Origin of the sequence: Hellea balneolensis DSM 19091, from assembly GCF_000428525.1 — a bacterium.
Lineage (GTDB): Bacteria > Pseudomonadota > Alphaproteobacteria > Caulobacterales > Maricaulaceae > Hellea > Hellea balneolensis.
The window spans coordinates 1-230,686 of record NZ_AUAC01000004.1 but is presented as its reverse complement, the minus strand read 5'-3'; the positions used below and the strand labels follow the sequence as shown (position 1 = coordinate 230,686).

At 48.6% G+C, this 230,686-nt stretch carries 215 protein-coding genes, 5 tRNA genes, 3 rRNA genes, 1 pseudogene and 1 riboswitch (1 of these 225 cut by a window edge); of the genes and pseudogenes, 116 read left to right on the top strand and 108 right to left on the bottom strand.

What is annotated here, in order from left to right; genetic code table 11:
• The 4 genes in view from leuD to ilvA are tightly spaced (at most 27 nt apart) and all read left to right on the top strand, a layout consistent with a single transcriptional unit that may run on beyond the window.
• Positions 1-449, top strand: the 3' portion of a protein-coding gene (leuD, locus tag F569_RS0111655) for a 3-isopropylmalate dehydratase small subunit (RefSeq protein ID WP_026942349.1). It extends 130 nt beyond the left edge of the window; 449 of the gene's 579 nt are visible here — the last part of the coding sequence; its start codon lies beyond the left edge, outside the window; it ends in the stop codon at positions 447-449.
• Between the two features lie 16 nt (positions 450-465).
• On the top strand, positions 466-864 hold the full coding sequence (locus F569_RS0111650) for a hypothetical protein (RefSeq protein WP_154813731.1): 399 nt from the start codon (positions 466-468) through the stop codon (positions 862-864).
• Positions 865-891: 27 nt separating this feature from the next.
• Positions 892-1,944, top strand: a complete 1,053-nt coding sequence (gene leuB, locus F569_RS0111645) for a 3-isopropylmalate dehydrogenase (protein ID WP_026942347.1) — start codon at positions 892-894, stop codon at positions 1,942-1,944.
• On the top strand, positions 1,931-3,457 hold the full coding sequence (gene ilvA / locus F569_RS0111640; RefSeq protein WP_026942346.1) for a threonine ammonia-lyase, biosynthetic: 1,527 nt from the start codon (positions 1,931-1,933) through the stop codon (positions 3,455-3,457). The genes leuB and ilvA overlap by 14 nt, the downstream gene beginning before the upstream one ends.
• 9 nt (positions 3,458-3,466) lie before the next feature.
• Here ilvA and F569_RS0111635 read toward each other — a convergent pair whose 3' ends face one another.
• The 3 genes from F569_RS0111635 to F569_RS0111625 form a co-directional block, all read right to left on the bottom strand.
• Positions 3,467-4,639: a PQQ-dependent sugar dehydrogenase gene (locus F569_RS0111635; protein WP_034388739.1), complete on the bottom strand. Its 1,173-nt coding sequence runs from the start codon at positions 4,637-4,639 to the stop codon at positions 3,467-3,469.
• Between the two features lie 122 nt (positions 4,640-4,761).
• Entirely contained in the window at positions 4,762-5,067 is a 306-nt protein-coding gene (locus F569_RS0111630) for a winged helix-turn-helix domain-containing protein (protein ID WP_026942344.1), read from the bottom strand.
• Positions 5,060-5,689 carry a hypothetical protein gene (locus F569_RS0111625; RefSeq protein ID WP_026942343.1) on the bottom strand — a complete coding sequence of 210 codons (630 nt, stop codon included), beginning with the start codon at positions 5,687-5,689 and terminating at the stop codon, positions 5,060-5,062. Before F569_RS0111625 ends, F569_RS0111630 begins: the two co-directional genes overlap by 8 nt.
• Before the next feature lie 111 nt (positions 5,690-5,800).
• On the opposite strand from F569_RS0111625, the gene F569_RS19050 reads away from it, so the two are divergent.
• On the top strand, positions 5,801-6,271 hold the full coding sequence (locus F569_RS19050; RefSeq protein WP_051279828.1) for a DUF2141 domain-containing protein: 471 nt from the start codon (positions 5,801-5,803) through the stop codon (positions 6,269-6,271).
• Positions 6,272-6,401: 130 nt separating this feature from the next.
• On the opposite strand, the gene F569_RS0111615 is transcribed toward F569_RS19050, so the two are convergent.
• On the bottom strand, positions 6,402-7,346 hold the full coding sequence (locus tag F569_RS0111615) for a tyrosine recombinase XerC (RefSeq protein ID WP_026942342.1): 945 nt from the start codon (positions 7,344-7,346) through the stop codon (positions 6,402-6,404).
• 104 nt (positions 7,347-7,450) lie between these two features.
• Here F569_RS0111615 and F569_RS0111610 point away from each other — a divergent pair, with 104 nt between their 5' ends.
• The 6 genes from F569_RS0111610 to F569_RS17775 all read left to right on the top strand — a co-directional run bounded on the left by F569_RS0111610 (position 7,451) and on the right by F569_RS17775 (position 13,492).
• Positions 7,451-7,894 carry an iron-sulfur cluster assembly scaffold protein gene (locus tag F569_RS0111610; protein ID WP_026942341.1) on the top strand — a complete coding sequence of 148 codons (444 nt, stop codon included), beginning with the start codon at positions 7,451-7,453 and terminating at the stop codon, positions 7,892-7,894.
• A gap of 36 nt (positions 7,895-7,930) precedes the next feature.
• A complete protein-coding gene (locus F569_RS0111605; RefSeq protein WP_026942340.1) occupies positions 7,931-8,986 on the top strand; it encodes a hypothetical protein in 1,056 nt (351 codons plus the stop codon).
• 17 nt (positions 8,987-9,003) lie between these two features.
• The gene (gene yidD, locus F569_RS0111600) at positions 9,004-9,303 is read left to right on the top strand and encodes a membrane protein insertion efficiency factor YidD (protein ID WP_026942339.1); all 300 of its coding nucleotides are present in this window, start codon (positions 9,004-9,006) and stop codon (positions 9,301-9,303) included.
• Between the two features lie 4 nt (positions 9,304-9,307).
• Positions 9,308-11,233 (top strand): threonine--tRNA ligase, encoded by a 1,926-nt coding sequence (thrS, locus tag F569_RS0111595; protein WP_026942338.1) that lies wholly within the window; start codon positions 9,308-9,310, stop codon positions 11,231-11,233.
• A 17-nt stretch (positions 11,234-11,250) separates the two neighbouring features.
• Positions 11,251-12,501: an O-antigen ligase family protein gene (locus F569_RS0111590; protein WP_026942337.1), complete on the top strand. Its 1,251-nt coding sequence runs from the start codon at positions 11,251-11,253 to the stop codon at positions 12,499-12,501.
• An 85-nt stretch (positions 12,502-12,586) separates the two neighbouring features.
• Positions 12,587-13,492, top strand: coding sequence for a glycosyltransferase family 2 protein (locus F569_RS17775; protein ID WP_051279827.1), 906 nt, complete (start codon positions 12,587-12,589; stop codon positions 13,490-13,492).
• Here F569_RS17775 and F569_RS0111580 read toward each other — a convergent pair whose 3' ends face one another.
• Complete coding sequence (locus tag F569_RS0111580; RefSeq protein ID WP_026942336.1) at positions 13,493-15,202, bottom strand: ArnT family glycosyltransferase; 1,710 nt, start codon at positions 15,200-15,202, stop codon at positions 13,493-13,495.
• Positions 15,203-15,295: 93 nt separating this feature from the next.
• Between F569_RS0111580 and F569_RS0111575 the strand changes: the two genes are divergently transcribed.
• The 9 genes from F569_RS0111575 to F569_RS0111535 all read left to right on the top strand — a co-directional run bounded on the left by F569_RS0111575 (position 15,296) and on the right by F569_RS0111535 (position 24,659).
• The gene (locus tag F569_RS0111575; RefSeq protein ID WP_026942335.1) at positions 15,296-16,027 is read left to right on the top strand and encodes a glycosyltransferase family 2 protein; all 732 of its coding nucleotides are present in this window, start codon (positions 15,296-15,298) and stop codon (positions 16,025-16,027) included.
• A gap of 3 nt (positions 16,028-16,030) precedes the next feature.
• On the top strand, positions 16,031-17,425 hold the full coding sequence (locus F569_RS0111570; protein WP_154813730.1) for a YiiX/YebB-like N1pC/P60 family cysteine hydrolase: 1,395 nt from the start codon (positions 16,031-16,033) through the stop codon (positions 17,423-17,425).
• A 57-nt stretch (positions 17,426-17,482) separates the two neighbouring features.
• Positions 17,483-19,069, top strand: a complete 1,587-nt coding sequence (locus F569_RS0111565) for a WS/DGAT/MGAT family O-acyltransferase (protein ID WP_154813729.1) — start codon at positions 17,483-17,485, stop codon at positions 19,067-19,069.
• 60 nt (positions 19,070-19,129) lie between these two features.
• The gene (locus F569_RS17770) at positions 19,130-19,951 is read left to right on the top strand and encodes an esterase/lipase family protein (protein ID WP_154813728.1); all 822 of its coding nucleotides are present in this window, start codon (positions 19,130-19,132) and stop codon (positions 19,949-19,951) included.
• Between the two features lie 172 nt (positions 19,952-20,123).
• The gene (locus F569_RS0111555) at positions 20,124-20,561 is read left to right on the top strand and encodes a hypothetical protein (protein WP_026942332.1); all 438 of its coding nucleotides are present in this window, start codon (positions 20,124-20,126) and stop codon (positions 20,559-20,561) included.
• Entirely contained in the window at positions 20,545-22,233 is a 1,689-nt protein-coding gene (locus tag F569_RS0111550) for an EAL domain-containing protein (protein ID WP_026942331.1), read from the top strand. Before F569_RS0111555 ends, F569_RS0111550 begins: the two co-directional genes overlap by 17 nt.
• A 38-nt stretch (positions 22,234-22,271) precedes the next feature.
• Positions 22,272-23,024: a class I SAM-dependent methyltransferase gene (locus tag F569_RS0111545; protein ID WP_026942330.1), complete on the top strand. Its 753-nt coding sequence runs from the start codon at positions 22,272-22,274 to the stop codon at positions 23,022-23,024.
• Complete coding sequence (locus F569_RS19045) at positions 23,017-23,757, top strand: chorismate mutase (protein ID WP_051279825.1); 741 nt, start codon at positions 23,017-23,019, stop codon at positions 23,755-23,757. Before F569_RS0111545 ends, F569_RS19045 begins: the two co-directional genes overlap by 8 nt.
• Entirely contained in the window at positions 23,754-24,659 is a 906-nt protein-coding gene (locus F569_RS0111535) for a prephenate/arogenate dehydrogenase family protein (RefSeq protein WP_026942329.1), read from the top strand. Before F569_RS19045 ends, F569_RS0111535 begins: the two co-directional genes overlap by 4 nt.
• A gap of 6 nt (positions 24,660-24,665) precedes the next feature.
• Here the strand turns inward: F569_RS0111535 and F569_RS0111530 are convergent, their stop codons facing one another.
• Genes F569_RS0111530 through F569_RS0111515 form a run of 4 tightly spaced genes read right to left on the bottom strand, consistent with a single transcriptional unit; the run spans position 24,666 to position 27,961 of the window.
• Positions 24,666-25,625, bottom strand: a complete 960-nt coding sequence (locus F569_RS0111530) for a DUF2125 domain-containing protein (protein ID WP_267879451.1) — start codon at positions 25,623-25,625, stop codon at positions 24,666-24,668.
• 29 nt (positions 25,626-25,654) lie between these two features.
• The gene (locus F569_RS17760) at positions 25,655-26,326 is read right to left on the bottom strand and encodes a YdcF family protein (RefSeq protein WP_051279824.1); all 672 of its coding nucleotides are present in this window, start codon (positions 26,324-26,326) and stop codon (positions 25,655-25,657) included.
• Positions 26,323-27,219: a cell division protein FtsX gene (locus F569_RS17755; protein ID WP_051279823.1), complete on the bottom strand. Its 897-nt coding sequence runs from the start codon at positions 27,217-27,219 to the stop codon at positions 26,323-26,325. The genes F569_RS17760 and F569_RS17755 overlap by 4 nt, the downstream gene beginning before the upstream one ends.
• Positions 27,212-27,961 carry a cell division ATP-binding protein FtsE gene (locus F569_RS0111515; protein ID WP_233353659.1) on the bottom strand — a complete coding sequence of 250 codons (750 nt, stop codon included), beginning with the start codon at positions 27,959-27,961 and terminating at the stop codon, positions 27,212-27,214. The genes F569_RS17755 and F569_RS0111515 overlap by 8 nt, the downstream gene beginning before the upstream one ends.
• Before the next feature lie 29 nt (positions 27,962-27,990).
• Between F569_RS0111515 and F569_RS0111510 the strand changes: the two genes are divergently transcribed.
• Entirely contained in the window at positions 27,991-28,758 is a 768-nt protein-coding gene (locus F569_RS0111510) for an MJ0042-type zinc finger domain-containing protein (protein WP_026942326.1), read from the top strand.
• Positions 28,759-28,766: 8 nt separating this feature from the next.
• Here F569_RS0111510 and F569_RS0111505 read toward each other — a convergent pair whose 3' ends face one another.
• The 3 genes from F569_RS0111505 to lptM all read right to left on the bottom strand — a co-directional run bounded on the left by F569_RS0111505 (position 28,767) and on the right by lptM (position 33,040).
• Positions 28,767-31,496, bottom strand: a complete 2,730-nt coding sequence (locus F569_RS0111505; RefSeq protein WP_026942325.1) for a DUF4175 domain-containing protein — start codon at positions 31,494-31,496, stop codon at positions 28,767-28,769.
• A 62-nt stretch (positions 31,497-31,558) separates the two neighbouring features.
• Positions 31,559-32,824, bottom strand: a complete 1,266-nt coding sequence (lysA, locus tag F569_RS0111500; RefSeq protein WP_026942324.1) for a diaminopimelate decarboxylase — start codon at positions 32,822-32,824, stop codon at positions 31,559-31,561.
• Positions 32,825-32,830: 6 nt separating this feature from the next.
• The gene (lptM, locus tag F569_RS17750; protein WP_034388614.1) at positions 32,831-33,040 is read right to left on the bottom strand and encodes an LPS translocon maturation chaperone LptM; all 210 of its coding nucleotides are present in this window, start codon (positions 33,038-33,040) and stop codon (positions 32,831-32,833) included.
• Between the two features lie 139 nt (positions 33,041-33,179).
• Here lptM and F569_RS0111490 point away from each other — a divergent pair, with 139 nt between their 5' ends.
• From F569_RS0111490 to F569_RS0111470, 5 genes are all read left to right on the top strand, one after another.
• Positions 33,180-33,950 carry a hypothetical protein gene (locus F569_RS0111490; RefSeq protein WP_026942323.1) on the top strand — a complete coding sequence of 257 codons (771 nt, stop codon included), beginning with the start codon at positions 33,180-33,182 and terminating at the stop codon, positions 33,948-33,950.
• The gene (locus F569_RS0111485; protein WP_026942322.1) at positions 33,947-34,741 is read left to right on the top strand and encodes a hypothetical protein; all 795 of its coding nucleotides are present in this window, start codon (positions 33,947-33,949) and stop codon (positions 34,739-34,741) included. Before F569_RS0111490 ends, F569_RS0111485 begins: the two co-directional genes overlap by 4 nt.
• Positions 34,742-34,777: 36 nt before the next feature.
• Positions 34,778-35,926 carry a DUF2891 domain-containing protein gene (locus tag F569_RS17745; protein ID WP_034388612.1) on the top strand — a complete coding sequence of 383 codons (1,149 nt, stop codon included), beginning with the start codon at positions 34,778-34,780 and terminating at the stop codon, positions 35,924-35,926.
• 114 nt (positions 35,927-36,040) lie between these two features.
• The gene (locus tag F569_RS0111475; protein WP_324603230.1) at positions 36,041-36,283 is read left to right on the top strand and encodes a DUF1289 domain-containing protein; all 243 of its coding nucleotides are present in this window, start codon (positions 36,041-36,043) and stop codon (positions 36,281-36,283) included.
• Positions 36,284-36,332: 49 nt separating this feature from the next.
• Positions 36,333-37,319, top strand: coding sequence for a DUF4062 domain-containing protein (locus F569_RS0111470; RefSeq protein ID WP_026942320.1), 987 nt, complete (start codon positions 36,333-36,335; stop codon positions 37,317-37,319).
• A 15-nt stretch (positions 37,320-37,334) separates the two neighbouring features.
• Here F569_RS0111470 and argH read toward each other — a convergent pair whose 3' ends face one another.
• Positions 37,335-38,747, bottom strand: coding sequence for an argininosuccinate lyase (argH, locus tag F569_RS0111465; protein ID WP_233353658.1), 1,413 nt, complete (start codon positions 38,745-38,747; stop codon positions 37,335-37,337).
• On the opposite strand from argH, the gene F569_RS17740 reads away from it, so the two are divergent.
• The 4 genes from F569_RS17740 to F569_RS0111445 are packed head-to-tail and all read left to right on the top strand — an operon-like array spanning position 38,746 to position 41,067.
• A complete protein-coding gene (locus tag F569_RS17740; protein WP_034388610.1) occupies positions 38,746-39,330 on the top strand; it encodes a TlpA family protein disulfide reductase in 585 nt (194 codons plus the stop codon). The genes argH and F569_RS17740 overlap by 2 nt on opposite strands.
• Positions 39,331-39,336: 6 nt before the next feature.
• Positions 39,337-40,125, top strand: a complete 789-nt coding sequence (locus F569_RS17735; RefSeq protein ID WP_051279821.1) for a DUF6065 family protein — start codon at positions 39,337-39,339, stop codon at positions 40,123-40,125.
• Between the two features lie 5 nt (positions 40,126-40,130).
• Positions 40,131-40,817, top strand: a complete 687-nt coding sequence (locus F569_RS0111450; protein ID WP_026942318.1) for a DNA-3-methyladenine glycosylase I — start codon at positions 40,131-40,133, stop codon at positions 40,815-40,817.
• Positions 40,807-41,067 carry an HNH endonuclease signature motif containing protein gene (locus tag F569_RS0111445; protein ID WP_026942317.1) on the top strand — a complete coding sequence of 87 codons (261 nt, stop codon included), beginning with the start codon at positions 40,807-40,809 and terminating at the stop codon, positions 41,065-41,067. The genes F569_RS0111450 and F569_RS0111445 overlap by 11 nt, the downstream gene beginning before the upstream one ends.
• An 8-nt stretch (positions 41,068-41,075) precedes the next feature.
• Here F569_RS0111445 and F569_RS0111440 read toward each other — a convergent pair whose 3' ends face one another.
• On the bottom strand, positions 41,076-41,966 hold the full coding sequence (locus F569_RS0111440) for an outer membrane beta-barrel protein (protein ID WP_026942316.1): 891 nt from the start codon (positions 41,964-41,966) through the stop codon (positions 41,076-41,078).
• A gap of 139 nt (positions 41,967-42,105) precedes the next feature.
• Here F569_RS0111440 and F569_RS0111435 point away from each other — a divergent pair, with 139 nt between their 5' ends.
• The gene (locus F569_RS0111435; protein ID WP_026942315.1) at positions 42,106-42,519 is read left to right on the top strand and encodes an ExbD/TolR family protein; all 414 of its coding nucleotides are present in this window, start codon (positions 42,106-42,108) and stop codon (positions 42,517-42,519) included.
• Here the strand turns inward: F569_RS0111435 and F569_RS0111430 are convergent, their stop codons facing one another.
• Positions 42,520-43,050, bottom strand: coding sequence for an SRPBCC family protein (locus tag F569_RS0111430; protein WP_162143776.1), 531 nt, complete (start codon positions 43,048-43,050; stop codon positions 42,520-42,522).
• Positions 43,051-43,290: 240 nt separating this feature from the next.
• Between F569_RS0111430 and F569_RS0111420 the strand changes: the two genes are divergently transcribed.
• Positions 43,291-43,671: a CREC-EF hand family protein gene (locus tag F569_RS0111420; protein WP_026942313.1), complete on the top strand. Its 381-nt coding sequence runs from the start codon at positions 43,291-43,293 to the stop codon at positions 43,669-43,671.
• 171 nt (positions 43,672-43,842) lie between these two features.
• Here the strand turns inward: F569_RS0111420 and F569_RS0111415 are convergent, their stop codons facing one another.
• From F569_RS0111415 to F569_RS0111405, 3 genes are read right to left on the bottom strand one after another with little or no spacing between them, the layout of a single operon-like run.
• Positions 43,843-44,814 (bottom strand): HupE/UreJ family protein, encoded by a 972-nt coding sequence (locus tag F569_RS0111415; RefSeq protein WP_026942312.1) that lies wholly within the window; start codon positions 44,812-44,814, stop codon positions 43,843-43,845.
• Positions 44,814-45,662, bottom strand: coding sequence for a peptidyl-prolyl cis-trans isomerase (locus F569_RS0111410; RefSeq protein ID WP_026942311.1), 849 nt, complete (start codon positions 45,660-45,662; stop codon positions 44,814-44,816). The genes F569_RS0111415 and F569_RS0111410 overlap by 1 nt, the downstream gene beginning before the upstream one ends.
• Positions 45,663-45,667: 5 nt before the next feature.
• Positions 45,668-47,584: a DUF3604 domain-containing protein gene (locus F569_RS0111405; protein ID WP_026942310.1), complete on the bottom strand. Its 1,917-nt coding sequence runs from the start codon at positions 47,582-47,584 to the stop codon at positions 45,668-45,670.
• 229 nt (positions 47,585-47,813) lie between these two features.
• Here F569_RS0111405 and F569_RS0111400 point away from each other — a divergent pair, with 229 nt between their 5' ends.
• Positions 47,814-50,426, top strand: a complete 2,613-nt coding sequence (locus F569_RS0111400; RefSeq protein WP_026942309.1) for a calcium-binding protein — start codon at positions 47,814-47,816, stop codon at positions 50,424-50,426.
• A 5-nt stretch (positions 50,427-50,431) separates the two neighbouring features.
• Here F569_RS0111400 and F569_RS0111395 read toward each other — a convergent pair whose 3' ends face one another.
• Both F569_RS0111395 and F569_RS0111390 read right to left on the bottom strand, forming a co-directional pair.
• Entirely contained in the window at positions 50,432-50,977 is a 546-nt protein-coding gene (locus tag F569_RS0111395) for an ActR/PrrA/RegA family redox response regulator transcription factor (protein ID WP_324603229.1), read from the bottom strand.
• A 52-nt stretch (positions 50,978-51,029) separates the two neighbouring features.
• Positions 51,030-52,376, bottom strand: a complete 1,347-nt coding sequence (locus tag F569_RS0111390; RefSeq protein WP_051279819.1) for an ActS/PrrB/RegB family redox-sensitive histidine kinase — start codon at positions 52,374-52,376, stop codon at positions 51,030-51,032.
• A 29-nt stretch (positions 52,377-52,405) separates the two neighbouring features.
• On the opposite strand from F569_RS0111390, the gene F569_RS17730 reads away from it, so the two are divergent.
• From F569_RS17730 to F569_RS19400, 3 genes are all read left to right on the top strand, one after another.
• Positions 52,406-53,023 carry an SCO family protein gene (locus F569_RS17730; RefSeq protein WP_051279818.1) on the top strand — a complete coding sequence of 206 codons (618 nt, stop codon included), beginning with the start codon at positions 52,406-52,408 and terminating at the stop codon, positions 53,021-53,023.
• Between the two features lie 405 nt (positions 53,024-53,428).
• Positions 53,429-53,806, top strand: coding sequence for a hypothetical protein (locus tag F569_RS0111380; RefSeq protein WP_026942306.1), 378 nt, complete (start codon positions 53,429-53,431; stop codon positions 53,804-53,806).
• A 688-nt stretch (positions 53,807-54,494) separates the two neighbouring features.
• On the top strand, positions 54,495-55,055 hold the full coding sequence (locus tag F569_RS19400; RefSeq protein WP_084168997.1) for a GIY-YIG nuclease family protein: 561 nt from the start codon (positions 54,495-54,497) through the stop codon (positions 55,053-55,055).
• 189 nt (positions 55,056-55,244) lie between these two features.
• Here the strand turns inward: F569_RS19400 and F569_RS17720 are convergent, their stop codons facing one another.
• The 4 genes from F569_RS17720 to F569_RS0111350 all read right to left on the bottom strand — a co-directional run bounded on the left by F569_RS17720 (position 55,245) and on the right by F569_RS0111350 (position 59,645).
• Positions 55,245-56,732 (bottom strand): anti-phage dCTP deaminase, encoded by a 1,488-nt coding sequence (locus tag F569_RS17720; protein ID WP_034388607.1) that lies wholly within the window; start codon positions 56,730-56,732, stop codon positions 55,245-55,247.
• Between the two features lie 260 nt (positions 56,733-56,992).
• Positions 56,993-58,135: a flavodoxin-dependent (E)-4-hydroxy-3-methylbut-2-enyl-diphosphate synthase gene (gene ispG, locus F569_RS0111365; protein ID WP_026942305.1), complete on the bottom strand. Its 1,143-nt coding sequence runs from the start codon at positions 58,133-58,135 to the stop codon at positions 56,993-56,995.
• A gap of 430 nt (positions 58,136-58,565) precedes the next feature.
• Complete coding sequence (locus F569_RS19040; RefSeq protein WP_154813726.1) at positions 58,566-59,261, bottom strand: helix-turn-helix domain-containing protein; 696 nt, start codon at positions 59,259-59,261, stop codon at positions 58,566-58,568.
• 117 nt (positions 59,262-59,378) lie between these two features.
• Positions 59,379-59,645 carry a hypothetical protein gene (locus tag F569_RS0111350; RefSeq protein ID WP_154813725.1) on the bottom strand — a complete coding sequence of 89 codons (267 nt, stop codon included), beginning with the start codon at positions 59,643-59,645 and terminating at the stop codon, positions 59,379-59,381.
• A gap of 64 nt (positions 59,646-59,709) precedes the next feature.
• Here F569_RS0111350 and F569_RS0111345 point away from each other — a divergent pair, with 64 nt between their 5' ends.
• From F569_RS0111345 to F569_RS0111335, 3 genes are all read left to right on the top strand, one after another.
• Positions 59,710-60,243 carry a disulfide bond formation protein B gene (locus F569_RS0111345; RefSeq protein WP_026942302.1) on the top strand — a complete coding sequence of 178 codons (534 nt, stop codon included), beginning with the start codon at positions 59,710-59,712 and terminating at the stop codon, positions 60,241-60,243.
• Positions 60,236-60,793 (top strand): demethoxyubiquinone hydroxylase family protein, encoded by a 558-nt coding sequence (locus F569_RS0111340; RefSeq protein WP_026942301.1) that lies wholly within the window; start codon positions 60,236-60,238, stop codon positions 60,791-60,793. The genes F569_RS0111345 and F569_RS0111340 overlap by 8 nt, the downstream gene beginning before the upstream one ends.
• A gap of 91 nt (positions 60,794-60,884) precedes the next feature.
• Positions 60,885-62,552 (top strand): HEAT repeat domain-containing protein, encoded by a 1,668-nt coding sequence (locus F569_RS0111335; protein ID WP_026942300.1) that lies wholly within the window; start codon positions 60,885-60,887, stop codon positions 62,550-62,552.
• 7 nt (positions 62,553-62,559) lie between these two features.
• Here the strand turns inward: F569_RS0111335 and F569_RS0111330 are convergent, their stop codons facing one another.
• From F569_RS0111330 to F569_RS0111320, 3 genes are all read right to left on the bottom strand, one after another.
• The gene (locus F569_RS0111330; protein ID WP_026942299.1) at positions 62,560-62,874 is read right to left on the bottom strand and encodes a dATP/dGTP pyrophosphohydrolase domain-containing protein; all 315 of its coding nucleotides are present in this window, start codon (positions 62,872-62,874) and stop codon (positions 62,560-62,562) included.
• Positions 62,874-64,397, bottom strand: a complete 1,524-nt coding sequence (locus tag F569_RS0111325; RefSeq protein ID WP_026942298.1) for a phosphomannomutase/phosphoglucomutase — start codon at positions 64,395-64,397, stop codon at positions 62,874-62,876. Before F569_RS0111325 ends, F569_RS0111330 begins: the two co-directional genes overlap by 1 nt.
• 84 nt (positions 64,398-64,481) lie before the next feature.
• Positions 64,482-65,477, bottom strand: a complete 996-nt coding sequence (locus F569_RS0111320) for a glycosyltransferase family 2 protein (RefSeq protein WP_026942297.1) — start codon at positions 65,475-65,477, stop codon at positions 64,482-64,484.
• 214 nt (positions 65,478-65,691) lie between these two features.
• On the opposite strand from F569_RS0111320, the gene ahcY reads away from it, so the two are divergent.
• Both ahcY and metK read left to right on the top strand, forming a co-directional pair.
• Positions 65,692-67,089, top strand: coding sequence for an adenosylhomocysteinase (gene ahcY, locus F569_RS0111315; protein ID WP_026942296.1), 1,398 nt, complete (start codon positions 65,692-65,694; stop codon positions 67,087-67,089).
• A gap of 92 nt (positions 67,090-67,181) precedes the next feature.
• The gene (gene metK, locus F569_RS0111310) at positions 67,182-68,375 is read left to right on the top strand and encodes a methionine adenosyltransferase (protein ID WP_026942295.1); all 1,194 of its coding nucleotides are present in this window, start codon (positions 67,182-67,184) and stop codon (positions 68,373-68,375) included.
• Between the two features lie 43 nt (positions 68,376-68,418).
• Here metK and F569_RS0111305 read toward each other — a convergent pair whose 3' ends face one another.
• On the bottom strand, positions 68,419-68,976 hold the full coding sequence (locus F569_RS0111305; protein WP_026942294.1) for a hypothetical protein: 558 nt from the start codon (positions 68,974-68,976) through the stop codon (positions 68,419-68,421).
• Positions 68,977-69,307: 331 nt separating this feature from the next.
• Between F569_RS0111305 and rimM the strand changes: the two genes are divergently transcribed.
• The 4 genes and pseudogenes from rimM (at position 69,308) to ptsP (ending at position 73,878) form a co-directional block, all read left to right on the top strand.
• Positions 69,308-69,826 carry a ribosome maturation factor RimM gene (gene rimM / locus F569_RS0111300; protein ID WP_026942293.1) on the top strand — a complete coding sequence of 173 codons (519 nt, stop codon included), beginning with the start codon at positions 69,308-69,310 and terminating at the stop codon, positions 69,824-69,826.
• 466 nt (positions 69,827-70,292) lie between these two features.
• Positions 70,293-71,033: a tRNA (guanosine(37)-N1)-methyltransferase TrmD gene (trmD, locus tag F569_RS0111295; RefSeq protein WP_026942292.1), complete on the top strand. Its 741-nt coding sequence runs from the start codon at positions 70,293-70,295 to the stop codon at positions 71,031-71,033.
• Positions 71,020-71,427: pseudogene (gene rplS, locus F569_RS0111290) on the top strand (50S ribosomal protein L19); the annotation flags it as partial. The gene trmD and the pseudogene rplS, both read left to right, overlap by 14 nt.
• A gap of 165 nt (positions 71,428-71,592) precedes the next feature.
• On the top strand, positions 71,593-73,878 hold the full coding sequence (gene ptsP / locus F569_RS0111285) for a phosphoenolpyruvate--protein phosphotransferase (protein ID WP_051279817.1): 2,286 nt from the start codon (positions 71,593-71,595) through the stop codon (positions 73,876-73,878).
• A 4-nt stretch (positions 73,879-73,882) separates the two neighbouring features.
• Here ptsP and F569_RS19570 read toward each other — a convergent pair whose 3' ends face one another.
• The 5 genes from F569_RS19570 to F569_RS17705 form a co-directional block, all read right to left on the bottom strand.
• The gene (locus F569_RS19570) at positions 73,883-74,371 is read right to left on the bottom strand and encodes a hypothetical protein (RefSeq protein ID WP_154813724.1); all 489 of its coding nucleotides are present in this window, start codon (positions 74,369-74,371) and stop codon (positions 73,883-73,885) included.
• A gap of 8 nt (positions 74,372-74,379) precedes the next feature.
• A complete protein-coding gene (locus F569_RS0111275) occupies positions 74,380-76,074 on the bottom strand; it encodes a dipeptidyl-peptidase 3 family protein (RefSeq protein ID WP_026942288.1) in 1,695 nt (564 codons plus the stop codon).
• A gap of 104 nt (positions 76,075-76,178) precedes the next feature.
• Entirely contained in the window at positions 76,179-76,613 is a 435-nt protein-coding gene (locus F569_RS0111270; protein WP_026942287.1) for an HIT family protein, read from the bottom strand.
• A 29-nt stretch (positions 76,614-76,642) separates the two neighbouring features.
• The gene (locus F569_RS0111265; RefSeq protein WP_026942286.1) at positions 76,643-77,785 is read right to left on the bottom strand and encodes a GNAT family N-acetyltransferase; all 1,143 of its coding nucleotides are present in this window, start codon (positions 77,783-77,785) and stop codon (positions 76,643-76,645) included.
• Complete coding sequence (locus F569_RS17705; protein ID WP_051279816.1) at positions 77,782-78,279, bottom strand: RidA family protein; 498 nt, start codon at positions 78,277-78,279, stop codon at positions 77,782-77,784. Before F569_RS17705 ends, F569_RS0111265 begins: the two co-directional genes overlap by 4 nt.
• 72 nt (positions 78,280-78,351) lie before the next feature.
• On the opposite strand from F569_RS17705, the gene F569_RS0111255 reads away from it, so the two are divergent.
• On the top strand, positions 78,352-78,963 hold the full coding sequence (locus F569_RS0111255; protein WP_034388596.1) for a nitroreductase family protein: 612 nt from the start codon (positions 78,352-78,354) through the stop codon (positions 78,961-78,963).
• A gap of 50 nt (positions 78,964-79,013) precedes the next feature.
• Positions 79,014-80,120 carry an MBL fold metallo-hydrolase gene (locus F569_RS17700; RefSeq protein WP_034388593.1) on the top strand — a complete coding sequence of 369 codons (1,107 nt, stop codon included), beginning with the start codon at positions 79,014-79,016 and terminating at the stop codon, positions 80,118-80,120.
• On the opposite strand, the gene F569_RS0111245 is transcribed toward F569_RS17700, so the two are convergent.
• The 7 genes from F569_RS0111245 to F569_RS0111215 all read right to left on the bottom strand — a co-directional run bounded on the left by F569_RS0111245 (position 80,117) and on the right by F569_RS0111215 (position 86,654).
• Positions 80,117-80,332 carry a hypothetical protein gene (locus F569_RS0111245; protein WP_034388591.1) on the bottom strand — a complete coding sequence of 72 codons (216 nt, stop codon included), beginning with the start codon at positions 80,330-80,332 and terminating at the stop codon, positions 80,117-80,119. The two genes, F569_RS17700 and F569_RS0111245, sit on opposite strands and share 4 nt — an antisense overlap.
• The gene (locus F569_RS17695) at positions 80,319-81,710 is read right to left on the bottom strand and encodes a glycosyltransferase (RefSeq protein WP_051279815.1); all 1,392 of its coding nucleotides are present in this window, start codon (positions 81,708-81,710) and stop codon (positions 80,319-80,321) included. The genes F569_RS0111245 and F569_RS17695 overlap by 14 nt, the downstream gene beginning before the upstream one ends.
• Before the next feature lie 17 nt (positions 81,711-81,727).
• Positions 81,728-82,762, bottom strand: a complete 1,035-nt coding sequence (queG, locus tag F569_RS0111235) for a tRNA epoxyqueuosine(34) reductase QueG (RefSeq protein ID WP_026942283.1) — start codon at positions 82,760-82,762, stop codon at positions 81,728-81,730.
• Position 82,763: 1 nt separating this feature from the next.
• Positions 82,764-83,441 (bottom strand): glutathione S-transferase family protein, encoded by a 678-nt coding sequence (locus F569_RS0111230; RefSeq protein WP_026942282.1) that lies wholly within the window; start codon positions 83,439-83,441, stop codon positions 82,764-82,766.
• A 49-nt stretch (positions 83,442-83,490) separates the two neighbouring features.
• The gene (locus F569_RS17690; protein WP_084168996.1) at positions 83,491-84,465 is read right to left on the bottom strand and encodes a cation diffusion facilitator family transporter; all 975 of its coding nucleotides are present in this window, start codon (positions 84,463-84,465) and stop codon (positions 83,491-83,493) included.
• A gap of 82 nt (positions 84,466-84,547) precedes the next feature.
• Positions 84,548-85,162 (bottom strand): class I SAM-dependent methyltransferase, encoded by a 615-nt coding sequence (locus tag F569_RS0111220; protein WP_026942281.1) that lies wholly within the window; start codon positions 85,160-85,162, stop codon positions 84,548-84,550.
• Positions 85,163-85,202: 40 nt separating this feature from the next.
• Positions 85,203-86,654 carry a TadE/TadG family type IV pilus assembly protein gene (locus F569_RS0111215; RefSeq protein ID WP_026942280.1) on the bottom strand — a complete coding sequence of 484 codons (1,452 nt, stop codon included), beginning with the start codon at positions 86,652-86,654 and terminating at the stop codon, positions 85,203-85,205.
• Between the two features lie 120 nt (positions 86,655-86,774).
• Between F569_RS0111215 and F569_RS0111210 the strand changes: the two genes are divergently transcribed.
• Positions 86,775-87,722 (top strand): carbon-nitrogen hydrolase family protein, encoded by a 948-nt coding sequence (locus F569_RS0111210; RefSeq protein WP_026942279.1) that lies wholly within the window; start codon positions 86,775-86,777, stop codon positions 87,720-87,722.
• 7 nt (positions 87,723-87,729) lie between these two features.
• On the opposite strand, the gene F569_RS0111205 is transcribed toward F569_RS0111210, so the two are convergent.
• A complete protein-coding gene (locus tag F569_RS0111205) occupies positions 87,730-89,481 on the bottom strand; it encodes a carboxylesterase/lipase family protein (protein ID WP_084168995.1) in 1,752 nt (583 codons plus the stop codon).
• Between the two features lie 107 nt (positions 89,482-89,588).
• Here F569_RS0111205 and F569_RS0111200 point away from each other — a divergent pair, with 107 nt between their 5' ends.
• From F569_RS0111200 to F569_RS0111190, 3 genes are all read left to right on the top strand, one after another.
• Positions 89,589-90,650, top strand: a complete 1,062-nt coding sequence (locus tag F569_RS0111200; protein WP_162143775.1) for an NAD(P)/FAD-dependent oxidoreductase — start codon at positions 89,589-89,591, stop codon at positions 90,648-90,650.
• Between the two features lie 73 nt (positions 90,651-90,723).
• A complete protein-coding gene (locus tag F569_RS0111195; RefSeq protein ID WP_233353656.1) occupies positions 90,724-91,935 on the top strand; it encodes a parallel beta-helix domain-containing protein in 1,212 nt (403 codons plus the stop codon).
• Between the two features lie 102 nt (positions 91,936-92,037).
• Positions 92,038-93,051: an SO2930 family diheme c-type cytochrome gene (locus F569_RS0111190; RefSeq protein ID WP_233353655.1), complete on the top strand. Its 1,014-nt coding sequence runs from the start codon at positions 92,038-92,040 to the stop codon at positions 93,049-93,051.
• Between the two features lie 33 nt (positions 93,052-93,084).
• Here the strand turns inward: F569_RS0111190 and F569_RS17685 are convergent, their stop codons facing one another.
• Both F569_RS17685 and F569_RS0111180 read right to left on the bottom strand, forming a co-directional pair.
• Positions 93,085-94,068, bottom strand: a complete 984-nt coding sequence (locus F569_RS17685) for a TraB/GumN family protein (protein WP_154813723.1) — start codon at positions 94,066-94,068, stop codon at positions 93,085-93,087.
• Positions 94,069-94,168: 100 nt separating this feature from the next.
• The gene (locus F569_RS0111180; protein ID WP_051279813.1) at positions 94,169-95,563 is read right to left on the bottom strand and encodes an alkaline phosphatase; all 1,395 of its coding nucleotides are present in this window, start codon (positions 95,561-95,563) and stop codon (positions 94,169-94,171) included.
• Between the two features lie 678 nt (positions 95,564-96,241).
• Between F569_RS0111180 and F569_RS17680 the strand changes: the two genes are divergently transcribed.
• The 6 genes from F569_RS17680 (at position 96,242) to F569_RS0111145 (ending at position 103,182) form a co-directional block, all read left to right on the top strand.
• Positions 96,242-97,720, top strand: a 16S ribosomal RNA gene (locus F569_RS17680).
• 196 nt (positions 97,721-97,916) lie between these two features.
• Positions 97,917-97,993 (top strand) — tRNA-Ile (locus F569_RS0111170).
• Positions 97,994-98,157: 164 nt separating this feature from the next.
• Positions 98,158-98,233, top strand: a tRNA-Ala gene (locus tag F569_RS0111165).
• Positions 98,234-98,536: 303 nt separating this feature from the next.
• Positions 98,537-101,321: ribosomal RNA gene (locus F569_RS0111160) — 23S ribosomal RNA — on the top strand.
• Positions 101,322-101,593: 272 nt separating this feature from the next.
• Positions 101,594-101,708 (top strand): 5S ribosomal RNA (gene rrf, locus F569_RS0111155).
• The 16S, 23S and 5S rRNA genes sit together here with 2 tRNA genes alongside, the layout of an rRNA operon.
• Positions 101,709-101,982: 274 nt before the next feature.
• Positions 101,983-103,182, top strand: coding sequence for an AIPR family protein (locus F569_RS0111145; protein ID WP_026942273.1), 1,200 nt, complete (start codon positions 101,983-101,985; stop codon positions 103,180-103,182).
• 150 nt (positions 103,183-103,332) lie between these two features.
• Here F569_RS0111145 and F569_RS0111140 read toward each other — a convergent pair.
• Positions 103,333-103,409: transfer RNA gene (locus F569_RS0111140), tRNA-Met, on the bottom strand.
• A gap of 143 nt (positions 103,410-103,552) precedes the next feature.
• Here F569_RS0111140 and moaA point away from each other — a divergent pair.
• The 10 genes from moaA (at position 103,553) to F569_RS0111090 (ending at position 113,647) form a co-directional block, all read left to right on the top strand.
• Positions 103,553-104,554, top strand: a complete 1,002-nt coding sequence (gene moaA / locus F569_RS0111135; protein WP_026942272.1) for a GTP 3',8-cyclase MoaA — start codon at positions 103,553-103,555, stop codon at positions 104,552-104,554.
• Positions 104,555-104,557: 3 nt separating this feature from the next.
• Positions 104,558-106,030: a flavin-containing monooxygenase gene (locus F569_RS0111130; RefSeq protein WP_026942271.1), complete on the top strand. Its 1,473-nt coding sequence runs from the start codon at positions 104,558-104,560 to the stop codon at positions 106,028-106,030.
• Positions 106,031-106,101: 71 nt separating this feature from the next.
• Complete coding sequence (locus F569_RS0111125; RefSeq protein WP_026942270.1) at positions 106,102-107,595, top strand: CoA-acylating methylmalonate-semialdehyde dehydrogenase; 1,494 nt, start codon at positions 106,102-106,104, stop codon at positions 107,593-107,595.
• Between the two features lie 9 nt (positions 107,596-107,604).
• Positions 107,605-108,114 (top strand): DUF4174 domain-containing protein, encoded by a 510-nt coding sequence (locus tag F569_RS0111120; protein ID WP_026942269.1) that lies wholly within the window; start codon positions 107,605-107,607, stop codon positions 108,112-108,114.
• Positions 108,115-108,196: 82 nt separating this feature from the next.
• A complete protein-coding gene (locus F569_RS17675; RefSeq protein ID WP_051279812.1) occupies positions 108,197-108,592 on the top strand; it encodes a GIY-YIG nuclease family protein in 396 nt (131 codons plus the stop codon).
• A gap of 12 nt (positions 108,593-108,604) precedes the next feature.
• Positions 108,605-109,744, top strand: coding sequence for an acyl-CoA dehydrogenase family protein (locus F569_RS0111110; RefSeq protein ID WP_026942268.1), 1,140 nt, complete (start codon positions 108,605-108,607; stop codon positions 109,742-109,744).
• Positions 109,744-110,271 carry a hypothetical protein gene (locus tag F569_RS0111105; protein ID WP_026942267.1) on the top strand — a complete coding sequence of 176 codons (528 nt, stop codon included), beginning with the start codon at positions 109,744-109,746 and terminating at the stop codon, positions 110,269-110,271. The genes F569_RS0111110 and F569_RS0111105 overlap by 1 nt, the downstream gene beginning before the upstream one ends.
• A gap of 6 nt (positions 110,272-110,277) precedes the next feature.
• Positions 110,278-111,324: an enoyl-CoA hydratase/isomerase family protein gene (locus F569_RS0111100; RefSeq protein WP_026942266.1), complete on the top strand. Its 1,047-nt coding sequence runs from the start codon at positions 110,278-110,280 to the stop codon at positions 111,322-111,324.
• Positions 111,321-112,211, top strand: coding sequence for a 3-hydroxyisobutyrate dehydrogenase (gene mmsB, locus F569_RS0111095; RefSeq protein ID WP_026942265.1), 891 nt, complete (start codon positions 111,321-111,323; stop codon positions 112,209-112,211). Before F569_RS0111100 ends, mmsB begins: the two co-directional genes overlap by 4 nt.
• A gap of 59 nt (positions 112,212-112,270) precedes the next feature.
• On the top strand, positions 112,271-113,647 hold the full coding sequence (locus tag F569_RS0111090) for an L-serine ammonia-lyase (protein ID WP_026942264.1): 1,377 nt from the start codon (positions 112,271-112,273) through the stop codon (positions 113,645-113,647).
• Here F569_RS0111090 and F569_RS17670 read toward each other — a convergent pair.
• The 4 genes from F569_RS17670 to F569_RS0111070 form a co-directional block, all read right to left on the bottom strand.
• Entirely contained in the window at positions 113,644-114,396 is a 753-nt protein-coding gene (locus F569_RS17670) for an ABC transporter ATP-binding protein (protein ID WP_051279811.1), read from the bottom strand. The genes F569_RS0111090 and F569_RS17670 overlap by 4 nt on opposite strands.
• Complete coding sequence (locus F569_RS0111080) at positions 114,393-115,355, bottom strand: FecCD family ABC transporter permease (RefSeq protein ID WP_026942263.1); 963 nt, start codon at positions 115,353-115,355, stop codon at positions 114,393-114,395. The genes F569_RS17670 and F569_RS0111080 overlap by 4 nt, the downstream gene beginning before the upstream one ends.
• Positions 115,352-116,245: an ABC transporter substrate-binding protein gene (locus tag F569_RS19395; RefSeq protein ID WP_154813722.1), complete on the bottom strand. Its 894-nt coding sequence runs from the start codon at positions 116,243-116,245 to the stop codon at positions 115,352-115,354. Before F569_RS19395 ends, F569_RS0111080 begins: the two co-directional genes overlap by 4 nt.
• Positions 116,238-116,314 (bottom strand) — tRNA-Arg (locus tag F569_RS0111070). Before F569_RS0111070 ends, F569_RS19395 begins: the two co-directional genes overlap by 8 nt.
• A gap of 124 nt (positions 116,315-116,438) precedes the next feature.
• On the opposite strand from F569_RS0111070, the gene F569_RS0111065 reads away from it, so the two are divergent.
• A complete protein-coding gene (locus F569_RS0111065) occupies positions 116,439-117,419 on the top strand; it encodes a TraB/GumN family protein (RefSeq protein WP_026942261.1) in 981 nt (326 codons plus the stop codon).
• 10 nt (positions 117,420-117,429) lie between these two features.
• Here the strand turns inward: F569_RS0111065 and F569_RS0111060 are convergent, their stop codons facing one another.
• Together F569_RS0111060 and F569_RS0111055 are read right to left on the bottom strand one after the other, a co-directional pair.
• Entirely contained in the window at positions 117,430-119,373 is a 1,944-nt protein-coding gene (locus F569_RS0111060; RefSeq protein WP_162143774.1) for a TonB-dependent receptor plug domain-containing protein, read from the bottom strand.
• 109 nt (positions 119,374-119,482) lie between these two features.
• Positions 119,483-119,665, bottom strand: a riboswitch (cobalamin riboswitch).
• Positions 119,666-119,712: 47 nt separating this feature from the next.
• A complete protein-coding gene (locus F569_RS0111055) occupies positions 119,713-121,119 on the bottom strand; it encodes a hypothetical protein (RefSeq protein WP_154813721.1) in 1,407 nt (468 codons plus the stop codon).
• Between the two features lie 143 nt (positions 121,120-121,262).
• Here F569_RS0111055 and F569_RS17665 point away from each other — a divergent pair, with 143 nt between their 5' ends.
• From F569_RS17665 to F569_RS0111035, 4 genes are read left to right on the top strand one after another with little or no spacing between them, the layout of a single operon-like run.
• The gene (locus F569_RS17665; protein WP_051279809.1) at positions 121,263-121,673 is read left to right on the top strand and encodes a dihydroneopterin aldolase; all 411 of its coding nucleotides are present in this window, start codon (positions 121,263-121,265) and stop codon (positions 121,671-121,673) included.
• Positions 121,673-122,680, top strand: coding sequence for a betaine--homocysteine S-methyltransferase (gene bmt, locus F569_RS0111045; protein ID WP_026942258.1), 1,008 nt, complete (start codon positions 121,673-121,675; stop codon positions 122,678-122,680). Before F569_RS17665 ends, bmt begins: the two co-directional genes overlap by 1 nt.
• Before the next feature lie 15 nt (positions 122,681-122,695).
• Positions 122,696-122,986, top strand: a complete 291-nt coding sequence (locus F569_RS0111040) for a DUF1244 domain-containing protein (RefSeq protein WP_407637018.1) — start codon at positions 122,696-122,698, stop codon at positions 122,984-122,986.
• A complete protein-coding gene (locus F569_RS0111035; RefSeq protein ID WP_026942256.1) occupies positions 122,983-123,285 on the top strand; it encodes a hypothetical protein in 303 nt (100 codons plus the stop codon). Before F569_RS0111040 ends, F569_RS0111035 begins: the two co-directional genes overlap by 4 nt.
• 55 nt (positions 123,286-123,340) lie before the next feature.
• Here F569_RS0111035 and F569_RS0111030 read toward each other — a convergent pair whose 3' ends face one another.
• From F569_RS0111030 to ctrA, 3 genes are all read right to left on the bottom strand, one after another.
• Positions 123,341-124,177 (bottom strand): hypothetical protein, encoded by an 837-nt coding sequence (locus F569_RS0111030; RefSeq protein WP_026942255.1) that lies wholly within the window; start codon positions 124,175-124,177, stop codon positions 123,341-123,343.
• Positions 124,178-124,333: 156 nt separating this feature from the next.
• Positions 124,334-125,599: an ATP-dependent DNA helicase gene (locus F569_RS17660; RefSeq protein WP_051279808.1), complete on the bottom strand. Its 1,266-nt coding sequence runs from the start codon at positions 125,597-125,599 to the stop codon at positions 124,334-124,336.
• Between the two features lie 148 nt (positions 125,600-125,747).
• Positions 125,748-126,443 carry a response regulator transcription factor CtrA gene (gene ctrA / locus F569_RS0111020; RefSeq protein ID WP_026942254.1) on the bottom strand — a complete coding sequence of 232 codons (696 nt, stop codon included), beginning with the start codon at positions 126,441-126,443 and terminating at the stop codon, positions 125,748-125,750.
• A 304-nt stretch (positions 126,444-126,747) separates the two neighbouring features.
• Between ctrA and F569_RS19035 the strand changes: the two genes are divergently transcribed.
• A complete protein-coding gene (locus F569_RS19035; RefSeq protein WP_154813720.1) occupies positions 126,748-127,122 on the top strand; it encodes a flagellar export protein FliJ in 375 nt (124 codons plus the stop codon).
• A 15-nt stretch (positions 127,123-127,137) separates the two neighbouring features.
• Here F569_RS19035 and F569_RS0111010 read toward each other — a convergent pair whose 3' ends face one another.
• The 5 genes from F569_RS0111010 to F569_RS17645 all read right to left on the bottom strand — a co-directional run bounded on the left by F569_RS0111010 (position 127,138) and on the right by F569_RS17645 (position 131,054).
• Positions 127,138-127,446: a hypothetical protein gene (locus tag F569_RS0111010; protein WP_154813719.1), complete on the bottom strand. Its 309-nt coding sequence runs from the start codon at positions 127,444-127,446 to the stop codon at positions 127,138-127,140.
• Between the two features lies 1 nt (position 127,447).
• A complete protein-coding gene (locus F569_RS0111005; RefSeq protein WP_034388584.1) occupies positions 127,448-128,026 on the bottom strand; it encodes a sigma-70 family RNA polymerase sigma factor in 579 nt (192 codons plus the stop codon).
• A 9-nt stretch (positions 128,027-128,035) separates the two neighbouring features.
• A complete protein-coding gene (locus F569_RS17650; protein ID WP_051279806.1) occupies positions 128,036-128,698 on the bottom strand; it encodes an EF-hand domain-containing protein in 663 nt (220 codons plus the stop codon).
• 85 nt (positions 128,699-128,783) lie between these two features.
• Positions 128,784-129,476 carry a MinD/ParA family ATP-binding protein gene (locus tag F569_RS0110995; RefSeq protein WP_026942251.1) on the bottom strand — a complete coding sequence of 231 codons (693 nt, stop codon included), beginning with the start codon at positions 129,474-129,476 and terminating at the stop codon, positions 128,784-128,786.
• Positions 129,477-129,641: 165 nt separating this feature from the next.
• Positions 129,642-131,054 (bottom strand): Do family serine endopeptidase, encoded by a 1,413-nt coding sequence (locus F569_RS17645; RefSeq protein ID WP_034388582.1) that lies wholly within the window; start codon positions 131,052-131,054, stop codon positions 129,642-129,644.
• A gap of 291 nt (positions 131,055-131,345) precedes the next feature.
• Between F569_RS17645 and F569_RS0110985 the strand changes: the two genes are divergently transcribed.
• On the top strand, positions 131,346-132,647 hold the full coding sequence (locus tag F569_RS0110985; RefSeq protein WP_026942250.1) for a pilus assembly protein TadG-related protein: 1,302 nt from the start codon (positions 131,346-131,348) through the stop codon (positions 132,645-132,647).
• Between the two features lie 112 nt (positions 132,648-132,759).
• On the opposite strand, the gene F569_RS0110980 is transcribed toward F569_RS0110985, so the two are convergent.
• Positions 132,760-133,221 carry an SRPBCC family protein gene (locus F569_RS0110980; protein WP_026942249.1) on the bottom strand — a complete coding sequence of 154 codons (462 nt, stop codon included), beginning with the start codon at positions 133,219-133,221 and terminating at the stop codon, positions 132,760-132,762.
• A 66-nt stretch (positions 133,222-133,287) separates the two neighbouring features.
• Positions 133,288-134,622 carry a cytochrome P450 gene (locus F569_RS0110975; protein WP_026942248.1) on the bottom strand — a complete coding sequence of 445 codons (1,335 nt, stop codon included), beginning with the start codon at positions 134,620-134,622 and terminating at the stop codon, positions 133,288-133,290.
• 103 nt (positions 134,623-134,725) lie between these two features.
• Here F569_RS0110975 and F569_RS0110970 point away from each other — a divergent pair, with 103 nt between their 5' ends.
• Positions 134,726-136,735, top strand: coding sequence for a toll/interleukin-1 receptor domain-containing protein (locus F569_RS0110970; protein ID WP_026942247.1), 2,010 nt, complete (start codon positions 134,726-134,728; stop codon positions 136,733-136,735).
• On the opposite strand, the gene F569_RS0110965 is transcribed toward F569_RS0110970, so the two are convergent.
• Positions 136,732-137,352 (bottom strand): hypothetical protein, encoded by a 621-nt coding sequence (locus F569_RS0110965; protein WP_026942246.1) that lies wholly within the window; start codon positions 137,350-137,352, stop codon positions 136,732-136,734. The genes F569_RS0110970 and F569_RS0110965 overlap by 4 nt on opposite strands.
• Before the next feature lie 33 nt (positions 137,353-137,385).
• Positions 137,386-139,332, bottom strand: coding sequence for a S1 family peptidase (locus F569_RS0110960; protein WP_162143773.1), 1,947 nt, complete (start codon positions 139,330-139,332; stop codon positions 137,386-137,388).
• 212 nt (positions 139,333-139,544) lie between these two features.
• Here F569_RS0110960 and F569_RS0110955 point away from each other — a divergent pair, with 212 nt between their 5' ends.
• On the top strand, positions 139,545-141,341 hold the full coding sequence (locus F569_RS0110955; RefSeq protein ID WP_026942244.1) for an adenylate/guanylate cyclase domain-containing protein: 1,797 nt from the start codon (positions 139,545-139,547) through the stop codon (positions 141,339-141,341).
• A gap of 12 nt (positions 141,342-141,353) precedes the next feature.
• Here the strand turns inward: F569_RS0110955 and F569_RS0110950 are convergent, their stop codons facing one another.
• The 4 genes from F569_RS0110950 to tsaD all read right to left on the bottom strand — a co-directional run bounded on the left by F569_RS0110950 (position 141,354) and on the right by tsaD (position 144,534).
• Positions 141,354-142,013, bottom strand: a complete 660-nt coding sequence (locus F569_RS0110950) for a Crp/Fnr family transcriptional regulator (RefSeq protein WP_026942243.1) — start codon at positions 142,011-142,013, stop codon at positions 141,354-141,356.
• 71 nt (positions 142,014-142,084) lie between these two features.
• Positions 142,085-142,369 carry a YciI family protein gene (locus F569_RS0110945; protein ID WP_026942242.1) on the bottom strand — a complete coding sequence of 95 codons (285 nt, stop codon included), beginning with the start codon at positions 142,367-142,369 and terminating at the stop codon, positions 142,085-142,087.
• A 1-nt stretch (position 142,370) separates the two neighbouring features.
• On the bottom strand, positions 142,371-143,369 hold the full coding sequence (locus tag F569_RS0110940; RefSeq protein WP_026942241.1) for an NAD(P)H-dependent glycerol-3-phosphate dehydrogenase: 999 nt from the start codon (positions 143,367-143,369) through the stop codon (positions 142,371-142,373).
• Positions 143,370-143,403: 34 nt separating this feature from the next.
• Positions 143,404-144,534 (bottom strand): tRNA (adenosine(37)-N6)-threonylcarbamoyltransferase complex transferase subunit TsaD, encoded by a 1,131-nt coding sequence (gene tsaD, locus F569_RS0110935; RefSeq protein ID WP_051279805.1) that lies wholly within the window; start codon positions 144,532-144,534, stop codon positions 143,404-143,406.
• Between the two features lie 29 nt (positions 144,535-144,563).
• On the opposite strand from tsaD, the gene hemC reads away from it, so the two are divergent.
• The 5 genes from hemC to F569_RS0110905 all read left to right on the top strand — a co-directional run bounded on the left by hemC (position 144,564) and on the right by F569_RS0110905 (position 152,238).
• Entirely contained in the window at positions 144,564-145,472 is a 909-nt protein-coding gene (hemC, locus tag F569_RS0110930) for a hydroxymethylbilane synthase (RefSeq protein ID WP_026942239.1), read from the top strand.
• Positions 145,465-146,163, top strand: coding sequence for a uroporphyrinogen-III synthase (locus F569_RS0110925; RefSeq protein WP_026942238.1), 699 nt, complete (start codon positions 145,465-145,467; stop codon positions 146,161-146,163). Before hemC ends, F569_RS0110925 begins: the two co-directional genes overlap by 8 nt.
• Positions 146,164-146,172: 9 nt before the next feature.
• Positions 146,173-147,048, top strand: coding sequence for a hypothetical protein (locus F569_RS0110920; protein ID WP_026942237.1), 876 nt, complete (start codon positions 146,173-146,175; stop codon positions 147,046-147,048).
• A 15-nt stretch (positions 147,049-147,063) separates the two neighbouring features.
• Positions 147,064-148,575: a heme biosynthesis protein HemY gene (locus F569_RS17640; RefSeq protein ID WP_051279804.1), complete on the top strand. Its 1,512-nt coding sequence runs from the start codon at positions 147,064-147,066 to the stop codon at positions 148,573-148,575.
• Between the two features lie 162 nt (positions 148,576-148,737).
• Positions 148,738-152,238 (top strand): M10 family metallopeptidase C-terminal domain-containing protein, encoded by a 3,501-nt coding sequence (locus F569_RS0110905; RefSeq protein ID WP_026942236.1) that lies wholly within the window; start codon positions 148,738-148,740, stop codon positions 152,236-152,238.
• Positions 152,239-152,260: 22 nt separating this feature from the next.
• On the opposite strand, the gene F569_RS0110900 is transcribed toward F569_RS0110905, so the two are convergent.
• Genes F569_RS0110900 through F569_RS17635 form a run of 5 tightly spaced genes read right to left on the bottom strand, consistent with a single transcriptional unit; the run spans position 152,261 to position 157,298 of the window.
• The gene (locus F569_RS0110900) at positions 152,261-153,103 is read right to left on the bottom strand and encodes a glycosyltransferase family 2 protein (protein WP_026942235.1); all 843 of its coding nucleotides are present in this window, start codon (positions 153,101-153,103) and stop codon (positions 152,261-152,263) included.
• Positions 153,104-153,111: 8 nt separating this feature from the next.
• Entirely contained in the window at positions 153,112-153,795 is a 684-nt protein-coding gene (locus tag F569_RS0110895) for an acylneuraminate cytidylyltransferase family protein (RefSeq protein ID WP_026942234.1), read from the bottom strand.
• Positions 153,792-154,982 (bottom strand): aminotransferase class I/II-fold pyridoxal phosphate-dependent enzyme, encoded by a 1,191-nt coding sequence (locus F569_RS0110890; protein ID WP_034388580.1) that lies wholly within the window; start codon positions 154,980-154,982, stop codon positions 153,792-153,794. The genes F569_RS0110895 and F569_RS0110890 overlap by 4 nt, the downstream gene beginning before the upstream one ends.
• 2 nt (positions 154,983-154,984) lie before the next feature.
• Positions 154,985-156,214, bottom strand: a complete 1,230-nt coding sequence (locus tag F569_RS0110885) for a polysaccharide biosynthesis protein (protein ID WP_026942232.1) — start codon at positions 156,212-156,214, stop codon at positions 154,985-154,987.
• The gene (locus F569_RS17635; protein ID WP_051279803.1) at positions 156,207-157,298 is read right to left on the bottom strand and encodes a nucleotidyltransferase family protein; all 1,092 of its coding nucleotides are present in this window, start codon (positions 157,296-157,298) and stop codon (positions 156,207-156,209) included. Before F569_RS17635 ends, F569_RS0110885 begins: the two co-directional genes overlap by 8 nt.
• 118 nt (positions 157,299-157,416) lie before the next feature.
• Here F569_RS17635 and neuB point away from each other — a divergent pair, with 118 nt between their 5' ends.
• From neuB to F569_RS0110865, 3 genes are read left to right on the top strand one after another with little or no spacing between them, the layout of a single operon-like run.
• Positions 157,417-158,460, top strand: coding sequence for an N-acetylneuraminate synthase (gene neuB / locus F569_RS17630; protein ID WP_051279802.1), 1,044 nt, complete (start codon positions 157,417-157,419; stop codon positions 158,458-158,460).
• The gene (neuC, locus tag F569_RS17625) at positions 158,460-159,638 is read left to right on the top strand and encodes a UDP-N-acetylglucosamine 2-epimerase (protein WP_051279801.1); all 1,179 of its coding nucleotides are present in this window, start codon (positions 158,460-158,462) and stop codon (positions 159,636-159,638) included. Before neuB ends, neuC begins: the two co-directional genes overlap by 1 nt.
• Complete coding sequence (locus tag F569_RS0110865; protein ID WP_026942231.1) at positions 159,635-160,261, top strand: acetyltransferase; 627 nt, start codon at positions 159,635-159,637, stop codon at positions 160,259-160,261. The genes neuC and F569_RS0110865 overlap by 4 nt, the downstream gene beginning before the upstream one ends.
• On the opposite strand, the gene F569_RS0110860 is transcribed toward F569_RS0110865, so the two are convergent.
• From F569_RS0110860 to pxpA, 20 genes are all read right to left on the bottom strand, one after another.
• Complete coding sequence (locus F569_RS0110860) at positions 160,258-162,636, bottom strand: glycosyltransferase family protein (RefSeq protein ID WP_026942230.1); 2,379 nt, start codon at positions 162,634-162,636, stop codon at positions 160,258-160,260. The genes F569_RS0110865 and F569_RS0110860 overlap by 4 nt on opposite strands.
• A gap of 59 nt (positions 162,637-162,695) precedes the next feature.
• Entirely contained in the window at positions 162,696-164,240 is a 1,545-nt protein-coding gene (locus tag F569_RS0110855; protein WP_026942229.1) for a hypothetical protein, read from the bottom strand.
• On the bottom strand, positions 164,240-165,736 hold the full coding sequence (locus tag F569_RS0110850) for an MBOAT family O-acyltransferase (protein WP_026942228.1): 1,497 nt from the start codon (positions 165,734-165,736) through the stop codon (positions 164,240-164,242). Before F569_RS0110850 ends, F569_RS0110855 begins: the two co-directional genes overlap by 1 nt.
• A gap of 57 nt (positions 165,737-165,793) precedes the next feature.
• Positions 165,794-167,455, bottom strand: a complete 1,662-nt coding sequence (locus F569_RS0110845; protein ID WP_026942227.1) for an ABC transporter ATP-binding protein — start codon at positions 167,453-167,455, stop codon at positions 165,794-165,796.
• 17 nt (positions 167,456-167,472) lie between these two features.
• Positions 167,473-168,519, bottom strand: coding sequence for a phytanoyl-CoA dioxygenase family protein (locus F569_RS0110840; protein ID WP_162143772.1), 1,047 nt, complete (start codon positions 168,517-168,519; stop codon positions 167,473-167,475).
• Positions 168,520-168,586: 67 nt separating this feature from the next.
• Positions 168,587-172,342 (bottom strand): CDP-glycerol glycerophosphotransferase family protein, encoded by a 3,756-nt coding sequence (locus F569_RS0110835; protein ID WP_162143771.1) that lies wholly within the window; start codon positions 172,340-172,342, stop codon positions 168,587-168,589.
• Positions 172,343-172,482: 140 nt separating this feature from the next.
• A complete protein-coding gene (locus tag F569_RS19565) occupies positions 172,483-172,650 on the bottom strand; it encodes a hypothetical protein (protein ID WP_154813717.1) in 168 nt (55 codons plus the stop codon).
• Positions 172,651-172,810: 160 nt separating this feature from the next.
• Positions 172,811-174,865 carry a hypothetical protein gene (locus tag F569_RS0110825; protein ID WP_026942224.1) on the bottom strand — a complete coding sequence of 685 codons (2,055 nt, stop codon included), beginning with the start codon at positions 174,863-174,865 and terminating at the stop codon, positions 172,811-172,813.
• Positions 174,850-175,806, bottom strand: coding sequence for a Gfo/Idh/MocA family oxidoreductase (locus F569_RS0110820; RefSeq protein WP_026942223.1), 957 nt, complete (start codon positions 175,804-175,806; stop codon positions 174,850-174,852). The genes F569_RS0110825 and F569_RS0110820 overlap by 16 nt, the downstream gene beginning before the upstream one ends.
• Positions 175,807-175,871: 65 nt before the next feature.
• On the bottom strand, positions 175,872-176,729 hold the full coding sequence (locus F569_RS0110815; RefSeq protein WP_026942222.1) for an RDD family protein: 858 nt from the start codon (positions 176,727-176,729) through the stop codon (positions 175,872-175,874).
• Positions 176,729-177,730 (bottom strand): stage II sporulation protein M, encoded by a 1,002-nt coding sequence (locus F569_RS0110810; RefSeq protein WP_026942221.1) that lies wholly within the window; start codon positions 177,728-177,730, stop codon positions 176,729-176,731. The genes F569_RS0110815 and F569_RS0110810 overlap by 1 nt, the downstream gene beginning before the upstream one ends.
• On the bottom strand, positions 177,730-179,043 hold the full coding sequence (locus tag F569_RS0110805; RefSeq protein WP_026942220.1) for a DUF58 domain-containing protein: 1,314 nt from the start codon (positions 179,041-179,043) through the stop codon (positions 177,730-177,732). Before F569_RS0110805 ends, F569_RS0110810 begins: the two co-directional genes overlap by 1 nt.
• 10 nt (positions 179,044-179,053) lie before the next feature.
• A complete protein-coding gene (locus tag F569_RS0110800) occupies positions 179,054-180,010 on the bottom strand; it encodes an AAA family ATPase (RefSeq protein ID WP_026942219.1) in 957 nt (318 codons plus the stop codon).
• A complete protein-coding gene (locus F569_RS0110795) occupies positions 180,007-181,338 on the bottom strand; it encodes a hypothetical protein (RefSeq protein ID WP_026942218.1) in 1,332 nt (443 codons plus the stop codon). Before F569_RS0110795 ends, F569_RS0110800 begins: the two co-directional genes overlap by 4 nt.
• Positions 181,339-181,992 carry a hypothetical protein gene (locus F569_RS17620; RefSeq protein WP_051279800.1) on the bottom strand — a complete coding sequence of 218 codons (654 nt, stop codon included), beginning with the start codon at positions 181,990-181,992 and terminating at the stop codon, positions 181,339-181,341.
• Between the two features lie 85 nt (positions 181,993-182,077).
• A complete protein-coding gene (locus F569_RS17615; RefSeq protein WP_051279799.1) occupies positions 182,078-183,043 on the bottom strand; it encodes a zinc transporter ZntB in 966 nt (321 codons plus the stop codon).
• Between the two features lie 49 nt (positions 183,044-183,092).
• A complete protein-coding gene (locus F569_RS0110780; RefSeq protein ID WP_051279798.1) occupies positions 183,093-184,835 on the bottom strand; it encodes an aminodeoxychorismate synthase component I in 1,743 nt (580 codons plus the stop codon).
• A gap of 24 nt (positions 184,836-184,859) precedes the next feature.
• Positions 184,860-185,795, bottom strand: coding sequence for a 5-oxoprolinase subunit C family protein (locus F569_RS17610; protein ID WP_051279797.1), 936 nt, complete (start codon positions 185,793-185,795; stop codon positions 184,860-184,862).
• Complete coding sequence (pxpB, locus tag F569_RS0110770; protein WP_084168989.1) at positions 185,792-186,463, bottom strand: 5-oxoprolinase subunit PxpB; 672 nt, start codon at positions 186,461-186,463, stop codon at positions 185,792-185,794. The genes F569_RS17610 and pxpB overlap by 4 nt, the downstream gene beginning before the upstream one ends.
• Positions 186,453-187,232, bottom strand: coding sequence for a 5-oxoprolinase subunit PxpA (gene pxpA, locus F569_RS0110765; RefSeq protein ID WP_026942215.1), 780 nt, complete (start codon positions 187,230-187,232; stop codon positions 186,453-186,455). Before pxpA ends, pxpB begins: the two co-directional genes overlap by 11 nt.
• A gap of 61 nt (positions 187,233-187,293) precedes the next feature.
• Between pxpA and F569_RS0110760 the strand changes: the two genes are divergently transcribed.
• Entirely contained in the window at positions 187,294-188,037 is a 744-nt protein-coding gene (locus tag F569_RS0110760; RefSeq protein WP_026942214.1) for a sulfite exporter TauE/SafE family protein, read from the top strand.
• Here F569_RS0110760 and F569_RS0110755 read toward each other — a convergent pair.
• Both F569_RS0110755 and F569_RS0110750 read right to left on the bottom strand, forming a co-directional pair.
• The gene (locus F569_RS0110755) at positions 188,034-189,212 is read right to left on the bottom strand and encodes a BaiN/RdsA family NAD(P)/FAD-dependent oxidoreductase (protein ID WP_026942213.1); all 1,179 of its coding nucleotides are present in this window, start codon (positions 189,210-189,212) and stop codon (positions 188,034-188,036) included. The genes F569_RS0110760 and F569_RS0110755 overlap by 4 nt on opposite strands.
• Positions 189,213-189,343: 131 nt before the next feature.
• Positions 189,344-189,434: transfer RNA gene (locus tag F569_RS0110750), tRNA-Ser, on the bottom strand.
• A gap of 240 nt (positions 189,435-189,674) precedes the next feature.
• Between F569_RS0110750 and F569_RS0110745 the strand changes: the two genes are divergently transcribed.
• The 3 genes from F569_RS0110745 to msrA are packed head-to-tail and all read left to right on the top strand — an operon-like array spanning position 189,675 to position 192,210.
• Positions 189,675-190,802, top strand: coding sequence for a carboxylate-amine ligase (locus F569_RS0110745; RefSeq protein ID WP_026942212.1), 1,128 nt, complete (start codon positions 189,675-189,677; stop codon positions 190,800-190,802).
• A gap of 29 nt (positions 190,803-190,831) precedes the next feature.
• Positions 190,832-191,593 carry an N-formylglutamate amidohydrolase gene (locus tag F569_RS17600; protein ID WP_051279796.1) on the top strand — a complete coding sequence of 254 codons (762 nt, stop codon included), beginning with the start codon at positions 190,832-190,834 and terminating at the stop codon, positions 191,591-191,593.
• A gap of 11 nt (positions 191,594-191,604) precedes the next feature.
• The gene (msrA, locus tag F569_RS17595; RefSeq protein ID WP_051279795.1) at positions 191,605-192,210 is read left to right on the top strand and encodes a peptide-methionine (S)-S-oxide reductase MsrA; all 606 of its coding nucleotides are present in this window, start codon (positions 191,605-191,607) and stop codon (positions 192,208-192,210) included.
• Here the strand turns inward: msrA and F569_RS0110730 are convergent.
• Positions 192,207-192,671: a cupin domain-containing protein gene (locus F569_RS0110730; protein WP_026942211.1), complete on the bottom strand. Its 465-nt coding sequence runs from the start codon at positions 192,669-192,671 to the stop codon at positions 192,207-192,209. The genes msrA and F569_RS0110730 overlap by 4 nt on opposite strands.
• A gap of 53 nt (positions 192,672-192,724) precedes the next feature.
• Between F569_RS0110730 and dapE the strand changes: the two genes are divergently transcribed.
• Positions 192,725-193,888, top strand: a complete 1,164-nt coding sequence (gene dapE, locus F569_RS0110725) for a succinyl-diaminopimelate desuccinylase (protein ID WP_026942210.1) — start codon at positions 192,725-192,727, stop codon at positions 193,886-193,888.
• Positions 193,885-194,451 (top strand): hypothetical protein, encoded by a 567-nt coding sequence (locus F569_RS0110720; RefSeq protein ID WP_026942209.1) that lies wholly within the window; start codon positions 193,885-193,887, stop codon positions 194,449-194,451. The genes dapE and F569_RS0110720 overlap by 4 nt, the downstream gene beginning before the upstream one ends.
• Before the next feature lie 133 nt (positions 194,452-194,584).
• Here the strand turns inward: F569_RS0110720 and F569_RS0110715 are convergent, their stop codons facing one another.
• The 3 genes from F569_RS0110715 to F569_RS17590 form a co-directional block, all read right to left on the bottom strand.
• Positions 194,585-195,238: a ricin-type beta-trefoil lectin domain protein gene (locus F569_RS0110715; protein ID WP_162143770.1), complete on the bottom strand. Its 654-nt coding sequence runs from the start codon at positions 195,236-195,238 to the stop codon at positions 194,585-194,587.
• Positions 195,239-195,345: 107 nt separating this feature from the next.
• Positions 195,346-195,798 (bottom strand): hypothetical protein, encoded by a 453-nt coding sequence (locus F569_RS0110710; RefSeq protein WP_026942207.1) that lies wholly within the window; start codon positions 195,796-195,798, stop codon positions 195,346-195,348.
• 61 nt (positions 195,799-195,859) lie between these two features.
• A complete protein-coding gene (locus tag F569_RS17590) occupies positions 195,860-196,708 on the bottom strand; it encodes a nuclear transport factor 2 family protein (protein WP_233353653.1) in 849 nt (282 codons plus the stop codon).
• Between the two features lie 165 nt (positions 196,709-196,873).
• Between F569_RS17590 and F569_RS0110700 the strand changes: the two genes are divergently transcribed.
• Together F569_RS0110700 and F569_RS19030 are read left to right on the top strand one after the other, a co-directional pair.
• Positions 196,874-197,773: a LysR family transcriptional regulator gene (locus F569_RS0110700; RefSeq protein ID WP_026942206.1), complete on the top strand. Its 900-nt coding sequence runs from the start codon at positions 196,874-196,876 to the stop codon at positions 197,771-197,773.
• A 134-nt stretch (positions 197,774-197,907) separates the two neighbouring features.
• On the top strand, positions 197,908-199,068 hold the full coding sequence (locus F569_RS19030) for a sensor histidine kinase (protein ID WP_026942205.1): 1,161 nt from the start codon (positions 197,908-197,910) through the stop codon (positions 199,066-199,068).
• 4 nt (positions 199,069-199,072) lie between these two features.
• On the opposite strand, the gene truA is transcribed toward F569_RS19030, so the two are convergent.
• From truA to def, 5 genes are all read right to left on the bottom strand, one after another.
• Positions 199,073-199,813, bottom strand: coding sequence for a tRNA pseudouridine(38-40) synthase TruA (truA, locus tag F569_RS0110690; RefSeq protein WP_026942204.1), 741 nt, complete (start codon positions 199,811-199,813; stop codon positions 199,073-199,075).
• On the bottom strand, positions 199,813-200,301 hold the full coding sequence (locus F569_RS17580; RefSeq protein WP_051279794.1) for a GNAT family N-acetyltransferase: 489 nt from the start codon (positions 200,299-200,301) through the stop codon (positions 199,813-199,815). The genes truA and F569_RS17580 overlap by 1 nt, the downstream gene beginning before the upstream one ends.
• Complete coding sequence (gene fmt / locus F569_RS0110680; RefSeq protein WP_026942203.1) at positions 200,298-201,221, bottom strand: methionyl-tRNA formyltransferase; 924 nt, start codon at positions 201,219-201,221, stop codon at positions 200,298-200,300. Before fmt ends, F569_RS17580 begins: the two co-directional genes overlap by 4 nt.
• Before the next feature lie 148 nt (positions 201,222-201,369).
• Entirely contained in the window at positions 201,370-201,693 is a 324-nt protein-coding gene (locus F569_RS20075; RefSeq protein ID WP_084168988.1) for a type II toxin-antitoxin system PemK/MazF family toxin, read from the bottom strand.
• Positions 201,694-201,759: 66 nt separating this feature from the next.
• Positions 201,760-202,278, bottom strand: a complete 519-nt coding sequence (gene def / locus F569_RS0110675) for a peptide deformylase (RefSeq protein WP_026942202.1) — start codon at positions 202,276-202,278, stop codon at positions 201,760-201,762.
• A 146-nt stretch (positions 202,279-202,424) separates the two neighbouring features.
• On the opposite strand from def, the gene sdhC reads away from it, so the two are divergent.
• Genes sdhC through sdhA form a run of 3 tightly spaced genes read left to right on the top strand, consistent with a single transcriptional unit; the run spans position 202,425 to position 204,949 of the window.
• Positions 202,425-202,814: a succinate dehydrogenase, cytochrome b556 subunit gene (gene sdhC / locus F569_RS0110670; protein WP_026942201.1), complete on the top strand. Its 390-nt coding sequence runs from the start codon at positions 202,425-202,427 to the stop codon at positions 202,812-202,814.
• The gene (locus tag F569_RS0110665; protein ID WP_026942200.1) at positions 202,814-203,146 is read left to right on the top strand and encodes a hypothetical protein; all 333 of its coding nucleotides are present in this window, start codon (positions 202,814-202,816) and stop codon (positions 203,144-203,146) included. The genes sdhC and F569_RS0110665 overlap by 1 nt, the downstream gene beginning before the upstream one ends.
• A gap of 6 nt (positions 203,147-203,152) precedes the next feature.
• Complete coding sequence (gene sdhA, locus F569_RS0110660; protein WP_026942199.1) at positions 203,153-204,949, top strand: succinate dehydrogenase flavoprotein subunit; 1,797 nt, start codon at positions 203,153-203,155, stop codon at positions 204,947-204,949.
• A gap of 19 nt (positions 204,950-204,968) precedes the next feature.
• Here the strand turns inward: sdhA and F569_RS17575 are convergent, their stop codons facing one another.
• The gene (locus F569_RS17575) at positions 204,969-205,847 is read right to left on the bottom strand and encodes a DMT family transporter (protein ID WP_034388572.1); all 879 of its coding nucleotides are present in this window, start codon (positions 205,845-205,847) and stop codon (positions 204,969-204,971) included.
• A gap of 107 nt (positions 205,848-205,954) precedes the next feature.
• Between F569_RS17575 and F569_RS17570 the strand changes: the two genes are divergently transcribed.
• The 6 genes from F569_RS17570 (at position 205,955) to F569_RS0110625 (ending at position 212,095) form a co-directional block, all read left to right on the top strand.
• On the top strand, positions 205,955-206,779 hold the full coding sequence (locus tag F569_RS17570) for an enoyl-CoA hydratase-related protein (RefSeq protein ID WP_154813715.1): 825 nt from the start codon (positions 205,955-205,957) through the stop codon (positions 206,777-206,779).
• A gap of 16 nt (positions 206,780-206,795) precedes the next feature.
• Positions 206,796-207,530 carry a DUF4197 domain-containing protein gene (locus F569_RS17565; RefSeq protein ID WP_034388570.1) on the top strand — a complete coding sequence of 245 codons (735 nt, stop codon included), beginning with the start codon at positions 206,796-206,798 and terminating at the stop codon, positions 207,528-207,530.
• A gap of 83 nt (positions 207,531-207,613) precedes the next feature.
• Positions 207,614-210,193 (top strand): YadA-like family protein, encoded by a 2,580-nt coding sequence (locus F569_RS0110640; RefSeq protein ID WP_026942198.1) that lies wholly within the window; start codon positions 207,614-207,616, stop codon positions 210,191-210,193.
• Between the two features lie 199 nt (positions 210,194-210,392).
• The gene (locus F569_RS0110635) at positions 210,393-210,686 is read left to right on the top strand and encodes a hypothetical protein (RefSeq protein WP_026942197.1); all 294 of its coding nucleotides are present in this window, start codon (positions 210,393-210,395) and stop codon (positions 210,684-210,686) included.
• 133 nt (positions 210,687-210,819) lie between these two features.
• Positions 210,820-211,599, top strand: a complete 780-nt coding sequence (locus F569_RS0110630; protein ID WP_026942196.1) for a succinate dehydrogenase iron-sulfur subunit — start codon at positions 210,820-210,822, stop codon at positions 211,597-211,599.
• Between the two features lie 184 nt (positions 211,600-211,783).
• Positions 211,784-212,095, top strand: a complete 312-nt coding sequence (locus F569_RS0110625; protein ID WP_026942195.1) for a hypothetical protein — start codon at positions 211,784-211,786, stop codon at positions 212,093-212,095.
• Between the two features lie 72 nt (positions 212,096-212,167).
• Here F569_RS0110625 and F569_RS0110620 read toward each other — a convergent pair whose 3' ends face one another.
• Positions 212,168-212,962 (bottom strand): 1-acyl-sn-glycerol-3-phosphate acyltransferase, encoded by a 795-nt coding sequence (locus F569_RS0110620; RefSeq protein WP_026942194.1) that lies wholly within the window; start codon positions 212,960-212,962, stop codon positions 212,168-212,170.
• A gap of 44 nt (positions 212,963-213,006) precedes the next feature.
• Here F569_RS0110620 and F569_RS0110615 point away from each other — a divergent pair, with 44 nt between their 5' ends.
• Positions 213,007-213,486: an arsenate reductase ArsC gene (locus F569_RS0110615; RefSeq protein ID WP_026942193.1), complete on the top strand. Its 480-nt coding sequence runs from the start codon at positions 213,007-213,009 to the stop codon at positions 213,484-213,486.
• 87 nt (positions 213,487-213,573) lie between these two features.
• On the opposite strand, the gene F569_RS0110610 is transcribed toward F569_RS0110615, so the two are convergent.
• Entirely contained in the window at positions 213,574-214,776 is a 1,203-nt protein-coding gene (locus tag F569_RS0110610; RefSeq protein ID WP_026942192.1) for a mechanosensitive ion channel, read from the bottom strand.
• A 277-nt stretch (positions 214,777-215,053) separates the two neighbouring features.
• Between F569_RS0110610 and zapE the strand changes: the two genes are divergently transcribed.
• The 3 genes from zapE to mdh all read left to right on the top strand — a co-directional run bounded on the left by zapE (position 215,054) and on the right by mdh (position 217,492).
• The gene (gene zapE / locus F569_RS0110600) at positions 215,054-216,148 is read left to right on the top strand and encodes a cell division protein ZapE (protein ID WP_026942191.1); all 1,095 of its coding nucleotides are present in this window, start codon (positions 215,054-215,056) and stop codon (positions 216,146-216,148) included.
• Positions 216,141-216,452: a hypothetical protein gene (locus tag F569_RS0110595; protein ID WP_026942190.1), complete on the top strand. Its 312-nt coding sequence runs from the start codon at positions 216,141-216,143 to the stop codon at positions 216,450-216,452. The genes zapE and F569_RS0110595 overlap by 8 nt, the downstream gene beginning before the upstream one ends.
• A gap of 71 nt (positions 216,453-216,523) precedes the next feature.
• Positions 216,524-217,492, top strand: a complete 969-nt coding sequence (gene mdh, locus F569_RS0110590) for a malate dehydrogenase (RefSeq protein ID WP_026942189.1) — start codon at positions 216,524-216,526, stop codon at positions 217,490-217,492.
• 114 nt (positions 217,493-217,606) lie between these two features.
• Here the strand turns inward: mdh and F569_RS0110585 are convergent, their stop codons facing one another.
• Positions 217,607-218,374, bottom strand: a complete 768-nt coding sequence (locus tag F569_RS0110585; protein ID WP_026942188.1) for a hypothetical protein — start codon at positions 218,372-218,374, stop codon at positions 217,607-217,609.
• A 45-nt stretch (positions 218,375-218,419) separates the two neighbouring features.
• Between F569_RS0110585 and F569_RS0110580 the strand changes: the two genes are divergently transcribed.
• The gene (locus tag F569_RS0110580; protein ID WP_034388567.1) at positions 218,420-218,986 is read left to right on the top strand and encodes a GNAT family N-acetyltransferase; all 567 of its coding nucleotides are present in this window, start codon (positions 218,420-218,422) and stop codon (positions 218,984-218,986) included.
• Positions 218,976-219,404 (top strand): PaaI family thioesterase, encoded by a 429-nt coding sequence (locus tag F569_RS0110575; protein WP_026942186.1) that lies wholly within the window; start codon positions 218,976-218,978, stop codon positions 219,402-219,404. Before F569_RS0110580 ends, F569_RS0110575 begins: the two co-directional genes overlap by 11 nt.
• Here the strand turns inward: F569_RS0110575 and F569_RS19025 are convergent, their stop codons facing one another.
• The gene (locus tag F569_RS19025) at positions 219,405-220,100 is read right to left on the bottom strand and encodes a LytTR family DNA-binding domain-containing protein (protein ID WP_051279792.1); all 696 of its coding nucleotides are present in this window, start codon (positions 220,098-220,100) and stop codon (positions 219,405-219,407) included. It abuts the gene before it with no gap.
• A 236-nt stretch (positions 220,101-220,336) separates the two neighbouring features.
• Between F569_RS19025 and F569_RS0110565 the strand changes: the two genes are divergently transcribed.
• The 9 genes from F569_RS0110565 to F569_RS0110525 all read left to right on the top strand — a co-directional run bounded on the left by F569_RS0110565 (position 220,337) and on the right by F569_RS0110525 (position 229,209).
• On the top strand, positions 220,337-220,729 hold the full coding sequence (locus tag F569_RS0110565) for a DUF2306 domain-containing protein (protein ID WP_162143769.1): 393 nt from the start codon (positions 220,337-220,339) through the stop codon (positions 220,727-220,729).
• Positions 220,730-220,873: 144 nt separating this feature from the next.
• Positions 220,874-222,067 carry an ADP-forming succinate--CoA ligase subunit beta gene (sucC, locus tag F569_RS0110560; protein ID WP_026942184.1) on the top strand — a complete coding sequence of 398 codons (1,194 nt, stop codon included), beginning with the start codon at positions 220,874-220,876 and terminating at the stop codon, positions 222,065-222,067.
• A 9-nt stretch (positions 222,068-222,076) separates the two neighbouring features.
• Positions 222,077-222,451: a DUF6804 family protein gene (locus tag F569_RS17555; RefSeq protein ID WP_034388564.1), complete on the top strand. Its 375-nt coding sequence runs from the start codon at positions 222,077-222,079 to the stop codon at positions 222,449-222,451.
• Between the two features lie 3 nt (positions 222,452-222,454).
• The gene (gene sucD, locus F569_RS0110550; protein WP_026942183.1) at positions 222,455-223,342 is read left to right on the top strand and encodes a succinate--CoA ligase subunit alpha; all 888 of its coding nucleotides are present in this window, start codon (positions 222,455-222,457) and stop codon (positions 223,340-223,342) included.
• A gap of 68 nt (positions 223,343-223,410) precedes the next feature.
• Positions 223,411-226,371, top strand: a complete 2,961-nt coding sequence (locus tag F569_RS0110545; RefSeq protein ID WP_026942182.1) for a 2-oxoglutarate dehydrogenase E1 component — start codon at positions 223,411-223,413, stop codon at positions 226,369-226,371.
• Between the two features lie 27 nt (positions 226,372-226,398).
• Entirely contained in the window at positions 226,399-227,931 is a 1,533-nt protein-coding gene (gene odhB, locus F569_RS0110540; RefSeq protein ID WP_026942181.1) for a 2-oxoglutarate dehydrogenase complex dihydrolipoyllysine-residue succinyltransferase, read from the top strand.
• A 58-nt stretch (positions 227,932-227,989) separates the two neighbouring features.
• Positions 227,990-228,463, top strand: coding sequence for a hypothetical protein (locus F569_RS0110535; RefSeq protein ID WP_154813713.1), 474 nt, complete (start codon positions 227,990-227,992; stop codon positions 228,461-228,463).
• A gap of 60 nt (positions 228,464-228,523) precedes the next feature.
• Positions 228,524-228,970, top strand: coding sequence for a hypothetical protein (locus tag F569_RS0110530; protein ID WP_034388561.1), 447 nt, complete (start codon positions 228,524-228,526; stop codon positions 228,968-228,970).
• Positions 228,967-229,209, top strand: coding sequence for a hypothetical protein (locus F569_RS0110525; protein WP_026942178.1), 243 nt, complete (start codon positions 228,967-228,969; stop codon positions 229,207-229,209). Before F569_RS0110530 ends, F569_RS0110525 begins: the two co-directional genes overlap by 4 nt.
• Positions 229,210-229,561: 352 nt before the next feature.
• Here the strand turns inward: F569_RS0110525 and F569_RS17550 are convergent, their stop codons facing one another.
• Complete coding sequence (locus F569_RS17550) at positions 229,562-230,590, bottom strand: IS110 family RNA-guided transposase (protein ID WP_051279389.1); 1,029 nt, start codon at positions 230,588-230,590, stop codon at positions 229,562-229,564.
• Positions 230,591-230,686: the final 96 nt, after the last annotated feature.

Below are 230,686 nucleotides of genomic sequence, written 5' to 3'. Positions count from 1 at the left end.
TTTTTGCCAATTTGCGCTATGACGCCAAAGGTAACCTCACAGATCACGAATTAAATTCGGAAGATGGCAAAGCTTGTGAAATCCTCGTCGCGGGGCATAATTTTGGCTGTGGCTCTTCCCGTGAACATGCGCCTTGGGGCCTGACGGATTACGGATTTCGTGTTGTGATTAGCTCTGAGATTGCGGATATTTTCCGTGGGAACTCGCTTAAGAACGGCTTACTCCCGATTGTGATTGATAAACGCGCCCATCAATGGCTGCTCGATAATCCCGGCGCAGATGTGACCGTGGATTTGGACAGCTGCGAAGTGCGCCTACCCCGTAATGGCGGTACCTATAAATTCGACGTAGATGCTTTCTCCCGCCACTGCCTCATGGAAGGCGTGGATGAGATGGGCTACCTCCAAAATCAAGATGACGCGATCGCGGCTTATGAGATTGAGCGTTAGAGAGAGTATGCGCTCAATGTTAAATACCTTACAACTATTTCCACTGGTCCTAGTTATGAGCGCCTGCACAGAATTGTGTGGTGAGGAAATTCTGAAATCGAAGCCTTCCCCTGATGGCGGGAACGTTATGATTTGGCATTCCCGTGATTGTGGTGCAACCACCACTCCTAAAATGACGGTTTATGTCGTTCCTGAAAGTGAAACGAAAAAAATAACTTCTGACAATACTAAAATCGCAAATAGATATAGAGCTTTTTCTTATGAACGGCAGACATTTGATGCCTATTGGGATTCAAGTAGCGTGATAAAAGTTGAATATGATCTTACGCCCCAATTTGGAAGAACTGGAAGCCTTCTCTCTAAGAATATATCAGTTGGCGATATCCAAATCGAATATGTTGATATCACACCATAAGTCTATGGGCATCAAAATGAGACACGAATGAACATAAATTTCACATATGTGCCGGGTGACGGCATTGGACCCGAAGTGGGCGAGGCGGCTATGGTCGTGCTTAATGCTATGGCAAATAAATTTGGCCATACGCTTGAGCCTGAATTTCACCTGATTGGCGGCGCGGCCATTGATGAGCTTGGTGAGCCATTACCAGCGGAAACTTATGCCTCTTGCGAGAAGACAGGCGCCATATTGCTCGGTGCTGTGGGTGGGCCGAAATGGGATCATTTGAAAGGTGCTGACCGTCCTGAATTGGGCTCGCTTTTACCGTTGCGTAAGAACTTAAATCTCTACGCCAATATCCGTCCTTGTAAGCCTTACCCTGCGCTGATTAATAAAGCCCCGCTAAAACGTGAACGTCTTGAAGGGACAGACTTCGTTGTCATGCGCGAACTGACAGGCGGGATTTATTTTGGCACTAAGGGCCGCGATAATTTGGGCGCTTATGATGAATGTCGCTATAGCGAGGCCGAAGTTGAGCGTATCGCGATTAAAGCGTTTGACCTCGCCATGACGCGGCGTAAAAAAGTCACCTCCGTCGACAAATCCAATGTGCTCGAAACCTCCCGCCTTTGGCGCGAGACGGTGATTAAAGTCGCCGGGCGTTATCCAGAGGTCGAGCTTGAGCACCTCCTTGTCGATGCCATGACCATGCATATGCTGACGCGCGCGCAGGATTTTGATGTGGTGCTGACGGAAAATATGTTTGGTGATATTCTGACGGATGAAGCCTCTGTCTTGGCCGGCTCTATGGGCGTTATTCCCTCGGCCTCTATATCTGACGGTACGGTGGGTATGTATGAACCTATCCATGGCAGCGCGCCCGATATAGCGGGGCAGGGCAAAGCTAATCCGCTGGCCATGATATTGTCTGCGGCTTGGATGTTGCGATTGTCATTTGGATTGGACACTGAGGCCGCCGCGATTGAGGCGGCTGTCGAAGCGGCCCTTGAAGGCGGACATACGACAGGTGACCTCGGCGGAAATCTCTCGACATCGCAGGTCGGAGACTGGATAGCGGGTCATGTCCAAAGTTAATCTCAATGATTTAAAGGCCCGTATCGAGGCGGCAGACGTTTATGCGCTGGCTAAACGCACGCCGTGCCAACTTGCGCCTAAGCTCAGCTTGGAATATGGGCGAAATATCTGGCTGAAACGCGAAGACCTGCAAGATGTTTTCAGCTTTAAAATACGCGGCGCGGCGAACCGTATTGCGGGGCTGACAGATGCGGAAAAAGCGAAAGGCATCTGCGCGGCGAGTGCGGGTAATCACGCCCAGGGCATGGCTGCGGCGGCGGCGCATTATAACACCAAAGCCGTTATCTTTATGCCGATAACAACACCCATGATTAAAGTTCATGCCGTGCAAGCGGCTGGCGCGGAGACGCGGCTGATCGGCGAGAGCTATGACGAGGCTTGCGATGCCGCGATTAACTTTTCCAATGAGTCAGGCGCGGTCTTTATTCATCCTTTCGATGAGCTGGATGTCATTTCAGGGCAGGGCACAGTTGGTAAGGAAATTTTAGAGCAAATGCCGCGTACGCCGGACGCCATCTATGTCTGCACAGGCGGCGGAGGATTAGTATCGGGGTTAGGGACTTGGGTTAAAGCCGTTTCCCCGACGACCAAAATTATTGCGGTTGAGCCCGAAGGCGCGGCAACGCTGAAAACATCATTAGAGGCGGGTGAGCCTACGCCGCTCAATAAGGTCGATAGTTTTGCGGATGGTGTGGCGGTCAAACTCATCGGCAAGAATACATTGGAGATTTCCAAATCCGTTGTTGATGAGTGTATTCTTGTCACCAATGACGAAATCTGCGCGGCGGTGAAAGATGTGTTTGAAGCTACGCGAACGGTTGTCGAACCCGCAGGCGCCTTGGCACTTGCAGGTTTAATTAAACATGCCCGCGAAGGGAGCGCTCCAAGCGGGGATTGCGTTGTGACTATATCTGGCGCGAATGTAAATTTTGATCGCATTGGCCATATCGTTGAGCGCGCTGAACTGGGCGCGGGGGAAGAGATGCTCTTCGCTGCAAATATCCCAGAGCAGGCCGGGGCTTTCCTAAATTTTGTCCGCGCTTTGGGTCACCGAGCTGTAACGGAATTTAATTATCGCTTTGCCCCGACAGAGACAGCTCATGTTCTGGTAGGAATAAAGACGAAATCGTCTGATGAGCGCGCAGATGTTGTGTCCGCCATGGACGCGCAGGGGATATCTGTGACGGATTTGTCAGAAGACCGCCTCGCGAAACGACACTTACGCCATATGGTTGGGGGCCGAGCCTCGCCGGATGTTGAGGAAGTCATCTACCGGTTTGAATTCCCTGAACGGCCCGGCGCACTTACAGATTTTTTGGTGAACTTGGATTCGCGGTGGAATATTTCGCTCTTTCATTATCGCAACCACGGCAGCTCGACGGGTCATGTGCTCTGTGGATTCCAAGTGCCTAATGATGATGTCAAAGCTCTTGAGGAAAGCCTTTCCAAAACAGGCTACCCGATGTCGCCCGAGACAGAAAATTTGGCCTATGATTATTTCCTCCGGGCTTAATGCGTAAGCTTAATGATCATGCGGCTTTAGTTTAATCAATCGACCGCCTTTTTTGTCTTCCAGTACATAAATTGCACCATCCGGGCCTTGCTCGACTTCGCGTATACGTTTGCCCCATTCATAGCGGCCTGTCTCTTTTGCGGTGGGCCGCCCTCTATCATCTTCGCCAAAGCTAACACGAATAAGGGCTTTTGAGGACAAGCCGCCAATGAAAGCATCGCCTTGCCAGTCTTTGAACATTTCGCCCGAATAAATCATGAGGCCTGCGGGGCTAATGGCCGGAACCCAAGAGGCTTTGGGCGCTTCAAAGATAGGCATTTCATCATGGTCAGGAATTTTTACGCCGCTATAATGATCGCCATTAGAGACAAAAGGGTAGCCATAATTTTTGGACCGCTGAATATAATTTAGCTCGTCACCATGTTTCGGACCCATCTCCTGCACCCATAATTTACCATCCGCGTCAAAAGCGATTCCGAGAGGGTTTCGGTGGCCCAATGTCCAAATTTGATCGGCTGTCCCGTTATGGCCCGTGTAAAAGGGATTATCTTCGGGTGCGGTACCGTCCAAATTTAAACGGACGACCTTACCAAGATTAGTTGACATATTTTGTGCAGGGGAGAACTTTTGCCGCTCACCCGAAGTGATAAATAATTTCCTGTCTGGGGATACAGCCATGCGGTGGCCGTAATGCCCATTTCCAAGAACTTTCGGCGATTGCCGCCAGACAATGTCATCTTGGGATAGACTTCCGCCTGTCTCTGTGAGGGTAAGTGACACGAGAGCTACGGCTGCGCCGCTAAGCGCATCATCATTTTCGTCGCGTTCAACATATGAAATATAAACTTGCCCGGTTGTTTCAAAATCAGGGTGAAGGATAATATCGCCCAGGCCACCTTGGCCTTTTGCCATGACCTCAGGCCCATTTGCGATCTGACCCAACTTAGCTCCGTTGGGGCTCAACAGCCAAATGAGGCCGCCTTTTTCAGTGACAAGCATATGCCCATCAGGCAGCACTGTCATGGCCCATGCATTGTCAAATTCAGACAATATAGTCGCTGTCAGAGACGCTTTGTCTGAGGCTTTAATATCGAATGCGCTTTCTCCGTGAGCGAGCGCAGCGAAAGGCGCGGCGAATAAGGCGGCGGAAAGAGTAAAAGCCCGAAAAGAAAAACGTGTCATGGAATATCCTTTATTATGAATATTATATACGTTTTGCCGCGCGATGAGTTGCAATTATGGGCGCTTAATTTTGCACGGCCCTAAATATGCTTCGCCGCTTGGTTTTTCAGCTATAGCCTAGCTTAACCCAAGAGTGTTTTCATCGCATCCAAATAAGCAATCCAAGCTGTCCGTCCTGATGCTGTCAAATGCACCAAGGTTTGAGGACGTTTGCCTTTATAACCTTTTTCTTGCCGCACATAACCTGCGCCCTCTAGCTTGGTCAGGTGAGTTGAAAGATTACCGTTACTTGTACCGGTTTTTTCGAGAAGTTCAGGGAAACTCGCAGGATTCACAGCAGATAGATACGCCATAATTCCCAGTCTGAGCCGCCCGTGAATGACATCGTCAATAGCGTCGAGATTGAGATGGGGTTCTGTATCAGCCATGTGCCGCTGCCGCAGATTTAGCCTGCGCTCCTAAAATAAGGTTAGGCATAATAATCGTAATCGCAGCCCCAATAGAGCCAATAAGATAGATGACAGGGTCATGTATCAGCATGAAGACGACAGCCGAAAATACAAATGAAGCAAAACTGGCCATATGGAGGATTTTCTCTTTCGCGAGCTTTGCGACAATACCGTATGCCATGCCTTGCCCAGCAAAGGCAAAAACAAGGACAGTGTTCCAGACGGTTTGATTGCCTTGGCCAAGCGTCATGTTCAACACACTGCCAATGACGACTGTAATGATGGCGCCTACAAACATGATCCAGACATAAGTTTCGACACGGTTATTGACAGAGTTCGCGCCGGGCATACGGTCAATTCTGCGTCCCAGAACTGTGCTGCCTATGCCGCCAATAACCCCATAAGCTATCCAAGCAATAGCTAGAGTTTGAGGCGGAATGTCAATCTTTTGCGCTAAAATCAGATATTGATATCCCAATATAAGGGTTAGCAATATGCCCCACATCAAGCCGATAGGGCCGCCTAATAAAGGCGTATTCGCCCCGTCTTTTGCCAACTGACTGGCATAATCCAAATCAGCTAAAATTTGCTCTTTCGTCATTTCGGTCTCCTTACGAAATATAAAGTCATAAATAATTTATAAAATTAGTTTGCAATACAAACTCAAATATGTAAAGTTTGAATTACAAACTAAATTGTAAAGGAGACGAATATGTTTGTATCTAAATTAAAAACTTTGGGGGCTGCGGCTCTTCTGACGACAATTTCAGCTGTGGGTGCCACCGCAGCTGATGTGAGTTCTGACATTTACGAGGCGGGTGATATTCCTGTCACAGTCAATCTTTCAGGCGTGCAAATTGCAGATGGCCCTATATATATTTCGTTACAAAAGCGAGAGCAATATCGCGGCATGGCGGGTCATGGTGCTGTCCTAAAACTGGCGACACCAGGCAATATGACGGCGGTTGTGAACGTGTCAGAGCCTGGCGATTATTCAGTCTCGGTTTGGCATGATATGAATGATGATAAGGTCTTTGGCCTGAGTGAAAGCTACCGCCCCACTGAAGGATGGGGCGCATCAGGAGCAATACCAACGACGCGTGTGCCAACATTTGATGATGTTAAGATTACGGTCGAGAGCTTTGGAACCACCGTCAATGTACCTTTGGTGTACCCGTCTTAGATATTTATGCGCCAAGTTGTGATGTAAATCACAGCAAGGCGCTCTTTATCAGGCTAATAAGAAAGTCCATTTTACATGGAATCCCCTTCAAACTGACCCGGTTATTAAATCGGGTCTTTTTTGTTCGCGATTAAGCTCTGGGGTGAGCCTGGCGATGAACAGTCATTAGAGCCGCTGAATCGACTTCGGTATAGCGCTGCGTAGTGGATAGGCTTTCATGACCGAGAAGCTGCTGAATTGTGCGCAGGTCCCCGCCGCCAGCCAGAAGATGCGTGGCAAAGCTATGGCGAAGCGCATGGGGTGTGGCTGTTTCAGGAAGCCCGAGAGCGCCGCGAAGTCTCTGCACTTCCGCCTGAATAATGCGCGGCGAGAGCGCTTTACCGCGAGCTCCGAAAAAAATCGATCCGTCTTTATTCAGTGGATAGGGGCAAAGCTTTACATAATGCTCCACCATTTTTTTAATGGGCGGCAATATGGGAATGAGTCTGGTTTTCCCGCCTTTACCTGTCAAAGATAAAGAACGGCCCAAGGGCAAATCTTGCGCTGTGAGGCCAAGCGCTTCAGAAATCCGCAATCCCGCCCCGTAACATAAAGCGAGCACAGCGCTATTGCGAGCCTCTATCCAATCAGACGGCAGAGGTAATGATTTGCCGTCTTTATTTTTAAGTCCCGTTAATTCACTGGCCCCGCTCACGCTCAAGGGTTTGGGCAAGGGGCGTTTGGCACGTGGTCCTTTGATGAGGGGCAAAGCCGCATTTTTAACATCCCAGCGCCGTTCAAGATAACGATAATAGGTACGAATAGCCGAGAGCTGTCTTTGTACGGAACTAGGAGAGAGCGGCTTGTCCCCGCGCCGCCGATGCGCAAGATAAGCCCGAAAATCCATGGGCTTCAAATCGGCCAGCCGTGCGAGGTGTAGAGCTTCATCAAGATGCGAGGCCATAAAGCCAAGAAAGGCAGAGATGTCGCGCTGATAAGCTTCAACGGTTTTATCGGACAGCCGTCTTTCACCCGATAAATGCGAGAGAAAAATCGCAAGTGTCTCCTCGGCGGGTATTTTCTGGATAGCGGTCATGGGGCTACATTAAACGCTTATATCTTAATTTTCTATTCTGTTCATCCGCGACATCGCGGGGATGAACAGTTTGTTTAATAAAATAAAGTCCCTATATCTTAAACATGTTTGACGACCTCTATAATACCGAGATCCTGACACTCTCCGCTTCGCTCAAAAATGAGCGATTGGATATGCCTGATGGCACGGCGCGAGTAGTGTCTAAGCTTTGCGGTTCCTGGCTCGAAATTGATGTGAATATAACGGACAATGTTGTGAGCGACATTGCGTTGCGTGTTCAGGCTTGTGCTTTAGGACAAAGCTCTGCCGCAATTTTACAGCAAGCTATCATAGGCGCATCTCTGGAAGAGGTAATTGAGGCACGAGATATATTGCACGGCATGTTGAAAAAGGATGGGCCGCACCCAAAAGGCAGGTTTGAAAAGCTAGCTTTGCTAGAAGGCGTCAAAGCCTATCCCGCAAGGCATACTTCAACCCTGCTCGCCTTTGACGCCGCTACGGCGGCGATAGAGATGGCGCTAAAGACCCAAGAGCCGTTGACCCTCTGACATGAAACAGATTAGGCTAATCCAAAAGGGGATATCATGTCTAAATCTACGCGCCGTCCACAGCAGATTTTTACGATCGTCATGTGGCTGCTCTCTATTATTTTTGCAGGGTTCTTAATTGGCTTGGGCGGATTGATTATAAAAGATCTGCCGCAAGTGGATCGTCAAATTACTGTAGAACAATTCGCTGACACGAAGGCCTTGGAGGCGGCAGATAATTCGCTAGAAAATCAGCAAGGGGCCTTGCTTAATCTTCGGCGAAATATAGAGGATGCACAAGAAGATCAGCGCACAGCCCGTGAGGATTATCAATCCGCGAGAGCCTCTTTCAACAATTGGATTAAGACGCGAAATGCGACGCAAAGCTCAGCGCAAAACCCTGAAGTCATTGCTCGCAACAGGACTATTGAAGAGCTTAAACAAGATGAGAGAACCGCACAGCGCGATGTTCAAGATGCGCAAACGGCCCTAAGAAATGCAGAGCGGGAGCTAAGTGATATTCGATCAGCTCGAAGCGATATAATCTCCCAAGCCCGTCCAAAATATCGTGCTGCTAAACGGGCGCAAGAATTAAGAGTCTTCCTTTTCCGCCTGGCTTTGACTCTTCCGCTCTTACTTGTGGCGGGATGGCTTTTAATGATAAAGCGTAAAAGTGCTTATTGGCCGCTTTATCGGGGATTTGTGCTTTTCGCGCTTTTTGCTTTCTTTGTCGAACTTGTCCCTTATCTGCCCCATTATGGCGGTTATGTCCGCTATACTGTTGGTATTATTATGGCGATGATTGCTGGGCATTTTATTATCCGGTCAATGCGCCGCTATATGGAGCGCAAGAAAACCGAAGAGGCGAGGTCTGAGAGCGAGAGGCGGCAATCCATTGAATATGAAACTGCGCTCAAAAAAATAGCCGCAAAGACATGCCCCGGCTGTGATAGATCCATTATTCAGCGCGATGGTGTTGATACGGATTTCTGCGTACATTGCGGTATTCGGCTGCAGGAAAAATGCGGATCATGCGGTAACCGAAATATCTCATTTCATAAATTCTGCCTAAGTTGCGGCGTGGCAAGTCCAGAACCTGCGTCAGGGCCATAGGTATAGATAATTGAGTAATGAAAAATCCGCTCATATATCCTATGCTGGCTCTGCTCTGGCTTTATAAATACACAATCAGTCCCATGCTCACTTATTTCGGTGTGAGATGTCGCCATACGCCGTCATGCTCGGATTATTCTAAATTCGCGATTCAGAAACATGGGCCTTGGGCAGGCGGATGGATGACTTTGGCCCGCCTGTCACGCTGTCATTGGTTTGGCACCTCTGGGGTTGATAACGTGCCTGAAACCTTTAAAACGCCACCATTCTGGGCGCCTTGGCGATATGGCTTGTGGCGCGGAACAAATACGGATTAAGACCATGGTCACATTGACATTTCCCGATGGAGCGGCGCGTGATTATGAGACCGGCGTCACGGCTATGGAGGTTGCGAAATCAATTTCCAAAGGTCTAGCTAAGCAAGTGCTTGCCGCAAAGCTTGACGGAACTCTTGTCGATGCGTCCTTACCCATCAATGACAATGCCAAAATCGAATTAGTCACAGCCAAAGACCCTGAGGGACTTGAGCTTATCCGTCATGATGCGGCGCATGTGTTAGCAGAAGCGGTGCAAGAGCTTTTCCCGGGCACACAAGTTACAATCGGGCCCGTCATTGAAAACGGTTTTTATTATGACTTTCACCGGGATGAACCTTTTTCCGAAGATGACTTTGCAGCCATTGAGAAAAAAATGGCCTTTATTATCAACCGCAATGATAAATTTGAACGCCAGGTCATGGACCGCAATGAGGCGATAAAGCTTTTCCGCGATATGGGCGAAGACTTCAAAGCTGAGCTGATTGAGGACTTACCCGAGTCTGAAACGATCACTGTTTATAAGCAGGGAAAATGGTTCGACTTGTGCCGCGGCCCGCATTTACCAAGTACGGGGAAAGTCGGCAAAGCTTTCAAGCTGATGAAAGTGGCTGGCGCTTATTGGCGCGGGGATAGTAACAACCCTCAGCTCCAGCGCATCTACGGAACAGCTTGGGCCAGCCAGGAAGATTTGGATGCGCATCTGAAGCAAATCGAAGAAGCCGAGGCGCGAGATCACCGCCGATTAGGACGGCAATTAGAGCTTTTCCATTTCCAGGAAGAAGCTCAAGGGCAAGCCTTTTGGCATCCCAATGGCTGGACACTCTATTCCGAACTTCAAGCCTATATGTCTCGCCGTCAAAAAGAATATGGCTACCGCGAAATCAAGACGCCCCAGCTCATGGACCGCAAATTTTGGGAAGCCTCAGGTCACTGGGATAAGTATCGCGAAAATATGTTTGTGGCGGAGATTGCTGAAGAGGACAAAGTTCTTGCGTTAAAACCGATGAACTGCCCATGCCATATCCAAGTCTTTAATCAGGGGCAAAAGTCCTATCGTGATTTGCCTATTCGCTACGCTGAATTTGGATCCTGCCATCGATATGAGCCCTCAGGGGCGCTTCACGGTCTCATGCGGGTTCGCGGTTTTGTGCAGGATGATGGCCATATTTTCTGTACACTTGACCAAGTTACGGATGAGGTGAAGGCTTTCACTGAATTGTTGAAATCTGTCTATGCGGACTTAGGTTTTGATGAGGTTAAAGTTAAGTTCTCAACGCGCCCAGAGTTGCGGGTCGGTTCTGATGAATATTGGGACAAGGCGGAAGCCGCGCTGAAGATAGCTGCGGATGGCTCAGGCCTCGAAGTTGAGCTTAATGAGGGTGATGGTGCGTTTTATGGGCCAAAACTCGATTTTGTTTTGCGCGATGCGATTGGACGAGATTGGCAATGCGGCACAATTCAGCTCGACCCGAATACGCCTGAACGCCTCAATGCGAACTTTGTTGGCGATGATGATAAGAAGCATAATCCAGTAATGCTCCACCGTGCTGTCTTGGGAAGTTTCGAGCGGTTCTTAGGCATTCTTATTGAAAATTATGCGGGTAAGTTTCCGCTTTGGCTCAGCCCGGTTCAGACCGTTATTGCGACCATTACCTCTGATGCCAATGATTATGCTGAGCAAGCGGCGGAAGAGCTGCGCGAAGCGGGACTTCGTGTTGAAACGGACCTGCGTAATGAGAAGATCAATTACAAAATTCGTGAACATTCAGCTGATCGTAAAATTCCGATTATCGCCGTTGTCGGCATGAAAGAAGCCGAAGGCCGCAAGTTAGCCTTACGCCGCCTGGGGAGTCGGGAGCAGCAGATTATTTCTCTTGACGAAGCTGTCATTGAACTCGCGACAGAAGCCCTAGCGCCGGATCAACGCTAAGCGGGCGCTTAGTCGTCATGACCCCGCTTTTGGATAAAACAAGCTTCGGCGCCATTTTTCTGGTAATAGTGCTGATGCCGTTCGTGAGCCATGCGGGCGGTTTGGGCGTGGCGCCGCTCATTTTTTTCTTGGGTATTTTCGGCCTGCTTTTAGCTTTAAAAACAAAAAGTTTCCGGATTACAGGCGTTCAGCTCGCGCTCATATTATTTCTGACATGGCTGAGTATTACAGCGCTTTGGAGTTCCTATCGTCCCGATGATATTCTGACCAATTATGTCAAACTGTTCCTGATGGCGTTAGTTTTTTATTGGAGTTGGCCTCTTTTTGAATATGCAGGACGGCGAAGGCCCAGACGGCTCCAACACCTTTTAATGTCAACGTCAATATTTGGCGCAGGGCTGCTTGTTATAGACCTGCTTAGTGATTTTGGCCTTACGCTTTTCTTCAATCCCGCAAATGATTTCAACGAGAAGATATTTCGTATCATTGATGCTGAGATGAATCTGGGACATGCCATTACAATATTAGTTTTGTTAGCCGCACCCGTCTCAATGTTGATGTTGGCGCGCCTTCCTAAAGCATTGGCGAAACCTGCAATGGCATTGTTTATAGGCCTTTTGGCTTGCGCAACGTTATTGAATGATTTGTCGGTCGGCCTCTTGGGTTTGATGGGCGTGCTCGGCGCGATGACGCTTGGCTATTTCTTGCCGCGTAGAACTCCCGCTGCTTTATTAATTTTTGCCATATGCGTTATTATGGCCGCGCCTTTGATGGCTTATTTTGCGTCTCATTATGCCCAAAATCCGCCAGGTGATGTTCCTCTCTCTTGGGACCACCGCTTGCGAATGTGGGGCTATTGCTGGAACGTCATTATCGATAATCCTCTTATAGGCGCAGGGTTTGATGCCTCTCGTAGTTTCGATGAAACTTATATCGCCAAAGATGGGCGCGAAATCGTGACAGTCTCTCTCCATCCTCACAATGCGGGTGTTCAAATTTGGACGGAAACAGGTCTAATCGGAGCTCTACTCGCCTCTGCCGTCATTGCGTCATTGATTAAACCCGTACAAAAATTTGTTCAGAGCCGTGGTCACGCAGGGGCTATCAGCGGCGTCATTATAGCGACCCTTATCATTTCATCTTTGACTTATGGCGCCTGGCAATTTTGGTGGTGGGGTTGCGTATTTTTTGCCGTTGGAACCTTACATTTACTTCCGGCTTCAAAACGTCCTGTGCCTATTGACGATGCGCAGTGGATTGAAAACTAACAAAAAATACATGATATTTTCTTTTGCGCTAAGCGCTCTGTCTCGCTAGGGGACATTAAGGAGTTGGGGTTTTCAAAGGAATAATATGGCTGAAATTCTGCCACTACCGATTGCCAAACGCGAAAAGCTCATTAGCGTTATCATGGTCAGTTTTATGACAGGTCCGGCCTTGATCGAAGCGATAAACGCCGTCATGGCGGACCAGGATATTTTCGAGCTTATACTTGTTGATAATGGGAATACGCCTGACGCCCGAAAGCGCCTGTCTGATATTGTGGCGCGATATGAGCGTATTCGTCTTCTGCAAGGACATGGCAATATTGGTTTTGGGCGGGCTTGTAATTATGGAGCTAAATTAGCGACCGGAGACTATTTACTGTTTTTAAATCCTGATGCGCTGATTGCGGAGGGGGCTGCTCGCAAACTGGCAAATTGTGGGAAAAATTTATCCGGTCCCTGGATCACAGGCGGTTTACTTAAAAATGTGAATGGGCAGGAACAGCGCGGAGGTCGCCGCGGGGCTTTGACACCTTTATCGGCTCTTGTCAGTTTTACGCCATTGCACAGGCTCCCTTTTTTCCAGTCCATACATAGAGAAACTGATCCTCTGCCTTCAGATCCTAAAGCTTACCCAACGATTAGCGGGGCTTGTATGATGATGGACAGGGCTTCTTTTGAAGCTTTGGGCGGTTTTGATGAAGATTATTTTTTGCATGTCGAGGATATTGATATTTGCCGCCGCACCCGGGAAATAGGGGGGCAGGTTTACTTTGTACCTGAGGCTTCTGCCATGCATTACGGCTCTACTAGCCAAGTCCGCCGCCAAAAAGTGGAATGGGAAAAGCTAAAAGGCTTCACGCGATATTTTCTTAAACATAGTAAGAGTGTTTTTGGCAGAATTATGACTTATGCCGCGTGGCCCTTCATGGCTTTAGCGATTATGGGGCGAGCGTGGTATTTAGCGATGCGTTCTGCTTTTATTGGGCGCTAGCTATTTCGGGCAAGCTGATGCCCTAAGCGTAATCAACTCTACGGGATCACCCTTGGAATAATTAAATCCCTTAAAGGCTTGGGTCGTTTTAAGGCAAAGTCCGGCAAGCTCTGCTGTGTTTAAAATATTAGCCATAATATCCGGAGTCATATCGCGCTTTTGATCCAGAATAATCACGCGGCCCTGTTCTAAGGTTGCCATATCAAAAAGATCTGCCTTATCCGTAACATCAATCGAGGTTCCGAGGCGATAAACAAGGCTCGGTTCGGTAAAGTGCGGCGAGACGATAGCCGGGCCGCCATGTCTCGGAAGTTTTATGCCTTCAGCCCGTAATATATCCGCCATCTTATCGGCGGTGCGCAACTGGGTCAGCCCCGGCAGAATATAACTATAAGTTGGGACAGAAATTACTAAAGCCGCTAAGAATGCACTTATCAGCCCCAATTTCATTTTTGATTGCCATAATGCAAAACTGGCAATTATGGCACAAAGTCCTGCTATAGAGCCTATGCCGTACACTAGATAGCTATTGGATGTTCCGTCTTGGCCATAAAGGGCTTGCCCCGCCATAACCGCCGCAATCAAGACGGCGCTGATAATTAAAAAGAGAGCTGCATTGATACGGCGTAAAACCGAAAACTCTCTGACGGCCAAAAGCGTTACCGCCGCGACACCCGCCATGACACATAGGGCGGGGAAAAGCGGCAACGCATAATGCGGGAGCTTTGTGGGCATCAACTCAATTAAAATCCAATAAGGCACGACCCATGACAGGCACAGTCGCATGCCTTTGACAACGGGCGCGTCGGAGCCTTTGCCGTTACGAACAGCGCGGATAGCAAAATCAAAGGCTGGTAGAAGTAATAAACAACCTGGCCAAAGCGTCAGCCAGATTGTACCCAAATAATATCCCGGAGGACCGGGATGCCGTTCTTGTGCGCTAATGAGTTTGCCGCCAAAATCTTTTCCGAGGCTTTCTACGAAAAAGGCCCCATCCGTCATCAGCCAAATGGCGATCGTCCAAGGCACCCAAATTAAAATAAAGACTAATATGGCTGGTAGGTTCAAGAGTAGCTTCATCCATCCGTTTCTACGCTCCCACAGGGCCAATGTGATAAGTGTAAGACTGCAAAGGATAGGCACTACAGGCCCCTTGATCATGATGCTAAGGCCGAGAGCTATCCAGAACACCCAAGAGGACTTTCGGCCGCCGCCGTGACGCATATGCGCCAGAGCCCCAAAACAGCACGCGCCCAGCCCCGCAAGCATTGCGTCCGTTTTAGCGATATGGGCTTCAAATATCACAAGTGCAGAAACCGCTAGCATCGCAGCAGCAATGAACGCCCCGCGCCGTCCGATCATACGGGCTGCTGCCCAATAAGTGGCCAAAACCGCTAATAATGCTCCTAGAACGGAGGGGAGACGTTGTGCCCAAATTTTACGCTCTCCATCTTTTGCAAATACTTTAATTGCAGCTGTTTGCAGCCAATAAATTCCGGCTGGTTTCTTGTAACGCGTTTGGTCTTGAAAGCGAATGTCCATGAGATCACCGCTTTCAGCCATTTGCACACTAGCTTGAGCAAAGCGGGCTTCATCACGGTCAATCACCGGAAGGCTTGACAGCCCCGGTAGGAAGACAAGAAGGCTCAGTAACAGCAAAGCTATAATATGCTTGAGGCGCTGCGCCTTTATTCCAGCAGGAGAACTCATGAAAACCCCATAGCCCAACAGGCGAGTCATGTGAAAGCGAAACTTGCGAAAGAGAAACTTGCGAGACAGCGCCTCTCGTGCCACATCGTGCTTATGACACGAAAACCCGATATTTCCGTAGTTGTTCCCGTTTATAATGAGGAAGAAAACGTTGCTAAATTAGTCGACGAAATTGCTGTCGCTTTAAAGGGGCAGGCTTATGAAATGCTATTCGTGAATGATGCCAGCACAGACGGTACTTTGGAAAAGCTTATAGCTTTAAAGGAAACCTATCCTGCTTTGCGGCCTATTTCCCACCGTAAAAATGCGGGGCAGTCTCGGGCTGTGCGCTCCGGGGTTTTGGCCGCGAAGGGTACATATATTGCCACGCTGGACGGCGACGGGCAAAATGACCCTGCTGATATTCCTGCGCTTTATGCGCAAATGACGCGGCCAGATGCGCCGCAATCACTTGCATTGGTCGGCGGCCGACGAGCGAAGCGTCAGGATAGCTGGGCAAAACGTTTGGGGTCTCGCTTTGGAAACGGCATTCGTAAAAAGCTGCTTAAGGACCAGGCTGATGATACGGGCTGCGGCCTGAAGGTCTTTACACGTGAGGCCTTTCTACGCCTTCCTTATTTCGATCATGTTCACCGCTATATCCCGGCACTGATGTTGCGCGAAGGATATGCGATTGAATTTTGTGATGTGAACCACCGTCACCGTGAATTTGGCGTGTCTAAATATACAAATTTTGGGCGGCTTATGGTCTCGATTGCAGATTTGCGCGGGGTCATGTGGCTCAATCGCCGCGCCCGAAATCCCGAAGGTTGGGACGAGGTCTAAGCTTTGAGTTCTGACACGCCTCTTGACGCCGTTCGAACTTTACAGGCCTCCTATGCCGCTTTGCCTTGTCCAAGAGATATGGTGCGCCTACACGCAGACAGCAAAGCCGCTGAGACGCGGGGCTATTATGACCCTATCGAGGATGAACGTCTTCGGGAAACATATGCGTCTTATCTGGCGATGCGCGTGGCGATATGGCAAACAATTCAGTCGCTAAAGCCGCGCTTCAAGAGATTTAAAAAACAGCAGGCTTTATCCCAAGGCGAATTGGAAGCTTTTGGTATCGCGTTTTGCGGCGCAGAAATCATTGTACGCACAGGTGAATATCTTATTGGTCTTGCGCGGGATCGGGACATTGTTTGGAAGAAGCTTGACGAAGCGGAGACGCGTTACGGTATCAAGCGAAAAAGTTTCACGCGGCTTTACCGCCAGCTGACAAGCCATTTGACAATGAATAATTTTTATCAGGCGCGGGATTATTTTGACGAAAACCGAAGCGTCATTATGGCCGCGCTAGAAAGTGAAGCGTTAAGTCCAATCGCCGATATTCTCACAACATTAAATTTACCCACCGCCTCACGTGGGGACCATTTGCGCCGCTATCGCCGATTTGTGAATTTCTCACTCAGGCGGCGTTCTATTTCGGCGAGCCGTAATACGCTCTTCGCCTTATTCGAAGCGACAGGCTCCGATATTGCAGAGCTGAAAATTCCTTTTGTGAAAAATATTGGTGCGCCCAAGCGCGTAACCCCTGACGTCATCGAAACATTGAAATCGCAATTAAACCCAGGAGATGTTTTCATAACGCGCCATGATGATGCGATGAGCAACCTGTTCCTGCCAGGATATTGGCCGCATGGCGCGCTATATATAGGATCACCTGAAACCCGAAACGAGCGCGGTATAGAGGATGTATCCGACGGCTACAAACACAGCGCGGCTGAGGACATCAATATTCTCGAGGCAAAAAAAGACGGGGTCTTATTACGCCCTATTGAAGAGACGCTGCAGGTTGATTCCTTTGTTGTTCTGCGCCCGAAATTAAGCGAGGCAGATATTAATCAAGCCCTGTCTAAAGGCCTATCTCATGCCGGGAAATTATATGACTTCATCTTTAATTTCGCTACGTCTGACCGCCTTGTTTGCACCGAAGTTATTTACCGTGCCTATCATGGTGTGGGGCCCATAAGTTTCGAATTGTCAACACAGGCGGGCCGTAAGTGTTTATCCGCTGAGGATTTTTTAAACCAAGCCATCGCTAATGATTGGTTCAAGCTCGTTGTTCTCTATGGCGTCGGCGGTCAAAACACTTTTGAACCTGCCGAAACGCAGAGAGAACGCCTGGCCGCAACATTCGCGTCAACGTTCACAACCCTTGACTCCCAGCCGATAGGATGATGTTTCTAATCCTATAACATAATTACGGGACAATAATTAGCGGAACTGGGGTTTGATATGAAACAAATGCAAGGATTGGATACCGTTTTCGTCTCCATGGAACGCCCTATTGCTCCGGTACATATTGGCTCTGTTTTGATTTATGACCCCTCAACGGCTAATGACGGTTTCGTGCGGTTCAAAGATATATTGTCATTTATCGAGGGCCGGTTGCAACTCTCCGATACGATGCGCCAGAAAATGGTTAAAGTGCCTTTTGGTATCGATTATCCTTATTGGGTACAGGATAGCAATTTTGATATTGAATATCACGTCCGCCATGTCGCGCTGCCCAAGCCCGGGGATTGGCGGCAGCTCTGTATTCAGGCCGCCCGAATTTTCGCTCGTCCGCTTGATCTCTCGCGTCCGCCATGGGAAATTACAGTTGTCGAAGGTCTGGATAATATTGAGGGCGTACCCAAAGGCTCTTACGCTATGCTCAGCAAGGTCCATCACGCCGCCATTGATGGCGTATCGGGCGTGGATATGATGCATGCACTTCATACGATGACTGCCAAAGATGAGACGCAGCTTCCCCCTGATAATTGGAGGCCCGAAGCTGATCCGAGCCAAATTGGTATGTTTGCACGCGGCTATGCCCGTAGTCTTCTAAGCCCAATTCGCCAAGCGCGAGCTATGCGGCATACGGTGCCTGGAATGCTTCGCGCGGCAAAAGGTTTTGTAAAAAAGGACTTTGACTTTAAGGCTTTGATGCAAGCTCCAAAGACCCGTTTTAACGGAACGGTGTCACCGCACCGTATGTTTGATGCAAGAAGTTTTAAGCTCAAGGACATTAAACGTATTCGAGCTCTCGCGGCTGGTTCCAAGCTCAACGATGCCATGCTCTCCATTGTAGGCGGTGCTATGCGCAAATATTTAGAGCATTACAATGAACTTCCCGACACATCTGTTACAACAATGGCGCCGATTTCTGTGCGCGATGAAAGTGAAAAAAACACCATGGGTAATCAGGTTGCGGCTATGTTTGTCCCGCTTGGATCACATATTCCTCTGGCCCAAGAGCGTATGAAATATGTGACAGAAGAAACTGTCAAAGCAAAAACCTTCACAAGTGCTCTGGGAGCCCGCCAGATGGCGGAGATGGCAAAGTTGGCCCCAGCACCGGTTATGAATCTCGGTGCGATGATGTCCACGCGCTTGAAACTCGCCGATTATATGAAACCCTTTATCAATACGGTTGTGACGAATGTACCCGGACCGCCCGTTCCGATTTATTCCGCAGGGGCTAAGCTTATTGGGCTGCATGGAATGCTCTGCTTGGTGGATGGTGTTAAACTGGGCCATGTTGTGCACAGCTATGTTGATGATGTGACAGTCGCTTTTACGGCATGTCGTAGTGCTATTCCTGATCCTGATTATTATTCAGAATGCCTGCAAAGCAGCTTTGAAGAGCATTTAGAAGCCGCAATGGTTTTGGAACAACAGGCCGAATCCAAAGCGGCAGCTATGAGCGCTGGAAAAACTGACCGTGTTAAAAAGGTCAAAGCGGCTCCCAAAGCGCGCAAAGTGAAAATGACAACATCCAAAACGACTAATCCGAAACCCGCGAAATCCAAGGCAAATGGTACAGCTAAAAACACGTAACTATTTGTAATTTAATTAAGCGCATTCTAGCCTTTTCGAATCACGACCCAAGGACACGACATGGTAGCCACACTTGTTGAAAAAGCCGCGAAAATTTCCCCGCAAGGATATCAGCAGGCTGGCTTGTCCAAAAAAGGACCGTCACTCTTTTGGACCTTAACAGAGGGCGGACGCGCCAGTTTTGAAATGGGCTCTTTTTTTGCTTTGCGCCGGTTAATGAAAAGACTGCCCAAAGGCGATGGTCATCCCGTTATCTTTTTCCCGGGCTTTGTCGCCAGCGATGCATCCACAAGGCCTATGCGTAAATTATTTTCTGATCTGGGTTATCCTACATATGGATGGGGTCTAGGCCGTAATCTCGTTTATAACGCGCAGCGCGAAGCTCAAATGCAGGCCTTACTCAAGCGGGTTTTTAAGAAGCATGGCGAAAAAGTTTCTATCATTGGTTGGAGCCTTGGCGGATTATTTGCTCGTGAAGTCGCTAAAGCGCATCCGGAATATGTTCGCTCGGTAATCTCCCTTGGCAGCCCAATCTCAGGTGACCCTGATCATTCCAATGCCGGACGTCTCTTCAAATATTTCAATGGTGAGCCTGACGCAGCTATGCTGGAGCGTATGGAAGCTATGAATGTCGCGCCGCTTGTGCCAACGACCTCAATCTATACGAAAGCCGACGGCATTGTGGCTTGGAAAGGCTCTGTTCAGCGGAAAAGCAAAACGCCCAGCGAGAATATTGAGGTCCCGGCCAGTCATATTGGCTTGGGTGTTAATCCGCTTGTTATGTACGCCATTGCCGACCGTTTGGCTCAGCCAGAAGGGACTTGGGCTCCCTTTGAGAGCTCAGGATTTAAGAAATTTCTGTTTAAGGCTTACAGGGGCTAAAACCCCTTCAGCCTATATGAGTTACGTAAGGCACGGCGCTTAGAACGACATGGCTCATTCTAGCTTAGGCAGGAACAGCCGCGTTTTATGAAAGCAAATTTCACTTATTAACCCTTTGCAAGCCTTTCTTCTTTAGATTCTATTAAGAACTAATGATTCGAGTGAGGTCGTTTTGCGATTTTTTACAGTCTTTCCGCTGATGATTGTGCCAGTCGTCATTTATAATGTTCTGGCATTGGGGGGGTCAACCTTCTCAACTGTGGATGCTGTGCGGGAGCGCTTGGACACAGATTTTATCTCTGTTCCTATGGCGTCTCAAGTGACGTGGGATATTACGCCGGGTCATGCTTTGATTGCCTTGTCGCTTTTGATGCTATTTTTCGAATTGCTGAAATCTACGGGAACAGGCCGCGCGGCAGTGATGAACCATGCTTTTTCAATGTGCCTTTTCATTATTTGCCTCGTTGAATTTTTGATGCTTCCAGCTTTCGCAACCTCGGTCTTTTTCCTTGTTATGATAATGTGTCTCTTGGATGTGATGGCTGGTTTCATGGTCACGATCGCCGCCGCGAGGCGAGATTTTGCCGTCGGGGATGGCTACATTGATTAAGGTAAACCAAATTGGGCGCGCACAGGGTTTGCAACATACCTCCAAGACCTTAAGTCTATTGGGCGCCGCCTCATTTCTAATAAAGAGGCAGCAATTTATCTGGCAAGACGCGTCTCTTTGCCGTTCACTTTTACGTATTCGCGATGAAAACTTACCTGTGTCTGCTCAGGATTTTAGCTTGCGTCTCTCGCCTCAAGATAGCCGTCGCCGTCAAGAGGCGTTTACTCATCTATCATGGGATGGGGCCCAATATGCGCTTCGCTATCAAATCAAGCGGGATGATGCCCGCTGGCTATGGGTCGAAGAGCGGGGCGAACGCCTCTCGGGTAAGGGCGAAACACCCCATGAAGTTTCAGCTGTGATCTTTAATGTTCAATCCATTCAAGAGGATCGCGAGAGAGCGGCTTATCTCGCCGGGCATGATGATTTAACGGGGCTTTGGAATGCGGCGCGATTTAATCAAGGGCTCACACATATTATGGAAATGGCGGCACGTCACGATGCGCGCGTCTTATGCCTGAATATATCGCTGTCTAACCTGCCGGACATAAATGAAACCTATGGCTATGATCAAGGCAATCGCATTTTGAAAATGGTCGGGGCTCATCTGTCTCGCAGTGTAGCGTCACCGGATATTACAGCGCGGATTTCAGGACGAAGATTTGCTGTTGGGCTAAGCGGGCGAGCACTTGAAGAAGTTGAAACCGCCGCCGCAGCCTTACAAGCCTCGCTCTCCGATAACATTTATCAATCTCCACATGGTCCTCTCACAGCTGAATTTGAAAGCGCTGTTATTGTTGTGCCGGATGCCTCAATGACGGCAGAGCAATTTATAATGCAGACCCCTCTGTCATTAGAGAATGAGGCAGATAAGGACTCTGCCATAAACCTGAAACCGCAGCCTGAGCACACACCTTCTGTGATAAGCCGAGAGGATATCACCGCAGATGATATTCTAGCAGCGCTGAATGACCGCCGTATATCTTTGGCCTTTCAGCCTATTATAGAGGCGAAGTCACGAAAGCTCCATCATTATGAATGCTTGCTCAGGCTAAGACTTGAGGAGGGAGAAGTTATTTCTGCAGGGCGCTTTATCATGGCAGCGGAGCGTCTGGGGCTCGTGCATCTTCTTGATCGCCGCGCTCTTGAATTGGCTGCGGAAGCGCTGCGGCAATATTCTGATATTGATATTGCGCTAAACGTGTCTGCAGTCACTTTAAAAGAGACAGATAGGGCGGCGGCTTATATTGCAGCCTTAAAAGCACTGGGCCCTGAGGCCCACCGCGTTAGCTTGGAACTTACAGAAACAGCGGCCTTGGAAGACCCAGCTAAAGCGGGACAGTTTTCTGTAGAGGCCCGTGCCTTAGGGTGTAAATTTGCTATTGATGATTTTGGCTCGGGCTACACGACATTTCAAAATTTGATGGCTATCGAAGCGGATATAATTAAAATCGATGGTAGCTTTATAGAAGACATTGCACGCACTCCGCACAAGGAAACTTTCGTAAGGATGATGGTGGATCTGGCACAAACATTTGGCGTTAAAACTGTCGCCGAAATGGTGGATAACCGCGCCGACGCGGATTTGCTTGAGCGTTTGGGCGTTGATTATTTACAGGGCTACATGTTTGGCGTGCCAAGTGCGGCCCCGGCTTGGAGGCATGCGTCTTAAACATTTTCATTTTGCGGCGCATTGGTTAAGCTAAGCTTATGCGGCAAAGCGTTATCACATTGGAAAGGTTCTATGCCTCGCCTTTAGGTGCAACGGCGCGAGATATGGCCGCGCGGAGATTAAGCTCGCTTTGGCCTGATCTCTCAGGGCAGGATGTCTTGGGGTTTGGCTATTGTGCGCCCTATCTGCGCCCTTATATGAAAGGCGCTAACCGTGTGATTCTGGCAATGCCAGGTGGACAAGGTGCCATCGCGCAAAGCGGCCAGCGCGGTATCATTGCGTGCTTGACGGCTGAAGATTTGCTTCCCTTTTCAGATGCCCGCTTTGATAATGTTTTATGCGTTCACGGTGTTGAGGAAACGCCGGATCTGTCGGGGTTGCTGCAAGAGCTGTGGCGGGTCACGCGTCCCGAAGGCCGTATTGTCGTGATTGCGTCCAACCGCTCAGGCATGTGGGCTCGCTCGGATAAAAGTCCGTTCGGGGCAGGGCGGCCCTTTTCACGTACACAACTTCGCGGCGCCCTTAACGCAGCTGGCTTTGTTCCGACTGTGTGGTCAGGCGCGCTTTATACCCCGCCATTGCGGAAACTTGCAGGGGCAGGCTTTTCGCACGGGTGTGAACGCTTTGGCGAGACAGTTTGGCCGGGTTTTTCAGGACTAGTGCTTGTCGAAGCGATAAAGCGGCTTTATGCCGAACCCAGAGGAACAGCGAAAAAATTGGTCACACGGCCAAGCTTTGGCACAACGCCTATTGCAAACAGGACGGCTAGCGAACGGCAACGACATGAATAAAATACCGCCTGTAAAAATAGAAGATGTGCGTGCTGAGATCGACCGCGTTGATAATGCTTTATTGTCTCTTATTGCCCAGCGGCTTGAATTAGCGGCGGCAGTTCGGCGTGCAAAATCAGGGGTGCGCTTTTGGCGACCTTCGCGCGAGGAGTCGCATATTCGTGAATTAGCCGCCGCCACAGAGAATACTCCGCCCGAGCTAGTTTCTCGGATTTGGGCAGAACTGATGAGCGCCTCTATCGCGCTTCAAGGGCCGATGAAACTTCATATCGCCTTAGAGGGTGATGCGCTGGATGTCTGGACGTTGGTGCGCGACCGCTTTGGCGCAGCCATTCCGGCTATGTCTTATCCTACGGCCAGTTCAGCTTTGGCGGCGGCCTATGCTGATGATGAGGGCGTGGCTGTCTTACCCGCACCGGGCGGCATGAATAGCTGGTGGACAGCGTTGGGGGCAAAAGGGGCTATGCCCGATATGCATATTTTATCAGGGCTCCCGCGCACAGGTGATGAGGCTTGGCCGCGAGCCGTCGCCGTTTCAACAGCGGATATTCAGCCGTCAGGCGCAGATCAAACACTACTGATCTGTAGCCGAACGGTTCATATTGAAGGCGCGAAACTTCGGGCTGAAGCCGGTGATCATAACTTGATTAGCGTTGAAGGTTTTTTGGATACCGCTCCGCCCCAGACCAAGATTATTGGCTGCCTGCCGAAGCCTTTGGGTTATAAAAAATGACAATCGACACATTATTAATTATTGGCGGCGGCCTGATAGGGTCTTCTATAGCGCGGGCTGCCAAAGAATACGGCCAAGCCAAGACAGTTTATGTTGCAGATAAATCTGCCTCGGCCTGTGAAGCTATAGAACGGCTTGGTTTCGCGGATGGCGTTTCTGAAAACGCGCCTGAGCTTTACGCTTCTCAGGCTGATATGATTATCCTTTGCGTGCCCCCGGGCCGCATCGGCGAAGTAGCAGAAGCGATTATTCCTGTGATGAAGGACGGCGCGATCCTCTCCGATGTGGGGTCTGTCAAAGGGGATGTGATCAAGCAGGTCACGCCGTTCCTCAAAGACAGCATTCACTTTGTGCCGGGGCATCCTATTGCGGGAACCGAATATAGCGGCCCTGAAGCGGGCTTTGCCTCGCTGTTTAAAGACCGATGGTGTGTTTTAACGCCGGACGATGCGGATGACGGCGCAGTCGAGACTGTCAAACTCTTTTGGGAAGGAATTGGCGCATTGGTCGCGATCATGGAACCGAAACGTCACGACATCGTCTTAGCAACAACCTCTCATGTGCCGCATCTGATTGCTTATACGCTTGTCGGAACGGCGGTGGATATGGAAAGGGTTACCAATAATGAAGTCGTGAAATTCTCGGCTGGCGGCTTTCGAGACTTTACGCGTATTGCGGCTTCAGACCCTGTCATGTGGCGCGATGTCTTTTTGGCGAACCGCGAGGCCACACTCGAAGTCGTTGACCGCTTTATTGAGGATTTATCAGCCTTGAAACGGGCCATACGTTGGGATGACGGCGATGCGCTTTTGGAACATTTCGCCAAAACCCGCGACATTCGCCGCCATATTGTAGATGCAGGGCAGGATAGCGCCGCACCAAACTTTGGCCGCGATGATTAAGGCTGCTTAAAGCGCATATATCCTCTGACCAAAGAGTGTCAGAAAGCCGTCCCGCATTGTTAGCGTCACTTCTTGCCGTCCGCTGTCATTGACAGGGAGTAAGATTGCGGCGAGTTTTGCATTTCGGGCTTGGCTATTACTCAGAAGCGCTGCGTTTTCTAAGCGCGAAATAAGCGCATTTATATCCTCGACTTCAATACGAATAATGCCGCTCAAGCCATTGGGTGATTGCGTGAGGTCAAAGCCGCCTTGGAAGCGAGTGTCCCCCCATAATAAGCTCCAACCTTCTCCTGTAATCTGTCCCACTTTTGCCCACTCATTGACCGCTGAGCTTTCAAGTGATGCCAAGCCTATCGCCAGGGCAGAGCCTTGCAAGCGTTCGATGCGGGGGCCAAAGGCTTTTTGAAACGGCTTTAGCGTATCTTTCTCAAGATAGATATTCTCCAGATCAACCGCATAACGCATATCGGGGCCGGAGGGACCCGCATCTATTCGGGCTTTGTCTATGGCCACAATAGGCGGCAGGGTACCTATAATGGCCTGCATTTTCAATTTAGACGCTGAAGCCTCTACTGATTTCAGCTCACCTTTAAGATTGGTCCGAGCTGTCATATCGACATTAAAAGGCCTGGCGTCAAAGAGCCAGCGCTCACCTTTGGGACCGCGAAGATCTATTCTGGCCTCACCGCGATGGGTTCCTGTCCATTTCAGGGGATTAAGCGAAATAGCTTCGAATTGCCAATCATCTCCTTTAACAGACCAAGGCTTTGCAGCGGAGCGCGGTGAGTCGATATTGAGCTGCGCCAGACCGGCTCTGAATTTTATGGGGAAGCCGCCTACAGATAAGCCTTTATGGACGACTTTATAGCCCTCACTTTGCAATGTACTTATGTGGTTGCTGATACTTTTTATCATTATATTGCGCCCTAAGGCCCAATATAAACAGAGCAACACAAAGAGGCTCATCAAAATAATTATGAGGGCCTTAGCTCGGTTCATTCAGAGACCTCTTCAGGCACATCGCTAAGGAGCGGCGCCCCTGTGCTGGCCTTGGTCGCGGGAGAGCGCAAATAGCTCAGCAGTAATTTTCCATATTCTTGGAAGAGGCGTTTAAAGCGGGCTTTATTATTATACCATTTCGCGCCGTCAGGGTTAGTCACTGGGTAAGCCGTAATTTTGATACGCCCAGCTGCGGCTCCGATTTCTATCTCGGCGCGCGGCATATGATAAGATGATGTGACAAGGATAATATGTTCATATCCCAGAGCTTTGGCCCAGCTCGCAGTTTCCCGAGCATTTCCAATTGTATCTTCGGCATTGTAATCCAAATCCAGGCAACAATCGGCCTTAGCATTAGGCAGAATAACGAGGTCTTTTATAGCCTCCAAGGTGGTTTTGGTATTTACGCCTGAAATTAAAAGCCTTTCGCCTTTATTACGGCGCAGCAGATCTGCGCCTGTCTCCAATCGTCCGCCGCCTTTACCAGTCCAAACAACAATGCCGTCTGCTTTTGCCAGAGTTGCAGGTGGTTTCAAGCGGTCAACCTTGTGCGCAAAAACGACAAACCCCCCCGCAAATATTACTAGAGTTAAGCAGAGCATGAAGCCGCCAAATTTTAGCCAACCTTTCCGCTTTGCCTCAGAAGAGAGTTTTACGCGCGGGCTCATGAGCGGCGGCGCTCACGGCGCAGTAAACGGAACGTTGTGAAACCTGCTGCGGCTGAGCAGATCAGCGTTAATCCGGCGACCATAAGGATTAGATAAAAACTATCTGTCCAATTTACATTTAAATCTGGCAATAACGCGGTGTCTTTTGCGGTGCGCAGTGATAAAGCTGTTGCAGCCACAAGTCCCAAAGCAGCCCCGATGACACTCCCTTTCAGCCCGCGAAGACCAGCCTGTTTGATGAATAATTTTGCGATAAAGCCGTCTTCTGCGCCGACTTGCACCAAGACCTGGATAACATCTCTTTGTGTTGAGAGTGCGGCTTGGGTTGCGAAGGCGGATACGGCGATGCTGGCTCCGAATATAAGCGCCAATATCGCCAAAGCTGCTGCTTTTAACCCGCGGGCCGATTGCCCGATTTGATCAGACCAGCGGCTATGATCGTCAATTTCGGCTATAAGCCCTTCTTCGCCGAGGGCTGTGATAATGAGCGGCGGAGAGAGCATATCGTCTGCCTCTAATTTAACAGATATAAGGACTGGTAGGGGTAAATCCTCGGGAAGGTCTATATTGCCTAGCCAAGGTGTCAGCAATTCGCGTGATTTTACATCACCCAAAGGCGCGATATCAGCGCTAGGCAAGACAGTCCGTAGAGTCTTCAAAGCGGTTTCGGTTTCAGCGTCTCTTAAGTCAGGGCTGCTCACTAAAAGCTGCACGGTTGCTGTGCGCTGCAACTCACCTTGCCAATTATTCCTTAGGCGATCGGCAGAAAGCGAAAATAAGAGCGCTAGCGCCGCAAGAAATGACATAATCGCCAGCACAATAATGAGGGAACGTGCATTATCAGCTGCTGTATTTAACAGGGGCTGGGACACCGTGTTTTCCGAGTTATCCATGAGCGTGCCCGTTCTGAAGGCCGCTTAAGAGCTGTCCGTCTTCTATGCGTATGACATCGGCGGAAAACTCACTGATGAGATTTATATCATGTGTCGCAATGAGCACAGTTGCGCCCATACGGTTCATTTCAGAAAATAACCTCAACAATCTGCGCCCAATGACAGGATCAACATTTCCGGTGGGTTCATCGGCAATAAGTAAATCAGGTTTGGAGATGACGGCCCGGGCAATGGCGGCACGTTGCTGTTCGCCGCCGGAAAGCGTTTGCGGCATGGCTTCCATAACGTGGCCAAGCCCAACCCACTGCAAAAGCTCCATCACATCTTGACGATACGTTTCGCGGGGCTCACCTGTCACGCGTAGAGGGAGGGCGACATTCTCAAAAACACTTAAATGCTCAATCAGCCGAAAGTCTTGTAAGACAACTCCAATCCGGCGCTTTGTCGCTTGCTGCTCAGCACGGGACATGATGGAAATGTCACTCTCAAATAGGTTAATCAATCCGCGGGATTGTTTGAGGGTGAGGTAACAGAGCTTTAACAGTGTAGATTTCCCTGCGCCGGATGGTCCTGTCAAAAATGTGAAACTGCCGCGTGCTAGGCGCATATTAACATCAGAAAGTATCTCAGGGCCGCGGCCATAACGTAATCCTACACGCTCAAAGCGAACCACGTCAGTAATAGCGCTGGGTTTAGCGGCTAGCGGATCTACGGGACTGGACACGGGGTTAATAATTGGCACACTCCTGTATAAAACGAATCGAGGTTGATATGATACTCACCTGTCCGGAATGTTCTACGCGTTATTTGACAAAAGAAAATGCGATAGGCCCGAATGGACGCACGGTTCGCTGCGCAAAATGCGATACCACATGGTTTGTTGCCTCTGAAGCCGATACACTGACCTTACAAGATAACCAATCGCCTGTCGAAGAGATTGTTCAGGCCACTACTGAAGACATGGCGGGAGAATTTGGTAAAAACCGTGTGCCAGAAGCCCCTGGCGCTCATGTTGTTATGCGAGACAAGGTAGATAAGGAACGCCGCCGCCGCCGCTTGACCAGTGTAGGTCTTATATGGGCTGTGCCTCTATTTTTGTTATTTGTTGCCTCGATTTTAGGGTACGTCTTTCGCCAGAATATTGTCAACGGCGTTCCGCAAATGGCAACCCTCTATAAGACATTGGGCGTGGATGTAACGATGTCAGGCTTGAATATCGAGGACCCAATTACGCGAAGTGCTTTAATAGATGGAAAACCTGTTCTTGTTGTGAACGGCGCGGTTAAAAATATTACCTCCAAAGATCAAGACGTTCCCATGGTTGAATTGTCTCTTCACAGCAAAGATGGTGAACCATTAGTCACATGGCTAGTAGATGTGAATACGCCGCGCCTCGCCAAGAATGAGCGAGTAACATTTGTATCTGAATATCCAAATCCGCCCGTTGATGCAGTTAAGCTGCGTTACAGATTTGCAGATGAGACAGCGACTGCGGCCATGAGTGGTGGGTCTGCTCAAAACCTTACCGGCGCACAATAAACCCGTCTTTAGAAGCGCTTCAAAAGCCTCTCTAAATATTCCCGCTCGGCTTCATCACGTTCTTGCTCGGCGGCGCGGCGGCGAAGCTCTTCGCGCAACTCACGGGACCGCGTCGCGTCATCACGTGTATCAATATCCGCCTCGGACTCATCTGCATTGCCGCCTGCATTCTCACGGCCCAAAGGGTCTTCATTCTCTGCTTGGTCGGATCCCTCTTCGCCGCGGCCTTGTTCACGTCCGCTTGAGGCCATTGACTCTCCGGCCCGCCTCAGGGCTCTTATAGCGTCGGCTTGTGCATCATTCGCTCTTGCAAGGTCACCATTCTCAAGACGGTCCTGACTTTCCCGCATAGCCTCTCCGGCTTCGGCTAAGGCTTCCGCTGCGTCCTGCTGTTCTTCACCGCTTCCGCCGCGAGCATCGCTATCTGGGTCGTTTTCGCCTCCGCCGCCTTGGCCGTCTTCACTCTCTTCACCACCGCCGCCATTCTCTCCTTCTTCGGGTAGGGCTCCTTCAAGGGCATCCAGTGCGTCTTGCAACGCACCTTGCCGCGCGGCCAGTTCGCCGGGGCTGAGGGCACCTTCGCCTTGTTCTTGTCCGCCGTTACCTTGCTCGCTCCCATTATCTTCGCCGTCATTATCCTGATCTTCGCCGTCATTTTCCTGACCGCTTTGCTCGCCATTCTGGTCCTCCTCGCTATTGCCGCCCTCAGAGCCATCTTCTTGGTCATTTTGTTCGGCTTCATTCTCGGCCTGACGTGTTTCATCCTGTAGTTCTCGCTGATCTCCCAGAAGATCCGCGAGGTCTTCGAGTGATTTTTTCATTTCTTCACTCATTTCGCCAGGCATGGTCTCTCCGCCTTCACCTTGGCCGCCGCGGGTAAGCTGCATTTCCATATTTTCCAAGAGCTCAGCAAGGCGGGCAAGGGCCTTGCGGGCTCCTTCCGTATCTCCGGCCTTATTGGCCTCTTCTATGGCTTTGAGAAGTTCTTCAATTTCATCCGCATTCCGGCCGCCTTGACCGCCGCCGCCCTCGGCATCTGCGATATTGCCTTCTTCTATGGCTTGGCGGCGCAATTCTTCCATATAGCGCTCAACCGCTTGGTCGTAACGGTCAAATAAAGTGTCGATTTCCCGTTCGGGTGCGCGGCGTGCCATACCGTCTTGCAGTGCTTCTTTGGCTTCGCGCATTTCCTCGAGCGCAGTGCCAAGCACGCCAAATTCCGCACGTATGGCTATGCGCCATAGATCTTCGGGTATACCCTTCAGATCTGAAGCTTTGCGGCCATAACGCAGACGGCCGCGCACATTTTTAAGACCCATATATATGGCAGGGTCAGAGAATATACCCGCGGGTTTATCCGTCAGTGCATCAATTAAAATCGCCGCACGCTCTATCTGTGCGGGAGCGCGATCCAAGCGAAATTCAGGTTGGTAGGTATCAAAATATGGCGCGTTACGATAATCATGAGTCTTAGGCAAAGGTGCATACTCTCCGCTGCCGGCGATGACGAGGTTGCGCTGTTCAATGATAGCTTTCGCCATAGGTTCTATGAATATTTTATCCGGGACAGTAAAGAAACTTTCTTGGCTCTCATCCATTTGTCCAAGGCCGTCTTTAGCAATCAATATCCCTGCCACCTTACGGCCAGCCCATTCGTGCTTTGTCAGCTCAAGCGCTGCATCAGCCTCTTCGGCGCGTTTAACAGAGGCAGAGGAGAGCGGGACCGTTATCACAGACGTCTTTGCGGCCTCAATAGGATCTTCTGTTAAAAGACGCATTTTCAGCTCAAGGCTCTCAATGCCGTAATCATCTTCAAAGGTGTAAGTAAAGGCGAGACGATCACGCTTATCGGCCTTGGGCAGCTCTTCAAAAACAACATAGGGAGCTGTGTCCGGTAGGACGTTAAGCACCCATTTTTTCTCTTTCGTGCCAATGCGCCATCGCGCTGTGCTTTTCTCTTTCAAAATGGCACGGGCTTCAAAGCTCTGTGGGCCAAGACGTTTTAATGGCAGATATTTGCGGCCTAGCTTAAGGCGCGGTGCGTCTTTGACGCCGGATATACGGGCCACAAGCTCTGATCCTGCTGGAACATCAACCTTATTCTTATCTTTGAAATAAAGCGGCGGTCGGCCTGTATATTCGGGCGGATCAACCCAGGCTTCATAGGTGACATCCGCTGGATTTATCGCGCTTTGCCACGTCGGAGATACCGATCGGCGCAAACGCTCATAATTGTCCCCAAAGCCAACCATCATGGCCAGGCCTAATGCGCAAGGCAGTACAAAGCGCAGATAATAAGGATCAATCGGTTTTAAGGCATGCCGCCAACGGGCAGGGCGCAGGTTTTCAGCATTTCTGCGGGCGGTTTCGAAATGAGCCGGCCAAGCGGCTTCACTAATAGCAGGGCGGTCTTCAAGTACATCGAGCGGGCGGTGTTTAATATTTGAATCGCCCTCCACGCGGCGGCGAGCTTCTGATAAGTCAGGGCGTTTCTGTACGCGCGCACGCCATGCAGCTTTAGCCAGGAAAAACAAAGCAATGGCCAAAACGATAAGCCGCCAAGGATCGCCAATACGCTCCCATATGCCGCCAAAGGCGCCGATTAAGAAGACTATGGCAATTGCTGCAGCTAACGCAAAAACTGGGGCATAGCGCTCCCAATAGAGAGAAGCTTGAGCACGACGAACGTAACCGCCCGTGCGTTTTAAAAGCGAAGATGTGTCGGGGTTTTGCGACATGTTTAGACTATAACGCCATCAATTATTCTGTCGCGTTAATTTTCGGAGATATAGTGCGGCAATTACAGCCAGCTCGGCACGGTCTCTGTTTTAAGAATGTCTTCCACTGTAGGCCGTTTTCGGATGACTTCGAACTGGCTGCCCTTGACCAAGACCTCGGGGACAAGGGGACGGGTGTTATATTGGCTCGATTGCGACGCGCCGTAAGCTCCCGCCGAATGCATGACGAGCAGGTCGCCCGCTTTCATCTCAGGCAGCTCACGAGATTTCGTAAACGTATCGCCGCTTTCACAAATTGGACCGACAACATCGTAAGAGATGTCCTCATAATCAGAACCGGGGGCTTTGACGGCTTCGATCTCGTGATAAGCATCATATAGAGCCGGTCTCAGCAAATCATTCATTGCGGCATCTATGATGAGGAATTTACGATCTTCGCCTTCTTTGACGTATAGCACTTTTGATAATAAAATTCCGGCATTGCCTGAGATCATGCGGCCCGGTTCGAATATCATTTCGACATCCATATCCGCCGTCAGGCGCTTCACCATGGCGCCATATTGGTCCGGCGGTGGGGGCGTGATGGAATTGTCGCCATAAGGAATGCCTAAGCCTCCGCCAATGTCAAAGCTGCGGATATTATGTCCATTGGTGCGTAGGCGGGAAATAAGCTCGCCGACTTTACTAATCGCTTTCTCAAAAGGCGCTAAATCATCTATTTGGCTACCGATATGAACATCCACGCCGACAATTTCGATATTTTCAAGCGCGGCAGCTTCGGCGTAGGCCCGTTCTGCCTGGCTCCAGGCAATGCCAAATTTATTTTCTTTTTTCCCAGTGCTAATTTTCTCATGCCCGCCCGCCGTAACGTCAGGATTAACCCTGAAAGCAATAGGCGCTTTGACATCCATCTCCGCAGCAACGCTGTTAAGGACGTAAAGTTCTGGCAGGCTTTCAACATTAAAGATGCGGATACTTGCTGTGAGGGCGATGCGCATTTCATCAGCAGTTTTACCAACGCCTGAAAATACGACTTTATCAGCAGGAATTCCAGCGGTTAGAGCGCGCTGTAACTCACCGCCGCTGACAACATCTGCACCCGCGCCTAGTTTGGCGAGGCTCGCTAAAATGCCGATATTGGAATTGGCTTTGACAGAATAGGCCACGAGGGCGTCTATGCCCTTAAAACTGTCAGCAAATACCTTGTAATGCCGTTCAAATGTGGCCGTTGAATAGACATAGCAGGGCGTGCCAATAGTTTCAGCAATCTCGCGCAAGGCGACATCTTCGGCAAACATCTCGCCGTCTTTAAAGTCAAAATGGCGCATGGGGTTTTATTCTACGGGTTCAGGGGCTTCTACTCTAATGCCGCTGCGCGATTTACCAGCTTTTACGGCTTCTGCTTTTTGTTCAGCCGTTCTGTTGTCATCCCCCCAGAGCGGCGGCGGTGTTTTTAAGTCCCCGCGAATCCCGCATGCTGACAAAGCGAAGGCACCCATGAGTGACAAGGCAATAAGCGTGTTAAAATGTGAGCGGCGTTTCATGTGAGTCTCCGAATATTCTGAATGTCTTTTAGGAGGAGTTATGGGCCGCGTCGAGTCACCATCACGGTAAAATGACCAAAGTTTCACTGGAGCTACAGCGCAGTATTTGGCTTACAGAGTGAAACCTTTAGGATTAAATATGAAATATTTATCAGCTTTTGTGATTTTGGCGGTTTTGATGCCGCAATCCGCTATGGCAGCAGATAAGCTGCGCGGTGAGGTTTTTTGTTTCCCTGCCAAAGATGTTCCCAAAATTGTCAATAATCTCAAAGACGTTAAAGATAGCCGACGCGACGTGGTCGATGTTGATATCAATCCAAAATTTATCATCAAAGATGGCGGTATTTGGCCGGAGCGTTTCTTCCTTCGCACAGATAATGGGGAGATTGATATTCCGGTAGAAAAGCCCTCCGGACTTACGCCTAGCTTTCTCGAGAATGCCTTTGCTTATCCCGAGAGTGATGTCTGTGTGGCTGATAAAACTCGCGCGGCACGGCCTGAATATGATGAAGGGCTTTATTTTGAAATGGGTTTGTCACCTCTTTTTCACGATAATTCGGGACGGCATGACATGGCGAGCTTAAAAGAAGGTACGAAAGACGGGAAAAGTTTTTATAAAAAAATGATACCCTCAGTCGCGCGTATGTTTATGCCGGATACGGATTATTTGGCCGTGAAATATGATGACTTGCGAACAACAGGCGCTCAAATTTTCGCGTTGGTCAATGGTAATGAAGTTCCGTTGGACGCAGAATTATACAAAGAGATGCATGTGGTCTCTTTTGAGGCGCTCGAAGATATGGACGCCTCTGCGCTTATCATCAAAGGCGGCGCTTATGAATTACAGCCCACCGTCAGCGTAAAAACAATGAAACGCTTTGGCTGGGGCCAAGAGGAAGATGAGGAATGAAACAATTTAGTATTGCACTCATAGCTCTGTTATTGAGCCCGTCTGTTTTTGCGCAAGATAATATAGATGCCGCGCCGGAGTTGCGTGAGGCCATTAATTGCTTTCCTGCCAAAGGCATTGTGGATTTTGTTTCTAAATTTGAGGACATTGAGCCTGATAAGCGGGACAGCGTAGATATGCTTTTTACAGCAAAATTCACGGTTAATGATGGCGGGGTGCTGCCAGAAAGAATTTTCATTCGTCATGTTGGCACGGAGACAGACTTTCTTTTGAATGCCGATGGCAGTGTTCCAGATTTTAATAACATAGGTAAAGCCCCCGAAACCGCTGAGCTTTGCTCTGAAGACCCAAGCCGTATCGGAACCCCTAAAGGCGGGGAAGATATGAGTTTTAACATATCCAATGATGTCTATTATTTGAAAAACTCCGGATATCACGACATCGCAACATTAAAGGACGGCCTTAAAGATAGTAAATCACATTATAAGAAGATGGTGCCCGCGGCCATGCGCATGCTCGTACCGGGCTTTAAATATGTGATGATTGAATATGATGTTGAAGGGACGACACCACAATATCAGGCCATGAAAGGCGATGAGGTAGTAGAGGGCTTGACGCATATAAGTTTTTGCGAGGTTCCTATGATTAAGCTCAAAGATCTGGAGGCCATGGGTGCAGATGGGCTGAAAATTATGGGCGGGCCTTATAATTTAACTCCTGTCCCAGGGCCAAAGGCTTTGAAGAGATTTGTCAAGTGCTCAAAAGATGAGGACGCGAAAGAAGACGAATAGCTTTTCAAAGTTTCATTCCCGCGCTATGCCGCTTGTATGAAAATTTCAAATATAGCAATAATTTTATCTTCAGCGTTTTTTCTGGCTTCATGCGGAGCAACGGAAAACCCGCCGCCTTCAACACCTTTATCAAATATCAGTTTGGAATATCCGACTGCGATTGCGCCTGATCTCGCAGATCGTTTTTCCGCCTTGGCGCTTACCTGTGTGCATCAGGAGTTTCCGAATAAAATTTCGAGGACGACTGACACAGCCGAAGAAATTGGAACGCCAAAAGAATTGTTCCCCGCCTTTTATGGCTGTTTTGATTGGCACAGCTCCGTGCATGGCCATTGGCTTTTGGTCCGCCTTCTCCGCGTAGGCCCCCAAGACGCCGCGTGGCGAGAAGAGGCGATTGCGAAATTAAACCAAAGCTTCACAGCTGAAAATATAGCGGGTGAAGTGGCTAATTATAACCGCCCTGCCGCAGGGTCATGGGAACGGCCTTATGGCTTGGCGTGGTATTTACAGCTGACGGCGGAGCTTCGCGAGTGGGATAATGAACAAGCCAAGCAGTGGCTGGAAATATTAGAACCTTTGGAGATTGATATTGCCGATGGCCTCAAGGCGTGGCTTCCCAAACTCGCTTACCCCATTCGTCTTGGTACCCATAATCAGAGCGCATTTGCCTTTGGGCTTATGCTCGATTGGGCACGCGTTGTTGGTGATACAGAAATGGAACAATTAATTATTTCCCGTTCTAAATCCTTCCATTTAAATGATAAGAATTGTCCGTTAGCCTATGAGCCTAGCGGGGAAGACTTCCTCTCGCCTTGCCTCATGGAAGCTGACCTCATGCGGCGCATGATGAGCGCGGATGAATTTTCAAAATGGCTCACAGAGTTTATGCCGACCATCCCAACGGATGGGTCGGGCGATTGGCTCGCGCCCGGTATCGTCAAAGATGCGAGTGACGGAAAACTCGTCCATCTGGACGGGGTGAATAGTTCGCGTGCGTGGAACCTTTATAATATCGCCCGCGCCTTACCCGAGGGGGATGCGCGAGAAGCCTCATTAGTGGCTGCCGCGAAAATTCACGCGGAAACAGGTGTCGCCGCCGTCAGTGATGAGCATTATTCTGGTAGTCACTGGCTGGCGAGTTTTGCAACATATCTGATGACCGATCGTGGGTGGAATGGTGAGTAAAATAAATCCCTTCATCCACTCTGTGTTCCCGGCAAGTTGTTTGCTTGCAAAAACCTTAAGCCGGGATCTCCCACATAGTTTCTCAGAGGGTCGAGGGGGATCCCGGTCTTCGCGATGCGAAACCGGGAACACAGTGCGGAGTGTGTTGCAATGACCCTCAACATGACCCCGCAAATACAAAGCCCCTGTAAGCTCATATGCGAACTCGACCTAGAGCAAGGTCTCTGCAAAGGCTGTGGCCGCTCCCGTGAAGAAATAGCCATGTGGACGCGGTACAGCGATGTGCAACGCGCCTTTATTATTACGGAGCTTGAGGGGCGATTGGAGAAATTACTTAATGTGCACAAAAGATTGTAATTATATATTTCAGTTAACACCTCGCTGGCGGATTAATAAGGCCTAACTTATGGACAAAAGATACCAAGTCTTTGTCAGTTCAACTTATGCTGATTTAAAGGATGAGCGACAAAAAGTGATACAAACATTGATGGAGATGGATTGTATACCTGCAGGTATGGAACTCTTCCCAGCGGCTGATGAAGAGCAATGGGAATTCATAAAAAAGGTCATCGATGATTGTGATTATTATCTCTTAGTCATTGGTGGGCGGTATGGGTCCACGACTGACACCGGTATAAGTTATACCGAAAAAGAATTTGATTACGCCGTTGGTAAGGGATTAAAAGTAATAGCGCTTGTCCACGGTTCCCCTGAAAACATCTCGTTTGGAAAGTCCGAAAAAGACCCTGAACTTAGATTAAAATTAGAGGCTTTTAGAGACAAAGTAAAAACTGGCAGACTTGTCAAATTTTGGGATAACATAGGCGAACTACCTGGACTTGTTGCATTAAGCCTAACCAAAACGATTAAAACATCGCCTGCTACAGGCTGGGTGCGGGCAGATAAAGTGGCGAACGAAAGTTTGCTACAAGACCTTAATTCGCTTAGGCTTGAAAACGAGCGACTAGAACAGAAACTGTCAAAAGTGCCCAAAGAAGTAACAGTCAGGGTAGATGGTATAGCTGATTTAGACTCTGAATTTTGTTTTCAGGTAAATTACAAGACTAGAGATCATTATGAAAGAGAGCGAGAATGTCGAATCTCATGGAAAGAAATTTTCTATATAATTGCACCATATTTAGAGCAACATCCATCTCACAGTAAGGTAAACAGGTGTCTTGCTGAAGGGGCTTTGAATAAACTGGGTGTTTCGGGGTGGTATACTCCTAAAATCTTGGAGCAACACTTTCAGACTGTTGCTGTCCAACTAAAAGCCTATGGTTTTGTAAATACCCGTTATACAAAAACCACTAATGGTGGAATGGGATATTTTTGGAATCTGACCGAAGTTGGGAAGAAATATATGATGGAAATTCGTGTAGTGAAAAAGTGACGACTAAACGAAAAATTATTTATCTAAAACCTTCTGCCAGCGCTTAACCTGCTTCCGTACTTCCCGCGGCGCTGTCCCGCCATAACTCACACGGCTCTTAGCGCTCGCGAGAGGGCTTAACACCGAATAAACATATTTCGTAATTTTCGGCTCGACCTTTTGCATATCCTCAAGCGCCAAGGCATCCAATGTCACGCCTTGCTTTTCGGCCATGACGACAATGGTGCCCGTCACGTGATGGGCGTTTCGGAAGGGCATGTCTAATTTACGCACTAACCAATCGGCGAGATCTGTGGCGGTGGAATAAGCGGCCCCTGCGGCTTCGGCGAGCCGTTCTTTATTAGGCTGCATATCCGTGACCATTCCCGCCATGGCAGCGAGGCCCAGATCAAGCGCGTCAAAGGCGTCAAAGACGGGTTCTTTATCTTCTTGCATATCTTTGGAATAGGCGAGGGGCAGGCCTTTCATCACAATGGTCAAGCTGGTGAGCGCGCCCATAATACGCCCCACTTTGGCGCGGATAAGTTCCGCCGCATCGGGGTTGCGCTTTTGCGGCATGATGGAACTGCCTGTAGTGAAGGCATCTGTGAGTTTGATGAATTGGAATTGCGCGGAGGTCCAAATGACAATTTCCTCAGACAGGCGCGAGAGGTGGGTCGCGCAAATACTTGCCGCAGAGAGAGCTTCGAGCGCAAAGTCCCGTGCCGAGACTGCATCCAGTGAATTGGCCATAGGCCTCGCAAAGCCGAGCTCTTTAGCGGTGGCTTTGCGGTCAATCGGGTAAGGCGTTCCCGCGAGGGCCGCTGCGCCAAGCGGGCTTTCATTCATGCGTGCGCGGCAGTCCTGCATGCGGGCACGATCGCGGGCGAACATTTCCAAATAGGCGAGCATATGATGGCCAAAAGTCACAGGCTGCGCGGATTGCAGATGGGTGAAACCGGGCATGATCGTGTCGGTATTTTCTGCTGCTTTTTCGAGGAGGGCGCGCATAAGCTTTTCAAGTTGAGCGTCAAATTGGTCGAGATTATCGCGCACCCAAAGCCGGAAATCTGTCGCAACCTGATCATTTCGCGAGCGCCCCGTATGGAGCCGTCCTGCCGCATCGCCAATAAGATCTTTCAGGCGGCTTTCAATATTAAGATGAATATCTTCAAGATCGTGCGAGAAGGGGAAGGTGCCATCAGCAATTTCTTTTTCAATCGCCCGTAGGCCTTTATGTATGGCTTTCATATCTTTTTTAGTGATGATGCCTTGTTCTGCGAGCATGGCGGAATGCGCTTTGGAGCCACGGATATCCTGCGCCGCTAATCGTTTATCAAAATCGATAGAAACGTTGATGGCCTGCATCAATTCACCCGGGGATGCGTTGAAACGTCCGCCCCACATCTGTTGGCCTTTACTCGGTTTCTTGCTAGGTCTTTTAGCCATGTCTTTATCGTCTTTCTTTAGCGTCGCGAATGCCATCCGCCTCATGCTGATCATCGGCGTTCTAGCCGTATTTCTGGTTGTCGTGCAATCCTGCAGCCAACCGAAGACGGGTTTAGAGTTATATTCTGAAGGGAGCCTTAAAAAACTAACATCTTTGGAAGCCCCGCCCGTTCAGCCTAATATGCGTTTTTCATCGCCAAGCGGCAGAGAGATGCGGCTCTCCGATTATAAAGGTAAAGTGATTTTGGTGAACATTTGGGCGACATGGTGTGCGCCCTGCATCGCAGAAATGCCGATGCTTGACGCGTTGCAAGCCGAAAAAGGAAGCGCGGATTTTGAAGTTGTCACGATCAGTCTTGACCGCACCGCCGAAGAAGCAGCGCAGTGGTTCGATAAGAACGGTATAAATAATCTGCCGCTTTGGCATGACGGCAGCTATGGGGTTAGCGCTAAGCTCGCTTTGCCAGGCTTGCCGACTAGTATTTTCTATAACCGACAAGGCCGCGAAATCGCCCGCATCCCCGGCGAGGTTGACTGGACTAGCAAAGAAGCTCTAGCGTTAGTAGATTATCTGACGGAGTGATCCATAATGACTAGAAGCTTAGATATTCCTTCAAATACAATACGGGCGCATGTTGTTGATGGGGCGAATATCATTGTTGACGATCACATCAGACCCTCGCCCCCTCGGCGCGATTGGATGGATGCTGTCCCAGCAGGATATATTTACCGTTGTATTCCCCTGCTTGCGGCTAACACAATGGGGTGGGAACTGCTTAATCCTGCGCAAACCACCCTTCTTTGGGATGGTGGCGATCGAATTGAGAATATAAAAATCGATTGTGCCGAGCGAGGCTTATTTACGGCTAGTTCGCATTTCGGTAGCGGTATTGCGACCTGGTATGTTCCTTTTCTCTTCAAGACATCTCCTGACCTTGGGCTATATATATGCGGGCCTGCCAATCATGAACATAATGGCGCTCAGCCTTTAGACGCTTTTGTTAGAACCGACTGGCTACCATTTCCTTTTACAGTGAATTGGAAAATGAATCGTCCCAATATATCTGTCACATTTAAAAAGGGAGAGCCTCTAGCGCGGGTGATGCCTTTTCCTTTGACTATGATCGATGAGACACAATTGGAAATCGTGACACTTTCTTCTGATCCAGGTTTTAAAGCGGAGGTGACTCAATTTGGACAAGCACGTGCGGCAAATGTTGCCGCGCAAAGAGCAAATATCTCTAAGGCGGCTGCTGAAGGTATAATGCCGAGCCAAGAGGGCGTTTATAATGCGCAATATGTGAAGGCCAAAGGTGTAGAAGGGAAAGCGCCTCATCAGACAATCTTCAGGCCTAGCCCTCCGATTGATAAGAGGTAAATTAGATGGAAAAGTTCGAGACAATATTCCACCGCGCTGCCAACCGTCATGGCGGGGAGGATGCGCTGAGGGAGAAGGTTGCTAATCGCTATGTTGGGTCGAATGTTGAGATTGAGGCTGGGCCGAAATCTGATGACCGCTGGCTCGCTGAATTTAGCAAACGGATTTTCCAAGCGGGATTTAACTGGTCAGTGGTTGAAAATAAATGGGAGGGTTTCGAGGCCGCTTTTTGGAGTTTCAACCCGCGCCGCTGCGCTGAAATTGATATGGAAGATATGGAGCGCCTCACAACTGACACAGCTATTGTCCGTAATCCTGTGAAAATAAAAACCGTTGCGCCCAATGCGCGGATGATTATTGAAATGAGTAATAAGGCGGGGAGTGCCGACGCGTTTATTCGCGGCTGGGCGAGTGAGGACTATGTTGGTTTGCTCAGTTATCTGCAAAAGCATGGTTCACATTTGGGTGCAAACACGGCCAGTTATGCCTTGCGGTTCTCAGGTGTGCCAAGTTTTATTCTCTCTAATGATGTCACAGCAGCGCTTATCCATGCTGGCATTATAGATAAACCTGCGACTGGAAAACGCGCGAAACAGGCTGTGCAAGAAGCCTTCAATCACTGGACAGCTGAATGCGGCGAAGATCTGACTTATGTGAGCCGTGTTTTAGCGCATAGTATTGATGCCGGATAATATCTGTCCGCTTTGTGACCGCGCATTGGGCCAAAAGCGTGAAAAGCATCACATCATACCCAAATCAAAAGGGGGAACTGAAACCGTTTTAGTACATCCGATTTGCCACCGTAAAATCCACAAGGTCTTTTCGCGAACCGAACTTGTGAAGCTTGGCACAATAGAGGCTCTGAAAGCTCACCCGGATATGGGGGCCTTCATAAAATGGATTGCGCGCAGACCGCCTGACTTTTACGGGCGGACGCGATAAGCTGTCGTCTAAAACTTACGTCCGTAAGAAATTGATACGGAGTCGTTTGTGCCCAGATCTTGATCATAACGCGTATAGTCAGCGCGTATGAAATCGCGTGTTGAGAGCGAATACTCTGCTCCCACGCCATAGGCAAAGCCGTCTTGACGCTCCAGATCAACGTCTGTGCTGACACCGCCCGTTATAACTTCGCCTGATATATCTGTAAGGTGATAACCTCCGCGGGCATGAACGGCGAGCTTTGGCGACAGGTGTGAGCGAAGTACACCGAATGCTCCAGCCGTGTAATCAACGCCGGCTTTCACTGTTGTGGCCCCGGCTGTTTCTTTTTCTTCTGTCAGACCTGCAAAGCCTTCAATTTCTGCGCCTAGAAGGCTGGCAGATTGATAGCCCAATCGGCCTTGGATACCGTAAACATCGGAGTCAACATCATACATAGACGCGCCTAATGTTCCGTATTTATAACCGCGTTTAGGCTGACCATAGGCGCCGCGAAGGCGCGGAACTTGACCCTGCGATCCATAATAATTTTGCGGGCCGCTATAAGACTCAAGCTGCGTCCCATAAGCATGTGCAGAAGGCTGCTGATATTGTGCATGTTCTTGAACATAATGCTCCGAAGGATGGGCGTTATGAACTGGAGCTTGATGCACATAGCCGTTTTGAACTTGATAGGCTTGGCTATATTCAATCGGTAAAGACACTGGCTGCGTTTCGGGATAAGTTTGATGCATAGAAGAGTTAGACCCTCCTACAGAATAGGGTGATGGGCACGCCGAATATCCGCAACCATCCCCGTAGCCGCCTGATGCGCTGTCACCGTAATGCGTACCAAAATTTGGTCCTGCAGAACAACCCGTCAAGACGATGGCGGGAATAATAAATTTAAGATATGTCATTGCGCTCTCTCATTAATTTCATGCCATGCTTAACCGAGAAGGTTTAAAATTCTCTGATGACGCCATTAGGAGGATGTTAAGCCTTGAAAGTGTAATGTGATTATGTTACATTAATATAAAATATAAGAGAGGAAAGATTATGTCACTCGCAAGAACTTACCGAAGCCGCCGTTCTGATGACGCAGAGGTGGACATGACGCCCATGCTTGATATCGTCTTTATTATGTTGATATTTTTTATCGTTACAGCGACATTCTTGAATGAAAAGGGGCTTGATTTCACGCAGCCGCCTTCTAGCCTAGCCCTCCCGATTGAGCCGAAACCTGCTATTTCGATTTATGTCGATGCGAGAGATAGCGTGAGTGTTGAGAATGAAATTGCGGAGCTTACATCAGTGGCCTCCCGTGTGGAACGCCTTATGGCGGAGAAGCCCAATGCTGTGATTTCATTGCGTGCAGATGCGCAAGCCTCGCTTGAACCCATTGTCTATATTAAAGATCAAATGGCTTTGGCAGGCCGAGACATGGTAATGAAAATCGATCGGCCGAATTAGCTAATCTGTTTCAGACAAATGCTTGGCATAAGTGCCAAGAATTTGCGGCCAGGCTTTTTCAAAGTAGAGTTCCGCCTCTCTCCACTCGGCCGTATCTCCAAAACCTGTATGAAACAGACGTAGCCGTGTTTTAGTCTCGCCCGCAGGGATCATCCAGAGCTGCACAACGGTCATGCTCTCATTGATGGCTGGCATATAAGGCGGCATCTTCCAAGTAAATTGGATCATACGTGATCCGTCCGGGCTGTCTTTTTGCCAGCCCAGTAAAACGCCGTCTTCGGCGCCGCGCTGACCTTTGGGGGCGTCAGGTAGAAACCAGACTTCATAAGCTCCTCCCAATTTTCCTTCAACAATGGCCTTTGGCGCTAAAAAGCTTTCCAGTCCTTCTGCTGTCGTCCAATCTGTCCAAACCTCTTCAATACCGCCCTGCACAGTCTTGTCGGTATAGACCATGGGGCGCAGTTGTGCTTCGGCGGAAGCCGCAATCATCAAAGCGGCCCAAAGGCAAAACATGGTTAGTAGACGGGTCATAAAGCTATCCATAGTGTTTTAGCATTTAAATTTAATATAGCCTTTCCGTAGCCTTACGAAAAGGGGGCCAAATTGGGACTTAAAAAATCTCATATTTATGCGCAGTTTAGGCTTTAATATGTCTGAAAAAGGGCAGGATTTACCCGTCTGTTTCCTAAATTTCCTGTCACTTGCCCGAACCGGCACAGCGCGTCACGGTATGACATTGCTGGAAGGGCCGCATGAATAAGGAGAGATCTCATGCCAAACTTAACGAAACTAACCTTTGCTACAACACTTCTCATACTGACGGGATCATTAGCGGCCCATGCTCAGGATAACGCCCCTGTTGTGGAGCCTGATACGAAAGCTGTAGATATATTTGCCTCTGCTGATATTGACGCTGACGGGGCGCTTGACCGCGATGAATTTGTATCTTTTGTGGTTATGAAGTCTGAGGACGGGAAGGCTGAGTATTCAGCTATAAAGCTCTCAGGCGCCTATGATGATCACTTCAATGTAAAGGATTATAACGCGGATGGCCTTTTGACGGAAGAAGAGTTGTTGTCCTCAACTGTCCCTGAAACGGCTGAGTCATTAGACACTGATTTGACAGACCTAGAGACCGAAGAACCAGGCTAATTAAAAAAACCAGATAGGGCGTCCCGGAAGGAAGGCCCTATCTGGTCCTTGCCGGCTTTAGGCGGGGGTGCCCTAGACGCGGCAAGACATTGCAGGATAATTTTTGCAGTTGAACACAAAATGAATAAATCTTAGCAAAAGGTTAACGCGGCTCTTATGTCTTATCAGCTTTTATATGACATAATCAGATAGACGCTGAATCATCCAAAACATGGCGATTGAGCTGAGGCCATATGTCAAAAGAACCTCAGTATTCTGCCTGGCTTTTGGGCCAAATTTCGCAACAGCCATAAGCGCTATGATAGTCAAGCCCACAACCGCAAACTGACCAAGCTCTACGCCGAGGTTAAATAAGAGAAGCGCTAAGAGCTCTGTACCTTTGGGTAAACCAATCTCGGATAAGGCGCTGGCAAAACCGCAGCCATGTATAAGGCCTATGGCAAAGCTGATGAGATAGGGGCGCTCTGTCGCAAGACTTTTATGTCCCTTTTGTTTTCGAATAATTTCAATACCCAGTAAAACAATACTAGCCGCAATTAAAATTTCGACGGGACGTATGGGAATATTAATGAGCCCAAGAGCAGCCATAACTAAGGTCAGACTGTGAGCCAGCGTAAAGGCCGTCGCGACGCCTAATATTTGTCGCCTAGCAACCAATAAGGTCAGTCCGATGACGAAGAGCAAATGATCCCAACCATAAATAATATGCTCAACCCCAATCCAAAGATAATGTTTTGCTGGAGATCCGGTCGGCCTGCCCAATGCCATATCTGCGCTTGAAGGTTTCAAAACGGCTATTTGAGTCTCCCCCGACAGATAATTAATCTCAGCGAAAACATCTGTTAGTGTGCGCTCTAGCCCGCTAATAGCAATTCTTCCTTCCGTTAAAGAACAGCTAGTCAAAAATGAGCGTTCAATAATGGTGGCATTTGTACGGCTCCTGAGAGGCTCTGTCTGGCGGCAAGTCTGCGGAAAAACGGGCTTAATTTTTAAGCGCCGACCGTCCAATACGGGCTGCTTCCATGTAATCTTAAATTCAGAGGGCTGCGTCTCTGTGAGACTGAGATAAGCCGGGCGCACCTCATGAGCGCTCGCTGTAAGGCAAAGGCAAAGCCAGAGACATATACCAAGAATAACCCGCATTACTGAACTATAAGGTTTTCATTATCGTCGAAGACATCGATCTTATATTTACGAATAACTTCTTTGAGAGCCTCTTGATTGGCGGCGCGTTGGGTCTTTGCTTGCCATCTGGCCTCTACCTCACTGCGGATAATATCAAATTCGGGAGTTTCTTGGGGGCGAACCTTATTAATCCGAACAATGTGTAGCCCAAAGGCGCTTTCAATAGGACCTTGCCAATTGTCGCCTGTGGCTGAAAAAATGCCAGCCTTAAAAGTTTTTCCGAACAACCTTGTGACTTCAGTGGCACTTAAATTTTTAAAATCTCGCTTGAGCATAAAAGGGTCACCCAGAGTTTTCCAATCGACACCAGAGTCTTTGACTTGCGTGAGTAAGAGCTGAGCATTTGCTGTGATATTTTCACCGCGCGTTTCAGGGCTTAAATAAATATGAGAAAAGCTTCGGGTTTCGAGCGATTTAAAAAGATCAATATTCGCCTGATACCAGTTTTTGAGGTCTGATGTTTCGGGCACAGGTGGCGGCGCCGTATCCTCAATAATAAAGCGCATTTTTTGTGCGAGGCGGCGGCGGATAATTGTATCGTCCTCTCCGAGACCCAAACGCTGCGCCTCCCGCATGAGAGCCTGTTCTTCCACATGAGAAAAAAGAAGAGCTTTTAAATCCTCATCTGTGGGCTGACGGCGGTTCTCGCCTGCAAAAATCAGGGCTTGCCGCTCCATTTCTTCGGCTGTGACTGTGATCGTATAATCAGCTTTGGTCACATGGGCTTGCCATAACATATGCCCTGCAAAGAGCAGGGCCCCCAGAATTATAAAGTGAACTAGCGGTTCGCGCGTAAGTTTCGTCATTTAATTTAGTTAGCATTATACCAAATGGCAGAGCTATAGGCGCGTTCCTGTAATGTTGGGGGTAAGTCAGGCGCGCGCTCGACTCCAGCTTTGACGGCGTCCCACGTGCTCCACCGGCAAGTTGGGTTTTCCAGCACCCGCACATAATAAGCGGCATCCATATTTGGGTCAAAATCAGGATCCTGCCAGAGTGTTTTCAGCTCTGGCGCGCCGCTATCTGTTGAAATTGAGCAATCCTCTAAATTAACGCTCGCACCATTATCTGGGCAGCGGTGCGTTTCAGGCTCAACAGACATGCCGTCTGAACAAGCAATGTCATAAAGTTTTTCTTGGGCAATGCCATCTGCATGCCACACTTTAATTATTTGAAGGCGTTGCAACGGCGCATTACGCGGATCGCGCATGGCCCAGACTAAAAAGCTTGGCGATGTTTCAGAGGCCGAAAGGTCACCGCCCATGGGAACGCCTCCCGCATAGGCTTTGCTGACCATATCCGCGTCACTCAGCAAATCTGCAGTGTAATTATAACCCCCAAATAAGCGCAATTTTATACGCGGTCCTGAGGTGGCATATGTTTCTTTTTTGCGCATGCCCCCAAAAATAGACTCCCGCGTATTTTCCTCAGCCCAAACCGCGGCCAAGCCAGAGGCACCCCATTTAGAAAACCAATTTTCAGCATTTTCATCGCGCTCAATACCTTCCCAGGTTTTAGCACCACCCGGCGGTACAGAGCCGCGTTTTTCCGGCGTAGCGTCAATGATTCCAACTTTCGACCAATAGTCCTTCTCATCAAATGCACCGCCTGCTACGTGGCTATCTGAACTTCCGATCAGGCCAAATTTGTAAGGGTTCGTGCCTGTTTTTTTCTCAAGGGCTAATCCGTTGGCCAATGTCTCACGGATATAGCTGCCATTTATCTTGGAGGTCACATTGGAGGCTAGCAGCTTTTCATAGATTTCGAAATCCGCCCATTCGTCATTAGGTGATAATGCGGGATGTGTTTCGGATGTGCCTTTCACTTGAGTCATTTCCACAATGGGTTCATTTATAATGCGCTGCTGTGAATAGGCGGCATCCATCTCGCCGCCATTATACTTTGTCATAGCAAACATCTTACCGTCCGAGACGTTGGAATTATGCGGAATAGCCATTACGTCCAAGCCGCTTTCGCGCTGCTCATCCATCCATGACCAAAGATCTTCGGGGTTTGTGGAGTCTAGCGTTGAGAACAGACGCTTGGGCGCGCCGTCTTCAAAAACGACATTACGGTGAAGGTTACCCCCCGCAAAGCCTTCATCTTCACGGCCGCGCCCGTCAACAGAGGTATATTCATAAGCCGAAAACGTCGTCAGCCGTCCGGGTTCATAATGACGATCCGCCGCTGCTATCGTGCTTTGCCACGTACTGTCTATGAGCTCACGGTCATAAGCTTCGGGGAAGGGCTGACCGCTACGCACAGAGCCGCCAATTTTGTTAAAGGCCCTCACAATAAGCTCAGGGTCCGTGCCGAACATCTCTTTTGCCATGTCCAGTTTTGACAGCGGACTGTCTGGATTATCCATCGCCGGGAGTATGCCCATATAGGCGCCGTGATCTGTCGTTGCGACAAAGTCTAGCGGATCGCCGCCAATAGTTAGGTCAAATCCAGCCGGATGGCGCACAGTTTCACCTTTGGCAAAACGGTAAACGTCATCAGGCGTGGAGCGCACATTGAAAATATAAGCATCAAAACTGTTTTTAGTATGAATATGAAGGTCACCGAAATAGACGTTCTTATCCGCACTATATCCAGCTGTGTGCTTGTTCGTTGTCTCTGTCGTGCCCACCGCGGTGTGTTCGCCTATTTTGTCGGCTGTGTTTTCACTTTGCCCACACGCCATGAGTCCAAATGCCAATAAGCTTACGCTCATTAAATACCGCATATTATTCCCCTTATTATTTTTAGCGAACATACGCAGAGAGAGGGGAGAGTCAAAGCTGTTATTTGAGATTTCAACTAAGTCATTTGAAGTTTCAATTATGTAATTGAGGTTTCAATTAAGTCGTTTGAGAACTCAAATATATACAACTAAAAATTAAGTAAATAACTTTAGTGCATGTTTAAAGTTGTATGTCAGAGTATCTCCAAGAACAACAAACCAGGAGACCAAAATGCCAACGACATTAACAATAGGTGATATAGCAATTATTCAATATGGTTCAGACGGCAATACTGAATTTTCCTTTGTCCTTCTAAAAGATATTGATGCAGATACAGTGATTAAGTTCACGGATAAAGGCTATGACGCGTTTTTAGACCTATTTGTGTCTCTGGAAGGTACGCTGGAATGGACTTCAGGATCTGACCTAACAGCAGGAACAGTGATCACTATTTCGGCTGATGGCGGGTTTAATGCTACAAATAACACAACAGGAGAAACAGCCGGTAGCGTTACATCCACTGGCGATTTCGATCTGTCAGCCAACGGCGATTCAATATTCGCTTATCAAGGTGACCTTAACGCCGACAACTTGATCTATGGTGTCAGCTTTGGTGATAACCCTGTAACCAATGCTTTGGGCATAGATGGTTGGAACCCTCTTTCTATTCTGAATAATCCGCATTTGTCTAATCTACCAGATAGTCTCAACGCGCAATTAAATGGTGGAGTTCAAGCGTCTTTTGGGGCCTTAACTGATATTGATAATGGCTATTATGACGGAATTTTCGAAGGCTCTACGGCTGACATTCTCGCATCAATTGCGGATGCAGCAAATTGGGTTTTAAGTGATACGGATCTGGCGACGCAAATTTTTGCTAACTTTGCCGTAAATCCTCCGCCTGAAATCAGAAGCATCGAAACAGACCCACTAATGTTTGAGGAAATGGAAGGTGCTGTCTCTATCTCAAGTGATTTGGATTTATTTGGTAGCGGAAACATTACTGGTGCTGTTGTCAGTATTTCTACTGGCTTTGATGCAGCGAATGACACGCTTAGCTTCACAGATCAGAACGGTATTACTGGTGTGTTTGATTCCCAGACAGGTGTCTTGACTTTGACTGGTAGCGCGTCTGTCTCTGCTTATGAGGCTGCGCTGCAGTCCGTCACTTATGAAAACGCCTTCGAGACAGAGTCTACCGCGACAAGGACTGTCACACTGACAATTACGGATGAAGAAAATGAAACCTCTACAGCCTCACGTGATATCTCGTTTGTTCTAGACGGCGTAGTAAACGGAACGAGCGGTAACGATGTTCTAAATAGCGGCTTTGGCGCAGATGTTATCAACGCTCTTGCTGGTGATGATCAGCTCTTTGGTGAAGACGGGGCAGATATATTAAACGGCGGAGATGGCGATGACTTTATCTCCGGCGGTGATGGTCATGATCAACTTAATGGCGGCGCAGGTGCTGATACCTTTGATGGCGGTCTCGGAAGAGACGCCGTTACATATAGCAGCGCAACAGCAGGTGTCGTTCTGGATCTTGTGTCGGGCGGAACCGAAGGCGAGGCTGCAGGTGATACCTTTATTTCTATAGAACGTATTTCAGGGTCGAATTTTAATGATGGGCTAACGGGTGATAATAACCTTAATATCATTCACGGTCTTTCTGGAGATGACGTTATAAATGGCATGGCCGGAAATGATCTCCTTTATGGTCAAAATGGCGCTGATATCATAAATGGCGGCAGCGGAATTGACCGCATCTTCGGCGGAACGGATGACGACGTTTTGCGCGGTGATGAAGGTGATGATTTCCTTTATGGGCAAGCTGGTAATGATGAAATTCATGGCGGAGCCGGAAACGATCTACTAGACGGCGGCACAGGATCTGACATCATTTATGGTAATGATGGGGATGACAAAATTATTGCGGGCACAGGAGACGACACAGTCTACGGTGGCACCGGTGACGATTTCATCAATGCAGGTGCAGGAGAGGACGTTTTATTCGGTCAAGAGGGTAATGACCAATTTATCGCTGGATATGGTGAAGAGGTTTTTGACGGTGGGTCCGGCATGGACAGCGTCATATATTCAGCTTCTCAAGAGGCCGTAAATGTCAGTTTTACTGCAAATATTTCAGTCGGTGGAGCCGCGAGTGGTGACACACATATATCTGTCGAAAACCTCTATGGGTCTCAATATGATGATTCGCTTACAGGTGATGATGTGAACAATCTGATAAGCGGCCTTAATGGGGATGACTTCATTGATGGCCAAGGCGGCGATGATCGTTTGCTTGGCGGCAGTGGTGATGATGACGTTTATGGCGGTGAAGGTAAGGATATGCTTATCGCGCAAGCTGGTAATGACTTCCTCGACGGTGGAGCTGGTCACGATACGCTCATAGCAGGTACCGGTGATGATATTATTATTGGCGGTGAAGGAAATGACTTTCTGTTAGGTCAGGGCGGCGCTGATAGCTTCATCTTTGCCGATGGACATGGCATCGACCGCATTGTTGATTTCGAACAAGGCTTAGATGTTATCACTTACCAGGGTATGGGAGTTGACGATTTCAGCGATCTGACATTGACCCAAACGGGTGATCACGTCCTGATCTCTTCAATGTTTGGAAGCGTCACTGTGAATGACTCTTTGGTCGCCGACTTTGACGGAAGTGATTTCAGTTTTGAAAATAGCCCCGTTAACAACACAGCTCAAGCTTCAAATACTAATGGAGACATGACTATGTCCTCACCTCACGATGTGATGTCTGTAAGTCCTATGGACGACATGATGTCAATGGCTCCAATGGACGACGCCATCCTGTTTTAGTCGTCCTATCTGGGGGCACGCTTGGCTAATATGCGCTGTAAGGTCCTGCGGTGCATATTCAGCCGGCGTGCCGTTTCAGATACGTTCTTGCCGCAAAGCTCATAAACTCTTTGAATATGCTCCCACCTCACGCGGTCCGCAGACATTGGGTTTTCCGGAGGCTCAGGCGCTTCGCCTTGTCCGGCTAATAAAGCCTTACAGACATCATCAGCATCAGCTGGCTTGGCCAGATAATCAACTGCGCCGCGTTTCACCGCAGAGACCGCAGTAGCTAGGTTTCCATACCCAGTAAGCATAACCATTTTACAGTCAGGCCGCGTTTCGTGAAGCTTATCAATAACGTCCAAGCCGTTCCCGTCTTCAAGCCGCATATCCAGCACAGCAAAGGCAGGTGGGTTGGCGGTGGCAATCGCTTTAGCTTCGGTAACAGTTTCAACCAAAGTGACGGAAAATCCGCGGTGTTCAAGAGCGCGCCCTAAGCGGTTTCGAAACGGGCCGTCATCATCCAAAACAAGCAAAGTATTATCTTCGGGTATGTTGTAATCAGTCATAATTTTCATCCTTATCACCATATACGCATTTGGGGAAGGTTTAGCTTGGATTCTAGAGAAGAAGCCCTGCATTTTTGCGCGACCAGACCAGTTCTATTCGGGCACCTCCTGCCGGTGATTTGCCAAATGTGACTTTTCCGCCAGTGCGTTCGATCAAGGTTGCTGCAATAAATACGCCTAGTCCCAGCCCCCCTGCCAGTTCATCGACTTGCTTGGGCCGTTGACGTTTGCTGACATAAGGTTGTCCGAGCCGGCCCAAAATAGCGGGATCAAAGCCCGCACCGTCATCGTCTATGATAATGCTAAAACCCGCCTCATCCCAACGCCCCGTAAGCTCGACCGCGCTTTTCGCGAAATCGACCGCATTTTCGATAAAGTTCTTAAGCCCGTAAAGAAGCTCGGCTTGACGTTTCAAGACTGGTTCTTCTCCATCTCCTGCTACATCTAGTGAAATATCTTTTCCGAAAGTGATATAAGGTTCTGCGGCTTCTTCGAGCAAATCCTCAATTGAAAGCGCGTCATGGATTGCGTCGCCTTCATCCCCGCGCTGTGAGAGTTGCATCAAGATTTCGCGGCACCTCTGCGCTTGCGAGAGCATAAGCGCGGCGTCCTCTCCCAATGGTGTGCCGGCCTCCAATTCCCGTGTCATTTCTTTTGCAATAACCTGAATCGTCGCAAGCGGGGTGCCAAGTTCATGCGCCGCTGCTGCCGCCATGCCGCCCAATGCCGCCAGCTTTTGCTCATGCGCCAGAACCGCCTCTGTCGCGGCAAGCGCATCCGACATCGCCCGGCTCTCTTTAGTCGCGCGCCATGCATAGAGTGAAGTGAAAGCGGAGCCGATAATAATCGCGCTGAACACGCCGAGCCGAAAGGTAAGAGGAAGTGTAAAGCTGCCGGCCGGATCCCATGGCAAGGGCTGGCTGTTATAAATAAGGCCAAAGGATAAACCCGTCGCCAAAAGCCCGAGACTTAGCAGCACTTTTTTATTCAGTGTCGTCGCGCTGGTCACCACGGGGGCCAGAAATAATAGCGCAAAAGGGTTTGCCATCCCGCCCGTCAGCCAAAGCAGCGCGGCCAATTGCAATAAGTCAAACCCAAGCTGTAGCCCGGCTTCGCGGTCCCCGACGCGGCGCTCTAATTCATATGAAGCCGTCACAACAATATTGACGAATATGCTTAAGCCGATCATCGCCAAACACGGGCCTAGCGGAAGATCAAACCCAAGGACTTGCGTTACAATCAAAAGCGCCAGAGATTGTCCTGCGATTGCGCACCAACGTAGCAATACCAAAGTACTGCGCCGAAGCTGCCCCGAAGTCTTCGCGCGTTTACGCATTGCGGGTGCGTCAGTTGGGAGCTTGACGGGAGCCGGGCTTATGGCCAAATCAGGTGCGTTCATATTGACCTTATAAAGATGAGATGTTCCGGATGAAAGCCATCATAAAATTTGCCGCATCTGTCACATTAGCCGTGAGCCTGGCCGCCGGCCTGACGGCTTGTGGTCAACCTACGGCCAATGTCGGCAAGACTGTGACGTCGGGAACCGCAGATATTGGCGGCGCTTATACGCTTATCAATCAAAACGGGCAAAGCGTCACCGAAGCTGATGCCCTTGGAAAGCCGCAGCTTATTTATTTTGGGTTCTCCTATTGTCCTGATATTTGCCCGACCGCGCTTCAAAAGATGGGCGCGGCGCAAGCCCGAATTGACCCTGATGGAGATAAGCTGAATTACATCTTTATCAGTGTCGATCCAGAGCGCGATACGCCCGAAAGCCTGAAACTCTATGTCACCGCCAATGGGTTTCCTAAAAACCTGACGGGATTGACCGGAACGACTGAGCAGATCGAAACCGCCAAGAGTGCCTTTAAGGTCTATTCCCAAAAAGTTCCCACGCCCGATAGTGCGGCGGATTACACGGTTGATCATTCTGACATCATATATCTCATGGATAAGAATGGAAATTTCACCGAGTTCTTCTTTGGAAAGAGCACTGTTCCTGAAATGGCCGCGAGAATAAATTTGCATTTGAAAACCGGAAATTAAACCGCCCCGATATTATGGTTAATTTTGACGTAACACATTCACGGCTTTTATTCAGCTAAGCCTCAGCCCTGTTCATCTATCACTTGGAGTGTCGAAACAGCTCATGCTGTTCCAACTGTAAGGTTTGATCTAAAACTTAACCCTGCACTTCCTAACCTCTTTACCTTACCACTCCTCGGAGTGGTTTTTTTTATCTTAAATTTTTGCGTTAACGCTTTTTACAGACTTTTTTAAATCTCTCTAAATTATTGAATTTATTGAAAAAATAGGCCTTCATTTGAATTTATGGTTAATCGTAATTCACTTTATGGGCGAAAACTTTCAGGAAATTCTCACTTTCGTTCATGTAAGTCATAATTATCGAAACGGTGCTAACTTGGTTCGACTGACACTTAGGAGCTGAATATGAAACATCTTAAAGCGGTATCAACAAAACTCATTTTTGCAGCCGTCTCGACTGTCGTGATGTCAACGGCCGCTGCGGCGCAAGATGTGTCTCCATACACTAAGTCAACTGTCAGTTATGAAAAAACGGCTGAGCTTCACCTGAAAGCGCCTCAAACGCCCGCGTCTAAGACAGTAAAGGAAGCTACGCCAGAAGTGATTTCCGAGCGCCGCGTAATTCGCAAAGTTCTTCCAACTCATTACCAATCTGTTCGCACCGTTGATATGGGCCGGGTGTTCACAACGCGTGACCATGCCTATGACGCGATGACAGTTTATAAACCTGAGACTGAAATTCAAAAAAACGAAATGCCTAACCTTTACAAACCGAATAATTAACTCCCTCGACGACCTTTTCTCTTTTACCTTTTCGCCGCTCTTCGGAGCGGCATTTTTTTTGACTAAATTACATTCGCCCATGCGCTTTTTGCGGCTGCCCATCGCGTGGTAGCTCAGAGTTTGCTCACCAAACTCATCCTGCCCGAAGGGCTTGCGGATTGGGTTGGTTCGTTGAATTTTTCTTAGGAAAAAATCAACATAGGCAATCCGCCACTAAAAGTGGACGTCCGCGGGGGGCATGCCCTGAGGCACACCTGGGAAACTAATAAACACAGGGATCGCTCCCCGCGGCGGTATTTTTATCTGCGCGTAACAACGCCCGCAGAGACCTGGCCTTTTCGTGCTCGTTTAGCACGCTGCCTTGGCCACACCGTCTCGCAGGGCAGTAAGTAACGTCTTACCTGTCCAATTTGTCTTTTGGTGAAACAAATAACACAAACCCCGCGAAAACATATTTCAGATCAAGCCATAAGGCTCCTTTTGTCAAAAACACCAGGGCCTATTCCCTGACCTGTGTAAATTTGGGAGAACGTCTTTCCCCGCATTTACAAGATTGAATATAGGGGCAGGTGAGGGGACCAAGGATACGATTGTTGGGGAGTGCAGCAAGGCTTGAGATTTTGGGCTGATTTCGTGAGGATTGACCGCAGAATTTGCTAATTGAATTGCCCTGAATTATGTTCACATAATGTTCTATGTCTATATCATTACGAATAAACGCAACGGCACGCTTTATATCGGGCAGACAGATGATATTGGCGCGCGGATAGAACAACACCAAAACGGCATTCATAAAGGCTTCGCTCTTAAATATGGGTGCACCCGTTTGGTCTGGTTCGAAGAGCACCCCACGCGGGACAGCGCCTTTCGCGGCGAGCGGCAAATGAAAGCCTGGCGTAGATCGTGGAAGATAGAGCTAATAGAGACAGCTAATCCGCACTGGCTAGTTATCTCAAATGAAAGTCTGGCCTCTACCGCAAGGCGCGGTCTTTGCGGACTTGCGCAAAGAGTTGATGGAGGACGGAAGAAAGGGAGAGCAAAATCCGAGGTGAATACCCTAACTTTTTCTTTTTCCTATCATCCCCGCGAAAGCGGGGACCCAGTCACTCCGTACTCTCAACACAGACTCAAGGGACTGTCCAAACCCCATCTCAGCAAGCCGAGCCGGGAGGGACACTGGATCCTACCTTTCGGTAGGATGAACGGGGAGTGGGGGGCTTTGTTTATAAAATTGGAATTGCGTATCTAGACCAAACTTTCTCCGTGCATCCCAACGAAAGTTGGGACCCAGTTACCCCGCGCTCTCAACACATACCCAAGGCACTATCTAAACCCCATCTCACCAAGAGGACCCATGAGGGACACTGGATCCTAGCCCAGCGTTTGCGAGCAAACGCAAGGCTAGGATGAGCGGGAAGTAGGAATGTTCATATAGAAGTTATTGTGTGTTCAAAAATGGTTTTAAGGCATTTTCAACTATTGCATTTTCTAACTGAAGATAATTTTTATCTCGGATAATTATTATTGGTTTCTCAACACCATCTTTATAGCGTTGAAATTCACCTTTTTTATTTTTCCGTTTATTTCTTTGAAACAAACTATCAAACATACGGGGTGTTACACCATGAAAATGTTCAAACTTAACTGCTTTAAAGTCTTTATATTTTCCTCTATTGTCATTTTCGACATCTATTGAGTCTTTGTGTAATCTTGAGACCAGACTTTTTGGATATGGTTCAAGGAAAACTACTCTTTTAATTCCGGATGACACGATGTGCTTTGCGCACATGTGGCAAGGAAATGTTGTGCAATACAAAACAGTGTCTTTCACTGGTAAGCCTTTGCGGGACGCATCGGTTATAGCAGTCATTTCAGCATGAACTACACGTCCATATTCAAGGGCATCCATCATTTGTGATTTAGAGAGGTTTTCCATCATCTCTGGGGTCTCAGTAATATTTGCAATTTTTAATATTTCATCTAAAAGTTCCTGTTTTCTTTCATCATTAGAATCTTTGTCTTTTGTATATTCCCTTGCGTCTTGGATACCATCGTCCCAGTAAGTCCCACCCGAGCCTTTCGGTACTTCATTTGAACCAAGTGATATTATTTGACCTGTTGTGTCAAAAATTGCAGCACCTACTTGTCTTGATAGGTCAATAGACCTGAGTGCTGCATTTTTAGCCAATCTCATTCCATATTCATCTTTTGTAGGAGAAATAAAATTTGCTCCAAACAATAAGTCAATGAAACGACAAACTTGCTTGTCAATTGTTGTGTCATCTACATTTCCGTTCACAATTAGATCAGCATCATGAAATGTTTTTCGAACTCGTTGACCTGTTGTTTTATCATCCTCATCTTGGTCTATTTCAACAATTTTTGCTGCTTCAGATTGTTTGTTATTCGGAGAAGCGTCTCCAACATCTTTTGCAAACAAAGAAGCTAGATTTTCAATTCGATTGGAACGAGTTGAATAAATTGAAACTTGAAAGAATTGCTCTCCATAAACCGACCTTAATAAGTTAATTTCTTCAGGTCTTTTAAACTGCCGTATGATGTAGGCTTTCTTCTGAATCTGAGGCCCTATTTTTTTAGTTTTCGTAGTTCGTTCTCTGGAAATTTGATACATTGCCGCGATGGCAAGGATAGCATTTTCTGAAACTGCCTCTCTTATTTGGTTGCCGAACTTTATGTAGCTCGTGTATCTCTCATACCTTGTTGAGGTTACCAGAGGCTCAGTTGGCGTTATAACTTTAGCGAATAAATCAAAAAGTTCGGTCACACTTATTGTGATTACTTCATAGCCAAATTTTTCTAATTCAGATTTTAAAGAATTGACGGTTGGTTCAAAAATTGTTCCGATTGGGGCAACTAATCCAAAAAAAAGTTCTGGATAATCTTCTCTTGGTAGCGTTTTAAGCATTTCTTAACTGAACTCTTTGCATTATGTATTGACTCGCGTAGGAGCTTACAGTGAATCAAGCACAACTCAAAGTAACAGTTAATTTTGCTAAAATGTTATCTGACCACCTAGAAGATATACACAAGTGCCAGAATGACCTTTATTATGAATGGTTAAGCTCATTGCCGAAGCTAAAGTCAGTGCCGTCAGAAAACGAAGACTCACCGAGAGTAAACTTTAAGTGGGTAGCAGAGTAAGTTTTTATAACACTCGGCTTTTAATCACTCCGCCGCCTCAACCTTATCCCGCTCAGCCTTCAACACCTCAGCCCGAGCCTCCACTTGCCGGACAATATCTTCAACCATATCGTCATTATCCGTCTTGCCCGTTTTCTTCCCGGCGGAATACATCATGCCGTAGCCTGCGCTGCCGCCTGTGAAGCCTATGTCGGTGAACATGGCTTCGCCGGGGCCGTTTACGACGCAGCCGATAATAGAAAGACTTATCGGCTCTGTGACATGGGCGAGGCGGTCTTCTAATATCTGCACGGTTTTAATGACGTCAAAGCCTTGGCGCGCGCAGGAGGGGCAAGAGATGATGTTGACGCCGCGAGTCCTAAGCCCCAGCGATTTAAGCATATCAAAGCCGACTTTGATTTCTTCTACGGGGTCGGCGGATAATGACACACGTATCGTGTCGCCTATGCCTGCCCATAAGAGGTTGCCCATACCAATGGCGGATTTGACGGTGCCAATGCGCAGGCCGCCCGCTTCGGTGATGCCCAGATGGAGCGGCGCGTCTGTGGCGTCTGCGAGTTGGTGATAGGCCGCGACGGTGAGGAACGGGTCGCTGGCTTTGACCGATATTTTATAGTCTTGGAAATTTTCATCCTCGAGCATTCGCGCATGCATCAGCGCGCTCTCGACCATAGCGTCGGGGCAGGGCTCTCCGTATTTTTCGAGCAGTTCTTTTTCAAGGCTCCCGCCATTCACGCCAATGCGGATAGAGCAGCCATGATCTCGCGCGGCGGCCACGACTTCCCTCACGCGGTGTTGGCCGCCAATGTTGCCGGGATTAATGCGTAGGCAGGCCGCGCCATTTTCTGCCGCCTCTATGCCGCGCTTATAATGGAAATGGATATCGGCCACGATGGGGACATTGACCTCATGGCAAATCTCTTTCATCGCCTCGGCGCTCTCGGGAACGGGGACGGAGACGCGGACTATATCTGCGCCCGCAATTTCCAGATCGCGAATTTGGGCGATGGTCGCGGCAACGTCGTGAGTGACCGTATTGGTCATGGACTGCACAGCAATGGGCGCATCGCCGCCCACAGGGACTTTGCCGACCATGATCTGGCGGCATTTGCGGCGCTCAATATGGCGCCACGGGCGAATGGAGGAGATATCTGTGTGCTGTGTCATTGGCGCTTAGTGCCACGGAAATGTGTATGTTTAAAGACGTTATTATGGCGCATATTTTTATAGCTGTTCCATCCCGCCCCCCCACCCGACCACCCAATAAGGTTACTCTGTAGGTGGTCGGGTGGGGGAGCGGGACGGTTAAGCCAATGGGAAAAATAAACCAATTTTTAAGGTTACCCGATTTTAGGCAAAGGGTTCAGCTCGCGTTCAGGCAAAATGGCTATATTGTTTTCAAGTTAAAGCTTGTGGGGGCTTTAGCGAATAGAGACAAGCGCTGAGCGGCGATTTGCGTAAGGTTGTGGGGCCTTGCGATTTGTCAGAGGAAACTCTGACGCTATGTGGGAGTGGCGGATGGCCCTCGCGCTTGTCCTCAATTTTCAATCAAGCTGGAATGGATAAGTCGAGCGGCATTGCCGCTTTATTCGGCCCGCTATTGGGCTAGCGGGACGTTAGAGACCGCCACGCCGCGTTCCCCGAGCAGTCCGGCATCACCTTCGCCGACGTAAAGCTGAATCGCGCCGCCATCTCTGGCGGAGATTGACGCGCCTGACCCGCGCTGCGTTTGCCAGACTTCACCCGTCACAAAAATACGCGAAATAATCACGCGGCCTGACTCATCCTTGATCTGGACCCAGCTTGGCGCGAGCGCTTTGACCGTGAGCATATTGGGGTCAATAATGGCGGTTTGTGATTCGGTTGCGCTTGGCGTGAGGTCGGGACCGTTCAGCATCGCTGCGCGGGTTTCCGTTTGCGTGCCATACCAGACTGTCAACATCCCCGCGACGGCGAGCACAGTCACCGCTGAGAAAAAGCCGCGCGGCAGACGAATTTTACGTTGCGGTACAAAATGCGGACGGTCGCGCATGCCCAAATTCTCAGGCACTTGGCTATCCACCTTATAGCGCGCGACAGCCGAGGCTCCGTCAAAGCCTACCGCTTTGGCATAGCTACGCACATAGCCCAAGACATAACCAATGGACGGTAAGTCTGCAGAGGAGAGCGATTCAATCGCTTCGAGAAATTGCGGCTTAATCCGCGTCATATCAGACAGATCCGCATAAGACAGGCCCAAGGCTTGCCGCGCATCTCGCAATTCTGTTCCTATATGTTTGATGTCCAGTACCACAATTACATCCAACAGCTAAATTTCATTACCCGTTACAGGATGCGCCCTGCCATATGGTTAACAACAGACGAAATAATATTTCAAGCCAATTATCGCCTCAGGCGAATCAAATAGTTGTTATCTGCAGAATTCCCACCATAAAAATGCGCTTGTTGCGATGATGATGAAATAAAGTGCTCCGTCTGCCGCGATATTTCCATCGCTAAATATTGGAAAATAATAGGCGAGGGCGCCGCATCCCGCTAGGCCTAGCTTAACCCCGATCAGTATCAGTTTTTTCTGCATAAAACGGGCAGAGCGGTTTTGCGCAAATTTCGACAAGCGGGACATGGGCGCAGAATAAGGCAGACCCGCTAAGCATTTCTCAAAAGGTAAGGTTACCAAATTCTAACACCCCTGCTTTAATCCGCCGCATGACAGGACAGACGAGAGGGCTTATATAAAGGTTATGACCCACGCTTCAAAATATCTGACAGCTAAACATGCGCCTTGGCTCGCGCTCTTGATTTCGGGCGGGCTTTTGGTCGGGGCCTGGATCTTTCAATATGGGTTTGACTATCCCCCATGTACGATGTGTTATTGGCAGCGCCATGCGCATAAGGTTGTTCTGGGCGTCGCGGCGATTGCGATTGCGCTGCAATGGGGCTGGACGTCTTTTCCTAAGATTTTTGGGCCCAAGCTTTTTGGCCTCCTATTGGCGCTCGCCTTTTTGGGCTCCGCCTATATCGCATTTTGGCATGTCCTAGTAGAATTTAAAATCCTGGAAGGACCGCAGCTTTGCGCGGTAACAGGCGGCGGAGAGCTTGGGGCCTTTGACCCTAATGATCCGCTTGGCGGGTTGGACAAGGAAATCAAAGGCCCGGCCTGCAGCGAACCGCTCTGGCATTTTCTGGGATTGTCTATGGCCGCATGGAACGGGATAATTTCGGTCGTCGGGGCCGGAGTGATGTTGTTCCTAATGAAAGGAAAAGCGAATGTCTAAAACCGCTCCGAAACCTGCCGGACACAAAACCAATCCGCGCATCGCGGAAATGTTGCGTGTGGACCATGCCGGGGAATATGGCGCCGTCGCGATTTACCGCGGCCAACAAGCTGTCTTTGGGCGCAGTGCCAAGACCCGCGAGATCGCCGCGCAGCTCGCCGAAATGGAAGCCGAAGAGCAAAAGCACCTCGATGCTTTTGACAAACTCTTGGTCGAACGCAATGTCCGCCCCACCGCTATGACGCCCATCTGGAATGTTGCGGGATATGGCCTCGGTGTTGTGACGGCCCTGATGGGCGAAAAAGCCGCCCATGCCTGTACTGAAGCCGTCGAAAATGTCATCGAACAACATTACGGCGCGCAGGCCGAAGAAGTCGCCGCGGATGAACCCGAACTCGCGGCCACCTTCGCCGAGTTCCGAGAAGACGAGCTTCACCACCGCGACACAGCTGTAGAACAAGGCGCGCATGACGCGCCGGGATATGGTTTGTTATCGAGAGTGATCACCGCAGGCTGTCACGCGGCGATAAAGATTACTGAGAAGATTTAGGGGGTCTTCGCGACAAAGTCTTTTCACCGCGCAAGATTCTATATTTATTTTCCTTCTAGTAGTAGAAAGTGGCCAATGTTAGTTGAGTTCAATGTTTTTGTTCGACATCGAAAGTCTTTTGTTATTCCGGCAGCTTAAAGCAAAGCCGGAATTATTTGTCTTGCTGGCAAAGAACAAAGATAGAAAAATTCGGCTAAAAGTCGCGCAACGAAAAGATGCTACAGCTGAAGCTTTAGACGCGCTTGCTGATGATTGTGATGATATAATACGTCGGCTTGTTGCTAGAAATAAAAATACATCTCGCGAAACATTAAAAAAATTATCATTTGATGCTGATCTAAAAGTCAGAACGGGTGTTGTAGAAAATAATTCTACGGATGCAGATACGTTAGAGGGATTAAGCTTTGAGGAATGTTTAGACATTGACAGAGCCCTATCTTCTAAAAGCACCGCTCCTGGGCATATTTTGGGGCGTTTGGTTCATCATAACGATGATATTATCCGCGTAAATCTTGCACGAAACCCTAATATAAGTTTCGAGTATTTATGGGAAATGGCAAATGATTCTAACAAGCAAGTGAGGTCGACTGTTTTCAAAAGGCTCTCACAATCAAAGGAAATTGTGAAAGCCCTCACACATTTTTCAAAAGATGACGATGAGAATATACGCTCGCAGGTCGCTATACACCCTCAATTGAGTACGGATTTACTCAAAACGCTTTCAAATGACCAAGAGGCTTGGGTGAGGCGAAATATTGTTGAACATCAAGATTTGTCTGCGGATATGACTGAAGCCTTTTCATATGACACTGATTTATATGTTAGAGCGAGTATTGCAAAGCAGCCAACTGAAAACACTGAGTTACTAAGGCGCTTATCCAAAGATAAGGAAGAGCATGTTCGCTGCGCCGTTGCAAAAAATCCTTCGACACCCCTTAAAATACTTAAAGCACTTAGTCGGGATAAGAGCATCTGGGTGATTAGAGCTTTAGCGACCAATGAGGCTGTTGATATTGAGCTTCTTACCAATCTTCTTCGCAAACATATAGAAGATAAGCAGGTTAGTCGTCCGCTAAAGAATAGAATATTTAATCTTGAGCGTTTACAGGCTCAAAACCCTTTAACCCCTAAACCCATATTAGCCTCTTTAGTTAAGAGCGAATTTAATAAAATTCACGAATATTTGGCTGAAAACTCATCTACAGCTGAGAAAACTCTAAGGGAGCTAGCGCAAAAAGGAACTATTTCTTGTAAGATAAAATTGCTTGAGAGACCTGACTTGGAGAACGATATTTTCGAACTAATTATGAAAGATTCGGTTTGCAAAGAGAGGGTTCTAATTTCAAGTTCTACGAACCCGGATATATTACAGAGATATTATTGTCTGGAACAAGAATTGAAATGCCTTCAGTCTCTTGCATCAAATACTGCGACAGATTTAAAGTTCTTACATAAACTCGGCCAACATGAGGATAAAATTGTTAGGCAACGTGTTGCGAGAAACACTAATACTTCTGAAATGACGCTTAGATACTTAATGCACGATAAGAACGAAAGCGTTAGAAAGTTAGTGGCATTAAATAAAAATACGCCGGACGACGCTATCAACACCCTAATCTTAGATACGTCACAACAAGTACGCTTAAATTTATTGAGGCAAGATGATTTGACAGACAATCAAATTCGTAGGTTGGCTTTGGGAAAAGATAATAAGTTTCGTAAAAAAATTAAATCTACTATTTTAAATGAATATATTTAGGTAATCATTATTGGTGCCGCCCCACGCCGCTCCCATCCGGCACCCACTCCCGCCGTTTATTCACCGCCATCTTCTCGTCTACCGCGTCATATAATTCTAGCCCAAGCGTGCCTGTTATGCGGTGTAACAGGATGGTGATATCGGCGGCTTCACTGGCGATGGCTTTGTCCGTATCTCCGCTCTCTATGGCCTCAATTAATTCTGCCAATTCTTCTTGGGCGCGAATAGCATAGGCTTTGACGGAAGCAGCGTTTCCGAAAGTTTCGCTGCCCCATTGGGCGATGGTTTCGCTAGACTCCGTCGGCATAGGAATTAGCGTCATTAAATCTTCTGATCGAATTCGCCGATTTCGTCATATTGGGCGAGGCGGCGTTCAATCTCGCGGAACATGCCAATCATGTTTTCCTCGGAAGCAGGGCTTTCGACAACCACGACGAGGTTTGGCGTGTTAGAGCTCGCCCGCATCAGGCCCCATGTGCCGTCTTCTAATGTCATGCGCACGCCATTGACGGTATTCACATCAACGATTTTCTGGCCAAGGATAGTTTCGCCAGCATCAGCTGATTTTTGAACATCTGCGATAATGCGGTCAACAACGCCGTATTTTTCTTCATCCGCGCAATAAGGCGACATAGTTGGGCTGCCCCATGTTTTCGGAAGCGCGCGGCGCAAGTCAGCCATAGATTTTCCGGGGTTACGATCTAGCATTTGCAGGATGGCAATCGCGCTGGTCAGGCCGCAATCATAGCCGCGTCCGATAGGGGCGTTAAAGAAATAATGTCCAGATTTTTCAAAACCGACGAGCGCATTTAATTCCTTAGAGCGGCGTTTAATATAGCTATGCCCTGTTTTATAATAATCCGTCTTGGCGCCATTTTTAAGCAGGACAGGGTCGGTCACAAACAGACCCGTTGATTTTACGTCCGCTACGAATTGCGCATTGGGATAAAGTTCCGAGAGGTCACGCGCGAGCATGACGCCGACCTTATCGGCAAAGATTTCCTCACCTTCATTATCGACCACGCCGCAACGATCACCGTCACCGTCAAAACCGAGGGCCACGTCTGCACCATGCTTTTTACAGGCATCGGCCATCGCGTGAAGCATTTTCATATCTTCGGGGTTGGGATTGTAATTGGGGAAGCTGTAATCCAGCTCACATTCTACGGCGACAACTTCAGCTCCAATGCGCGTGAGGACCTCTTCGGCGAAAGCGCCTGCTGTACCGTTCCCGCAAGCGGCGACAACTTTGATTTTATTTTTCAGCTGAACGCCCTCAACGAGGTCATCAATAAAGGCTTGGCGCACGCCTTCGACATAGCGGTACGACCCACCGGGTTTGTGCTCACTTTCGGCGTTCAGCACAATCTCTTTCAGGCGTGCCATTTCATCAGGGCCAAATGTGAGCGGCGGCTCAATGCCCATTTTTACGCCTGTCCAGCCATTGGTATTATGGCTCGCTGTCACCATGGCCACGCCGGGGCAGTCTAGATGGAATTGCGCGAAATAAGCTGTTGGAGAAAGGGCAAGGCCGATATCCAAAACTTCAACCCCAGCATTGACGAGGCCGAGCATCAGCGCCTGTTTAATACCAAGAGAATAATGCCGAAAATCGTGACCGACCGCCATTTTGGGCGGGACGCCGCGTTCATGCATGAGCATGCCGAGTCCTTCGCCTAGGGCCTGAACGCCGTATAGGTTCAGCTCAGACGGTTTTTCATCACCGGGCAGACCAAAATACCAACGTGCATCATATTCTCTAAAGCCTGTAGGCTTCACGAGCGCTTGGGTTTCAAACTCAATCGTGTTCGGAGAAAGAGCAGGTTTAGGGGTGCGGTTTGTCATTGGGATCATCCTATATCTTGAACGCGTGGCCTATAGCATAAGGTTTAAGGATTTATAACAGTAAATGTTCGATTTCGAACATTCTTATTTACGGATGGGTACAGATCCATCGCCGCGATTTAGGAATTTTAGCGGGTTTAAGGTCATGACATGCAGGAGAGAGCCCAGACCGACTTTACGTTCTAGATTTTTGCGGGCCGTCCACATGATAGGGATACCTTTTATGCCGTCTCTTACGCCGCGCCATGTGGGCTTTGCGCGGCCCTTGCGAAAAAGCGACCAAGTCATAAAGGCGAGGTTTAGCGCAATGTGGGCAGGGCCAAATACGAGCAGGCCAAGAAGAGGCATGCATTTCACAAATGTCCAGATGCGATTGCGCGTGCCGTGATAGACCGCGAAGGGGGAGGCTTTGCCAGAAATGCCGCTACTGACATGATCAACGATGGCATCTGCTTTTTGGACGCAAACCCCGCCCGCAAGTCTGAACCGGAAAGCGATATCAACGTCCTCGTGATAACAAAAAAACCGTTCATCAAATCCACCAAGGCGCTCAAAGGTCTCGCGGTGATACAGAGCCGCAGCGGCGCAAGGGCCAAAGACCTCTGCGGTTTTGGGGCTGTGCCCTGCTGCACTATGACCGTGCTTGCCGCGCCACGCTAACCCTGCCGCATGATAAAAGTCCCCGACGCCGTCATAGATGTCAGGCTCGAGCGCCATATATTGTGTGCTTCCGACCATCGTCACATTTGGGGTGAGATTTGTGGCGCCCATAAGTTTTTCGAGCCAATCAACCCGCGCAAAGGCATCGGGGTTGAGCAGGGCGAGCCACTCACCTTTAGCCTGCCGCGCGGCGATATTATTGCCCTTTGCAAAGCCGGTATTTTCGCCAAGCTCCATAATCGTGAAGCGTTCATCAAGCTTTGGTAGGGCCGCAATGGAGCCGTCAGTTGACCCATTATCGACAATGAAACACTCAAAATCGGTAAGGCTCTGATCTGCCACGGATTGAACGCAGCGCGTCAGCCACTCACCGCCATTATAATTGACGATGATGACAGATATGCAAGGGTTAGAGATCACGATGAGGGTGTGGCAAATTTTGGGGGAGGGGTCACGTTATTTATTGCGTCTTCGAAACCGCCAGCGGTTTCGGCTTTTCGGTATATTCGTACCCCCCCCTGGCAAGACTACGGGCGCTCGAAGCATATAACAAAACCGTTATATGTTATTGACGCGGCTTTCCCTTGCGCCTATGGCACAGCGAAACAGATACCTCATCAGAAGGATGACTCCCATGAGCGCGAATGACTACATTGTAAAAGATATCTCCCTTGCAGATTATGGCCGTAAGGAGCTTGATATTGCTGAAACTGAAATGCCGGGCCTGATGGCTCTGCGCGAAGAATTTGGCGAGAGCAAACCCCTCAAAGGCGCACGCATTGTGGGCTCGCTCCATATGACCATTCAAACGGCGGTTCTGATTGAGACATTGACAGCTCTGGGTGCGGATGTGCGTTGGGCGTCTTGTAATATCTACTCGACCCAAGACCACGCGGCGGCGGCAATTGCGGCGGGCGGCGTGCCTGTCTTTGCGATTAAAGGGCAAACGCTCGAAGAGCATTGGGATTACCTCGACAAATCCTTCCTTTTCCCAGAGGGCGCGAATATCATCTTGGATGATGGAGGCGACGCCACGCTTTATGTTCTTATGGGCGCACGGGTCGAAGCGGGCGAAACGCACCTCATCGAAGGCGAGCCAAGTTCTGAAGAAGAAGAAGCGATCTTCGCGCAAATTAAAAAGCGCCTCGCCGAAAGCCCGGGTTGGTTCACCAAAACGCGTGACCAAATTGTCGGCGTGTCAGAAGAAACAACGACAGGTGTTCACCGTCTTTATGAGTTGGTTGAAAAAGGCGAACTGCCTTTCCCTGCGATTAACGTGAACGACTCTGTCACCAAATCTAAATTCGATAATAAATATGGCTGTAAAGAATCGCTCGTCGACGGTATTCGCCGGGCAACAGATACGATGATGGCAGGTAAAACAGCCGTTGTTTGCGGCTATGGCGATGTCGGTAAAGGTTCGGCGGCGTCTCTTCGTGGTGCGGGCGCCCGGGTTAAAGTCACTGAGATTGACCCGATTTGCGCCCTGCAAGCGGCGATGGACGGCTTTGAAGTCACGACCCTTGAGGATACAGTGGCTGATGCAGATATCTTTATCACGACCACAGGCAATAAAGACGTCATTCGTATTGAGCATATGCGCGAGATGAAGGATATGGCGATTGTCGGCAATATTGGTCACTTTGATAATGAAATCCAAGTTGCAGCGCTAAAAAATCACAAATGGACAAATATCAAAGACCAAGTTGATATGGTGACCTTCCCAAGCGGAAGCCGTATGATACTTCTTTCGCAGGGCCGCCTCCTAAACCTTGGCAATGCGACAGGCCATCCAAGCTTTGTCATGTCCGCCTCTTTCACGAACCAAGTCCTCGCGCAGATTGAGCTTTGGGTGCGCGGTGATGAGTATGAGAATAAAGTCTATATGCTGCCAAAGCATTTAGACGAAAAAGTTGCGCGTCTGCACCTTGAAAAAATCGGTGTGAAACTGACGGAACTGTCCAAAGATCAAGCTGATTATATCGGCGTGACAACGGAAGGCCCGTTCAAACCAGAGCATTATCGTTATTAAAATAAATGAGCGGCGTAATAATGCGCCGCTTTTCACCAAGCCTCTCTATATAATAACAAAAAGCTAAGAGCCTTAAACTCGAGGAGCGCGCTATGAGCCGCAAAAATTACGACTTCACCTCTGAATCCGTGTCAGAGGGCCACCCTGACAAAGTCTCTGACCGTATCAGCGACGAAATTGTTGATCTTTATTTCCGCAAATCTGTCGCGGCCGGTATGTCGCCTTGGGATGTACGTGTTGCGGCTGAAACGCTGACGACAACCAATAAAGTCGTCATCGCGGGCGAGACGCGCGGCAAAGACGTGTCAAAAGACGAGATTGAAGCCGTAGCCCGCGCGGCGATTAAAGATATCGGTTATGAGCAGGATGGTTTCCACCACGCCCATGCCGATGTCGATGTGTTGCTCCATGCGCAATCTGTCGATATTGCCCAAGGCGTTGATTTGGGTGACGGCCTCCATAAAGAAGAAGGCGCTGGTGACCAAGGCATTATGTTTGGTTATGCTTGTTCCGACACCGAAGACCTCATGCCGGCGCCTGTTTATTACAGTCATAAAATTCTCGAGCGCCTCGCGCATGCGCGTAAGCATGAAGGCGCAAGCCAGCTTGGCCCTGATAGTAAATCGCAAGTCACGATAAGTTATGAGGATGGTAAGCCTGCACGGGCCAAAGCGATTGTGCTCTCAACACAGCATTTGGATGCGTCCATGGATAGCGCTGATGTCGCGGCTTTGGTGAAACCCTATATTCATGAAGTTCTACCAGAAGGTTGGATTACAGATGACACGATTTGGCATATCAACCCGACAGGGAAGTTCGTCATTGGCGGGCCTGACGGAGATGCCGGGCTGACGGGACGTAAAATTATTGTCGATACTTATGGCGGCATGGCCCCGCATGGCGGCGGTGCGTTTTCAGGTAAAGATCCAACAAAAGTTGACCGCTCTGCCGCTTATGCCACGCGCTACCTCGCGAAAAATATTGTTGCCGCAGGGCTAGCGCCTTGGGTTGATATTCAAGTGTCTTACGCGATTGGCGTGGCGAATCCGACGTCGATTTATGTGAATGTCGATGATGGTAATGACGTCTCAGGTGATCAAATCGAAGCGATTATCCGCAAAGTTATGGACCTCTCGCCGCGCGGTATTCGGGAGCATTTAAAGCTGAATAATCCCATCTATGCCCGCACTGCCGCCTATGGTCACTTTGGCCGCACGCCAGATGATGAGGGCGGCTTTAGCTGGGAAAAGACGGATTTGGTAGACGCTATAAAAGCCGCGCTTTAAAGCGCGACTGAACTGCGCCGAGAAGCTATGTTTGAAGCGGGTCTTAATGGCCCGCTTTTTCTTTGCGAAGCTGTTCTACCTGGCCGCGCAGGTTGTCAATTTCCGCCTGCATGTCTTGAAGGTTGGGCGCCGCGCCTGTCTCAGGCGCTTTCAAGGCAGGCTTTACCGCAGTTTCGGGCATATGTTTTTCCATGGTCCCTGCAAGACCCATCATGGTCTCCATCATGCCGCCCATCGCCTCTTCATCAGAAAAGGTCTCAAGCATGACAGCAAAGGCGTTATTAAAGTCAGGCATACCGTCTTTGCCTGTCTCTAAGGCGCCTGAGTCCTCCAAGCGGTCGCCAAAGGCACGCGCTGAGTTTTCCATATTATCGCGAAAGCGCTCATCCTTCATTATACCCATCATCTCGCCCATAGTGGCGTTCATATCAGGCATCTGCTTAAGAGCCTCTTGAATCTCTGAAGGGTCCGGGAGTCGAGGCGTAATATCCGAAAGTTTTACAGGGGCTTGAGTATTTACGTCCGTTTTTGGGTCAGGATGCGCCATGGCGCCTGAGGATAATAAGAGAGCTGTTAGGGTTGGAACTATAAAACGATACATAAACTCGCCTCCGGGCTATTAACTTAACGTCCTCTTAGCGGATTCAAGATGAATGAAAGCCAAATAGATGATTGGCCACAGAATAGCAGAGAATAACAGACCTTGAGTCTCATTATAAAATGGGTGGCGATGATACCGGGTACGGGGCACTGCAGTCCAATATCATCGCCTTGATGCCTAGAGCTCCAGTTTAACCTAAACATCAACATTGCGCCCCCTCTGAAGAAACTAAGTGCTCAAGAACGCCAAATCTGTGACCAAAGTCACAGTTTTTGCTAAATATCGCGCAAATAGCGATGACAGCGCCCTATGAAATGCTTATGGCGAGCGCGTGAAAAAAGAAGATCTTATATGTATCGCCGCAATAGCGGGCGCTTTTGGCGTTAAAGGCGAGGTAAAGTTGAAAGCCTTTACAGAGTTGCCTGAAAATTGTGTCAGCTATGGGCCATTGCTCTCAGGCACGGGCGAAGTGCTGCTTACCCCAGAGAGCTTCCGCCTTGTGAAGGGCGGTGTTGCCATCAGGTGCACCGAAGTTCAGACACGCGAAGAGGCAGAAAGCTTAAAATCAACCAAGCTTTATGTGCCGCGTCAAGCCTTTCCCGAGCCTGAAGAGGACGAATTTTACGCTGCTGATTTAATCGGACTTGACGTCAAATCAACTGACGGAAAGCGCGTGGGAACAATTTTAAACGTGGTAGATTTTGGGGCGGGCGAACTGCTCGAGATAAAACCCGTCAAAGTTAAAGGAAAAAGCGGCGCAAGCTTTTATCACCCTTTTACCAAAGTGGGAACGCCAAAAGTTGACCTTCAGGCAAAACGCGTCGTTATAAAAATTATTGAAGTCGAGTAGCTAAACTGAACAATTATGGTGAATCAGAGTTAACCGTTATGACCGAAAAATAACGGGTTCTGTTCATATTCATTTTGCTAAACAAATTATAGTGCAGCCATCATATGAAATTGGCTTTGGGAAATGAATTCGTTGACTGCGCGCCTTATCTATCCTTTTCTTGACTTGGTGCTCTTGCATCAAGTTTTTTTTTGTCTCTTTTTTGAACGGGTTATCTAAATAATTATGGTGAATCAGAATTAACTCTTATGACTGATAATTATCGGGTTCTGTTCATGTTCACTTTGCTAGACAACTTATAGTGCAGCCATCATATGACATTGGCTTTGGGAAATGAATTCGCTGACTGCGCGCCTCATCTATACTTTTCTTGACTTGGTGCTTTTGCATCAAGTTTTTTTTTGATGGTTTATGTGGTCGAAAATGGCCGTGACTCTCTCGCTTCCACCCCGTAAAAGCCGCCCTTATGAGTGAAAACCCTAAAGATATGCGGCGCGAGCCTTGGCGTGCGAGCGTCTTGACGCTGTTTCCTGATGCTTTCCCGGGTGTCTTGGAGGCGTCTATTATTGGGGGAGCCGAAAAAAGCGGGATTTGGCAGCTAGAAACAGTGGACATCCGTGATTTTTCCGTTAATAGGCACCGAACTGTCGATAGTCCGCCTGCGGGCGGCGGCCCTGGAATGGTGTTAAAACCTGATGTGGCCGCAAAAGCAATCGATAGCGTGGTCACAGATACAGGCCGCCCATTGATCTATTTGACCCCTCGGGGCAAGCCGCTAACCCAGCAAAGGGTGAGGGAGCTAGCATCGGGAGAGGGTCTTATTGCGTTTTGTGGACGGTTTGAAGGACTTGACGAACGCGTCATAGAGGGCCGCCAAATGGAAGAAGTTTCCATCGGCGATTTTGTTCTGGCGGGCGGCGAGGTGGCGGCGCAAGTAATGATCGAAGCCTGTGTGCGGCTTCTTCCCGGTGTTCTGGGGGACGCACAGAGTGCATCGGAGGAAAGTTTTGAAGACGGCTTGCTGGAGTATCCGCTCTACACCAAGCCAAGAGAGTTTGAAGGCCGGGCTATCCCGGAGGTGTTGTTATCGGGCGATCATAAAAAGATCGAACAGTGGCGTCGCCAACAAAGTGAAGATATTACCAAGGCCCGACGCCCTGACATGTGGACGGCTTATAAAAATGGAGACGATCATGAATGTGATTGAAAAACTAAATAAAGCCGAAGAAGCCCGTTTGTTGGCTGATGGCAAAGTCATCCCTGATTTCTCAGCGGGTGATACGCTGGTTGTCCAAGTCCGTATTACAGAAGGCACACGCACGCGTCTGCAAGCTTTTGAAGGCGTTTGTATTGCGCGTTCCGGTAAGGGCGTGAATGAAAGCTTTACTGTCCGTAAGATATCTTACGGCGAAGGTGTTGAGCGTGTCTTCCCAGTTTATTCACCGCTTGTCGAAGCGATTGAGATTAAGCGTAAAGGTAAGGTTCGCCGTGCCAAGCTTTATTACCTGCGTGAGCGCCGTGGTAAGTCCGCGCGTATTGTCGAGCGTACAACAGGCCGCGGCATTGTCGCCGCTCGTAAAAAAGGCGAGGCTCGCAAGAAAAAAGACGCCTAGAAACGCGCTCTTACATAAAGTCTTTAAGACCCGCTCTTGCAACTCGCGAAACGCGAATAACTGGGCGGGTTTTTTTGTGCGCTCTTTAACATCGCGCAAAGATAACAAATAATTATCTCGCATCACGCGCATCGCTCTCCTATATTGCGCTCGATGAGTGTGGACCCGAATATCAAGACAAAGCCGCCAAAGCTAATGCGCGCTATTCGCGAGGCGATGGCGGGGACGGAGTCTGTTCAGGAACGGCTGAATGATTTTGTCGCGGCGATCTCCAAAGCCATGCGGGTCAAAGTCGCCTCGATTTATCTTTTGCGGCCAGGTGAAGATTTAGAACTGTCTGCGACCCAAGGCCTAAAGAAATCGGCGGTGCACAAGACTCGTATGAAGCCAGGTGAGGGTTTGGTGGGCCATGTCGCACTTACCGCGCGTCCTCTTAACCTTGCCGATGCGCCGAGCCATCCGCTCTTTTCATACCGCCCTGAAACAGGTGAGGACCCATATAACTCATTTTTGGGTGTGCCGATCTTGCGCGGTGGCCGCGTCTTGGGCGTTCTGGTTGTTCAGTCCAAAAAGGCGCGTAGCTTTAATGAAGAAGAAGTCGAAGACCTCCTAACCGTAGCTATGGTTTTGGCGGAAATTATCGTCGATGATGAACGGGTTGGCGGCAAAAAAGGCGCGCTAAAAGGGATTAGTCTGGCGCCTGTTAAACCGGAGACAGTGCAAGGAAAGTCTTTTGCGGGCGGCCTTGTCGAAGGGCACGCTTATTTGCATATGCCGCCTGTTGCGCCGGCCAATATGCTAGCCGACAACATTGCGGCTGAAGAAATTCGTCTCGAAGAAGGCGTAAGCACATTGCGCGCCTCAGTGGATGCCATGGTGTCCGGAGATACGGCCAAGCTGTCCCGCGCCAGTAAAGATATTTACGAAACTTACCGCATGTTTGCTTATGATCGCAAATGGGTCGGGCGATTGCGCGAGGCTGTGCATTCAGGCTTGACCGCAGAAGCGGCTGTCGAGCGTGTGCGAAATGAACACCGTGCCAGATTGATGAAATCCAAAGACCCCTATCTGCGCGCGAGGCTTCACGATTTGGAAGATTTAGCTAATCGTCTTTTGCGCGCCTTATCTGGAGAATCTTTAGGACCGGGGAATAAGAATATTTCGGATGATGCGATCATTTTCGCGCGGGAAATCGGTCCCGCTGAACTGCTTGACTATGACCGTGATAAATTACGCGGTATCGTGCTTGAGGAAGGATCCGCCTCTTCCCACACGGCGATTATCTGCCGCGCCATTGGGATTCCACTGATTGGCCGCGCCGAGGGCGTACTGGACCTGATCGAAACCGGAGATCCCGTCTTATTGGATGGGGAGGACGGTGTGGCCTATATCCGTCCGCTTGATACTCAATTGGCAGGCTTTCACATGCGCATGAATATTGCGGGTGAAATGAGCCGGGCTTATGAGGAAATGAAATTCACGCCCGCCAAGACGATTGATGGCCGGCATGTTTCATTACAGCTTAATGCAGGGCTCTTGGTGGATTTGCCGCAGCTTGACCAAGCGGGAGCCGATGGGATTGGACTCTTCCGAACAGAATTTCAATTCATGGTGTCTGAATTTATGCCGCGCTTGAAAGAACAAACGGAGCTCTACCGCAAAGCGATAGAGGCCGCGGGTCAGCGCCCCGTCACGTTCCGAACGCTCGATTTGGGCGGTGATAAAATTCTACCTTATATGGACCCTGTACCCGAAGAAAACCCCGCGATTGGTTGGCGCGCTATCCGTATCGCTTTGGATCGCCCGGGCCTTATGCGCTATCAACTTCGCGCCCTTGTAGCGGCGGGTGCCGGGCGTCATTTAAAAGTTATGTTTCCCATGGTTGCAACTGTGGATGAATTCATTGAGGCGAGGGCACTCTTTGACCGCGAAGTCGAACGCGCCAAAAAGCTCGGCCATGAATTGCCTCAAAAAATAGAAGTGGGCGTTATGTTAGAAACGCCGTCACTGGCGTGGCAAGTCATGTCAGTCTGTGATCACGCGGATTTCGTCTCGGTCGGCGCGAATGATCTCATGCAGTTTTTCTTCGCCGCTGACCGCGATAATGCCCGCGTCTCTGACCGCTATGACCCGCTCCATCCTGCGGCGGTATCCATCCTAAAATTCATCGCCGATGGCTGTCTGCGCAATGATGTACCTGTCTCGGTTTGCGGCGCTATTGCTGGTCGACCGCTCGAAGCGATAACGCTCGTCGCTATGGGCTATGATCAACTCTCTATGCCTGTCACAGGCATCGGCCCGGTCAAAGCAGCCATCTTAAAGCTTGATGCCGAAAAGCTGCGCAAGAAGTTGGAACCGCATATTACGATTAATTCGCGCCTTTCGACTTTGCGAGATATTGTGCGGGAATTTTGCTTGGAAGAAGGTATTCCAGTTTAGGATTCTAACCCCTATCGGGTAACTCTCTACTGAGCCAGTAACTGCTATCACCTAACTTATCATTCAGTAGCTGTGGGTTTTTGAGAGCCTCGTAATGTGGGAGTCTAACTAAATCATGCCTAGCATACCAACCTTCTAATTGAATGTTTTCCTCGTCAATCGGAAGGTACTCACCGTCTAAATATATAACAATTTGTCCCACTGAAAACTTGGCCAGGTCTTCTTGCATAGCCAAAGCCCAATCTTCGATTTCTTTTTTGGTTACTGAGGTAAGGCCTCTTCGTTCAACTTCTCGACGTCCTAACTCAATCAGTGGAACGTCTGTTTCTTTTATTTCTGCGTAGGTAAAAGCCTTTGAGCATTTAGAACACGTAATAAGCCAACCGCACCCACACCAAGGACAATCCATTTGTCCTGATGACATGGCTGGTTCGTTCTCACATTCGCAGAAAGAGAGCACATCATTATTAGCTTTGAATAAAAATTTTGGCACGAATTTTATCAAATCCCATCAGGGTAAATTGGTCTGATATCATATGGAATATCGTCGAGATTGCTGAGTACCGTTACGGCCTCTTCATCGAGCTGCAAATATGTATCCAAAAAGGCTTTGACCGCGTCGTAACTTCCGTCACCTTGCAGGCGAACAATCTTGCCTGTCAGGTCAGAAATAGCTTGTTCTAGCTTTGCGAAATCAAGTCTAAAGCGCTGCTCTTTAGGGAGCCATTCTGCGGCACCTGTTTCGCGGAAATAATTATATTGATAGGCCGCGCCTTTGGCATGGGCGGCGCCTGTGCCGAAACGCATGGAACGAAACTTGCCTGTGAAATATGTCGCGAGGAAGGCTTCTTTATCCGCGATATCCAGCTCTCCGCGCTCCATCATATAGAGGATGTTATAGGCACCCATGACATCGGCTTTGCCTTCTTCAACGCCAGAGGCGAGGTCTTTTAATTGTGCATTCACTGTCGTTTCAACACCGTTCACTGTGATGGTGCCAGGTCCAAGCGAGTGAGACAGCTCGTGAAAGAGCGTGTTATTACTCATCCATTTTTTCGCCGTTAGCTTGGCTTGTTCGGGCACTAAAACGCGCTCACCGATAGGCGCTAAGATACGGTCATATTTAGCGCCGAGTACATTATTGAGGATAACCTTCTTTGCGCCTTTGGCTTCGCGCACGCGCTCATCATTGGGTAGGTTAAAGGCAATGGTTTGAACGCCATTTTCATTATCGCCGCCGCCATGGACTTGATAGGTTACAGCAATTGGGCTCTCAAAGCCCCGCGCGTAATTTTTATACTTTTCTTCAACAGGCAGGTTCTTTTCCATGTCTTTGAGGAAGTCTTTATATTTGGCGAGGGCTTTGGACTCTTCGGGGTTTTTAATCGTTACAAAACTTTCAAAAGCCGTTTTATAGCCGAATAATTTATCATCATAAACTTCGTAAGGGCCAATGGCGACTTCAATATTCCCCAATAGGTCCATCCAAGCCATTTCAGATTTGAAATAATCATCCGTTCTGAAAGACATAGCCCTCATCCGTAAAAAACGCTTCAGGCGGTTATTATTTCTATCCGCAGGGAGGAGGTCCGCCGCTTCGCGTAGCAGTTTTCCAGCCGGCATTAGCCATTTTCCATAGGCTTTGGAGTAGGGAACCGCCATCAGCCTCCCCTCTTTATCACGGCGGATAACTGTATAGCCCGATTTGAAAGTCTCTTCATCTTTGGGGTTAGCGGCAATATGATCCTCAAATTCCTGTTTGGTCATATCCGGAGGGTAAAATCCGGCCCCCTTTGGACAGGGCGTGTCGCCATAAAATACATAGCCATCTTCCAAACCGTCGCAGACACTGAAATGCAAATCAAACATATCAAGTAAAAGTTGTTTATCCGCGCGATCAGAAGCTGCGATTTCTGCGCGAATTTCGGGATTGCGAACATCAAGTTGACGCAGGTAAACTTCGGAGAGAAGTTTACTAGCTTCGATAATCTTATTTACGGCGGCGCGCTCACCTTTGGTTAAGAATGATGTGTCGGGGCTCATTTTAACTTCGGCAAATTTCTTATATTGCCGCGCGAGGTCATAACCATCTATCTCCGCTAAAACTTTTACCGGCTGAATATCAACTTCATTTTTGGGGCCACAGGCTGTGAGAAGAGTTGCAACAGCGAGTGTTGTAAAAAAATGAGAGCACATAGAAAATCCTGTCTGTCTATTCCAGCGCATATCTAACCGATATGCGCGGTCTTTATAAGGGTAAAGATAAGAGAATTATGGCAAGGATATGACTATGACTGCGTTCACAGCTCGGCGGATATTTTTGTAGCCAATTCCTGCAGCATACCCATATCGGCCATCTCGCCAGTGCCGCCATGCGCGCCAAGGGCTTTGCTTTCATAGCGAGGGATGATGTGGACATGGGTATGAAAGACGGTTTGTCCCGCTGGCGCTCCGTTAAATTGCGTTATAATGATCCCGTCAGGTTTTAGGGCCGTTTCTACAGCTTTGGCGATACGCTGAACGCTCCCAAATAAGCGGCCAATATCTTTGGCGTTAGTTTCCAGCAGGTTACGTGAAGGCGCTTTGGGAATAACGAGAGTGTGGCCTTCTGATTGCGGAAAGACATCCATAAAGGAGAGGATGTTGTCATCCTCAAAGACCTTCACACAAGGCATCTCACCGCGCAGAATTTTGGCGAAGATATTATCAGAGTCATATGGGGCATGCAGGGTCATGGGATTCTCAATCTTACTAATGACATGACTTAATTTTCTTTCTTAAACGGTGTGTGTTTACCTAAAATATTTATCTCATATTCTACGGCATGTCTCTCGCGTTTTAGATAATCTTCAACGGCATCTCTTAATCCGGCATGAGCAAGATAATGCGCGCTATGTGTGGCAACGGGTTCGTAGCCGCGGGCTAATTTATGCTCGCCTTGGGCCCCGGCTTCGACTTTGGGCAATCCAAGCTCAATCCCTGCTTCAATGGCTTGGTAATAACACAGCTCAAAGTGCAAAAAAGGCCTTTGGATAAGACATCCCCAATTACGGCCATAGAGTGCGTCTGATCCAATATAATTTAGCGCGGCGGCAATAGGCGTTGCGCCGTCAAATGCCATGATGAGAATAATGTCATCGCGCATGGTCTCTTGCATAATATCGAAGAACTTTCGTGTTAGATAAGGCCGTCCCCATTTGCGCCGGGACGTATCCAGATAGCATTGCCAAAACACATCCCAATGTTCTGGTTTCAAATCATCTCCTGTGAGGCGTTTGATGGTGATACCCTCTTGGGCGCTTTTGCGTTCTTTGCGAATATTTTTTCGTTTGCGCGAGGCAAGCGAAGCGAGAAAATCATCAAAACTCTTATAGCCGCGATTGATAAAATGAAACTGCCTGTCCTCGCGATGGGCAAAGCCTGTTTCCTTCAAAATCGCGAGGTCTTCATCCTGTAGGAATGTCAAATGGACTCCCGAATAATTCCACTCATGACAGGCCTGCACCATAGTTGAAATCAATCCGATCTTGGTATCTTTATCTTTAGCCAGCAAACGCGGCCCTGTTGCAGGGGTGAACGGGACAGAGCCTTGTAGCTTGGGATAATAATCCATACCGGCCTGCGCCATGGCATTAGCCCAACTGTGATCGAAAACATATTCGCCTTGGCTGTGTGTCTTGGCATAAAGCGGCGCGCAACCGACGGCTTTACCATTTTCGTCTTCGAGCCATATATGGCGCGGGGCCCAGCCTGTTTCTTCCGCCGCTGCGCCGCTTTCTTCGCATGCATTTAGAAACCGCCAAGTGAGGAAGGGATGTTTCCCTTCAGGCAGATGCGCGTCCCAGTCAGCTTCGCTAACGTCATTTATTCGGGTTAATATTCTGGCGGTGTAAGGCGATGAGGTCACTGACTATATACGGCGCCAACTTGCGGAAGGGTTATTTCTATCACAGCATCAATTTCAACAGCCACATCCAGCGGTAGGCTTGGGGCAGAGACAGCAAAGCGAGCATGGCGTCCGGCCTCTCCAAAAACAGCAACCATGATGTCTGAACACCCATTGATCACTTTGGGGATGTCCGCTTGTGTCGCGGTGGGCAGGGCTTGAACAAAGCCGCCTAATTTCACAACACGCGCTACGCGGGATAAGTCTCCGCCGCAGGCCGCTTTCATCTGCGCAATCAGATTTAGCGCCGAAAGTTTCGCCGCCTTTTGACCTTGTTCAACCGTGAGGTCTTCCCCCAAACGTCCGCCAATCGCCTCATCTCCAATTTTCGAAATTTGACCTGAAATGAAAACCATATTCCCGCTAATGACATAGGGCACGTAATTTGCGACAGGTGCCGCGGCTTCGGGCAGAGCTAGGCCGAGATCTTTGAGTTTGCTTTCGGGAGAACTCATAAGCTTATTCCTTTTTACTTGCGAAGCGCTAGAGGATTTACCATTTACGGTAAAGCTAAGATAGAGAGAAATATGCCCGATACAGATACCATTTTCCCGTTGCCATCTTTAAACCCTGAAGTGACGCGGTTTTTGGAGATGCGGCGTTCTAATCTGGCGAAAGTTATGACAGAGCCTGGCCCCGATGAGACTGTGATTCAACAGCTCTTGACGATCGCATCACGTGTGCCGGACCACCGAAAGCTTACCCCATGGCGTTTTGTAATCTTCCAAGAGAAAGCGCGGGCGGATTTCGGGCAACATATTGCGGCGGCTTTCATGAAGAAGAACCCTGATATGCCGCAAGACAGAGCTATATTTGAAGGGCAGAGATTTTTACGGGCGCCATTAGTTGTGGCGGTTATCTCATCCCCAAAAGAGTGTCCACGCGGAACACCTAAATGGGAGCAAGAGCTGTCCTGCGGAGCGGTGTGCTATAATCTGTGTCTTGCGGCGCAAGCGGCAGGCTTTGGCGCGCAATGGCTGACGGAATGGTATGCTTATGACGCAGATGTACAAGATGCTTTAGGGCTTTCGCCTTCAGAAAAAATCGCAGGATTTATCTATATTGGCACCCCAACGGAGCCCCCCAAGGAAAGAGCGCGCCCCGAACTTACGCCTCTTGTCACGCGCTGGTCTTCTTGAGCGTGTAGATTTTAATGGTAAGCGAACCAAAATAGAGTAAGACCGCGCATATGAATAAAGCCGAAAAAACAGCCCCCGATGAAAGCCTTACCACGCCGCGCGATACCTCTTCACGGCTTTTAACATTTATCGTTGATGAGGCGCCGCCTTGTGGCTCCGCGACGGAAATTGCCAACGGAGTGTTTTGGCTGCGCTTTGATCTTCCTATGAAGGGGCTGGATCATATCAATTTATGGGCGTTGAAGGATGGTGACGGATGGGTCATTGTCGATACCGGAATTGGTAACCGAGAGAGTAAAGCAATTTGGGAAAAGCACTTTGCTCAGCTTATGGGCGGACGCCCCGTAAACCGCGTTATTTGTACGCATTTACACCCCGACCATACCGGGCTCGCAGGATGGATTTGCAAAAAATTTGGCGCCCCGCTCCTCATGACGCGCGGGGAGTATTTCCTTTGCCGTTTAATGGCGGCTGATACGGGGCAAGTCGCGCCGCGTGAGGGTATAAATTTTTATCGGAAGGCAGGTTTCACGGCCGACCAGATTGAGCTATATAAAATGCGATTTGGCGGCTTTGGTAAAGCAATTACTCCGCTGCCCCATAGTTATGACCGTCTTACGGCGGGGGAAACGGGCAAAATTAATGGACGCGAATGGCGTGTTATTATCGGGTCCGGTCACTCGCCGGAACATGCGTGTCTTTATTGTCCTGAGCTGAATATTTGCCTGACAGGTGATCAGCTTCTCCCAAATATCAGCTCTAATGTGTCGGTGTGGCCTACGGAACCTGAAGGTAATCCGCTCGAAGATTGGATTTCCAGCTGCAAACATTTAAAAGCCTCTTTGCCTGAGGATGTTCTCATAGGCCCGGCTCACGGCTTACCTTTTCGCGGAGCTCATCGCCGCCTAGATAAATTAGTTGAGCATCATGAAAAAGCCCTCACACGATTATTGGAACATTGTGAGCAGCCCCGCCGCGCGACTGAAGTTTATTCAGTTTTATTTCGGCGGGAAATAAATGACAGCAATCGTATAATGGCAGTGGGCGAGTCTATCGCGCATCTGAACTGCCTCAAAGGACGGGGACTTGTGTCTCGGCGTTTAAATGATGCTGGGCAATTTACTTATAAAGCGAAACGTAACAAAGCGGCCGCTTAATTGCGGCCCGTCTCGATACCCAAAATATTCACCAAATGAACTAGTAACATAAAGCCGGTGGCAATTGCGCCTAGGCTTATAATGATCCATGGCACCATGCGCGGCTTAAGCTTATCATGCTTGGCAAAATGCCTCCGAAATGCAAAAATACCGACTATAACACAAGTCGCCAAACCTGTCGTTGTCAGCAGTAGGTCATTAGATATACTCATTGGATTTAATTAGGGTTTCAGGCGGCAAATTCAAGGGCTCGGAAAGGTAAACACCATGTGCGGTTTTATGCCAATGAAAAGGATTTCGGCGTAACTCCCATAGAGCGCGTAGTGTTGGGGCGCAAAGCGCAAACCAGTAAAGCGGCATAAAGGGCACGGATAGTAGAAGCGCTGGTTTTTGAGCGCGCAATGCGCCAACAGCGCCAATTATCATACCTGCGGCGTAACTGATTCCGAGGCTTATGAGGAAGGGCATGGGTATCTCAATCGGAAGGCCTAATAGATATTGATAGAGGCAGTAAATGCCTACACCCGCCATAACGGGAAGATGAAATAGCGCGCTGATAAGGGTCAGTCCTAAGGTGAGCTGTAGCGTGAAAAACCTTGCCAGCCCTGCCGCTCCGCCAGGCGCAAAGGGCGCGCGCATGTGGCAGCGCCAACTTTGCATATAGCCTTTCATCCAACGGGCGCGCTGAAAATGCCAAGCGCTGAAATCTGCGACGGCTTCTTCCTGCGTTGGCGGCGTGATATAACTCAACGACCAGTTTCGCGCTGCTAGCCGGAAGCTAAGATCAGCGTCTTCTGTCACGTTGTGGGCATCCCATCCTTCGACGTCATCCAAGGCTTCGCGCCGCATGTGGTTGCTTGTCCCGCCAAGCGGAAACGGCAAGCCAAGCGCAGATAAAAAGGGGAGCCAAACGTGGAACAGGGCCGCATATTCTAGACCAAATTGACGTGTTATCGCATTATGATTAGCATTCGCGTAATCCAGAGGGGCCTGAACAGCGCCCAAGCATCGTTCATTTTCAAAAGCCTGAACAGCGAATTTTAATTGCTGGGGATGTGGAATGTCTTCGGCATCATAAATGGTTACAAATTCACCTCGAGCGCGATGCATAGCAAAGTTCAAGGCGCGAGGTTTTGTTTGCGGCGAGCCTGGCGGAACAATAATTAGGTGAAAAACACCACCTGCGCGTTTGCGTACCTCGGCAATAGTTGCTGGGTCAACGGCTTCACAAATCATGAAAATTTCAAGCCGGTCTACGGGATAATCAAGCTTACTGAGCGCTCCCATCAGGTGGGGCACCATATTGGCTTCGTGAAAGAGCGGGACTAAGACGGTGTAAAAGGGCCACTCATCTCGCTCAGTATCATGGGTCATCTTTGGTTTGCGCTTCAGACAAGCTGTTAGGCGCAAAGCTGCATATATCACGCTGATAAGCGCAATTAACCCGGTAAGGTTTAAAACTGTTTTCGCTCCCGAAAACATTATGCCCACGGCAAGCCCCACCAATAAGATAAACGCTAGGAGTTGCGTTATAAAGTTGGGAGATAAATTATCCGCATGCCCGATTTTCTCTAAAGCCCCACTCTTCATATAATCCTCAATATATCTTAGCTCTTAAGTCTTTCGATTGCCCATTTTGCGGCTTCTCTTACGACGGCATCTGCAGCATCACTATGCTGAACAGCAGCATTTATTAGATCTGGACGTGCGCTATTTCCAATCGCGTAAAGCACATTTCGAATGAATTGAGTGCGGCCAATCCGTTTAATTGGAGAGCCTGAAAAATGCGTTCGAAACTCTGCATCAGAGAGTGAGGCAAGCGCCGCTAAGTCTGGGGCCTCTAAATCCGGACGGGCTTTAAGCTTTATTTCGGAGGCCTCTTGTGCAAATTTATTCCAAGGACAGACGGCCAAGCAATCATCACAGCCGTAAATGCGGTTCCCCATTTTCACGCGTAGGTCCTCATCGACAGCGCCTTTATGTTCAATGGTTAAGTAAGAAATGCATTTGCGGGCATCTAATTGATAAGGCGCAGGAAAAGCGTCTGTCGGACATATGTCCAGACATCCGCGGCACGTTCCGCAATGATCAATTTCAGGCGGCGTCGGGGTGAGGGGGGCCGCGCTTAATATCACGCCCAAAAATAACCAAGACCCGTAATCTCGGTTTACGAGATTGGTATGTTTTCCCTGCCAGCCAAGGCCCGACATGGCCGCGAGGGGTTTTTCCATAAGCGGGGCCGTATCAACAAAGACTTTAATGTCCTCATGCGTGTCCTGCGCGATCAGCCCGCCAAGTTCTTTCAACCGTCCTTTTATAATATCGTGATAATCTCTGTTGCGGGCATAGACTGAAATGGTTGCTTTTTCTTTTTGAGTAAGGGTCACCAAAGGATCCGTTTCAGGGCCGTAATTTAGCCCTAGTACGATTGCTGACCTTGCTTCAGCCCAGAGGTTCTGGGGATGATTGCGGCGCGTTTCTGTTTCAGCTAACCAAGCCATCGTGCCGTGGTGATGTTTTGCGATAAAGTCTCGCAAGCCTTGTCCTGCAACAGTTCCAAATTGGTTTAAATCCACGATATGTGGCGGTGTAAACCCCAAGGCCTGACAGCGTTTTAAAACGCGCTTTGAGAGCGCGGTCATGTTAAAAATCCAGATCTGCGTAATGGCGAGGCGCGCGAAGTCCTGCAACGCGGTCCTGCAAGAGAGGCTGGACGGAGGGACGTGACTTTACGGTTTGATACCACCGTTTAAGATCAGGCCAATCTCGCCATTTGATTTCACCTAAAAAATCAAGGCAGGAAATATTAGCGGCTCCGGCAATATCGGCCAGACTGAAGCTATTTCCAGCAAGCCAATCACGTCGTTCCAAAAGCCAGCTGAGATAGGTGAGATGGAACTGTAAATGCTCTCGCCCCTCTCGCAAAGTTTGCGGATCAGCAGGGCCGGATCCTGTAAGGCTCTTTTCGATTTTTTCATGCAGGATATAGGCATTGACCTCTTGCGTGAATTTCATGTCAAACCAAGCGGCTATGCGGCGGGCCTCGGCGCGCTCGACGCGGTCCTCCGGCAAAAGAGGATGGCGGGGGGAGCCGTCATTTGTATATTCGCAAATGGCCCGCGCGCCTGAAATAGTGACAGTGCTGCCAGGAATAATGTCAATGAGTGTCGGCGGTAGCCCTTCGGGCGTGAGTTCCAAAAAAGACTTATCCGGACTCCAAGGGTCAATAGGTTCTAACTTAACTTTGAGTTTCTTTTCGGCAAGCGCAATCCTGGCCTGACGTGAGGCGGGGTCGAGTGGGTAGTGGTAGAGTTTGCGCATTACGTCACATTACAAAAATATGGGTAACGAGTCCTTAATGCAGATACACTTAATTATGGAAATGTTCATTTCCGTGATTATGCTCGCAGCTTATCGGGTGAGGGTAAATTAAAATATCTGCGGCTTGGAAAGCGGCCATCATGCGCTTTTCCGCAGCCAAAACAATATCATGTGTATCCGAAAGTGAGATCGAGTCATCTAAGTCCAGACGCATTTGAATATGAATATGAGGGCCTGACGCGCGTGTACGCAGGTCATGAACGGCCTGAACTTGCGGGTCTTGTAGCGCCAGACGCGTGATCAAGGCACGTTCTTCGATGTTTAGTTCCTGGTCCATAAGTTGAGCCCAAGCCAGCTTTGCGATTTTGAAGGCTGTCCATAAAAGCCAAAGTGCCATTAATCCGCCTACAGCGGCATCAGCCCAGACGAAGGGCGTAAATGTTGAGAGCGCAATGCCCAGGATAACAAAGACATTCGCAAAAAGGTCCGCCATATAATGAGCGCGATCCCCTCTGACGGCAATGGAGCCTGTCGCGCGAATAGCCCAGCTTTGCGCTATGAGAAGCCAGATCGTGATTGCAATAAAGACAAGCATCATGGCGATCGCAAAACCGCCTTGCACAAGGTGTTCAGGATGAGATACGCGGTGGAAGACTTCCTCGATCAGGTGGAAAGCTCCCAACACGATAAGACAAATTTGGAAAACGGCTGAGAAACTCTCAGCTTTACCGCGTCCAAAACGGTACTCACCATCCGGCGGCCGAGCCGCATATCTGACGGCGAAAAAACTGGAAATAGCCCCGAATAAATCCAGAGCAGAATGAACAAGTGATGAAAGAATGCCTACGGAGTGGCTTTCTTGCCAAACAAACCACTTTCCTACGGCTAAGACTAAACCGACACAGACCGCGATCGCTGTAATGCGGCGGGTTATTCGCGATGACCCCTCAAGCGGTAGCCGTCCGGGACGTCCACGCCTGTCTGGCATATCCGCCTGTTCCGATATATCGATCTGCGTACTCATAACAAGGCTGTGGTGTTATAGCATTACAGAATAAGGCGCGAGTCCTATTTGTCCAAATTTTTGAAATGATCTTGGGGTATAATTAGGCCCTGGCAACGCCCCAATAATTGTAGCTCAAGACTTTCGGGCCGGGGATATACATTTCTTGAAGGTCATCAAATTTCAGATCGGCTTGGGTAAATAGCGCCGGGATATCGCGCCCTGAATGGCAGCCTCCTGCAAGTTTCTTCCAGAGAGGATCGATGCGGTTTTGCCATTTATTGACGGCGTCATCTGGGGCTTTGCCGTGTTCGGAGAATAAAATCCTTCCGCCAGGTTTTAGAATACGCTTCATTTCTTTAAGCGCTCTGACGGGGTCAGGAATAGTGCAGAGCGAATATGTTACAACCACGCTATCAACTTGGTTATTATCAAGCGGAATGTCCTCACCTGATAAACCTATGCGCTCTATGTTTATCGGACTGTTTTTTCTTCGGGCTGCTGAGCGTTTCCAAATATGCTCATCAGGGTCAATACCAATAATCTTAGTCACTTTAGACGCATCGTAATGGGGCAGGTTTTGACCCGACCCAATTCCGATCTCTAGCACGACACCTTCTGCCAGAGGCACCACTTTCTCGCGCTGCTTGGTGATCGGTTTGATGCCGCAGGCCTTATCTAAGACTAATGGTAAGACGTGTTTGTTATAAAGACCCATGCGCAAGGCCTATCACGGCCTTGCTATTAGTGCAAAGGCTCTAGCTTGGGCGGTATTTAAGGCGCACTGTTCCAAGACTATTTACAATCTTTTTAAAGGTCGCTTTAAGTTGATCTGCATCTCTGGCTTCAAAACTCTTTGACGAATCTGACGCACATCGTTTTAAAAGATCGCGTGTCTCATTTGCATCATCTATTGTCGGCATATTATATGCGACTGTGTAAACAGAGATATTATCGTCGTTGATGTTCTTGCAAATGTCTCTCGCGACTTCAATGCCGTTTTCTCTATTCCATCCATCATGGTAGACGCCGTCCTGAGACAATGTGTTAAATCCATCGGTCATAAATATCATAACCGTTTGGGTCTTGTCAGGGGAAGAGGCGGCCTGTGTTAAAGGAGCTGATGGCATCAATGTTCGCCACCCCCAAATCAGGCCAGCTGGTAGGTAGGTATCCCCAGATGTCGAAAGACCGCTAATCAAGCCTTTCATTTTCGTGAAATCGTTTCCGAGCGGCATCATTTCATCGCCGCAATTTGCGCTTCTCTCTGTATGCGTCAGATCGCCAGTATAATAGACTTCCATAGCCCCAGGGATTTTCACTCCATTATAGGCGGCTTTAATGTTGTCTCCCATGTCACGCGACCCGGCACAGCCATTCCATCGGTAATTACGCTGATAGTTTCGGTAAACTGTAGTGGGTGGCCCCAGAACAGGGTCTGTACATGTTTGTTCATCGCGATCCGCATGCCGGCCAATTTCGACGCCGTCACGAAATTTTTTCCCACCTGGAATTTTCTTACCCGTAGGTGTGCAAACACTTGGTGTGACGACGTTTTGTTGCTCAACGGCTTCGTTAATATAGTTATCAGTCATGCCTTCTTGGCTGAGATCCAACCAAGACTTCCCGCGTTGTGATTCAATATTTACATATTGTCCGAATGGGACAATTGACACTTGAACATTGTCTCCAAAGGCTTGCAAGTCATCCAGAAGTTCATCTGCAGCGAGTTTTAAGCCGTCAATATTGCTCCCTTCCATAGAATCTGTGGTATCCAAGACCAAGGCTATATTCAGCATTTCTTCAGACACCATAGGAGCCGCGGTTGATGTACCCACACCCAGCTTGCCCTCGGGGTCATTGCCCAAAAGTTTTAAAGCCGGTCCCATCAAAACCGCATCATATTTTGACTTGGCGTCAATGACCAAATCATCACCATCAAAGCGAACGGGCGCTTTAATGTTCCATCCATCCACATTCAGCAAAGCAATACGCTCATCCACAATTTTTTGAAGCTCATTGAGGTCTTTTGTGTCTGACGTCACAGCTGCGAGCACAGCCGCATCAATATAGTTCTGTAATTTTGAACGCTGACTTGTCATTCCCGCATAATCGACGGCAACGCCAACGGCCATTAGAAGTCCCGAGGCGGCTAAGCCAAACATGATCCCAAAATTACCAGATGTGTCTTGTAAATATTTCTTTAACATATGCTATCCCACTTGTGCTTTGGCGACAGCCTAGTAAAAAATGCTTTTCGCGCGGTTTACAAACAGGCTTAATTAACAGTGAATATTGTTTCGTAAGTCCTTTAAATATCAGGAACTTCAATGCTTAAACTCGCCCTACCGCAGCTTTCTCCCGCCTGGCTTAGCCGCGAGGCAGGATTAACCAAAGTGCTTGGCGCTATCGCCTCTGCTAAGGCCGAAAATGCAGACCTCATTGTTTTTTCTGAAGGCTTTGTCCCTGGCTACCCTTTTTGGCTTGATGGAACTGGCGGGGCGAAATTTAACGACGCGAAACAAAAAGAGCTTTTCGCCCATTATTCTGACCAAGCGGTCACGATTGAAAAAGGGCATTTAGTGGATGTTTGCAAGGCACTAAAAGACGCAAAAATGGCCTGTTATTTAGGCATTATTGAACGAGCAGGGGATCGTTCAGGGCATTCACTCTATTGCAGCTATGTCTATATTGACGCGGGCGGCACCATTCAATCGGTGCACCGTAAGTTACAGCCCACTTATGAAGAGCGGCTAGTCTGGTCGCCAGGGGACGGAAATGGATTAGTCACGCATAAGCTCGGCGAATTTACTGTGGGCGGCCTGAATTGCTGGGAAAATTGGATGCCGCTCTCCCGCGCAGCGCTATATGCACAAGGCGAAGATCTGCATGTGGCCTGTTGGCCAGGAAGTGACCGCAATACCGAAGATTTAACGCGAGTATTGGCCAAAGAGGGCCGCAGCTATTCTATCTCTGTTTCCGCAATAATGAGGCCGGAGGATGTGCGCGAAGAGACGCCTTATGCAGACGAGATTAAAGCGGCTTTAGGGGCTATGCCGGCCAATGGCGGGTCCTGCGTAGCCAATCCAGACGGCACATGGTTATTGCCGCCGGAAATAGGCGTGGAATCTATTCGCTATTGCACCTTGGATCCCGCATTTGTGCGCCGGGAGCGTCAAAATTTCGATCCGTCAGGGCATTATTCACGTCCTGAAGTTACCCGGCTGATCGTGAATCGCACACGCCAAAGCCTTGTCAGTTTCGATAGCGAGGATTAGGCCTGGCTTAATTGGGTGCGGCCGTCGGCGCCTCCATTTGAGGTGGATTTTGAGCGCTGTCCAGGGCCTTTAACTTCACCATAAGCCCTTCCTGAAGTGCATCCAGTTTTTCTTGGCGAATACCACTTTCTGATCCAGATTTCAGTCCTGTATTGGCACTAAAATGCATCCAGTTTTGACCATCATGCTTTGGCCAGCCCGGTAATCCATCACCATTTGGGTTTCCCGTTCTCGCAAAATTGACCCAGTAATTCTGCATCAAATCTGTCAGAGCCTTATCATCATCTGATAGTCCCAAAACGGGTTCGTGACTGCCAAAAACAAAGGGTATTTCGGCGGCGTGAAATGCGCCTAATGTTTGCTTTTCACTGGGGGGAATGCGAGAGAAAAAATAGAGGAAACTATCTTCGCCATGGGCCTCATTTTGCTGGGCGACATAGCGAATATTTACACCAAATATTTCATCGCCCATCATTTGGGTTCCGCCCTCAGTAAAGTTTGAGTCCAAATCATATAGATCGATAATTTGACTAGCATTATCTGGAAACGCCTCGGACAATTTCGTTTCTAACTGAGCTTTGTCGCCGGGTGTTACATCAGGTAGCCATACCGTGGGCTGCGTGTCATCTGGGAAGAAGAGCGTGCCTTCATCGGAGTTATATCCGAAAAGCATTGGGACTTTATTATATGCGCCCTTGGCAAAGGCGAGGCCGACATTCTCAGGGAAGACATATCCGTCTCTGATATGGTGAAAGCCTTCACTCATCTCTTCCGTAACGATATTTTGCAGCTCTTTCGCCGGTACTGCCCGCAATTGCTTTGCTGTGGGCGTTTCAAATCCAAGGGCAGAGGCAACTTTTGAACCTGTCTTATAGCCGCTTGGCCAGCCGACGCCATCGCCCTCCATTTGACCCATATGATATGATGAGGCCCCGCTTTGTCCTATGGCTTTGTGAAACAGATCTGCGGCTAAGGGGCTTGCCATCATTTCGGTCACGGACCATGAACCTGCGCTTTCGCCAAATATTGTGACGTTATCAGGATCGCCGCCATAAGCGCTGATATTGTCTTTTACCCATTTTAGCGCGGCAATCTGGTCAAGTGTTCCGTAATTGCCCGAGACACTATTGGGGTCAGTTTTTGAAAGCTCGGGATGGGCCATATATCCCATGGCCCCTAGTCGGTAGTTAATAGTGACAAGCACCACGCCGTTTTTCACCAGCGCATTGTTTTGATAATAGTTAAAATCACTGGACCCAAATTGGTGCCCGCCGCCATGAATCCAGACCATAACGGGTTGGGGCTCTTTTACTGCCACATCATCCCCGGGGAGGTTTCCTGTCCGCACATTTAGATAAAGGCAATCCTCGCTCATAGGAGAAGGTTTTTGAGCGGCAACGGCGCGGGTAATCAAGAAGTTCTTGAAACTACCAAGTCCATGTCCTTCAATCAAGCGGTTGAAGAAACCCCCTTCAACATCAGAGGGCTGCATGCAGCGATTGCCAAATGTATCGGCGAGATAAGTCTCTTGCCAGTTTTCGGCGGACTTTGGGGCGGCCCAGCGTAAATCACCGACGGGCGGGGCCGCAAAAGGAAGGCCTTTAAAATTATAAATCCCGTCATCATCGGTGCTCACGCCTTGAACAGGGCCCTGCGGGGTGCTGATTAGAGCATCGGGCGTAATTTTTTCTTTCGTCCCGCATGCGGCTAATCCTAAGATGAGGCTTCCTAGTAGAATATTTTTAATGGCGGACATCATTCAGGCTTTCATGTGTTTTAAACTATACTTCGCCGACCATGGCACAGAAGCCCGAAAAGATGCAAATCAGTCTTTATCTAAGCGCGTTTATTGATATAGGCGGAGTTATGCCAAAGCGCTTAGATATCTTAATCGTCGGGGCCGGTTTGATCGGGCTTTCTACGGCTGACGCTCTGTTGTCCCGCGGGTGCGGTGTCACCGTTATAGAGGCCCGTTCCGGACCAGCCAGAGGAACAAGTTACGCAAATTCTGGGATGATACACCCTAGTCAATCACGCCCTTGGAACGTAGCCAGTCCTATGCGGTCAGGCGCTTTACGTTCAGTTCATGAGCTGGCGTTGACGTCCCGCACGCTCTTACAAGACAGTTTGATCTCCTTGGGACTTTTCAAAGATAATCCAGTTCCTGGCTGTTATAAGATCTATCCTGATATGATGTCTGCGCGCGAGGCCCAAAAGCGCTATGATGAAGAGGGTGTGGTCTCCCGCGCTGTCTTAGATGCTGAGGCTACATTGGGTCATCCTGCACTTTATTTCGAAACGGACCTTTGGGGGAATGCGCGAGATTATGCCTTGGCTCTTGAGGCTGACCTGAAAAACCGCGGCGCGACCTTTATATATGACGCTCCAGATCTTCGTATTCGGCGCGGGCATCAAGGCGTGACGGCTCAGATGAAAGGACACGTCTTTCAAAGTGATCACATTGTAATTGCTGCAGGACCGCAAAGCCCGGAGCTGTTAGCGGCGCTTGATATCGATATTCCTATGACGCCTTTGCGCGGATTTGCTGTGAATTTTGAAAAGCCAGACATGCAACTGCCCTTCGCTCCTCTTATGGACGCGCAATCACATTCGGCCATGACAGTGTTCGAGGATCAATTACGCCTATCGGGCACTATTAACCAAGCCAGCGCGAGGCCCTTGCTCCAACGCTGGTGTGAACTTGCGCCGCAGGTCATGCGCGAGCTTAAACCCGCGACCGAAATATGGTCAGGCTTACGCCCTATGTCCAAAGCAGGACGTCCTTATATTGGCGGAACGGACGTTCCCGGATTATGGGTGAATACAGGGCATGGCCATATGGGTTGGACACTCTGTGCGGGATCAGGGAATTTAATCACAAAGATGATTATGGACGACGAAACAGATGAGAGGTTTAAGCTCGGATAGATGTGAGTTGCCTTAAGCCGTATTGACCTTCTCTCTAAAACCCGCCAGTTTCAAAGAAAACAAAAAGGGGAATATGATGAGATTTAAAGGATCGATTTTAGCGTTTTCTGCAATCACGGTACTTACGGCGTGTGCCGCAGAGACGCCGCCTGAAACATCCGGTGATAAAAGCTATCAAGACATATTACTCACGCAGCTTATTGACGCCAAACCGGGCGACGTGATCACCATTCCTGAAGGGACATTTTCCTTTGACCGGGGCCTTAGCCTGACTGTGGACGGCGTTACCATTCGCGGCGCGGGGATGGATAAAACGATATTGAGTTTCAAGAACCAAGTGCAAGGCGCGGAAGGTTTATTGGTTACCGCTTCGGATTTCACCATCGAAGATCTCGCTGTTGAAGATTCTGTGGGTGACGCGATTAAAGTCAATGAAGGCGATAATATTGTCTTTCGCAATGTCCGCACAGAATGGACAAATGGACCGGATACGAAAAATGGCGCTTACGGGCTTTACCCCGTTCAAACGACTAATGTCCTGATCGAAGGCTGCGTGGCGATCGCGGCGGCTGATGCGGGCATTTATGTGGGGCAGTCCAAAAATGTTGTTGTGCGCAATAACAGGGCTGAATTTAATGTCGCAGGAATCGAGATTGAAAACACACAAGATGCGGATGTTTATAATAATGTTGCGGTGAATAATACGGGCGGCATTCTGGTCTTTAATATGCCGAACCTGATGCAATATGGCGCGAATGTGCGGGTCTATGAAAATGAGATCTATGGGAACAATACGAAAAATTTTGGCCATAAAGGCACTCCCGTGGCCAGTATTCCTGCCGGCTCCGGTGTGGTGGTCAACTCTCATGATAAAGTCGAAATTTTCAATAATGACATCAGAGATCACAGAACCGCTAATGTCATTATTTCGTCCATCTTTACCTCCAATTACGGGGATAAAGGCATGGAAGAGACATTTGATCCTTATCCTGAGCAGATCAGTCTCCACAGTAACCGCTATGTTGGGGGTGGTGACAAACCAGACGGGCTTGAACTGAAGGCGCTAAAGACGGCTATATTTGGATTAAAGGGTAAGTTTCCTGATGTGCTTTGGGACGGGTATATCAATGACGCGTTGGAAAGCGCGCAAATTTGCATTCAAGATGACGTTCAGGTGTTAAACGCAGATATGCCAGGCGGTAATAAAAACCCGCGCGTCGAAGCTGAGCCATTTAGCTGTAAGCTTGACCCGCTACCCGCCATCTCGCTTGCCTCGGCCGAATAAGGTCTTGGCTAAATGAGGCCGTGGATCTTATTTGTTGCTTTAATACTGTCGGGGTGCGGCGCTAAAAAAGTAACGCCCCTATTTCACTCATCCGAAAACCCTGTGAGCCTTAGCGAATGGGGGATTTTAAGCGCTAAGAATGGACAGCTAGATTTAGGAGAGGGCGTTCTGCCCTATTCACTTAATACACCGCTTTTCACAGATTACGCTCATAAGCTTCGTACAATTTGGATGCCGGGCGGCATGGCGGCGCAATATCAACAAGACGATATCTTAAGCTTCCCTGTCGGAACGGTGATTTCAAAGACTTTTTATTATCCTGCTGGTGAAGGCGATCTTGTTTTTAAGAAAAAAGATATTCAGCCTGTTACCTCTTTGGCCGGGTTGGAGTTGTCTAAAAACCGCCTGATAGAAACCCGTCTTTTGGTGCGCCGAGAGGCAGGTTGGGAGCCTCTGTCTTATGTTTGGAATGACGAGGAAACAGAAGCGAAGCTGACCCGCATTGGCGATATCGTGAAGCTGACTTTATCGGATGATGGCGCATTGACGCCTTTTAATTATGCAGTGCCGAATATGAACCAATGCGCAGGATGCCATGCGCCAAATAATACAACGCGTGTGATATCCCCTATCGGGCCTAAAGCGCGCCATTTAAATGGTGACTATGCCTATGCCGAAGGCGCAATGAACCAGCTCGATAAGTGGATTGATCTAGCTTATCTAGATAAGGCTCCGATAAAGCGGCCCCGCAGCGCGGTCTGGGATAATGTTGACGTGCCTCTTGAAGGGCGTGTGCGCGCCTATCTTGATATAAATTGCGCGCATTGCCATAATCCTGTTGGCCCTGCTGATACGTCGGGCCTTCATCTTAATCCAGACAATCAAAGTGCGCCGCATTTAGGTATTTGTAAAAATGCCGTCGCAGCGGGCAGCGGAACGGGCGGCCGAAAATATGATATTCATCCCGGTAAGCCCCAAGACTCTATTATGCTTTACCGTATGGAAACCCGGGATCCCGGCGCGATGATGCCGGAACTGGGGCGTAGCTTAACGCATCATGAGGGTGCCAAGCTTTTGGAAAGCTGGATCGCCGAACTGGACTCATCCTGCGGATAAAGCCCTGCCTATTACGGCAAGGCTTTAGTTGATCTATTTTACGGCTTTGACTTTAATACCGTCTTTCTTAAGCATTTTCACAACGCTGTCCGGGCCGGCCAGATGTCCGGCGCCAACCGCGACGAGTTTTGTGCCCGGTTCGTTTAAAAGAGCTTTTATACCGGGAACCCAGTTCTTATTTCGCGTGGTCAGCAAAGCGTCATAACTGTCCTGCGTTCCGAACATGGCGGGGTTGGCCATTAAAGCTCCAATGCCTTTCACGTCGCCATCAGCCCATTCTGCAACCAATGTGTCGAGATATTCTTCGCCGAGTTCCATAGAGCTGAGCGTGGCCATGAGGCCTTGCACTTGCTCGTCCAATGGCGCGCCGCCGAGCGCTTTGATCTGAGTTTCTGCTGTTTCTAAATAGGCCAGTTTCTTATCCTTGGCATCAGCCATCAGAACAGTCTCGACGCCCGATTGGGGATCATAACCCGCTTGCATAATTTGCATCATACTCAGTTGCAGTCCAACCATCCAAGGCTTCATTGTGTCAACTGCTTGCATTGGAATGCCATTGGCTTGCAAAGCGGCGGAGACGACGGCTTCATCATCGTCTTCCAAAAGGCCCGATAATGATTGTCCGTCTGAAAAGACGCCATATTCCATAACAAGTCTTTGCAGTCCTGCGGCGCTTTCTGGGCTGGCAACATCGGCTTCTAGAACTAATGTATCTGCCTCAGCGAGCGCGGCATCCAGTGCAGGAGAGCGCCACGTTACGCTTGGTTTGAGCAAATGAACAGTGCCGTACAAATAAACGGTCGTATCCTCATCTGAGAATGTCCACATTGCGGGAGAGCCGCTGCCCGAAGTCGCTTTGGCATCGACCATAGCGTCTTTCATCATCGCCACCATTTCGTCTTTGCTGACGTCATCCGCCAATTTTGCAGCAGGTGCATCAGATTTCGCTTGGCACGCAGAGAAAAGAAGTCCGAGCGCAGCTGTGCCGGACAGAAGAAGGCGCGTAAAATGTGTCATGATATAAAGAGCTTTCGTTTTATGGAATTTGGCAGTCAATTTAAGGGTTATAAGAGGTAAGCCTTACAAGGCAAACGTGATTATGAGAGATGTTTTATAGCTAGTCCTCCCACCCCATAGCTTTTGCCATGACATCATAAATTTTGTTCTGCTCCATCACCCCGCGCACATGTTCTGCACCCGGGCCTGTAGCATAGAGAGCGACGTCTTCACCGCCATGGGTTTCACTGCCGAGATTTACAGCTGTTTGTTGGCGGTAATCTTTGGCTTGCACCATATTATCAGTGAGTGCAGGGCTATCCGCTTCGCGCACATTGGGGCCATTATGATAGCCGAGCGTTGTATAGGGCTTGCCGTCCTGGTCTTTGATGATTTCAACTTGCTGGGTTTCACGGTTAAAGCCCTTGGTAAGGCCCAAGATCGGATTGCCGCGGACTGGATATCCTGCCATTGTAAAGACGTGACTGTGATCAGCGGTCACCAAGATCAGCGTATCATCATTGGCTTTCGCGACGGCAACTTTGACCGCTTCATTGAGTGCTTGCGCGTCGGTTAGGGCGCGGTAAGCATTGATACCATGATGCGCGTGATCCACACGGCCAGCCTCAACCATAAGCACATAGCCATCCTCGTCAGAAGAGAGGCGGTCAATGGCGACCGATGTCATTTCGGCCAGAGAAGGCTCATCTGTCTCGTTACGGTCCGCTTCGAAACTCATATGTGAGCGATTAAAAAGACCGCGTAATTTGCCTGTTTTCGCGTTTATCATCTCTGTTTTATTACCCACATATATAAAGTCAGTTCGCAGCGTTTCCATTTGCGCCTCAGAGAACTCTTTAAAGCCGCCGCCCATTATGACCTCGGCTTGGCTTTCGACCATTTGTTGGGCGATGCTGGTGCAAGCGGCAAAGACGCCTTGAATATCTTTATCTGCTTCAAGATCACGAGAGGGCGAGTGGCTATACATAGCGGCAGGCGTCGCGTGAGTAATTCGGGCGGTAGAGAGAATGCCAACGGCTTTGCCAGCATCTTGCGCACGTTTTGTGAGTGTCGGCGGTAGGGCGTCGGGATTACAGCTATCCGCGGAGCGGGCATCCAATAAGGCAGACGGAACGTTTACAGCGCCTATATTTGTTTTATAGCCAGACATCATTGCGGTAGCCGTTCCGGCGCTATCCGGGACTTGGGCATTCGTATTATAGGTTTTAACTAGAGCCACATTCTCAAATTTATCAAATGCAAGCTGATGTTCTTCGCCTTTTTTGCCTTGAGATTGCCCATCAAATATTCGGGCCGCAGTAATTGTCGAGATGCCCATGCCGTCGCCAATAAAGAGAATCACGTTTTTAGCGGGTTTTTTAGCCGAAGCTTCAGCAGGATTATCCCGCGTGAGGGTGTTCGCTTGAGAGCAAGCTGATAATAAAATCGCTGTACCAACGCCAAGTGCCGTCGAAGAGAGCGTTTTTAAAGCAAGCAGAGTTTGAGAATGTGTCATGGAATCAGGCTCCCGCAGAAAGTTTTCAGATTAAAATGTATTCTTACAGAGTGTTTCTGCATTATTATCGACCCGATTAACATCGTTTTCAGGAGGCGCGCAGGCAAGAATCTCTCACCGTATTTGCTTTTTTTTGAATTTTCTGATAAGGAAACACTTCGGAAACATGAGCAAGCCTTAGAAAACGCCTTAGTAAGCCCTAAATTACACAGGCTGTGGATAAGTTTGACGTCTAAAAACCTCGGTTTTATTGGGTTTTTTTAATAAAAAGCGTCAAATTAGAACTTATCTTGATTTTTATGCATTTTTTGAAAAAAAGGTGTTGCAAGTGAAAAATCGTTTCCCTATATAGCGCTCCTCGCTGAGGAACACTTAGCGGGCGCCAAGGCCTTTTAGGAAGGCCTTTTGTTTTGGAAAAAAGTCTAACTTAATTCCATAGCTGTTTGACATTGTGAATATTGGGAAGAGAGACGCAGGCGGCGTTTGACTGTGACGCAGATTTGGTAACAAACTGCACAAACATTTGAACGACTGTTTATGACGTTTCTCTTTATGAAAATAATGAAATCGCTTGATGAGCTTATGCTCTGATAGAGGTTTTCGTTATTTCTTTGAAACGCAACGAAGCAAGACATATTTATATGTCATGCCAGTTAAAACGACAGTCGGATCAACTTTCAACATGAGAGTTTGATTCTGGCTCAGAACGAACGCTGGCGGCAGGCTTAACACATGCAAGTCGAACGAGAAGCTCACTTCGGTGAGTGGAAAGTGGCAGACGGGTGAGTAACGCGTGGCAACCTACCTTTTTCTACGGAACAACAGTTGGAAACGACTGCTAATACCGTATACGCCCTCCGGGGGAAAGATTTATCGGTGAAAGATGGGGCCGCGTTAGATTAGCTAGTTGGTGAGGTAATGGCTCACCAAGGCGACGATCTATAGCTGGTCTGAGAGGATGATCAGCCACACTGGGACTGAGACACGGCCCAGACTCCTACGGGAGGCAGCAGTGGGGAATATTGGACAATGGGGGCAACCCTGATCCAGCCATGCCGCGTGAATGATGAAGGCCTTAGGGTTGTAAAATTCTTTCGCTAGGGATGATAATGACAGTACCTAGTAAAGAAGCCCCGGCTAACTCCGTGCCAGCAGCCGCGGTAATACGGAGGGGGCTAGCGTTGTTCGGAATTACTGGGCGTAAAGCGTGCGTAGGCGGATTATTAAGTTAGGGGTGAAATCCCGGGGCTCAACCTCGGAACTGCCTCTAAAACTGGTAATCTAGAGATATGGAGAGGTAAGTGGAATTCCTAGTGTAGAGGTGAAATTCGTAGATATTAGGAGGAACACCAGAGGCGAAGGCGGCTTACTGGACATATACTGACGCTGAGGCACGAAAGTGTGGGTAGCAAACAGGATTAGATACCCTGGTAGTCCACACCGTAAACGATGAGAGCTAGTTGTCTGCAGGCATGCCTGTAGGTGACGCAGCTAACGCATTAAGCTCTCCGCCTGGGGAGTACGGTCGCAAGATTAAAACTCAAAGAAATTGACGGGGGCCCGCACAAGCGGTGGAGCATGTGGTTTAATTCGAAGCAACGCGCAGAACCTTACCTACCCTTGACATGCCGGTCGCGATTTCCAGAGATGGATTTCTTCAATTCGGTTGGACCGTGCACAGGTGCTGCATGGCTGTCGTCAGCTCGTGTCGTGAGATGTTGGGTTAAGTCCCGCAACGAGCGCAACCCTCACTGTTAGTTGCCAGCATTTAGTTGGGCACTCTAGCGGAACTGCCGGTGCTAAGCCGGAGGAAGGTGGGGATGACGTCAAGTCCTCATGGCCCTTACGGGTAGGGCTACACACGTGCTACAATGGCGCTGACAGAGGGTTAATCCCTAAAAGGCGTCTCAGTTCGGATTGTCTTCTGCAACTCGAAGACATGAAGTTGGAATCGCTAGTAATCGTGGATCAGCATGCCACGGTGAATACGTTCCCGGGCCTTGTACACACCGCCCGTCACACCATGGGAGTTGGTTCTACCCGAAGGTGGTGCGCTAACCAGTTTACTGGAGGCAGCCAACCACGGTAGGGTCAGCGACTGGGGTGAAGTCGTAACAAGGTAGCCGTAGGGGAACCTGCGGCTGGATCACCTCCTTTCTAAGGAAGGTTTTGAAGGTCTTCGTCCTTTATTGGACACGCACTTTTTTAGTCTTTTAGAAAATATAAGGTCCATACGCCTCTCCGGTGTTATGGATCACTTAACGGCCAGGCGCCGTCTTCGTTTCTCTTCCCTTTTAGTTTATAGCCGCTGCGCCAATATGGGCTGCGATAGGTTATAAACGTGTTGATATGGAGGCCGGTAGCTCAGCTGGTTAGAGCGCGCCCCTGATAAGGGCGAGGTCGGAAGTTCAAGTCTTCTTCGGCCTACCAGCTGCTTCTTTTGCGAAGCAAAGAAAGCAGCAACCTGCGACAGCGAATGACGTAGTCAATCGCGTGCAGGCCACTTGCAAAACATTCCCGCGAATTTGCTGCGCAAATATCGCTACAAATGTTCCGCAAGCTCCGCAAATTTTGCTTTGCAAAATATTGCTCTGGGGGCTTTAGCTCAGTTGGTAGAGCATCTGCTTTGCAAGCAGAGGGTCAGCGGTTCGAATCCGCTAAGCTCCACCATTTTCAACACCAATTACAAGTTTCTTTCGATAATTCGTTATCGATTGGATATTTGAAATCGTATATGGAGGGTTCATCCGCCCAGTTCGTTACGCATTCGACATCGAATGCACATAAATGTAATGACTAATTTTCCAAGGATGGACTTTAATAGTAAAGATATCGTCTGGCTGTTTATGGTAGTAAATATATATGTCTCTTTTATAGCGTATTATTCACTGCGCATGAACGCCAAACAATGAAATTGAGGTTAAGCATACCAAACTTCTGGTCGGTATGTTTGACCATCTCAAGAATCTGAAGAATCAAGCGTTACAAGGGTTTCTAGTGAATGCCTTGGCGCACAGAGGCGACGAAAGACGTGATACGCTGCGATAAGCTCGGACGAGGTGCGAATAACCTTTGACTCCGAGATTTCTGAATGGGGAAACCCACCTTTACAGACCCTGATATTTTAATCTCTTTCGAGGTTTTAGTATCAAGGTTTGTGTTAGGTATTTTTACCTGAATATATAGGGTAAAAAAGCAAACCCGGGGAACTGAAACATCTCAGTACCCGGAGGAAAGGACATCAACCGAGACTCCGTTAGTAGTGGCGAGCGAACGCGGATCAGGCCAGTGGCTATATAAATACAATCAGAATAAGTTGGAAAGCTTAACCATAGTGGGTGACAGTCCCGTATGAGTAATGATTTATATAGCCCTCGAGTAGGGCGGGACACGTGAAATCCTGTCTGAACATGGGGGGACCACCCTCCAAGCCTAAGTACTCCTGTGCGACCGATAGTGAACAAGTACCGTGAGGGAAAGGTGAAAAGCACCCCGACGAGGGGAGTGAAACAGTTCCTGAAACTGGAAATCTACAAGCTGTCGAAGCCTCCTTGCGGGGCGACGGCGTACCTTTTGTATAATGGGTCAGCGACTTAGTCTTACTAGCAAGCTTAAGCCGATAGGTGTAGGCGCAGGGAAACCGAGTGTTAATAGCGCGACTGAGTTAGTAGGATTAGACCCGAAACCAGATGATCTAGCTATGAGCAGGTTGAAGGTGCAGTAACATGCACTGGAGGACCGAACCCACTTATGTTGAAAAATGAGGGGATGACTTGTTGCTAGGGGTGAAAGGCCAATCAAATCTGGAGATAGCTGGTTCTCCGCGAAATCTATTTAGGTAGAGCGTCAGATGAATACCCTCGGGGGTAGAGCACTGGATGGGCTAGGGGGACTCACCGTCTTACCAAACCTAACCAAACTCCGAATACCGAGGAGTACTATCTGGCAGACACACTGCGGGTGCTAAGGTCCGTAGTGGAAAGGGAAACAGCCCTGACCGTCGTCTAAGGTCCCTAAGTAATGGCTAAGTGGTAAAGAATGTGAGAGTGCTTAAACAACCAGGAGGTTGGCTTAGAAGCAGCCATCCTTTAAAGATAGCGTAACAGCTCACTGGTCAAGCGCTCCCGCGTCGAAAATGTACCGGGGCTTAAGCCATTCACCGAAGACACGGGCGCACTTTGTGCGCGGTAGCGGAGCGTTCCGTAAGCCTGTGAAGGGATCCTGTGAGGGATCCTGGAGGTATCGGAAGTGAGAATGCTGACATGAGTAACGATAAAAGGGGTGAGAGACCCCTTCGCCGAAAGATCAAGGTTTCCTGCGCAATGCTAATCAGCGCAGGGTTAGCCGGCCCCTAAGGCAAGGCCGAAAGGCGTAGTCGATGGGAACCAGGTTAATATTCCTGGGCCAGTGGGTAGTGACGGATGTCGTATATCGTATCCCCTTATTGGATTGAGGGTGCGGTGAAGACGTTCCAGGAAATAGCTCCCACATGAGACCGTACCCCAAACCGACACAGGTGATCAGGTAGAGCATACCAAGGCGCTTGAGAGAACTATGCTGAAGGAACTCGGCAAATTACCTCCGTAAGTTCGCGAGAAGGAGGCCCTGTATGAACGCAAGTTTTTATAGGGGGCACAGACCAGGGGGTGGCGACTGTTTATTAAAAACATAGGGCTCTGCGAAGTCGCAAGACGACGTATAGGGTCTGACGCCTGCCCGGTGCTTGAAGGTTAAATGGAGTGGTGCAAGCCGCGAAATGAAGCCCAAGTAAACGGCGGCCGTAACTATAACGGTCCTAAGGTAGCGAAATTCCTTGTCGGGTAAGTTCCGACCTGCACGAATGGCGTAACGACTTCCCCGCTGTCTCCAGCATAGACTCAGTGAAATTGAATTCCTCGTGAAGATGCGAGGTACCCGCGGCTAGACGGAAAGACCCCATGCACCTTTACTACAGCTTCACAGTGGCATTTGTAATGATATGTGTAGGATAGGCGGGAGACTTTGAACCGTGGGCGCCAGCTCGCGGGGAGTTACCCTTGAAATACCGCCCTTGTCCTTATGGATGTCTAACCGCGGACCGTTATCCGGTTCCGGGACCCTGTGTGGTGGGTAGTTTGACTGGGGCGGTCGCCTCCCAAAGAGTAACGGAGGCGCGCGAAGGTTGGCTCAGACCGGTCGGAAATCGGTCGTTGAGTGCAATGGCATAAGCCAGCCTGACTGCGAGACTGACAAGTCGAGCAGAGACGAAAGTCGGTCATAGTGATCCGGTGGTCCCGAGTGGAAGGGCCATCGCTCAACGGATAAAAGGTACGCTGGGGATAACAGGCTGATGACGCCCAAGAGTCCATATCGACGGCGTTGTTTGGCACCTCGATGTCGGCTCATCGCATCCTGGGGCTGGAGAAGGTCCCAAGGGTATGGCTGTTCGCCATTTAAAGCGGTACGTGAGCTGGGTTTAGAACGTCGTGAGACAGTTCGGTCCCTATCTACCGTGGGAGTAGGAGTTTTGAGAGGATCTGCCCTTAGTACGAGAGGACCGGGGTGGACATTCCTCTGGTGGAGCTGTTGTAACGCCAGTTGCATTGCAGCGTAGCTATGAATGGACAGGATAACCGCTGAAAGCATCTAAGCGGGAAACCCCCCTCAATACTAGAACTCCCCTGAGAGTCGTTGTAGACCACAACGTTGATAGGCTGGGTGTGGAAGTATGGCAACATATGGAGCTTACCAGTACTAATAACTCGATTGGCTTGATTCATTTCAGGTTTCTTAGAGATTTTCATAACACGGTGTTCGTGCGCAGCGATTAATTCGCTCGAAGAACAAATTAAATAAACACACCAGACGATATCTTTACTATTACAGTTATTCGCATTACCGAAAAACATAATGCCTCAAAAAACAAACACCCTTAGTTTATTTTTTGAGACTGTGTTGTGCGAAACACTGAGCCTAACAGTTTTATCTTCGATAAAATGTTAGGTTGAACGCTTTTCCTTACGGAAAGAGCGTCCTTATTGCTTGCATTAACCGGGTGGTTATTGCGAGAGGTCCCCACCCGATCCCATTCCGAACTCGGTCGTTAAGCCTCTCAGCGCCGATGGTACTTTGTCTTAAGGCACGGGAGAGTAGGTCGCCGCCCGGTTTATCCAAGCAATATTAATACCCTCCACATAAACAAAATTAAGCCCCGCTCAGAGAAATCTGGCGGGGCTTTTTTGTGTTTGGAATATACCACCCAGCCTGGCGAAGGCGGGGACCCAGTTTCTACTTTATCCACAGTTGGCCTTGCAATTATTTTCATCATCTCCTAACCATACCTTTATGCAGTGAGTAATTATACCGCTGTTGCCATCGGCATTACCGCTTATGGCTCATCCGTAGCGAACATATGTTTTCTACACTTAAGGAGAACTACGATGCAAAGTGCGTCTACAAAAACGCTTGGCCTGCGTAAAAGTGCTAAAACCTCAATTAAAATTCCAGTAAACTCTTTCCGAAGCCAACCGCTTCCAGAAATGAATGGTGCAAAACTAGGAAGTGCATTTGTCAGGGTAACTGATATCCCTATTGATTTGGAAAATTTTCTTGAAGTAAATCCCCGAAACCCAAGAAGAGATGAAAAAAACGCTCTTACTGGAAATGTAGTTAAAGGGATTTTCGAAACTCTTTACGAAAACCCAAGAGACATGGCCATTAAAAATCAAGGCATCTATTTGCTTGTTGAGGATGTCAAAACTTACAAGCAAGCGGGTTCACAAGAGTATATGGAGCTTGTTCTGTCAGATTCTCAGGTTCACGGTATCGTCAACGGAGGACACACTTATGCAGCTATTATAGACGCTGTAGAAACGGCAGATGCAGAGAAAGTTAAGTCGTTGAGGGATGCCTATGTCCGAGTTCATGTAATGAGTCAGATTGAACAAGACAAAGTTGTTGAAATGGCGGAGGGCCTTAATCGCAGTAAGCAAGTTGATGATCCGTCTCTGGCTGAATTGATTGGAGAGTTTGAAGAAATAAAGAAAATTATGGTCGGCGAACCAGGGGCGGAGGCAATTTTCTACAAACAGGGCGGAGATGGTGAGTTTTATATCTCTCAAGTCTTATGCCTACTTGAAATGTTTAATCTTAAACGCTTCCCCGAAAATAAGTTTCCTACATCTCTCTATAACAGTCGGAAATATGGGCTAACGTATTTTTCGGAGGATGCAAAAAAAGAAAAAAAGTTAGTCATTCTCTTAATCTCCAAGTTGCCTGAGATATTACGATTACATGATGAGGTAAAAAAAGGTATCTTAGCAACATCTGCTGGGAAGGCAGTGTCTGTTAAGCGAAAAAATATAAAACTTCATTTCATAAACGAAAAAACAGAGTATCTCGTACCTAATGGCTGGGCGTATCCAATAATTTCTGCTTTTAGGGCAAATGTGCACCTTGATGTCGAAGCTGGAATATTTGAATGGAAAGTTCCCCTAGAAACTTTACTTCCTAAATCTATAGAACGTTTAGTGGATACTTGTTCCTTGGAAAAAGGGGCTCCTGATAAAGTTGGGAAATCCCCATTAGTCTATAAGTCTTGTTTTCAAGATTTAGAGAAAATTGTTTCTAAGTTTTTATAATTGTCAGGAGAAACATACACCTTTTACGGAAGGTGGATGTTAACTGAGGCATGTAGTTAATTCGCGCATAAAAGAACGCGCTAAGGCTGCGCGTTTTTTCTGCACGTTGTTCACAAAAAAGCCCGCTTGTGAGCGGGCTGTTTTTGAAACTGGTTGCGGGGGTAGGATTTGAACCTACGACCTTCAGGTTATGAGCCTGACGAGCTACCGGGCTGCTCCACCCCGCGCGCGTCATATATGTGTCATAGCCGCAGATATCAAGCGGTAACTGCGGAAAAAGAGCTATAAAAATCAGGCGCCTCTACCTTATAGGCGGCATTCATCTTTGGTGCTTGTCAGCCGCGTAATTGCCGCTCATAAACTCAGCCTTATGGAGAGCCAACTTACCGATAGTTTTGGGCGGGAGATAACTTATCTTCGCCTGTCAGTGACGGACCGATGTGATCTGCGCTGCACTTATTGCATGGCCGAGAATATGACTTTTCTGCCGCGCAAGGATTTATTGACTCTAGAAGAACTTGATAGTCTTTGCGGGTCTTTTATCGCGCGCGGGATCAGAAAAATCCGCCTAACTGGGGGCGAGCCTTTGGTGCGGAGAGGTCTCATGGAGTTTATTAAAAATCTATCCCGCCACCGTGAAAGCGGAGCGCTTGATGAAATTACGCTTACGACAAATGGGACGCAACTTTCAAAATTTGCTAAAGACCTCAAAGCGAATGGTCTGGAGCGCATAAATGTCTCTCTCGATAGCCGCAACCCTGACACCTTCTTAAAGCTTACGCGCCGCGCAGCGCTTGATAATGTTATGCGGGGCATTGATGCGGCTCAGCAGGCTGGTCTGAAAGTTAAGATTAATACGGTTGCGCTGAAAGGCACAAATGATGCTGAGATTCCAGATCTGATGATATGGGCGCATGAGCGCGGCATGGATATGACCTTAATTGAGGTCATGCCTTTAGGCGAGATTGATGAAGATCGCGTTGACCAATATATCCCGCTCACGGCAATCCGTGATCAGTTGAAAGAACGTTTTACACTGATAGACACGCCGCTAAAAACAGGCGGACCTGCGCGTTATGTCAAAGTGGCCGAGACAGGCGGAATTTTGGGGCTGATTACGCCGCTGACAAATAATTTTTGCGCGGGCTGCAATCGCGTACGCGTGACATGCACAGGGCAGATCTATACCTGTCTTGGGCATGGCGGCAAGCTAGATTTGCGTGAGGCAATTCGGGGGGCAAATCCGCAAGAGGATTTATCGGCACTGCTTAATTTGGCCATGCATCAAAAGCCGGAAAAACATAATTTCGATATTTCCGATCGCGGCGCGGCACCAGCGGTCGCGCGGCACATGTCTGTGACGGGAGGTTAAGGCGTGCATCAAGACAGATATAAGCTTGTAATAGTCGGGGCGGGTTTTGCAGGCTTGGGTCTTGCATATAAATTGAAGCAATCAGGTATTGAGGATTTTATTATTCTGGAAAAAGCTGACGGGGTTGGCGGTACTTGGCGGCACAACACCTATCCGGGCGCGGAATGCGATATTGCCTCCTCTCTTTATTCATACAGCTTCGCCCCAAACCCAGGTTGGGATTTTAAATGGTCAAAGCAGCCACAGATACTAAGCTATATTGAAAGCTTTGCTCGAGATAATGATATTCTCCGCCATGTTAAATTCGGCCAAGCTGTAAAAAGGGCTGACTATACGGATGGTCGTTGGATAATAAAAACCCAAGACGGAGAGGTCTATAACTGCCAATTTTTTGTCAGCGCCATAGGACAGCTCCATCACCCTTCTGTCCCAGATTTCGATGGTAAGGCTGATTATAAGGGGCCGAGTTTCCACTCTGCGCAATGGGACCATTCTGTTGATCTGAGCGGTCAAAATGTTGCCGTCATTGGCGTAGGGGCCAGCGCCGCACAGCTTATCCCTGAAGTCGCTAAAATCGCCAAGCATTTGACGGTATATCAACGTAGTCCAAATTGGATCATCAATAAGCATGACCGCCCATATTCCCGTTTTGAAAAATGGCTTGCGAAGAAAGTGCCGGTCATAGCCAAGCTTTATCGTGGCGGGCTTTGGTGTCAGGGCGAATATTTCATTTGGCCCGTTATCAAGGGAGCGAAATTGCGCGGCGCATTGGTGAGAGGATTAAATGCGCTTGAGATAAAAGCCCATGTCAAAGACGCTGAGAAACGCACAAAATTAAAACCTGATTACCCTGTTGGGGCCAAACGTATTTTATTATCTGATACATATTACAAAGCGATTGGCCGCGATAATGTAACCCTTGAAACAGACGGCATTGCCCGCATTCAGAAAGCTGGCATTCAAACCAAGACCAGCAAAGTTCATCCACATGATGTCATCATTTATGCGACTGGGTTTCATACAAATCCTTTCTTAAAAGAGATCGCTGTTACGGGCGAGGCAGGAACTGAGTTGCGGGAGCATTGGAATGAGGGGGCATTTGCTTATTTAGGCGTAACAACGTCCGGCTTCCCGAACATGTTTATGCTTTATGGGCCCAATACTAATACGGGACACACATCCATCATTTATAAATTGGAAGCGCAATTTGAGCATATATTAAAACTTATTGCTAAGGCGGGCGAAGGGATGGTCTCTGTGAGTAAGTCCGCCGAAGATGCTTATAACACAGAAGCGCAGGAGAAATTGTCCAAGCTCGCATGGGCAAAAATTGAGGCGAGTTGGTATAAGGACGGGGCCCGCGTGACTAATAATTGGCATGGGGGATCAGTTGAGTTTAAGCGCCGCTTGGAAAGCCCCATTTATGAGCATTTCACCTTCAGCCATCCTATATCTGATAAAACCGCTGCAGAGTAGAATGACCCCTAAATTAGGCAGAATTTTGCGCCGAGCTTCTGTATAAGGGCTGTAAAAATAAGGACGACATCATGAAACAGATTGGTCATTTCATCGACGGACAACTGGTAGCCGGCACATCAGGCCGCACAAAAGACATCTTCAATCCCAATACGGGCGATGTTCAGGCTCAGGTTAATATGGCGACGCCGGCTGAGTTGGATGCTGCCGTGAAATCTGCCGCCGAGGCACAAATCGCTTGGATGAAAACCAATCCCCAAAAACGCTCTCGCGTCATGTTTGCTTACAAACAGCTTGTCGAAGCGCATATGGATGAACTCGCCGCGATGCTTTCCTCTGAACACGGCAAAGTCCTCGCCGATAGCCGCGGTGATGTTATTCGCGGCATTGATGTGATCGAATTTGCCTGCGGTGTTCCGCATGGCCAAAAAGGTGAGCATACTTACGGCGCCGGGCCAGAGATTGACGTTTATTCAATGCGCAAGCCGCTCGGCGTTGTCGCGGGAATTACGCCTTTTAATTTCCCCGCCATGATCCCGATGTGGATGTTCGGTATGGCGATTGCGACGGGTAATGCCTGTATCCTTAAGCCGTCAGAAAAAGACCCTTCTGTGCCGATGAAACTGGCCGAATTATTTGTCGAGGCGGGCGGCCCTGTCGGCCTGTTGCAATGTATCAATGGCGATAAAGAAATTGTGGATGCGATTTGCGATCATCCCACGATTAAAGCGGTCAGCTTTGTCGGCTCATCCGATATCGCGCAATATGTCTATGCCCGCGCCACAGCGAATGGCAAACGCGCGCAATGTATGGGCGGGGCGAAAAATCACGGTATCATCATGCCCGATGCCAATATGGATCAAGCGGTGAAAGATATTCTCGGCGCAGCTTATGGCTCGGCGGGGGAACGCTGTATGGCGCTGCCCGTTGTTGTGCCTGTGGGCGAGGGGACGGCAGAACGGTTCTTAGAGAAAATGCTGCCCGCGATTGAGGCCATGAAAGTCGGCGTGTCCGAAGACCCCGAAGCCGATTATGGCCCCGTGGTCACGGGCGTGCACCGCGACTCTATTAAAGCCCAAGTCACTAAGGCAGTCGATGAGGGTGCAACGCTGCTCGTCGATGGGCGGGACTTTAGTTTGCAAGGCTATGAAGACGGCTTTTTCATCGGGCCAAGCCTGCTCGATAATGTGACGTCCGATATGGAAACCTATCAAGACGAAATTTTTGGCCCTGTTTTGCAGATTGTTCGTGCGGAGACATTTGAAGATGCTTTACGCTTACCCTCTGAACATCAATACGGGAACGGCGTTGCCATCTTCACCCAAAATGGCCGCGCTGCCAGAGAGTTTGCTGACCGCGTCGAAGTCGGCATGGTTGGCATCAACGTCCCCATCCCTGTGCCGGTGGCCTATCACAGCTTTGGCGGTTGGAAACGCTCCGCCTTTGGTGATGCGAACCAATATGGCATGGAAGGCTTGCGGTTTTATACAAAGGTAAAAACAGTCACACAAAGATGGCCCGAAGGCGAGACGGATGACAGCGCCTTTATCATTCCGACGTTTTAGGGAGCAGTTATGATTGCCGTAAGACGTCTGTTCATCATATTATGCCTCTGCACAGGCATTGGATGTTATCATGCCAGTATAGAAGCTTCTGAGCCGACAATTTATTCAAAAATGCTGACGCCATCCCCTCTTGGTAAAGACAGCATTCTTGGTGTCTGCTCAGGTGAAAATACTGACTCTGGAAAAATCAATAGGTTCTACAAGAATACTTATTGGGATGAATTTATTGAACGCGACTTAGTCATGGTTGAAATATCGAAGAGAACAGTTTCAACTGTGCTCGGAATTACAAATGCAAATGAAGATGATCTTATCGAAAAGGCCAAGCATCATGATTATAGCGATAAGTTACGACAAAAAGCTGCCTGTAAAAATGCACCAGAATTTATTCTCATCGGGAAAGACACAGGTGTAAAGGCGCGTTGGTATAATGATTTTACTCAAGAAGACTTATTCAGCCGAATAGACGCAATGCCGATGCGGCGATATGAGATGCGGAATAAAAGGACAAATAATTAAACCGTGTTTTCTTGTTCACATTCCAAACTCCCCACTCATCGCTCACCCCGACGCATGTCGGGGACCAAGCTGAGGTGACGACATGTACGAACTCACATTTTGGACATATATAATCACCAATGCTTATAAAGGCACGCTTTATACAGGTCATACTGACGATATCGGAACGCGTATGGAGCAACATATTACGGGGGCCTTTGAAAGTTTTTCAAAACGCTATAAGTTAAAGCACCTTATTTGGTATCAAGAATTTGAAACCAGAGATGAAGCTTTCAAAAAAGAGCGTCAAATTAAGGAATGGAAACGTCAATGGAAGTTAAATTTAATTGAGGATATGAATCCTCTTTGGGTTGATATTCACAGCTCTCCTATGTGGCCTTTGCCTGGTATGGGAATGCATCCAGAGCTATACAAAAGATGCCTCGAACATTGCTTGGATCCCGACCTGCGTCGGGATGAGCGAAGATATTTTGATTAGGAATAAAGCTAAATGGACTTCCAACTCACAGAAGAACAAACGCTCATTCAGGATATGGCGAAGAATTTCGCGGCCACAGAACTCGCGCCGGATAGCGCCAAATGGGATGAGGAGAAGTTTCTGGATCGTAGCGTTTTTGCCAAAGCGGCAGAGCTTGGGTTTATGGGCATGTATAGCTCTGAAGACTATGGCGGTACGGCGCTTTCGCGGCTCGATAGCGCCCTAGTCTTTGAACAACTCGCGGCGGGGGATGTGTCCCATACGGCGATGATGACCATTCATAATATGGCGACATGGATGGTGGATCGTTATGGCGATGATATTGTCCGCGCGAAATATGTGCCGCTCTTAACGGCGGGCGAATTAATTGCCAGCTATTGCTTGACCGAACCGGGGGCAGGCTCTGATGCGGCGTCGTTGACAACCAAGGCTAAGCGGGATGGGGATGACTATATCCTCAACGGCACTAAGACATTTATCTCGGGCGCAGGGTGGTCGGATATATATGTTGTTATGGCGCGCACGTCGGATGATGGCGCAAAGGGCGTGTCGACTTTTGTGGTGGAGAAAGGCACGCCAGGGCTTAGCTTTGGCGCGAATGAAAAAAAGATGGGTTGGAACGCACAGCCTACAGCTCAAGTCATAATGGAAGATTGCCGCATCCCTGCCGAAAACCGCGTCGGGGCTGAAGGGGACGGCTTTAAATTCGCGATGAGCGGACTTGATGGCGGGCGCATTAATATTGGGGCGTGTAGCCTCGGCGGGGCGCAGAAAGCCCTCGACGCGTCATTACAATATACGAAAGACCGCAAACAATTTGGCAAAGCTATTTCTGAGTTTCAAAACACCCAATTCATGCTCGCCGATATGGCAACGGAGCTAGAAGCCTCACGCATGATGATTTACCGCGCAGCCGATATGCTGGATAAAAAACTACCTAATGCGGGTGCAGCCTGCGCGATGGCCAAACGGTTCTGCACCGATATGTGCAGCAAAATCGCCAATGACGCGCTACAGCTTCATGGTGGTTATGGTTATCTTTCGGAATATGAAATCGAGCAGATTGTGAGAGATTTACGGGTGCATCAGATATTAGAAGGCACCAACCAGATTATGCGCATGATTGTGTCTCGGAGCCTGTTGAGACAGTAATGAGTTTTAAGCCCTCTAGAAACGAAATGTTAGTCGGCATTATTGTGCTGAATGTTATCCTCTTCGTGATGAATGACTCCGTTCTTGATAACCCGAAGCAAGATTATCTGCGGTCAGGAAAATCAGCACAAGAAATGTTGAATAATTCCAATATGTCTATCACCAGACTACCAAATGCCAATGACGTGTCTCTTGATGAACTCCTGAATTTCGACAGTGATTGCTTAGTTGAATTAAAGTTGGGAACGGGGCCTGCGCGTGAGGGTTGCGAAACAAGTCCTAATCCCTTGGCATTCACAGCCGAGATTACAGAAGGGGTGGTTTCGCTCTGTTATGAAGCTGAAATGGAAAAGCGTAGATTGGATATTCAAATCAGTGATATGAGGGTAAGAAGCGCACTCACGCCGGACGAAATAAAAAAGGCAATGTCAGAAAAGACAAAAATAATGGATGATATAAATCAGGCTTGCGAAATGGACAGCTTACGGCAATCTCTGACAGGTTTTCAGATTTCAGATGATAGATAGTGTATTATGACCCAAGAAATTAAATCCCGGATTATTGGCAATCTCGGTCATATCACACTGAACCGGCCCAAGGCGCTTAATGCGCTCACCTATGCCATGTGCGAAGAAATCACCCGCCTTCTCGTGGCGTGGGAAAAAGACCCTAATATTGGCGCTGTCCTGATTGACGGTGAGGGTGAACGCGCTTTTTGTGCGGGCGGGGATGTTATCTTGCTTCATGATAGCGGCAAGGCAGGCGATAGCCGTGCTGAAGAATTTTGGCGGATTGAATATGCGCTTAACGAGCTTATTCACCGTTATTCCAAACCTTACATTACGCTGATTGATGGGTTCGTTATGGGCGGCGGCGTTGGGCTTTCTGTTCATGGGCGTTTGCGCGTGGCGGGCAACGCGACTGTCTTCGCTATGCCAGAGACAGGAATAGGGTATTTCCCCGATGTTGGCGGCACTTATTTCCTTCCGCGTTTGGGTATGGATATGGGCCAATGGCTTGGCCTGACAGGGGCACGGCTTGATGCGGGGCAAAGCTGTCACGTCGGCGTGGCCAATGCCTTTGTGCCAAGCGAAAGGCATGGTGACCTTATTAAAGCTTTGGGCAGAGCTAAGCTTGATGGTTCTGATGCGGCTGTCGCAAATGTCATGATTGATTTCGTGCAAACCCCGCCCGTAAGTGAACTTATTCCTGGCGCCGTAAAGGCTTTTGGCGAAAAAACAGTCCCAGCTATATTGCGCGCCCTAGATGAAGACGGAAGCGAATGGGCGGCCAAACAAGCTAACAATATTCGCCGTAAATCTCCTCTCGCTATGTGCGTGACATTCGAAGCCCTACGGCGCGGGGCCAAACTGAATTTTAAAGAGGTCATGACGCAAGAGCTGGATATTTCGCTAAACTTTCTAAAGACGCAAGATTTCTATGAAGGCATTCGTGCGCAATTGATTGATAAAGACCGCAACCCGAAATGGTCACATGAGACCGTAAATGATGCCACTGAACCGCAAGTACAAAGGTTGTTTAGAAAAACGGCTAAACCCCCGCAGGAGTTTTTGTCATGACCACAATCGCCTTTATCGGTCTGGGCAATATGGGCATTGGCATGGCGAGCAATCTTGCTAAGTCCGGGCATGACGTTCGGGCTTTGGATATTTCCGAAGAAGCCGTTGTTCGCGCAGTCACAGCAGGTTGTGTGGCGGCAAGACATATACAGGACGCAGTTGAAAAAGCCGATGTTGTAATTACGATGCTTCCCGCAGGAGCGCATGTGAAAATGGTTTATGGCGGCGAAGATGGCGTCTTTGCACATGCCCAAAAAGGCACATTGATGATAGATTGTTCGACCATTGATGTGGCCTCTGCACGTGAAGTGATTGGGTCGGCTACGCATAAAGATTTTGAGATGATTGACGCCCCCGTCTCTGGCGGGGTTGGAGGCGCGGCAGCGGGAACGCTCACCTTTATGTGCGGCGGAACGGCAGAGGCCTATGGCCGCGCCAAGCCATTCCTGGATATTATGGGGAAAAATGTGTTCCATGCCGGCGATGCAGGTAACGGGCAGGTGGCTAAAATCTGCAATAATATGCTGCTCGGCATTCACATGATCGGGACCTGTGAGGCATTTAACCTCGCGGAAAAACTCGGCCTGGACGCGCAAACATTTTACGATATTTCCTCAACCGCCAGTGGTCAAAACTGGTCCATGACAAGTTACTGTCCCGCGCCGGGCCCTGTGGAGTCAGCGCCGTCCAACCGCGATTATCAGCCCGGCTTTACAGCCGCGATGATGCTCAAAGACTTACGGCTTGCTCAAGATGCGGCGACTTCGGCCCGCGCAGCTACGCCGCTCGGGACGCAATCCGAAGCGCTATATGCCTTGATGGAAGCTGCGGAAAAAGATGGGCTCGATTTTTCAGGAATTATGAAACTGATTAACGGGTCACTTTAATTGCGCTAATGTCGCATTTTGGGCATGGACTACCCTAAAATCTCTGATAGGCGAAATCTATGTTATCCGTGCTCGACATATTTCGTATCGGTATCGGCCCGTCTTCCAGTCATACGGTCGGGCCTATTCGTATCGCAAAGCGTTTCGGCGAAAGCTTGCGCCGTAAAGCCCGTCTATCCAAAACGACGCGTATTGTCGTTGAACTCCAAGGGTCTCTCGCATTGACGGGGGGCGGTCATGCTACGCCTAAAGCTGTTATTCTTGGTCTTCTGGGTTTGGAGCCTGAAACTCTTAATCCAGACACTGCTGATGCGGATGTGGAACGCGTTTACTCGGAAAAACAGCTAAAACTATTGGGCAAGCAACTCATAAATTTTGACCCAGAAATAGATCTTGTATTTGATTATGAGACACCTGCGGAACTACACCCTAATGGAATGAAACTTTCGGCCTTTGATGCCGAAAATAAGCTTTTACGTACGCAAACTTATTATTCCACAGGCGGAGGGTTTATTGCCTCAAAGCGTCAGATGGAAATGCCGGTTGAAGATGACCTTATAGAAATTGGCCCTGATGTGCCTTATCCTTTTGGCTCTGCGGCCGAGCTTTTGGAATTATGCGCAGTCCATAAAAAACCTATCGCTGATATTATATATGCCAATGAGGATGCTATGCGACCTCGCGCGGAAACGGATATAGCACTGGACCATACAGCGTCCGTCATGATGGCTTGTATCGCAAGAGGCCTGGAGACTGAAGGCATTCTGCCAGGCGGGCTAGAGGTCATGCGCCGCGCGCCCAAACTTTGGCAAAAATTGCATAGTTCGCCCATGTCAAATGAACGCGAACAGCTTTTTGACTGGTTGAATGTTTATGCCATGGCCGTGAATGAAGAAAATGCCAGTGGCGGCCAAGTCGTGACGGCCCCCACCAATGGTGCGGCGGGGATTATTCCAGCGGTGGTTAAACATTATTGCGCAGGTGAAAATTGCCTTCCGCAGAACATCCGAAAATTCCTACTAACAGCAGGAGGGATAGGGCTGCTTTATAAACAGCGGGCGTCGATCTCTGGTGCAGAAATGGGATGCCAAGGCGAAGTTGGTGTGGCTTGTTCCATGGCGGCAGGCGGCCTTGCAGCGGTTTGGGGCGCAAACCCTCAGCAAGTGGCCCAAGCAGCGGAAATCGGTATGGAACATAATCTCGGTCTGACCTGCGATCCTGTTGGCGGACTTGTGCAAATCCCCTGTATTGAGCGCAATGCGATTGGGGCCGTGAAAGCGGTCAATGCGGCGAGGTTGGCGCTTCATGCGGATGGCGCGATGAAGGTCAGTCTTGATCAGGTCATAGAGACCATGCGCCAGACGGGCCTTGATATGTCATCAAAATATAAAGAAACAAGTCAAGGCGGATTAGCGGTCAATGTGGTGGAGTGTTAAGCTGATAATTCAAGCGCTTTAAATCCGCCCTTGGGTAGTTTAACTCCAAAGACAGTTTTCAAATTTTCGGCATTCAAAACATCATTTGGTTTTCCGTCCGCGATAATTTTCCCTTGATGCATCATCCAAATATGGTCCGCAAATTGAGCGGCCAATGAAAGGTCGTGAAGGGCCGTGATCACGGTGTTACCCGATAGGGCTTCGGCCTTTAATATCTGCATCATGGAGAGCTGATAATAAGGATCCAGCGCTGCGATAGGCTCATCGGCAAGCATCACAGGCGCTTCAACGGCTAAGGCGCGGGCGAGTAAAACACGGGCTTGCTCCCCGCCGGAGAGACTGTCAAAGCGCCGCGTTTTAAAAACATCTGAGTGTGTGCGGGCTAGGGCAGATGAGATGGCTGCTTTACCTTCAGCACTTATTTTACCAAGGCCTCCGCGATAGGGGGCGCGCCCTAATTGCACGACCTCTTCAACTGTCATGCTCGGCAGGGCTTCGCGCGATTGTGCCAGATAAGCTAAAGTCTTAGCACGAGCTTTCAGGGGTAAGTCTGAGAGGTTTTTGCCGCCAATATCAATCTCTCCTGAACTCGCTGTGATTAGGCCGCACAGTGTTTTCAGTAGTGTGGATTTTCCGCAGCCATTCGGGCCGATAAGGGCAATAAGCACACCGGGATTTGCTATTGCGCTAACCGATTGCAAAACATCACAAGGGCCATATCCTGAAGAGAGTTTTTCAAAACTTATCATGTCCGCGTCTCCTTCACGGCCAAATAAAGGAAAAATGGCACGCCAATAAGGGACGTTAAAATACCAAGGTAAAGCTGCGTTCCGGGACCTGTAAGGGTGCGGGTAATAACATCGGCGAAGACCAAGAATCCGGCACCGCCAATAGCTGAAAACGGGATAAGCCGCAAAGGGTCCGGGCCAAATATCAGCCGTATAATATGAGGTACGAACAGCCCAATAAACCCAATAGCACCGGCAATGGCAACGCCGCTGCCCACGCAAAGCGCAGTTCCAGCAATCAACCCCGCGCGAACCTTTCCTAAAGAGACGCCAAGGCTCGCCGCTGTCTCCTCACCAAGGCTGAGCGTGCGCAGGTCAGGGCCAATAATAATGAGCAAAGCAATGCCTAGACCCGTGAGCGGAGCACAGACCAACAAACCGCCTAGCTCCGCATTTTTCAGGCTTCCCATGAGCCAATAGACAATTTCGGAAAGTGCCCAAGGATTGGGCGCAAAATTCATAATTAGGCCAGTTAAGGCCGTTGCCAAAGCGCCCACACCAACACCCGCGAGTATCAGGGTAGAAGCCCCTTTGCGCGGCCCGGCTATTTTTAGAATTAAAAGAGCGCCTAAGGCCGTGCCGAGAAGTGCAGCAAAGGGGACGGCTTGGCTGAAACCAAAATAAAGTGCCAGAACTGCGCCAAGAGCTGCGCAAGATGTGAAGCCTAATATACCCGGTGCAGCCAGAGGGTTACGTGTGTAACCTTGGAGCGCGGCACCGGATGCGCCAAGTCCTGCGCCAATCACGGCGCCCAATAGCGCGCGCGGCAGACGCAGTTCTCTGACAATGGTCACATCTATCTCGCGGCCCTGCCCCGCCAGAGCGCCAAGCGTTTGAGAGATTGATAGATCTGCCGCTCCGAAGAAAAGCGAAGCCAATAAGGCGGCAAGAGACGCGATGATGAGGAATGCTAACTTCATGGCAATTTATCTATCGCAGCGGAAATGCGCTCTGCGGCTTCTATCAATCCGGGCCCCGCGCAAGGCCAAAGTTTGCCGTCAATCTCGATATTGGGATGCGCCGCAATATAGCGCTGAACCACTTTGTTTCGCACGGCGGTGGATTGTACAGATTCATACCCGTTCTTAAAATAACTCGTGATGATGAGATCAGGTTTATAGGCGACGATATGTTCTGGGTCCGGCGTAAACCATCCCGTAGTTTCGACAGCATTTATACCGCCGGCAGCCGTAATGGCAGCGTCAACTAAGGTCCCTGTTCCTGCAGAACCACCAGAACGGGAGAGATAAAGTATTTTGGGTTTTTTATGGCGGGCCTCTGCATGGATGTTCAAAGCTTCAATGCGTTTGGCCCAATCCTCAGATATGTCGGACCGAATATTTAAGGCGTCAGTTATAAGCTGCGCATTAGTTTGAATATTTGAAAAGTCTTCACCCCAAATCAGTTTGAGGGGGCGGGCCTTTAATTTGCTAGAATATTGTCCTTCGCCAGAGCCAAACAGAATTATGTCTGCCTTGGCTTTCATCAGAATTTCAGGGTCATCCCATATTTGCGGAAGATCGCGCTGCCGCTCGCGCGCGCGCGATAATGGAGTGCGTGACTGCCATGAGAGGGCGGAGATATGGTTTGGCGCGAGTGCTAGGAGATAACTGTCTCCGCAAAGAGATGTGCTGGCGATGGTAGGGGTGTCGGCGGCTTGGGCCGTGGAGGTAAGTGATAAAAGAAGAATAATTGTTAGCTCTGCGCTTTTTCTTTGAAAAAGCTTTACGCGGTGTTGCAGCATTTTCTTTGGAAATGTAGGCGCGGGTTGGGTTGGTGGGCGGCAACCCGCAAACAAAAAATGGCGCACCCGATAGGATTTGAACCTATGACCTCTGCCTTCGGAGGGCAGCGCTCTATCCAGCTGAGCTACGGGTGCGAGCATGGAGTGTCCTTTAGGCCAAGCGCGGTGTCTGCGCAATGACCTTATGCAAGCCCCTATGGGAAAATCAACGATGAAAAGAAACATTGAATTTTAGGGCCCAACTGTTCAATAGGTTTTTATGTTAAAATACTTGCTTCCCTTGATCGCAACTCTATTGGTCGCCTGTGGCGACACGCCCGTTATTTCGGGTGTAGATGATAAGGTCAATGCCGCGAGAGATCGTAATGACGGGCCAGCGATATGGACGGTGAAAGACTTTAACTCCACGCTCTATCTTTACGGGACTGTGCATCTTTTACCGACAGATCTAGATTGGCAGAAAGAAGATATGCGCAGTGCTTTTAATGAGGCGGGCACAATTTTCTTTGAAGTCGATACAGGCCCGGACGGGCAGGTTCAAGCCGCCGTTCTGACAACAAGCTTGGGCATGCGCCAAGATGGACTCCGCTTGTCAGATAGCCTTGATAGCTATCAGTTAAAATTACTTGATGCTGCCGCTCATAATGGAGAGATCAGTCTTGCGGCCTTAGATAGTATGAAGCCATGGCTCGCGAGCGAATTTTTGACGGTGGCAGCGGCCACAAATGCAGGCTTGTCTCCTGAATTATCTGCGGATGACGCGCTGAAATCACGGGCGCGGCGCGAGCAAAAAAATATAATTTATTTGGAAACAATAGAGGATCAAATCCGTGTCTCTGCAGATCAAGCTAAGTCTATACAACTCTCATTACTAACCGAGACATTGGAAGGGTTTAATAGTCTAGGCGATGATTTAATGAATGTTGCTAAGGCTTGGGCCGTGGGCAGCACAGATTATTTAACGCGGGAAATGGTAGCTCCGTTGAAAAGCAAATCGCCCATTTTCTATGACGCGCTCATCACGCAGCGTAACAGAAAGTGGATCGTAGAATTTGTGAAATTCATGGAAGGTAGCGGGACTGGTTTTGCTGCCGTTGGGACAAGCCATTTACTTGGCGAGGATAGCGTCATCGAGATGCTGCGCGAACAGGGATATGAAGTTTCGCGCTACTATGCGTTTCAGGGCGAAGATGTGATCAATCCGATTAACCCTACCATTGAACGCCCTGAAACAGAGTAAATTCTCAACTCTAGAAATTAGCCTTTAAGCCGGCATAGACGGCGCGGCCTGGTGAAGCGTAACCAAAGACTTCTTGGTAGTCTTCATCCAGCAGATTGTCTCCACGCAAGGTTAGCGTGAAATAATCATCCAGATTATAAGATGCGTTAAGGCCGACTAAGGTGAAAGCCTCAAGAGTGACATTTTGGAATGTGCCAAAATCTGTATCAAGCTGGCTGCCATTATGATCTAGCGACGCGGTGAGGGATAAATCGTCGATAGGCTGATAGGTAACAGTCGCACTGGCGATAAAGTCAGGGCGCCGAATTTCTTCAATATCATTTTGGTCACTGTCAAGGAAGGTAGCGGAGCCACGCGCAGAAAGCTGGTCTGAAAGACTCCAGCGGGCTTCTAGTTCTACGCCTTGACGGGTGCTATCGGTGTCCAAGTTTATAACCGTTGAGGTAAAATCAGGATTAAATACTGTCGTTATTTCATCTTTTAGGTCTGAGCGGAAATAATCGATTGAGAGATTTAAATCCCCCAGCTTCTGTTCGTAACCAAGGCTAAAGCCAAGCGATTCTTCGGGTTGTAAGTCACGATTGCCCGTAAAGCGTGAGGCAGGGAAGAAACCGAAAAGTTCAATCATTGAGGGGTTCTTTACGCTTGTTCCGATAGAGGCGCGGAGACGACCTCCAAAGTCTTCAAAGGCATAGCCGCCGCCAATACGCCATGTTGTGGCGTCGTTGAACAGGTCGTTAATATCGTGACGCGCAGAGGCGGTGAAAGATATTGGTCCTGCATTATATCGGTAATCGCCAGCAAGAGCATAAACCCAATTATCGGGTTCGGCATCGGCTTCGGTAAAGTTCGGAACAATGGAATAAGATTCGTGTTCAGCTTCGGCTAAGGCGGTAAAAGTGCTGTCACCAAACTCTTTTTCTGCGGCCCAATTTATACCGTGACGTGCGCCTTTGGACCGTGTGGAAAAGCCTCCACGCGTATCCGTATCCGTATCTACCATATGAGAGGTGATGAGATGGGAAAACCCTGCAAGGTCAAAACGGGCATCGACACGCGCGGTTTCTGTTTTGACAGTCGTTTCGCCATTTGTATCATTCAAGCGTCCGTCAAAATCAGAATCACTATCAAATTGCGTGTCGAGTTTTGAGGTGCCGAATTTAGCGGAAAGGGTGAGACCGCCGAGCTCAACATTATTGAGGCCGAGATTAAGGCTACGTGATTGCGATCCATCATCTTCACCGCCAAGGCCTGAAATGTCATACCCTTCTGTGTTAAAGGCGTTACCATTTATGGACAGAGCTGCGCCGCCTAGTGGAAGAATGGCGCTGATTTGACCTTCGATCGTCTCGCGGCTTCCCGCTTCGACAGAGGCACGCCAGCCTTCTTGGATAGAGCCCGCGCGGGTGATGATATTGATAACGCCGCCAATGGCATCAGACCCATAAAGCGCCGATTGCTCGCCGCGCAGCGTTTCGATGCGGACGACATCTTCGGCGCGGAGTCCGGAAAAATCAAATTCACCTGAACTCGGATTGGCCACTTCAACGCCGTCAATCAAGACGAGGACATGGTTAGCTTCGGAGCCCCGCATACGGATTTGTGTCAGGCCCCCGCCGGGACCAGAAGTATTGACCGCAATGCCGGGGAGGGTGCGAAGCAGGTCGGATATATATTGCTGACCGCGTGTTTCAATGTCCCCAACATTAAGTATCGAGCTTGGAACTGTCAGGCCTTCAATATTACTATACCCAATTCTCGATCCCGTGACGATTATCTGACGACTATCAAAGGTCGGGGGGTGAATTAAAAGTATTTCGTTATTTCTTTCAGCTTCTTCAAACTTTTTATCCAACCATATTTCTAATGGATACTCATAATCCGCCTGCACCTGCCCAAAAGCATTGGGCGCCAATAGGGCAGCAATCGCGGCCCCAAGTAAAAATCGTTTCATAGCACGACTCCATGTATCGCGCGGGATGCGCGAATGTTTAACAAGTGTCGTCATTGGAGAGGGCACCATTGCCCGCTAATCCATGCGCATCGGTCGGTCCCGCCCGTGCGCGCTGGCGACGTCATTGGCAGGTCTTCTGACTTAAGGCTAATCGCATGTCTTACGTCTTCCCGGAAACTCCAGTGACATGTGTAAGACCGCTAACCCATTACAGCTGCGGGTGCAGTCGAGGCTTTTCACCCCATTCCCATATTCACATCCTGTAAGGATGACCAATAAAGCGGCAGTTAAAGAATAATAAGGCCGAGAGCAAGTGACTATCTGATGTTCTAATGTAGACTATTTCTTAGCCTCAAGAGCCTCTAAGCGTTCAGAGAGGTTGGCAAATTGCTGGGTCTGTTGTTGGCTAAGTTTGTTCTCAAGACGGGCTGTAAGACGATTTTGCCGAAGCCGCAGAAACAATAGTCCTGCGACCAAAAATACGGCTATCCCCCCGGATATGATGAACCCTAGCATCTTTATTCCTATACTATATTCAAGGGCGCTTCCCAAGAGGCCAGTAAGAATAAAGACTGCTAAAATGACAATTTCGGGTCTATGTTCAATCTTTGCGATGGTTTCAAAAAAACGCACCTTAAGAGGCGGCGTTTGTGCTGTGGCCCGGTCATATTTGACAGGGTCTATATTTAAGGGGGAGTGGCCTAATTTTGAAAACTCCACACCCAAAGCATTATACGCGGAAAGTTCACGGCTGAGCCTCAAATGATGGCGGTCCATATATCCGCCATCTTCTTGCCCTGCCGCCGGGTGACAGATCAACATAGGCGCAACGTGCTTTTGATAAAGCGCCTCGTCAATATGGCTCCAGTGATGGGCGTTGCTAGGCGTGGTATCATCACCTTGCGAAAGGCTTACCCCTGCGAAGTAAATAGACGTCGTAAAGCTTGCTGCGCAAGGTAGTCCGAAAGAGGTGAGAACATTGCTCGTCGGTTCGTAGTGCCACTGATTTTTTAAGCTATGTCCATATTCTACGACGCGCGTGAGAGGAACTGCAAAAATATGATTTTGAATATCTTTTGGCCAGTGGGCCTGAACAGATGGCAAATGCTGCTCAGGGACCAACATAAGACTACCATAATCTCTTATCAGCTCGGCTGCCCGGTCACGGTAACGGCGCCCTGTTTCAGACGGGCCAAATTGTGAGGGCCCGTCAACGGCGATGATAATATCAGGCGGACAAATCTCGCAGGCCCGTTCATTTAAGACAGATGTGCTGAGGTAAAGTGTAAGCGTTGTATCGTTTTTGTTGGAATTATAATCTTCTAGAGCGGCCATATCAGGGCCAGAGCCTATGATAAGAGCTTGATTGATATTTGGGCGTCTTTCTCGAACGCGCTTAAAGAACTCATCCGAATGATCTGAAGAATGGGGCTTTAGGTGACGGGCGACAAAAGCATCGAGCGTATCTCCAACAGCTTGTTGGGCATATTCATCAACTATAATGCCCTTGCGGCGATGTGAGGCTTTCGCGCCCCAAAAAGCGCTTTTCTGCCAATAGAAAATTACATCTGCTTTCCGGGCAAGGGAAACGGCTTCTGCGTCATTCTGCGGAAATTCGGTACGGATACGGGTTTTTAAAGGGGCGAGATGCCACTCAGCTTGTTCCTGGCAGCGTTTAAGACTCCGCGCATTTTTTAAGGCCGGATAATAACAGGCTTTAAAGCTGATATGCGAGGCACCGTTCACCCTCTGCTTTTGTGATGTGCAGGAAAATAATGCAAGCCAGTAAGGCTGTATAGCTGATATTGATATCCCTAATTCTGACAGAAAAGCTTGAAAAAATAGCGGATAAAGGTCAGATGCATGTGAAACGGCGTGAAGGATAATCAATGCTGAAAGTTCTGAATAATACCGGCTTGGCTCAAGAGCGGCTAAGGGATGATTTGCCCTGCGATCAAATTTTGATTGAAGGTTTGGTTTTACCCGCTTTTATCGGGGTGTTTGAACATGAATATGAAGCGCCTCAATCCGTCCGCTTTGATATCACAGTCGATATTACGCCGCTGGGCCCGCATGGTGATCATGAGATGCACAATATCCTGCGCTATGACCATATTGTTGATCATATCAAAGAGATATTGGCAAAAGGACATATTGATTTGGTTGAAACATTGGCTGAGGACGTGGCCAAGGCCTGTTTATCCTATGACCGTGCCGAGCAGGTTTGCGTCACTGCCGCTAAATTAGAAGCTATTAAGGATGCGCGAGCTGTGGGTGTGCGTATTACGCGGAGACGTTAATGCGCTCATCTTTACAAGACCTATTGGCACAAAAAGCTATTTTATTGGCAGACGGTGCAACAGGTACAAATTTTATGGAAATGGGCCTCGAGCCGGGATTTCCGCCTGACTTATGGAATCTATCCGAACCGCAAAAACCTGCCGCTTTGCATCAGGCCTTTGTTGATGCCGGGTCTGATATTATTTTGACCAACACATTTGGGGCCAATGCGCCGAGGCTTAAATTACACAAAGCCGAAGATGAGACTTACGCGATAAATAAAGCAGGCGCGGAAATTGCGGGAGATATTGCCAAAGCCGCTAACAGACCCGTTATTGTTGCCGGTTCTGTTGGGCCTACGGGTGAGCTATTTGAGCCTATGGGTGAGCTGACGCATGAGAGTTGCAGAGCATTTTTCGAAGAGCAAATGCGCGGCCTGAGAGATGGCGGGGCAGATGTAATTTGGATTGAAACGATGTCAGCGGCAGAGGAAATCCAAGCCGCCGCACAAGCTGCCATTAATGTCGATATGCCTTATGTCTTCACAGCAAGTTTTGATACGGCGGGTAAAACTATGATGGGTATTGCGCCAGCCATTATTGGCGACGTAACCGCAAACCTTTCTGAGCAACCTTTGGCTTATGGATCAAATTGCGGCGTGGGGGCCTCTGATATGATGCTATCCGTTTTATCGATGACAGGGGCTAATCCCGACGCCGTGATTGTCGGGAAAGCCAATTGCGGGATCCCTGTTGTGAAGGGCAAGGAGACTGTTTATACAGGCACGCCCGAGCTTATGGCTGACTACGTTGATTTGGCCGCCAATGCGGGAGCACGCATCATTGGCGGCTGTTGCGGTACTGCGCCAAAGCACATCGCGGCCATGCGCAAGGCGATTGATGATTATAATGAAGGGGCTAGGCCAACAATGGCGCTAGTAACCGAGACTTTGGGCGAGCTCGTCAGCCCACCTGCTGCCGAGGGGGCAACAGGTTCACGCGGCACGCGGGGCAGACGCAGAAAATAAAATAGAGATGTGATGATGGATCAAGATATACAAGATAAGTTAGATGCTACCGCTTTTCGCCGTCTTTTATCACATTTGGACAGCCGTAAAGATGTTCAGAATATAGATTTGATGATCTTGGCCGATTTTTGCCGTAACTGTCTTGGTAAATGGTATAAATCCGCAGCAGATGACCTTGGCATTGATCTCAGCTCAGATGAAGCTCGTGAGCGTATTTATGGTATGCCATATGCGCAGTGGAAAGAGAGCCATCAACTCCCCGCTACACCGGAGCAGTTAGCGGCTTTTGAAGCACGTAAAAAATGAAAGCTATCATCGCGATTTGTTTTTTCGGTGTTGGAGTTTCTGCCTGTGCAGATAAGGCTGAGCCGAAGGCTATTTCAGTAGAGATCATGAATAAGGTCATATCTGCAAGTGAAACTCTTTACGGAGATAGCCTTACTTTTTCTGATGTTTACCAGAGTAACGATGCAGTTTGCGGGAATGTGACTAAAGATAAGAAAGAGCAGCGATTTATCTATGTGCGGAACCGTTTCCTCTTAGAAGAAAGAAGTCCTTCTGGAGAGTGGGAGTCTCAGTGGTTTACGGAATGTGATAGGTCATAATCAAATTAAACCCGCCTCGGGGGCGGGTTTAATTTCAGTTTATTATAAGAAGCTTTTAGTCTTCTGCGACTTCAAAGCCGCATTGCCGTTGTTCCATTTTGATTTGTTTTGTCAGGCGCACGGCGTTTTGGGCATAAGCCTCTGTGACGGAACCTGAATTTACGACTTTCCCGCGTAAGGTGCTGACATCTTCGCAAAGGTGAAAAACCAGCTTTGAGGACGATTTTTCAGCCCCGTTTTTCGGCGCGATCCAATAAACTACATCCTGTCCGCCTGTGGCTTCAGCAACAGCTTCAGAATCGCGGGCAATATCTTGAGCTTGCTCGGCAACGGCAGGTGAGCATGCTGTTGTCGGCTGCTTGGCTTTTATCTGCTCAGCGCATTCATTCATATCTTGGGTATATTGTTCAACGGATGGCGGATTGTAATCTGCTCCGAATACAAATGTCGCCACCAAAGCCAGCACGGCACCAAAGCCGCCGGCAATTTTCTTCGTCTTTGGGTCCATGTCTTTGTCCAGAAAGATCATGGCAAGAAGCGGCAAAAATGCGATGAGCGTAATAATAGCGCCGAGTTGATTTTGAATAAAGAACTTTACAGGTTCTTCTTTACTGGCCGGATCATGACGATTGGCTTTTTTCCACATGATGCTACCGGCAATCGCAAAGATGCCTATCACCACAAAAAGACCGATCAACAAAGCCAGGTTCCCTTGATCAAACTTATTTTTCAGGATTAGAACAATACCTGCGATTTCAGTCCCGATAGCAACAACCCATGAGAGGGCTGCAAATGTTCTTAGCTTTTTCGCTTTTCCTTTTTGATCTTGTGTTGCTGCCCACGCCTTGGTGACGTCTTGTTCTGTATCCGATGTTGGTTCTTGTTCAGCCATTGTGTATCCCCCACTTTAATATCTTCCCCCTGAAACTCAGGCAAGACAGTGACTTGTTGAAGCGCAAATATGAGCTACGCTATTTTAATGCGCTAACACATAGTCTTTTGACAAAATCAGAGCAATTACAAAAATCACCTGCTCCGAAAGCCGTATTTACGCAAATTTTATATCACTTGGACGAAGAGGGGTTGTCAGAGATAAGCCATCTAAAGTCTGCGCTCTGGAAAGAGCGACATAGGCCTGGCCTGGCGCGAAAGCTCCGCGCCCCATATCTACGCGAACGTCACTTAAGGTAAGTCCTTGGGCTTTATGTATTGTCACGGCCCAAGCGAGGATAAGCGGCATTTGTTCAAAAGTGGCGCTGGCCTCTTCTTCCATCTTTTGTTCAACTTCATTCCACTTATAATTTATGGACTCCCACGTCGCGGCTTCGATTTTCCTTATGGCCGGCCCGCTATCAAATCTGACGTAAACCTCATTTTTAGTAAGGTCTGTGATGGTGCCTAAAGACCCGTTGACCCATCTCTTTAAAGGGTCATTCCTGACGGCCATGATACGAGCGCCTTTTTTTAAAGTCAGCTTAGGTGGTACTGGAGCTCTCTTTTCATTGAATCGCCCCTTTGTGACACTGTCATAGTCTAACGGCGTACTGGTCAGATTAGCTAAGCCTTCTTTATTATATCGATTTGCAATAGCGTTGGTTGAGGTGAGTAAAACAGGCGTGTGTCCCTCGCGGTGGGGTTTGACGCATATACCGTTTAAAGTCTCAACAGCTTTTTCGACATTTTGGGCGAGCCTTAGATTGGAAAGGATTTCGACAAAACGCGCATCTCTTTGGCGATAAACCTTGGATAGTTCAAAATGAACCGGCGGATAGTTTTCCAACACATTGGCGTTATATGCATAAGGTCCCTCATATCCCATTTGCACGAGTATGGCTTTTTCCTGTGCGGGAATGACAGGAGGAAGTTGATAGAAATCACCGACCAACAGAACTCGGCATCCGCCAAAGGGGAGGCGGCTGTCTTGGGCTTTACGCAGGATGATATCCATCCCGTCGAGCATATCTGCGCGCACCATAGAAATTTCGTCAATGATAATAAGCTTTACCTTTTTCCAAAGTCTATTGCGGCGCTGATCTGCCAAAGCGTTTTCGTCAATAGGTTGAAAGGGAAAGCGGAAAAAAGAATGCAGGGTTTGACCGCCAATATTTAAGGCCGCCACACCTGTTGGCGCCAACACGGCAGTATTCGCAAAGTCGCCATGCGTTTTGATATAATTGACCAGTGTAGATTTCCCGGTCCCAGCTTCGCCCGTGATCAAAATAGGGGAGGGATCATTAGAGCGAAGCTGCTGTAGGATATGGGCAATCGTTGGATCGTCTTCGTAACTTTCCGGGAATGAGCTTAAGTCTGACACAGGCTGTCTTCTGTAATGATTTAACGCCCCATAGTTTACGGTTCGGGGCTAAAGGCAAGCCTCATTGTACACGGCGCATAAAAAAACCCGCACAAAAGTGCGGGTTTTTATTCTTGGACATGGGAGGATGTCCTTAATGTTGAGGGCTTCAGGCGCTCATCTTATCCTTGGCTGGGTCGCGAAGCACATAGCCGCGTCCCCAAACAGTTTCGATATAGTGATCACCTTGCGTCGCCGATGCGAGTTTCTTGCGCAGCTTACAGATAAAGACGTCGATAATTTTCAGTTCAGGCTCATCCATACCGCCATAAAGGTGGTTGAGGAACATCTCTTTTGTAAGCGTAGTGCCTTTGCGAAGAGATAGGAGTTCGAGCATTTGATACTCTTTGCCGGTTAGGTGAACGCGGTGATCGCCGACTTCAACTGTTTTGGCGTCAAGGTTCACTTTGATGTCGCCTGTTGTGATAACAGATTGGCTGTGGCCTTTGGAACGGCGTACAACAGCGTGAATACGGGCGACAAGCTCATCTTTGTGGAATGGCTTAGTCATAAAGTCATCAGCACCAGTGCCGAGCCCGCGAACCTTTGAATCAATGTCGCTTGTGCCTGACAGAATAAAGATAGGTGTATTGACTTTCGCCATGCGGAGCGTTTTGAGAACGTCGAAGCCCGGCATATCCGGTAGGTTCAGATCAAGTAATATGATGTCATAATCATATAGCTTACCCAAATCGACGCCTTCTTCCCCCAGATCGGTGGTATAGACATTAAATCCTTCTGACTTAAGCATCAATTCGATGCCCTGTGCTGTTGCACTGTCATCTTCAATTAGAAGAACGCGCATAATTTCCCTCCCAGGCGAATCACTATCCCGTAGCCCTCGGGATATAGTTAATGGAACTCCATCTCTATGTGAATCCAGTAAATCAATTATTAACGACATTTACCATTTTGACATGAAACGCAGAAAAACACCTGAAAAGTCACAAAATCCTGCTTTTTCCTTAAGATCAAGGTCAGACTTTCTTTACCCTGTCTCTTCACAGACCCGTAAACCTATTCTGTTACAAGGTCTTCACAATAAGGGTCAGCATAGGCTCGGTTGTAAGAGAAACCCCTCAGTGGGAACATAATGGTTAGGTGAGAAAATGACACACTCTATGGAGAAGAATGTCCGACAGACGCGCTTTGCGATCTCGGATTTACAGAAAAGAATTGAAGTTTTAGAGGCGACAAGAGACGATCTCGAACGTCAAATCAGAAAATTAAACGACAGCGTGCCGGAAGATAATATCGAAGCTAATGCCACAAAAGAGGGCTATGTGGCTTATGGATCTTACGCAAAATCCGTTATTGCGCGCAAAGAAAACCTAAGAGAGTCTTTGACGGCTATTACTGATCAAGCTTCGGGTCTGTCTGCTGATTTGCGGGCCGCGATGGATGCTTTGGACAGTTTTGAACGTGTTCGGGCGCGCCAAATGGCAGCTAAAGCTGAGAAAGCTATGGCGCGCAAAGCAGGTTAAGTTCTGTTACAGGGCTTATTGGGAAGAACTTTCTTCAGTTTCTACCCAATCATAAACCTCTTCAAATCCTAAATCGAGTGCGGCCTCTTGCCAGGCCGCAGAGTCAGGCTCTGTGGGGGCCTGTACTTGCATAACGCCGAAACTCACGGCGCAGATGGCCAAAAGGCTTGCAGCAATTGGCATAAAGCGTTGGGTATAACTTTGACGCTTAGGTGATGTATTTTCCACAGGCTTCGCAGCCTTCAGGATACGGGATTTGAGCAGATCGCTCGGCGCAGGTGCCTGAAAAGCGTCTAATTTATTATTAAGTTCACTATCCTTCATTTTATCCTCCATCATTCTCATTCGTCAATATCACTTTTAGAGCCTTGCGGGCTCTGACCAAAAGGCTTTCATAGGCACTCTCAGAAATATCCATGATTTGCGCCCCTTCTCTTTGGGGAACACTTTGATAATATGAGAGCGTTAATGCCATGCGTTGGTTTTCAGTCAATTTTGATAAGGCCGCTTCAACACGCTCACTTTGCTGGCTTTCCGAAAGGCTTTCAAAAGGCGAGTTAGATGTGTCTTCCAATTCAGGCACGCTGTCTGTGTAAATCGGCTTTTTCTTTTTCAAAATATCCAGACAGGCGTTTCTAGTCACGCGCCGCATCCATGTGAGGAGTTTGGCCCTGCCAGCGTCCCAATTGCCAGCGTTTTCCCAGGTTTTGAGGAAAACAGTTTGCGTCACATCTTCTGCAGCCATTTGATCGCCGAGCATATAATAAGCCATTTTATGAATACTCACCATGTGCCTGTCCATTAGTCCGGACAAGGCTTTCTCGTCTCCGGATTTAAGGCCGAAGATAAGATCAGCGTCGGGGTCGGACACCCCGGCGCTGTTTATGGTGGGTGTTGTCAGCATATGCTTGCTTTAGAATCCGCCGCGCTTTTTGCCTTTACGGCCTTTACGGTGCTTTGGGCCTTCGCCTTTCGTTAATACACCGTCGCCATTGGCATCCATCCGGACAAATAAGGCTTCAGTCGAGGCATCAAATTCTGCGCGAGAAATCACGCCATCGCCATTGGCATCACGCTTCGGTCCGCGCATGCCGCGTTTACCGCCCTGCGCTTTACGCTCGGCGCGCTTTTCTTTGCGTTCTGCACGTCGCTCTGTGCGCTGTTCTTTACGCATTGCTTTTGCCGCAGCTTTCTCAGTCTCATCAATTGTGCCATCACGATTTGTGTCAAACTTCTCAAGACGCTTGGCTTCCATCATGGCTTTGCGTTCGGCCTTGAGTGCGTTCATTTCATCGCGCGTGACAGAGCCGTCTCCATTTGCGTCCATTTTAGCGAAACGCTCTGCTTCGCGTTCTTCTTTCTTTTTGACGCGCAGAGCCTTCATCTCTTCCTTTGTGAGAAGGCCGTCAAAATTCGTGTCGGCTGCCGTAAATTTAGCATTGGCTTCAGCCTGAAATTCAGCGCGGGTAATCTGGCCGTCTTGATTTAAATCGGCTTTTGGCGCGGCAAGGGCGACGCCTGTGATTGTAAAAACAGCGGCTGCACTAAGCAAAAGAGGTTTTGTAAAACGTGACATATTGTTCTCCTTTTAATGTCGTTCATAGACACAAACGGAGCAAAAGGAAATTTCCTGCGCGAATTACTATATTGTAATAATGGCTTTAAGCGACCTTAGAGCGTTCAGCGATATCGCGCATTCGGTCAATTAGGCGTTCCGCGACGGGACCGTCTTCTGCGTGGCCTGCATAGGGCGGCGGCGCACCGAGATGTTCGCGAACTGTATCCGTGAGCATCAGCGCGGTCTCGACAGCGTCAGCACGATGACCCATAGACAATATAACGGGATCAAATTTCGGATCGCGGCGACGCACGGCTTCAATCATCCAATAAGCTCGCATAAAGTTATCAGAGGCAGTGTCATAGGCTAAAAGGCTGACATCTGACGCGGAAGCGAGGCGCACATGGGCCGGGGTGCAGCCCGCAGGCGGGACCACGAAAACCCAATCATATGAGAGCGACAGGGCCGCAAGGCTTCCTAATGCTGTGTCTAGGTCTGCTTTCCCTGAGGCGGCGGCGGTAAAATGTTCATTGGATGTAACATAGCGAACATCCCGAAGATCAGCGTCATTATATAAAACGTCATAGATCGTCTTATGATAGATGATGCCGGCTGCATCCATCATAGCGCCGTCATTGCAATCGAGCATGAGTACCGTCTCGCCAAAACTGGCTGCATGGCGCCCCAATTTTAAAGCCAGTTCTGATTGTCCTTGAATATCACTGACTGAGAAGACGGGAACAAGCCGCCCTGCAGGGCGATATTCGTCCGTTTCGCATGCTGATTGACGTGCCAAAACACCTCTCCATTTACCTCATACCTTCGGGCCTTATGACCTCTTTGGTATCTTAGTATTAGCAGAAGGGTCTTAAGCGACCGACAAGAAGCAAGGTAAATGGGGCAGTAACAAGTATGACTGCAGCGTTAAAGCGGCGGTCATACAAAATTTATTTTTTATGACCTACTTAACCGCAGCATAAAATGTGCTGCCATCGCGTTCAACAGACAGCGCATAAGGCCCGTCTTCATCGCTGATAATATCTTCAAAATCTTCGAGATCCGTAATATCTTTGCGGTTTACAGCGCGTATAACGTCGCCGCGGCGAAGCCCAGCGCGCTGGGCTTTAGAACCCCTCTCAACGGAGGCTATATAAACGCCTTCTTCACCGCCGCGAAGATCCAAGTCCTTAGGAATATCGGTCAGTTCCGCGCCTGAGAAGCTCTCAGAGGCAGGATCGTTATCTGACGAGGTAACGCTGTTGTCTTCATCATCTTCATCAACAGCTTCGATTTCGATCCGTGTTGTGCGGCGTTTTCCCTCTCGCAGATAAGTAATGTCCGCCCGTTCGCCCGGTTCAACTAAGCCAACGGCATTGCGAATATCTGAAGCGTCGAGGATATCACCTCCGTTAAAGGCAATAATAACGTCATCACGTTTTAGACCTGCTTTTTCAGCTGGGCTGTCCTCAACAACGTCACTCACTAGAGCGCCGTCCAGCGTTGTAAGATCAAGTGCTTCTTTAAGAGTCGGCGTAATGTCTCCAATTAAGACGCCAATGCGCCCTCTGCGAACTTCACCATAAGATTCCAGTTGGCGCACAACGCCTTGAACAATATTTGTGGGTACCGCAAAGCCGATGCCTTGGTTGCCGCCGGACCGGGAGACAATAGCTGAGTTAATTCCAATCAACTCGCCTTTGGAATTGACCAAAGCTCCGCCGGAGTTCCCTGGATTGATCGACGCATCGGTTTGAATAAAGTCCTGATAACCGTCACGGGACCCGCCGCGATCACGCCCTAGAGCTGAGACAATACCAGAAGTTACTGAGTGCGATAGGCCAAAGGGGTTACCTACGGCAATCACGTAATCTCCGACTTTCACATCGCTAGCTCGCGCTAGTTTAAGTTCTTTCAGGCCGCGAGCAGAAACTTTTATGAGGGCGATATCCGTCTTTTTATCTGTACCCACAATCTCGGCTTCGAGCTGTCTTTTATCCTCAAGCGTCACTGTAATTTCATCAGCGCCATCAATTACATGCGCATTGGTGATAATCAGTCCTTTGGATGCATCAACAATCACGCCGGAACCAAGACCACGTTTTTCACGAGGCTGTGCATCTGGAAGACGACCTCCAAAGAAGCGTTCAAATAATTCTTCATTTCGTCCTGACATCTCTGGAGTTTTGGCCGTGCCGCGAATATCTATTGAGACGACTGCGGGGGTCACGCGTTCAAGCAGAGGCGCCATTGTTAGAACGCCGCGCTGACTATCCATCGTCATGGCGCCATTATTTAAGAAGGAGGATTGGGCAAGAGCAAGTGGGGCAATAACCAGAGCTATAGCTGCTGTGCCAAGAATAAGAGATTTACGCATTTTGTCGTCCTTTGTGGGATCATTATTGGTAATGTCTTATCCATGTAGCGCAGAAAACCGCCTCTACAAGAGAGAGCGGCAGAATCTGAACGTCTTTTAATTTCGAGATGAGGTGGGACAATGAAGGAGAGAAGCCTAGCGTAAATCGGACCGTTTTATCCGTTTTGGTGATGAGAAGGCCTTAAGGGGATAATAACCAACATTTTAGAATCGGCTTTCTTTACCGCACTCTAATGTTAGTGTTTTCTAGTATTAACTTTGGGATGGGTTAAGAGAGTGTCATTGTTTAAAATGCTCAGATCTTACCTAGATGATCAGCAAGGCTCGTTTTCAATTCTATTTGTGATGAGTTTATTTGTTGCTTATCTGAGTATAGCAGTTGTCGTTGATGTTTCGAAGATTCATCAAAGCCGCGAGAAGTTGCAATTTATTTCAGATGCCGCAGCATTATACACCCTCAAACATGACAGTAAGTCTGAAGAAAAAGCCGCTATATTTAAGACTTATGTCAACAAACTCGCAGACTCTATGGGCGAGGATACTTATATCACAACAACTAAAATCAACGTTCATGAAACGGATGAACGTATCACTTTGACGGCCTCTACAACGGCTCCTTTTGAGCTTACTATGACAAAGTTCATGAGTAGTTTTAATAAGGTTGCTATCAATACAAATGCTGAAATTGGCATTGAGGATGTCGAAGTTGCGCTTGTCATTGATATTTCTTCATCAATGAAGAATGCGCGTATTAACGAGGCCAAGGCCTCCGCTAAATTATTTGTCAAACAGCTTCTCGATGATGATTCTATAGTCGGCCGAATTTCAATTTCCCTAGTTCCTTTTGGCGGAACTGTCAGAGTGCCTGTTGAAATGAAAGATCTTCTTCAAACACCGACTATAGGTCTTGAGCTATATAGCCAAAACTGGATCGATGGCGAGTGGAACCAGTGTTTTGAATTTGACATTGATGATATCAAAAACGGCGTAAAATACGATAAAACATATAGAGTTCTACCGGATTTTTATTCTTGGAATCAAACGAACCCATGGTGTCCACTGGAAGGCAATGAATTTATGCCTTTAACAAATGATGCTCAGGCTCTCACAGCCAAGATAGATAATTTCACCCTTTCGGACGGGACTGGTTCCGACCATGGCATGCATTGGGGATATGAGAGCTTAAACAATTACTGGGAAAATAAATTTCCTGGCGGGTTGGTGAATACACCCGCGGCTAATTATTCCGGTGTAAAAAAAGTTATTATCTTTATGTCTGACGGCGGAATTACAGCTCAGCATTATGTTCGTCCACAGCATATGGTTGGAAATGTTCCTTTTAATAGCCGGAAGAAACAACGTATTTCTTATACCAATGCTTTGGTCGCCTTTGAGCACCTTTGTGATAAAGCAAAGTCTGAGGACATTGAGGTTTATACAATTGCCTATTTGATCACGAAATCAGCGCATAGAGAGCCCCTCCAAAACTGCGCCTCTTCAGAATCGCATTATGTGGATGCACGCTCAGGTGACCTAGAAAATATCTTTAGCCGTATTGCAGCCTCTATTTCACCGCTTAGAATATCAATGTAAAATTCAGCTCTTAAGACTTTAGTTCATCATCAGTTTTCAGGTATCGCATCAAGATTTTAGGTAGGTTTTATTCTTCGCCTCTCTAGGTGAGAATTTGGAGCAGCCTTAAGTTTTACTTTGACGTTTGATATTCTGCTTCCGCCAATGCTTTCAGCCTCGCATGAGCTTCGGCTTGAGGGTCTGATCTGCTAAATTTTGACATTATAAGCATGAGGGGCGCAAAGAGTTTTGCCGCGCCTTTCATTTTGATCTCAGTATCCTGCGTGACGTCTGTCTGCTCAGGCGAAATGGCCCGTAGTGTATAATCAACATCCAAGTTGAACATGTCACCAGTCATAAAGACTCTCATACGTTCATTCTCTGTGTGGGCTGTGATTTCGCCCGTCATTTCCATACGTTTTCCGCGTTCTAGAAAGACTTGTCGAAATGTGGATCCGATTTTATCTGGCATCTCAATAATGGGCACATCTTCAATCAGATTTGGAACCCATTGTTTCAAGCGCTCATTGTCCTCCAGCCACAGAAAGACGATTTTTGCGGGCGCATCTATTAGTGTCGTTTTTGATGTTTTCATGGTCTAACTCCCTTTCACCTAAGAGTGTATAGAGCTTTGAACATCAAGACAAATTAGACGCTAAAACTAGCCGTTCAGCTCTACCATCAATTTTCCAATACTATGCGTAAACCCATTGGGCAGAATTTCTTCTTCGCCTGTCCAGGCGATATTCGGAAAGCGGGCGAGGATTTGGCGGTATGCGGATTCAATCTGCATATTTGCGACGCGTTGCCCTAAGCAAACATGTGGGCCAGTCCCAAAGGCGATATGGTCTTTGGCATTTTTGCGCTCAACATCAAATATGTCTGGGTTTTCAAAAACGGCGGGGTCTCTATTGGCGGCGCCGTAATACATAATTACCTTCTCACTAGCCGCGATTTTTTGACCTGAGATTTCGGTGTCGGATAGGGCCGTACGGCGCATATACATGACGGGGCTGACCATGCGCACGCCTTCATGCACCATATTTGGGATAAGGTCTGGATTGGCGAGGACCTTGGCCTTTTGATCCGGAAATTGCGTGAGCAGCTTCATTAGACCGCTAGTGGAATTACGTGTCGTGTCATTTCCTGCGATAATAATGAGCAGCCAAGATCCATCCAAATATTCGTCGGGTAAAACGGCGCCGTCTATTTCGACATTAGCAATAGCAGAGAGCAGATCTTGCTTTGGGCTTTTACGCCGCTCTTTTAATATCTCTTGGCCATAGTCAAACATGGCTTGAACTTCGGTGAGGAACTGCATGACCTGTGCCGGATCCACCGTTGAGAGGTCGCCATCTTCGAGCATATATTGCGCAAGCTCGAGCATATCCATCCATTCGCGAATTTTAGAGCGGTCTGCTTCGGGCACGCCTAGCATTTCACAGAGCGTATAGAGTGGGAGCTGTGAGGAAAAGTGCTCCACCAGGTCGGCTTGAGGCCCCGCTGCTTGGAGGCCATCGAGCAATTCCGTGACTTTGGCATCAACCTTGATTTTCAGCTCGCGAATATAATCGGGTTTGAAATAGGCCATATGTTCGCGGCGCAATTGCATATGATGCGGGGCATCGAGGCAGATCATCGTGTCGAGGGAGGCAGAATGCAACTTGGGATGATTACGCGGATCGCCCTTGGGCGGATAGGCCATCATGATACCACCCGCTTGGGAGGAAAAGACTTTGGTGTTCAGGTTCGCGGTGCGCACATCCTTATAAGCCGTCAGTGCCCAAAAGCCTTCCATCTTGGCTTTCTCCAGCGGGTGCCACATCACAGGGGCTTGCTCGCGCATAGTTTTGAAAGCCCCAAAAGGTTGGCCTGCAATGAAATTTTTAGACCGAGAAAGGTCAAGTGGCGGGCTGAGATCATAAATAGGTTTGTGGACGGGGTCCAAACTCCCACGATCTTCATTATAGGTCTGGCTGACGAGCGCTAATCCCATGTGTTATCTCCCTTTTGTCCTACCTTACTCACCCATGACAGCGTGTCCAATGTTGTGTTGAACCAGAGATGAATAAGCTCTATAGATAATTGTAGGGGGAGCTATGGGGCAAGACATTACCGCATTACGCCGCTATGCGGCTTTTATCTCTTACGCTCACGCAGATGAACTTATGGCTGCGCGGCTACATAAGGCATTGGAGACTTATCCGGTTCCAAAGCATTTGCGCAAAGCTGGTAAAACCACGAGCCCCGTCTTCCGAGACGTTGCTGAACTGACCGCCGCGCATAGCCTGTCAGAAAAAATCCAAGAGGCAGTGCGGGGGGCAAAATATTTAATTGTCTTATGCTCGCCCGCCGCCAAGGCCTCGCATTGGGTGAATGAAGAAGTACGTCTGTTCAGAGAGCTTCACGGCGATACCGCAATCTTATCAGCGATCATCGAAGGCACGCCAGAAACGGCTTTTCCTGCGGCGTTGACTGAAGGCGGGCGTGAGCCCCTTGCGGCGGCGCTTGGAACGGATAAAGTCGGGTTTAAGCTCGGCGTCACGCAGCTCGCGGCGGGGATGCTCGGGACAGGTCTCGATGACCTTATTCAGCGCGGTGCTAAGCGGCGTAACCGCATTATGGGAGCAGGACTCGCGGTGTCGTTAGCGCTCTCGGGCGTGTTGGGCTTTACAGCGCTGCAAGCTGTAGAAGCACGAAATGAAGCTCAGCTAGAACGCGCCGAATCCGAGGCCTTGCTCGACTATATGGTCAAAGACTTAAAGGTAAAATTAGAACCTGTCGGCCGTTTGGAATTGCTCGAAGGTGTTGGGCGCAAGGCGATTGAGTATTATAATAAAAAAGATAGTGCCGCGCTGTCAGATGATAATCTCAGGCTCCTGGCAGCTGCACGTCAGGTCCTTGCTCAGGTTGCGCTAGATGCGGGCCGTATGGAGGAAGCGCAACGCGAGATAGAGGCGTCGGCGGCGTTGACTCGCGAAGTGCTGGGGCGGAACCCAGAGGACACGGACGCGATATACGCTCACGCACAAAGTGAGTTTTGGGTAGGCAAGTATTATTTTAATCAAAATAAATTTGAGGAAGTCGAACCTTATTGGCGTAAATATAATAGGCTTTCTCAAAAGCTTCACCAAATTGACTCAAATAATTTCGATTACATTATGGAAGCTGCCTGGAGCGCGAATGCGTTGGGCGCGTATTATGACCGACAAAGAGATTACATAAATTCAGCTTCAGAATATAATAAAGCAGCCAAATATGCAAGACTCGCTATAGTCTTGGAACCCGATAGCGAAGTACCTAAAAAAGAACTCGCAAATATCTTAGCAGGTCAAGCTCGGTCGGCATTATATATAAAATCATTCGATGAAATTGATGCTTTGCGGCAAGAAGAAGTAGGTATTTATGATACGGCTATAGCTAATGGCTCAAAAAATTATGACATTATTTTTAGCGCGATTTCTACAAAATTTAGCCGATATGCGGAGTTAATTAGATTTCAGGAAAATGTCGAAATAGACAAGCTAAGCTCAGTCATTCAAGAACTAAAAGTGCTTGTTGATTACGATAGTGAGAACTCTAACTGGCTTAGAACTTATTATTTTGCCCAATTTTTGAGGCTAGATTATTATTATAAAGAAGGTGACGCAGTAAATTTTATGCGATTTCAGGACGATTTTTTTCGTACACAGGAGAGGGTTTTACAATTCACAGCGCCTAACGATAGATATTATAATTTTTTGAGGGATTTGTCTCATATTCGTTATCTTTCGATATCAGAGGGGCAAGGTAGGTCTAATAACGCAATGTCTATACTAAACAAAAAAAATAGAAATGTAGTTGGAACAAGCCTTACTGACATAAAAATAGATGCTTATTTAATGTGGGAAAATTATTATCGCGGGAAAAAAAGTGATGCAGTTTACTTTGCGCGAAAATATCTCTCTTACCCTTGGGTGGCAACTACTGAACAACCACCTGCTATTTTGACGAATAAAGTTTTGGCAAATGAATTACTAGGAGAATGCAGCACTGCGAATAGCAATGCTGCACAATTAATTGAACGAAATTTTTTAGTTCCTAGTATCAAAAAATCGCCTTGCCTCTAGGGGTCTACGGGGTTATTTTTTACTGGCGGATCTATGATAATCGGTGTTTTAAACGTCTTACCATCTTCCCGCTGACTCATTGTAACGTGCAGGTTGAACTTTAGGCCTTTTGGATTACTCCGGCAACGATTTGACAGAATCAAAGCATTCATTTTGTCTAAGGTGCAAATTTTCTCAAAATTGCGTAACTGACAATCCGCATCATTCTGTACAGTATATTGAACGTCGCGTGTGAACTTCCAATTGCGGCGTGGCAGATTGAATAACATCCATGTTGGATGAATGCAGTGCAAGTCCAACGCCGTTTCATCGCCTGGCCCTTCGACACCGTCTTGAGTTTGAAAATATTTTACATATTCTTTGAAGATTTTATCTGCATCACCAAAGACTTTCGGATTACTCTGCAAATATTGCGGCAAGTCGGCCCGGCACTTCGCATAGAGCTTTTTAACCTCAGGCGCCTTCATACGTGTTCTGACCAATTTGCCATCGACTATATCAAGATTGATTGGCATTAAAACTGGATGCTTTTTTGCACTTTCCGTACGTGAATTTACAAATTCGTCCCAGCTTTTCATAAACTGGTATTTATTATCTGATTTCTTTTTTTCACTCATTGTATCCTCCCTATTTGGATGAGTAGGCTGTCTTTATATTGCCTGTGCAGACCTATCTGTGACGGCGGTCACGGATTGGATAATATTTGCGACTTTATCGGCTAGGTTCTCCCCTGCTACAGCGAAGTTTGCGGCTTCTTCCCATTCATAGGCAGAATCGAAGCCGAAATGTAGCGCGATGAGCTCGCCGGTTTTTTTGCAAATTACCGCAGAGCCTGAGCTGCCGCCTAATGTCGAGGCATTATGACAGACAGCCCGCATGGTTTCACTTGGATTGATAATACTCTCAACCGCGGCTTCGACGCCATAAGGGTTTTCGGTATCGACTGAATGACGGAATATTTTACCTTCGCTATAGCGCTTTACGCCAAATATGGGGTCTTTCTCGGTAACGTCTTCAATAGTATCTGTCACGCGCTGTGCTTGGGGGTAGCCGACGACAACGATATCTAAATCGTTCAGACTTTTCGCTGGCCGCGGTGTGATGGTCACGGGTTTGCGGTTTTCTGGTGTGCGGCTAAGCGTAAAAATAGCGGCGTCCCAGCCGTCAATACAAACGGGCTCATCATCTGCAAATGTCACAAAGTCAGATTTATCGGACTTCTTTTCGCCGTAAAACTCGATGCCTGTGGGTTCATCACTCGTAAGGCGGTGCTTGAACATTTCCCAAACATGGCGGTTCGTGAGGATATGATGGTCAGAGATAAGAATACCTGTACCGAAGGACTCGTCCTCTCCAACGGGTTTTCCTTTCTGTGCAAAACCAATGCGTCCAACAGCATCATAGACAGGCTTTATCGCGGCTAGTGCAGGTGGCAGGCCGCCCAAAAGCATAGGCGAGGCGGCAAAGGCCATGCCTTTTTTAAGTGTGTCAAAACCTTGGCTCTTTTCACGCTCTTCCTCCTCGCGTTTAATGGGCGGAGTATGAAGGTTACAGTGTTGATTATGCCGCCGGCGTCCAAGCATAAGCCCTGCCAATCCACCTAAGCTTAAAACACCCAAGCCCCCAGAAATTGCAGCGGGCATTGATATCCCTACAGCGTTTCCTACCGCTGGCGTAGATGCCCCTGGGCTCGCGGGTTGCTTTACGTCTTTTAAACGCTGTATTTCATTTTCAAGCTTCTGCGCATCATCTTTAAGCTTATTCATTTCGGCAGTGTTATCGTTCAAGGTTTCAGATTGAGTCTTTAACCGGTTTTTTTGTGTTTCAATTAAATCTTCCATGGGGTTTATAACATCGGCAATAACGTCTGTGCCGTTCTCGGTGAAATCTAATTTGGCGTTTGCAACACGAAGCTCATGCTCACGTTCTTTGATAATATTGGTCAGTCCAGCAATATATTCGCGCATTCCGCGCCGCTCGTTGAGAAAGTCTTGCCGATCCATGGCCAGGGTCAGCGCGTCTTCTTGGGCATCTCCGCGCCCACCCGTAACAGGCGGGTTGAACAGGGCTGAATAGGGGATCTTGAAAACAACATATTCGCTATCATAGGCCGCATCTGCCAGTCCGCGAGACCACCAAATTGCGGGTGGGTTCTTATTTCCAGCAGCAGACTTAACGCGGCTTGGAAAGGCTAGGCTATCAACGTTCTTAACGGCATCACGTGCAACAGATTGCGTCGGGCCATAGCTTCCTCCAAGCTGCCCGCGTATAAGCTCGGTAACCTCAGGGGCTTCGGGGTAAGAGTAGCCCTCTATATTGCTTTTCAGAACGGTTATAAGCGGGCTGCCAGTCAGCACAGTTTTATCTCCGTTCAAAGCCCCGCTAAGATAGGCCATCATGGCCCCGCCGCCTTGGCCGACAGAGATAATATAAAGATTGTTTGAAGCCACAGTTTCAGATGTGATTGTTAGGTCGAAACTGATCGGATTTATATCCTGCCAGCTTCCTTCTAGATCAGAGCTCTGGACGACGGTTTGTGTTCCGCCTTCATCTTTGACAATCATGAACCAATCGGCGACGGCTAAATGCCCAGTCACAGTGTCGGCCTTAGCCTTAAATGCTGCCGTGCAGCAAATGACTCCGCATAACGTAGAGGCTGTAAGCCTAAAGATTCTATTCTGCAATTGCCCTATCATTGCGCTCCCCTTATGTGTGTTTTTAGATAAAATTAAAAAATACGCAAGACCGTGACGCGGGTCACAGGTTTTGCCGTTTTCATGTCCTAACCGGAAGGAATGGCACATATTAAATGTTAAATGCGGGCGTATCCGAGTCGTATAATGATATATTGGAGCATTTTCGTGCGGGCTATTATTTCATGGCTTTTGACGAGGCGATGGCGGCTTTAAAAGACAACCCAAATGATGTCAGTCTGAAACATATCTCTGTCCTGAGCTTATTGAGAGGCGGTGCCTTAAAAGCTGCGGAAACCTTATTTAAGAATTTCGAATTAGCCAAAGAAATGCATGAAGATATTCTCGCGCTTTCCGGCCGTATTATAAAAGGACGAATAGAAGAAAAAAACGGTCCTTCAAGCCCTTCTCTTTATGCTGATGCGGCGACGCTATATGAACAAACATATGAGCAAACGCGCGGCGGGTATAGCGGCGTCAATGCGGCAAGTCTCTGGTACATGGCCGGAGATAAAAAACGCGCTAGACATTTAGCACAAACCATTTTGAGGTCTTATGAGAATTCTGGCCCCGAGCTAGAGGTTCCGAATTATTATTTTCATGCGACACGGGCAGAGTGTTTGTTTCTTTTGGAAAATGAAGGGGCGGCCGCGAGCGCTTTAAAAAAAGCCTTAGAGGTTGACCCCGATAATCATGCCGCTAGGGCAACGACAATCAAACAATTCAAAATGCTCGGTTATGGGGAGCTCCCTACATGCGCGAGACCCTTACAGATACCTCCCTGTGTTCATTATACGGGGCATTTATTCTACATAGGCGAGCCGCGGCCTGAGCGAAGTCTCACGGCTGTTGAAACAAAGACGCTTTCTGATGAAATTAAGCAGATGATGGAAAGATCACCTTCAAGCCTTGCCTTCGGGGCCTTGGCGGCGGGAGCGGATATTTTATTTGCTGAAGGTTTTTTGGACAGAGGCGTGGACTTACATTTGGTTCTGCCGGTTCCAATTGTAGATTTTAAACGCTTATCCGTCACGCCAATGGGATCTGAATGGGCGGAACGTTTTGAGGCTATTATTCCTCAGGCAAAATCCATTCGCATTATATTGGATGACCCCGGAGATTTTGATGCGCTTGATCTAAGAATGGGGAGCCTCATCGCAATGGGCCTGACGCGTCTTACCGCAGAACGACTTTCGGCAGGTGTGCAGCAGTTCAGCGTCATGGATAAACAGGGACAAGAAGCGCATCCAGCCGGGACGCAGCTCGACACCAGACTTTGGCATGATTCTGGGGGGGAGACGCAAAATATTGATTGGCCACATCCCAGACAAGACAAGCCCACTGTTCCGCTTCCGCAATCTGACAGGCGTGCCTTTAGAGCCATGTTGTTTACGGATCTGAAAGGGTATGGCGGGCTTCCTGATAGAAGCCTCCCTGATATCGTCTCACAAATTTTCGAGCCTATGGCACAGAAATGCCGAACCTTAAACGTGCAGCCTTTACATATTAAAAGCTGGGGTGATGGCTTGTTTCTTGTTTTTGAAACGCCATTAGCTGCAGCCGAAGCTGCCTTCGAAATTATGGACTCATTTAATGAGAGCGTTGCCGCGGCTGCTGGAGGTAAAACTCATAACTTATCTTTACGTATCGGAATCCACTTCGGCCCCGTTTGGGAGAGGCCTGACCCGTTTACGCAAACACCTAACCTTTATGGCCGTCATGTGACTACAGCTGCGCGCCTTGAAGCCTTAGCTGTCCCGGGGTCTATTTGCGTGAGTGAAAACTTCGCAGCTATGCTAGCCATGCAAGGCCAAGGTGCTGAAAACCTGATTTGTGATTATGCTGGACGTATGAAATCAGAAAAGGAAGAGACGGTTTTTTCGCTTTATAGTCTTCGCCAAAAAATAGGTTAGATTTTGGGAGCTTTAAAACTCAGGACGAATTATATCCCAATATCCTTTTTGCTTTTTGACCAGACCTTGCTTGGTCAATTTTGTGACCGCGCGAGAGGCCGCTTCCCGCGTGACGTTCAGGCTCTTTGAAAGACTTGTCACGGAAGGTGCGGGTGCCAAGCGCATTCGCTCGGTATCAGTGCTATCTGGTTCTGATTTACGAAGTAGATCCTGATATATGCGCTGGGTAACTGTAAAGACATGCCCCTCAAACAAGCTTTGTGAGGTTTGCTGTAAGCGTTTGGCCAACATCTGGGTCATATATAGCGCCAGCTTTGGGTGGCGCCGCATAAGTGTGTTGAACTCCGCCGCGGGGATAACATCAACTACAGCCTTGGTGTGCGCGATGACATTGGATGAACGCGGAGCGTTTAAAAGCGCTGCCATTTCGCCAAACAGAGTGCCTGGCATAAATTCGGCTAAATGAATTTCGTGCCCTCCCTCAGAAAAGATAACGGCTTTGGCGCGTCCTACGCGCAATAAAAAGATATCTTGGCCGGGCTCATCCTGCGCAACAATGATATTTCCTTTGGCAATTTTTCGGGATTGGCTAACATCACTAAAGGCTGCGTGGATGTCAGCATTTTCAGCTAAGAACCTCTGGAAGTCTAAAATGTTATATTGAAAATCCATATTTGCACGCCCCAATTTCGTGACCCTCATAGATCAGTTTACATAATTTATATGTGACTTGCATCACATTTTCATGGTTTTCCTATCACCCATTTATAAGCTTTGACGTCAACCGAGGCGGTAAGTCCGGCCGTCTTATAGGGATCTCCTGATAACCAATCGAGGACGGCCTGTTTATCTTTTGCCTCTACGATGAGCAAACTTCCTCGCATGACACCTTCATCATCGAGCCAAGGCCCCGCGACCAAAGGCTTTATTTCTGAAGGCGCTTTTAGCCAGGCGAGATGCGCATCACGTGCAGATTGCCGAATATGTAAGCCGTCCGGTTTGTCGGCACTGTAAACAATAAATTCCATCTTAAGTCTCCGTTTTATGTTGCCGCGCCAAGAGCCGAGTGATCGCGTTATCAACGTCTAAGTCTCCCGACAATATATCCGCCATAGCGGTGCATATCGGCATATCCACACCTAGCTCTTTTGCCATTTCCTTTAGGGCCGGGGCGGTAGCAACGCCTTCAGTTACGGATGTCCGTGCAGCCATAATTTGCTTAAGCGTATGTCCGCGCCCCAAGGCTAAACCGCATGACATGTTGCGCGATTGCTCAGACGAACAGGTCAATACCAAATCCCCAAGCCCGCATAGCCCAGTCAAGGTTTCTGCATTACAGCCCAAAGCCTTGCCCAGCCGAGTCATTTCGGCGTAACCGCGCGCAATAATCGCGGCATGAGCGGAGCGGCCAAGCTCCTTACCCAGTACCAGCCCACAAGTAATGGCGAGTACATTTTTAACTGCGCCGCCAATTTCCGCGCCTATAACATCGCTTGCCAGATAGGGGCGGAATGTCGGCGCAGCGATAGCTTTAACGAGAGCTTGCCCAATCGCTTGGTCTTCACATGCAAGGGTTACAGCTGTTGGCAAACCGTTAGCGACGTCTATCGCGAAACTGGGTCCAGACAGAACTGCAGGAACCGAAAGAGGTGCAACTTCTGCCAAAACGTCTGACATAAAACTGCGCGTTGAAATTTCGATGCCTTTGGAGCACAAAACTATTGGCATTGCAGGCTTCATATGAGGCACAAAGTTTTTGAGTATAGTGCGTGTATGCTGAGCGGGGGCAACGGATAAAACAGCATCCATATCGCCGAGGTTGGATATATCAGATGTCGCGCGAATCCTCTGATCAAGCTTTACGCCAGGCAAAAATAAACTGTTCTCACGCAAATCATTTATGCTGTTTACGCAGTCATTTTCATAAGCCCAAAGTGTGACATCCCGCCCGGCCACAGCCAATGTCTGAGCGAGGGCCGTGCCCCATGCACCTCCGCCAATAACGCCAATATTTTGATAAGTCGTCATATTAATCCTTTAAGATCAATGCTATCTTTAGCGCTTATGATTTTGGACCTTTTTTGCCAAAGCCACTTGCGGGATTATGCCTAGCGCTTTCGCCGTCTAGAGGCCAGCGGGGACGGGCCTTAACATCCATCGCGTCAAAATTCCCTAGGGCGTAATGCTCTGCTCCAGCAAGGGCAATCATCGCGGCATTATCTGTGCAGAATTTAAGCGGAGGCGCAAGCAGTGTAAAATTTTGAGCATTGCAAAGTGCCTCAAGAGAGCTTCGGATTTTTTTATTGGCCGCAACGCCTCCGGCCACAACAAAGCGTTGGGGGCTATCTATTTCTGCGCTAATATCTTTACGAAATAAAGCCATTGCACGGCGCGTACGGTCATCAAAGACGTCGCAAACAGCTTGCTGAAAACTTGCGCATAAATCTGCATTTGCTTGGTCTGATTTATCGCTAGCTTCGTAAGCGCGGGCGACAGCAGTTTTTAGGCCTGCAAAAGAAAAATCCGCATGGTCTTTGCCTTTAAAAGGACGCGGTAGTTTGACAGCAGATGGGTCACCACTGGCAGCCGTCTTTTCGACGCGCGGGCCGCCCGGAAAACCGAGTCCCATGACTTTTGCGCTCTTGTCAAAAGCTTCTCCCGCCGCGTCATCAACCGTACTGCCCAGCCGGGTATAATCGCCCAATCCTTTGACAGAGAGCAATTGAGTATGGCCTCCAGAAATCAACAGTAGCAAATAGGGGAAGGGGCATTCTCCGGCTAATTTTGGCGACACAGCATGACCTTCTAAGTGATTTACCGCAATCAAAGGAATATCCAGTGACATCGCTAAGCCCTTAGCCCCCATAAGTCCTGCAATCACGCCGCCGATTAATCCTGGTCCGGATGTAGCGGCGATGGCAGACAGATCATCATATTCGACCGCGGCGTCTGTCACAGCGCGATCAATAATCGCATCAAGCTTTTGCATATGCGCCCGCGCTGCTATTTCAGGTACCACGCCCCCAAAAGGCGCATGTTTTTCGTCTTGGCTTGCAATAATTGAGGATAGTATTTCAAAGCTCCCATCGGCTTGTCGCCGTAAAACGGAGGCCGCGGTCTCATCACAGCTGCTTTCAATGCCCAAAATCAGTGCTTTCTCTTGGACAGTATATTTCAAAGCGGTTAAAGCCATTATTTCCACATAAGGAGACTCACGGCGCGATGCAACGCAAGCTTATCATTGGAACACGCGGTTCACCTCTCGCTTTGTATCAGGCAAAACTTGTCGAAAGCCTTTTGGGGTGTGAATCCGAAATAAAAATCCTGAAAACATCAGGCGATTCCATAAAAGGAGACCTTAAAGAATTTGGAGGAAAGGGGCTTTTTACCAAAGAGCTTGAAGACGCCCTTATGGAAGACCGCATCGACTTGGCGGTACATTCTATGAAGGACGTACCAACCCTTGGGCAAGATGGACTTCTAATTGGCGCTGTTCTTGAACGCGAAGATCCTCGCGACGCCTTTATGTCCTATAAAGCTTCAACGCTTGCAGATCTGCCAGAAGGCGCGATTGTGGGCTCAGCCTCAATTCGGCGCCGGGCTCAGCTCGCTGCCATGCGGCCTGATATTGAGTTTAAGCTCTTACGTGGAAATGTCGGAACGCGTCTCGAGAAACTTAAAAATGAGGACTGTGACGCTACATTTTTGGCCTGCGCTGGACTTAAACGTTTGGGATTAGAGGCTTTGATTACACAGGCGATTGATACAAACCTTATGTTGCCTGCCCCAGCCCAAGGCGCGATTGGCATTGAAATTCGTAATACGGACAAAGATGCGGCAGCTGCTATTGCGCCGCTTAATCATGCGGATACAGATTTGGCCATTACGGCCGAGCGGGCTTTTTTGCGGGCGCTTGACGGATCTTGCCGCACGCCCATCGCAGCTCTTGCAAAGGTGCTAGATGGAGGGCTGAATTTTCGGGGTGAGGTCATTGCCAAAGATGGCTCGATTTGTTTCGCACGTACTGAGAGACTTGAGGTGCCTTCAAAAGAGAAAGCTTTTGCGATGGGGTTGCGCTTGGGCGAAGAGATTCGAAAAGAAGCTGGAGACAGGATTAAATGGGATGAATGATGTGACGCGGCCATTTCAGCCAACGATTTGGATTACCCGTACGGCTCCAGCGGCCTTTAAGAGTGCAGAATTATGGGCGAAAAACGGCTATGCGGCGGCTGTCGCGCCTGTTCTAGAGGTCAGCCACCCCAAGGTTATGCCTGATTTGCCCGCCCGTGATGGCGTCATTGTTTTTACGTCAGGGAATGCGGTAAAAGCATTTGCTAATAATACGCTGTTGCGTCATTGGCCTGTGGTTACGCCGGGTTACCAGACGCAGCGAATCGCGCATGATCTGGGGTTCCGCACTGTTACATCCGCTAACGGGACATCAAATGACGTTACAAAAGTTATTTTGAAAGACTTTACCTCAGCGCGTCCGATCTATCATTGCGCGGGAAACCATGTGAGAGGCACAATCATAGAGGACTTAAAAGCCAAAGGGTATAGAGCCCAGCGCGACCTCTACTATTTTTCGTCTCCTGTTAAACAGATGCCGAAAGTCAATACATCGCAGATGGACTTTATGGCGCTTTATTCGCCATTGGCAGCAAAAACTATTGCTGGGTTCGCGCCTGATCTCTCACGCGTAACAGTTTTGTCCCTGAGCAAAGCTATTGATGAGGCCTTGGGTGATTTGACATGCAAGGCACGATATATAGCTGCAAAGCCCAATGAACCGGCCTTGATTGACGCGGTCCCAAGCGTTTAAAAGAGCATTATGGATGATAACATAAAAGACGAGCATTTGAATACGGATAAACCGGAATTTGAACTAGATGAGCCATCTGAGGGCCGAAAAGACAGCCTTGAAGTAGAGATCAAGCCGCGTAAGCGATTTGGTGCGCCGACTCTCATCATAACCGCATTTCTTTCATCTGTTTTGGGTGGGGGCATTGTTTGGCTAGCGTCACAATATTACGCTACGCCTATTCCTGAGATAACTCCCCTTGAGGCGAAACTGGACAAGGTCAGCAAAGATGTAACGGCTCTGACAGCGGAAAATGAAAATTTGGAGGCCACGATATTAAATCTACAAAACGCGTCGACTGCAGCTGCTGAGGCCGTAAACCTTGAGCCCATTACGGCGCGTCTGGAAGTATTAGAAGCTGCGGCCCCTGCTTCCATTGACCCTGAACTTGTATCGCGCCTAGAGGCTTTACAGGATAACGGCTCCGAGGTGCTAGAGCTGACAGATATTCTGGCCCGTTTGGAAAAACTGGAAACTACGTCGTCAGAGGATAACAGTGTTGCGGGTCTGGCTGTGCGTTTAGAGGCGCTAGAAAATGCTCCCGTCACTATACAGCCTGTTGCGACACTGACCGCTATATCGACCCCTGCAGTAAGACTGAAACCGCCTATTGAATTTCCCACAGAGGCCGTATTGGCGAGCCTTCCCAAAGAAGGAAATTGGCTAGAGCGGTCATTAAAAAAACACATTTCCGTTCAGTCTGAAGAAAATCCGCGTTTTTTGGTGGAGCTTATTCAAAAGAGCTTGGAAGAGGATGATATAGACGCAGCAAAAGCTGCATTTGACAAATTGCCTTCAGACGCCAAAGCTGCCGCTGAGTTATGGCGAGATAGCCTTGATAATTAGGGCGGGAAGAAACTCATGACAAAATATGTAATTGCAATTCTGGTTTTTCTGGCCGCTTTGGCTGGACTTCTGCTTTATGTTGGGAACGATCCACAATTGATTTTAACATCAACAGCGACAACAGGGCCTCTGCAATTTAGTCCGCTGAAATTATCATGGCAGTTAGTTATTGGGCTAGTGACATTTACAACCGTGGGATTGATTGCGCTTTGGTCCATTTTGGGGTGGCTCTGGCGTTTGCCGAGCCGCGTTAAGTCTGGCGTAGGCTTACGCCGCCGTAATCAGGCCCTTGATGCGATGGAAGAGGCGCTTATTGCCGGTTCTGAAGGCGATATGGGTAAAGCTCGCAAGAAAGCGGAAAAAGCCCGTGCTCTCATCGGCTCTGAAGATTTGGGACGCATGGTCAGCGCGCAAGCGGCAGAAGCCTGTGGTGACAGTGAAGAAGCCATTGCACAATATCAGGCTATGCTGGAATCAGAACGCACTTTGGCAACAGGGCAACGCGGTCTGGCGCAACAACTCTTGACGGCAGGTAATCTGCCTGGCGCGATTGAACATGCAAGCCGGGCCTATAGCGAGAATAAAAATGCGCGCTGGGCTTTTGATATTTTGTTTCAGGCGCAAGTGGCAGATCATCAATGGGCTGCCGCACTTGAAACACTCGAAAACGGGGTTAAGCGCAAACATATCGATAAGGATCTGGCCCGGCGCCGCAGTGCAGTTCTGTCCACAGCCGAAGCTAGCAGACTTAGCCGCTCAGGCCAGTCTGATGCGGCAATGGATATGGCGGTATCGGCGGCGCAAGACACGCCCGAATTCTCGCCCGCGGTTGCGCTAGCGGCAAAATTGTTAGGCGAAAAAGGGGCGGCAAAAAAAGCGGGTCAACTTATAGAAAAAGCTTGGTCCAAGGGCCCGCATCCCGCCCTTTCCTTAGCTTATCGTGATATAAATGAAGGCGCGAGTGATAAGGTCAGAGCCAAACTCATAAAAGCACTGATCAAGAATAATCCTGATCACCGTGAGTCTACCTTACTGGAAGTCGAAGAACTGCTCTCGTCAGGTGATGCTGTCACGGCATGGTCCAAACTTTCTCCTATGGTCAAGAACCAAACACCAAGCGCCCGTATTTGTTCTCTTGCCGCTAAAGCTGAAACCATGCTCAGCAATGCGCAAGATGCACGTGTCTGGCTTGAACGTGCGGCAACAGCACTAGCGGAACCTGATTGGTCAGATCTAGATCCAGAAGGTGATGCCTTTGATTATACAGATCAGGATTGGCGGCGACTGATCTACACATATGGCGAAAAAGGCGAACTTATTCATCCGCGTTATGAACGGGGGGCGGCCCGTCGCGCGCCATTGGCCATGAATTTGGACACTCATCCGGCCGTTGAAGACATCGATATTGTACCAGCAAATGACGCGGTTTCCGAGAAAGATGAATCAATGATTGAGAGCGCGGAAACAAAGTCTCAGACATCAGATTTAGCAGAACGTCTTGATAGTTTACTAGATAAGCCTGAATAGATCGTAACACTAGATTTTAAAAAGTGTCTTTTTTTGTCATAATTTGAATTAAGACCATTTTAATGACACATTTATACATGAGTTGTAGTTTTTGCTTTATGGCATAAATAGCTCCAATAATATGTTTTCGATAGCAGCCGATTCTTAACAAGGACACTCCCTATGGCTTACCTTCTTGATTTTAACCGCTTCACTTATGATCTCTCACCCGTTGCCTTCGATGAGCTTGAATTTGATTTTGAGATTTCGGTTTCGACTGATTCTCCGCATGTAAGCTCATGTTGTTGCGAGGCCTGTGAAGACGGCGGTTTAAAAGACCCCGATGACATTGATTACACAAATTATGGGCTAAATGGCTATACCAATGAGTGGCTAGATTTCGGCGCGCTTGGTGCTGACCATAATCATGAACATGGCGGCAAAGATGATGGCGGGCCTCTTTTTGCAGGGTCTGTTGATACGATTGCAGGCGACGCGACTACAACGGCTACTCTTGCGATTGATGGAACAGCTTTTGGCGTTCGTAATTCATCTACTGATCAAGATTGGTTTCAAGTCGATTTAGTTGCGGGCCAAGAATACACATTCTTTATGACCCGTACGGACGTTGACGGTGTGAAAGCTCATGCAGACCCAGAACTGTTTTTATTCGCACCTGATGGCACAACGCAAGTTGCGACAAATGATGATGCCCAACCAGGTCAACAAAATTCTAGGCTAACCTTTACGGCAACTGAGACTGGAACTTACTTTTTGGCTGCCGATGGATGGAATTCTTCAACTGGTGGCTATATGGTTTCTGCCAGTGAAGACAATAATCGAGTTGATTTTACAAACACGCAGATTGCGGATTTTTTGACTGACGGTTTCTCGCCGCGCTCTTATTGGGATCAACCTGTTATTACTTATAATATGGACGGTATTCCTGATGGAACAGGCGGAACAGATAATGTGCAGGCTTTGATCATTAAAGCTTTAGAGGCTTGGGCTGAGGTCACAGGCTTAGTGTTCCAGCAAGTCACAGGTACAACAGGGGATATATCTTTTATTGATACAGATAGCGGTGCTTACTCGTCAAGTCAGACAACGTCTAATGCGAATGGCGACCGCACCATTACTTCTTCAACGATCAATGTCAGCCAAAGCCAGTGGATAGGGACATATGGCGATGATATAAATTCATATTCATATCAAACATATCTGCATGAAATAGGGCATACGCTCGGTCTTGGTCATGGCGGCCCTTATAATGGGAGTTCCACATACGGCATTGATAACGCTTTTACACAAGATACATGGAACCACACAGTCATGTCATATCATAGCCAAGCAGAGTCGAATTCAGGGACGTCTCGTTTGGTTCTAGGTTTGCAAGTTGCTGATTTATTAGCGATTCATGATCTATACGGCACAGCAGCTTCCACTCGCGGCGGCAATACTACTTATGGCGCAAACGCAACGGAAGCCGGCTCAATTTATGACTTTGATGTATGGGCTGCACAAGGCATTCGGCCGCCATCATTTTCTATCTACGATACGGGTGGAATTGATACATTTGACGTTTCTATCTACGGTACGGATCAAACCATAAACCTCATGCCGAGTGGTGATTTTGCCGTTTTCTCAAGCGTTGGCGATAATGGCGGTGCTGCGCTTGTAAATCTAATTTCCATAGCTGTTGGAACAATCATTGAAAATGCCATTGGCGGGTCTGGCAATGATACAATCACCGGTAACGATGCGAATAATGAGCTTGAAGGGAATGCAGGTAATGACATTCTTGATGGCGGCGACGGCACGGATTACGCCGTCTATAATGGCGCGCAGTCAAGTTACACGATTACAGATAATGGAGATGGTACTTGGACCATCACAGGCGAGGGAACTGATACGCTGTCTAACATCGAATTTGCGCGCTTTACCGATGGTGATGTGACTCTTGCCCCTGGCGGGGGCGGTCCTGTCTTTACCGAAGGTAATGACAATGAAGTTGGCACAGCCGGCGATGATGTTCTGAACGGCCTGGGCGGTAATGATATTATTGACGGTCTTGCGGGCGATGACGTTATTAATGGCGGTGATGGTGCTGACCGCCTCATTGGCGGCGAGGGCGCGGATGCTCTTAATGGCGATGCTGGCTTTGACAGTGTAGATTACCGCGGGGCATTGACGGGTATTCGGTTTAACGTGGATACAGGCGGTACCGTGGGGGAAGCTATTGGCGATACATTTAGCAGTATAGAGCGTTATTATCTGTCCAATTTTAATGACGTTGTCACCGGTTCCTCGGCAAATGAGTTTTTCTATGGTGAGGATGGTAATGACACGATTAATGGCGGCGGCGGTATTGATCGTATTTATGGCGGCGATGGTAATGATATTCAGCGCGGGGACGCTGGTAATGATACGCTTTATGGATCGAGTGGCACCGACCAGCTCAATGGCGGTACCGGCTTTGATATTGCCAATTATGTCTTTGCGACATCGGCTGTTACAGTAAATCTTGCCTCAGGGGGAACAGGTGGTGATGCGGACGGTGATACTTATTTTGGTATCGAAGCCGTTTACGGATCAAATTTTAATGACAATCTGACAGGTAATAGCAGCGGTAATGAACTGCGCGGCGGCAATGGCGATGATACATTGGACGGAAGTTCAGGTAATGACCGTCTCTTTGGCGGCAAAGGCGCAGATACGCTTTTTGGTGGAACAGGTATTGATAGTGCGTATTATTCTGATGCAGATTCTGGCATCACCCTAAACCTCGCATCTGGAGGCACTATTGGGGATGCTATGGGCGACAGCTTTAACAGCATTGAATGGGTTTTTGGTTCTGATTTTGACGACGATATCACAGGCGACGCCCAGGCTAACCGCCTCTATGGCGAAGACGGTAATGACACGCTGAACGGTGCGGGCGGGAATGACCGAATTCTTGGCGGAGAAGGTGATGACACAATCAATGGCGGCGACGGTGTTGATATCCTTTTTGGCCAAAACGGGAATGACGTTATGTCAGGCGGCGCCGGCAATGATTTCTTCTATGGCGGCGCCGGCGGAGATGTTTTTGATGGGGGAGCTGATTTCGATACTGTAAACTACCTCGCGGCTAGTTCAGGCGTTATTGTTGATATGCTCATAGGCGGATCTGGCGGCACTGGGGGAGAAGCTGCAGGTGACACTTACATTTCAATTGAACGAGTTCTCGGGTCAGGATTTGACGACAGTATAACAGGCAGCGCGGGCGACGACGTTTTACTCGGTAATGGCGGAGATGACTACCTCGCGGGCGGAAATGGCAATGATAGCCTTAATGGTGGTGCGGGCGTTGATAGCTTTGGCTATGATGAAGTTGTTGATGGGGCCGATGTGATTAGCGGCTTCACGACGAATGAGCTTATTTATATTCTCGGTGGCACCGTTACGGATTGGGCTTCTCTCCAAGCGCTCGGTGCCGATGCAGGCAGTAATGTGATCTTTAACTTTGGCGGTGGTAACACGCTAACAATAGTTGGACAGAATCTATCTGACCTTGATGCATCTAACTTTGACTTTAGTGGAACAGCGCCTTCGGCACCTCCGCTAGCGGGAGAAGCTTTGGATGACTCAGACGCTTTCTCTGCTGATATCATCGATGTCTTTGATATGGATGCGTTGATTTAAAGTCAGTCCTAAAACTGAAAATTTAATTGCGCCGCCAGAACATGAGGCGGCGTTTTGCTTTTCGCAGTGACCCTGTAAGAGCGGAGAGCTCTTCAATCGTTTGGCGGTTTTGAACATTCATGAGATGGCCGAGACCTTGTTTGCCGGACTTTATATCCTCGCGCAGATAGTGATTAAGCAAGCGAATGCGCGCCGCATCATGTTCGGCTTTTGCGGATTGTGCATAAGCGTCCTCTGCTTCCGCTCTCAGATGCTGATAGGCTAAGGCTTCTTTGACTAACACAAAGTCGCCCTCGAGCATTAAGCGAAGCCAGAGGTCCCAATCTTCGAGTGCGTCGAGAGTGAGCGTCATGCCGCCTGCTTTGATGGCGGCGTCTCGCCTGAATAATGTTGAAATGGTCAGCAGTGTATTGGCGAAAGCTAAATCATTCAGGGTAGGTGGGAGGGCAGGAATATGACTTTCTCTTGCGCCTGTTGGTTTGAAATCCCCGCTCGCCGTATCTTCATGGATAACCTCATAACCACAAATCGCGCCGACACAGTCAGGGGCATTGTCCAAAGCTTTGGCCAGTTTTTCCAGCGCGCGCTCATGTAAGCTGTCATCATCATCATGGAACAGGACGTATTCGCCCTTGGCGTCTTGCAGGCCAGCATCTGCGGCCCCCGCCCGCCCGAGGTTTTCGGGCAGGTTAATGATGCGCGGATGAAGCGTGGATTGAATGCCAGGCGCTATGCCGCCATCATTGACAATCAACCACTCAAAACTGTCATAGCTTTGTAGTTCCAGCCCCTTGGCTACCCTTGCGAGCAGTCGAGGACGGTCTTTGGTGCGGGTGATAACCGTAATTTTAGGTGTGGCGTCCACAATATACCTTAGGTTTGCGTGGCCTTATAGATGGCCGCAGCAATATCTAAGTCTAATTTGGTGTCGATGTCCACAGAGCGCTCATCAGGCATAAGCACCATTTTGGCTTTTCCTGGCAGAAAACTATGAGTGTCATCCGCGAGGAAGATGTCGGTCTTAACCGCATAGCAGGCGCCGTTCAGACAGAAAGTTGGCGCTAAAGCTTGGCGGGGCTGCCATGGATTAAATCCGCTCACAAAGGGTGAGGGTGTGCCGCTTTCTTCCGTCCATGCATGGTAAGGGCTTTTGGGCGCTTTCATAAAGGTCGCCGCAGAGTCGTGACCTTCAGTGAGGAGCGGCGTCAGGCAATTGGTGATATCTTCTGACGTTCGCAAAGGGGATGTAGGTTGCAGGAGAACTGTTATATCAGGTTGCGTGTCCATTTGAGAGAGATGGTAGCGAATGGCGTCTTTGGGGAGTGCTGTATCATTAGACAGGTCTTCACCGCGCATCATCACCTCGCACCCATGATCGCGCGCGGTTTGCGCGATTTTTTCGCCGTCCGTTGAGACGATAATATCGCTGATGTGTTCGCACCCCCTCGCGGCATCGATACTCCAGGCGATAAGGGGCTTCCCCATAAAGTCGATAATATTTTTGCCAGGCAGACCTTTACTGCCGGCCCGAGCGAGGATGAATGCGGCTATTCTCATGTGGCCAAAATTTCTTTGACAGCTCTAATAACGCGCGCTTGTTGTTCTGGTGTAAGCTGTGTTGAACAGGGCAAAGTAACGATACGTTTATAAACATCTTCGCTATAGGGGCAGGCCTCCATAGGTGTGTCCGCATATGGCACTTGCATATGAACGGGTTTCCAAAAGATACGGGCTTGAATGCGCTGGTGACCAAGCTTCGCGCATATCTGCTCAGGTTGAGGCAGGTTTTTATCCTCAACGACAAAGCCTGAAAACCAACAAGTTGATCCGCGATCATCTGGATAAGGAAATGGCGATATTCCTTTTACATCCGCAAATTCAGAGTCATAAGTCCGCCGAATTTTCTGCTTGGCAGTAACGAAGTCTTCGAGGCGATCAAGTTGGGCGCAGCCGACAGCGGCCTCAATATTCGTCATGCGGTAATTATAGCCGACCTCGTCATGGTCGTAATTTGGCCAAACGCGGGCTGTGGTCGAAACATGCTTGATGCGGTTCATAATCTCGCGATTGCGCCCGACCACCATACCGCCTCCGCCGCTAGTGATGGTTTTATTTCCGTTAAAACTATAGCAGGTGAAGTCGGCCATATCTCCAATGGGCTTACCTTTATAATCCACGCCAATGGCGGCGGCGGCATCTGCAATAATGGGGAGGCTGTATTCTTCTGACAGGGCGATAATCTCTTCCATATCGGCAGGTGTGCCTAGCGTATAAACAGGCATAATAGCGGCGACGCGGTCACCTGATTTAGTGTGGCGAAGCACGCCTTCTGCGTCGCGATGTGTTTTATTTCTTAAAGCCTCGGCGACTTGTTTCGTATCAATTGTCCAACTGTCAGGATTGACGTCAAAGAGCCACGGCCGCGCATTGGCATGCCGGATGGAATTAGCACTGGCTATGAAAGTGAAGCTGGGGCAAATGACTAGATCGCCTTGTCCGATATTGCAGCCATGCATCGCCATATGTAGGGCCATCGTCCCGGCGCCCATGGCAATACCGCCGCAAGAGCCAAGAGTGCTGTCAGGCTCAAAATAGGTGCCCGAGAGCTTTGCCACTCGCTCTTCAAATTCGACAACAAATTCACCTACTGTCGAAACAAAAGTTGTTTCAATACATTTTTGCAGGTTAGCCCCTTCGGCTTCGGTAATGTTTGGTATGGCGAGCGGGATAAAATCGTCTGACATAATTAGACCCGTTGATCCAAATTCAGTTTACTCTCAATATGGCTTTCCATGAAATCAGGTTCTATGGAGCCAATGATGCCTTTAATCGCGTCTTTGGAGTTTGAAGCTTCGTCCTTGCCAGCAACGACCTTATCAAGCCGCGTCAAAACTTCTGTCATCGAGCCTTGCTGCACGCCTGCATAAGGCACGGCGAGCATATTGGGCAGGCCAATTTCTGCCGTTGTTTCGCGCTTACCGACAAATTCCTCATAAGGCTTTTCACCTGCCGTATTCGCCTGGGTAAGGAGAAGCGGGTATTTGCCTTTGGCCTTGCAGGCTTCAACAGAGGTACAGGCTGTGCGTTCATCCTCAAAAAACTCAGGTTTTAAACCATGATGTGCGAGGAAAGCTTCCGCCACTTGTTGAAGCGGCACAAGGTGCTCTTTGGGGTCTAGGCGAGGAATTGCGATATGTGCATGCGGCGGAATGATTGACGCCAATGTACAAATGTGTCCCGATTCTTGGAGACTGACAAAGTACCGGTCAATATTTAGCGGGGAAGCAAGAGGTTCGCCACGCGCAAGGCGGTTTTCAAAACTTTGCAAAAGCGAGCCGTTGGAATAGGCGACATTGGCAAAACGTGCTGTTGTAATTTTACCGGTCATCCCGGCTTCGCGTGCGCCGTCAAAAAGCACATGCTCCATAATACGCTTAGTGGCTCCCATAAAGGATACTGGGTTAGCGGCTTTGTCTGTCGAGACTGAAAAGTAGTCGGCGTCAGGTGACGTTTCGGCTATCCAACGGCGCAGACGCGCTTGCTTGACGATATTGGTATCAAGCATTTGCAGAATAGAGAAGGGGTCTTTTTCCGAGCGGACATGTTTAATGGCGGCAAAGTTTAAAATGCGGTCGTAAGGCCCGTCTGCTGTCATTAAAAGTTTGGTGGCTGCTGAGCCATAGTCTAGAGGTAAGGTTCTAAAGTCCTCTACATCCAATCCTTCAGGAGAGGAGCGAAGTTCCCTGACAAGTTCAGCCAGAGCATTCTCATTTTGATCCACAACATGAAGTGCTTTGGGGGCATATTTTACGAGCGTATGCACCGTATTTGAACCAATGGAGCCCGCAGCGCCTACAGCCAATATGCGCGCACCTTTTACGGCATCTCTAATGGCTTTATCGACCTCGGAAAGGTCGCTCGTAAACATTGAGCTGTCACGGCCTGTTGCTGTTTTAGAAAGTGGTGAATTAGTCATCAATTCTACGGCCTTTTTTATCTGCGGCTTCAGCTTCGGCTTTGGCGCGAAAACGGCTTTGCGCTGATTCATATTCCCGCGGGTTACCAATGTCGATCCAGCTATCGCGCATAACATGGACGCCGCAAGGGTGCTGTTTGCTTGTTAAGTCTTCGAATAATGTTGGCATGTCATAAAATTCACCACTTGGAATGTTCTCAAGCGCGTCTTTAGACAGGCAATAAATTCCAGCATTTATGTGATGGGTATATGTTGGTTTTTCTTCCACGTCTAAATAAGTGTTGCCATGAAATTTAACGACGCCAAAAGGAACGGCAGTCATATATTCGCGCACGCACATTGTCGCGGCCGCCCCGGCCTCTATGTGATTTCGAACGATATCATCAAAATCCATTTCGGTAATCAGGTCACCATTCATAACCAAAAATGGAAATTGCATATTATTAGGGAGTAAATCGAGCGCTCCGCCTGTTCCTAATCTCATATTTTCTCTGAGGTAAGAAATCTCAACACCCCAGTTTTTTCCGGTCCCAAAATAATCTTCGATCATATGACCCAGATAGTTAATCGAAATATAGAAACGTCTATACCCTTGGTCTCGAAATTTGACGATAATGTGCTCAAGAATAGGCTTGTCTGCGAGTGGAAGAAGCGGTTTGGGGCAATCTGCTGTTAGCGGCATAAGGCGCCGACCTAACCCACCCGCCATGAGGACAATAGGAACTTTTAGGTCAGAACTTGTAGGGGTAACAGATCCATCATAAATGCCCTTAAGGCGTCCATCATCATCAATAATCGGAATGTAACGCACATTTCGCTCTCTGATCAGAGATTTAAGCGTCCCGGCATTTAGATCTTCATGGACAGACACTGGTTCACGGTTTGCAATATCAATGACATAGCTGTCCATATTATCACCACGTAATATGGCGCGGCGGAAGTCGCCATCAGTGACTGTCCCAACAAGTGTTCTATCGCTATCTAGCACAATAATAATTTTGACAGGGGAGGCCTCTAACATTTCCAAGGCCTTGCGTAATGGAGTCGTTGCTTCGACTTCAACATTATTGGTCTTGATAATCATATTAAGTCCCAGATGTATTTGCGCCTTCGTCCGCTACGTCACATATAGACTTGCAAAAATCAACTTGAATGTTCATGAGGGCCGCACAAGAATGGGCAGAGTCTAAGGTATTGATATTATGACAAACGCTTTTGCAAATTGGTTTAATGGACAAGAAGGTTGCATCGTTATAGGTGAGATTGGTGTAAATCATAATGGTTCGCTGGAACTCGCTAAAAAAATGATAGATGTCGCCGTCGAATCTGGCGCAGATGCCGTGAAATTCCAAACCTTTTCAGCTGAAAAACTTGCGACTCGTACGGCAGAAAAAGCCGCTTATCAAAAAAGGAATGACGGCGAAGTTGGAAGTCAGATTGAGATGCTTAAACGCTTGGAACTTTCCAAGGCGGACCTGCAGGCTTGCCAAAAATACTGTAGAAAAGTTGGAATGGTATTTTTGTCTACTCCCTTTGATGAAGAAGCTGCCGATTTGCTCGAAGAGGTTGGAGTTGAAGGGTATAAAGTCTCATCAGGTGACTTAACCAACCTACCTCTTTTGGCGCATATGGCGGGTAAGGGGAAGCCTATGATAATATCGACAGGCATGGCAAATCTGGCTGAGACCGAGGAAGCCGTTACGACAGTAAGGGAAAATGGTAACCCGCCGCTCGCGATTTTACATTGTGTCAGTAATTACCCGGCTGCGCCTAAAGAGGCAAACTTGCGAGCTATGGATACATTATCAGCCGCCTTTAATGTCCCGGTTGGATGGTCAGATCACACATTGGGTGATGCCATTGCTTTGGCGTCAATCGCGCGAGGCGCAAAAATTCTGGAAAAGCACTATACGCTAGATGTGAATATGCCGGGACCTGACCATAAGGCGTCACTGGAGCCAACTGAATTTGCGGATCTCATTCGTAAATTACGTGATGTCGAAGCCGCACTCGGCGATGGGGTTAAACGTCCGCAGCCATCGGAATTTGACACGGCGAAAGTCGCGCGGCGTTCCATCGTTTCATCACGTGATATTTCTGCGGGAACCATCATTGAGGACAAGGATTTGATTTGTAAGCGTCCGGGGACAGGTCTTGCGCCGCGACTAATTCCGCTAATTGTGGGCCGTATAGCCAAAGCCGATATTCCCGCCGATAGCGTTATTCATATGGATGATTTGGGCTGATGGCCACAGAGCCCAATAAACCTTGGGACGTTGTTGTGTTGACAACAAGCCGGGCTGATTTTTCAATTTACCAGCCAGTATTGAGGGCACTTGAGGCTCACCCGGATATACAGGTATCGTTACTTGTTACGGGCATGCATATGTCCGAGGATTTTGGTTATACCTTTACAGAAGTCGAAAAAAGCGGTTGGCCTATTGCAGCGCATTTTGAATGTCTGGTGCCTGGTGACACGGCTAAAGATATTGGACTGAGCATGGGACGGGCCACGCAAGGTATGGCCAATGCTCTTGAGGCTATTGAGGCGGATATATTAGTCGTTCTCGGCGATCGTTTTGAAATGGCCGCAGCAGCTTTGGCAGCTGTCCCCCGCGGTCTTCCTATTTGTCACCTTCATGGCGGCGAGGAAACCGAAGGGGCCATGGATAACGTATTGCGCCATATGCTCACTAAAATTTCACATCTGCATTGTTGCGCTACTGAATTAGCCGCATCCCGCATCCGCCAAATGGGGGAACCGCCTGATCGGGTGATTGTTAGCGGGGCTCCAGCTCTGGATAATATCGCCGTCGTGCCAAGGCTTTCCCGACGTGAACTTGCTCAGCAATTTGGCCTGCCTGAAAGCGGGGACTTTGCCCTCATCACCTATCATCCAGTAACACTTGATCTGGCCGCGACAGAGACGGAAATTGCGGCACTTTTTGAGGTGATAAAAGAAACAGATATTCATTGTGTCTTTACCGCGGCTAATGCCGACACTGCGGGCCGCGCCTTGAACGCCAAGATCGAAAAATTCGTCGCCGAGAATGAGGGCCAAATGTTAATTGGTCATATGGGCGCAAAAGGTTATTACTCGGCTATGGAACATGCAGCCATGATGATTGGGAATAGTTCAAGCGGCATTTTGGAAGCTGCTAGTTTTGGTTTGCCTGTAGTTAATATTGGGGATCGTCAGAAGGGGCGTGAAGTCTCTCCGAATATTATCACAGCTAAAGGAACGCCTAAAAACCTTATTGCCGCTATAACCAAAGCCAGGACAGCTGACTTTAAAGCGCTTTGTGCGAAACGCGAAAATATATATGGCGATGGACACGCGGCTGATAAGATTGTGGGCGCAATAGCCCGATTTTTAAAAGCGGGGCATGGTCCGCGTAAAGTTTTTCACGAGGTCATCTCATGAGCGGCGTAGCGATTATAGGGGCCGGAGGTCACGGGCGTGTTGTGGCCTCCGTGTTACAAGCGGCCAATAGAGAAGCTGCTGGCTTTATAGATAGCGGCGCGCCCGCAGATTTACCTCTGCCGCTCCTGGGTCAAGATAAAGATATTCCAAAGCTTATAGAAGACGGTGTAATCGATAGTTTTATTATCGGGCTGGGCAGTGTTAAAGGCGGAGCTTCGCTTCGCGCAAAGTTATTTGACGGCTTGATTGAGCAGGGCCTTACACCTGCTGTCGCAATACATCCTATGGCAATGCTCTCGCACGGAGTAAAAATAGGGGCAGGGAGTGTTCTAATGGCTGGCGCAATTATAAACACAGGAACATCTATCGGCCGCAACTGTATCGTGAATACTGGCGCGATTATTGACCATGATGGCGATATCAAAGATCACGTTCATATCGCGCCGGGCGTGATATGTTCTGGCAATGTTACGGTTGGTCAGCATAGTTTGCTAGGCGTAGGGTCAACAGTAAAACAAGGCGTCACAATAGGTGCAAATGTAACGATTGGCGCAGGCTCCGTTGTTCTAAGTGATATCACAAGCGGCGCCACAGCTTATGGGAATCCAGCTAAGATACCTTAGAGAAATCCGTTTTTAACAATTTTAGATAATCGTTTAAGTGAGTTAGGTTTTACCATGTGCGGATTTTTGTGTAGGTAAGGAAATGGCGGAAGCGTTTCATCCTTTCCTTCAACTTTATTCAAAATTAAATTTAATTGGTCTTCAAAATCTTCCAAAGTGTTTGCGGCCACAGCCAAGCCCATTTTTGATAATGTCAAAGCCGGCATAGGGGCTGAGCTTGGTAATGTTATCACCGGAACTTTAAAAGCCGGAGCCATTAGACACACATTGGAAAAATAACTGACTAATATATCTGTTACGGCGATGACTTTGGCAAAACTGACATTGCGCAAAACCGTAAAACGCGTTTTGTCCCCAAATTCTGACATTAAGTACTCACTTATATGTCCCAATAAGCTTTCCGATTGTGAAGGATGGAGTTTAACGCAAAGGTGAAGGTTTTTCTGCACTTTCAATGTCTTGGCGATTGTTTGAATAGCAGCCTCAATTTCACTTTCTGGTAGAGGTTGGGCTGCAAAAGTTATCGTGCGTGGTTTATCTGATCCGAGCAAAGCTTTGCGGGTAGTCTTTCTATCATAAGATTTGGCTTTTTTTATGTCCTCATCAAGATTGATAGCGCCGATAATATGGACGCTTTCGCTTGATTGACCCCAATCCCGCACATAGCGGTCTTTTGCGTAGCTATCTATGACTGTGCTTGAACGTGCCATGGGGGCTTTATAACGGGCCATTTCCGAGACAAATAAAACCTGTATATCTAGGCTGGGGAGGCCTGCTGTTTCAAAAGCTCTGGCAAGACAGCGTATATTTCCGTGGCGCCCAGGCAGTAAAAGAAGCTGTGCATTTTTCACATCTTTTAGTTTTTGAACCATGAGTCGGTAGAGAATAACATTGCCGATAAGAGCCCCTATATTTTGCTCAAGGGCGATACTTACAATTTCTTTCATCTCGCTGGCAGGGAAGGCTCCAATGCTTTGTCCGTCCAATGTCATTCGGCTACCGGCTTGAACAAAATGTGAAAGCAGAGCTCGTTCCCCGCTATCTGCGCTGTGTAGGGCATTATAAAGACAGGGCGTGAGACTGGCTTTAGAGAGGTTTCTGATACCTTTAGGCGCGGCGAAATCAAATGTTGTAACTCGCGCTATGTTCATGAGTTCATGCGAAGCTAGCTTATGTGCCAGTTCGTAACTTTTTGACCGGGTATTTGTTGCGATATAGATATGTTTCTGACCGTCAGCGGTTATCGGAGGAAGGGCGCCTAGCAATCGTTTCTTTGTTGATTTCATAAAGGTGTTCAAACCCGTCGTCATTTCTTGACTCGTGGGCTCTAAAAGCCACTCATCTTGACTGTCTTCATCACTTAACACGCCTGAGCCTTGTCCTAAGATATATACAGGGTTTAAGCCCATTAAGGCTAATGTGCGCGGTAAGGCATTGGAAGGGCCGCAAAAATAGACAGGGACCTCAGGTCCTTGCATTTCAATTGAGCGCAAAGCCGCGTAGAAACGCTGTATCGGGCGGTAAATTATGTCCGAAATATCGAGAGCTAAATCTTCGTCCAAGACTTTGGGAATAAAGCGTCTTATTGAAGGTGAGGCCAATGCCGCGTTGATAAATTGTTGCCCTAAATCATCACAGGCTTTGGAGATAAAGGCATCCCCGCGAGAATAAGGGGCCGCGTGGTGGTCTTTGGGGTCATAAAATTTTATTGATATGCGAGGGCCTAAAATTGAGTGTAGATCTGCAGTAATAAGGCTTCTATCGCAAGGCATTTGAGGCATGACAATGATTTCGTCAAAACCTTTTAATATGTCCAAACCTGCTTTGACTAATCTTCCGAGAGGAAGACATAATATGGCTGTCCCGTCTTTTTTTAAAGCTGTTGTATCTCTGGTTTCTGAAATAGAAAAGCGTTCTGATCGCCCTTTCTTAGGATGATAAATAAGCCGAGAATATTCCATAGAAAATCGCGGTAAGACCGGTTGTGTGAGACGCTGTAAGACGGTTGCTTCATAAGGCAGGCTATATTTTGGCATACGGCCCAGGCTATGCAAAACGCGATTTTGCAGACGTTCAGATGCAATATCAATTTCGTTCTGAGAGAGATATTTAAGAAAGGTGGACCTCTGTGGGTCGCAATAGAGTGTTTGGGCCATACGTTTTACCGAGACAGGCATAGAAAACCTCTCAGAATATTTTTCAAAGAGACGTGTTTTTGTTTTCAAGGGTAGCCGAGAGGATTGAAAGACCTTCAATAAAGCAAAAGCGTAAGCGGTCTTGATACGGGCATGGTCATTGGCGTAAAGAGGCAGGCGTCGGCGCAGCTCGAACAAGGTGTTAAGGGCAAAATAATAGATGTAATCGAAAATAATCACACCAAACGTTATCGCAATCTTTCTAGGACGTCAGTTGAAATATGCAGAAATTAAATGACTTATTCTTCAGTTGGTACTTGCTGTAATTCAGGTTGCAGAGTTTCTTGAGAAGAAGGGTAGGTAAATTCTGTGCGATAACGCCAACCGTTAAAACGGCTTTCGGCACGATTAGCTGTAATTTGAACAAGTACACAGGCATGGTCTTGCTCAAATGTATGGCTGACTTCATAGCGTTTTGCATTGGAGGAGAGATTGAATATTTTATTCACAGACTCAACTGGGGTCGCCGCTGAGCAGGAACGAACGATTTGGGCTCGCATGGGCACATCTTCATCTGCCCAAAACCATCCACTGAAAGTTACAGTCATCCCAGCTTTTATAGGTGTATCTCTATAAATTTTCTGAAGCCGTGCACCCGCTTTTTCAACGATGATAATGTCCGCGCTTTTAGTTTTGTCTAGCGCCTCGGTCGCCGCATCTGCCACGGTAATACCTTTCCGTGGGTTCCAGCTTTCAAAATCTGTGGTGCCATTAACGTCCGCCGTGGTGATATCAAATTTCTCTATGACTTCAGGTTTATAACGCCCTTCACCTTGCAGGCATTTGTCCAAAGCGGGATCGAGGTCTTTGACGAAAGCTTTTGCCCAGCGTTCAGATGTAGGGCGATCAAGATGGCTTTTATCGTAAGTTCTAAGATCATCAAAAGGTGTATAAACAGGCAGTGCACCCAGTTCATTAGCAATTGAATTTTGCAATATGGGTTCTGAGGATGGCGAGTTGACTATGTAAAGAATGTGGCAAGAGTTTTTGAAGTTTGAGTTTCCTAAAAATTCTCGTCCATTTGGTAAGACACGACCCATACGTAAATCAGGTGGGTTTTGTTCTATGCGTGGTGCAAACAGAACGTTCTTTTCAGGTTCAGCGACAAGTTCCCATTTGAAACGTCCTGTTACTGCAGAGCGCCATCCAGCACCCGTACGTCCGCTACAGTAGTAATTTTTCATAAATTTTATATTTCCACCGCATATCCATTTTTGCAAACTTTGTGCTGCGTGGAAAAAATCAAAACGTGTTTTATATTTGTCAGGAAAATAGACCAAGTCCCCAAAGGCTGCGCCGACGACATTTGAATATAAAATCTCCGTATTCGTCATTACGATTTTAGGCTTCAGTCCAAGTTTTTCGACTGTGTGTTGAGCTGAGGCATAACTCGCGCCTTCAACAGCAAAGATAACATAGGTTAAACCTTTGCTTTTGAAATAGTTATCAATCGCGTCTGTGGAAAATGATCTCATTGTACGGCTATTACCAAAAACAATAACATCCGCAGTTTTTGCATTTTTAACTGCGTTTTTTTGCGATCCTAAATAGATGGACCCAAATGCATAGCGATCAACTTTAATACCCGCACAGGACGTCATAAAATCACCGCGGGCATAACCTTCGGGGTTACATTTGCGTATTTTCCAAAAATCGGTGAAATAGCTGTCAAATTTTATAATTGATACAGCTCCCGCGATTAGGAAGACACAGAGAAAAGCCAGCATTTTCCAGCCAGGCTTTTGCGTATAGCTAATTGTGTTATCGACAGAATGCTCGCTCATTAGAAAGCCCAATATAAGAATTCAGTTGTTGGAGATAAATAGAAGACAGCGATTGCGGCAATTACGGCCATGACAGCCGTCCAGACCAGGTTTGGTTTATAACTGATTGTGATAACGCCGAATGCTTTTGCTGGGCCATGCTCTTCATAGGTCGCGCGAACATTTCCGAATATCTGTGCCATATTCGGCATGCCAAGCGCGATTAAGAAGCCCGCGAAAAGAAAAACCCAAAACTTAATATCTAATGTGGCTATATCCGCCCCTATATCGCCGACGCCTCTAAAGCCAAACATCGAAGATAAGATAGACAAGTTCCCGCCAAGCGTAACAGCGCGGAAGCCAACCCAGGCGGCGACGACAGCGACAAAGGTTATCAACCAACCGACAATTTTCCATGCCGTCGTTCTTTGCATTTTGCCTAATAGAGCGACTTTCTTAGTCACCATATTCCAAGCATGGTTGATGACGAGATAAACCCCATGAAGCGTACCCCAAATAACAAAATTCCAGCTTGCGCCATGCCATAATCCGCCAAGGACCATTGTGGCTAATAGGTTAAACCAACGACGCGCTTTGCCTTTGCGATTACCACCCATAGCGATGTAGAGGTAATCTCTGAGGAACGTGGAGAGCGTTATGTGCCAGCGGCGCCAAAATTCTATTATATTTGTGGACTTGTATGGGGAGAAAAAGTTTGTCGGCAATTTGACGCCAAACATGCGGCCCAATCCAATCGCCATGGTCGAATAGCCCGCAAAATCAAAATATATCTGGAAAGTGTAAGAGAGAGAGCCTTTCCAAGCCATCAAAAAGCTAACGGCATCACCTTGATCAGCGGCTACAAAAACAGGTGTGGCATAGCCTGCAAATGTATCGGCCAATATCTTTTTTGAAAATAAGCCCAGACCAAAAATACTCGCGCCGATCAGAATGTTTTCCCATTTAATACGCCCAAATGCCTCTGACGCGAATTGCTTGATAATCTGTCCATGATGGACAATGGGGCCAGCAATAAGCTGCGGGAAAAAGGCTACAAACAGCGCGTAAGACAAGAAATCCCGTTCTTTGATTTTACCGCTATAAGTATCCGTATTGTAGGCCACTTGCTGGAAAGTATAAAATGAGATGCCAATAGGGAGGGCGATCTTCTTGAAATCAAATTCAGCACCTGAAAGCGCTGAAATATTTTCCAAAAAGAAATTTGTATATTTAAAATAGGCTAGCAGTGCCAAATTGAGAACCACGCCTAAGACAGTCATCCAATAACGTCTTCGGCCTTCCGCACTAAAGATTAGGCCTGTTAGGAGGTAGTTTATAACGATAGAGCCGCCAATTAAAGCTAAAAGGCGTATGTCATGATAGGCGTAGAAAAAGAGAGAGGCGGCCACCAATATTGCAGAGGCCCCGCGGACGCCGGCGAAACGGCGAGCGAGCCCTGTGAGCAATAGCGTCAAGGGCACAAACAGAAAGATGAATGTGTAAGAATTAAATAGCATTTACAGCGATATCCTCTGGCCCGTTTGACTGTGTTTTAAGCATATCTATGGCTATTACTAGACAATAATATCAGCTGCATTCTCGCCATTATCATCAGCAATGCCTTGCGGCGTGAGAGGTGTTTGCATTCTTTCTAAAATTATATCCCGTTTCTCGGTAAATTCATGTGCATTGCAAATTAGTGAAAAGTCTGACGCGCTGCGACTAATTAACTGAAAGCGGGGGGGAAGCACAAGACGGCGCGGGACAGATCGGTAAACAATTATGATCGGTTTGTCACCGGCGGCGCCAAATATAGTGCGCAGATCAAGTCGGTCTAAATCGCGCAAAAGGGCTCCGTCTATAAGAAAACCTGTGTCTTGTTTGGCAGCCCCGAAGGAGAGCGTTAAAAAAAGCTTCGCTGGATTCGACAGGCTATCTGATGCACCCTCGCTAAAGGATTGTAATTCGCTTTTTACCGTATCACTGAGTTTTAACTCATGTTCTGTGGCTGCATCCAATATAGCTGTAATACGCGATTTTTCGGCTGTGAAATCTGCCGTTACGATTTGTAAAGAGCTCTGTAATTTTAGGGCGGCTGCGATAGTGCTGACATCTGACCAATCGCTCTTTTTGGCTTGGAACACCGCCGCTCGAACCGGTCTCTCCAGACTGCCTTTGAGTTTTCCGGCAAGGTGCGGTGTATCTTGACCGCCGTGTAAGTCGAGTAAGGGCCGAAAAAACGGCTCATAAGATGACACCATCATAATGGCTTGCGAGAGATTGGAGATATAGCCAGTGATAAAGCGGAACAATATGAGAAGAATTAGAAGACTTGAGAGCTTAAGAAGAAGCGTATTCCCGCCGCCGAAGAATAAAAATACGGCTAATGCGATCACAACAAGTGCCATCATGAGATCAGTTATAGATTGACTATAGGCGCTCATGCGCTGTCTTTTTACAAAAGCTCCCAGAAATCCGACTTCTCCGGGTCGGTCAGCTTTAATGAGCTCTTTCGGCTGTGATTCTGTGATGAAGGGGTCAGAACTGACACGTGTCACAAAATCTGCTTCTTCTTTGCTTTTGAGCTTAGCTGAATTTTGAATGTCTTGTGATGTACGGGCAGCCCATAAGATTAGGTAAATATTCAGCGGTAGAACAAGTAAAGCTGCCATCCCCAAAAAAGCTGCCGCAATCGGAACTGTAATGAATGAAATCACAAAAACGGATATAAGTAGAAGCGCTGGCTGAATCAGGTTCATGACGCGGATATAGCTCAGGCTGAGATAGCGGCAGTCGCGGCTGAGATATTGGAGGTAGGAACTACGGTCAAAACCGCGTCCGCTTTTAACAGCGCTGACCAGACGTTGGCGCGTATCGTTTAAAAGGTCTTCATAAAATTGACGCCCAATGCGGGTTACTATTAATTTATGTCCAATTCCGGCTAATATTGATAACACCAACATTATACCTGCAAGGATCGCGTAAATCAGTTGGTTGTTGCCCGCCGATTTAGACAAATCGATATTGACTGGTCCATAGGATAGTAAACCTTCGGCGTCATAGGCTCGGGCTGCCCCAACAAGAAGAAGAACAGCAAAAATTTGAATAGCCGTCGTCAAAAACCCCGTTAGAAATATAAAAGCCGCCCGTGCTTTGTGACGCCACAAGCCGGCGCCCAGAATATGCCGCCAAGCGCGCTTAAGATAAGCGCGGTTCTCTTTAGAGGTGGTGGACATTCCAGCGGGGTTTGGACTTAAACGTTATGTGAACTGAGCACAGCCTCACGCGCCGCCGCGATGTCAGGTTGGCTGTAAAAGCGAGTTAAAAGCTTATCTTTTTCGCGCGCGGCCATGCGTGTTAGCATGTTTGCTTTGCGCTTATAAGCCATGCGGCGCAGTAATGTGTCTGTCTGAATGTTTGGTGTCTGATGCCGGTTAAAATGCTCACCCATGGGTCCTTTCAGATTCTGCATGCCTGCGGGTAGCGGGATGTCATCTTTAAAGGGGAACTCGGTTGCAAAACAGCCGATACGTGAAATCATCCAACGCTTATCTGTCACGTTTGGCGCGCGGCCGTGCCATGTATCATTCAAGAAGAAGTATATATCGCCCATTTGACCTGCAATCTCGACCTTTTTTTGGTTCGCTTTCTTTGCAACCCGCTGATTTAGTTTCGCATCTGCGACATACTCAGGCGGAAGTGTTAAGAGCTGACGGTTTCCGAGGTGGTGTTTGCGCGTCATATTTTTCTCAGGTCCCAACATAAGGTCCCATCTCGGATCACGCGTATCCCAATGTGTTCCAGGAATTACGGCTGTACCTCCGCCTCCATTCTCGGGCATATCATCAAAGAAGATACCAAATGTAAACTCGCCCAATGTGTCGCGGTGCCATACATGTGGTAGCTGGAAATTATCGACCCAATCATTCTCGCCTGAGCTTCTGCGAATAAGGTCAATGCGCATGCGGAAATTATCGCCGGCTAAGTCTCTGATGAAGTCTTTCATAACAGATGATGAAAACATATCATTGGTAAGTTCAAGATAACCCGGGGATTGGAGACTCGGGAACCAAATTGTATGCATTAATTTCGTGTAAATCGAACGAAATTCTACACTGGAGTCTACGGCTGGACCGTCGGACTTTTTGCGGCGGGCTTCATCTTTGTCCAGAATGACTTTTAATTCAGCACGTGCTTTTTCAACCGCTTCACGCTTGAAAAAATTTTTAATTAAAAAGTAGCCGTCTTTTTCGACAATGTCGATAAAGTTACTTGGGCCATCATAGCATACTGTGCTCATAATCTTCTCCGTCTCGCGGTTACCGCTCATAACATAATCTCATTTATCGCGGCAAGTCTGCCGTGATCTAGGTCTCGCGAGCGGTCCTAAACCGCTCTACGTCTTCTTGTACTGTTTTCATCACCCTTGCCGCATTTTGACCGCGTAAGAAATGGTCGTTTTCCTCCGCAAAATTATCGGCAATGACTTGCATAGCTTCGCGGTCTTTGGGATCTTTAAGAAACTTCTTGATTTTATTGGTAAGCGTTCGCTTAGTACTTACAACATAGCCTATATCCTTCTCGTACAAGAAAATACGGGCTTTCAGGTCTGTTTTTGGTTTAAATGTAATAACAGGTTTTTTAAGCAAAAGGGCATCAAGGCCGATATTGGAGAAGCTCTGCACAACAAGGTCTGCTTGATTTAACAACGCCACAGCATCGCCTTTATGGAAAACATAGATATTATCTTTGACGCCATTATCAGCGGCAATTTGTGTATAACGCTCGACATTAGCCGGGCTCTCATGCGGATGAAGCTTTACTGTAATGTAAATGTCTTTGCGATCTTTGGTTGCCTGACAAATTGACTCCAGCATTAATTTTGAATTGTCGTAATTGGCACTTTGAGAGAAGAAGACAATATGCGTTTTCCCACGGGGTGCGGCGTAGTCACTATTAGGTTCCTGTTTCAAACGCTCGCTATATTCAAACAATGGTCCTGCAGTGCGGAGCTGTTCTTTTTCCATACCAAAAAAGCTCTGATAAATGTCTTTATACCAAGGATCATACAGATAGGCGTAATCTGCAACGATAGGCCGGTATCGAGGATGGTTCGTATTGGCTAGGATTAAGAAGTCATAGACTGGAACGCCTGCCGCTTTCGCACAATAAGCCGCTGAGCGAGAAATCATATGTTGGTTAGGTCCTGTAAAGACATAGTCAGGAAGACCTTCTGCAAAACGCGCCCTGAAATAGCTCATGGCATCCATTATTTGAGGGAGCCGTTGCGTGAGGACGGCTTGGACACGTTCGAGGACCATGGTCTTATAAACTGGCAGGTAAGGACTCTTAAAGTCGTCGAAACTACCGCGAAGGGTTTGAACAAATGGCGTAACCCAAGGGCGAGCATCAGGCGTGCGCGGACGTAATACTTTGTGTCTTAACTCATATCCTGTTTCATAAGGCGCAAAGCCGCCCTCCAAAATATGGTCATTTAGCTGTGTATTTGCCGCTGAAGTGAAAAGCTCAACATGACTATGAGCAAGACCCTCTCGGACCAAGGCTTGATAGCTATCAAAATATCCATTGATATGTTCCAAAGTCATAACAGAATAGGGGCCTGGCTTAACCATTTGCATAGACTTGCCGTGGAAACTCATAGTTTCTGAGACCCAGCTACCCATGGCAGAAGTCCAATCATCTGATATTTCAATGGGTTTGGATGAAGCTTTAGGTCTTGTTGTTTTTGCTGAGGCCCGCATGGTTGTAAGGGCGCTGAAAAATTCCGGACTTCTGTGTGACCCTAGGGACAGATAGACATTTTCACGTCCTACAGCATCTATGGCAGGCGCGATCATATTGCCTAATATTTGCCCAGTTTTTGTCAGTAAAATAACGCCGTCATAATCCGAAGCTGTTTCAATCAATTTTTCGCAAATACGGGCTGAAACGGCGTCACGGTACAATGCAAAGAAAATTGTAGCGTGTGTGACTTCCACAGCATCAACATAACGTTCGGACACTCCGGCTGACCTCAGAGCAGCCCGGGCTTGATTGAGGTAATGTTTCGTAAGCTTATCGACTTCTTGGCCGATTTCCATGTCCTCAGCGGAATACATCGGAATAAAATCCTCTGCCTGCACCAAAGCCGCATTAGGGGGGAACTTCACTGCATCTGTCGGAGCCACAGGGCCGCAAAGGTCTTTATCTGTAATGCCTTCAACTTGTCGCAGCGCTTGAACACGTGCACCCATTTCAACCAAACAAAGATATTTTTTATCAGAAGAAATATTGCGAAGCTGCGATGCTTCATCGGCATGTTTCGAGGGTGAAAGAATGGCATCCAAAGAATGGATACCCGAGTTGAAGAAACTATCACGTAAATTTATAATGAACCTTGGAGGAATTCCAGCTTGACCCTCCAATGTCGTTACAAAGAAATCAAAATTGACCCTATTGCCGATATGGGCGGCAGCGTGAGCATATGCGACTAAAGCTGATGTCGGGCAGTCATCCCAATCGACCCAAAGCCGAATTTTATCTAATATTTCCTCGAGCCGCGTGATCATAAATGTATCAAAAGAGACGGAGCGATCCGTAATACGGTTATAGGCTGTGCCCGAATATGAGGCCGTTAAAACCTCGGAAGCAAATGAGAATTCTGTATCATCAGAGAGCGCGTCCTCAAGCGCGGTCCAACATGCGAGGGGAGAGCGGGCCTGTTCACCCTCATAAGCTGGGTAGAGATGTTTCAAACTTGCCGCGAGGGCTGATTGCGCTTGCTCTTTTTGTGTCCTGTTGCGTATGGCTTTCGGAATTAGGAGTTCATTCTCAATTTTTTGGCTTGCCAGCGTATGACTGAATGGTTTTTGTAAAAGCGCCATTACAGCACCAGCCTTGGTCATCATTTGAGGAGATAAGGCTTCGAAATTTTCAGCTTTATTTATAAAATCTGCTGCATCTTCAAAGGCGCGTTCTCGTAAGCTTGTGGCAAATTGCAGATCTGTCTTCTTGGCGGGGTTAAACCAACCTTGCTGCTGCAAGACGGACTCACTGTTAGGAACTGCCCGCGTGCGAGCCACTTTTATTGCTGGGCTTGCAGGTTTCAGTGCCATGGCTTGGACTGAGTTTGACTTATGTTTTTGGCCAGAATTTAGTTTTTTAAATACGTCCCACTCGGCTTTTTGTTGGGCGCCTGGTTCCGTAAGTTGCGGGACATGGCGCTGACTACGGACGGCGATGGCTTCATTTATATTGGCGGTTGCCATTAGCTTTGCAAATGACTCGTCATGCGCCGCGCTACGGCGGAAAAGAGAACTAACAAGAACGCGCTGATTAAACGCCATATTGTTGAGACGCTCTTGTGATAAAATATGACGTAAAGCGGGGCGTTTCAGGAGGGCAGTGATTTTAGCTGTATCAGTGCTGCCCGCATAGAACGTTTCATATTGGCTTAGTAAGGAGTCAATTCTAGAAGATTGAGGCGCGAGCCCGGAAAGTTGGCTAATCTTACAGCGAGTGATCCACGCTTTAATCGCAGGTGACGCTAGTCCGAGGACAGAAAACAAAAATAATGGTATGGAGAGTAAAACGAGTGTTAATCCTGAGAAAAAACCATCAATCCCTCTGAAAATTGCGTTTACGGCTTTTTGGACAGTTCCGCCAATTGTGCTGAGAGTTTTATTGAGTTTCAGCCAAACAGCTGTGACGCCGCCAATAGAACGGACGGGCACAATAAAGACAGAGTCTGGAAGTGAGTCTTGGTCAACGTTTTCAAGCGTAGAGAGTTTATCAACGAGAGCTGGGCGATTACGATAAGACAGCCAAACGTTCTCTCCTTGGTATATGCGGCGGAAGAGCGATGTTACAGGGACGCGCTCTTTAATCGGAAGATATTCAAACCAATTTGCCGCCAATAGGTCAACTAAGATACCGTTGCCGGCAATAAAGTTTTGAAACCGCTCTAAATGTTCAGCCGATGATGCGAAATAGCGTTCAAAATCTATATAAGGCTTTGCCGATAGGGGCCCACGCCATTGCCGGGTTTGCATTTCAATGAAGAGAAATCGCCCCGCCAAACGCCAAAGGGGATTTGAACCCGCTTTGGTTGAAAAGCGTGTCAAAAACCACACAAAGGCTCGGTTGATAAACGACAAAAGGACGAGCCGAAAACTCGTCCGTTGTGTCTTATCCATATCGGAAGAGGTCACAAAATTATCTAAGTGAGTCACCAAGTAAGGAAACTTTACTCGGTGATTGAAAATTAGCGCTTAATCGCAGCACGAAGTTTTGTGTACTCTGCTTGGCTTTTCATCTTACGTACATTGGCTTCAATGATGTCCGCACGATATTGAGCAATTTGCGCTTCGAGGGCTAATTCCTCGCTAAGTGATTTAAGTTCAGATACTGATTTTTTAGCTACTTGTCTCACGGTATTTACCTCCAGAAATAAACAATGTCCCTAAGCTTTGGACGACGCCCCAAGCTTTGTTGGGCTTCTAGTCAAAAGTTTAACAGGAAACAATTGAAAACTTCAGCAGTTAGAAATGCATTCTATTATTCACCCGCAAAGTTAAGCGGCTCGGTTGACATTAAACATCATTGAAATTTGCAGAATTGATAGACCCAAAGATTTCACTTGGGAAACGTCCCGGCATAAGTTTCTCAATAAATGGTGGTTCAAAGCTTACAACGCCTTCAGTATCGAGAAATTTCTGAACGATACGCTGTGCCGCAGTTTCGGAGCTACTATCATTAAGTCTGGATAAAAACATATTTCGACGTTCTTGAATATCTTCCGGTATGTAGCCATCATCAAGAAGTGCGCTGCTGAGAATATCTTGCAACTCAACCTCACTGGTCACTGTGAAGCCGACACCTTTTTCTACAGGCATAACAGAGTCGTCATTTATTGAGGCTTGGATAATTGGAACGCCCGTAGAAATGGCGCTATATACCAATGAAGGTTGATTAGTGACGACGACGTCACTGCTCATCAAGGCTGCATTTATCAGATTGCTGTCTTCCAAGGTGCTCACATGATCCCAACCTTTATTTTTAGCCATATTTTTGAAAAGCGTCAGATCCTTCGTCCCGCTTCGGTTGGTCCGTGCAAGGACGATATCTATGTCTTGAGATTCTGCCCATCGCATAATACGGGCGATCCAGGGATCTTCATCTTCAGGCGATGCTCGGCTTGTCAAAATAGTCACAATAGGCCGGCGTTCCGAGACATCTAAAGCATTGAGTAGCCTTACACGCTCATCGTCTTTATTCGCTTCAATTAAAGCATCAAGCGCCGGAATGCCGACAACACTTGCTTCGGCAGCTGTGTCACTGTTGCGACGCTTTAGAATGTCAATTTCATGCTGGCCGCCAGCTAAAAGAATTGCGGGGGCGACGAAAGGAAGTGTGCGTTCACTGGCATTTAAGAAGGAAGAGAAACTGTAAAAGGGTCTTGCGCGCGCCCCGCAGGCCGCCACGGCCAGATAGGCTAATGGGTTTGTATCAGGTGACTGCGTCATATAAACTGAGGTTGCGCGTGTGCGCCCTATCATGACGTTAAAGGCCGTATGAAACGTCAGTAGCTGATTAATCGTACGATTCATGTAAGATTGTGAGTGGGCTGCTATTAACGGTGCCCAGCTAATCGGTGTTGACAGGCTTAGGCATGACACCTCAATCCTGTCTTGTATTGATTTATGGATTCGCTCTGATTGTTCTGCGTCTTTAATTTCAAACTTCTGGTTTACTGAAGCAACATTCCATTTTTCTGCTAATTTCCGTCCTTTATAGAGCTCTGTGCTAAAGCCCCCGGACATCAAAACAGCGGCGTTGACTTTCCGTCGTTGCAGCTCGTCCAATACAGGAATTACATTCTGATGGAACATGGCATTATCTGTCAGGTGCAAAAGTAAAACATCTGCGGGTGAGGGTTGCTCTCCTTTAATGGCGCTAAAGTCCCCTGCGAGTGTTTCCACATTGAAAGGCGCTGCGGTTAATTCAAGGTTATGCCGTCTTTTTGCGAGCTTGGCTCTGATCGTCATGATATCAGCGACGTTGACAGTTTCCACCAAGCCTTTTTTTATTTGGCCTACGCCATTGACGATAACATCACCGTTGCGCTGTAGATTGATCAGCCGTGATAAAACGGCCTTTTCCACGATTGATATGGCGCTGCTTACGACCACAATAGAGCGGTGTCCTTCTTCCAGCACCCTGCGCAAGCGATGGGCCGCATAGAGCTCTCTGAAAATCAGGGGCCGCAATCCCAAAGCCCAAGCAGAACCTGTCGGGACTTTAGAAACGCGGATATCGTCTAAGGCGAGGCCAATCGTCGAAATATCGTAATTTACGAGAGAAAATAATTCCCGCTCTGTATCAGAGTCTAAATTGCGGGAGTCGGATAAGCTCATCAGATTTTGCGGCCCTTGACGCCGCACATAATCCATCAATTTTCCGCCAAAGTTTAAGACAAGTGTTGCATCTGATTCTTTAATGATGCGGGCTGCATATCCTGTTAGCGGTGTATCGAGCGATGCAGGGGGAATGGATAGAAAGACAATATTACAGGGCGCTTTTTTTACGTCGCCAGAGTTTTCGTCCTCAATTTCAGGGGTTGCTGTTGTCTCTATGTCACCGGACATTGAACCTCACTATTTCCCGCCCCATAAAATACGTTATTTAGAGCTTTGAATAATACCTTATGCTGATGAACCGATTGTGTATAGCTTGGTAAGTCAGACTGCCCTTCTTTTAGGATTTTGACCAGAGGTGCTGTCAATTGACTTGTATATAGCATTGGGAAGGGTGTTTCGCCGCCGCCATTCAGAGCAATCGTTTTGCCCTCAGCAATTTCATAATTATCGTCTCCTGCTTCTAGGATGACAGAAATGGCTTGGCCCTCAACCGGCAGTGAGGATAGCGACAGTGTTCCGCCCGAAGCCGTAATGCCGCGTAACGTACCCGTAACCTCTTTATAGCCCGCGCGTTTGGACTCGCGGACAAGTGCAGTGTCTTTATCCATTTCCAGGGAGATGACGGTGTCCCCCGCAACATATTCTAAGGCTGCGATAAAGTGGATGGCGTTGCATCCCAAACCCCAATCCGAACCTGAAACCGTATAAGAATTTACAGGTTTACCTCCCAAAGTCTCTTTAAGGGATTGGTAGCCCGGCCAGATATTACGCGAACAATTCACCCAACACGGCACTCCAAGATCATCAAGGATAGCCTGAACGGTCTCAAATTCTTCGAATTTGTTGAACAGAATCTTTTCTAAAATTATCGCCTTTGGTTTGCAGTGTTCGAGCACAGTGGTCAAAGCGGCTAGGCGATTAGCGGCGTCCACGGAAACTATTAGAAGGTCAGCTTCAGCGGGAAGCTTGGCCGCATCTGTGCTCATACGCAGATTATTTCCGCCTTTATTTTCCTGATGAAATCGTTCAGTGGACAGATCAAGCGAGCTTTGAAACGGATCAACGCCGTAAATATCAAGCTTGCCGATATCTGTATCGTCAATATTTGAAACAGATTGCAGGAGGCGGCTTCCAATATTACCGCAGCCTGAGATGACAATATTTGCCATAATTGATCCTTTAAAATTTCCCCGTCTTTAGGGCAGGGAGGCATAAGGTTCAATAGCGTGTTACCTTACGTTTTATCAAACTTATCTTTCCGCCGCACGCCAAACAGAAGACGTGTTTCCAGACGACCCCTTAGGGCAGCGTAATAGGCTTTGAGAAAGTCCAAGTCGCCCTCGGACATACCTTTGGACCATTTGATTTTGTTGCGAATACGCTGGGCAACATCTTTGACAGTTTGGAATTCATTGGCGCGAATTACGTTTTCAAGCACGTGAAGCTCATGCACCCCATAAGCCTCGACTTGTTCCGGCGTGAATATAAAGGCCGAATCCAGATCGGCTTTTTCTGAGGCGAGGTCTTTGGCTAATATTGGTTTAGGCGCGCGCACCACCCACGTCCCTGCAATGAGGTCGCCCGCCCGCAAACGGTCTTTGTTAAAGAGCGGGAAGAAGAGGAATATGCCGCTCCATAATAATCCTAATAAAGAAATCCACCCATCCACAGAATCTCCGCTCATAAAGAGAAATGAAAGCGGAAGGTTGATCTCTATTTCGCGCAGAGCATTACGAGCAAAAACCGCATTTGCCGTCAGGCGGGCATGACTACGCGAGGCGACGCGGATTTTACTCATGCGTTTGCCGGGGGTTGCCGCTTTTGGGCCCATTTCAAAAAACATATAGTAAAAGTTACGCACAAAGAAATTGACCAATATAAAAATCGTAATCGCAACCTCAGGGCCGGCAGATATCCCTCCGAAAACAATGAGGAAAAAAGCGGCAACCAGCCCGACATTGATGATAATTTGGTCGATGACATAGGCCCCGATACGCGCTCCTATATCGGCAAGCTGTACTTGAAGGTCGATACCTTCGGGTGTGATAAGGCGTCTTTGATCGACTTTACGCTGAGAGATAACGCCTACCATTACTCACTGCTTTCTTGGCGGCGTGGGCCATAGAAATAGAGCATCCAAATCGTCAGCGTCCCTAGGCCAATGCCGTAACGGATCAAATCATTTGTAATAAGTTGCCGTCCAAACCCTTCAAGCAGTCCGGCGAAAAAGAGCATAATCACCACACCTGCCATCAGCAGCGATGCCGCGCTTCCAGCCTTGGAAGCGGATTCGGTTCGGGTCAGCTCGCCCGGGAAAGCGACCGCCTTTCCAATATGCAGACCTGCCGCGCCCGCTAGAATAATTGCAAATATCTCTGTCGCGCCGTGTATAATCAGCCACCCGCCGACTTCAAAACCAAGGCTCTTTTCAGAGAAAATCGCAATAAAACTGCCGAGGATAAACCCGTTATACATGAGCAAAATCGCTGTCGGAATGCAAAAGGCGAATCCCAGAGCAAAGGCAAAGATGGCGACTTTGGAATTATGGCTAAACAGGAATGACGCAAATATGCCTAGCCCGTCTGCGTCGCCGTCATGGTAAAGCGTCTCGCGCAAGGTCTCAGCTGAAGCGGCAGGCGTTCTGCCCTGGGCCATGCTATCGGGCATGAAGGTGTAAAACCAATCGGGATTATTCTTAACAAGAATGAAGGCGAGCACGGTGGCCAATAAGGTCAAGGCTGCCGAGATAGCTGTTTCCTTCCAAAGTGCTTTCGCAGCTAAAGGCCAGTCACGCAGGAAAAAGGTTGAGATGCGTTTGCCAAGGCTCACTTGTGATCCATAGAGAATATAATAGGCGCGAGCCGTCAAGCTTTCCAAATATAGGATAACGCCTTGGTCGAGAGATGTGGCGCGCGCTACGGACAAGGACGAGAGCGTTGAGCGATAAAGACGCGGCAAGGCTACGATTTGCGCATCGGATAAGGATTTCATCCCGCGCCCTTCAATGGCCTTGAGAATAACTTCAAGCTCGCGCCAACTGTCTTCGCGCTCCGCTCTGAAGCGATGGCTCTTAAGCGTAATTTGGCCTACCATTAGATCGCCTCCCGCCGCTTAAGCTCAAGATATTTATTCAAAACAGCATTGCTGATTTTATCTGCGTCCACATCAACAATATGAACGCCCATGCGATGCAGCCGCGCGATAACTAAATCACGTTCCATCATAAGGTTTTCCGCAATAACCGCGCGGGAAATATCGTCTGTGTCTTTGGCAGTTTTCTTCACCAACTGTTCTAAGGCCTCGTCCCGAAAAGCCACAAATATAACGATATGCCGCCGCATCAGGCGGCCCATATTTTCAATCATAAGTTCCGCATTAGTTGTGTCCACGAAGTCCGTAAAGACCACAATCAGTGTGCGCCGCTTCAGGCTTTGTGCGAGCTGTGACAGGCCAAGGGTGAAATTGGTCTCATGATGCGAATAATCTATCTGACTCGTCAGGCGCTGTAGATGCGGAAAGCTATTCGCCCCCGCAATGGGTTGACTATAAAAATAAGGCTTTTGGTCAAATGCAAAATAGCCAATGCGATCCCCAATCTTGAGGCTAACATAGGCCATAAGCAGGGACGCATTCAGCGACCAGTCAAGCTTGGTCATGCCGCGAATAGGTTCACACATGAGGTGACCGCTATCGAGTGCAAAAACAATATTATGATTGCGTTCAGTACGAAACTCCTTGGCTAATAAGACGCGGTGGCGTGCGGTATGTTTCCAATCAATGGCGCGTTTATCCATGCCCGGCATAAATTCCGTTAGGGCATCAAATTCTGTGCCTTCTCCGCGTTCATCCTGAATTTTCTGTCCGAAAGTGGCGTCGCGCGAGAAGATCTCAATCGCCTTATCTTTGACAAGCCGTGTATTGGGCACCACAGGAATGTCTATATTCAGGGTCTCAGTTGTTTGGCGCCAAATGAGTCCCAGAGGGCCTTGCCAGCGCGCCCATAGACGCTGAATTTCACCATCGCCACGCCGCTCTGTTTTCAGATCAAAAGCCGCAAGGACGGCCCCGTTTGCAGCTTGGCCGTAAAAGTGCTGCGGCGCGACAGAGAAGCGGTCATTGACTGATAAGCGGCATTCCGGAGAGCGCGGTGCTGAGCGGTCTCCATAGTCGTATTTAAACCAGACTTGCTCCGTCTCGCCTATGAAGAAGCTACCGGGAGCTTTGACTTCAAATTCCATTTTCTTGCGCGGAATTGAGAGAAATACATCCAGAACAATCAGACCAACTAATCCCGCAATCCATGCCGCTCCCAAGGCCCAGAGTGCCGGGAAAAGCACAGCGATAATGAGGGTCACCGGTAAGCCGATGGCCATCAATATTGCGGCGCGTGGAGTGGGATAGATCATCTATGTTGGCCTATCGCGGCGCTTCTGTTTGCTCAATGACTTGCAAGATAAGTTCATCAGCCGTTCGGCCTTCGATCTCAGCTGCCGGAGAGAGGATAGCGCGGTGGCGCAAAGCGGGCAGGGCAATGGCTTTGACATCATCGGGAATAACAAAGTCGCGGGCTTGCAACGCTGCATGAGCGCGGGCGGCGGCGGATATCATAGCGGCGGCACGGGGTGAAGCGCCGGTTTCAAAGAGAGGATTACTGCGTGTGCCGCGTACTAAATCGACAACGTAATGCGTGACTTCATCTGTAAGACGTACGCTCTCTACGGCTTTCACGGCGCTATCAATATCCTTGCGGGAGACAACGGCTTTAACCCCCAGATCAGCCGCTTTGGGTGAGCCGGTTCGCGCGCCATGGCGACGAACAATTTCAATTTCTTCTTCGCGGCTCGGGTAATCTAAAACATGCTTAAAAATAAAGCGGTCAAGCTGTGCTTCAGGCAAGGGATAGGTGCCCTGTTGCTCAATCGGATTTTGTGTTGCAATGACCATGAACCGCTTTCCTAAGGGGAAGGCTTCACCGTCAATTGTTACTTGTCGCTCCTGCATAGCCTCGAGCAAAGCTGCTTGTGTCTTAGGCGGCGTACGGTTGATTTCATCGGCCAGTAATAGGTCGCAAAAAATAGGCCCCTTGACCAAATTAAACTCATTAGTTTGGAAGGAGAAAAGATTTGTGCCCAGTAAATCACCTGGCATTAGGTCAGGCGTGAATTGAATACGTCCAAAATCCATTTTCGTGACATGGGAAAAGACCTGCGCTAAAAAAGTCTTTGCGGTGCCGGGAACGCCTTCGAGCAAAATATGACCGCCTGAAAATAAGGCGACTAACATCAAATCAACTGTATCCGTTTGGCCGATAATAGCCTTTCCAATTTCCTCGCGGATTGTATCCGCAAGTGTTTTTACTGTGTCGAGGCTCATGAGCTCTCTCCCTGTTTATGAGATGTCGTTCGGGTCATTATGTTTTTCCAGTGATTCAGATCTTCAGCCAATTGCATCAGGCCGAGATTGTCAGTGGTCACGCCAGCGCGGTTTTGAAGGTCGGTATATGTGTTGGGCAAGCTGAGCATAGTCTCTTTTCGCGCCAGAATTGTATCTATGTCCTGAACGCGGCGTCCGTTCAAGTCGAGCTCTTTAATAACTTGTTTTCGAATAAGCTTTACATAGTCAGAGGCCATATTCGGCTCCCGCCCTGCAATGCGAATGAACCGCGCCGCATTATCGGCGAGTGAAAACTTTCCAAGCGCATAATCTCGCCGTACCTCCAGCGGATCGCCAAAGCGCGAAAAAGCTTGCCAGGCAATAAGCCCTCCCGCTGCGAGCAAACATAGAGTTGCGGCGAGGAAAGGCGGTTGGGTGAGAACTTTAATCACATTTGTTTTCCCGCCAAAGCCGTGAAAGGTCAGATCAAAATCAACTCGATTGGGGTCTGCTTCCGCATCAGAAATCACAGCTTCAATAATATCCACCGCGAAACGCGCACGACTTTTGGAGGCAATTCCCATCGTATTTAGAAAGTCTGGATCGGACAGGATATAGGTTGTTGTATCTTGGATTTTGACAAGAACAGGGCCTTCTTCGACCCTTATAATGTCCAAGAGTTTTTCACCCTTTAGCCATTGTAGGTTTTCGATTTCGATATCTCGTAAGATAGCTTTATCGCCCACTGTTGAGCGGGCCGTATATGTCACGGATTTATCATCAGTTTCTATGATTGTGAAATCGATTTCACCTGCCAGTTCTTTAAGGTCCCGTTCGTGATTGTTGTCATCCCAAACATGTTGCTCCCCCCATCCCTTCTGCACCCAACCAGCGCTGCCTTTTACCGGAGCCGTTATCCATTTGGGCATGATAATCAGCGTGGGCGCGTAAAGCTCTAATTCATCTAATCCATCTGCTTGGAACGGGCGGGACATAGTAAAGACCCTCAAGGCCGAGCTGTCTGCATATTGCACATTTTCCGTCCGAGCCATACGTATGTCGTAATCCATGTCCCCCAATAACCGCGTTAATCCGCCAAAGCCTATTGCGGATCGGGACAGTGCGTGGGCTTGGCCGTTATTCTTTTCACGTAGGTCACCTGCATAACCTGAAAGGGTGACCAAAGCAGCGAAAGAGAAAATCCCGATAATGACCAGTGAGAATATCATTTTCGGTGTCATCAACGCCGCCAGGCCAGTGCCTTTTTCGCGCCCCTCAAGGGTGTTCTTTATGCGTGAGGTCTTTTTTATCGGCGTAGCTTGGGTCATCTATGCGGCCTGCTTCCAAGCGGACCTTTGCGCGAATTGCGCATAGGCATCGCGGCAGATATCAAATTCCGTTCGGCCGATTGTTTTGCCCCCAAAATAAGATCTCTCAACAACGCCGCCAATTTTTGAAAAGGCCAGACGGGTTTCAGGCGTCAGTATTTCAAGCGCTGCAATTTCGCGTGATGTCAAAGATCTGCGAATAGTATTGGGACGGCGAATATCGATATCTTGAATGGAGCGAAATAAAAGCTCATGGACAGCCTCTTCAAAGCGTCCATCTGCGGCCAGTGCATCCACATCTTCAAGCAAAATACGGGCTTGGTCTTGGTCGGGAACATAGAGGGGCGGCGGGGCCTCTTCTGTAATGTCTTTAGCCTCCCGTTTGAAACGGGTCTCGTAAATTACTTTGGCAATAGCATAGAGGATCAGTGCAATGATGGCACCAATGCCGACGTAAAATATAATCTTCAGGACTGGCAAAATAAGCTCAATAAAAGCAGCGAGTCCTTGAAAAAACTTTTCGAGCCAGTCAAGCTTTGGCGGCTCAGGAGCCGGCGGCAATTCAAATTGTAATTTCTCGTCCCGCTTCATGGCGCGAAAAGCCTCGTCAAACCGATCCGCGTTTTGCGCGATGACGAGTGCTGAGGCAGACATAATTGCAAGGCCTATCGGCAAACCTTGCCGCGCTCTGTGTCTTATGAGTTGGGATTTCATAAAATCGTTATACGGGTAAGTCTGTTTAAATCCATTTCAAAATTTTAAAAACGATAAGCTGCACAATCGCAATGACAATGACACTTGCCGTCACAATCCAAAATCCGTGAATGCTCTCTGTCCAAGGCATGCCGCCAACATTGATACCAAACATGCCTGAAATAAGCCCAAGTGGTAGGAAAATGGCTGCGACGACGGAAAGGATCATCATATTGCGGTTCATTTCTTCGGCCCGCATATCTGTAAGCTGATCTTTTACGATCGCGCAGCGCTCTCTTATTGCTTCCAGCTCTTCTGTGATTCGCGTCGTTTGATCCGCAGAATCACGAATACGCAGACGATCATCGGCTGTAATGTAATTCAAATTTTGTTGAGACAAACTATTTAAAGCGTCACGCTGCGGGGCTATATAACGCCGTAATAGGATAGCCTGCCGGCGAAGGTCTGCTAATACAGCTCTGCTTTGAGCAGCATGAACTTCGTCGATATTTTCTTCTAATGCATCAACTTCCTCATTCAAATCTGTTACAATCGGTCCCATATGCTCTAAAATCGCCTGAGAATATGCGGCTATGAAGCCGCCGGGCGTCATGCTAGACTTAAGACTTAGAATATATTTAGCCATATGACTTGTGGCTTTCAGGGGGCGTTTTTCAATTGAGAGAATACGGTCCGATTGAACGTAGAACCTAATTCCAACCATGTCTTCAGGTTTACTGCCCTCGCTTAGGTTGACGCCGCGCAGATTGAGTAAGATATTCTCATTGTCGAGGATTGTGCGGGGCCGTGAGTCATCCGCCAGCAGAGTACGGCTCGCAGCAATATCCGTTTCTTGGTCGTCATGGATGAAGGTTTCTGTATCCAGATTATTCCGATCAAAATGTAGCCAAACAAAGCCATTTTTTTTGGGACGAAAATTATACTCATCGGGTTTAAGATGACGCGATGTTCCAGTCTTTGAAATATGTATAGCGTGGATAATTCCGGTCATGTGAAACCCCCTTTACATGTGGAAATTCTGGGGTTTGGAATTTAAGCTGTCAACATAGCTCATAGCTTATTATTTTCGCGTCTATGAGCCCGCGAAGTGAGTTGCCCATATATATGGCCTCTGCCTTGCGAAGCTGAGCTGTCGTAAGAGTCGCCTCCACCACATCACCTGCCGCAATAAGCTCGGCGCGTAATATGCCCGGCAAAATTCCCGAGCTTAATGGCGGTGTATAAAGTTGCCCGTCGAGTTTCACGAATAAGGAAGTAAAAGACCCTTCGCAGATTTGATTATCCTTATTTAAAAACAAGACTTCATTCGCACCTGTCAAGGTTTTTACGCGTTCTCTTTCCCCGTCATAAAATGTGCGGCGCGTAATTTTATCAGATGTATGTTGAACAGATGAGGATAGAGGATATTTGGATATAGAGACTTTCAGAGCGGTGAGAGACTGATAATCTTCATGGCGCATAGACTGCTCACCATTCCGGTCCAAGCTAAAGCGAACGCGCTGATCTTTGGCGGCTTTCGGTGACGGAAAACTGTCCAGTTTTTTTGTTAAAAAACCAAGTTTTTTTGCTGATGTGTTCAGTCGCGATAAGTGCCTGTCGCCTCTGATGTAACCCTCTTTGGGTGACCATTTCAACGTTTCGATAAGCGCGGTGTCTTCGCGCTTAAGCACGTCCGCCTTTAATAAGCATTCCGCATATTCGTCTGCCGCGGTACTATCTAATACCAAACCGCTTCCGACATTATAGCGCAGCTTACCCTCATTAAGAATGAGGGTGCGAATAGCGACATTGAAACAAGCATCGCCATTGGGGTCTATATATCCGATACCGCCGCAATAAGCCCCGCGCGGTGTGTCTTCCAGTTCGCTGATAATTTCCATAGCGCGAAACTTGGGCGCGCCTGTTACAGAGCCGCAAGGAAAGAGGCTTTTGAAGAGGTCTTCAAAAGAAGTGTCTTGCGTAACGCGCGATGTAACGCGCGATGTCATTTGGTGGAGAGTTGGATAGGTTTCCAGTGCAAAGAGTTCGGGAACGGCAACCGAGCCTACTTCTGAGATGCGGGACAAATCGTTACGAAGCAAATCAACAATCATAAGATTTTCAGCTTGGGATTTTACGTCACGCCTCATATCTTCCCTTATCGCCTTATCATCTTGCGCTAGAGCCGCGCGCGGACGTGTCCCTTTCATGGGGCGCATGGACATATCTTGGCAGTCTTTACGGAAAAAGAGCTCTGGTGAGAGTGATATGATGTCTGGGCCAGAGCCTAATGAAACAATGCCGCCATAGCGCCCTTTTTGGCGGTGGCGAAACGCAGCATATAGCTTATCGGCTGAGCCTTCATAATTTCCAAGCATAGGGAAAGTGAGGTTAATTTGATAAACATCACCTGCGCGAATATAGGCCATGACCTTCTCGAAACGTTCTTTGTAATCGGTCTCCGACCACTGAGGTGTAAGAAATATGTCCAGCTCTTCTGATGTATAGAGACAAGCGGAGGGCGGACTGGTGGATACTGATTTAAACACAGCAAATTGCATCAAAGGACCGCAACGTTCTTTCGGCATCAGGGGTGTTAATTTGGGCTCAAGCGCAAAGCCTAAATCATAGGACAGATAGCCTGCCAGATAGTAGCCTTGATCATGATAGTCTTTAAGGCGCGTAAAAACTTCGGAGATGTTTTTTGGATCACTAAGCTCAATAATATCAATCGGGTCGCTGTAATAACGCTGCTGATGCGTTACCTGATCATCGAGTAAAATATAAGGCGCTCTATCGCTCATAATGGCCGCTTAGACGTGGACGCCTTAAAAGGCAAACCCGTCTATCAGTCCGCCGTAAAAGCTGTTGCGTGCCTGTAATATTTGGGGAGGTTGTTCTGTGAAACAGCGGCGAAAACTGACTTGTGATCCTGGCGCAATCTGTCCCAAAAGCCACAGGTCAGCGCGAATGATTTGCAAGGCGCGGGGGTAACCTCCCGTGCAATGCCCATCAACCAACATGAGGATAGGCTGCCCGTCAGGAGGTACTTGTAGTGTACCGGGCAAAAGCGGGGAACTGGTCATGGACAGGTTTTTAGCGGTTTTAATGCGGTCGCCGCGCAAGCGAGATCCCATACGATCCGTAGCCGCACTGGCATGAAACGGACTGACAAATAAATGTCTTTGACTGGGCTTATCCAATGTCTCCCATTCTGCGGCGGAGCGGGCGCGAAGGACAATGTGGCGTGAGAGGCGCGGTGTATAGCCTTGCGGGATTTTGCGTGGGGCTTCACGGGGCCTGTTGCTTATTGCGAGGGTGTCGCCTGTGCGCAGAGCCCGGCCCTCAAAGCCGCCAAATTCAGCGGGGAGATAGGTTGACGCACTACCCATAAATTCCGCAATCTTAAGCCCGCCCGCAATCGCGATATATGCACGGCAGCCGTCACGCGCGAAACTCAGCGTTAGAATATCCCCTTTTTCAACGCGCATGGCGCTAAAGTTTTTGACATTTTGTCCGTTAATTTGCGCCCACATCTCTGCCCCAGCAAGGGCAATGGTTGTGGGCTCATTAAAACGTAAGTGAAGCCCTCCAAGTGCGCATTCTATAGCGGGGGCATCCCATCTGTTTCCCGCCATCCAATTGGCAAGTGCAAAACATAGCTTATCAGCGGCCCCGCTTTGCGGAATACCTAAGTGGCGATAACCGGGCCTGCCCGCATCCTGGATGGTGGCGCGTGTGCCTCCATTTAAAACCTCAATCATGAAAACAGCGCCTTGGAAGACGGAATAAAGCGAAGTGTGTCACCAGCTTCCATTAAAAACAGGTTTTCCCGTGTCTTATCAAAAAGCTTTAGCGGCGTGCGCCCTATGATTTGCCAGCCGCCAGGGCTGTCGAGACCGTAAATCCCGGTTTGCCATCCTGCAATACCAACAGACCCAGCTGGAACGGAGGCGCGGGGGGTATCATAGCGGGGATGTTGTAGGGCTTTTGGGACTTCTGAGAGAAAGCAAAAACCAGGAATAAACCCCATCATGCATACGCGGTAATCCTGTCCGCTATGCAGGTCGATAACTTCTGATTGCGTGAGGCCACTGGACTTTTTAATCGCCGCCATATCAGGGCCGTAACGCCCCCCATAGACCACTGGGATTTCAATGACCTTGCCCTTTGTTCTGGGTGACCTTGAGAGCTTTTTAAGCGTGTCATCTATTTTTTTGCAGGCGTCATCTAATGACAGCGCCGAGAGATCGAACACACATAAAATACTTTTATAACTGGGGACGACCTCTTGCCATATTGTCTGAGCTCTTAAGGTTTTGGCCAGATGGTTAAGCCGCGTATGCACTCGGTCGGAGTAGCCCGGGACGTCATAATCAATAAGAATGGCGCTGTCGCCATATCGCCGAATTTCAGGAGCCTTAATGGACATGGGCGAAAGCCTTTACCGAAATACCAAGAGCTTCTATTTCGCGGCGCACGAGACGCGCAGTTTCAACCGCGCCTGAGCTGTCGCCGTGTAAGCATAAAGTCTTGACCTTGATAGGCAGAGACTTACCGGAGGCCGTCGTCACGCTTTGCATTGTAATAAGTTTTTTCGCTTGAATAAGCCGCGCTTTTTGATCCTCGATGACTGCGCCGTCGATAGAGCGGCTTTGCAAATGGCCTTTATCGGTATAGCGGCGGTCAATGAAACCCTCAGGGATAAATGATAATCCATATCGCTCCGCTGCGCGCCCCATTTCGCTATTCGGAGCGCCCATCATAATTAACTGCGAGTCCATCGCCGTGATAATTTCTGCAATCAGTTCAGCCATTTGTGTGTCATTCACAGCATCATTGTACAGCGCCCCATGCGGTTTCACATAAGAAATAAAACTCTCTTCTTCCGCCGCGATTTCGGCAAGTGTTGTGATCTGTTCCAGAAGAGAAGATTTAAGCTCTTCAGCCAATATATCTTTACCGAGCTTCATTGACTTTCGGCCAAAATTCGCCTTGTCAGGACAGGATGGGTGCGCGCCAATTAAGACGCCATGTTCTTTGGCCCCGCGCACCATATGGCGCATTGATTTTCGCGTCCCTGCATGTCCCCCACAAGCGATATTAGCCGAGGAAATATAGAGCAGCATCTCCGCTTCATTGCGCGCCCATTCCGCATTATCAGCTTCGCCCAGATCTGCGTTCAAATCAATTGATCTCATATGACGTTACTAACAGCAAAATCGTAATTGAAAATGCCTGATTTGAAGCGCAAGAGAAGATATGATTGATAATCCGCTATTTTGGGTCACGGCTGTTATCTCCGTAATTATTACAGGTATTTCCAAGGGTGGTTTTGGTGGATTGGCACTTCTGGCGGTTCCTCTAATGGCCCTGACGATTTCCCCTGTCCAAGCGGCAGGGATTATGTTGCCTATCCTTATTGTCATGGATTGGGTGAGCGTGTGGTCATACCGTAAACATTGGGATAAGCGCCTGCTTATTCTGATGCTGCCCGGGGCAATATTGGGAATTTTAGCAGCGTGGCGCTTTGCGGCTTATGTCGATGATCAATTTGTCCGCATTTGTGTCGGACTGATTGCGGTATTGTTTCCTATTTATGCCGTTCTCAAACCAACGGGCCGGGAAGATATGATTGTCGGCAATAAACCGCTCGGTATGATATCCGGCATTGCGGCAGGCTTTACGAGCTTTATAGCGCATGCCGGCGGGCCGCCTTTTCAAGCCTATGCTATTCCGCAGGGTTTGGAAAAACGCATTTATGCCGGGACAGCGGTAATGTTCTTTTTTGTCGTAAATTTCGTCAAACTTCTCCCCTATGCGATGCTAGGACAATTTGATAAAGCCAATCTGACCACATCTTTCATCCTAATACCGCTCGCACCCATAGGCGTTCTGATAGGGGTTTGGTTGATTAAGCGCATCGACCAAGATGTCTTTTATCGGATTCTATATGGACTGATTTTTGCAGTCGGGGTGAAATTGCTCTGGGATGGCCTAGCCTAGATGGCTTCCCCGCATGCGGTCCCGCTTGCCCAGGCCCATTGGAAATTATGCCCGCCGAGATGGCCCGTCACGTCCACAACTTCGCCAATAAAATAGAGACCCGGCACATTTTTGGCTTCCATTGTTTTCGAAGACAGCTCATTCGTATCAACCCCGCCTTTAGTGACTTCGGCGGTGCGGAAGCCTTCTGTACCTGCAGGTTTAACATGCCACGCATTGACCATTAGCGCGAGATTGGCGAGCGCCGCGTCGCTCATATCGGCTAGTCGAAGCTGTTTGATATGGCTCGCTACATATTCCGCCAAGCGCTCTGGCAGGTATTGCGAAAGCCACACTTTGGGGCTTTTGCGCGGAGCAGAGAGGCGAGCCTCTTGAAGCGCGCTCAATATATCCGTCTTTGGTGCCAAGTTCACACTAATTGCATCACCTGCATTCCAATAAGAGCTGATTTGTAAAATCGCGGGCCCTGATAATCCGCGGTGGGTGAAGAGCAGGGCTTCGTCAAAACTGGCATCGGGATGATAGACGCGGCTTTCGGTACTGACACCCGCCAGCGCTTTGAGTGGTTCTTTCAACCCGTCGGTAAAGGTCAGCGGGACAAGGGCAGGTTTGGGCTTGATGATGCCGAGACCAAATTGTTCGGCGACTTTATAGCCATAGCTACTCGCCCCCATTTTCGGAATTGATGGGCCGCCGCAGGCAATGACAACCTTATCAACATTAAGCGATTGATGATTTGTCGTCACAACAAAACCACTTTCAAATTTCTCTATGCCCAGCACCTCTGTCGAGAGACGTATCTCATTCCCCGCATTGTCACATTCCGCGAGTAACATATCGATAATCTGCTGACTACGCCCATCACAAAAAAGCTGTCCTTTGGTCTTTTCATGAAAGTCAATTTTATAACGCTCCACGAGGTCAATAAAATCATAGGGCGTGTAGCGTGATAGCGCTGATTTTGCGAAATGCGGGTTTTGGGAAATGAAGTTATCAGGCCCACAATGAATATTGGTGAAATTACAACGCCCTCCACCGGATATTCGGATCTTCTCTCCAGCTTTTTTCGCGTGGTCGATAATGAGCACTGATTTCCCGCGAGCGCCAGCAACAGCGCCGCACATCAGGCCAGCAGCTCCCGCGCCGATGATGATGATGTCGAAAGTTGTAGGCATGGTTTTGGTTTAACTCATTTTGAGAGAGAGTCGAGTTTGGCGCTTGTTGAGAGATGCGTCAAAAATACCTCCGCTCATTCCTGCGTAGGCAGGAACAGTCCCCGCTTCGCTCAAACGGTATTTTTGACAGCTGGAGGTGAGGATGGGATTCGAACCCACGTTAGGCTATTAACCTAAACACGCTTTCCAAGCGTGCGCCTTAAACCACTCGGCCACCTCACCTCTGAAGCTATGTCACCCCGAGAAGACCCGAGGGGTTTGAGAAAAGCGCACGCTTCTCTCTAAATGTTTGTCCGCCTATGGCGGACGGGCGGTGCGCCTTAAACCCCAAAGGGATTATATGCGCCACCTCACCAGTGCCAGTCAGGCGCGGCCTATATCGTGAAGTCTCGGCTTTCTCAAGCCCAAAGCGATGATTCGACATCTTTAAATTCACTTGCTAGCCTTATCCTTGGAGGGCTTATGGATGAGGCATTAACAATTGGGGTCGAAGAAGAGTATCTTCTTGTCAATCCAGAAACTCGGGCCGCCGTCAAAAATCCGCCCAAAGGCTTTATGAACATTTGCCGTGAACGCATTGGCGAGCGAGTCACGCCGGAATTTTTGCGATGCCAAATTGAAATCGCAACAGGTATATGCGCGACCGTCGGGGAGGCGCGGGCAGAGATTGCGGATTTACGCGGCACGATTGCGAAAATTGCCAAAGACCATGATATGCGCTTGATGGCGGCTTCGACCCATCCATTCACGCCTTGGAAAACACAGCAAGCGACTGAGGGCGACAGATATGAGCGGCTCGATGCTGACATGCAGGGCGCGATACGGCGGATGATGATATGCGGGATGCATGTCCATATTAGGCTTGAGAATCCAGAGCATCGGATCGATGTGCAAAATCAGATGCGCTACTTCCTCCCGCATATGTTGGCTCTGACAACCAGTTCGCCCTTTTGGGAAGGTCGGCAAATGGGCATGAAGTCATACCGGCTCTCAGTTTTTGACGGCATGCCGCGCACAGGAATCCCTGAAGAGCTAGATAGCTTTGGAGAATATGAGCGCTTGATCAATACCATTATAAAAGCGGGCGCGATTGAGGACAGTTCGAAAATTTGGTGGGATATTCGCCCATCAGCCAAGTTCCCAACGCTTGAAATGCGGGTCTGTGATATCTGCACGCGGCTTGAGGATGCGATGACTGTGGCCGCGATTTACCAATCCCTCACGCGGCGTATATTGCGCTTGAAAGAGACCAATATGAAATGGCGGGTTTATCCCGCTTTTCTGATAGAGGAGAATCGCTGGATGGCGCAACGGCATGGCGTCACGGGCGGGCTTATTGATCTGGGCCGAGGCGATGTGGTGCCGTTCCCGGACCTTCTGGAAGAGCTTATCGAATGGGTCGCCGAAGACGCGCAGGCTTTGGGCTGTTTGGACGAAGTTTACCGCGCACGCGATATTTTGCGCTATGGGTCGAGTGCTTGCCGCCAACTCAACACCTATGAGGCTGAAACGGCCAAGGGCATCCGTAAACGCGAGGCTTTGAAACTCGTTGTCGATCAATTAGTCGCAGAAACTGTAGAAGGTCTATAAGACGACTAGCCAAGCGGTCAGACTTTGATATGACACCCGATATGACGAGCGCATATCACAAAATCAATTCCACTAAAGAGACGCCCCTTTTTGTATTTGGCGATCATGCGTCCAAGCATATTCCTGCGGAGCTTAATGATCTTGGGCTGACAGGGAACGATCTGACCCGGCATATAGCCTGGGACATCGGGACTGAAATAATTGTGCGCGAACTTTGCGCGCATTTTGGTTGCGGCGGACAGCTCGCGGGGGTTTCGCGTCTCGTGATTGACTTAAACCGCAGTCTCGACATGCCGGGGCTCATTCCCGTTGTGAGTGATGGCACACTGATCCCAGGTAATGAAAATCTAACGGATACGCAGCGGCGTGATCGCGTTGAGCGCTTTTATGATCCTTATCATGAGGCCTTGGGCCGTTCACTTGAAGCGATGAGTGACCCGCTTGTGCTCTCTGTTCACAGTTTCACTGCCAAGCCGGACTTGGGGGATTACCGCCTTCTCGATATTGGCCTTCTGGTCAAGCATGATGAAGATAGCGCGGAACAGCTACGTGAAATGTTTATGCGTTTGGGGCGTAATTTCACAATCGGTATGAATGAGCCCTATTCCGCGCATGACCTTAACCATACCATTGATGCGCATGTTGCGCCTAGAGGATTGCGCCATCTTGCAATCGAGATTCGCCAAGACCATATCGACACAGAAGATAAGGCGATTGATATTGCGAAGGTTTTGGCCGGACGGCTTGAACCGCTCTTCAATCGAAACCGTATTGATATTATCAGCCCTTAAGGAGTTTTTTCATGGCGCATGACATCCAAAATTTCCAAAATGATCTTTGCGAAACAACATCTCATTTCGTAAACCGAAAAGAGATGTTTAGCGGCTTTCCTGACGGGACAGAGCAAGTGCAGCTCGGCATGGGCTGTTTTTGGGGTGCAGAGCGGATCTTATGGAAACTGGACGGTGTACATGTGACCTCTGTTGGCTATGCTGGCGGTCACACCACCGACCCTGATTATAAAAAAACCTGTACCGGAACCACAGGTCACGCCGAAATGGTGCATGTGGTTTACGACCCTAAAGTCATCTCTTTTGATGAAATCCTAAAAGTGTTTTTCGAAAATCATGACCCAACTCAAGGCAATCGCCAAGGCAATGATATGGGGCCGCAATATCGCAGCGCGATTTTTACTTATAATGATGATCAAGCCCGCCGCGCCAAAGAGGCCTCTGACCGCTATGCTGAAGCGTACGGCCGTCCCGTCACAACAGAACTCCGCGACGCCCCGACCTATTTTGCGGCAGAGGATTATCATCAGCAATATTTAGCCAAAAACCCGCAAGGCTATTGCATGCACGGCCCCACAGGCATTGTCTGTCATCTGCCAGAGCGCGCAGCAGTTTAATACGGACGTCCGTCTTTTCTTCGGTAGTGACGTTCGGCCGGGCCGTTTGCGGGAAGGTCCAGGTCGATATCGGGATAATGCGCATGATCCTCTACAGGGTTGCGTGTGCCGATAATTAGAAACTGCACATCCTCATTTGTATCATTTTTCATATGGTGCCCATTTTCGTCGCCTGCGGGATGAGCGGTGATGTCGCCGGGGTTAAGTCTCGTCTCGCCCTTTTCATCAATAAAAAGCGGCGAGCCTTTTATGATGTAAACCAGTTCATCTTCGGCGCTGTACCAATGGCGCTGAGAACTCCACGCGCCGGGTGGCAATGTAATAATATGCGCGCCAAATTGTGTCAGCCGGCTTGCATCGCTAATGGCCTTTTTCCGCCGCGAAATGCAAGGACTGTCGTAAGGGGTAGGATAATTTGTGCCGTTTGTTTCAGGCACATCATCAAGATTGATTTTCGGCATGTGGCAATCTCTGTCTTGCAATAAATCGATATCCCCGCTTTAACGCAATCACCATGACAACACTATCACCTATTGACCCTGTTAATTTTGCAGCTGCGCTGATTAAGCGGCCTTCTGTAACGCCTGCGGATGCCGGGGCGCTGGACACGCTGCAACATGAATTGGAGGCGATGGGTTTCAACTGCAAGCGTTACCCCTTTGGCAAGGGCGCAGATCGGGTCGATAATCTCTATGCAAGGCTCGGCACCATTGCCCCGAATTTTTGTTTTGCGGGTCATACTGATGTGGTTCCGGCAGGAGACGCCGCCAAATGGGCCCAAGACCCTTTTGCCGGGCAAGTCAAAGAGGGGCAGCTTCTTGGGCGCGGCGCAGCGGATATGAAGGGCGCGATTGCGGCCTTTGTGGGGGCGGTGTCAGACCTGCTCTTTAGCGGCTGGACTCCCGAGGGCTCAATTAGTTTTCTCATTACGGGCGACGAGGAGGGTCCCGCCATTAACGGGACGAAAAAGCTGCTTGTCGCAATTGATGAGGCGGGCGAGAAAATTGATCACTGTCTTGTCGGTGAACCGACCAATCCCAACCAAATGGGCGAGATGGTCAAGAACGGACGCCGAGGATCTTTTAATGCAGATCTTACTGTGACGGGCCATCAAGGCCATGTTGCCTATCCGCATTTGGCCGTAAACCCCGTTCCGACATTATTGGGTATTTTGGGTATGTTGCAATCCCGGCACTTGGATGATGGCTCTGAATTCTTTCAGCCTTCCAATCTGGAAATCACAACGGTGGATGTCGGCAATCCGACAGAGAATATGATTCCTGAAACAGCGCGCGCGCGATTCAACATCCGCTTTAATGTCGCTCATAGCGGCGCAAGCCTGACGGAATGGGTTGAAGGTGTATTAGAGGAGGCTCGCGCGGGCTTTGACGGCAGCATCGATATTAACATCCGCGTTTCTGGTGAGAGTTTTTTAACCCCGCCCGGCAAGCTAACCGATATTTTGCAAGATGCCGCTGAATCCGTTTTGGGCCAGCGTCCTAAACTCTCCACATCGGGCGGAACGTCGGATGCGCGTTTCATCACAAATTATGCGCCTGTTGCTGAGTTTGGACTCGTCGGCGCGACCATGCATAAGGTGAATGAGCGTGTGGATGTTGCCGATATCTTGACACTCACTGCAATTTATAAGGACGTGCTTCGGCGGTATTTCGCATGAATATAATCGCCGCTCTCTTTGGCTGTATGAAAGCCTTGGCGGGCCGGCCTGATTGGACCGACCATTTTGACCTGTCGCGTAAAGGTCTGCAGCAAAGTTTCATCGCGTTGCTGCTCATCATTCCCGCTTTTTATGTGATCGCCCATGCGGTTCAATTGCAACGCGCCGCGATGTTTGAGATAGAGTTGAGCGCGGTTCCGCTCGCGCCTTTTGCGATTATTGTCCTGCTCTATCTTTTGTGTTTTTCGGCGGTGGCTTATATCTTTGCGATGATATTTGATAAGCAAGACCGCTTTAGGCCTTGGGTGATTGCACGTCATTGGAGCGTCTTTTGGCTTGTCCTCATAGTCGCCGGAATTTTCGGGTTAAATCTGATTGGCGCCGTGCCGTTCGCAGCAGCCAACTATATCGCGTTATTGGGTTTCCTCTGTATTCTGCTCATTGATATCCGTCTTGCCCAAACTCTTATCCCGTTTCCGATTGGCGCGGCGATCCTTATTGGCTGTTGCATAAATGCGATGGGTTTAGTGGTGATACTGCTTGGGTTTCAGCAGATGATTTAAAGATATAGTATCTTACCGACTAACTCGGCTGAGTAAATGAAAGCGAACATGACTCAGGATACTCGAAAATGGACAGCTTGAAGACGTAAGAAATCGGAGGGTATTAGTGAGCACTGAGGTTGTCGTTTAATTTTCAGGGCCTATCTTCTTTATTTTTTGACGCTTTTACTTGCTCTTTATTGACAGATAGACTTCCTTTAGGAGGTAAGAGCGCAGTCTTTAAATCCAATGGCTGAGTCACAGACCATAATTGACGCTCGATTGCGGTTTGCGAACAAAGCTCGAGAGAGAGTGGTCTAGACCGATACCTTTCAGGAAACCGTTTGCCGCCCGGCGTTAATTCAGACCTTACATTTGCAATCGTGAGGCAAAATAACGGGTTAGCTTGAAGCTTCAATCGTGCGTTTTCAGATATGAATTTTGCATTTTCTGAGCCACAGGCCGCGAGGACAATATTTGCGCCGGCTTTCGCTTCGGACACGGCCAAGCATTTTCCATATTGCGGCATTCGAAGGCTCGACCCATCTTTTGTCCAGCGAAATCGCTGATCATAGTTCCACATGCCGTCTTTGCATGTATGCACTGAAAACGAGCCATTCGGATTTGCGCTCGCCCCATGTCCGGGAAGATCGATGCAGAGATGGCGCGGTTCATCGAGCGGCAAAGCAGAGCGTATATAAGGCGCTTGATCTGCTTGATCTTTAGGATTTGGCTCAGCGGATTGTGCATGTGCTGCCTGAATTAGCAGAAAGGCAAAGACTATTGATGCTATAGCTAGAAGTCTCATGTAAATTCCCCCTTCTCGGGCGAAGTTTTGAAGCATACAAAATTCATAGCTGCTTTAAATAAATTTTTTCGATAAGTTCTGATTTCAGACAGCCCTGATGAGCGTCCCTAGCGCTCAACGCTGTATATCACCCCATTTAAAAAGAGGTTTCTTTGCCTCTCTGTACCATAACCTAATAGTCCTGATGAGAATGCGACATTTTCATTAAAGTCGAAAATGAGCGTGATGAAATCTGGTTTCTCTGGCTGCACCCAGTTGAGCAGATAGACGTTATCGCTAATTTGACGAGATTGATAAGGAATGCCTGTGACTACATTTCCCTTTCTCGCTCCTGCAATCCACTCATATTGTGCCAATCCATTTTCAAAGGATAAGATCATGCGGGCACCGGATGAGGGATACATCCAGTCAATGGTTGTGCCGTCAAGGAAAAGCCCAACGTCTGCAACTGATACATTTGCTTTGCTCATCTCTTCACCTTGTTCTGTAATGGGCGGGGTTTCTGTACAGCCCGCTAATATGAGGGCGGCGGCTGACGTTATAAAGAGGGATCTTAGCATATTCGGTCTCCTAAAGATCTAGTAAGCGGATAGGGTTTTGACGGCTTATCTTGGGTTAGCCTTAAAACTTACTCGCTTCATTATGTTTCGCATCTGGGCCGGGCATGGGCGCGATGACGTCCCAATGCTCAACAATTAATCCGTCTTCCAACCGGAAGAGATCATAAAACGCCATTGGATTGGGGCCAAGCGCGCCTTCGGACATTGTCAAAACGAAGTTCCCCTCTCCGATAACCTTATGAAGCTTGCTATAAGTCATGGTCTGGCCCGCTTTAGCCATTTCTGCCATAGCTACGCCAAATCCGTCCAGACCATCCGCGACGTCGGGATTGTGCTGGAGATAGGTCACAGGACTAATGTAATCGGTAATATTGATCTCGGATTGCTCGATCAGCGACTTTGTTATGAACTCTTTGACTTTGGCTTTATTGGCTTCGGTTTTATCGAGGTCGGTGATCTCAGTGGCGCCATCAATTTGGCTGCGACCTGATGGATTTAACGGCTGCTCTTCTCTCAAATTGTCCCAATGCTCGATAATTAGGCCATCCTCAACACGGAAGACATCAAAACCAATCGTCGCTTTAGGACCAAAACCACTGTAACGCGCATGAACGGCGACGATATCGTCATCTGCGATGACTCGCACATATTCTGGATTAAACGGACCGCGCTGTGACATATTTTTAATCAGGCCTTTTTGCGCCTCCAGACCATTGGCGATACCGGGGTTATGTTGGATATAGCCCGGCGCCCAATATTGCGGGACCACATCAGGGTTCCCTTTAACAAGGGCTTCGTTCAAAGCCTCCATGACAAAGGCTTTGTTGGAATTGGACGGTCCTGTTGTTGCGCAAGCTGATAAAATAACAGCAGCGGCAGCTAGTCGTGCTAACGAACGTAATGCTTTCATCGTGTTTCCCTTTTTTCCATGCTGGGCTGATCGTATCGGAGTAACGTCTTAATATTGTTCTTTTGACGCTTAGTCACAATAAGCCTGTTCAAAATCAAATTAACGATGTAACAATATTTCGTAAACCTAGTAAAATAGTAATAATCTATTACAAATATAAGAATAATGATTAATTATCTTAAACACATGGCAATTTTCACAAAGGTCGCGGACACGGGGTCTTTCAGTAAAGCAGCGAAGTCCCTTGGGATAGCGCCATCTCGAGTCAGCGAGACTATTTCAAAATTAGAAGATTACCTAGGGGTCACTCTGCTTTATCGAACGACACGGCACGTTGCACTCACAAGTGAAGGAAGACGTTTTTATTCTCATACCTCCTTAATAGTTAGCAATGCAGAGTATGGGCTGAATGAATTGAGGAACTCAAAGTCACAGCCAGCAGGGTCTCTGAAAATTTCCATTCCCGCCTACTTATCTTCTTCGACACTAACCCGAGCGGTTGGAACTTTTGTCAATTTACATTCTGATGTGCATATTTCTATAAGCTTCACAGACCATGATGTTAATCCAATCATGGCTGATTTTGATATGTGTATCCGCTCCGGGAGCTTTGAATTCCAAGACTTTACTGTGCGCAAGTTGGGTGAATTTAAACGCATGATTGTTGTCGGGACTAAATATTTTTCCAATCACAAGGAACCGGAACATCCAAAGGATCTAAATGATTGGGATTGGATTAATTACCGCCATCGCAAACGGACTTTAAAACTTCGTTCTATCACTGGCAAGAAAACCACTTTGACCATTAATGAGCAATCCAGATTGAGAGTTGATAATATTGATGCCCTTTTCTCCTTTACGAAGATGAATTTAGGTGTTGCCGTGATACCAGAAAATTTTGGTCTTCAAGGCGTAAAAGACGGTGAACTTGTTCATATTTTGAGCGATTGGAATTTGCCTCCAGTGCAATATTACGCGGTCTGGCCGGAGAAGTCACAACGAGAAAGTTTGATTTCAACATTTGTCAGTTTTTTGACCGAGAGTTTGAAGGTGGACTCAAATTAGATGTTATCCTTTATGAGTATCCGCTAGATGGTAAACTCGGTAGTCATCTTATGGCCTAGCCTTAGAAATATATCTTGTTTTTACAATTTATCCACTAATCTCAACTATACTTACGTACTTAGGGATTGGGTTAAATGGATAATAGTCCAGAAGTACTGAAAGAAGGAGAGCTTCTTGCGGCTGTTAATGAGCTGCAGGCAGGGTTTGCTATTTATAATGAAGACCTAAGTCTCAATTTTGCAAATGAAACTATACGCAACTTCTTACCACAACTTTATGAAAACCTAGATGCGGGCCTGACCCTGCAAGAGAGTATGTTAGCTCAGGTTCAAAAAGTTTTTCCTGACTTAGCCCCAAAAGATAGATTGAAACGCGTTGAGCATATTATCAATACTATCAAATCATCCGGGGCTATGGATGTAACGACCCCTGAAGGTCGGCATTTAAGCAGCGTATACAAAAGAACGGCAAGCCATAAATATATGCTTGTTACAATGGATGTGACAGAGCGTATCCACCAGAGAGAAGAGCTTGAGCGAGCGAAACATGAAGCTCAATCTGCTAATGATGCAAAAACCGACTTTTTAGCGTCAATGTCACACGAACTCCGGACGCCACTCGCAGGTATCTATTCTGCGGCGCAAATTCTACATAAACGCATCCAGGAGGGTCATCTTGAAGGTCTTGAGGAATTTACCCAGATCGTGCTTGGCAGCACGGCTCATCTAAAAACCGTAATTAATGATGTGCTCAGCATATCGAAAATTGAAGCGGGTCAGGTGCTTATCAAACCTGAGTCTGGAAGCCTTCGGGATTTGTTACATGCAATTACGAAAACACAAAATCCCATTGCTATAGAAAAAGGCCTGAAACTTAACTTGGTTATAGACCGGAATGTGCCAAGTACATTTGTTTTTGACGGTTTCCGCGTCCGGCAATGCGTAACTAACCTTGTATCCAATGCATTGAAGTTCACAGTGGAAGGAAGCGTTACGATAGCTGCTCAGTATGATGACGTGCAGCATAAGGTGAAGCTGCATGTTGCCGATACAGGAATCGGAATGAGCCCTGATGAGGCGGCAAATGTGTTTGATAAATTCACCCAAGCGAATGGGCTTACCCAGGAAAAATTTGGCGGTACCGGGCTAGGCCTCACGATTTCCAAAAAATTAGCTCAGCTTATGGGAGGGACTATAACGGTAGTCTCTGAACGGGGAAGAGGCACGATTTTTACTTTCACCTTTACCGCTAGGCCCGCTGAAATGAGTAAGGATATACAGGTGTCTGCAGCTTAAGGTTTTAATAGCCTACACTTAGCAAATAGAGCCCGTCGGGCGGGGCTACGGGGCCGCATTCTGTCCTGTCTTTGCTCTCTAGCACCTCTTTCATATCGGCGCTATTCCATTTCCCCATGCCGACTTCGGCGAGGCTTCCTGTGATAGAGCGAACTTGTTTATGCAAAAAAGATCGTGCGCGGAAGTGGCAGTGAATTTCTGCCCCTGCGCGCAGAACGGTGATTTCGTCTATGGTTTTGACGGGGCTTTTGGCTTGGCATTGTGTGTCGCGAAAGGTGGAAAAATCATGCTTGCCGACTAGCACTTGCGCGGCATGGTGCATGGAGTCTGCGTCGAGGGTGACAGGAATGCGCCAGACGCGGCCTTTATCGAGGGACAGTTTCATGCGCCGATCAATGACACGGTAAAGATAGCGTCGCTCAATGGCGTCAAAGCGGGCATGCCAATCATCAGGCATAATTTGCGCGTCCAGCACCGTGACAGGCTCTTTGACCATATGAAAATTCATGGCGTCGCGTAATTTGTCGGGTCGTATTTCTTTATCCAAATCCATATGCGCGATTTGGCCGAGGGCGTGGACGCCGCTATCGGTGCGGCCAGAACCGTAAACTTCGACGGGTTGATTTTTATTTAATTTCGACCCTGCCGCTTCGAGCACACCTTGAACGCTAGGCCCATGGTCTTGCCATTGCCAGCCCATATAAGGCGCGCCGTCATATTCAATAGTGAGTTTGTAACGGGGCATTAGAGATAGGCTTTCGGGAATGTCAGCGTGCCGCCCTTTGGTGCGGCGTCATTTAATTTCAATCCCATGAAAGCGGGGCGTGGCCAAGGCGAAACATATTGCGCGCCGACTTCTGACGAAAATCCAAAGCGTGGATAATAACTTGTATGGCCCAACAGGAAAATAATCTGGTGCTCTTCAGGGTCGGCCTCTTTAAGGCCATCACGAATGAGCTGCCCGCCATAGCCTTGGTGCTGATGTTCTGGATGAATGGCGATAGGGCCAAGACCTGCAACAATTGGCTGATCATCGAGCCAGATTTTATAGAATAATAAATGCCCTATAATTTCGCCGTCTTTGACAAGGACTTTCGACCACAGGGCTTCACCGCTTTTGCGCAATTCATAGATGATACGGCTTTGGGCTGTTTCCTCAAAGGCTAAGTCATTGACTTGCGTGATGGAGTCATAATCCGCAGGGATCTCATGGCGGATAATTAAGCCGCTCATGTTAATTGCGTCCCATTGGGCACAGGGGTTCCGCGCAGGAAGTCATCGGCGCTCATTTTGGGTTTTCCTGCGGGTTGTACCTCCAGCAAGCGAATGGCGTCTAATGCGCAAGCGATAAGCAAATTATCATCAAGTGCCGTGCCGTAAGGGTGGCCATGTGTGTCGTCTATTTCGACATATTCGCACATATGGACTTTCACGCGCTTGCCGCCAATCTCGCACCAAGCGCCAGGAAAAGGGGCGAGGCCGCGTATGTGGCAGTCGAGCTTTTCTGCGGATTGGTTCCAATCAACACGGGCTTCGGCTTTGTCGATTTTATGGGCATATGTCGGCTCGCCTGTTTGCGGGGTCGGCCGCAAGGCCTCGCGTTCGAGAGCTCCGAGCACACGTGGCCACATTCCCGCGCCTATACGGGAGAGGCGCTCAAAGAGCGAAGCTGCGGTGTCATCTTTGCGAATATCCACAGTTTCTGAGAGGAGGATATCACCTGTGTCGAGACCTTTATCCATTTGTTGAATTTGCACACCTGTTTGCGCATCACCCGCCATAATGGCCCGCTGCACAGGGGCCGCTCCGCGCCAGCGCGGCAGGAGCGAGGCGTGTAGATTAAGGCATCCATCTCGGGGCGCGTCCAGAGCGCGTTGTGGAAGGATTTGACCATAGGCAACGACGCAAGCGACATCGGCGTCCAAATCTTCGAGCCCGTCAATTACGCTCGGCTTGCGAAAACTCTCTGGTGTCTCAACAGGGATGCCCATGATTTCCGCAAATTGATGGACGGGCGATTTGGTGAGCTTTTTGCCTCGGCCAGAGGGGCGCGGTGGCTGGGTATAGACGCGCACAACATTGTAACCATTGGAGAGGAGCTCGGCCAGGGAGGGAACAGCGAAGTCGGGCGTGCCCATAAAGACGATACGCATTTAGATGTCGAACTCCCAAAAGATTTGACCCTGCCTTGTAAAAGACAGGGTCATGGATTTACTCCATTTTGCTTCGTTAAGAAGCGAGGCCGAAGCCTCTGGGTCAAAGCCCTACGTCCCTACTAAATAGTGTATTATGCATAAAAAGTCAAGATATTTGCATGGGTGAAAACGGAAGCCTAATACAACAGGCGATTTTTATAAGCTCAAATTTATCATGTGTGAGGCGCATTTTATATTTTGGTCGAGATAGGCGCGAATGAGCAACAGAATAAATGTGAGAGCAGATTGCGTAGGAGGGTTTGCCTGTCGGTATGAATTTCTTCTCGATAGGCACAATTGTCGGTTCGGATAAGTCTTGTGGAGATGAAGTCAAAGGTACAACAAGATGGGGCCATTTGGGGTCATTCTTAATCGATAAAATAATCGCTGGATGACGCCCTATAAATTCTGGCTTTTGCGCATGCGGTATATGCTCAAAATCACATCAAACAACTTCACGCGTATAGAAACTGTAAGTTTTGGGTTTGGCTACCACCTACCCCGCAGCCTTTAGCTTCCCTGCCTTAACAACTTTCTTCACCGCCCTGTCGCGTTTTAATCGCGACAGGTAATCAATAAAGACGATACCTTTGAGGTGATCCATTTCATGTTGGATACAGGTCGCGTAAAGGCCTTCACACCACTCAGTCACGCGCTCGCCATTATAATCCAGGTAAGTGAGTTTAACGCGTTCAGGACGTTCGACGGTGTCAAACACGTCTGGCACGGACAGGCAGCCTTCCTCATAGGGATTAAGCTCTTCTACATCTTCGAGGATTTCGGGGTTCACAAAATATTTGACTTGAGGCTGTTCGCCATCACGCGCGAGATCCATGACGATAACATTGAGCGGCACGCCTATTTGAATGGCCGCGAGGCCAATTCCCGGCGCAGCATACATGGTCTCGAGCATATCATCCATGAGCTTGCGGGTTTCATCCGTCACCTTCTCAACAGGTTTTGACACTTGTTTTAAAATGGGATTTGGAACAGTTAATATAGGCCGTATTGTCATAGGCGCTAACTAGGCATGAGAGGGCGAAAGGTCAAGCTCAGCTGTAAGTGTCAGCGTGGCATTGTGACCCAAATCGCCCGTTGACTCATACGGTATGAGAGCTAGTTTGCGCATCTCTTACCCTGGCTTCAAGAAAGACTTCATTTATGGCTTCCCAGTGGAACGATAAGCGCCCTATGGCGCCCCACCTTCAGATCTGGCGCTGGCACCCCGCCATGCTCAGCTCAATCTTGCATCGCGCAAGTGCGATAATCTGCTATATTGGCCTCATCAAAGTTGCTATCGGACTTTTGGTTTTGACACTGACGGGTAAGCTACCTCTCGAAGGTCTTATTTTCAGCCCGCTCGGCGCTATTGGTCTTTTCGTTTTTCTATTCGCGTTTATCTTTATGGCGCTCGCACAACTACGTCACGCCATTTGGGATAAAGGCGCGATGATGGACCCCGATAAAAACAACATGTTGTCTTATATTATGATTGCAGCCTCGGTTATTCTCGCAGTCCTGATTACAGTCTTCGCGGCGGGAGCAGCCTAATGTCCAAAGGTTCAGCACATCACAAAGCGCATGGCCTTGCGGGTTGGGGGCTTATTATTTCCTTGCCTTTTGCTATTTTCAGCGCGGTCAAAGCAATCCCTGGGGGGTCGCAAGGGTTTACCGATTGGCTCTCAACGCCTCTGGGTGGTATTGGGTTTTTTGCATTTATCCTTGCTGCAGTAACCTATTGCCGCCTTGAATTTGACGAGGTCGTTATGGATTATTTTGATGGTGGGTTGCGCAAATTTGGCCTTATCGCGAACCGTTTGGTCGCCTTCGCCGTAAAACTAATAGTGGCCTATGTCGTCATTAAACTCGCATTTCTAGGATAAAACAGCATGACAGCCCAGAAAACACAGTGGATTGATCATACATATGATGTTGTCGTTGTCGGTGCAGGAGGTTCTGGTCTTCGCGCGACTCTCGGCGCTGCGCAAGCAGGCCTAAAGACAGCATGTGTGACCAAAGTCTTTCCAACGCGCTCTCACACGGTTGCGGCACAGGGCGGGATTGCTGCCTCGCTTGGGAATATGGGGCCAGATGATTGGCGCTGGCACATGTATGATACCGTCAAAGGGTCTGATTGGCTCGGTGACCAAGATAGTATTGAGTATCTTTGCCGCGAAGCGCCCAAGGCGGTGTATGAGCTTGAGCATTGGGGCATGCCGTTTTCTCGTAACGAAGACGGAAAAATTTATCAGCGCCCTTTCGGCGGGCATACCACAGAATTTGGCGAAGGCCCGCCCGTACAGCGGACTTGCGCGGCGGCAGACCGGACTGGTCATGCTATGCTTCACACGCTCTACGGACAGAGCTTACGTAATGAAGCCGAGTTCTTTATTGAATATTTTGCGCTCGACCTGATCATGGAAGATGGCGTTTGCCGCGGCATTACGGCGTGGAAATTAGATGATGGTACGCTCCACCGTTTCCGCGCGCAAAAAGTTATTCTCGCGACAGGTGGTTATGGCCGCGTCTTCTTTAGCGCGACCTCTGCTCATACGTGCACTGGCGACGGTAATGCGATGGTATTGCGCGCTGGCTTACCGCTACAGGATATGGAATTTATTCAATTCCACCCGACCGGCATTTATGGGGCGGGTTGCCTCATCACAGAAGGCGCACGCGGTGAGGGTGGTTATCTGACCAACTCCGAAGGCGAGCGTTTTATGGAGCGCTATGCGCCTAGCGTGAAAGACCTTGCTCCGCGCGATATGGTCTCCCGCGCCATGGTTATGGAAATCCGCGAGGGCCGCGGCGTGGGTAAAGATAAAGATCATATCTTCCTGCATCTGGATCATTTGGACCCGAAAGTTCTAGCCGCGCGTCTGCCGGGCATTTCGGAAACAGCGAAAATTTTCTCCGGCGTTGATGTTACCAAAGAGCCTATTCCTGTTCTTCCGACCTGTCATTATAACATGGGCGGAATTCAGACGAATTATCATGGTGAAGTGCTGACGAAAAAAGGCAAAAATCCTGACGCGGTTGTGCCCGGTCTCATGGCTGTTGGCGAAGCAGCCTGTGTGTCGGTTCATGGGGCAAACCGCCTCGGCTCCAACAGCTTGATTGACCTCGTCGTCTTTGGCCGTGCAGCGGGTCTGCGCTGCGGCGAGACCATGACCCCAAATCTTGAGCAAAAGCCACTCGCAGCGGATGCAGGCGAAGCGTCAATTGCGCGATTGGAAAAATTCAAAGCGGCGGACGGTTCTAAGAAAGTTGCTGAAGTGCGCCTCTCGCTACAAAAAGCCATGCAAGAGCATTGCGCGGTTTTCCGGACGGAAGAGAGCATGGCTGAGGGCATGGAAAAGGTTACATCGATTGCCGAGCAAATGAAGGATGTCGCCGTTTTTGATAAGACAATGGTCTGGAATACAGATCTTATGGAGGCCTTAGAGCTTGATAACCTCGTCGGGCAAGCCATGGTTACTATGGCGTCTGCTGATAACCGCAAGGAGTCGCGCGGAGCTCATTCCCACGAAGACTACACAGAACGTGATGATAAGAAATGGATGAAGCACACGCTGGCTTGGTATGATGCGGGTAAGACAAAAGTAAAAATCGACTACCGTCCCGTCCACGACTTTACCATGACGGACGGTATTGATTACATTAAGCCTAAAAAGCGCGTTTATTAGAAAGTCATTATAATTAGATTTAGGAGCCCGTATCTTTGATGCGGGCTTTTTCATTGGGCGCTAATGTCGCCAACCCCACCCCGACTACTGTCAAGCACATCGCGATAAAGAATCTTAGCGTGAAGGGCTCTGCGATGAAGAGCATACCACCTGTAGCTGCTATAATAGGGACTGTTAATTGAGCTATGCTAGCGCGCGTGGCGGTGAGGTGTTTAAGCGCCATATACCAAATGACATAGCCGAGTCCCGAAGTGAGGATGCCAGAGGCGAGAGCAAGCCCAATGCCTTTGGGTGCTAGCGCTGTTTCGGGTAACAATAATAAAAGCGGGACTGTGATGAGAGCGCAAAGTATAGCGGCGCAGAGAAAGTTTCCTGCTGTGAGAGCGGTTGGGTCTCCTTTACCTCGTCCCATGAGCGAATATAGCCCCCAGCCCAATCCTGCGATGGCCATCATAGTCGCGCCGATAGGTGAGGGCGGCGCGAGTTTTGGCAACATTAAATAGGCTAAGCCGCTCATAGCGAGAGTTAGGCCAAACCATTGCAAAAGGCGCATACGTTCCCCCGCCCATAAACCGCCGCCGATCATGGTGATTTGTACAGCTGCAAAAAGGATAAGCGCGCCTGTCCCTGCGGCGAGCGAAATATAAGCATAGGAAAAGAAGACGCCATAAAGCAGCAGCGCAAATGCGGCTTTCCAGCTTCCTCGGTTTAAACTACCCCGAGGTCCTACAATCAAAGCCAAGCATATTGCACCCGAAATAAAACGAATGGCGGTAAAGCTCCAAGGCCCTATATCCGCGCTTGTTAATGCCAAACGCGCCAAGATGGAGTTAGCGGCAAAGGCAATCATCGCCAAAGCGGTCAGCATAAAGATGCGCGGAGGTGAGACAGCGGCCATGGGGCGGCTTAAATTGCATAGGCGATAAAGGCTAATCGCAAAGTCGTGAGCTCTTGCTCCGTGTAAAAACTCTGCTTAAGCTCACGCAAATTTTGAAAGGTTTCGATATGTCCCTCGTCTTAGTTACTCGCGATGAAAAAGCGCCCGGCGTTACTCTGCTCACGCTTAACCGCCCCGAAGCGATGAACTCTTATAATATGGCGCTGCATACTGCGATGTTGGACGCTATTCAGGCGGCTGATGCAGACCCGTCTGTGCGGGTGATTGTTATAACCGGGGCCGGGCGAGCTTTTTGCGCAGGGGCGGATATCAGTGAAGGCTTTGCCAGTGCAGGCGTGGATAGCGTGCCTGAAATGCATGAAGGGATTATGCGGGATGCCGGAGGTATATTAAACCTCGCCGTTTTTGAATGCGACACGCCTATTATCGCGGCGGTGAACGGGGCGGCTGTCGGCATTGGCGCGACTATGCTTTGCCCGATGGATATTCGGATTGGCTCTAATAAAGCGAAATATGCCTTTCCTTTTGCCCGGCGGGGTATTGTTTGCGACGGCGCAGCCAGTTGGTTCCTGCCGCGCTTGGTCGGCTTTGCGAAAGCCAATGAGTGGATATTGAAGGCAAGTTTTATCAGCGCGGAAGAGTTGCAACGGGCCGGGTTCTTTTCTGAAATTTGTGACCCTGAAGAGGTTCTACCCACTGCGCTTCATCTCGCGCGTGACATAGCGGTAAATTGCTCTCCGACAAGCACAGCCAATAATAAGCGCCTCTTGCGCGCTTCAATGCTGGGCGGGGGAACATTGGGTGATGCGCCATTTGGCCTTCATATGATGGAAAGCAAAATGCTCTCCAAAGCCTTTGTCAGCCCGGACTGTATGGAAGGGGTGCAATCCTTCCTTGAAAAGCGTCCCCCGCAGTTCAAAGATAGGGCCTGATAACAGGAGACCCGCTATGAGCACACATGATAGACGTTTCGTTTTACTTGGCGCATTGAGCGCGGGCGGGCTAACGGCCTGTGAAACACTCGACCCTGCGGTCATTGATGGCATATTGAGCGGCGGTTATGGCGGACTTTCTCAAGCTGATGCGGCGATGGGCATTCGCGCAGCACTGGATAATGGTATTGGAAATGCCATTGCGAATGTCGGCGTTCTGGATGGGTTTCTTGGAAATTCACTTGTGCGTATACCGCTGCCTAAAGTGCTACAAGATGTACAAAGTTATCTTCAGCCCATTGGTGCGGATGGTTTGCTTGTTGAGCTTCAACAGCAGTTAAACCGCGGAGCTGAAAAAGCGGCGCCTGTTGCGAAAGATATATTTTTGGGTGCAGTGAAGGACCTGACTATCCCTGACGCGCTGAATATTGTCCGAGGGCCAGATAATGCCGCAACGCAATATTTAGCAGATCGTACAAGTACGAAACTTGCGTCTCTCTTTTCACCCATTATGGAAAACGCACTGAGCCAAACGGGGGCCCTTCAAATCGCAGATCAATTGCAATCGACGATGCGTAATATTCCTGTCGGTCCGAACCTATCAAATGCGAGGGCAGATCTAATTCAGCACGGCGTAGATTATGGCTTGAAAGGCGTTTTCTATTATATTGGCGAGGAAGAAAAAGCGATCCGCGAAAATCCCGCCAAACGCACAAGCGAAATTCTGCGACGCGTTTTTGGCTCCGTTTAAATAGATGTAAAGCGTGATTACGGTCACAGAATTATATGAGCGGTAAATTCTAAGCAGTTCCTATTATTAAATAGGGGGCTGTCATGCCAGTTAAATCATCTTTGCGTTTTGTATCTTCGCTTAAATCAGTCGCGGTTGCGACCACATCGCTTACTTTTCTTTTTGCCGGGCAGACGGCCTTTGCACAGAATAATGATGTTGATGCTTTCGGCGGTCTTATCCTTGCGGGCTGCTCGAATCCAAACCCTTTCACAGCCGCGCAGACAGATGGCCGCCGCGGAAATATTGTTGCGGGTAATAATCAATGTATCAAAGATAATGCGCGGGATAATGTCGTCACAGGCGGTTTTCACATAATTGGCGAGCGGGCTGCGCGTAACACTGTGCGCGGTCAACAAAATATGATTGGTGATTTTAGTACAGATAATCATGTCGATGGTTTTACCAATGTAATCAGCAATGGCGGCGGCGGCCATTTCATCTTTGGGTCTAATAATGGTATTGGGTTTAGTAGCGGCAATACAATTTTCGGCGATAGAAATACGACTCTAGACTCGGCGCGTAATAATTTTATCGTTGGCGAACGCAATACGATTAACGGCGGAAATGCGTCCGCAAATACGATTGCAGGGGGAAGAAACACCATAAACGCGGGCAGTAGCACGAATAGTATTCATGGCGGCAGTAATACGCTTTCAGGCAGCAGTATTCATATTTTGGGAAATTCAAATACGGTTAGCGGTGGAAGTAATGTTGTTCTCGGATATAGCTCAACTGTTACGGGCGGAACTAACCTTGTTAGTGGCAACACAGCAACGGTTACAGGTAATAACAATATCGTGCTCGGTTCTGGCGCAAGTTCCGTCGTTGATGACGCTGTGGCTATTGGCTCGGGATCCGCCGCAACACTCGACATCGTAAGTGCGCAAGGTGCTTGGTCTGGCGCCACCGTCGGGTCGGTCACTTTCACTGAAGGCACGGATGCGACGGGCGGAGAGATGAATGTCGGTAACCGTTTGGTGACAGGCGTTGCAGATGGACGTGTGGCTTCGGGGTCTTCCGATGCCGTTAATGGTCATCAACTCTTTGAAGCTGTAAGTGCCGCCGGGGGCGGCGGAACAGGCGATTGCGGAGATGGAACGGGAGCCGACTCGCATCTTTGCGGTGACGGCGCTATGGCAAATGGCACTCAAGCCACGGCCCTTGGAGATAATGCGAATGCGGGTGCTGTTGGGACCACAGCAACTGGGTCACGGGCTATAGCCAACGGGACGTACTCAACAGCAACAGGACAAAATGCTAGGGCGATCGGAAACGCGTCTATCGCTAGCGGCGTGAATAGCCGTGCTCAAGGTTTCGTTAGTGCAGCTTATGGGTTTGGGGCAAATGCCGTTGCTGACCAATCTACCGCTTTGGGTGCTCGCAGCATTTCACAGGGCTTAGGTTCGACAGCTTTGGGCTATGACGCGTCCGCCAATCATGACGGCTCCATAGCTATCGGCGCGAATTCTGAGACGACACGCATCAATCAAATCATGATGGGCACAGCTGCGCAAACCTTAACAATTGCGGGATTAAACAGCGCTGAATCAATTGCGGCGCAGGGCCCTGTTTCGGGTCTTGTAACTACAGATGCGGATGGCAATATCGCGTCTGATGGCGGAGCACTCGCGGCCAGCGTGGACGCAAATACAGCCAGCACAAGCGCAAATGCGACAGCGATTTCTGATAACCGCACAGACATTGATGCCAATACAATGGCGATTTCAGATAACCGGACTGACATTGATGCCAATACAATGGCGATTTCGGACAACCGGACCGACATTGACGCCAACACCATGGCGATCTCAGATAACCGCACCGATATCGACGAGAACACATCAACCATATTGGATAATCGTACTGATATTGATGCGAATACGATGGCGATTTCGGACAACCGGACGGATATTGATGCAAACACGATGGCCATTACGGATAACCGCACGGATATAGATGCGAACACATCAGCAATTTCGGACAACCGGACTGACCTTGATGCCAATACAATGGCGATTTCCGACAACCGCACAGATATTGATACTAATACGACTGCGGTAGCCAGTATCACGACGGGCGTTGCAGACTTGACCGACCGCGTGGTCGTCAATGAGGATAGGAATGATGTACAGGATATGCGTCTAGACGATCAGGGCGCGTTGATTGCCACCAATAGCAGCGCAATTTCAGATAATGGCGACGCCATTGCGCTTACCCAAGCCAATCTCCAGACCGAGGTAGAGCGAAATGATGCACAAGCGATTGCGATCAATGAAAATGCGTCCAGAATTTCTTCAAACACCACGGCCATTATGGGCAATTCTGCGCTTATTGCCGATAACGCTTCACTCATCGGGCGCAATTACGGGCTCATTCTTGATAACGCTGAGCGTATCGATAAACTTGCCAGCGGCGTAGCCTTGTCTATGTCCGTTCCAGATGCTTATTTAGATCGTTCCGAAAGCCTAGCTATTGCCGGCGGTTTGGGCACATTTGATGGAGAGGTTGGTATTGGCGCTGCGATGACGGTTCGCGGCAATGATAAATGGAGTTTTTCAGCAGCTGTTGCAGGGTCTGGCGGTGAATATGGCGGAAAACTCTCAGCGCGTTGGTCGCGTTAGCTTTCCGATAGTAGGGCGCATTATGGAGTAAGTTATTAGGTACGGTCTCTTTTTAGGAGGCCGTACCTTTAATCTTTGTAAGAAAAGTTACTGAAACTTTAAAATTTCATTTGATTTTTATTTTGTATCGGTTTCTATGTTATCAGGCTATTTCAGAGATAGCCCAAACTCGAGGGGCGCTTGAGTTAGGACGTCATTTATGCCCCTACGGCTAGTGATACAGAATACATCTCCTGAAGAGATTGAAGCACCGCATCAGCACCCTTCGGCTAAATTTGTTGAGGCCGCTCTCCATACAGCCAAAAATTCAAAGAAAGATACGCGCAGCGCTATAGTTGCCGATATCAGTGATGTTTTGAATTGCCGTCAGGATGACCTGAATTTTATGTTCGAACATCAAATGGTACCCAATGAACGCCGTCCCGTGTTCGAGCTTGAATTGCCCGATTACAGGATGAGCCTATCTGATATATATAAAGAAGCTGCTGAATAAGCGAAAGCTTCATCCATCTCCAGTTCGAAGGGGAGAGCGAAGCGCTGGCGGGACGCGACAAAAAATCACAAAAAACAAGTCGCATCCCGCCTCGCTAGGTCGTATATAGATCAAGAACAGATAAGGTCTCCCGATGGTACAGCTCACGCTTCCGAAAAATTCTAAAGTGTCAAAAGGTAAAAGTTGGCCGGCTGAGCCCGGTGCCAAGAATGTAAAAACATTCAAAATCTACCGCTATGATCCGAATGACGGAAAGAACCCTTATTGGGATAGCTATCAAATTGATTTGGATGAGTGCGGCCCGATGGTTTTGGATGCGCTGTTCAAAATCAAAAATGAAATAGATCCGACACTGGCATTCCGCCGTTCATGCCGTGAAGGCGTGTGTGGGTCCTGTGCTATGAATATTGGCGGACGGAATACGTTGGCGTGTACTAAGGCTATTGATGATGTTGCGGGAAAAGATATTTCTATCTCGCCTCTGCCGCATATGCCTGTTGTGCGTGATTTGGTGCCCGATCTATCAAACTTTTATAAACAATATGCCTCTATCGAACCCTGGTTGCATACATCAACGCCGCTCCCGACAGAGGAGCTCACTCAGACCGTCGAAGATCGTGATAAGCTTGATGGTTATTATGAGTGTATTCTATGCGCCTCCTGTTCGACATCTTGTCCGTCTTATTGGTGGAATGGTGATCGGTATCTTGGTCCGGCAGCCCTCCTGCAAGCTTATCGCTGGCTCGTGGACAGCCGTGATTATGCAAAAGAAGAGCGGCTCGAAAAACTGGATGACCCGTTCAAGCTCTACCGTTGCCACACCATCATGAATTGCGCCAATGTGTGTCCCAAGGGGCTAAACCCTGCGAAAGCCATTGCCGAAGTCAAAAAGATGATGGTTGAGCGGGCCTAGTAGGGCCTATCGCTTACAAACGGGTAAGCGGTTCTTATAAAACCAATCGCGCCTCGGGACTTCATTCCGCTTGGACCCATACCTAACCGTTAACTTACATTAACGACATGTGTCGTTTTAACTCTTGATGATTACGACATGTGTCGTGTAATGAAGCAACGTTCATTTTCAAAGGAGACGAAACATGCACACATCCCTAAAAATCATCGGACTATCAGCTTTAACCCTCGCTTTGACATCCACGGCGGCTTTAGCCGGAGATGGTAAAGATTGCGATTATAAGAAAAAAGCTAAAGTGAAGACGACGTCCACAGCAGTGACCGCGGCGTCGCAGACGACAGTGCTCTCAACAGCAGAGCGTGGCACTTTGATGACCAACAAAACCAAAAAAACGCATAGTTTCGAAGACGCGCTGAAGTTATGCCGAAACAAAAGCGCGGATGATCTTCAGGCCTGCATAGATTATAAAACAGGCGTAACAGCTGCAAAAAGCTAAACGCAACTCTCTCAAGCCCACCCTTCGGGGCACCAGAGCCAGCGTCCTAATGGGGCGTTGGTTTTTCTGTGGCTATAAGCTTTCAACCACGGTCCTTATGGCATCGCTTGCTTTATCCGCATTTTTGGGAAGGCTTTCGGGGTCAATGGGTTCGCCAAAAGTCAGTTTAAATGTCTGGCCCTTTTTATTGAGCAGTTCATGAAACAATGTGATGTCGCGGAGCTCCGGGCTAGTCCATGCGAAGAAGTAATAAAGCCAGCTATTTCGGGCTTTCATATTTAGCGGTACAACAGGGGCTTTATATTTTCGCGCGAGCATGGCGGCAGAACTTTCCCATGATTTTTCCTTAAGGCCCCGCCATGTCATTTGGGCAAGGCGCCCGCTTGGAAAAATAACCACGCATTTTTCGGCCTCAAGCGCAGCTTTAATATCAATCAGTGTTCGGCGTGTTTTAGAGGAGCTGCGTTTCTCTTTGACCCATTCTACGGGAATGATCAGGTCACGCGCCTTGGGCATCACCCGCAACGCATCAGCATTAGCCAGAAAAACATGATCAGGGCGCCGCTCCCTGATGGCCTGAAAGACCGCCATGCCATCGGCCAGTCCTGTAGGGTGATTGCTGATAAGGATACAGCGTCCGGTTCGCGGTAAATGGGTGAGGTCCTGCACGGCGGTCCGCGGGCTGATATGTTTTGTAACCAGCTTGAAGGCTTCATGGCCGGTCTTGTTCTTAATCGCATCCGCTAAGAATACGGCGGCATCATAAGCCAGCATACGATAGAGCAGGGGGCGGACAGCTTTGAACAGAGCGGGACGTCCCGTCAGTTTCGGGGCGCGTTCAGTGATAAGCTGTTCCACAATATGCATGAGAGTGTATTGACCAAGAGTGCGGAAATTGGCAAGGCCGCTTTATGACCAAACCTATCAATGTTTTATTCTTATGTACTGGAAACTCTGCGCGGTCCATTTTGTCAGAAGCGCTTATGAATGATCTGGGACAAGGACGTTTCCTTGGGTGGTCCGCCGGCAGTCACCCTAGCGGGGCTCCGCATCCTGATGGCCTGAAAGAGTTATCTAAGCGTGGACATCGCACGGATTTATATCGCTCGAAATCATGGGATGAGTTCACGCAAGGTGCTGAGATGGATATTGTTGTCACCGTTTGCGATAATGCGGCAAATGAAGTGTGCCCCGTCTTTCCGGGCGGTCATGTTAAAGTTCATTGGCCCGCGCATGATCCGGCCCATATTGAGCCGCTTGAAGCGCGGCAGCAAGCCTTTGCGGAGGTTTATGATCTGTGCCGTGCGCGCATAGAGGCTTTGATTGCGCTACCGCCAAAGGCGATTAGCGATAAAGCCGCTCTCCAAGCTATTGCTGAGATTAAAGCTTAGGGCATAAAAAACCGCCCTTCAATTTTGTGAAGAGCGGGTCTTAATTTTTAGAGCAATTTCGCGACCGCTAGGCGGTCACAAAAGTAATTACTTCTTACGTGTTGTCTTAGTCGGCATCCACTCTTGAAGCTTCTTAGCAGCCCACTCGCGGCCACCAAGACCGAAAGCAATCGCTCCGCCAACACCACCAGCAACCGCTGCGGCCATGACAGAATAACTAAAGGCTGTGTCAACGATGCCTTCACCAAGCTGCATAGTCTCAAGACCCATAAAGGTCACAATGATCATTGTTGCATATTTGATGATTTTACCAGCAAGATCTCCAGATGTTTGTGTAACGATTTTAGATATAAAGTTTGCAATGAACAAACCGACGCCGATGATAACGGCACCAAGAACAACACGTCCACCAACTTCGAGAAGTGTGTTAAAGACGTTTGTAAGCTCAGGGATGCCTAATGCTTTCATAGCTGCTGTGAGGCCCATAAGTACGATACCAACAAAACCGACTGTTGCGATAATGTTTGAAGGAACGAAACTCGGGTTATCGCCATCAAGAGCAGCAACAGTTTTTAGCGAATTATCGACACCGAGAGCGGGTAGTGTGCTCTTAGCTAGGCTTGAAACAAAGCGTCCGATAAAGACGAAAACAGCGAGGATAATAGCAGCACCGATGATGCGCGGGATATATCCAAGGATTGTGTTTAGGACGTTAGAGACAGGCTCTGAAACACCTGGAATATCCCAGATACCAATAGCTGTAACAGCAAAGATGATTGTTACAATCGCTGCGGCCAATCCACCAAGGCTACGCGCCAATGATGTTGAGGCAACGTCTGCTTCTGAACCTCCCATACCAAACTTTGTAGCAAGACGGTCAACTTGAGCCGCTTCGAGCGTTGAAGACAAAGCTTCTTTGACAACTTTTGAAAGCATGACACCAATAGCCAATACAACGGCACCTACAATAAGCTGTGGAAGGTAATCAAAGATATTAGAGAGCATACCTTTAATTGGCGCGAGAGACTCGCTGACCATTGGGAACTGACCCAGGCCCGCAATGATAAAGACTAACCAAAGAACCCAGAAAACAGCTTTAGCTAAAGATTTACCGATATTTCCGCCGGTCGTCTGAGCTTTTTTACCCAGTCCTGTGCGGTTAATGGCACCTGCAACGATTGCCGCAGCAATTTTTGCGATGAAATAGCCAATGACAATTGTCACTAGCGCGATAACAGGACCCACGGCCCAAGCGGGCAAAAACCCAAGATGTTGTGATAGTTGGTCCATTACGGAACCCTCCATTAAGTTATATTCAGCCCGAAAGTGAGCCCCCAATTAACAGCAGACATAGCTGTCTTACTGCGTATGTATAAAATTTAACATGAATAGAACCTAAACGAAAGCTTAACCTTGAGAAATCGCCAAAAGACTTGACCGCTTTTGTCCCCGCGTTAGGAGACATTATGAAGTCCGCGCCCATCAAAAATAAGCCTCTTTTTTTCGTGCTCACGGTTTGCGCTTTCGGGCTTTTGGCGGCTGCGATTATTATGATTTTAAAAGCTTCATGAGCGTTACGGCTAAGTTGAAAGGCCTTATAGCCTCAGGCGAGCTTATTGAAGATGAGGCTCAGTTGTCAGCCGCTGCCAGATTGGACGAGTTGCTAGAGCGCCTGAGTCATAAGCGTTCCAAGTCCTGGTTCTTTTCGCGGCGTGCAGACGTGCCAATAGGACTCTATCTATGGGGCGGGGTCGGGCGCGGGAAATCTATGCTGATGGATTGGTTTTTCGAGGAGGCCCCAGTTGAAGACAAAAAACGCGTTCATTTTCATGCCTTCATGCTCGATGTGCACGAGCGCATAAATCACTGGCGCAAAACGGGAGATGGTGACCCGATTGCGCCGATTGCCAAAGATATATCCAAAGAGGCTCAGTTGCTTTGCTTTGATGAATTTCATGTGACCGACATTACGGATGCTATGATCCTGTCCCGTTTGTTTGAGGCTCTCTGGGGGCGCGGCATCGTTGTCGTCGCGACATCCAACCGGCCGCCCGAAGACCTTTATAAGCATGGCCTTAACCGACAGCTCTTTGAACCTTTTATTGAAATGATGCCCAGACATCTAATTATCCATGAATTTGCAGGCGAGACCGATCACCGCTTGCGCCAGCTTCAGGCCGCGCCTGTCTATTACACCCCGCTTGGCGAGGCCGCAGATGCCGGGATAGAAGCCGCGTGGCAGAGATTAACAGGCGCAGCGAAGGGCCGTGAAACTGTGTTGACGGTGCAGGGGCGTGAGTTGGTTTTAAAACAAACAGCTGCGGGCACCGCGCGGACAAGTTTTAACCGACTCTGCGCCAATGCCCTTGGCGCGGCGGATTATCTTCGCCTCTCTCATGCTTTCCAAACGCTAATTTTAGAAAACGTCCCACAGCTTGGCCCGCATAACCGCAATGAAGCCAAACGCTTCGTGACGCTGATCGATGCGCTTTATGAGACCCGCACGAAACTAGTGATGAGCGCAGAGGTGGAACCGCATGAGCTCTATCTAAAAGGCGACGGTGTTTTTGAATTTGAGAGAACGGCCAGCCGTTTGATAGAGATGAGAAGCGCGGAGTATTTAGGTGAGCGTCGGAATATGGATGGATTAGAAAATGCCTGACGTTGAAGGCAGTATATTTATTGGCTCTACTTACTGTTATCTGGAACAGTCTCATCCAGAATATGATAGCGGTATGAGAGGAGCTTATGTTGGCGTAGCTACGAAAGCTGGTTCGTTCGAAGAAGCTGTATCCAAAATTTCTGCTGAGCTAATGGATATTGATTTGGTTCTCGTCGGATGTGATGACTTGTATGACATACGTTTCTTGGAAGATGAACCATCAGGTTATTTTAAAGAACTTATCGATTTGTTAGATGAGTTTGCTGTGGGATATAGAAATATAGACTTGCATCCATTGAACTAGGATTGTCATTGCGACTCGCACTTATCCCCGCTAAAGACGCCTCACATTCAGCCATCCAATAGGAGACTTCCATGGCACGCGCGAAAATCGCCCTTATCGGCGCCGGTATGATCGGCGGCACACTTGCTCACATCGCAGCTCGCGAAGAACTTGGGGACATCGTCTTGTTCGATATTTTCGAAGGTACCGCGAAGGGTAAAGCCCTCGACCTGTCCGAAGCCGCGCCTGTTTTTGGCAAGGACTCCAACCTTAAGGGCACAAATGATTATGCCGATATTGCGGGCGCGGATGTCTGCATCATCACAGCAGGTTTCCCGCGTAAGCCGGGCATGGATCGTAAAGACCTTGTGGGTAAAAACCTCGGCGTTATTAAGCAAGTCGCAGAAGGCATCAAACAGCACGCCCCAAAAGCTTTTGTCATCTGTATCACGAATCCGCTCGACGCGATGGTCTGGGCTTTGCAAAAATTTTCTGGTCTACAGCCGCGCAAGGTTGTCGGTATGGCGGGTGTGCTCGATAGTGCGCGTTTCCGCTATTTCCTCGCGGATGAATTTAAATGTTCTGTCGAAGATGTTCACGCCTCAGTCCTCGGCGGCCATGGCGACACAATGGTGCCGCTGACACGTTATTCAACAGTGAACGGTGTGCCTCTTCCTGACCTCATCAAAATGAAATGGACAACGCAAGAGCGCGTTGACGCGATTGTTGAACGCACACGCAAAGGCGGCGGCGAAATAGTTGGTCTTCTCGGTAATGGGTCGGCTTTTTATGCACCTGCTGAGTCTGCGATCGAAATGGCAACGTCATATCTGCGCGATAAGAAGCGTATCCTGCCATGTGCGGTGCGTCTCTCAGGTCAAATCGCTGGCGTTCGCGGCCTTTATGTCGGGGCTCCGGCTATGATTGGTGCGCGTGGTGTTGAGAAAGTGATGAACATCCGCCTTAAAAATAATGAGCGCGAAATGTTCATGAACTCCGTCGCAGCGGTAGAAAAGATCATCGCTGAGTGTCAGGAAATGGAGCCCGCGTTGCGCGATTAGGCTCAAGCCCAATAGAATTTCAAAGGCGGGCCTATCGGTCCGCCTTTTTTATTTGTAGCTTAAGTTGCAAAGTATTTTCTGAAATTACTCGGATTTATGACCAAGGCGCTAAAGTTATTTTTGTGATCGACATAGGTATTCACGCAATCGTTTCTCGTTTGAATACATATCTATCCACTTTTTTGCTTGCTGCCCAACTTCAGAGCTTTGGGGTATTATGTTTAACTTTGCTTTTGATAATTCAATCTCAGTTTTGACGTTATCTGGTAAGGCATAGTTTGGTGTTATTTTGTTTTTGCATTGGGGAGACATGTTATCTTTAGCTCTTCGGAAATGGCAGTTTCCAATTATTATATTTGCGTGGTCAGCTTTCGTGCCTACAGCAACAGCTTTATACATTTCAGAGGCAATCAAATCGCACCTTTTATCATCTTTGCTGTACTGAATTTCAGTAAAAGCTTGTGCTAATTGTATCTGAGCTGTTTTATGCCCTAGCTCTACGGCTTCCTTGAAATATGGCAATGCTTCTGGATAATTTTGCGTTGCAGCAAAGTAGGAGCCAGCATTAAATGTATTCTGGGCTGTTCGCGGGAGCTTGCCTGAATTCATTTCTGTAGTGATTATGTTGGCTGCATCTTCCCATTTGTCCTTAATAACTAGAAATTGAGTGAGTCTTATGATTTCTACAGGGTTATCAAGTCGTCCATTTACATAGTCTTTTTTTAGTTTTCTGTAACTTCTTTTCGAAACTGTATCTGAATGTATTGGATTTGTATCATTACCTACTACTGACTCATTACCTTCTACTGCTGTTTGCGCGAATGCTTGAGGCATTATTAGGATGGTTAAAAATAATACTATAAAAAACTTCTGACATCTCATGTTCTTGTCTCTATTGATATGTTTAGGAATTCTTATGAATTCATAATGAAAAATTCAAGAGTAGCATTCATGAAACCCATCATCGAGACAGAGCGCCTCATCCTCCGCGAGGTTGACATTGAATGCGACCTTGAGCCTTGGGTTGATATGATGAGCGATGAGGAGACGGTCCGTTTTATTGGCGGGCAGACAATGGACCACGCCGCGTCCTGGCGGCAAATGGCGATGGTTATCGGTCATCAAGTCGTGCGCGGCTATAGTTTCTGGTCAACCATTGAAAAAGCGACTGGGGATTTTGTTGGCCGCGTTGGCTTGTGGTCACCTGTGGGTTGGCCTGAACCAGAAATTGGCTGGACAATCCATCGTAATTACACACGGCGCGGCTTCGCCAAAGAGGCCGGGGCAGCCTGCGTGGATTATGCCTTTGAAACATTAGGGTGGGATCGCTGTATTCATGTGATTGGCGAAGAAAATATTGGGTCCATTAAAACGGCTGAAGCAATTGGATCAAAACGGCTCTATAAAGTCGATAAATTGCCGCCATTTGGCGATGTGAAATGTTGGGCCTATGGTCAAACGCGGGAGGAATGGGAAAGTCGAAATGAAACCTGATTTAGTCACAGAAGGCGAATTTAAGGGTTGGATGACATGGATGTCTGAAGCCTTTGAATATGACACGGCAGGGCCCTTTTATTACCGTAAAGATGAGCAAGGCTATATTACGGCTTTTCGCGCAGAGGCCAAGCATATGAACCAAGGCGGAGTTGTTCACGGCGGATGCTTGATGACATTTGCCGATTTCTCGCTATTTGCCATTGCAGCTGATGAATTCGGCGAAGATGGCTATGGCGTTACGGTAGCCTTTAACAGCGAGTTTCTGTCCGGCGCCAAGGAAGGGCAGCTTGTGGAGTCTCGCGGCGAGGTACTCCGCGCTGGCGGCTCGCTTATATTTGTTCGGGGTGTCGTGACCGCGGATGGAACGCCGTGCCTGAATTATTCAGCGACTTTGAAACGATTAAGCCCGCGCTGATTATACCCATCCGGCTTCGCGCACCGTTTTGGCTTTGTTTCGGCTCACGGGCACAGTTTCAGAATTTTTAAGCAGGATCGACAATTTACCGTCTTGGCTCTTCATTTTATCAACGCCGGCTTCGGCGACCCAATAAGAGCGGTGTGTCTGCAGACCTTTCACGGGGGACATTTCTTTAATCGCGTCCGATAATCTCATGAGGATAAGGTCGTCGCCCTTGGATGTCATGATGCGAACATAATGATCTTCGGATGACAACGCATAGATATCTGCCTCTCTTAGCGAGGGTTTCAAACGCTCAAATATATCAGGCCGCTTATTTTCTAGTGGCACTATGTGTTTACGCTGACGTGACAGTTCGCCAACACCGCAAATGATGATGCTGATGACCCATATGAAAAAAGGCATTGTGAGGATATGAAACCAACCCGGCCAGCCATAGGTCGCAATCGTAAATCCCAGTAGTATAAGCGAGACCATGAGGGTCGCCCCGATGGATTGTCCTAAGGCAGAGGCCCATGGTTTATACGGCACGTTTTTTCTAGTCATGAGCGTGTCAAAAGCGGCAGCGCCTAAGCCGCCCGCCATGCATAGCCCCAGCCAGTAGATAAAGCGTAGGGGCAAAGAAAAGGCCGTCGTTCCGTAAGGCCCTAAAATAGAGAGTATGACCCCCGCAATAGCTGAGGTTGCCATCATAGGGGTAGCGCGGTTTGTGAAATACTTTTTTGTAATCTCTTATGGCTCTTATCTGTTTAATTTGGTCCATCGTGGCAAGATTACCTCCATCTCTCAAGGATTTTTCATGCATTTCGCGAAGCGTGAGCGGTAAATGCCCACCATTGACGAAGGCAGAGCGCCTATTAGCGTAAAGACGCTTTTACATGTCTGCGCGGGAGCTAATCTGCTTTTATCGAACACAAAAGGAGATGCATATGAAACCCGAATATTTTTTAGAGGCCTCATTTGCCATTCAAATTCATGCGGCTGCGGCTTTTGTGGCGCTAGGCCTCGGCATTGCCATGTGGCTACGGCCCAAGGGAACGCGCGGGCACAAGCTCGTCGGGCGTGGATTTGTGGTTGTGATGCTTTTGACCGCGATAAGCGCTCTATTCATTCGCGAGATTAATAATGGGTCCTTTAGCTGGATTCATATCTTTGTGCCCATCACCTTCCTCGGGGCTTGGCAGGCTATCACGCGTATCCGCCGCAAAAATGTCAAAGGCCATATCAGTGCTGTCAGAGGAATGTTCTTCGGCGCGTTGATTATTCCTGGTATTTTCTCCTTCATGCCGGGCCGCACGCTTTGGATGGTGTTTTTCAGTTAGAGTAAAATGGGGGTGCTGTTTTTCAGTTAAAAAAGCCCCTATCGACGGTTGCGAGTCGCCGTCAGACTGATATAGTCATGACAAGTTTGAGGCTCCTCTATGCGGGGCCTCTTTTAATGAGATGTCAGTGACGAAAGAGACTCCATGAATATCCACGAATATCAGGGCAAAGCTGTCCTTAAAGAAATCGGCGCGCCAGTGTCCAAAGGCGTCGCGATTTTTAACGCCTCCGAAGCCAAAGCCGCTGCTGAAGAGCTAGGCGGCCCGCTTTGGGTGGTTAAGTCTCAAATTCACGCGGGTGGCCGCGGTAAGGGTAAATTTGTGGGTGCGCCCGCTGATGCCAAAGGCGGCGTACGTCTGGCCTGGTCTGTCGATGAAGTTGTTGAAAACGCCAAAGCCATGCTCGGCGAATATTTGGTCACGGAACAAACATCTGATGAAGGTAAGCAGGTCAACCGCCTCTATATCGAAGATGGCTCTGACATTGACCGTGAGCTTTATCTTTCCATCATCATCAATCGCGAAACATCGCGCGTCTCTTTCATTGTCTCGACCGAAGGCGGTATGGATATCGAAGCTGTGGCGCATGACACGCCTGAGAAAGTTATCAATTTTGACATCGACCCCGCGACGGGCTTCATGCCTCATCATGGCCGTAAGCTAGCTAAAGCGCTTGAGCTTAAAGGCGATCTCGCCAAGCAAGCCAATAAGCTTGGCCGCACGCTTTATAATGGCTTTCTCGCTAAAGATATGGCAATGCTTGAGATTAATCCGCTTATCGTCACTGAGGATCAGCGTCTACATTGTCTCGACGCAAAAATCAGCTTTGATGAAAATGCGCTTTATCGTCATCCGGATGTGCAAGAGCTTCGCGATATTACCGAAGAAGACTCCAAAGAGACTGAAGCCAAGAAATATGACCTGTCATATGTCGCGCTCGACGGGAACATTGGATGTATGGTCAATGGCGCAGGTCTGGCTATGTCCACCATGGATATCATCAAGCTTTACGGCGCAGAGCCAGCTAACTTCCTTGATGTGGGCGGCGGCGCGACAAAAGAAAATATCGTGGCGGCCTTTAAGATTTTGACGTCAGATGACAAAGTCGAAGGCATCCTTATCAATATCTTTGGCGGCATCATGAAATGTGACGTCATCGCTCAAGGCACCGTCGACGCGGTCAAAGAAGTCGGCCTCGAAGTGCCGCTTGTCGTGCGGCTAGAAGGCACGAATGTTGAGGCGGGTAAAAAGATTATCAATGAAAGCGGTCTTAACGTGATTGCAGCGGATGATCTGGACGATGCCGCGCAGAAAATTGTTAAGGCTGTTCAGGGGTAGGTCTTAATCATGGAAACGCTCACTGTCATTCCTGACAATAGCCCACATAAGCAAGTTATTATTGCTTGCATTGCGGTGGTCGGGCTTAGTGTGCTTCCTCTTCCATATGCATATTATTTCTTCTTGCGAATTGTAATCTTCGGCTCATTGTTATGGCTTGCTTTGCGAGAAGTAGGTAGAAATAGCGGCTTTTGGACAACAGGCTTAGGTGCGGTTACGATATTAGGTCTTATTCTGTACAACCCACTGCTCCCAGTGCATTTAGGCTCTAAACTTATTTGGTTCTGTTTAAACCTTGCGGGCCTTTTTTTAATTCGAAAACTCATGACCCGTGACTTGCTTGATTTAGAGCATGGCACGACTAATAACCCCAAAAGGGACTAAACAATGTCAGTATTAATAAACAAAGACACAAAAATTATCACCCAAGGTATGACGGGTAAGACGGGGACGTTCCATACGGAGCAGGCCATTGCTTATCACGGAACGCAAATGGTTGCGGGCGTTACGCCAGGTAAAGGCGGGACGACCCATATCGGCCTTCCAAACTATGACACTGTGGCCGAGGCTAAGCACGCAACAGGCGCAACAGCCTCTGTGATTTATGTTCCTCCGCCCTTCGCGGCTGACTCTATCCTTGAGGCGATTGACGCCGAGATGGAACTCATCATCGCGATTACAGAAGGTATTCCTGTGCGCGATATGATTCCTGTAAAGCGCGCTTTGCAAGGGTCAAAATCGCGCCTTATCGGGCCGAACTGCCCGGGTGTTTTAACTCCAGAAGAGTGCAAAATTGGTATCATGCCCGGTAAGATATTCAAAAAAGGCAGCTGCGGCGTAGTTTCACGTTCAGGTACGCTGACTTACGAAGCCGTCTTCCAAACAACGCAAGTTGGCCTTGGCCAGACAACGGCGATTGGTATTGGCGGCGACCCGATTAACGGGACGAACTTTATCGATTGTCTTGAGCTGTTCCTCAATGATGATGACACAAAACAAATCATCATGATTGGCGAAATTGGCGGCTCTGCGGAGGAAGAAGCGGCTGAATTTGTCGCCCATATGGCCAAAAAAGGCATCAAAAAGCCCATGGTTGGCTTTATCGCAGGCCGCACAGCGCCTCCGGGCCGCACAATGGGCCATGCCGGGGCGATCGTCTCTGGCGGCAAAGGCGGCGCAGAAGATAAGATAGCAGCGATGGAAAAAGCGGGTATTCGCGTGTCCGACTCTCCTGCTAAACTCGGCGTGACAATGATGGATGTCTTAAACGCTTAGTCGTTTTAGCGTGATTGACGTCCTGATCGGATAATGGCGCGTAACTAAGCCTCGAAAGGGCTGAATATATGACTGATAAAAGTCGTAGTGAGCAAAACCAAGCAATGCTCGATACTCTGTTTCTGGATGGGGGCAATGCCTTTTATCTGGAACAAATGCAGGCGCGTTATGCGGCTAACCCCAATAGTGTTGACCCGTCATGGCAACGTTATTTCGCCTCTTTGGGCGAAGAAACGGCCAATGCCAAGAAAAACGCCGAAGGTCCGAGCTGGAAACGTGGGGGATGGCCCGCTGACCCCCAAGATGAGCTGACCTCAGCCCTAACAGGCGATTGGGGCGATGAAGTCGCTGTTGAAAGCAAAGTCTCTGCGCGTTTAAACGGCGCGTCCTCTGATGACGTCCGCCAAGCCACACAAGATAGTCTCCGCGCCCTCATGCTTATACGCGCCTATCGTATGCGGGGTCATTTGGTAGCCGATCTTGATCCGCTTGGACTTGATGTTCTTCCGCCGCACCCAGAGCTGATGCCGGAAACATATGGCTTTACTGATGCGGATATGGACCGCGAAATTTTCATCGATGGCGTGTTGGGTCTCGAGTCTGCAAGCCTAAATCAGATATTGGAAATTGTGCGGCGGACTTATTGCTCAACCTTTGGCATGCAGTTCATGCATGTCTCTGATCCCATCGAGAAAAGCTGGATTCAGGAACGTATTGAAGGCCCCGATAAAGAAATTAGTTTCTCCAAAGAAGGCCGGCTCGCCATTTTGCAAAAACTCATTGAGGGTGAAGCTTTTGAACAGCTCATCCATAAACGTTACCCAGGTACAAAGCGTTTTGGTATTGATGGCGCGGAAAGTCTTCTCCCTGCTCTGGAACAAATTATCAAACGCGGCGGCGCATTAGGGCTAAAAGATATCAACTTCGGTATGCCGCATCGCGGACGCCTCAATGTCATGGCCTCTGTCATGCAGAAGCCTTATTCGGCGATTTTCTATGAATTTTTAGGCGGCGTTGCAGCTGGCGCGGAAGACTTTGGGTCAGGCGATGTAAAATATCACTTGGGTGTGTCTGACGACCGCGAATTTGACGGCAACTCCGTGCATCTCTCTCTTGCGCCAAATCCATCTCACTTGGAGGTCGTCGCGCCCGTTGTAATGGGTAAAGCTCGCGCAAAGCAGCAAATGGCCTCAGGCACTTACCAATCGCATAATCCGCAAGAAGTCATGGCCGTTATCCTTCACGGCGATTCTGCTTTTGCAGGGCAGGGCGTGGTCATGGAATGTTTCCAGATGAGCCAATTAGTGGGCTACCGCACAGGCGGCACAATCCATGTGATTGTGAATAACCAAATCGGCTTTACAACAACACCGGATGAGTATCGCTCGGGTCAATATGCATCGGATGTGGCGATGATGGTCGAAGCACCGATTTTCCACGTTAATGGGGATGATCCCGAAGCCGTTGTCTTCGCCGCGCGTGTCGCCACTGAATATCGCCAAAAGTTTGGCAAAGATGTTGTCCTCGATATTATTTGTTATCGCCGTTACGGCCATAATGAAGGCGACGACCCGAGCTTTACCCAACCCATCATGTATAAAACGATTGGCGACATGCCTTCGACTATGACGAAATATGCAGAGCGTCTGATTGCCCAAGGCGATCTGACTAAGGCTGAGCATGAAAAACGCGTTGATGATTTCTATGCCTTCTTGGACTCCGAATTTGATAAAGCCAAAGCCTATGAAACGAAAGAGCCCGATTGGCTACAAGGCGTATGGCAAGGCTTAAGTCTGCCGACGGAAACAGGCAAAAGGCGCGGTAATACTTCTGTTGATAAATCAGTTTTGAAAGATATTGGCACGAAGATTACCACCGTTCCTAATTCCGTCAATATTCACCGCACGCTTAAGCGTATCATCAAAGCCCGCGCAGAAAAAATTGCGGCAGGTGAGAATATTGATTGGGGTTTGGCCGAACATCTGGCCTTTGGAACTTTGATTACTGAAGGGCACCCTGTACGTCTTTCAGGGCAAGACTCAGAGCGGGGAACTTTTTCTCAGCGTCAGTCAAATTTCATCGACCAAGTGACGGAAGAAAAATATACGCCGCTTAATAATCTCTCTAATGATCAAGAATATTACCAAGTCCTCAACTCACATCTTTCGGAAGAGGCGGTTTTGGGATTTGAATATGGTTTCTCCGGCGCGGCGCCGCATGCGCTGACGATTTGGGAAGCGCAATTTGGGGACTTTGCCAATGGCGCGCAGGTCATGGTGGATCAGTTCATTTCCAGCGCCGAGCAAAAATGGTTGCGTATGTCAGGCCTCGTTATGTTGCTCCCGCATGGGTATGAGGGCCAAGGCCCAGAGCATAGTTCCGCGCGTCTGGAGCGCTACTTACAAATGTGCGCCGAAGATAATATGCAGGTGACGAATATCACAACGCCCGCCAATTATTTCCATGCGCTCCGCCGTCAGGTGAAACGTAATTTCCGTAAGCCGCTTATCAATATGAGCCCCAAATCGCTCTTGCGCCATAAACTCTGCGTCTCGACTTTTGACGAAATGAGCGGGGAGTCTGAATTCCATCGTCTTCTTTGGGATGATGCCGAATATAATCCTGAAATTAGCCAAATAAAATTACTGCCGGCTAAAGAAATTAAAACTGTCGTGCTATGTTCCGGTAAGATTTATTACGACTTGTTCGAAGCGCGTGAAAAACTTGGTCGTAATGACATCTACCTTCTGCGTGTCGAGCAGCTCTACCCTTATCCAGATGATGCTGTGCAAGAAGAGCTTAAGCGCTTTAAGTCAGCCGAAATGGTCTGGTGTCAGGAAGAGCCGAAAAATATGGGCGCTTGGGCCTTTATCAATCCTTTCCTTGAGGAAAGCCTGATTGCCATTAAAGCCAAACATACGCGTCCACGTTATATTGGCCGGGCTGCTGCGGCCTCGACGGCGACAGGTATTGCGGCTAAACATAAAAAAGAACAGCAAGCCATTATTGATGGCGTTTTTGCAAAATAGAGCTTTCGAGCTGAAATAGAGTTGAACATGACTGATATCAAAATTCCAAATGTAGGCGAAAGCGTCTCCGAAGTGACTATCGCGCAGTGGTTTAAACAGCCGGGCGACGCGGTCAAAAAAGATGAGGCTCTGGTAGAGCTTGAGACTGATAAAGCCGCGCAAGAACTGGTCTCGCCCGAAGACGGTGTGCTCGAAGAAATTCTGGTCGCCGAAGGCGATAATGCCACAATCGGAACCGTTATTGCCAAGCTTGGCAAAGGTAACGCTGCGGCGGCTAGTTCTAAAACTGAGGCACCTGCTGAAAAAGCTGTGGCGGCTGAGACAGCGGCTCAAACCTCTGGTGGAAGCGCAATGAATATTGATGTGCCCAATGTTGGCGAATCTGTGTCCGAAGTCACTGTGGCTTCTTGGATGAAAAAACCGGGTGACGCTGTCAAAAAAGATGAAGCCATTGTTGAGCTGGAGACTGATAAGGCGGCGCAAGAATTGGTTGCGCCTGAAACTGGCGTTATGGGTGATATTCTCGTGGCTGAAGGTGAAGTTGCGGCTGTTGGTCAGACTATCTGTACATTACTGGCAGGAGCCTCTGGTGGGGCGATTGCTCCCTCGACAGGCTCCGCGGGCGATGAAGGCGGCGGCGTAGGTGTCGTAGCATCCGTTAATGAACCGACGGCCATTGCGTCTAAAGACCCGATGCCAAGTGCAAGTCGTATCATTAAAGAAAACAATCTCGATGCTAGGTCAATTGCAGGTACAGGCAAGGATGGCCGCATTACCAAGGGCGATGCACTCTCTGCGAAAGCCAATCCAGCGCCTGCGGCCAAAGCCCCCACAGCGCCTTCTGCGCCGCGTGAGTTAGGCCCTCGTGAAGAACGTGTACGCATGTCACGTCTGCGCCAGACTATCGCCCGCCGCCTTAAGGAAGCGCAGAATACAGCAGCCATGCTCACGACTTACAATGAAGTCGATATGACGAATATCATGGATATGCGTAGCCAATATAAAGAGCTCTTCATCAAAAAACATGGCGTCAAGTTGGGCTTTATGAGCTTCTTCGTCAAAGCCTGTGTCCAAGCGCTCAAAGATGTGCCTGCCGTCAATGCTGAAATCGACGGCACAGATATTATCTATAAAAATTACTATGATATCAGTATCGCGGTCGGTACGCCCAAAGGGCTTGTTGTGCCTGTCCTTCGCGATTGTGATGAGCGCTCATTGGGCGGCATTGAAAAAGGTATTAGCGAGCTTGGCGCGAAAGCGCGGGATGGGCAGCTCTCCATGGATGACATGATGGGCGGCACCTTCACCATTTCCAATGGCGGTGTTTACGGCTCGCTTATGTCATCGCCTATCCTCAACCCCCCGCAAGTCGGTATTTTGGGCATGCATAAGATCGAAAAACGCGCCGTCGTGATTGATGATCAAATTGTTATTCGCCCGATGATGTATCTGGCACTGTCCTATGACCACCGTATTGTCGATGGCAAAGAGGCCGTCACTTTCCTTGTAAGGGTTAAAGAATGTCTTGAGGATCCTGAACGACTGTTGCTCGATTTGTAAATATTTATTAAGGATCTCTTTTCATGGCGGATTAGTAAGTTTTTGCTAATCCATTTCCATGACGGATCTTATCTTAACAGAAGAGTTAGAGCTACCTGCCACTAAATCACCTCGAGATAGATGGTTGGGTATTATGGCTTCCATGGCTGTGGCGTGGTACATTTTCAGTTTAATGGTTTTTGTTGCGATGCTGTCGCTTAACACGAATAGTATTTCAAGCCTCTACACGGCTGAACAGCTTTCCTATCTAACGGTTACACCCTTTTGGACGAAATTTGCGCATGTTGTGTCAATCTTCTCTGGTCTCATCGGGTCGGCTTATCTGTTATTACGCCGCCAAAATGCCTATTATTGGTTTGCGGCATGTTTAGTCGCGCTTATGCTTATAAAGCTTGATGCCAGCTTACGCGGAGGCTTTGAAATCATGGGTGCGTCTTTGATGGGGATCTCATTAACTGAGTTTTTGATTGGCATTTATTTATTTTGGGCGGCTTATTCTGCCAAACGCCAAGGCGAGCTTTCCACAACTTGAACCCTCTGGACTCTATGGTCTAAATCTTATTTAGTCTTTCTCTATTCTGGGGAGGATGAAATGGTGGTTACAGAAATTGGAAAACCAAAGACGCCTTGGTGGTTTTGGCTCGTGAGCGGCATCGCACTTTTATGGAACCTGATGGGTGTGGGCGCTTATATAAGTGACATGAATATGAGCCATGCCGACATGGTGAAAAATTACGGGCAGGCCCTCGCGGATGCCGCGCAGTCACAACCTGCCTTTGTTACGGGCGCTTATGCTTTTGCTGTTTTTGGCGGCGCTTTAGGGTGTCTGTTGCTTTTATTGCGCAAGAAGAATGCTATTTGGCCGCTCCTTATTTCTCTTCTGGCTGTCTTTGTGCAGCAAGGATATTCTTGGTTTGGAACTGACGTTATGTCGAGCGTGCCAGCTGCAAATAAGGTGATGTATATTGCGATAGTCGTTGTCGCGATATTACTCGTGTGGTTTGCCCGCAAAATGACAGCAAAAAGGATCTTAAGATGACTGACCAGAACATTTCCAAAGCGCCCGGATGGTTTTGGGTTATAGTCATAATTTACCTTCTTTGGAGCCTCATAGGGGCTAGCATGTATCTTGTAGAGCACATGATGAGCGATGTAGCATATGGCGAAAGCTTTGGCGCGGATATGCTCGCGCTTCGTGATTTGACACCGTGGTGGGCGACATCGGGTTATGCGGTCGGCGTCTGGGGAGGGCTTATTGGAATTATCTTGCTCTCCTAATCGTTTCTCTCGTTTGCGTGCACATCATCGGTATCTCCTGTGTTTCTCGTAGATGTATCTAATTAATTTGTCAGCTCTTCTTTGAAGATCAGGTGCGCCGTGCTCTCCTGCGCACTTCCCGGCGGCCAAAGCGCTCGTCTTTCGGCGCTGTGTCTCTCCGCAAGGGTGCAATCCGGCTTCGGTTAAATGGGGCAACAGTACAGGCTAAACGTCGTGGTCCATGCCAAGCGGCATGCTCACAAGCAAGATATCGGGCTTCCCATAATTCAAAGTCTACACCATCTCCTCACATCCGCTTTCGCGGTGTCTCACAAAATCATTTAAGTCAGTTGTTTCTTTCAATGCGTCTCCTTTATGTCACCATCAACGGGTCATCAAAGAAGGTTCCGTCCCGCCACATCGCATGCATGATAACCGCCAGCTTACGCGCCACAGCAACAAGGGCTTTCTTATGCCCGCGTCTTTTTTCAATCGATAAGCCCCAGTTCTTGAGCGCCAAGCGGCCCTTATAACGCGACAGCATGGCGCTTGCCGCCGTATACAGCGCCCTGCGGACATCACTATCGCCTGCCTTTGAGATGCGGCCTTTAATGTCTATTGAACTCCCGGACTGCCAACATTTTGTCGTCAGGCCAAAATAGGCCCCGACATCGCGTGAGCGTTTGAACCGGGCCGGGTCATCCACCCCCGCCATAAAGGACAAAGCCGTCACAGGCCCGACGCCGGGTATCTCCATAAAACGGCGCGTTAGCTCCGTCTCGCGCGTGATCTTGACCACTTGCGTGTCCAGTTTTTTGAACTGCTCCCAAAGCCCGGCGCGCGCATCCAGCATCGTGCCGATGAGGTCGCGCGTAAAGGGCTCATCATCTGTCAACTCGCGAATGCGCTTGTCAAAGCCCGCACGGCCTGTCCCCTTTATACGGATGCCAAACGCCTTGAGCGAGTGCCGGATGGCGTTTTCAATATCGAGGAACTTACGTTTGAGGTTGCGGCGGTGAGTCAAAAGTAGCCGCAGACGGTATGTGCCTTCCGCCTTCATATGCGCCCGTTTAAACCAACCCGTACGCATAATATGGGCCAGACCCAAAGCATCCGCCGCATCCGTTTTATTGCGCTGCGCCGACATCGCCGCCCGCGCATGACGCGCCTCAACACAGATCACAGGCAAGCCAAGGGCGAGTAATTCGGACTGCAGCCAAGGGGACAAAGCCCCCGCCTCGTGCCCTGCACGGCGCAGCGTTCTGCGGTAAGGTTTAAGACTATTTGCTATCACTTGCGGGTCGGTCGGCACTTCCGTTTGAAGCAAGACCGTTCCGTCAACATCGACAACACATAATGCCGTGTCTTCAACACCAACATCTAATCCGACAAAATAATCCATTACTCACCCTCCTTTGAAAAAGGAGAATGTGGACTATCAAGGCCGTTTGGTAAAATTGGGGGTGAGGTTTCGGAAGGCAGAGCGATTACTCCGGCT

What these genes read in the sequence shown, in the direction of transcription:
- sdhC (WP_026942201.1), top strand. Translation starts at nt 202,425, where the DNA reads ATGGCTTCCCAGTGGAACGATAAGCGCCCTATGGCGCCCCACCTTCAG.
- F569_RS0110615 (WP_026942193.1), top strand. Translation starts at nt 213,007, where the DNA reads ATGACCAAACCTATCAATGTTTTATTCTTATGTACTGGAAACTCTGCG.
- F569_RS17740 (WP_034388610.1), top strand. Translation starts at nt 38,746, where the DNA reads ATGTCTTTATCGTCTTTCTTTAGCGTCGCGAATGCCATCCGCCTCATG.
- F569_RS0111440 (WP_026942316.1), bottom strand. Translation starts at nt 41,966, where the DNA reads ATGACATATCTTAAATTTATTATTCCCGCCATCGTCTTGACGGGTTGT.
- moaA (WP_026942272.1), top strand. Translation starts at nt 103,553, where the DNA reads ATGGAGAGCCAACTTACCGATAGTTTTGGGCGGGAGATAACTTATCTT.
- F569_RS17550 (WP_051279389.1), bottom strand. Translation starts at nt 230,590, where the DNA reads ATGGATTATTTTGTCGGATTAGATGTTGGTGTTGAAGACACGGCATTA.
- F569_RS0110985 (WP_026942250.1), top strand. Translation starts at nt 131,346, where the DNA reads ATGCTCAGATCTTACCTAGATGATCAGCAAGGCTCGTTTTCAATTCTA.
- F569_RS0111615 (WP_026942342.1), bottom strand. Translation starts at nt 7,346, where the DNA reads ATGACCGCTATCCAGAAAATACCCGCCGAGGAGACACTTGCGATTTTT.
- F569_RS0111490 (WP_026942323.1), top strand. Translation starts at nt 33,180, where the DNA reads ATGAAATATTTATCAGCTTTTGTGATTTTGGCGGTTTTGATGCCGCAA.
- odhB (WP_026942181.1), top strand. Translation starts at nt 226,399, where the DNA reads ATGACTGATATCAAAATTCCAAATGTAGGCGAAAGCGTCTCCGAAGTG.
- F569_RS0110700 (WP_026942206.1), top strand. Translation starts at nt 196,874, where the DNA reads ATGATTAATTATCTTAAACACATGGCAATTTTCACAAAGGTCGCGGAC.
- F569_RS0110710 (WP_026942207.1), bottom strand. Translation starts at nt 195,798, where the DNA reads ATGCTAAGATCCCTCTTTATAACGTCAGCCGCCGCCCTCATATTAGCG.
- F569_RS0111410 (WP_026942311.1), bottom strand. Translation starts at nt 45,662, where the DNA reads ATGACGAAACTTACGCGCGAACCGCTAGTTCACTTTATAATTCTGGGG.
- F569_RS17640 (WP_051279804.1), top strand. Translation starts at nt 147,064, where the DNA reads ATGACAAAATATGTAATTGCAATTCTGGTTTTTCTGGCCGCTTTGGCT.
- F569_RS0110525 (WP_026942178.1), top strand. Translation starts at nt 228,967, where the DNA reads ATGACTGACCAGAACATTTCCAAAGCGCCCGGATGGTTTTGGGTTATA.
- F569_RS0111005 (WP_034388584.1), bottom strand. Translation starts at nt 128,026, where the DNA reads ATGCTGACAACACCCACCATAAACAGCGCCGGGGTGTCCGACCCCGAC.
- F569_RS0111195 (WP_233353656.1), top strand. Translation starts at nt 90,724, where the DNA reads ATGATGAGATTTAAAGGATCGATTTTAGCGTTTTCTGCAATCACGGTA.
- F569_RS17690 (WP_084168996.1), bottom strand. Translation starts at nt 84,465, where the DNA reads ATGAGTACGCAGATCGATATATCGGAACAGGCGGATATGCCAGACAGG.
- F569_RS0110950 (WP_026942243.1), bottom strand. Translation starts at nt 142,013, where the DNA reads ATGGATTTTCAATATAACATTTTAGACTTCCAGAGGTTCTTAGCTGAA.
- argH (WP_233353658.1), bottom strand. Translation starts at nt 38,747, where the DNA reads ATGGCTAAAAGACCTAGCAAGAAACCGAGTAAAGGCCAACAGATGTGG.
- pxpB (WP_084168989.1), bottom strand. Translation starts at nt 186,463, where the DNA reads ATGTCCATTAAGGCTCCTGAAATTCGGCGATATGGCGACAGCGCCATT.
- thrS (WP_026942338.1), top strand. Translation starts at nt 9,308, where the DNA reads ATGGTCACATTGACATTTCCCGATGGAGCGGCGCGTGATTATGAGACC.
- F569_RS0110845 (WP_026942227.1), bottom strand. Translation starts at nt 167,455, where the DNA reads ATGTCCACCACCTCTAAAGAGAACCGCGCTTATCTTAAGCGCGCTTGG.
- F569_RS0111510 (WP_026942326.1), top strand. Translation starts at nt 27,991, where the DNA reads ATGATACTCACCTGTCCGGAATGTTCTACGCGTTATTTGACAAAAGAA.
- F569_RS0111100 (WP_026942266.1), top strand. Translation starts at nt 110,278, where the DNA reads ATGACCCAAGAAATTAAATCCCGGATTATTGGCAATCTCGGTCATATC.
- F569_RS0110585 (WP_026942188.1), bottom strand. Translation starts at nt 218,374, where the DNA reads ATGAGATGTCAGAAGTTTTTTATAGTATTATTTTTAACCATCCTAATA.
- sucD (WP_026942183.1), top strand. Translation starts at nt 222,455, where the DNA reads ATGTCAGTATTAATAAACAAAGACACAAAAATTATCACCCAAGGTATG.
- F569_RS0110620 (WP_026942194.1), bottom strand. Translation starts at nt 212,962, where the DNA reads ATGCATATTGTGGAACAGCTTATCACTGAACGCGCCCCGAAACTGACG.
- mmsB (WP_026942265.1), top strand. Translation starts at nt 111,321, where the DNA reads ATGACCACAATCGCCTTTATCGGTCTGGGCAATATGGGCATTGGCATG.
- F569_RS0111415 (WP_026942312.1), bottom strand. Translation starts at nt 44,814, where the DNA reads ATGCGGGTTATTCTTGGTATATGTCTCTGGCTTTGCCTTTGCCTTACA.
- F569_RS17755 (WP_051279823.1), bottom strand. Translation starts at nt 27,219, where the DNA reads ATGGATAACTCGGAAAACACGGTGTCCCAGCCCCTGTTAAATACAGCA.
- metK (WP_026942295.1), top strand. Translation starts at nt 67,182, where the DNA reads ATGAGCCGCAAAAATTACGACTTCACCTCTGAATCCGTGTCAGAGGGC.
- fmt (WP_026942203.1), bottom strand. Translation starts at nt 201,221, where the DNA reads ATGCGTATCGTCTTTATGGGCACGCCCGACTTCGCTGTTCCCTCCCTG.
- F569_RS17745 (WP_034388612.1), top strand. Translation starts at nt 34,778, where the DNA reads ATGAAAATTTCAAATATAGCAATAATTTTATCTTCAGCGTTTTTTCTG.
- F569_RS0111420 (WP_026942313.1), top strand. Translation starts at nt 43,291, where the DNA reads ATGCCAAACTTAACGAAACTAACCTTTGCTACAACACTTCTCATACTG.
- F569_RS0110800 (WP_026942219.1), bottom strand. Translation starts at nt 180,010, where the DNA reads ATGAGCCTCGACACAGTAAAAACACTTGCGGATACAATCCGCGAGGAA.
- F569_RS0111325 (WP_026942298.1), bottom strand. Translation starts at nt 64,397, where the DNA reads ATGACAAACCGCACCCCTAAACCTGCTCTTTCTCCGAACACGATTGAG.
- F569_RS0110980 (WP_026942249.1), bottom strand. Translation starts at nt 133,221, where the DNA reads ATGAAAACATCAAAAACGACACTAATAGATGCGCCCGCAAAAATCGTC.
- F569_RS0110730 (WP_026942211.1), bottom strand. Translation starts at nt 192,671, where the DNA reads ATGCCGAAAATCAATCTTGATGATGTGCCTGAAACAAACGGCACAAAT.
- F569_RS0110580 (WP_034388567.1), top strand. Translation starts at nt 218,420, where the DNA reads ATGAAAAATTCAAGAGTAGCATTCATGAAACCCATCATCGAGACAGAG.
- F569_RS0111430 (WP_162143776.1), bottom strand. Translation starts at nt 43,050, where the DNA reads ATGACCCGTCTACTAACCATGTTTTGCCTTTGGGCCGCTTTGATGATT.
- F569_RS0110925 (WP_026942238.1), top strand. Translation starts at nt 145,465, where the DNA reads ATGAATGATGTGACGCGGCCATTTCAGCCAACGATTTGGATTACCCGT.
- F569_RS0111335 (WP_026942300.1), top strand. Translation starts at nt 60,885, where the DNA reads ATGTTTTTGTTCGACATCGAAAGTCTTTTGTTATTCCGGCAGCTTAAA.
- F569_RS0111545 (WP_026942330.1), top strand. Translation starts at nt 22,272, where the DNA reads ATGCGGCAAAGCGTTATCACATTGGAAAGGTTCTATGCCTCGCCTTTA.
- sdhA (WP_026942199.1), top strand. Translation starts at nt 203,153, where the DNA reads ATGACAGCCCAGAAAACACAGTGGATTGATCATACATATGATGTTGTC.
- F569_RS0110905 (WP_026942236.1), top strand. Translation starts at nt 148,738, where the DNA reads ATGGCTTACCTTCTTGATTTTAACCGCTTCACTTATGATCTCTCACCC.
- F569_RS0110780 (WP_051279798.1), bottom strand. Translation starts at nt 184,835, where the DNA reads ATGAGCGATAGAGCGCCTTATATTTTACTCGATGATCAGGTAACGCAT.
- F569_RS0111035 (WP_026942256.1), top strand. Translation starts at nt 122,983, where the DNA reads ATGAAAGCTATCATCGCGATTTGTTTTTTCGGTGTTGGAGTTTCTGCC.
- F569_RS0110755 (WP_026942213.1), bottom strand. Translation starts at nt 189,212, where the DNA reads ATGCCTACAACTTTCGACATCATCATCATCGGCGCGGGAGCTGCTGGC.
- F569_RS0110545 (WP_026942182.1), top strand. Translation starts at nt 223,411, where the DNA reads ATGACTGATAAAAGTCGTAGTGAGCAAAACCAAGCAATGCTCGATACT.
- F569_RS0110945 (WP_026942242.1), bottom strand. Translation starts at nt 142,369, where the DNA reads ATGGAATTTATTGTTTACAGTGCCGACAAACCGGACGGCTTACATATT.
- F569_RS0110825 (WP_026942224.1), bottom strand. Translation starts at nt 174,865, where the DNA reads ATGTCCGGTGACATAGAGACAACAGCAACCCCTGAAATTGAGGACGAA.
- F569_RS0110885 (WP_026942232.1), bottom strand. Translation starts at nt 156,214, where the DNA reads ATGACTAATTCACCACTTTCTAAAACAGCAACAGGCCGTGACAGCTCA.
- F569_RS0111380 (WP_026942306.1), top strand. Translation starts at nt 53,429, where the DNA reads ATGAAACATCTTAAAGCGGTATCAACAAAACTCATTTTTGCAGCCGTC.
- F569_RS0110715 (WP_162143770.1), bottom strand. Translation starts at nt 195,238, where the DNA reads ATGAGACTTCTAGCTATAGCATCAATAGTCTTTGCCTTTCTGCTAATT.
- F569_RS0110760 (WP_026942214.1), top strand. Translation starts at nt 187,294, where the DNA reads ATGATTGATAATCCGCTATTTTGGGTCACGGCTGTTATCTCCGTAATT.
- F569_RS0111610 (WP_026942341.1), top strand. Translation starts at nt 7,451, where the DNA reads ATGTTTGACGACCTCTATAATACCGAGATCCTGACACTCTCCGCTTCG.
- F569_RS17670 (WP_051279811.1), bottom strand. Translation starts at nt 114,396, where the DNA reads ATGATAAGTTTTGAAAAACTCTCTTCAGGATATGGCCCTTGTGATGTT.
- F569_RS0111390 (WP_051279819.1), bottom strand. Translation starts at nt 52,376, where the DNA reads ATGAACGCACCTGATTTGGCCATAAGCCCGGCTCCCGTCAAGCTCCCA.
- F569_RS19400 (WP_084168997.1), top strand. Translation starts at nt 54,495, where the DNA reads ATGTTCTATGTCTATATCATTACGAATAAACGCAACGGCACGCTTTAT.
- F569_RS0110565 (WP_162143769.1), top strand. Translation starts at nt 220,337, where the DNA reads ATGAAACCCGAATATTTTTTAGAGGCCTCATTTGCCATTCAAATTCAT.
- F569_RS0110575 (WP_026942186.1), top strand. Translation starts at nt 218,976, where the DNA reads ATGAAACCTGATTTAGTCACAGAAGGCGAATTTAAGGGTTGGATGACA.
- pxpA (WP_026942215.1), bottom strand. Translation starts at nt 187,232, where the DNA reads ATGAGATCAATTGATTTGAACGCAGATCTGGGCGAAGCTGATAATGCG.
- ispG (WP_026942305.1), bottom strand. Translation starts at nt 58,135, where the DNA reads ATGACACAGCACACAGATATCTCCTCCATTCGCCCGTGGCGCCATATT.
- F569_RS0110630 (WP_026942196.1), top strand. Translation starts at nt 210,820, where the DNA reads ATGGTACAGCTCACGCTTCCGAAAAATTCTAAAGTGTCAAAAGGTAAA.
- F569_RS0111105 (WP_026942267.1), top strand. Translation starts at nt 109,744, where the DNA reads ATGAGTTTTAAGCCCTCTAGAAACGAAATGTTAGTCGGCATTATTGTG.
- F569_RS0111485 (WP_026942322.1), top strand. Translation starts at nt 33,947, where the DNA reads ATGAAACAATTTAGTATTGCACTCATAGCTCTGTTATTGAGCCCGTCT.
- F569_RS0111220 (WP_026942281.1), bottom strand. Translation starts at nt 85,162, where the DNA reads ATGGGTCTTTATAACAAACACGTCTTACCATTAGTCTTAGATAAGGCC.
- queG (WP_026942283.1), bottom strand. Translation starts at nt 82,762, where the DNA reads ATGACCGCGCTCTCAAAGCGCGTTTTAAAACGCTGTCAGGCCTTGGGG.
- ahcY (WP_026942296.1), top strand. Translation starts at nt 65,692, where the DNA reads ATGAGCGCGAATGACTACATTGTAAAAGATATCTCCCTTGCAGATTAT.
- F569_RS0111345 (WP_026942302.1), top strand. Translation starts at nt 59,710, where the DNA reads ATGACCCACGCTTCAAAATATCTGACAGCTAAACATGCGCCTTGGCTC.
- F569_RS17735 (WP_051279821.1), top strand. Translation starts at nt 39,337, where the DNA reads ATGACTAGAAGCTTAGATATTCCTTCAAATACAATACGGGCGCATGTT.
- F569_RS17705 (WP_051279816.1), bottom strand. Translation starts at nt 78,279, where the DNA reads ATGAGTTCTCCCGAAAGCAAACTCAAAGATCTCGGCCTAGCTCTGCCC.
- F569_RS0111090 (WP_026942264.1), top strand. Translation starts at nt 112,271, where the DNA reads ATGTTATCCGTGCTCGACATATTTCGTATCGGTATCGGCCCGTCTTCC.
- F569_RS0111030 (WP_026942255.1), bottom strand. Translation starts at nt 124,177, where the DNA reads ATGGCTGAACAAGAACCAACATCGGATACAGAACAAGACGTCACCAAG.
- F569_RS0111400 (WP_026942309.1), top strand. Translation starts at nt 47,814, where the DNA reads ATGCCAACGACATTAACAATAGGTGATATAGCAATTATTCAATATGGT.
- F569_RS0111245 (WP_034388591.1), bottom strand. Translation starts at nt 80,332, where the DNA reads ATGAGTATATCTAATGACCTACTGCTGACAACGACAGGTTTGGCGACT.
- F569_RS0110940 (WP_026942241.1), bottom strand. Translation starts at nt 143,369, where the DNA reads ATGACGACTTATCAAAATATTGGCGTTATTGGCGGAGGTGCATGGGGC.
- F569_RS17700 (WP_034388593.1), top strand. Translation starts at nt 79,014, where the DNA reads ATGAATAAAGCCGAAAAAACAGCCCCCGATGAAAGCCTTACCACGCCG.
- F569_RS0111630 (WP_026942344.1), bottom strand. Translation starts at nt 5,067, where the DNA reads ATGGCTGATACAGAACCCCATCTCAATCTCGACGCTATTGACGATGTC.
- F569_RS0111275 (WP_026942288.1), bottom strand. Translation starts at nt 76,074, where the DNA reads ATGTGCTCTCATTTTTTTACAACACTCGCTGTTGCAACTCTTCTCACA.
- F569_RS17665 (WP_051279809.1), top strand. Translation starts at nt 121,263, where the DNA reads ATGCTGAAAGTTCTGAATAATACCGGCTTGGCTCAAGAGCGGCTAAGG.
- F569_RS0110795 (WP_026942218.1), bottom strand. Translation starts at nt 181,338, where the DNA reads ATGACCCAAGCTACGCCGATAAAAAAGACCTCACGCATAAAGAACACC.
- ptsP (WP_051279817.1), top strand. Translation starts at nt 71,593, where the DNA reads ATGAGTGTGGACCCGAATATCAAGACAAAGCCGCCAAAGCTAATGCGC.
- F569_RS0110595 (WP_026942190.1), top strand. Translation starts at nt 216,141, where the DNA reads ATGCCTGACGTTGAAGGCAGTATATTTATTGGCTCTACTTACTGTTAT.
- F569_RS0110535 (WP_154813713.1), top strand. Translation starts at nt 227,990, where the DNA reads ATGACGGATCTTATCTTAACAGAAGAGTTAGAGCTACCTGCCACTAAA.
- yidD (WP_026942339.1), top strand. Translation starts at nt 9,004, where the DNA reads ATGAAAAATCCGCTCATATATCCTATGCTGGCTCTGCTCTGGCTTTAT.
- F569_RS0111580 (WP_026942336.1), bottom strand. Translation starts at nt 15,202, where the DNA reads ATGAGTTCTCCTGCTGGAATAAAGGCGCAGCGCCTCAAGCATATTATA.
- F569_RS0111010 (WP_154813719.1), bottom strand. Translation starts at nt 127,446, where the DNA reads ATGAAGGATAGTGAACTTAATAATAAATTAGACGCTTTTCAGGCACCT.
- F569_RS17685 (WP_154813723.1), bottom strand. Translation starts at nt 94,068, where the DNA reads ATGACACATTTTACGCGCCTTCTTCTGTCCGGCACAGCTGCGCTCGGA.
- F569_RS17620 (WP_051279800.1), bottom strand. Translation starts at nt 181,992, where the DNA reads ATGTCTGCCTCAGCACTCGTCATCGCGCAAAACGCGGATCGGTTTGAC.
- F569_RS17645 (WP_034388582.1), bottom strand. Translation starts at nt 131,054, where the DNA reads ATGCGTAAATCTCTTATTCTTGGCACAGCAGCTATAGCTCTGGTTATT.
- F569_RS17775 (WP_051279827.1), top strand. Translation starts at nt 12,587, where the DNA reads ATGGCTGAAATTCTGCCACTACCGATTGCCAAACGCGAAAAGCTCATT.
- F569_RS17600 (WP_051279796.1), top strand. Translation starts at nt 190,832, where the DNA reads ATGACACCCGATATGACGAGCGCATATCACAAAATCAATTCCACTAAA.
- F569_RS0111255 (WP_034388596.1), top strand. Translation starts at nt 78,352, where the DNA reads ATGCCCGATACAGATACCATTTTCCCGTTGCCATCTTTAAACCCTGAA.
- F569_RS0110965 (WP_026942246.1), bottom strand. Translation starts at nt 137,352, where the DNA reads ATGAGTGAAAAAAAGAAATCAGATAATAAATACCAGTTTATGAAAAGC.
- F569_RS17770 (WP_154813728.1), top strand. Translation starts at nt 19,130, where the DNA reads ATGGTAGCCACACTTGTTGAAAAAGCCGCGAAAATTTCCCCGCAAGGA.
- F569_RS0110530 (WP_034388561.1), top strand. Translation starts at nt 228,524, where the DNA reads ATGGTGGTTACAGAAATTGGAAAACCAAAGACGCCTTGGTGGTTTTGG.
- F569_RS17675 (WP_051279812.1), top strand. Translation starts at nt 108,197, where the DNA reads ATGTACGAACTCACATTTTGGACATATATAATCACCAATGCTTATAAA.
- F569_RS0110810 (WP_026942221.1), bottom strand. Translation starts at nt 177,730, where the DNA reads ATGGTAGGCCAAATTACGCTTAAGAGCCATCGCTTCAGAGCGGAGCGC.
- F569_RS0110855 (WP_026942229.1), bottom strand. Translation starts at nt 164,240, where the DNA reads ATGAGCGAGCATTCTGTCGATAACACAATTAGCTATACGCAAAAGCCT.
- F569_RS0110840 (WP_162143772.1), bottom strand. Translation starts at nt 168,519, where the DNA reads ATGAGCACAGTATGCTATGATGGCCCAAGTAACTTTATCGACATTGTC.
- F569_RS17575 (WP_034388572.1), bottom strand. Translation starts at nt 205,847, where the DNA reads ATGGCCGCTGTCTCACCTCCGCGCATCTTTATGCTGACCGCTTTGGCG.
- F569_RS0111205 (WP_084168995.1), bottom strand. Translation starts at nt 89,481, where the DNA reads ATGATGTCCGCCATTAAAAATATTCTACTAGGAAGCCTCATCTTAGGA.
- F569_RS17720 (WP_034388607.1), bottom strand. Translation starts at nt 56,732, where the DNA reads ATGCTTAAAACGCTACCAAGAGAAGATTATCCAGAACTTTTTTTTGGA.
- F569_RS0111270 (WP_026942287.1), bottom strand. Translation starts at nt 76,613, where the DNA reads ATGACCCTGCATGCCCCATATGACTCTGATAATATCTTCGCCAAAATT.
- F569_RS0111575 (WP_026942335.1), top strand. Translation starts at nt 15,296, where the DNA reads ATGACACGAAAACCCGATATTTCCGTAGTTGTTCCCGTTTATAATGAG.
- F569_RS0111405 (WP_026942310.1), bottom strand. Translation starts at nt 47,584, where the DNA reads ATGCGGTATTTAATGAGCGTAAGCTTATTGGCATTTGGACTCATGGCG.
- tsaD (WP_051279805.1), bottom strand. Translation starts at nt 144,534, where the DNA reads ATGGCTTTAACCGCTTTGAAATATACTGTCCAAGAGAAAGCACTGATT.
- F569_RS0110640 (WP_026942198.1), top strand. Translation starts at nt 207,614, where the DNA reads ATGCCAGTTAAATCATCTTTGCGTTTTGTATCTTCGCTTAAATCAGTC.
- F569_RS0111305 (WP_026942294.1), bottom strand. Translation starts at nt 68,976, where the DNA reads ATGTATCGTTTTATAGTTCCAACCCTAACAGCTCTCTTATTATCCTCA.
- F569_RS17650 (WP_051279806.1), bottom strand. Translation starts at nt 128,698, where the DNA reads ATGTCACGTTTTACAAAACCTCTTTTGCTTAGTGCAGCCGCTGTTTTT.
- F569_RS0110665 (WP_026942200.1), top strand. Translation starts at nt 202,814, where the DNA reads ATGTCCAAAGGTTCAGCACATCACAAAGCGCATGGCCTTGCGGGTTGG.
- F569_RS0111530 (WP_267879451.1), bottom strand. Translation starts at nt 25,625, where the DNA reads ATGAGCCTCTTTGTGTTGCTCTGTTTATATTGGGCCTTAGGGCGCAAT.
- F569_RS0111340 (WP_026942301.1), top strand. Translation starts at nt 60,236, where the DNA reads ATGTCTAAAACCGCTCCGAAACCTGCCGGACACAAAACCAATCCGCGC.
- sucC (WP_026942184.1), top strand. Translation starts at nt 220,874, where the DNA reads ATGAATATCCACGAATATCAGGGCAAAGCTGTCCTTAAAGAAATCGGC.
- F569_RS0111450 (WP_026942318.1), top strand. Translation starts at nt 40,131, where the DNA reads ATGGAAAAGTTCGAGACAATATTCCACCGCGCTGCCAACCGTCATGGC.
- F569_RS0111625 (WP_026942343.1), bottom strand. Translation starts at nt 5,689, where the DNA reads ATGACGAAAGAGCAAATTTTAGCTGATTTGGATTATGCCAGTCAGTTG.
- F569_RS0111120 (WP_026942269.1), top strand. Translation starts at nt 107,605, where the DNA reads ATGATTGCCGTAAGACGTCTGTTCATCATATTATGCCTCTGCACAGGC.
- F569_RS0111395 (WP_324603229.1), bottom strand. Translation starts at nt 50,977, where the DNA reads ATGACTGATTACAACATACCCGAAGATAATACTTTGCTTGTTTTGGAT.
- neuB (WP_051279802.1), top strand. Translation starts at nt 157,417, where the DNA reads ATGACAAACGCTTTTGCAAATTGGTTTAATGGACAAGAAGGTTGCATC.
- F569_RS0111475 (WP_324603230.1), top strand. Translation starts at nt 36,041, where the DNA reads ATGCGAAACCGGGAACACAGTGCGGAGTGTGTTGCAATGACCCTCAAC.
- def (WP_026942202.1), bottom strand. Translation starts at nt 202,278, where the DNA reads ATGACAATACGGCCTATATTAACTGTTCCAAATCCCATTTTAAAACAA.
- F569_RS0111215 (WP_026942280.1), bottom strand. Translation starts at nt 86,654, where the DNA reads ATGTTAAAGAAATATTTACAAGACACATCTGGTAATTTTGGGATCATG.
- F569_RS0110955 (WP_026942244.1), top strand. Translation starts at nt 139,545, where the DNA reads ATGTTAAATGCGGGCGTATCCGAGTCGTATAATGATATATTGGAGCAT.
- F569_RS0111605 (WP_026942340.1), top strand. Translation starts at nt 7,931, where the DNA reads ATGTCTAAATCTACGCGCCGTCCACAGCAGATTTTTACGATCGTCATG.
- F569_RS0110805 (WP_026942220.1), bottom strand. Translation starts at nt 179,043, where the DNA reads ATGATCTATCCCACTCCACGCGCCGCAATATTGATGGCCATCGGCTTA.
- F569_RS0110890 (WP_034388580.1), bottom strand. Translation starts at nt 154,982, where the DNA reads ATGTCAGACGATTTTATCCCGCTCGCCATACCAAACATTACCGAAGCC.
- F569_RS17760 (WP_051279824.1), bottom strand. Translation starts at nt 26,326, where the DNA reads ATGAGCCCGCGCGTAAAACTCTCTTCTGAGGCAAAGCGGAAAGGTTGG.
- F569_RS0111040 (WP_407637018.1), top strand. Translation starts at nt 122,696, where the DNA reads ATGGATCAAGATATACAAGATAAGTTAGATGCTACCGCTTTTCGCCGT.
- F569_RS19035 (WP_154813720.1), top strand. Translation starts at nt 126,748, where the DNA reads ATGACACACTCTATGGAGAAGAATGTCCGACAGACGCGCTTTGCGATC.
- F569_RS17615 (WP_051279799.1), bottom strand. Translation starts at nt 183,043, where the DNA reads ATGACCGGAATTATCCACGCTATACATATTTCAAAGACTGGAACATCG.
- F569_RS0111125 (WP_026942270.1), top strand. Translation starts at nt 106,102, where the DNA reads ATGAAACAGATTGGTCATTTCATCGACGGACAACTGGTAGCCGGCACA.
- F569_RS0110850 (WP_026942228.1), bottom strand. Translation starts at nt 165,736, where the DNA reads ATGCTATTTAATTCTTACACATTCATCTTTCTGTTTGTGCCCTTGACG.
- lysA (WP_026942324.1), bottom strand. Translation starts at nt 32,824, where the DNA reads ATGCGCCATTTTGACTTTAAAGACGGCGAGATGTTTGCCGAAGATGTC.
- F569_RS0110895 (WP_026942234.1), bottom strand. Translation starts at nt 153,795, where the DNA reads ATGAGAATAGCCGCATTCATCCTCGCTCGGGCCGGCAGTAAAGGTCTG.
- F569_RS0110610 (WP_026942192.1), bottom strand. Translation starts at nt 214,776, where the DNA reads ATGGACCAACTATCACAACATCTTGGGTTTTTGCCCGCTTGGGCCGTG.
- F569_RS0110970 (WP_026942247.1), top strand. Translation starts at nt 134,726, where the DNA reads ATGGGGCAAGACATTACCGCATTACGCCGCTATGCGGCTTTTATCTCT.
- F569_RS0110815 (WP_026942222.1), bottom strand. Translation starts at nt 176,729, where the DNA reads ATGGTAGGCGTTATCTCTCAGCGTAAAGTCGATCAAAGACGCCTTATC.
- ctrA (WP_026942254.1), bottom strand. Translation starts at nt 126,443, where the DNA reads ATGCGCGTTCTTCTAATTGAAGATGACAGTGCAACAGCACAGGGCATC.
- ilvA (WP_026942346.1), top strand. Translation starts at nt 1,931, where the DNA reads ATGTCCAAAGTTAATCTCAATGATTTAAAGGCCCGTATCGAGGCGGCA.
- F569_RS0111210 (WP_026942279.1), top strand. Translation starts at nt 86,775, where the DNA reads ATGCTTAAACTCGCCCTACCGCAGCTTTCTCCCGCCTGGCTTAGCCGC.
- F569_RS19045 (WP_051279825.1), top strand. Translation starts at nt 23,017, where the DNA reads ATGAATAAAATACCGCCTGTAAAAATAGAAGATGTGCGTGCTGAGATC.
- hemC (WP_026942239.1), top strand. Translation starts at nt 144,564, where the DNA reads ATGCAACGCAAGCTTATCATTGGAACACGCGGTTCACCTCTCGCTTTG.
- F569_RS19025 (WP_051279792.1), bottom strand. Translation starts at nt 220,100, where the DNA reads ATGATGGCAACCTCAGCTATTGCGGGGGTCATACTCTCTATTTTAGGG.
- truA (WP_026942204.1), bottom strand. Translation starts at nt 199,813, where the DNA reads ATGCCCCGTTACAAACTCACTATTGAATATGACGGCGCGCCTTATATG.
- F569_RS0110625 (WP_026942195.1), top strand. Translation starts at nt 211,784, where the DNA reads ATGCACACATCCCTAAAAATCATCGGACTATCAGCTTTAACCCTCGCT.
- F569_RS0111550 (WP_026942331.1), top strand. Translation starts at nt 20,545, where the DNA reads ATGGCTACATTGATTAAGGTAAACCAAATTGGGCGCGCACAGGGTTTG.
- F569_RS0111200 (WP_162143775.1), top strand. Translation starts at nt 89,589, where the DNA reads ATGCCAAAGCGCTTAGATATCTTAATCGTCGGGGCCGGTTTGATCGGG.
- dapE (WP_026942210.1), top strand. Translation starts at nt 192,725, where the DNA reads ATGACAACACTATCACCTATTGACCCTGTTAATTTTGCAGCTGCGCTG.
- F569_RS0111470 (WP_026942320.1), top strand. Translation starts at nt 36,333, where the DNA reads ATGGACAAAAGATACCAAGTCTTTGTCAGTTCAACTTATGCTGATTTA.
- F569_RS0111330 (WP_026942299.1), bottom strand. Translation starts at nt 62,874, where the DNA reads ATGACGCTAATTCCTATGCCGACGGAGTCTAGCGAAACCATCGCCCAA.
- F569_RS0111110 (WP_026942268.1), top strand. Translation starts at nt 108,605, where the DNA reads ATGGACTTCCAACTCACAGAAGAACAAACGCTCATTCAGGATATGGCG.
- F569_RS0110635 (WP_026942197.1), top strand. Translation starts at nt 210,393, where the DNA reads ATGCCCCTACGGCTAGTGATACAGAATACATCTCCTGAAGAGATTGAA.
- F569_RS0111080 (WP_026942263.1), bottom strand. Translation starts at nt 115,355, where the DNA reads ATGAAGTTAGCATTCCTCATCATCGCGTCTCTTGCCGCCTTATTGGCT.
- neuC (WP_051279801.1), top strand. Translation starts at nt 158,460, where the DNA reads ATGGCCACAGAGCCCAATAAACCTTGGGACGTTGTTGTGTTGACAACA.
- F569_RS17695 (WP_051279815.1), bottom strand. Translation starts at nt 81,710, where the DNA reads ATGAAGAGTGGGGCTTTAGAGAAAATCGGGCATGCGGATAATTTATCT.
- bmt (WP_026942258.1), top strand. Translation starts at nt 121,673, where the DNA reads ATGCGCTCATCTTTACAAGACCTATTGGCACAAAAAGCTATTTTATTG.
- F569_RS17555 (WP_034388564.1), top strand. Translation starts at nt 222,077, where the DNA reads ATGGAAACGCTCACTGTCATTCCTGACAATAGCCCACATAAGCAAGTT.
- F569_RS0110920 (WP_026942237.1), top strand. Translation starts at nt 146,173, where the DNA reads ATGGATGATAACATAAAAGACGAGCATTTGAATACGGATAAACCGGAA.
- F569_RS17570 (WP_154813715.1), top strand. Translation starts at nt 205,955, where the DNA reads ATGTCCCTCGTCTTAGTTACTCGCGATGAAAAAGCGCCCGGCGTTACT.
- F569_RS19030 (WP_026942205.1), top strand. Translation starts at nt 197,908, where the DNA reads ATGGATAATAGTCCAGAAGTACTGAAAGAAGGAGAGCTTCTTGCGGCT.
- F569_RS17610 (WP_051279797.1), bottom strand. Translation starts at nt 185,795, where the DNA reads ATGATTGAGGTTTTAAATGGAGGCACACGCGCCACCATCCAGGATGCG.
- F569_RS0111590 (WP_026942337.1), top strand. Translation starts at nt 11,251, where the DNA reads ATGACCCCGCTTTTGGATAAAACAAGCTTCGGCGCCATTTTTCTGGTA.
- zapE (WP_026942191.1), top strand. Translation starts at nt 215,054, where the DNA reads ATGAGCGTTACGGCTAAGTTGAAAGGCCTTATAGCCTCAGGCGAGCTT.
- F569_RS0110975 (WP_026942248.1), bottom strand. Translation starts at nt 134,622, where the DNA reads ATGGGATTAGCGCTCGTCAGCCAGACCTATAATGAAGATCGTGGGAGT.
- F569_RS19050 (WP_051279828.1), top strand. Translation starts at nt 5,801, where the DNA reads ATGTTTGTATCTAAATTAAAAACTTTGGGGGCTGCGGCTCTTCTGACG.
- F569_RS0111535 (WP_026942329.1), top strand. Translation starts at nt 23,754, where the DNA reads ATGACAATCGACACATTATTAATTATTGGCGGCGGCCTGATAGGGTCT.
- F569_RS0111505 (WP_026942325.1), bottom strand. Translation starts at nt 31,496, where the DNA reads ATGTCGCAAAACCCCGACACATCTTCGCTTTTAAAACGCACGGGCGGT.
- F569_RS0111435 (WP_026942315.1), top strand. Translation starts at nt 42,106, where the DNA reads ATGTCACTCGCAAGAACTTACCGAAGCCGCCGTTCTGATGACGCAGAG.
- msrA (WP_051279795.1), top strand. Translation starts at nt 191,605, where the DNA reads ATGGCGCATGACATCCAAAATTTCCAAAATGATCTTTGCGAAACAACA.
- F569_RS17565 (WP_034388570.1), top strand. Translation starts at nt 206,796, where the DNA reads ATGAGCACACATGATAGACGTTTCGTTTTACTTGGCGCATTGAGCGCG.
- F569_RS0110865 (WP_026942231.1), top strand. Translation starts at nt 159,635, where the DNA reads ATGAGCGGCGTAGCGATTATAGGGGCCGGAGGTCACGGGCGTGTTGTG.
- F569_RS0111180 (WP_051279813.1), bottom strand. Translation starts at nt 95,563, where the DNA reads ATGACACATTCTCAAACTCTGCTTGCTTTAAAAACGCTCTCTTCGACG.
- F569_RS0111445 (WP_026942317.1), top strand. Translation starts at nt 40,807, where the DNA reads ATGCCGGATAATATCTGTCCGCTTTGTGACCGCGCATTGGGCCAAAAG.
- F569_RS17635 (WP_051279803.1), bottom strand. Translation starts at nt 157,298, where the DNA reads ATGATTATCAAGACCAATAATGTTGAAGTCGAAGCAACGACTCCATTA.
- F569_RS17730 (WP_051279818.1), top strand. Translation starts at nt 52,406, where the DNA reads ATGAAAGCCATCATAAAATTTGCCGCATCTGTCACATTAGCCGTGAGC.
- mdh (WP_026942189.1), top strand. Translation starts at nt 216,524, where the DNA reads ATGGCACGCGCGAAAATCGCCCTTATCGGCGCCGGTATGATCGGCGGC.
- F569_RS0111230 (WP_026942282.1), bottom strand. Translation starts at nt 83,441, where the DNA reads ATGCGCAAACTCTACCACTACCCACTCGACCCCGCCTCACGTCAGGCC.
- F569_RS17590 (WP_233353653.1), bottom strand. Translation starts at nt 196,708, where the DNA reads ATGAAAGCATTACGTTCGTTAGCACGACTAGCTGCCGCTGCTGTTATT.
- F569_RS0110745 (WP_026942212.1), top strand. Translation starts at nt 189,675, where the DNA reads ATGGATGAGGCATTAACAATTGGGGTCGAAGAAGAGTATCTTCTTGTC.
- F569_RS0111060 (WP_162143774.1), bottom strand. Translation starts at nt 119,373, where the DNA reads ATGAAACGATTTTTACTTGGGGCCGCGATTGCTGCCCTATTGGCGCCC.
- F569_RS0111650 (WP_154813731.1), top strand. Translation starts at nt 466, where the DNA reads ATGTTAAATACCTTACAACTATTTCCACTGGTCCTAGTTATGAGCGCC.
- leuB (WP_026942347.1), top strand. Translation starts at nt 892, where the DNA reads ATGAACATAAATTTCACATATGTGCCGGGTGACGGCATTGGACCCGAA.
- lptM (WP_034388614.1), bottom strand. Translation starts at nt 33,040, where the DNA reads ATGAAACGCCGCTCACATTTTAACACGCTTATTGCCTTGTCACTCATG.
- F569_RS0110820 (WP_026942223.1), bottom strand. Translation starts at nt 175,806, where the DNA reads ATGGCAAATATTGTCATCTCAGGCTGCGGTAATATTGGAAGCCGCCTC.
- F569_RS0111635 (WP_034388739.1), bottom strand. Translation starts at nt 4,639, where the DNA reads ATGACACGTTTTTCTTTTCGGGCTTTTACTCTTTCCGCCGCCTTATTC.
- trmD (WP_026942292.1), top strand. Translation starts at nt 70,293, where the DNA reads ATGAGTGAAAACCCTAAAGATATGCGGCGCGAGCCTTGGCGTGCGAGC.
- F569_RS0111145 (WP_026942273.1), top strand. Translation starts at nt 101,983, where the DNA reads ATGCAAAGTGCGTCTACAAAAACGCTTGGCCTGCGTAAAAGTGCTAAA.
- F569_RS0110720 (WP_026942209.1), top strand. Translation starts at nt 193,885, where the DNA reads ATGAATATAATCGCCGCTCTCTTTGGCTGTATGAAAGCCTTGGCGGGC.
- F569_RS17580 (WP_051279794.1), bottom strand. Translation starts at nt 200,301, where the DNA reads ATGAGCGGCTTAATTATCCGCCATGAGATCCCTGCGGATTATGACTCC.
- F569_RS0111565 (WP_154813729.1), top strand. Translation starts at nt 17,483, where the DNA reads ATGAAACAAATGCAAGGATTGGATACCGTTTTCGTCTCCATGGAACGC.
- F569_RS0111065 (WP_026942261.1), top strand. Translation starts at nt 116,439, where the DNA reads ATGTTAAAATACTTGCTTCCCTTGATCGCAACTCTATTGGTCGCCTGT.